This is a genomic window from Microbacterium proteolyticum, from assembly GCF_030818075.1.
Classification (GTDB): domain Bacteria; phylum Actinomycetota; class Actinomycetes; order Actinomycetales; family Microbacteriaceae; genus Microbacterium; species Microbacterium proteolyticum_A.
On sequence record NZ_JAUSZZ010000001.1, the window covers coordinates 1,608,086 to 1,835,751 of the forward strand.

The 227,666-nt window shown below is 70.7% G+C and carries 211 protein-coding genes, 4 tRNA genes, 5 pseudogenes and 2 riboswitches (1 of these 222 cut by a window edge); of the genes and pseudogenes, 123 read left to right on the forward strand and 97 right to left on the reverse strand.

What is annotated here, in order from left to right:
- Positions 1-107 precede the first annotated feature (107 nt).
- From QE392_RS07395 to QE392_RS07440, 10 genes are all read left to right on the forward strand, one after another.
- Complete coding sequence (locus QE392_RS07395; RefSeq protein ID WP_307450193.1) at positions 108-671, forward strand: DUF402 domain-containing protein; 564 nt, start codon at positions 108-110, stop codon at positions 669-671.
- Positions 672-731: 60 nt separating this feature from the next.
- Positions 732-1,451 (forward strand): demethylmenaquinone methyltransferase, encoded by a 720-nt coding sequence (locus QE392_RS07400; RefSeq protein ID WP_307450195.1) that lies wholly within the window; start codon positions 732-734, stop codon positions 1,449-1,451.
- Between the two features lie 85 nt (positions 1,452-1,536).
- Positions 1,537-2,598 (forward strand): polyprenyl synthetase family protein, encoded by a 1,062-nt coding sequence (locus QE392_RS07405; protein ID WP_307450197.1) that lies wholly within the window; start codon positions 1,537-1,539, stop codon positions 2,596-2,598.
- A 35-nt stretch (positions 2,599-2,633) separates the two neighbouring features.
- The gene (locus tag QE392_RS07410; RefSeq protein ID WP_307450199.1) at positions 2,634-4,007 is read left to right on the forward strand and encodes an FAD-dependent oxidoreductase; all 1,374 of its coding nucleotides are present in this window, start codon (positions 2,634-2,636) and stop codon (positions 4,005-4,007) included.
- A gap of 108 nt (positions 4,008-4,115) precedes the next feature.
- Entirely contained in the window at positions 4,116-4,472 is a 357-nt protein-coding gene (locus QE392_RS07415; RefSeq protein ID WP_307450202.1) for a hypothetical protein, read from the forward strand.
- 109 nt (positions 4,473-4,581) lie between these two features.
- Entirely contained in the window at positions 4,582-5,847 is a 1,266-nt protein-coding gene (locus QE392_RS07420; RefSeq protein ID WP_307450204.1) for an extracellular solute-binding protein, read from the forward strand.
- A complete protein-coding gene (locus QE392_RS07425; RefSeq protein ID WP_307450206.1) occupies positions 5,844-6,812 on the forward strand; it encodes a carbohydrate ABC transporter permease in 969 nt (322 codons plus the stop codon). Before QE392_RS07420 ends, QE392_RS07425 begins: the two co-directional genes overlap by 4 nt.
- Before the next feature lie 56 nt (positions 6,813-6,868).
- Positions 6,869-7,717: a carbohydrate ABC transporter permease gene (locus QE392_RS07430; protein ID WP_307450208.1), complete on the forward strand. Its 849-nt coding sequence runs from the start codon at positions 6,869-6,871 to the stop codon at positions 7,715-7,717.
- Between the two features lie 74 nt (positions 7,718-7,791).
- Positions 7,792-9,054, forward strand: a complete 1,263-nt coding sequence (locus QE392_RS07435; protein WP_307450210.1) for an ABC transporter ATP-binding protein — start codon at positions 7,792-7,794, stop codon at positions 9,052-9,054.
- A gap of 136 nt (positions 9,055-9,190) precedes the next feature.
- Positions 9,191-10,153: an alpha/beta hydrolase gene (locus tag QE392_RS07440; RefSeq protein WP_307450212.1), complete on the forward strand. Its 963-nt coding sequence runs from the start codon at positions 9,191-9,193 to the stop codon at positions 10,151-10,153.
- A 59-nt stretch (positions 10,154-10,212) separates the two neighbouring features.
- Here the strand turns inward: QE392_RS07440 and QE392_RS07445 are convergent, their stop codons facing one another.
- The gene (locus tag QE392_RS07445) at positions 10,213-11,556 is read right to left on the reverse strand and encodes a dicarboxylate/amino acid:cation symporter (protein WP_307450214.1); all 1,344 of its coding nucleotides are present in this window, start codon (positions 11,554-11,556) and stop codon (positions 10,213-10,215) included.
- A 154-nt stretch (positions 11,557-11,710) separates the two neighbouring features.
- Between QE392_RS07445 and QE392_RS07450 the strand changes: the two genes are divergently transcribed.
- A complete protein-coding gene (locus tag QE392_RS07450; RefSeq protein WP_307450216.1) occupies positions 11,711-12,415 on the forward strand; it encodes a FadR/GntR family transcriptional regulator in 705 nt (234 codons plus the stop codon).
- A gap of 101 nt (positions 12,416-12,516) precedes the next feature.
- On the opposite strand, the gene QE392_RS07455 is transcribed toward QE392_RS07450, so the two are convergent.
- Complete coding sequence (locus QE392_RS07455; protein ID WP_307450218.1) at positions 12,517-13,833, reverse strand: Nramp family divalent metal transporter; 1,317 nt, start codon at positions 13,831-13,833, stop codon at positions 12,517-12,519.
- Between the two features lie 73 nt (positions 13,834-13,906).
- Positions 13,907-14,843, reverse strand: a pseudogene (locus QE392_RS07460) (dihydrodipicolinate synthase family protein).
- A gap of 168 nt (positions 14,844-15,011) precedes the next feature.
- Between QE392_RS07460 and QE392_RS07465 the strand changes: the two are divergent.
- The 3 genes from QE392_RS07465 to QE392_RS07475 all read left to right on the forward strand — a co-directional run bounded on the left by QE392_RS07465 (position 15,012) and on the right by QE392_RS07475 (position 18,175).
- A complete protein-coding gene (locus tag QE392_RS07465) occupies positions 15,012-16,031 on the forward strand; it encodes a LacI family DNA-binding transcriptional regulator (RefSeq protein ID WP_307450220.1) in 1,020 nt (339 codons plus the stop codon).
- A gap of 55 nt (positions 16,032-16,086) precedes the next feature.
- The gene (locus QE392_RS07470; protein WP_307450222.1) at positions 16,087-17,784 is read left to right on the forward strand and encodes an AMP-binding protein; all 1,698 of its coding nucleotides are present in this window, start codon (positions 16,087-16,089) and stop codon (positions 17,782-17,784) included.
- A gap of 250 nt (positions 17,785-18,034) precedes the next feature.
- The gene (locus QE392_RS07475) at positions 18,035-18,175 is read left to right on the forward strand and encodes a hypothetical protein (protein WP_307450224.1); all 141 of its coding nucleotides are present in this window, start codon (positions 18,035-18,037) and stop codon (positions 18,173-18,175) included.
- 91 nt (positions 18,176-18,266) lie between these two features.
- On the opposite strand, the gene QE392_RS07480 is transcribed toward QE392_RS07475, so the two are convergent.
- The gene (locus tag QE392_RS07480) at positions 18,267-18,404 is read right to left on the reverse strand and encodes a hypothetical protein (RefSeq protein ID WP_307450225.1); all 138 of its coding nucleotides are present in this window, start codon (positions 18,402-18,404) and stop codon (positions 18,267-18,269) included.
- Complete coding sequence (locus tag QE392_RS07485; RefSeq protein ID WP_307450227.1) at positions 18,401-19,042, reverse strand: dihydrofolate reductase family protein; 642 nt, start codon at positions 19,040-19,042, stop codon at positions 18,401-18,403. The genes QE392_RS07480 and QE392_RS07485 overlap by 4 nt, the downstream gene beginning before the upstream one ends.
- Before the next feature lie 144 nt (positions 19,043-19,186).
- Between QE392_RS07485 and QE392_RS07490 the strand changes: the two genes are divergently transcribed.
- Positions 19,187-19,561, forward strand: a complete 375-nt coding sequence (locus QE392_RS07490; protein ID WP_307450229.1) for a hypothetical protein — start codon at positions 19,187-19,189, stop codon at positions 19,559-19,561.
- Positions 19,562-19,577: 16 nt separating this feature from the next.
- On the opposite strand, the gene QE392_RS07495 is transcribed toward QE392_RS07490, so the two are convergent.
- Positions 19,578-20,069 carry a YajQ family cyclic di-GMP-binding protein gene (locus tag QE392_RS07495; protein ID WP_154923247.1) on the reverse strand — a complete coding sequence of 164 codons (492 nt, stop codon included), beginning with the start codon at positions 20,067-20,069 and terminating at the stop codon, positions 19,578-19,580.
- A gap of 374 nt (positions 20,070-20,443) precedes the next feature.
- Here QE392_RS07495 and QE392_RS07500 point away from each other — a divergent pair, with 374 nt between their 5' ends.
- Both QE392_RS07500 and QE392_RS07505 read left to right on the forward strand, forming a co-directional pair.
- A complete protein-coding gene (locus tag QE392_RS07500; protein WP_307450234.1) occupies positions 20,444-21,358 on the forward strand; it encodes a hypothetical protein in 915 nt (304 codons plus the stop codon).
- A 36-nt stretch (positions 21,359-21,394) separates the two neighbouring features.
- The gene (locus QE392_RS07505) at positions 21,395-21,943 is read left to right on the forward strand and encodes a hypothetical protein (protein ID WP_307450236.1); all 549 of its coding nucleotides are present in this window, start codon (positions 21,395-21,397) and stop codon (positions 21,941-21,943) included.
- A gap of 149 nt (positions 21,944-22,092) precedes the next feature.
- Here the strand turns inward: QE392_RS07505 and QE392_RS07510 are convergent, their stop codons facing one another.
- Complete coding sequence (locus QE392_RS07510; protein ID WP_307450239.1) at positions 22,093-22,650, reverse strand: GNAT family N-acetyltransferase; 558 nt, start codon at positions 22,648-22,650, stop codon at positions 22,093-22,095.
- Between the two features lie 38 nt (positions 22,651-22,688).
- Here QE392_RS07510 and QE392_RS07515 point away from each other — a divergent pair, with 38 nt between their 5' ends.
- Complete coding sequence (locus QE392_RS07515; RefSeq protein WP_307450242.1) at positions 22,689-23,189, forward strand: FBP domain-containing protein; 501 nt, start codon at positions 22,689-22,691, stop codon at positions 23,187-23,189.
- A gap of 109 nt (positions 23,190-23,298) precedes the next feature.
- Positions 23,299-23,383: transfer RNA gene (locus QE392_RS07520), tRNA-Tyr, on the forward strand.
- Between the two features lie 53 nt (positions 23,384-23,436).
- On the opposite strand, the gene nagA is transcribed toward QE392_RS07520, so the two are convergent.
- From nagA to QE392_RS07550, 6 genes are read right to left on the reverse strand one after another with little or no spacing between them, the layout of a single operon-like run.
- The gene (nagA, locus tag QE392_RS07525; protein ID WP_307450244.1) at positions 23,437-24,573 is read right to left on the reverse strand and encodes an N-acetylglucosamine-6-phosphate deacetylase; all 1,137 of its coding nucleotides are present in this window, start codon (positions 24,571-24,573) and stop codon (positions 23,437-23,439) included.
- Positions 24,570-25,340 (reverse strand): glucosamine-6-phosphate deaminase, encoded by a 771-nt coding sequence (locus tag QE392_RS07530; RefSeq protein ID WP_307450246.1) that lies wholly within the window; start codon positions 25,338-25,340, stop codon positions 24,570-24,572. Before QE392_RS07530 ends, nagA begins: the two co-directional genes overlap by 4 nt.
- A 17-nt stretch (positions 25,341-25,357) precedes the next feature.
- Positions 25,358-26,389, reverse strand: a complete 1,032-nt coding sequence (locus QE392_RS07535) for a Gfo/Idh/MocA family protein (RefSeq protein ID WP_307450249.1) — start codon at positions 26,387-26,389, stop codon at positions 25,358-25,360.
- Between the two features lie 4 nt (positions 26,390-26,393).
- Complete coding sequence (locus tag QE392_RS07540) at positions 26,394-27,386, reverse strand: Gfo/Idh/MocA family protein (RefSeq protein WP_307450252.1); 993 nt, start codon at positions 27,384-27,386, stop codon at positions 26,394-26,396.
- A 7-nt stretch (positions 27,387-27,393) separates the two neighbouring features.
- On the reverse strand, positions 27,394-28,458 hold the full coding sequence (locus QE392_RS07545; RefSeq protein WP_307450255.1) for an ROK family protein: 1,065 nt from the start codon (positions 28,456-28,458) through the stop codon (positions 27,394-27,396).
- Positions 28,455-29,675: an ROK family transcriptional regulator gene (locus tag QE392_RS07550; protein ID WP_307450258.1), complete on the reverse strand. Its 1,221-nt coding sequence runs from the start codon at positions 29,673-29,675 to the stop codon at positions 28,455-28,457. The genes QE392_RS07545 and QE392_RS07550 overlap by 4 nt, the downstream gene beginning before the upstream one ends.
- A 250-nt stretch (positions 29,676-29,925) precedes the next feature.
- On the opposite strand from QE392_RS07550, the gene QE392_RS07555 reads away from it, so the two are divergent.
- The 3 genes from QE392_RS07555 (at position 29,926) to QE392_RS07565 (ending at position 33,226) form a co-directional block, all read left to right on the forward strand.
- Positions 29,926-30,912, forward strand: coding sequence for a carbohydrate ABC transporter permease (locus QE392_RS07555; RefSeq protein WP_307450261.1), 987 nt, complete (start codon positions 29,926-29,928; stop codon positions 30,910-30,912).
- A gap of 11 nt (positions 30,913-30,923) precedes the next feature.
- A complete protein-coding gene (locus tag QE392_RS07560; protein WP_307450263.1) occupies positions 30,924-31,808 on the forward strand; it encodes a carbohydrate ABC transporter permease in 885 nt (294 codons plus the stop codon).
- Between the two features lie 107 nt (positions 31,809-31,915).
- Positions 31,916-33,226, forward strand: a complete 1,311-nt coding sequence (locus QE392_RS07565) for an ABC transporter substrate-binding protein (protein WP_307450265.1) — start codon at positions 31,916-31,918, stop codon at positions 33,224-33,226.
- A 67-nt stretch (positions 33,227-33,293) separates the two neighbouring features.
- On the opposite strand, the gene QE392_RS07570 is transcribed toward QE392_RS07565, so the two are convergent.
- Together QE392_RS07570 and QE392_RS07575 are read right to left on the reverse strand one after the other, a co-directional pair.
- Entirely contained in the window at positions 33,294-33,578 is a 285-nt protein-coding gene (locus QE392_RS07570; protein ID WP_307450267.1) for a hypothetical protein, read from the reverse strand.
- 145 nt (positions 33,579-33,723) lie between these two features.
- The gene (locus QE392_RS07575) at positions 33,724-34,092 is read right to left on the reverse strand and encodes a DUF7882 family protein (RefSeq protein ID WP_307450269.1); all 369 of its coding nucleotides are present in this window, start codon (positions 34,090-34,092) and stop codon (positions 33,724-33,726) included.
- A 140-nt stretch (positions 34,093-34,232) separates the two neighbouring features.
- On the opposite strand from QE392_RS07575, the gene QE392_RS07580 reads away from it, so the two are divergent.
- On the forward strand, positions 34,233-34,667 hold the full coding sequence (locus QE392_RS07580) for a MarR family transcriptional regulator (protein ID WP_307450272.1): 435 nt from the start codon (positions 34,233-34,235) through the stop codon (positions 34,665-34,667).
- Here the strand turns inward: QE392_RS07580 and aztA are convergent.
- Positions 34,639-35,310 (reverse strand): zinc ABC transporter ATP-binding protein AztA, encoded by a 672-nt coding sequence (aztA, locus tag QE392_RS07585; protein ID WP_307450274.1) that lies wholly within the window; start codon positions 35,308-35,310, stop codon positions 34,639-34,641. The genes QE392_RS07580 and aztA overlap by 29 nt on opposite strands.
- Before the next feature lie 55 nt (positions 35,311-35,365).
- Here aztA and aztB point away from each other — a divergent pair, with 55 nt between their 5' ends.
- The 4 genes from aztB to aztD are packed head-to-tail and all read left to right on the forward strand — an operon-like array spanning position 35,366 to position 39,612.
- Complete coding sequence (aztB, locus tag QE392_RS07590) at positions 35,366-36,220, forward strand: zinc ABC transporter permease AztB (RefSeq protein WP_307450276.1); 855 nt, start codon at positions 35,366-35,368, stop codon at positions 36,218-36,220.
- 15 nt (positions 36,221-36,235) lie between these two features.
- Positions 36,236-37,459: an ABC transporter gene (locus QE392_RS07595; RefSeq protein WP_307450278.1), complete on the forward strand. Its 1,224-nt coding sequence runs from the start codon at positions 36,236-36,238 to the stop codon at positions 37,457-37,459.
- 1 nt (position 37,460) lies between these two features.
- Positions 37,461-38,360 (forward strand): zinc ABC transporter substrate-binding protein AztC, encoded by a 900-nt coding sequence (aztC, locus tag QE392_RS07600; RefSeq protein ID WP_307450279.1) that lies wholly within the window; start codon positions 37,461-37,463, stop codon positions 38,358-38,360.
- A gap of 34 nt (positions 38,361-38,394) precedes the next feature.
- A complete protein-coding gene (gene aztD, locus QE392_RS07605; RefSeq protein WP_307450281.1) occupies positions 38,395-39,612 on the forward strand; it encodes a zinc metallochaperone AztD in 1,218 nt (405 codons plus the stop codon).
- A gap of 3 nt (positions 39,613-39,615) precedes the next feature.
- Here the strand turns inward: aztD and QE392_RS07610 are convergent, their stop codons facing one another.
- The gene (locus tag QE392_RS07610) at positions 39,616-40,503 is read right to left on the reverse strand and encodes a LysR family transcriptional regulator (RefSeq protein WP_307450284.1); all 888 of its coding nucleotides are present in this window, start codon (positions 40,501-40,503) and stop codon (positions 39,616-39,618) included.
- Between the two features lie 99 nt (positions 40,504-40,602).
- On the opposite strand from QE392_RS07610, the gene QE392_RS07615 reads away from it, so the two are divergent.
- Entirely contained in the window at positions 40,603-44,067 is a 3,465-nt protein-coding gene (locus tag QE392_RS07615) for a bifunctional proline dehydrogenase/L-glutamate gamma-semialdehyde dehydrogenase (RefSeq protein WP_307450287.1), read from the forward strand.
- Positions 44,068-44,314: 247 nt separating this feature from the next.
- Here the strand turns inward: QE392_RS07615 and QE392_RS07620 are convergent, their stop codons facing one another.
- Positions 44,315-45,034, reverse strand: coding sequence for a pyridoxamine 5'-phosphate oxidase family protein (locus QE392_RS07620; protein WP_307450289.1), 720 nt, complete (start codon positions 45,032-45,034; stop codon positions 44,315-44,317).
- Positions 45,035-45,116: 82 nt separating this feature from the next.
- Here QE392_RS07620 and pdxR point away from each other — a divergent pair, with 82 nt between their 5' ends.
- Together pdxR and QE392_RS07630 are read left to right on the forward strand one after the other, a co-directional pair.
- On the forward strand, positions 45,117-46,556 hold the full coding sequence (gene pdxR, locus QE392_RS07625) for a MocR-like pyridoxine biosynthesis transcription factor PdxR (RefSeq protein WP_307450291.1): 1,440 nt from the start codon (positions 45,117-45,119) through the stop codon (positions 46,554-46,556).
- Positions 46,557-46,589: 33 nt separating this feature from the next.
- On the forward strand, positions 46,590-47,393 hold the full coding sequence (locus tag QE392_RS07630; RefSeq protein ID WP_307450294.1) for a MerR family transcriptional regulator: 804 nt from the start codon (positions 46,590-46,592) through the stop codon (positions 47,391-47,393).
- 32 nt (positions 47,394-47,425) lie between these two features.
- Here QE392_RS07630 and QE392_RS07635 read toward each other — a convergent pair whose 3' ends face one another.
- The 3 genes from QE392_RS07635 to QE392_RS07645 all read right to left on the reverse strand — a co-directional run bounded on the left by QE392_RS07635 (position 47,426) and on the right by QE392_RS07645 (position 51,356).
- On the reverse strand, positions 47,426-47,968 hold the full coding sequence (locus tag QE392_RS07635) for an AAA family ATPase (protein ID WP_307450296.1): 543 nt from the start codon (positions 47,966-47,968) through the stop codon (positions 47,426-47,428).
- 61 nt (positions 47,969-48,029) lie between these two features.
- On the reverse strand, positions 48,030-49,559 hold the full coding sequence (locus QE392_RS07640) for an HNH endonuclease (RefSeq protein ID WP_307450298.1): 1,530 nt from the start codon (positions 49,557-49,559) through the stop codon (positions 48,030-48,032).
- A gap of 213 nt (positions 49,560-49,772) precedes the next feature.
- Positions 49,773-51,356 (reverse strand): phytoene desaturase family protein, encoded by a 1,584-nt coding sequence (locus tag QE392_RS07645; RefSeq protein WP_307450301.1) that lies wholly within the window; start codon positions 51,354-51,356, stop codon positions 49,773-49,775.
- Between the two features lie 61 nt (positions 51,357-51,417).
- On the opposite strand from QE392_RS07645, the gene QE392_RS07650 reads away from it, so the two are divergent.
- The 4 genes from QE392_RS07650 (at position 51,418) to QE392_RS07665 (ending at position 54,327) form a co-directional block, all read left to right on the forward strand.
- Complete coding sequence (locus tag QE392_RS07650; protein WP_307450302.1) at positions 51,418-52,215, forward strand: inositol monophosphatase family protein; 798 nt, start codon at positions 51,418-51,420, stop codon at positions 52,213-52,215.
- A 146-nt stretch (positions 52,216-52,361) separates the two neighbouring features.
- Positions 52,362-54,080 (forward strand): M23 family metallopeptidase, encoded by a 1,719-nt coding sequence (locus QE392_RS07655; RefSeq protein ID WP_307450304.1) that lies wholly within the window; start codon positions 52,362-52,364, stop codon positions 54,078-54,080.
- Between the two features lie 65 nt (positions 54,081-54,145).
- Positions 54,146-54,217, forward strand: a tRNA-Thr gene (locus QE392_RS07660).
- Positions 54,218-54,253: 36 nt separating this feature from the next.
- Positions 54,254-54,327, forward strand: a tRNA-Met gene (locus QE392_RS07665).
- A 73-nt stretch (positions 54,328-54,400) separates the two neighbouring features.
- On the opposite strand, the gene QE392_RS07670 is transcribed toward QE392_RS07665, so the two are convergent.
- The 7 genes from QE392_RS07670 to QE392_RS07700 all read right to left on the reverse strand — a co-directional run bounded on the left by QE392_RS07670 (position 54,401) and on the right by QE392_RS07700 (position 59,959).
- On the reverse strand, positions 54,401-54,592 hold the full coding sequence (locus QE392_RS07670; protein ID WP_307450305.1) for a TFIIB-type zinc ribbon-containing protein: 192 nt from the start codon (positions 54,590-54,592) through the stop codon (positions 54,401-54,403).
- A gap of 483 nt (positions 54,593-55,075) precedes the next feature.
- A complete protein-coding gene (locus QE392_RS07675; RefSeq protein WP_307450307.1) occupies positions 55,076-55,459 on the reverse strand; it encodes a hypothetical protein in 384 nt (127 codons plus the stop codon).
- Positions 55,456-56,448 carry a hypothetical protein gene (locus QE392_RS07680; protein ID WP_307450309.1) on the reverse strand — a complete coding sequence of 331 codons (993 nt, stop codon included), beginning with the start codon at positions 56,446-56,448 and terminating at the stop codon, positions 55,456-55,458. Before QE392_RS07680 ends, QE392_RS07675 begins: the two co-directional genes overlap by 4 nt.
- Positions 56,435-56,950: an RNA polymerase sigma factor gene (locus QE392_RS07685; protein WP_307450311.1), complete on the reverse strand. Its 516-nt coding sequence runs from the start codon at positions 56,948-56,950 to the stop codon at positions 56,435-56,437. The genes QE392_RS07680 and QE392_RS07685 overlap by 14 nt, the downstream gene beginning before the upstream one ends.
- A 340-nt stretch (positions 56,951-57,290) precedes the next feature.
- Complete coding sequence (locus tag QE392_RS07690) at positions 57,291-58,694, reverse strand: dihydrolipoyl dehydrogenase family protein (RefSeq protein ID WP_307450313.1); 1,404 nt, start codon at positions 58,692-58,694, stop codon at positions 57,291-57,293.
- A gap of 76 nt (positions 58,695-58,770) precedes the next feature.
- Complete coding sequence (locus QE392_RS07695) at positions 58,771-59,037, reverse strand: hypothetical protein (RefSeq protein ID WP_307450316.1); 267 nt, start codon at positions 59,035-59,037, stop codon at positions 58,771-58,773.
- Between the two features lie 79 nt (positions 59,038-59,116).
- On the reverse strand, positions 59,117-59,959 hold the full coding sequence (locus QE392_RS07700) for an NAD-dependent epimerase/dehydratase family protein (protein WP_307450318.1): 843 nt from the start codon (positions 59,957-59,959) through the stop codon (positions 59,117-59,119).
- A gap of 337 nt (positions 59,960-60,296) precedes the next feature.
- On the opposite strand from QE392_RS07700, the gene QE392_RS07710 reads away from it, so the two are divergent.
- The 6 genes and pseudogenes from QE392_RS07710 to QE392_RS07735 all read left to right on the forward strand — a co-directional run bounded on the left by QE392_RS07710 (position 60,297) and on the right by QE392_RS07735 (position 64,942).
- On the forward strand, positions 60,297-60,839 hold the full coding sequence (locus tag QE392_RS07710; protein WP_307450320.1) for an RNA polymerase sigma factor: 543 nt from the start codon (positions 60,297-60,299) through the stop codon (positions 60,837-60,839).
- Positions 60,840-60,844: 5 nt separating this feature from the next.
- Complete coding sequence (locus QE392_RS07715; protein ID WP_307450322.1) at positions 60,845-61,417, forward strand: Asp23/Gls24 family envelope stress response protein; 573 nt, start codon at positions 60,845-60,847, stop codon at positions 61,415-61,417.
- Complete coding sequence (locus QE392_RS07720) at positions 61,414-61,734, forward strand: hypothetical protein (RefSeq protein ID WP_307450325.1); 321 nt, start codon at positions 61,414-61,416, stop codon at positions 61,732-61,734. The genes QE392_RS07715 and QE392_RS07720 overlap by 4 nt, the downstream gene beginning before the upstream one ends.
- A 70-nt stretch (positions 61,735-61,804) precedes the next feature.
- Positions 61,805-62,654, forward strand: a pseudogene (locus QE392_RS07725) (SDR family oxidoreductase).
- 126 nt (positions 62,655-62,780) lie between these two features.
- Complete coding sequence (locus QE392_RS07730) at positions 62,781-63,785, forward strand: pyridoxal-phosphate dependent enzyme (protein WP_307450327.1); 1,005 nt, start codon at positions 62,781-62,783, stop codon at positions 63,783-63,785.
- Positions 63,782-64,942: a cystathionine gamma-synthase gene (locus tag QE392_RS07735; protein WP_307450329.1), complete on the forward strand. Its 1,161-nt coding sequence runs from the start codon at positions 63,782-63,784 to the stop codon at positions 64,940-64,942. Before QE392_RS07730 ends, QE392_RS07735 begins: the two co-directional genes overlap by 4 nt.
- Positions 64,943-64,974: 32 nt before the next feature.
- Here the strand turns inward: QE392_RS07735 and QE392_RS07740 are convergent, their stop codons facing one another.
- A complete protein-coding gene (locus tag QE392_RS07740) occupies positions 64,975-65,610 on the reverse strand; it encodes an NADPH-dependent F420 reductase (RefSeq protein WP_307450331.1) in 636 nt (211 codons plus the stop codon).
- A gap of 365 nt (positions 65,611-65,975) precedes the next feature.
- On the opposite strand from QE392_RS07740, the gene QE392_RS07745 reads away from it, so the two are divergent.
- From QE392_RS07745 to QE392_RS07760, 4 genes are all read left to right on the forward strand, one after another.
- A complete protein-coding gene (locus QE392_RS07745) occupies positions 65,976-66,773 on the forward strand; it encodes a sulfite exporter TauE/SafE family protein (protein ID WP_307450333.1) in 798 nt (265 codons plus the stop codon).
- A 181-nt stretch (positions 66,774-66,954) separates the two neighbouring features.
- Positions 66,955-67,404: a MaoC family dehydratase N-terminal domain-containing protein gene (locus QE392_RS07750; protein WP_307450335.1), complete on the forward strand. Its 450-nt coding sequence runs from the start codon at positions 66,955-66,957 to the stop codon at positions 67,402-67,404.
- Positions 67,401-67,805: a MaoC/PaaZ C-terminal domain-containing protein gene (locus QE392_RS07755; protein WP_307450337.1), complete on the forward strand. Its 405-nt coding sequence runs from the start codon at positions 67,401-67,403 to the stop codon at positions 67,803-67,805. The genes QE392_RS07750 and QE392_RS07755 overlap by 4 nt, the downstream gene beginning before the upstream one ends.
- Positions 67,805-68,941 (forward strand): UDP-N-acetylmuramate dehydrogenase, encoded by a 1,137-nt coding sequence (locus QE392_RS07760; protein ID WP_307450339.1) that lies wholly within the window; start codon positions 67,805-67,807, stop codon positions 68,939-68,941. Before QE392_RS07755 ends, QE392_RS07760 begins: the two co-directional genes overlap by 1 nt.
- Positions 68,942-69,015: 74 nt before the next feature.
- On the opposite strand, the gene QE392_RS07765 is transcribed toward QE392_RS07760, so the two are convergent.
- The 4 genes and pseudogenes from QE392_RS07765 to aceA all read right to left on the reverse strand — a co-directional run bounded on the left by QE392_RS07765 (position 69,016) and on the right by aceA (position 74,763).
- Complete coding sequence (locus QE392_RS07765) at positions 69,016-69,909, reverse strand: endonuclease domain-containing protein (protein ID WP_307450341.1); 894 nt, start codon at positions 69,907-69,909, stop codon at positions 69,016-69,018.
- A gap of 181 nt (positions 69,910-70,090) precedes the next feature.
- Positions 70,091-71,290, reverse strand: a complete 1,200-nt coding sequence (locus QE392_RS07770) for a pyridoxal phosphate-dependent aminotransferase (protein ID WP_307450343.1) — start codon at positions 71,288-71,290, stop codon at positions 70,091-70,093.
- Positions 71,291-71,651: 361 nt separating this feature from the next.
- Positions 71,652-73,329, reverse strand: a pseudogene (gene aceB, locus QE392_RS07775) (malate synthase A).
- A 135-nt stretch (positions 73,330-73,464) separates the two neighbouring features.
- Positions 73,465-74,763: an isocitrate lyase gene (gene aceA / locus QE392_RS07780; RefSeq protein ID WP_307450345.1), complete on the reverse strand. Its 1,299-nt coding sequence runs from the start codon at positions 74,761-74,763 to the stop codon at positions 73,465-73,467.
- A gap of 128 nt (positions 74,764-74,891) precedes the next feature.
- Between aceA and QE392_RS07785 the strand changes: the two genes are divergently transcribed.
- The 7 genes from QE392_RS07785 to QE392_RS07815 all read left to right on the forward strand — a co-directional run bounded on the left by QE392_RS07785 (position 74,892) and on the right by QE392_RS07815 (position 84,222).
- Entirely contained in the window at positions 74,892-76,367 is a 1,476-nt protein-coding gene (locus QE392_RS07785; RefSeq protein WP_307450348.1) for a helix-turn-helix domain-containing protein, read from the forward strand.
- A 157-nt stretch (positions 76,368-76,524) separates the two neighbouring features.
- Positions 76,525-77,865, forward strand: coding sequence for a purine-cytosine permease family protein (locus tag QE392_RS07790; RefSeq protein ID WP_307450350.1), 1,341 nt, complete (start codon positions 76,525-76,527; stop codon positions 77,863-77,865).
- Positions 77,866-77,897: 32 nt separating this feature from the next.
- Positions 77,898-79,451: a hydantoinase/oxoprolinase family protein gene (locus QE392_RS07795; protein WP_307450352.1), complete on the forward strand. Its 1,554-nt coding sequence runs from the start codon at positions 77,898-77,900 to the stop codon at positions 79,449-79,451.
- On the forward strand, positions 79,448-80,536 hold the full coding sequence (locus QE392_RS07800) for a DUF917 domain-containing protein (RefSeq protein ID WP_307450354.1): 1,089 nt from the start codon (positions 79,448-79,450) through the stop codon (positions 80,534-80,536). The genes QE392_RS07795 and QE392_RS07800 overlap by 4 nt, the downstream gene beginning before the upstream one ends.
- Positions 80,533-81,660 carry a DUF917 domain-containing protein gene (locus QE392_RS07805; RefSeq protein ID WP_307450357.1) on the forward strand — a complete coding sequence of 376 codons (1,128 nt, stop codon included), beginning with the start codon at positions 80,533-80,535 and terminating at the stop codon, positions 81,658-81,660. The genes QE392_RS07800 and QE392_RS07805 overlap by 4 nt, the downstream gene beginning before the upstream one ends.
- A gap of 2 nt (positions 81,661-81,662) precedes the next feature.
- On the forward strand, positions 81,663-82,670 hold the full coding sequence (locus QE392_RS07810) for an S-methyl thiohydantoin desulfurase domain-containing protein (RefSeq protein WP_307450361.1): 1,008 nt from the start codon (positions 81,663-81,665) through the stop codon (positions 82,668-82,670).
- Positions 82,671-82,713: 43 nt separating this feature from the next.
- The gene (locus QE392_RS07815; protein ID WP_307450363.1) at positions 82,714-84,222 is read left to right on the forward strand and encodes a PucR family transcriptional regulator; all 1,509 of its coding nucleotides are present in this window, start codon (positions 82,714-82,716) and stop codon (positions 84,220-84,222) included.
- 124 nt (positions 84,223-84,346) lie between these two features.
- Here QE392_RS07815 and QE392_RS07820 read toward each other — a convergent pair whose 3' ends face one another.
- Positions 84,347-85,882 carry a PucR family transcriptional regulator gene (locus tag QE392_RS07820; RefSeq protein WP_307450365.1) on the reverse strand — a complete coding sequence of 512 codons (1,536 nt, stop codon included), beginning with the start codon at positions 85,880-85,882 and terminating at the stop codon, positions 84,347-84,349.
- Positions 85,883-85,974: 92 nt separating this feature from the next.
- Between QE392_RS07820 and gabT the strand changes: the two genes are divergently transcribed.
- From gabT to nusG, 8 genes are all read left to right on the forward strand, one after another.
- Entirely contained in the window at positions 85,975-87,324 is a 1,350-nt protein-coding gene (gabT, locus tag QE392_RS07825; RefSeq protein WP_307450367.1) for a 4-aminobutyrate--2-oxoglutarate transaminase, read from the forward strand.
- 37 nt (positions 87,325-87,361) lie between these two features.
- Complete coding sequence (locus tag QE392_RS07830) at positions 87,362-88,822, forward strand: flavin monoamine oxidase family protein (protein WP_307450369.1); 1,461 nt, start codon at positions 87,362-87,364, stop codon at positions 88,820-88,822.
- Positions 88,819-89,691, forward strand: coding sequence for a universal stress protein (locus QE392_RS07835; protein ID WP_307450372.1), 873 nt, complete (start codon positions 88,819-88,821; stop codon positions 89,689-89,691). Before QE392_RS07830 ends, QE392_RS07835 begins: the two co-directional genes overlap by 4 nt.
- Positions 89,688-91,244, forward strand: coding sequence for an APC family permease (locus tag QE392_RS07840; RefSeq protein ID WP_307450374.1), 1,557 nt, complete (start codon positions 89,688-89,690; stop codon positions 91,242-91,244). Before QE392_RS07835 ends, QE392_RS07840 begins: the two co-directional genes overlap by 4 nt.
- A 23-nt stretch (positions 91,245-91,267) precedes the next feature.
- Positions 91,268-92,629 carry an NAD-dependent succinate-semialdehyde dehydrogenase gene (locus QE392_RS07845; RefSeq protein WP_307450377.1) on the forward strand — a complete coding sequence of 454 codons (1,362 nt, stop codon included), beginning with the start codon at positions 91,268-91,270 and terminating at the stop codon, positions 92,627-92,629.
- A gap of 644 nt (positions 92,630-93,273) precedes the next feature.
- A tRNA-Trp gene (locus QE392_RS07850) sits at positions 93,274-93,346 on the forward strand.
- A gap of 42 nt (positions 93,347-93,388) precedes the next feature.
- The gene (secE, locus tag QE392_RS07855) at positions 93,389-93,664 is read left to right on the forward strand and encodes a preprotein translocase subunit SecE (RefSeq protein WP_307450379.1); all 276 of its coding nucleotides are present in this window, start codon (positions 93,389-93,391) and stop codon (positions 93,662-93,664) included.
- A gap of 60 nt (positions 93,665-93,724) precedes the next feature.
- Positions 93,725-94,828 (forward strand): transcription termination/antitermination protein NusG, encoded by a 1,104-nt coding sequence (nusG, locus tag QE392_RS07860; RefSeq protein ID WP_307450381.1) that lies wholly within the window; start codon positions 93,725-93,727, stop codon positions 94,826-94,828.
- Between the two features lie 962 nt (positions 94,829-95,790).
- Here the strand turns inward: nusG and QE392_RS07865 are convergent.
- The gene (locus QE392_RS07865) at positions 95,791-96,621 is read right to left on the reverse strand and encodes a hypothetical protein (protein ID WP_307450384.1); all 831 of its coding nucleotides are present in this window, start codon (positions 96,619-96,621) and stop codon (positions 95,791-95,793) included.
- Between the two features lie 580 nt (positions 96,622-97,201).
- Here QE392_RS07865 and rplK point away from each other — a divergent pair.
- The 6 genes from rplK to QE392_RS07895 all read left to right on the forward strand — a co-directional run bounded on the left by rplK (position 97,202) and on the right by QE392_RS07895 (position 102,549).
- Entirely contained in the window at positions 97,202-97,633 is a 432-nt protein-coding gene (gene rplK, locus QE392_RS07870; protein WP_307450386.1) for a 50S ribosomal protein L11, read from the forward strand.
- Positions 97,634-97,644: 11 nt separating this feature from the next.
- Positions 97,645-98,337: a 50S ribosomal protein L1 gene (gene rplA / locus QE392_RS07875; RefSeq protein ID WP_307450389.1), complete on the forward strand. Its 693-nt coding sequence runs from the start codon at positions 97,645-97,647 to the stop codon at positions 98,335-98,337.
- Between the two features lie 412 nt (positions 98,338-98,749).
- Positions 98,750-99,553, forward strand: coding sequence for an amino acid ABC transporter substrate-binding protein (locus tag QE392_RS07880; protein WP_307450391.1), 804 nt, complete (start codon positions 98,750-98,752; stop codon positions 99,551-99,553).
- A 133-nt stretch (positions 99,554-99,686) separates the two neighbouring features.
- A complete protein-coding gene (locus tag QE392_RS07885) occupies positions 99,687-100,352 on the forward strand; it encodes an amino acid ABC transporter permease (RefSeq protein WP_307450393.1) in 666 nt (221 codons plus the stop codon).
- Positions 100,339-101,139 carry an amino acid ABC transporter ATP-binding protein gene (locus QE392_RS07890; protein WP_307450395.1) on the forward strand — a complete coding sequence of 267 codons (801 nt, stop codon included), beginning with the start codon at positions 100,339-100,341 and terminating at the stop codon, positions 101,137-101,139. The genes QE392_RS07885 and QE392_RS07890 overlap by 14 nt, the downstream gene beginning before the upstream one ends.
- Before the next feature lie 366 nt (positions 101,140-101,505).
- Complete coding sequence (locus QE392_RS07895; RefSeq protein WP_307450397.1) at positions 101,506-102,549, forward strand: NAD(P)H-dependent flavin oxidoreductase; 1,044 nt, start codon at positions 101,506-101,508, stop codon at positions 102,547-102,549.
- A gap of 95 nt (positions 102,550-102,644) precedes the next feature.
- Here QE392_RS07895 and QE392_RS07900 read toward each other — a convergent pair whose 3' ends face one another.
- Both QE392_RS07900 and QE392_RS07905 read right to left on the reverse strand, forming a co-directional pair.
- A complete protein-coding gene (locus QE392_RS07900; protein WP_307450399.1) occupies positions 102,645-102,920 on the reverse strand; it encodes an acylphosphatase in 276 nt (91 codons plus the stop codon).
- Between the two features lie 818 nt (positions 102,921-103,738).
- Positions 103,739-104,455, reverse strand: coding sequence for a LysE/ArgO family amino acid transporter (locus QE392_RS07905; RefSeq protein WP_307450402.1), 717 nt, complete (start codon positions 104,453-104,455; stop codon positions 103,739-103,741).
- A 69-nt stretch (positions 104,456-104,524) separates the two neighbouring features.
- Here QE392_RS07905 and QE392_RS07910 point away from each other — a divergent pair, with 69 nt between their 5' ends.
- On the forward strand, positions 104,525-105,409 hold the full coding sequence (locus QE392_RS07910; protein ID WP_307450405.1) for a LysR family transcriptional regulator ArgP: 885 nt from the start codon (positions 104,525-104,527) through the stop codon (positions 105,407-105,409).
- Between the two features lie 2 nt (positions 105,410-105,411).
- Here QE392_RS07910 and QE392_RS07915 read toward each other — a convergent pair whose 3' ends face one another.
- The 4 genes from QE392_RS07915 to QE392_RS07930 all read right to left on the reverse strand — a co-directional run bounded on the left by QE392_RS07915 (position 105,412) and on the right by QE392_RS07930 (position 109,959).
- Entirely contained in the window at positions 105,412-106,431 is a 1,020-nt protein-coding gene (locus tag QE392_RS07915) for an NADP-dependent oxidoreductase (protein ID WP_307450407.1), read from the reverse strand.
- Between the two features lie 595 nt (positions 106,432-107,026).
- A complete protein-coding gene (locus tag QE392_RS07920) occupies positions 107,027-107,488 on the reverse strand; it encodes a MarR family winged helix-turn-helix transcriptional regulator (RefSeq protein WP_307450409.1) in 462 nt (153 codons plus the stop codon).
- A gap of 4 nt (positions 107,489-107,492) precedes the next feature.
- Positions 107,493-109,187 (reverse strand): MDR family MFS transporter, encoded by a 1,695-nt coding sequence (locus QE392_RS07925; protein WP_307450411.1) that lies wholly within the window; start codon positions 109,185-109,187, stop codon positions 107,493-107,495.
- Between the two features lie 97 nt (positions 109,188-109,284).
- The gene (locus tag QE392_RS07930) at positions 109,285-109,959 is read right to left on the reverse strand and encodes a YqaJ viral recombinase family protein (protein ID WP_307450413.1); all 675 of its coding nucleotides are present in this window, start codon (positions 109,957-109,959) and stop codon (positions 109,285-109,287) included.
- 103 nt (positions 109,960-110,062) lie between these two features.
- Here QE392_RS07930 and QE392_RS07935 point away from each other — a divergent pair, with 103 nt between their 5' ends.
- From QE392_RS07935 to QE392_RS07955, 5 genes are all read left to right on the forward strand, one after another.
- Positions 110,063-110,464 (forward strand): SIP domain-containing protein, encoded by a 402-nt coding sequence (locus tag QE392_RS07935; protein ID WP_307450415.1) that lies wholly within the window; start codon positions 110,063-110,065, stop codon positions 110,462-110,464.
- 522 nt (positions 110,465-110,986) lie between these two features.
- A complete protein-coding gene (locus QE392_RS07940; protein ID WP_307450417.1) occupies positions 110,987-111,667 on the forward strand; it encodes a hypothetical protein in 681 nt (226 codons plus the stop codon).
- Between the two features lie 739 nt (positions 111,668-112,406).
- Entirely contained in the window at positions 112,407-112,922 is a 516-nt protein-coding gene (gene rplJ / locus QE392_RS07945; protein ID WP_307450420.1) for a 50S ribosomal protein L10, read from the forward strand.
- A gap of 38 nt (positions 112,923-112,960) precedes the next feature.
- Positions 112,961-113,347, forward strand: a complete 387-nt coding sequence (gene rplL / locus QE392_RS07950) for a 50S ribosomal protein L7/L12 (RefSeq protein WP_058232706.1) — start codon at positions 112,961-112,963, stop codon at positions 113,345-113,347.
- A gap of 504 nt (positions 113,348-113,851) precedes the next feature.
- A complete protein-coding gene (locus tag QE392_RS07955; RefSeq protein WP_307450423.1) occupies positions 113,852-118,495 on the forward strand; it encodes an ExeM/NucH family extracellular endonuclease in 4,644 nt (1,547 codons plus the stop codon).
- A gap of 196 nt (positions 118,496-118,691) precedes the next feature.
- Here QE392_RS07955 and QE392_RS07960 read toward each other — a convergent pair whose 3' ends face one another.
- The gene (locus QE392_RS07960) at positions 118,692-119,702 is read right to left on the reverse strand and encodes a LacI family DNA-binding transcriptional regulator (protein WP_307450425.1); all 1,011 of its coding nucleotides are present in this window, start codon (positions 119,700-119,702) and stop codon (positions 118,692-118,694) included.
- 237 nt (positions 119,703-119,939) lie between these two features.
- Here QE392_RS07960 and QE392_RS07965 point away from each other — a divergent pair, with 237 nt between their 5' ends.
- The 3 genes from QE392_RS07965 (at position 119,940) to QE392_RS07975 (ending at position 123,723) form a co-directional block, all read left to right on the forward strand.
- Positions 119,940-121,268: an ABC transporter substrate-binding protein gene (locus QE392_RS07965; RefSeq protein WP_307450427.1), complete on the forward strand. Its 1,329-nt coding sequence runs from the start codon at positions 119,940-119,942 to the stop codon at positions 121,266-121,268.
- A gap of 128 nt (positions 121,269-121,396) precedes the next feature.
- Positions 121,397-122,749 carry a carbohydrate ABC transporter permease gene (locus QE392_RS07970; RefSeq protein WP_373426450.1) on the forward strand — a complete coding sequence of 451 codons (1,353 nt, stop codon included), beginning with the start codon at positions 121,397-121,399 and terminating at the stop codon, positions 122,747-122,749.
- Positions 122,746-123,723, forward strand: a complete 978-nt coding sequence (locus tag QE392_RS07975; protein WP_307450429.1) for a carbohydrate ABC transporter permease — start codon at positions 122,746-122,748, stop codon at positions 123,721-123,723. Before QE392_RS07970 ends, QE392_RS07975 begins: the two co-directional genes overlap by 4 nt.
- Positions 123,724-124,615: 892 nt before the next feature.
- On the opposite strand, the gene QE392_RS07980 is transcribed toward QE392_RS07975, so the two are convergent.
- Positions 124,616-125,287, reverse strand: a complete 672-nt coding sequence (locus tag QE392_RS07980) for a DUF305 domain-containing protein (RefSeq protein ID WP_307450430.1) — start codon at positions 125,285-125,287, stop codon at positions 124,616-124,618.
- A 1-nt stretch (position 125,288) separates the two neighbouring features.
- A complete protein-coding gene (locus tag QE392_RS07985) occupies positions 125,289-125,996 on the reverse strand; it encodes a DUF3105 domain-containing protein (RefSeq protein WP_307450432.1) in 708 nt (235 codons plus the stop codon).
- Between the two features lie 230 nt (positions 125,997-126,226).
- On the opposite strand from QE392_RS07985, the gene QE392_RS07990 reads away from it, so the two are divergent.
- From QE392_RS07990 to QE392_RS08000, 3 genes are all read left to right on the forward strand, one after another.
- Positions 126,227-127,603 (forward strand): multidrug effflux MFS transporter, encoded by a 1,377-nt coding sequence (locus QE392_RS07990; protein ID WP_307450434.1) that lies wholly within the window; start codon positions 126,227-126,229, stop codon positions 127,601-127,603.
- Between the two features lie 93 nt (positions 127,604-127,696).
- Entirely contained in the window at positions 127,697-128,395 is a 699-nt protein-coding gene (locus QE392_RS07995; RefSeq protein WP_307450436.1) for a phosphatase PAP2 family protein, read from the forward strand.
- Between the two features lie 9 nt (positions 128,396-128,404).
- Positions 128,405-130,633 carry a helicase HerA-like domain-containing protein gene (locus QE392_RS08000; protein ID WP_307450438.1) on the forward strand — a complete coding sequence of 743 codons (2,229 nt, stop codon included), beginning with the start codon at positions 128,405-128,407 and terminating at the stop codon, positions 130,631-130,633.
- 714 nt (positions 130,634-131,347) lie between these two features.
- Here QE392_RS08000 and QE392_RS08005 read toward each other — a convergent pair.
- On the reverse strand, positions 131,348-132,829 hold the full coding sequence (locus QE392_RS08005) for an MFS transporter (protein WP_307450440.1): 1,482 nt from the start codon (positions 132,827-132,829) through the stop codon (positions 131,348-131,350).
- A gap of 131 nt (positions 132,830-132,960) precedes the next feature.
- Here QE392_RS08005 and QE392_RS08010 point away from each other — a divergent pair, with 131 nt between their 5' ends.
- From QE392_RS08010 to QE392_RS08020, 3 genes are all read left to right on the forward strand, one after another.
- Positions 132,961-134,565, forward strand: a complete 1,605-nt coding sequence (locus QE392_RS08010; protein ID WP_307450442.1) for an SDR family oxidoreductase — start codon at positions 132,961-132,963, stop codon at positions 134,563-134,565.
- A gap of 649 nt (positions 134,566-135,214) precedes the next feature.
- Positions 135,215-135,697, forward strand: a complete 483-nt coding sequence (locus QE392_RS08015) for a MogA/MoaB family molybdenum cofactor biosynthesis protein (protein WP_307450444.1) — start codon at positions 135,215-135,217, stop codon at positions 135,695-135,697.
- The gene (locus QE392_RS08020; RefSeq protein ID WP_307450446.1) at positions 135,694-136,122 is read left to right on the forward strand and encodes a molybdenum cofactor biosynthesis protein MoaE; all 429 of its coding nucleotides are present in this window, start codon (positions 135,694-135,696) and stop codon (positions 136,120-136,122) included. The genes QE392_RS08015 and QE392_RS08020 overlap by 4 nt, the downstream gene beginning before the upstream one ends.
- A 58-nt stretch (positions 136,123-136,180) precedes the next feature.
- Here the strand turns inward: QE392_RS08020 and QE392_RS08025 are convergent, their stop codons facing one another.
- The 6 genes from QE392_RS08025 to moaA all read right to left on the reverse strand — a co-directional run bounded on the left by QE392_RS08025 (position 136,181) and on the right by moaA (position 141,549).
- On the reverse strand, positions 136,181-137,179 hold the full coding sequence (locus tag QE392_RS08025; RefSeq protein WP_307450448.1) for an endonuclease/exonuclease/phosphatase family protein: 999 nt from the start codon (positions 137,177-137,179) through the stop codon (positions 136,181-136,183).
- Between the two features lie 74 nt (positions 137,180-137,253).
- Positions 137,254-137,490 carry a MoaD/ThiS family protein gene (locus QE392_RS08030; protein ID WP_307450450.1) on the reverse strand — a complete coding sequence of 79 codons (237 nt, stop codon included), beginning with the start codon at positions 137,488-137,490 and terminating at the stop codon, positions 137,254-137,256.
- Between the two features lie 167 nt (positions 137,491-137,657).
- Positions 137,658-138,209, reverse strand: a complete 552-nt coding sequence (gene moaC, locus QE392_RS08035; protein WP_307450452.1) for a cyclic pyranopterin monophosphate synthase MoaC — start codon at positions 138,207-138,209, stop codon at positions 137,658-137,660.
- Complete coding sequence (locus tag QE392_RS08040) at positions 138,206-139,429, reverse strand: molybdopterin molybdotransferase MoeA (RefSeq protein WP_307450455.1); 1,224 nt, start codon at positions 139,427-139,429, stop codon at positions 138,206-138,208. Before QE392_RS08040 ends, moaC begins: the two co-directional genes overlap by 4 nt.
- A gap of 138 nt (positions 139,430-139,567) precedes the next feature.
- Positions 139,568-140,338 (reverse strand): HesA/MoeB/ThiF family protein, encoded by a 771-nt coding sequence (locus QE392_RS08045; RefSeq protein WP_307450457.1) that lies wholly within the window; start codon positions 140,336-140,338, stop codon positions 139,568-139,570.
- Entirely contained in the window at positions 140,335-141,549 is a 1,215-nt protein-coding gene (gene moaA, locus QE392_RS08050) for a GTP 3',8-cyclase MoaA (protein ID WP_307450458.1), read from the reverse strand. The genes QE392_RS08045 and moaA overlap by 4 nt, the downstream gene beginning before the upstream one ends.
- A 186-nt stretch (positions 141,550-141,735) precedes the next feature.
- Between moaA and QE392_RS08055 the strand changes: the two genes are divergently transcribed.
- Positions 141,736-142,131: a TOBE domain-containing protein gene (locus QE392_RS08055; RefSeq protein WP_307450461.1), complete on the forward strand. Its 396-nt coding sequence runs from the start codon at positions 141,736-141,738 to the stop codon at positions 142,129-142,131.
- Positions 142,132-142,255: 124 nt separating this feature from the next.
- Here QE392_RS08055 and QE392_RS08060 read toward each other — a convergent pair whose 3' ends face one another.
- Entirely contained in the window at positions 142,256-143,167 is a 912-nt protein-coding gene (locus QE392_RS08060) for an SDR family oxidoreductase (protein WP_307450463.1), read from the reverse strand.
- A gap of 389 nt (positions 143,168-143,556) precedes the next feature.
- Positions 143,557-144,402, reverse strand: coding sequence for a helix-turn-helix transcriptional regulator (locus QE392_RS08065; protein WP_307450465.1), 846 nt, complete (start codon positions 144,400-144,402; stop codon positions 143,557-143,559).
- 211 nt (positions 144,403-144,613) lie between these two features.
- On the opposite strand from QE392_RS08065, the gene modA reads away from it, so the two are divergent.
- The 4 genes from modA (at position 144,614) to QE392_RS08085 (ending at position 147,921) form a co-directional block, all read left to right on the forward strand.
- Complete coding sequence (gene modA, locus QE392_RS08070; protein WP_307450468.1) at positions 144,614-145,372, forward strand: molybdate ABC transporter substrate-binding protein; 759 nt, start codon at positions 144,614-144,616, stop codon at positions 145,370-145,372.
- An 86-nt stretch (positions 145,373-145,458) separates the two neighbouring features.
- Positions 145,459-146,238 (forward strand): molybdate ABC transporter permease subunit, encoded by a 780-nt coding sequence (modB, locus tag QE392_RS08075; protein WP_307450470.1) that lies wholly within the window; start codon positions 145,459-145,461, stop codon positions 146,236-146,238.
- A complete protein-coding gene (locus QE392_RS08080) occupies positions 146,235-147,314 on the forward strand; it encodes a sulfate/molybdate ABC transporter ATP-binding protein (RefSeq protein WP_307450471.1) in 1,080 nt (359 codons plus the stop codon). Before modB ends, QE392_RS08080 begins: the two co-directional genes overlap by 4 nt.
- Before the next feature lie 214 nt (positions 147,315-147,528).
- Positions 147,529-147,921, forward strand: coding sequence for a hypothetical protein (locus QE392_RS08085; protein ID WP_307450473.1), 393 nt, complete (start codon positions 147,529-147,531; stop codon positions 147,919-147,921).
- 81 nt (positions 147,922-148,002) lie between these two features.
- Here QE392_RS08085 and cydC read toward each other — a convergent pair whose 3' ends face one another.
- The 4 genes from cydC to QE392_RS08105 form a co-directional block, all read right to left on the reverse strand.
- Positions 148,003-149,709, reverse strand: coding sequence for a thiol reductant ABC exporter subunit CydC (gene cydC / locus QE392_RS08090; protein WP_307450476.1), 1,707 nt, complete (start codon positions 149,707-149,709; stop codon positions 148,003-148,005).
- Positions 149,706-151,394, reverse strand: a complete 1,689-nt coding sequence (gene cydD, locus QE392_RS08095) for a thiol reductant ABC exporter subunit CydD (protein WP_307450478.1) — start codon at positions 151,392-151,394, stop codon at positions 149,706-149,708. Before cydD ends, cydC begins: the two co-directional genes overlap by 4 nt.
- Positions 151,395-151,683: 289 nt before the next feature.
- Positions 151,684-152,709, reverse strand: coding sequence for a cytochrome d ubiquinol oxidase subunit II (gene cydB, locus QE392_RS08100; protein ID WP_307450480.1), 1,026 nt, complete (start codon positions 152,707-152,709; stop codon positions 151,684-151,686).
- 17 nt (positions 152,710-152,726) lie between these two features.
- Positions 152,727-154,166: a cytochrome ubiquinol oxidase subunit I gene (locus QE392_RS08105; RefSeq protein ID WP_307450482.1), complete on the reverse strand. Its 1,440-nt coding sequence runs from the start codon at positions 154,164-154,166 to the stop codon at positions 152,727-152,729.
- Positions 154,167-154,297: 131 nt separating this feature from the next.
- Between QE392_RS08105 and QE392_RS08110 the strand changes: the two genes are divergently transcribed.
- Positions 154,298-154,843, forward strand: coding sequence for a PadR family transcriptional regulator (locus QE392_RS08110; protein ID WP_307450484.1), 546 nt, complete (start codon positions 154,298-154,300; stop codon positions 154,841-154,843).
- A 96-nt stretch (positions 154,844-154,939) separates the two neighbouring features.
- On the forward strand, positions 154,940-155,314 hold the full coding sequence (locus QE392_RS08115) for a hypothetical protein (protein ID WP_307450486.1): 375 nt from the start codon (positions 154,940-154,942) through the stop codon (positions 155,312-155,314).
- An 80-nt stretch (positions 155,315-155,394) separates the two neighbouring features.
- Here the strand turns inward: QE392_RS08115 and QE392_RS08120 are convergent, their stop codons facing one another.
- On the reverse strand, positions 155,395-155,727 hold the full coding sequence (locus QE392_RS08120) for a heavy-metal-associated domain-containing protein (protein WP_307450488.1): 333 nt from the start codon (positions 155,725-155,727) through the stop codon (positions 155,395-155,397).
- 10 nt (positions 155,728-155,737) lie between these two features.
- Positions 155,738-156,028 (reverse strand): metal-sensitive transcriptional regulator, encoded by a 291-nt coding sequence (locus QE392_RS08125; RefSeq protein WP_373426451.1) that lies wholly within the window; start codon positions 156,026-156,028, stop codon positions 155,738-155,740.
- A gap of 223 nt (positions 156,029-156,251) precedes the next feature.
- Between QE392_RS08125 and QE392_RS08130 the strand changes: the two genes are divergently transcribed.
- The gene (locus QE392_RS08130; protein WP_307450491.1) at positions 156,252-156,611 is read left to right on the forward strand and encodes a hypothetical protein; all 360 of its coding nucleotides are present in this window, start codon (positions 156,252-156,254) and stop codon (positions 156,609-156,611) included.
- Here QE392_RS08130 and QE392_RS08135 read toward each other — a convergent pair.
- Together QE392_RS08135 and QE392_RS08140 are read right to left on the reverse strand one after the other, a co-directional pair.
- Positions 156,592-157,287 carry an ABC transporter ATP-binding protein gene (locus QE392_RS08135; RefSeq protein WP_307450494.1) on the reverse strand — a complete coding sequence of 232 codons (696 nt, stop codon included), beginning with the start codon at positions 157,285-157,287 and terminating at the stop codon, positions 156,592-156,594. The two genes, QE392_RS08130 and QE392_RS08135, sit on opposite strands and share 20 nt — an antisense overlap.
- Entirely contained in the window at positions 157,284-158,345 is a 1,062-nt protein-coding gene (locus QE392_RS08140) for an ABC transporter permease (protein ID WP_307450496.1), read from the reverse strand. Before QE392_RS08140 ends, QE392_RS08135 begins: the two co-directional genes overlap by 4 nt.
- A 145-nt stretch (positions 158,346-158,490) precedes the next feature.
- On the opposite strand from QE392_RS08140, the gene QE392_RS08145 reads away from it, so the two are divergent.
- The 9 genes from QE392_RS08145 to QE392_RS08185 all read left to right on the forward strand — a co-directional run bounded on the left by QE392_RS08145 (position 158,491) and on the right by QE392_RS08185 (position 166,672).
- Positions 158,491-159,681 (forward strand): sensor histidine kinase, encoded by a 1,191-nt coding sequence (locus tag QE392_RS08145; RefSeq protein WP_307450498.1) that lies wholly within the window; start codon positions 158,491-158,493, stop codon positions 159,679-159,681.
- Positions 159,678-160,298, forward strand: a complete 621-nt coding sequence (locus QE392_RS08150; RefSeq protein WP_307450500.1) for a response regulator — start codon at positions 159,678-159,680, stop codon at positions 160,296-160,298. Before QE392_RS08145 ends, QE392_RS08150 begins: the two co-directional genes overlap by 4 nt.
- Positions 160,299-160,379: 81 nt before the next feature.
- Positions 160,380-160,892, forward strand: coding sequence for a bifunctional nuclease family protein (locus QE392_RS08155; RefSeq protein ID WP_307450502.1), 513 nt, complete (start codon positions 160,380-160,382; stop codon positions 160,890-160,892).
- Positions 160,893-160,977: 85 nt separating this feature from the next.
- Entirely contained in the window at positions 160,978-162,039 is a 1,062-nt protein-coding gene (gene gnd / locus QE392_RS08160) for a phosphogluconate dehydrogenase (NAD(+)-dependent, decarboxylating) (RefSeq protein WP_307450505.1), read from the forward strand.
- Between the two features lie 93 nt (positions 162,040-162,132).
- Entirely contained in the window at positions 162,133-162,690 is a 558-nt protein-coding gene (locus QE392_RS08165; protein WP_307450507.1) for a ribonuclease H family protein, read from the forward strand.
- Positions 162,691-162,781: 91 nt separating this feature from the next.
- Positions 162,782-163,579, forward strand: a complete 798-nt coding sequence (locus QE392_RS08170; RefSeq protein WP_307450509.1) for an IclR family transcriptional regulator — start codon at positions 162,782-162,784, stop codon at positions 163,577-163,579.
- A 218-nt stretch (positions 163,580-163,797) separates the two neighbouring features.
- Positions 163,798-165,075: an aromatic ring-hydroxylating oxygenase subunit alpha gene (locus tag QE392_RS08175; protein ID WP_307450511.1), complete on the forward strand. Its 1,278-nt coding sequence runs from the start codon at positions 163,798-163,800 to the stop codon at positions 165,073-165,075.
- Entirely contained in the window at positions 165,072-166,151 is a 1,080-nt protein-coding gene (locus QE392_RS08180; RefSeq protein ID WP_307450513.1) for a hybrid-cluster NAD(P)-dependent oxidoreductase, read from the forward strand. The genes QE392_RS08175 and QE392_RS08180 overlap by 4 nt, the downstream gene beginning before the upstream one ends.
- Before the next feature lie 44 nt (positions 166,152-166,195).
- Positions 166,196-166,672 (forward strand): GNAT family N-acetyltransferase, encoded by a 477-nt coding sequence (locus QE392_RS08185; protein WP_307450516.1) that lies wholly within the window; start codon positions 166,196-166,198, stop codon positions 166,670-166,672.
- Between the two features lie 23 nt (positions 166,673-166,695).
- On the opposite strand, the gene QE392_RS08190 is transcribed toward QE392_RS08185, so the two are convergent.
- Positions 166,696-167,430 carry a hypothetical protein gene (locus QE392_RS08190; protein WP_307450518.1) on the reverse strand — a complete coding sequence of 245 codons (735 nt, stop codon included), beginning with the start codon at positions 167,428-167,430 and terminating at the stop codon, positions 166,696-166,698.
- Positions 167,431-167,579: 149 nt separating this feature from the next.
- The gene (locus QE392_RS08195) at positions 167,580-167,753 is read right to left on the reverse strand and encodes a hypothetical protein (protein WP_307450520.1); all 174 of its coding nucleotides are present in this window, start codon (positions 167,751-167,753) and stop codon (positions 167,580-167,582) included.
- Between the two features lie 165 nt (positions 167,754-167,918).
- Here QE392_RS08195 and QE392_RS08200 point away from each other — a divergent pair, with 165 nt between their 5' ends.
- Complete coding sequence (locus QE392_RS08200; RefSeq protein ID WP_307450522.1) at positions 167,919-168,125, forward strand: hypothetical protein; 207 nt, start codon at positions 167,919-167,921, stop codon at positions 168,123-168,125.
- 340 nt (positions 168,126-168,465) lie between these two features.
- Here QE392_RS08200 and solA read toward each other — a convergent pair whose 3' ends face one another.
- The 7 genes from solA to betA all read right to left on the reverse strand — a co-directional run bounded on the left by solA (position 168,466) and on the right by betA (position 179,680).
- On the reverse strand, positions 168,466-169,632 hold the full coding sequence (solA, locus tag QE392_RS08205) for an N-methyl-L-tryptophan oxidase (protein ID WP_307450524.1): 1,167 nt from the start codon (positions 169,630-169,632) through the stop codon (positions 168,466-168,468).
- A 37-nt stretch (positions 169,633-169,669) separates the two neighbouring features.
- Positions 169,670-172,162 (reverse strand): GcvT family protein, encoded by a 2,493-nt coding sequence (locus tag QE392_RS08210; protein ID WP_307450527.1) that lies wholly within the window; start codon positions 172,160-172,162, stop codon positions 169,670-169,672.
- A gap of 120 nt (positions 172,163-172,282) precedes the next feature.
- A complete protein-coding gene (locus tag QE392_RS08215) occupies positions 172,283-173,257 on the reverse strand; it encodes an ABC transporter substrate-binding protein (RefSeq protein WP_307450529.1) in 975 nt (324 codons plus the stop codon).
- Between the two features lie 53 nt (positions 173,258-173,310).
- Entirely contained in the window at positions 173,311-175,401 is a 2,091-nt protein-coding gene (locus QE392_RS08220) for an ABC transporter permease subunit (RefSeq protein ID WP_307450532.1), read from the reverse strand.
- On the reverse strand, positions 175,398-176,471 hold the full coding sequence (locus QE392_RS08225; RefSeq protein ID WP_307450535.1) for a quaternary amine ABC transporter ATP-binding protein: 1,074 nt from the start codon (positions 176,469-176,471) through the stop codon (positions 175,398-175,400). Before QE392_RS08225 ends, QE392_RS08220 begins: the two co-directional genes overlap by 4 nt.
- A 30-nt stretch (positions 176,472-176,501) precedes the next feature.
- On the reverse strand, positions 176,502-177,983 hold the full coding sequence (locus tag QE392_RS08230; RefSeq protein ID WP_307450537.1) for an aldehyde dehydrogenase family protein: 1,482 nt from the start codon (positions 177,981-177,983) through the stop codon (positions 176,502-176,504).
- Entirely contained in the window at positions 177,980-179,680 is a 1,701-nt protein-coding gene (gene betA / locus QE392_RS08235) for a choline dehydrogenase (protein WP_307450539.1), read from the reverse strand. Before betA ends, QE392_RS08230 begins: the two co-directional genes overlap by 4 nt.
- Positions 179,681-179,911: 231 nt before the next feature.
- A riboswitch (glycine riboswitch) is annotated at positions 179,912-180,009 on the forward strand.
- Position 180,010: 1 nt separating this feature from the next.
- Positions 180,011-180,099, forward strand: a riboswitch (glycine riboswitch).
- A gap of 48 nt (positions 180,100-180,147) precedes the next feature.
- On the opposite strand from betA, the gene glyA reads away from it, so the two are divergent.
- A complete protein-coding gene (gene glyA, locus QE392_RS08240; RefSeq protein ID WP_307450540.1) occupies positions 180,148-181,446 on the forward strand; it encodes a serine hydroxymethyltransferase in 1,299 nt (432 codons plus the stop codon).
- Positions 181,446-182,813, forward strand: a complete 1,368-nt coding sequence (locus QE392_RS08245; RefSeq protein WP_307450542.1) for an L-serine ammonia-lyase — start codon at positions 181,446-181,448, stop codon at positions 182,811-182,813. Before glyA ends, QE392_RS08245 begins: the two co-directional genes overlap by 1 nt.
- A 6-nt stretch (positions 182,814-182,819) precedes the next feature.
- Here QE392_RS08245 and QE392_RS08250 read toward each other — a convergent pair whose 3' ends face one another.
- Positions 182,820-183,776 (reverse strand): NAD-dependent epimerase/dehydratase family protein, encoded by a 957-nt coding sequence (locus QE392_RS08250; protein ID WP_307450545.1) that lies wholly within the window; start codon positions 183,774-183,776, stop codon positions 182,820-182,822.
- A gap of 195 nt (positions 183,777-183,971) precedes the next feature.
- On the opposite strand from QE392_RS08250, the gene yiaA reads away from it, so the two are divergent.
- The gene (gene yiaA, locus QE392_RS08255; protein ID WP_307450547.1) at positions 183,972-184,439 is read left to right on the forward strand and encodes an inner membrane protein YiaA; all 468 of its coding nucleotides are present in this window, start codon (positions 183,972-183,974) and stop codon (positions 184,437-184,439) included.
- A 410-nt stretch (positions 184,440-184,849) separates the two neighbouring features.
- Positions 184,850-185,347 carry a hypothetical protein gene (locus tag QE392_RS08260; protein WP_307450549.1) on the forward strand — a complete coding sequence of 166 codons (498 nt, stop codon included), beginning with the start codon at positions 184,850-184,852 and terminating at the stop codon, positions 185,345-185,347.
- 192 nt (positions 185,348-185,539) lie between these two features.
- On the opposite strand, the gene QE392_RS08265 is transcribed toward QE392_RS08260, so the two are convergent.
- The 4 genes from QE392_RS08265 to QE392_RS08280 form a co-directional block, all read right to left on the reverse strand.
- Complete coding sequence (locus tag QE392_RS08265) at positions 185,540-186,382, reverse strand: GNAT family N-acetyltransferase (protein ID WP_307450552.1); 843 nt, start codon at positions 186,380-186,382, stop codon at positions 185,540-185,542.
- 162 nt (positions 186,383-186,544) lie between these two features.
- Entirely contained in the window at positions 186,545-187,024 is a 480-nt protein-coding gene (locus QE392_RS08270) for a GNAT family N-acetyltransferase (protein ID WP_307450554.1), read from the reverse strand.
- The gene (locus QE392_RS08275; RefSeq protein WP_307450556.1) at positions 187,021-187,170 is read right to left on the reverse strand and encodes a hypothetical protein; all 150 of its coding nucleotides are present in this window, start codon (positions 187,168-187,170) and stop codon (positions 187,021-187,023) included. Before QE392_RS08275 ends, QE392_RS08270 begins: the two co-directional genes overlap by 4 nt.
- 95 nt (positions 187,171-187,265) lie before the next feature.
- Positions 187,266-188,300, reverse strand: a complete 1,035-nt coding sequence (locus QE392_RS08280; RefSeq protein WP_307450558.1) for an LLM class flavin-dependent oxidoreductase — start codon at positions 188,298-188,300, stop codon at positions 187,266-187,268.
- An 89-nt stretch (positions 188,301-188,389) separates the two neighbouring features.
- Here QE392_RS08280 and QE392_RS08285 point away from each other — a divergent pair, with 89 nt between their 5' ends.
- The 3 genes from QE392_RS08285 to QE392_RS08295 all read left to right on the forward strand — a co-directional run bounded on the left by QE392_RS08285 (position 188,390) and on the right by QE392_RS08295 (position 192,306).
- Complete coding sequence (locus QE392_RS08285; RefSeq protein WP_307450560.1) at positions 188,390-189,178, forward strand: hypothetical protein; 789 nt, start codon at positions 188,390-188,392, stop codon at positions 189,176-189,178.
- A 114-nt stretch (positions 189,179-189,292) separates the two neighbouring features.
- Positions 189,293-191,887 (forward strand): DEAD/DEAH box helicase, encoded by a 2,595-nt coding sequence (locus QE392_RS08290; RefSeq protein ID WP_307450562.1) that lies wholly within the window; start codon positions 189,293-189,295, stop codon positions 191,885-191,887.
- A gap of 116 nt (positions 191,888-192,003) precedes the next feature.
- On the forward strand, positions 192,004-192,306 hold the full coding sequence (locus tag QE392_RS08295; RefSeq protein WP_307450564.1) for a hypothetical protein: 303 nt from the start codon (positions 192,004-192,006) through the stop codon (positions 192,304-192,306).
- 65 nt (positions 192,307-192,371) lie between these two features.
- On the opposite strand, the gene QE392_RS08300 is transcribed toward QE392_RS08295, so the two are convergent.
- Entirely contained in the window at positions 192,372-192,929 is a 558-nt protein-coding gene (locus tag QE392_RS08300) for a Dps family protein (protein ID WP_307450567.1), read from the reverse strand.
- A gap of 208 nt (positions 192,930-193,137) precedes the next feature.
- Between QE392_RS08300 and QE392_RS08305 the strand changes: the two genes are divergently transcribed.
- The 6 genes from QE392_RS08305 to QE392_RS08330 all read left to right on the forward strand — a co-directional run bounded on the left by QE392_RS08305 (position 193,138) and on the right by QE392_RS08330 (position 200,071).
- On the forward strand, positions 193,138-194,073 hold the full coding sequence (locus QE392_RS08305) for a hypothetical protein (RefSeq protein WP_307450569.1): 936 nt from the start codon (positions 193,138-193,140) through the stop codon (positions 194,071-194,073).
- A gap of 17 nt (positions 194,074-194,090) precedes the next feature.
- Positions 194,091-194,582, forward strand: coding sequence for a hypothetical protein (locus QE392_RS08310; protein ID WP_307450570.1), 492 nt, complete (start codon positions 194,091-194,093; stop codon positions 194,580-194,582).
- 1,168 nt (positions 194,583-195,750) lie between these two features.
- Positions 195,751-196,386, forward strand: coding sequence for a HEAT repeat domain-containing protein (locus QE392_RS08315; protein ID WP_307450572.1), 636 nt, complete (start codon positions 195,751-195,753; stop codon positions 196,384-196,386).
- A 240-nt stretch (positions 196,387-196,626) separates the two neighbouring features.
- Positions 196,627-197,250, forward strand: coding sequence for a hypothetical protein (locus tag QE392_RS08320; protein WP_307450574.1), 624 nt, complete (start codon positions 196,627-196,629; stop codon positions 197,248-197,250).
- Positions 197,251-197,312: 62 nt separating this feature from the next.
- Positions 197,313-199,121 carry a glycoside hydrolase family 15 protein gene (locus tag QE392_RS08325; RefSeq protein WP_307450577.1) on the forward strand — a complete coding sequence of 603 codons (1,809 nt, stop codon included), beginning with the start codon at positions 197,313-197,315 and terminating at the stop codon, positions 199,119-199,121.
- 56 nt (positions 199,122-199,177) lie between these two features.
- Positions 199,178-200,071, forward strand: a complete 894-nt coding sequence (locus QE392_RS08330; protein WP_058232650.1) for an SDR family oxidoreductase — start codon at positions 199,178-199,180, stop codon at positions 200,069-200,071.
- 288 nt (positions 200,072-200,359) lie between these two features.
- Here QE392_RS08330 and QE392_RS08335 read toward each other — a convergent pair whose 3' ends face one another.
- A complete protein-coding gene (locus QE392_RS08335) occupies positions 200,360-200,821 on the reverse strand; it encodes a GNAT family N-acetyltransferase (protein ID WP_307450582.1) in 462 nt (153 codons plus the stop codon).
- Between the two features lie 87 nt (positions 200,822-200,908).
- Here QE392_RS08335 and QE392_RS08340 point away from each other — a divergent pair, with 87 nt between their 5' ends.
- The gene (locus QE392_RS08340) at positions 200,909-201,838 is read left to right on the forward strand and encodes a helix-turn-helix transcriptional regulator (protein WP_307450584.1); all 930 of its coding nucleotides are present in this window, start codon (positions 200,909-200,911) and stop codon (positions 201,836-201,838) included.
- Positions 201,839-201,843: 5 nt separating this feature from the next.
- On the opposite strand, the gene QE392_RS08345 is transcribed toward QE392_RS08340, so the two are convergent.
- Entirely contained in the window at positions 201,844-202,104 is a 261-nt protein-coding gene (locus QE392_RS08345; protein WP_307450586.1) for a hypothetical protein, read from the reverse strand.
- A 99-nt stretch (positions 202,105-202,203) separates the two neighbouring features.
- The gene (locus QE392_RS08350; RefSeq protein WP_307450589.1) at positions 202,204-203,220 is read right to left on the reverse strand and encodes an epimerase; all 1,017 of its coding nucleotides are present in this window, start codon (positions 203,218-203,220) and stop codon (positions 202,204-202,206) included.
- A gap of 87 nt (positions 203,221-203,307) precedes the next feature.
- Between QE392_RS08350 and QE392_RS08355 the strand changes: the two genes are divergently transcribed.
- Positions 203,308-203,910, forward strand: coding sequence for a hypothetical protein (locus QE392_RS08355; protein ID WP_307450591.1), 603 nt, complete (start codon positions 203,308-203,310; stop codon positions 203,908-203,910).
- 222 nt (positions 203,911-204,132) lie between these two features.
- Positions 204,133-205,512, forward strand: a complete 1,380-nt coding sequence (locus QE392_RS08360; protein WP_307450593.1) for a PepSY-associated TM helix domain-containing protein — start codon at positions 204,133-204,135, stop codon at positions 205,510-205,512.
- A gap of 265 nt (positions 205,513-205,777) precedes the next feature.
- Here QE392_RS08360 and QE392_RS08365 read toward each other — a convergent pair whose 3' ends face one another.
- The 3 genes from QE392_RS08365 to QE392_RS08375 all read right to left on the reverse strand — a co-directional run bounded on the left by QE392_RS08365 (position 205,778) and on the right by QE392_RS08375 (position 207,234).
- Complete coding sequence (locus QE392_RS08365; RefSeq protein WP_307450595.1) at positions 205,778-206,191, reverse strand: GNAT family N-acetyltransferase; 414 nt, start codon at positions 206,189-206,191, stop codon at positions 205,778-205,780.
- Between the two features lie 72 nt (positions 206,192-206,263).
- The gene (locus QE392_RS08370) at positions 206,264-206,572 is read right to left on the reverse strand and encodes a hypothetical protein (protein ID WP_307450597.1); all 309 of its coding nucleotides are present in this window, start codon (positions 206,570-206,572) and stop codon (positions 206,264-206,266) included.
- Between the two features lie 191 nt (positions 206,573-206,763).
- Positions 206,764-207,234: a hypothetical protein gene (locus QE392_RS08375; RefSeq protein ID WP_307450599.1), complete on the reverse strand. Its 471-nt coding sequence runs from the start codon at positions 207,232-207,234 to the stop codon at positions 206,764-206,766.
- Positions 207,235-207,385: 151 nt separating this feature from the next.
- On the opposite strand from QE392_RS08375, the gene QE392_RS08380 reads away from it, so the two are divergent.
- Complete coding sequence (locus tag QE392_RS08380) at positions 207,386-208,378, forward strand: aldo/keto reductase (protein ID WP_307450601.1); 993 nt, start codon at positions 207,386-207,388, stop codon at positions 208,376-208,378.
- A gap of 185 nt (positions 208,379-208,563) precedes the next feature.
- Here QE392_RS08380 and QE392_RS08385 read toward each other — a convergent pair whose 3' ends face one another.
- The 4 genes from QE392_RS08385 to QE392_RS08400 all read right to left on the reverse strand — a co-directional run bounded on the left by QE392_RS08385 (position 208,564) and on the right by QE392_RS08400 (position 212,757).
- Positions 208,564-209,016, reverse strand: coding sequence for an SRPBCC family protein (locus tag QE392_RS08385; protein ID WP_307450603.1), 453 nt, complete (start codon positions 209,014-209,016; stop codon positions 208,564-208,566).
- A 1,073-nt stretch (positions 209,017-210,089) separates the two neighbouring features.
- Positions 210,090-211,298 carry an NAD(P)/FAD-dependent oxidoreductase gene (locus QE392_RS08390; RefSeq protein WP_307450605.1) on the reverse strand — a complete coding sequence of 403 codons (1,209 nt, stop codon included), beginning with the start codon at positions 211,296-211,298 and terminating at the stop codon, positions 210,090-210,092.
- 103 nt (positions 211,299-211,401) lie between these two features.
- Entirely contained in the window at positions 211,402-211,728 is a 327-nt protein-coding gene (locus QE392_RS08395) for a DUF7882 family protein (RefSeq protein WP_307450607.1), read from the reverse strand.
- A 111-nt stretch (positions 211,729-211,839) separates the two neighbouring features.
- Complete coding sequence (locus tag QE392_RS08400) at positions 211,840-212,757, reverse strand: helix-turn-helix transcriptional regulator (RefSeq protein WP_307450609.1); 918 nt, start codon at positions 212,755-212,757, stop codon at positions 211,840-211,842.
- Between the two features lie 209 nt (positions 212,758-212,966).
- On the opposite strand from QE392_RS08400, the gene QE392_RS08405 reads away from it, so the two are divergent.
- The gene (locus QE392_RS08405; RefSeq protein ID WP_307450611.1) at positions 212,967-213,326 is read left to right on the forward strand and encodes a sugar ABC transporter ATPase; all 360 of its coding nucleotides are present in this window, start codon (positions 212,967-212,969) and stop codon (positions 213,324-213,326) included.
- 143 nt (positions 213,327-213,469) lie between these two features.
- Here QE392_RS08405 and QE392_RS08410 read toward each other — a convergent pair whose 3' ends face one another.
- The 4 genes from QE392_RS08410 to QE392_RS08425 all read right to left on the reverse strand — a co-directional run bounded on the left by QE392_RS08410 (position 213,470) and on the right by QE392_RS08425 (position 216,258).
- Positions 213,470-214,438 (reverse strand): glycosyltransferase, encoded by a 969-nt coding sequence (locus QE392_RS08410; protein WP_307450613.1) that lies wholly within the window; start codon positions 214,436-214,438, stop codon positions 213,470-213,472.
- Positions 214,438-214,638: a CDGSH iron-sulfur domain-containing protein gene (locus tag QE392_RS08415; protein WP_307450615.1), complete on the reverse strand. Its 201-nt coding sequence runs from the start codon at positions 214,636-214,638 to the stop codon at positions 214,438-214,440. Before QE392_RS08415 ends, QE392_RS08410 begins: the two co-directional genes overlap by 1 nt.
- A complete protein-coding gene (locus tag QE392_RS08420; protein ID WP_373426452.1) occupies positions 214,635-215,693 on the reverse strand; it encodes an iron-containing redox enzyme family protein in 1,059 nt (352 codons plus the stop codon). The genes QE392_RS08415 and QE392_RS08420 overlap by 4 nt, the downstream gene beginning before the upstream one ends.
- Before the next feature lie 109 nt (positions 215,694-215,802).
- Positions 215,803-216,258 (reverse strand): Hsp20/alpha crystallin family protein, encoded by a 456-nt coding sequence (locus tag QE392_RS08425; RefSeq protein WP_307450618.1) that lies wholly within the window; start codon positions 216,256-216,258, stop codon positions 215,803-215,805.
- A 253-nt stretch (positions 216,259-216,511) separates the two neighbouring features.
- Between QE392_RS08425 and QE392_RS08430 the strand changes: the two genes are divergently transcribed.
- Together QE392_RS08430 and QE392_RS08435 are read left to right on the forward strand one after the other, a co-directional pair.
- Positions 216,512-217,393, forward strand: coding sequence for a manganese catalase family protein (locus tag QE392_RS08430; RefSeq protein ID WP_307450621.1), 882 nt, complete (start codon positions 216,512-216,514; stop codon positions 217,391-217,393).
- Complete coding sequence (locus tag QE392_RS08435; RefSeq protein ID WP_307450623.1) at positions 217,390-217,950, forward strand: DUF2231 domain-containing protein; 561 nt, start codon at positions 217,390-217,392, stop codon at positions 217,948-217,950. Before QE392_RS08430 ends, QE392_RS08435 begins: the two co-directional genes overlap by 4 nt.
- A gap of 75 nt (positions 217,951-218,025) precedes the next feature.
- Here QE392_RS08435 and QE392_RS08440 read toward each other — a convergent pair whose 3' ends face one another.
- Positions 218,026-218,916: an SDR family NAD(P)-dependent oxidoreductase gene (locus tag QE392_RS08440; protein ID WP_307450625.1), complete on the reverse strand. Its 891-nt coding sequence runs from the start codon at positions 218,914-218,916 to the stop codon at positions 218,026-218,028.
- 193 nt (positions 218,917-219,109) lie between these two features.
- Between QE392_RS08440 and QE392_RS08445 the strand changes: the two genes are divergently transcribed.
- The 4 genes and pseudogenes from QE392_RS08445 (at position 219,110) to QE392_RS08460 (ending at position 222,648) form a co-directional block, all read left to right on the forward strand.
- On the forward strand, positions 219,110-219,883 hold the full coding sequence (locus QE392_RS08445; protein WP_307450627.1) for an MBL fold metallo-hydrolase: 774 nt from the start codon (positions 219,110-219,112) through the stop codon (positions 219,881-219,883).
- Positions 219,884-219,917: 34 nt separating this feature from the next.
- A pseudogene (locus QE392_RS08450) lies at positions 219,918-221,065 on the forward strand (zinc-dependent alcohol dehydrogenase).
- Positions 221,066-221,078: 13 nt separating this feature from the next.
- Entirely contained in the window at positions 221,079-221,639 is a 561-nt protein-coding gene (locus QE392_RS08455) for a hypothetical protein (RefSeq protein ID WP_307450629.1), read from the forward strand.
- Positions 221,640-221,808: 169 nt separating this feature from the next.
- Positions 221,809-222,648, forward strand: a complete 840-nt coding sequence (locus tag QE392_RS08460) for a UbiA family prenyltransferase (protein ID WP_307450632.1) — start codon at positions 221,809-221,811, stop codon at positions 222,646-222,648.
- 34 nt (positions 222,649-222,682) lie between these two features.
- Here QE392_RS08460 and QE392_RS08465 read toward each other — a convergent pair whose 3' ends face one another.
- The 3 genes and pseudogenes from QE392_RS08465 to QE392_RS08480 all read right to left on the reverse strand — a co-directional run bounded on the left by QE392_RS08465 (position 222,683) and on the right by QE392_RS08480 (position 225,680).
- The gene (locus QE392_RS08465) at positions 222,683-223,807 is read right to left on the reverse strand and encodes an FAD-dependent oxidoreductase (protein WP_307450634.1); all 1,125 of its coding nucleotides are present in this window, start codon (positions 223,805-223,807) and stop codon (positions 222,683-222,685) included.
- Positions 223,800-224,532, reverse strand: a pseudogene (locus QE392_RS08475) (methyltransferase domain-containing protein). The gene QE392_RS08465 and the pseudogene QE392_RS08475 overlap by 8 nt, the downstream one beginning before the upstream one ends.
- A gap of 53 nt (positions 224,533-224,585) precedes the next feature.
- On the reverse strand, positions 224,586-225,680 hold the full coding sequence (locus QE392_RS08480) for a type III polyketide synthase (protein WP_307450638.1): 1,095 nt from the start codon (positions 225,678-225,680) through the stop codon (positions 224,586-224,588).
- Positions 225,681-225,865: 185 nt separating this feature from the next.
- Between QE392_RS08480 and QE392_RS08485 the strand changes: the two genes are divergently transcribed.
- On the forward strand, positions 225,866-226,198 hold the full coding sequence (locus tag QE392_RS08485; protein ID WP_307450640.1) for a hypothetical protein: 333 nt from the start codon (positions 225,866-225,868) through the stop codon (positions 226,196-226,198).
- Between the two features lie 75 nt (positions 226,199-226,273).
- Here the strand turns inward: QE392_RS08485 and QE392_RS08490 are convergent, their stop codons facing one another.
- From QE392_RS08490 to QE392_RS08500, 3 genes are all read right to left on the reverse strand, one after another.
- Positions 226,274-227,113, reverse strand: coding sequence for an SDR family oxidoreductase (locus QE392_RS08490; RefSeq protein ID WP_307450642.1), 840 nt, complete (start codon positions 227,111-227,113; stop codon positions 226,274-226,276).
- Between the two features lie 80 nt (positions 227,114-227,193).
- A complete protein-coding gene (locus tag QE392_RS08495) occupies positions 227,194-227,355 on the reverse strand; it encodes a hypothetical protein (RefSeq protein WP_307450644.1) in 162 nt (53 codons plus the stop codon).
- An 84-nt stretch (positions 227,356-227,439) separates the two neighbouring features.
- Positions 227,440-227,666, reverse strand: partial view of a glycosyltransferase gene (locus QE392_RS08500; protein WP_307450646.1) — the 3' end only. Its footprint extends 970 nt past the window's final position; 227 of the gene's 1,197 nt are visible here — the last part of the coding sequence; the start codon falls outside the window, past its right edge; its stop codon occupies positions 227,440-227,442.

Genomic DNA, 227,666 nt, shown 5'->3' on the forward strand with positions numbered 1-227,666 from the left:
GAGGTCCCGGATCAGGCTCGATCGGGATACTCCCGCGTCGTGTCCGGTCCGGGGAGGCGGGGCGGGTCGCGGAGACCGGCCGCTGCGGGCGATTTAGACTCCGGAACATGGATCCCCGACCCGCCCCCGGCACCCGCCTGCTCTTCGAATGGCGCAAGTGGGACGGGTCGCCGCACTGGGTGCAGGACAGCGTCTACCTGGGCTCCGATGAGTGGGGCGAGTGGTTCGGTCAGCAGGTGGGGTGGCGCAGCGCCCGGCCCGGCGCCGAATTCGTGTGCCGCCAGCCGAACGTCACGCTGGTGCCGGCGAGCGGCGACTGGGCCTTCACCCACAACGCCGACCCGCACCCCGTCGCCGTCTACATCGACCTCGCCTGGGACGTGCGCTGGCACGACGACGGTGTACCCCGCGGCATCGACATGGACCTCGACGTCGTGCGCCGCACCGACGGGCGCGGCACGTGGATCGACGACCGCGACGAGTGGGACGACCACCGCGTGCGCTACGGCTACCCGCCCGACATCGTCGAGCACCTGGATGCCGCGGCCACCGACCTCGAGCGGCGGGTGCGCGCGCAGGAGGCACCGTTCTCCGCCGCGATCACCGGACCCTGGCTGGAGCGCCTCGCCGCGCTGGCGACGCCCGACGACCAGGCCCCGGCACGGGTCTGAGCCGCCCGCCGACCTGGCAACCCCGGCGACCGCCCGATCGACCGCGCCTAGACTCGACGCGTGAGCAGCGACCCCAACCGCGCCGATCTCGGCAAGGACCCGCAGCGCGTCAGCGGCATGTTCGACCAGGTGGCGGCCGCCTACGACCGCACCAACACCGTGCTGAGCCTCGGCAACGACCGTCTCTGGCGCGCCGCGACGCTACGCGCGGTGGCGCCGAAGAAGGGCGAGCGCATCCTGGACCTCGCCGCCGGTACCGGGACCTCGTCGATGGCGTTCGTCCCGAGCGGCGCGCACGTGGTGGCCGCCGACTTCTCGAAGGGCATGATCGCCGAGGGGCGCCGGCGTCACGGGAACGTGCCGAACCTCGAGTTCGTGCAGGCGGATGCCACCGACCTGCCCTTCGCCGACGGCGAGTTCGACGCGGTGACGATGTCGTTCGGGCTGCGCAACGTCAACGATCCGCGCCGGGCCCTCCGCGAGCTGCGCCGGGTGACGCGCCCCGGTGGGCGCATCGTGGTGTGCGAGTTCTCCCACCCGCCGTCCCGCGCCTTCGGCGGTCTGTACCGCTTCTACAACAACCGCGTTCTCCCGGTGGTCGCCAAGGCGGTCAGCTCCAACGCCGACGCGTACGACTACCTCAACGAGTCGATCCGCGACTGGCCCGACCAGCCGACGCTCGCTCGGTGGATGCGGGATTCCGGATGGGATGACGTCGAGTTCCGCAACCTGTCGTTCGGCATCGTGGCGCTGCATCGCGGCATCCGTCCCGCGGAGTGATCGCGGCTTCTCCCCGCGCATGCGGCGCTGTCAACCGTCGAGATACCCGCGGCTGCCCTTCAGCGCGCCAGGCTAGGCTGAAAGCGTGACCCCGAGACCGCCCGCGGCCGGCTCCCGCCTGTCCGGCAAGCTGGGCCTGAGTGACCGCATCTTCGCAGGCCTCCGCTCGCGCACCCTTCTCGCGACCGTCGAGGCCGGGCTCGCTCGCGTCGAGACCGAGCTCGAGGGCGAGGTGCGCAGCGCCGACAGGCTCGCCGACGTCACCGCCCGCTACCTGTACGAGGCCGGCGGCAAGCGCGTGCGCCCGATGCTGGCGATCCTCACCGCGCAGTTGGGCGAAGGCACGACGCGCGAGGTCGTCGAGGTCGCCACGGCGCTCGAACTCACGCACCTGGGCTCGCTGTATCACGACGACGTCATGGACGGTGCCGACAAGCGCCGTGGGGTGCCGAGCGCGCAGACGGTGTGGGGCAACAACATCGCCATCCTCACCGGCGACCTGCTCTTCGCCCGTGCGAGCCAGCTCATGGCCCGCCGCGGCGAGCGCGCCATCCAGCTGCAGGCCGACACCTTCGAACGCCTTGTGCTCGGTCAGATGCACGAGACCGTGGGCCCGCAGGAGGGCGACGAGCCCGTCGACTTCTATCTCAAGGTCCTGGCCGACAAGACCGGGTCGCTCATCGCCGCGGCCGCTCAGTCGGGTGTCATCTACTCCAACGCGCCCGAGGAGTACGAGCAGCCGATGATCGTCTTCGGTGAGAAGGCGGGCGTCGCCTTCCAACTGCTCGACGACGTCATCGACCTCTCGCCCGACCCGACCGAGACCGGCAAGGTCCCGGGTACCGACCTGCGGGCCGGGGTGCCGACCATGCCGTACCTGCTGCTCGGGCACCGCTCCGACGCGGCATCCACCGATCTGCGGGCGCGCATCGACGAGGGCCAGGAGCGTATCGCCGACGGCGCCGACCCGTCCGTGCTCGACGGCCCCCTCGCGGAGCTGCGCGACCACGAGACCACGCACGAGACGCTCAATCTCGCGCATCGGTGGTCGCAAGAGGCGATCGACGCCCTCGCACCTCTGCCCGACGGCGCTGTGCGCGAAGCGTTGACGCGCTTCGCCCGCGCCGTGGCCGACCGCTCGGCCTGATCTCTTTTCCACCCCCTCCCGATCGAGAGGACCCCATGACGAAGCTGCGCCTCGCCATCGTCGGAGCCGGCCCCGCCGGTATCTACGCCGCCGACATCCTGCTGAAGGCCGAGCGGAAGTTCGACGTCTCCATCGACCTGTTCGAGCAGCTGCCCGCCCCCTACGGACTCGTCCGCTACGGTGTCGCCCCCGACCACCCGCGCATCAAGGGCGTCGTCACGGCGCTGCGCGAGGTGCTCGACCGCGGCGACATCCGGATCTTCGGCAACGTGCGCTTCGGTGAGGACATCACCCTCGACGACCTCAAGCAGCACTACAACGCGGTGATCTTCTCGACCGGCGCGATCCGCGACGCCGACCTCGACATCCCCGGGATCGACGCGCTCGGCTCCTACGGTGCCGCCGACTTCGTCAGCTGGTTCGACGGTCACCCCGACGTACCCCGCGAGTGGCCGCTGGAGGCCGAGTCGGTGGCCGTCATCGGAAACGGCAACGTCGCCCTCGACATCACGCGCATGCTGGCCAAGCACGCCGACGACCTGCTGCCCACCGAGGTGCCCGACAACGTGTACCAGGGCCTGAAGGCCTCGCCGGTCACCGACGTGCACGTGTTCGGTCGCCGCGGTCCCGCCCAGGTGAAGTTCACCCCGCTGGAGCTTCGCGAGCTCGGTGAACTCCGCGACGTCGACATGGTCGTGTACGACGAGGACTTCGACTACGACGAGGCGTCGAAGGCCGCCATCGAGACGAACAAGCAGGTGAAGGTCATCGACCGCGTGCTACAGCAGTGGCGCACCCGCCCGAGCGCGAACAACGCCGGGGGAGAGGCCTCCCGTCGTCTGCACCTGCATTTCTGGGCCAAGCCCCTCGAAGTCGTGAAGGATGCCGAGGGCCGCGTCGCCGCGCTGAAGTACGAGCGCACCAAGCCCGATGCCGAGGGCGGCGTCGTCGGTACCGGCGAGATCCGCGAGGTGCCCATCCAGGCCATCTACCGTGCGGTCGGCTACTTCGGCTCGCCGCTGAAGGACGTGCCCTTCGACGAGCGCCACGGCGTCATCCCGAACCACGAGGGCCAGGTCATCTCGGCCGACTCGAACTCCCGCGTGCCCGGCGTGTACGCCACCGGGTGGATCAAGCGCGGACCCGTGGGCCTGATCGGACACACCAAGTCGGATGCCATGGAAACCGTCCGCCACGTCATCAACGACCAGGGCGAGTGGTGGCGTCCCGCGCACCCCGAAGAGGAGGCGATCCCGGCTCTGCTCGCGGAGCGCGGCGTCCGCTGGACCGACCTCGACGGCTGGCACCGCCTCGACGAGCACGAGATCGCCCTCGGCGCCCCGCACGACCGTGCGCGCATCAAGGTCGTCCCGCGCGAGGAGATGATCCGGGTCTCGCGCGGCGAGTAGCGACACCGACTCCCGAGCCGTCCCGTCGATGACGTGGGCGGCTCGTCCGCGTCGGGCTCGCGGAGCGGGTGAAGGAGAATGGGGCGGGCGAGCCTACGGAGGTGACGGATGAGCGTGACGGCGATCTTCCTGGGTGTCTTCCTCATCGGGGCGGGTGCTGCTGCTTACCGGGGACGCTGGCGCCGGTGGGCCTTCGCGCGGCCGGTGTTCTCCTTCGCAATCGGATTCGGGACCTTGTACGCGGGCCTCGCGATGGTGGTCTTCGGCGTGGTGACCCTTCTCGGAGATGCCGTCTCTGCGGGGGCGCAACGTGCAGCTGCGGTCGTCGTCATGGTGCTGATGGCCCTTATGCTCCTGTCGCTCTTCTGGTTCCCGCCGTTCCTGACCCCGCGGTGGTTCCGGGAGGAACGCGCGGCGCAGGAAGCGTCCGGCACACCACCTCTCTCGTCGCGCCCGCGCGACTAACACCCATCCCTGCCGGAGGCAAGCCTCGCGGCCTGGATTCACCCGCGTCGGCAGGATGGATGCCACGATGCCGGGCGCCGACGCCCGCACACCGAGGCGAGGGGGCCGGATGCGAACGGTGAGACGGATCGTGGCCGGGGCCTCGGCTCTCGCCCTCGCGGGCACGCTCGGCGCCTGCTCCGCGGGCGATGGGGTGCCGACGCTCACGTGGTACATCAACCCCGACGACGGCGGTCAGGCCGAGATCGCGGCATCCTGTACCGAAGCCGCTGACGGGGCGTACCGCATCGAGACCTCCCTGCTCCCGCGCGACGCCGCCTCGCAGCGCGAGCAGCTCGCCCGGCGTCTCGCCGCGAGCGACCGGTCGCTCGACATCATGAGCCTCGACCCGCCCTTCATCCCTGAATTGGCCGAACCCGGGTTCCTCGCGCCCGTCCCCGAGGAGCTGCAGAGCACCGACGGCATCGTCGAAGGCGCCGTGCAGTCGGCGAGCTGGAACGGTGAGCTGGTGACGGTGCCGTTCTGGGCCAACACGCAGCTGCTCTGGTATCGCAAGTCGGTCGCCGAGGCCGCCGGGCTCGACATGACGCAGCCGGTGACGTGGGACCAGATCATCCAGGCCGCCGAGGATCAGAACAAGCAGCTGGGCGTGCAGGGCGCGCTCGCCGAGTCGCTCACCGTGTGGATCAACGCGCTCGTCGCATCCGGGGGAGGGAAGATCCTCGACGACCCCGACGCGAAGCCCGACGAGATGCAGCTGGGTCTGGAGACGGATGCCGGCAGGAAGGCCGCCGACATCATCGCTCGGATCGGCTCATCGGGCCTCGGCGGTCCGGGCCTGCCGACCGCCGACGAGAACGCCGCCATGAACCTCTTCCAGGGCGACAACGGCTCGTTCATGGTCAACTGGCCGTTCGTCTACCCCGCCATGCAGGGCGCGGCTCCCGAGGTCGTGGAAGATCTCGGCTGGGCGGTGTACCCCCGTGTGGATGCCGGGACCCCGGCCGCTCCGCCCGTCGGCGGCATCAACCTCGGCGTCGGCGCGTACAGCGAGCATGTCGACCTCGCTTGGCAGGCGGTGGCCTGCATCGTCAGCCCCGAGAACCAGGCGCAGTACTTCGTCACGAACGGCAACCCGCCCTCGACCCTCGCGGCGTACGACGACGCGGAGGTGCAGGAGAAGTTCCCAATGGCGTCGACCATCGCCGAGTCGCTGCAGCTGGGCGCCCCGCGGCCGCAGACGCCGTACTACAACGAGATCTCGATCGGGCTGCAGCGCACGTGGCATCCGCCGAACGCCGTGAACCCCGACTCGACGCCCGAGACCTCGACGGACTTCATCCTCGCGGTGCTCAGAGGGGAGCGTCTGCTGTGACTGACACGATCGCCACCCGCGCCACGCGGCGTGAACAGGCGGCTACGCCGCCCCCGAAGAAGCGCCGCTCCGACCGTGCCCGCGCCGAGGCCCGCCTCGGATGGATGCTCGCCGGCCCGGCCTTCGGCATCATGCTGCTGGTCACGCTCTACCCGATCGTGCAGGCTCTGTGGGACTCGCTGTTCAGCCTGCGCCTCACCGCGCCCGACGACCGCGAGTTCATCTGGTTCCGCAACTACCAGGTCATCCTGAGCGACCCGGCCTTCTGGCAGTCCATGGGCGTGACGCTGTTCATCACGGTCGTCACGGTGCTGCTCGAGCTCATCATCGGCTTCGGGTTCGCCCTCGTCATGCACCGGGCGATCAAGAAGCTCCGCGGCTTCGCCCGCACGGCGATCCTCGTGCCGTACGGCATCATCACCGTGGTCTCGGCCTTCGCCTTCTTCTACGCCTTCGACATCAACTCCGGCGGATACGTCAACAATTGGCTGTCGTGGATCCCCGGGTTCGACGAGAACCTCAACTGGTTCGCCTACCAGGGCACCTCGCTCGCGGTCATCATCCTCAGCGAGGTGTGGAAGACCACACCGTTCATCTCTCTCCTGCTGCTGTCGGGGCTCGCCCAGGTTCCCGGCGACCTCGAGGAGGCGGCGAAGGTCGACGGCGCCACCTCGTGGGAGGTGCTGCGCCGGGTCATCCTGCCGAACATGAAGGCCGCGATCATGGTCGCCGTGCTCTTCCGCACGCTCGAGGCGTTCCGCATCTTCGACAACATCTTCATCATGACCGCGGGGGCCAACAACACCGAGGCGCTGTCGCTCCTGGCGTACAACACCTCGATCGGTCGCCTCGAGATCGGACTCGGCTCCGCCATCTCGGTGCTGCTGTTCCTGAGCGTCCTGGTCATCGCGGGCATTTTCATCAAGGGATTCAGAGTCGACCTGTCGGCGGGGAGGAACTCGTGAGGGATCGCGACACGACCTCGGCTCCCGGCATCCGGTGCGAAGGGATGTGTGGGTAGATGCGCGCAATGACCTGGCCCCAGCGGATCATGTGGCTCGCGATCATCGCGGCCGTGCTGGTGTGGTCGCTCTTCCCGGTCTTCTCGATCGCGATGACGTCGTTCAAGACGCAGGCCGGCCTCTTCTCGGGGACGCTCTTCCCGCAGGAGTGGACGCTCGACAACTACGCCACGATCCTCGCTCCCGGCGGCAGCGCCCAGGACCTGTTCTTGCCGGCGCTGCGCAACTCGATCGGCATCTCGCTGATCGCGACGTTCATCGCCGTCGTGCTGGCGACGCTGTGCGCGTACGCGATCGCGCGGCTCGACTTCCCCGGCAAGCGGATCATCCTCACCACGGCGCTCGCCGTGTCAGTCTTCCCGATCGTCTCAATCGTCACGCCGCTGTTCAACCTGTGGCGCGTCGTCGGGCTCTACGACACGTGGCTCGGGCTGATCATCCCGTACCTGTCGCTGACGCTTCCGATCTCGATATGGACGCTCGCAGCGTTCTTCCGCCAGATCCCGTGGGAGCTCGAGCAGGCGGCGCAGGTCGACGGCGCGACGCCCTTCGAGGCGTTCCGCAAGACGGTCGTCCCGCTCGCGGCACCCGGCGTCTTCACCACGGCGATCATCGCGTTCTTCATCGCGTGGAACGACTTCGTCTACGGCATCTCGCTGACATCGACGGATGCCGCGCGCCCGGTGCCCGCGGCCCTGTCGTTCTTCACCGGCGCCTCGCAGTTCGAGGAGCCCACCGGCGCCATCTCGGCCGCCGCCATCGTCGTCACGATCCCGATCGTCATCGTCGTCGTCATCTTCCAGCGTCGGATCGTCTCGGGCCTGACCCAGGGCGCGGTCAAGGGGTAGAGGGTCCTCCCATGGCATCCATCGCTCGCACCAGAACCGCCTCGAGCAGCGTCGAAGACTGAAGGAGAGAGTTCATGGCATCCATCACTCTGAACAAGATCGTCAAGACCTACGACGACGGCTTCACCGCCGTGAAGGGTGTCGACCTCGACATCGCCGACGGCGAGTTCGTCATCCTCGTCGGGCCCTCGGGCTGCGGCAAATCGACGCTCTTGCGCATGATCGTCGGGCTCGAAGACATCTCGGACGGCGAGCTGAGGATCGCCGACGAGGTGGTCAACGACAAGGCGCCGAAAGACCGCAACCTCGCGATGGTCTTCCAGAACTACGCGCTGTACCCGCACCTCACCGTGTACGAGAACATCGCGTTCCCGATGCGGCTGAAGTCGAGCGACCTCAGCGACGAGGAGATCGACGAGCGCGTCCGGCGGGCGTCGAAGCTGCTCGAGCTCGACGAGCACTTGGAGCGCAAGCCCGCCAACCTCTCGGGCGGTCAGCGCCAGCGTGTGGCGATGGGGCGCGCGATCGTGCGCAACGCCAGCGCGTTCCTCTTCGACGAGCCGCTGTCGAACCTCGACGCCAAGCTCCGCGGTCAGATGCGCACCGAGATCGCGCGCCTGCAGCGCTCGCTCGGGATCACCACCGTGTACGTCACGCACGACCAGACCGAGGCCATGACCCTCGGCGACCGCGTGGCGGTTCTCCGCCGCGGCGAGCTGCAGCAGGTCGCGAGCCCCCGCGGCCTCTACGACCAGCCGGTCAACCTCTTCGTCGCCGGCTTCATCGGTTCCCCGCCGATGAACTTCCTCAGCGGCACCGTGGACGGGGACGTGCTGCGCCTGCCGATCGCCGACGTGCCGCTCGACGACCGCCTGCGCAGGGCCGTCGAGGGGCGCGACCTCGTGATCGTGGGCGTGCGCCCCGACGCGTTCGAAGACGCCGACTCCACCGAGCGCGACCTGTCCGGCGGCATCACCGCTGAACTCGACATCGAGATGACCGAGTGGCTCGGCGAGGTGCTCTACGCCTACGTGCCGTACGAGACGGATGCCACGGTGAAAGACAAGCTGTCGGAACTCGACCGCGACCTCGACGGCGAGAGCCTGCGCACCGAGCTCGTCGTGGCGCTCGATGCCATGAGCTCGATCCGCGCCGGGGATGCCGCACGCCTGTGGTTCTCGCCCGACTCCCTGCACCTGTTCGACCCGGAGACCGGCGTGAACCTCACGCGCGACGAGGCGAAGGCCGAGAAGCTCGAGGAGGACGCCCGGGCCGCGCGCAAGCGCGCGCTGGAGCGGGCGAAGGAGCGCGCGGCGCGCGAGCAGGCGGCGGCCTGAGGCGCCGGGCCGTGCCGTACTCCTGAGAATCGTGCGGCGCGGGGCAGAGTTCAGCCGTTCAGGCCTCGCCGCGAGTGGTTTCTCAGGAGTCTCGCCCGAGCGCTCGCTGCGCGCGGTCCCGGCATAGGCTGTCGCGATGGGGGAGTGGCATCCGGACATCCTCGGCGAGGGCTTCGAGCAGTCGACCCTGCCGCTGGGCGAGGATGCCGAGGGGGAGGTCGTCGCAACGCTCGTGCGGTCGCGGCCGCACCCCGGCGCGCGCCTGTTCGGAGAGCTGCGCGACACCGACGTGCTGTACGTCCACGGCTGGTCGGATTACTTCTTCCAGACCGACCTGGCGCGCTTCTTCACCGATCGGGGCGCCCGCTTCTACGCCCTCGACCTGCGCAAGTACGGCCGCAGCCTCCGCCCCGGCCAATCGCCGGGGTACGTCGCCGCGCTCGATGTGTACGACGCCGACATCGCGGCGGCTTTGGATTCCATGGGCACCGCGCGCGCGGGGCATCGGCTGCTCCTCCTCGGCCACAGCACCGGCGGTCTGACCCTGACGCTCTGGGCGTCGCGGCATCCCGGAGTCGCAGACGCCCTCGTCCTGAACAGCCCGTGGCTCGAACTCCAGCTCGGACCACTCGGACGCCAGGCCCTCACGCCGCTCGTGAACGCCCGTGCGCGGCTCGAACCTCTCGGCAAGCATCCGGCGGTCGACCTGGGCTTCTACACCCGTGCCCAGAGGGAGGTGGGAACCCTGCCCGACAGCCCCGAGGGATGGCGTCCCGCCCAGGGCTTCCCGACCCATCCCGGCTGGCTGGCCGCGGTGATCGCGGGCCATGCGCGGGTGGCATCCGGGCTCGATGTCGGATGCCCGGCGCTCGTGCTGCTGTCGGCGCGGTCGACGGTCGCGTTGACGTGGAACGACGCGATGCGAGCGAGCGACTCGGTACTCATCGTCGACGACATCGCCCGCGCGGCAACCCGCATCGCCCGCACCGTGACGATCTCGCGCATCGAGGGAGCGCTCCACGACGTGTTCCTGTCGGCGGAGGCTGCTCGGGATGCCGCGTACGCGGCGCTCGAGGACGGAATGCGCGCGCTGGGCTGAGGCGCCGCGATCCCTCGACGGAAGGCCCCGCGAGGGAACCCGCCGTCGAGGGTGCGGGATCAGTCGGCACGGTCGGCCGCGGCGTACTTCTCGGCCAGGCCGTCCTCGTCCGCAGCCTCAGCGGTGACGCTCTTGCGGCCGGCGTAGACGTCGCGGTCGATCTCGTCGGTGCCGTTCGCGACGAGCAGGGCGACCATGGTGTCGCCGTTGACGTTGAGGAACGTGCGGAAGATGCCGGTGAACCAGTCGACGGCGATCAGGAGGCCGACCGCCTCCAGGGGCAGCCCGAGCGAGGTGGCGAGGAAGGTCGCCGCGACCGCGAAGCCGCCGGGGACGGTGATCGTGCCCATGTTGAGCATGATCGCCAGGGCCATGCCGAGGATGATCTGGCCGGGGGTGAGCTCGACGCGCGATGCCTGCGCGAGGAAGAGGATGACGATCGTGTAGTTGAGCACCGCGCCGTACGAGCCCATGGTCAGACCCACCGACAGGGTGAAGTTGGCAACGCGCTGGCTGATGCCGACCTTTTCGACCGCGTTCTTCAGCACCGTGGGGTACGTCACCGCCGAACTCGTCGTGGTGACGGCGATCACCGTCTGCTCGGCGAGTTTGCCGGGGAGGGCGGCGGGGTTCAGGCGGGTGCGGAGGGTGACGACGACCACGAACACGGCCGTGACGATGAGGACGCCCACCAGCGTCGAGCCCAGGTACGACAGAGCGGTGGTGACGACGGCGAAGCCCACGTCGCCCGCGAGGGCGGCGAGCAGGCAGAACACGCCGATGGGCGCGATACGCATGACGAGACGGATCATGCCCAGGATGATCTGCTGCAGCTGGTCGAGCAGCGTGACGACGAGGGTGTTGCCGGTCGCCCGGACGTAGCCGTTCAGGGCCAGGCCGAACAGCAGCGAGAACACGATGATGGGCAGCATGGTCGCCGTCGACATCGCGTTGAAGATGTTGGTCGAGACGAAGCCGAGGATAGTCTCCTGCCAGCTCGCGGGCTTCGCCGACTCCTGCAGCGCCGGGTCGACCGCGCCCGAGTAGTCGATGCCGGCGCCGGGCTGGATCAGCGTCGCGAGACCCCATCCGACGAGCGCGGCGATCACCGAGAAGCCGATCATCCACGCGAAGGTCCGTCCGGCGAGCCGTCCCATTCCCGACCCCGTCATCGAGCCCGTCGCGACGATCACCGACGCCATCACGAGCGGAACGATCGCCATCTGGATCAGCCGGATGAACAGGTCGCCGATGAACTTGATGTTGGCGGCCCATTCCCCGGTGATCAGGCCGAAGACGATCCCCAGCACCGCGGCGAGCGCGATGAGGGTGGCCGGATGCCGGAGCACCTTCCAGGTCGTCCCGATGGTGCGGGAGGAACCCGTCGTTCCGGTGGTGGTCATGGTCGGCCCTCGTCTCGATTAACGTTTTCGGTCTGTCCAATTGTGGGAGGAAGTCGTTTCATCCCGCGTCCTCGGCTGTTTCCAGCCCGTAACGGTCTGACCAATCTCACCCGGGCTGGTGTCAGCGCCTGGGAGGATGGGAGGGGAGGAAGACATGACGGACGGCCAGGCGCTCGCGCCTCTGCAGCGCGGCGGCGGATCCCTGCGGGACGAGATCGTCGCCCGTTTGCGCGCGCTCATCGTCACGGGGGTGCTCAAGCCGGGCGATCGCCTGGCCACGGAGCGAGACCTCGCCGCCCAGCTGGCGGTGTCGCGTTCGGCGGTGCGCGAGGCGCTGCTGCGCCTGGAGTCGGCGGGTCTCATCGAACGGCGTCAGGGGAGCGGCACCCGTGTCAGCGGGCGGATCCCGGTGTCGGCGGTTCTCGCGACGCTCGAGGGCGACGACGATGGAACCGTTGCGGCGTCCGCGGAGTTCCGCACCGTCGTCGAGCCGCAGATCGCACGCCTGGCGGCATCGCGCATCGACGAGGAGCAGATCGCCGCGCTGGCCGCCCTGCTCGCCGAGTCCGACCAGGTGCGCGACATCGAGCACTCCGTGCGATTGGATGTCGCCTTCCACGTGGCCATCGCCGCGGCCACGCGCAACCCCCTGCTGACCTCGCTCAGCGAGCTCACCGTGTCGTGGACCGTCGAGGCCCGCGTATCGTCCCACCTCGACGAGGAGGGCCGCCGCCTGTCGCATGACGGTCATGCGCGCCTGCTGCGTGCGCTCAGAGCCGGCGACCCCGACGGTGCCGAGGCCGCGATGCGGGTGCACCTGGACGAGATCGCCGACCTGGTGGCGCGCGCCCGCACCTGAGTCGGTGGTCGCGGGCGACGGCGGACCGACCCCCGCGCCGCACCCGTGCCCGGGCGCATGAAAAGGGCCCGATCCGAAGACCGGGCCCTGCTCGCACGACCTCAGCCGCCGATGAGGCTGACCATCAACCGGATCGACAGCGCCACCACCGCGATCAGGCCGATGCCGCCGGCGACGTTCTGCCACCAGCGGTTGCGCAGGGACCCCATGAGCTTCCTGTTGTTCGCCATCACGATGATCAGCGCCGCGAGGATCGGCGCGAACAGCACGGTCAGTGCCTGCGCGATGACGATCAATTGCACGGGCGAGGCGCCGGCGAACGCGATCGTGACGCCGAGGCCGAAGGCCAGGATGAAGGCGCTGCCGAGTCGCGCCGCCAGGGTCTCGGCGGAAGCGCCGCGCCCGATGGCATCCGAGAGCATCGTGCCGCCCGCGATGCAGTTGGGGATCATCGACGAGAAGGCCGCTCCGAAGAAGCCCAGGGCGAAGATCCAGGCGCCCACCGGCCCCGCGACCGGCTCGAAGATGCGCGCGAGTCCCGTGAACGCACCGGGAGTGTCTGCGCCGGTCTGCCCGAGGACGGAAGCCGCGACCACGATCACCAATGCCGTCATGATGCCCGGGGCGACGATGCCGGGGATCGTGTCGACGATCGTGATGTCGCGGTACTCGTCTTCGTGGCGCTCACGCGCCTTGGTGCCGTAGGAGGCGAAGAAGGCCGCGTTGATCGAGAAGTTCGTGCCCACGAGGCCGATGATGAGCAGCCAGGCCCCGCCGGGGATGACGGGGATGAGTCCGGCGCCCGCGGCCGCCCAGTCGGGGTTCGACGCGAAGGCCGAGGCGATGAAGCAGAACGCCATGAGCGCCACGATGACGATGAGGATCTTCTCCACGACGCCGTAGATCTTCTTCAGCAGCAGGATCGTGCCGACCAGCACGGTGCAGATCACGGTCCACATCACGGGGGAGGTGCCGGGGATGAGCATCGACAGCCCGACTCCCGAGCCGACCGCGTTACCCACCGAGAAGCACAGGGTGATGAGGAAGACGCCGATCCCGGCGACCACGCCCGCCCAGGTGCCGAGGCTGTCCTTGATCGAGGAGATGAGCGAGACGGGTGTGCGGATGCCGAGCCGCACGCTCATGTCGGTCAGGAAGATCATGAGGATGGTCGACACGATGATCACCCAGATGAGGGTGTACCCGTAAAGGGCTCCGGCGTTCATCGCGGTGGTGAGGTTGCCGGGGCCGAACTGCCAGGCGCCCGCGACGAAGGCGGGACCGATCAGGGCGAGGCGGCGCCAGAACGTGCGCCGCGTGCGGTGGGAATCGACGATGCTGCGCACCGTCTCGGTCGAGATGCGCCCGTGGCCGGTGCCGGGGGTCGCGGGGGGTCGTGCGGTGGTGCGGTCGCTCATGGTCGTTCCTTCCGTCGTCGTTGACGTTGCGGGGTTCATGAGGGGCGGCCGAGCTGACGGCCGCCCCGCGGGATCAGGCCGGGACGACCACGCTGCCGAGCTCGGCCGAGGCGAAGGCCGCGGCGATCTCGGCGTCGGCTCCGGCCGGAAGGGGCAGCAGGGGCTCGCGCACGGTGGCGTGGTCCAGGATGCCACGGTTGACCAGGCCCCACTTGAGGGCGACCGTGCCCTCCATGTGCGAGCCGCGGTGGTAGACCGCCTTGGTCACGGGGAGCAGGCGCTCGTGGATGGCGTGGGCGGCCGTGTAGTCGCGTGCCTTGCCGGCTTCGATCAGGTCGACCAGGAGCTCGGGGGCGATGTTGCCGTAGCCGACGAGCAGGCCGTCGACGTCGAACATCGTGGGGAGGAGGTACTCGTCGTGGCACGACAGCACCTGCAGCTCGGGGTAGGCGGAGCGCAGCGCGGGGATCTCGGTGTACCACCGGCGCATGTTGCGGACGCCGTTCTTGGTGTGGTTCACGCCCTCCTGGCCAGCGATCTCAAGCTGGGTGTCGAGGTCGTACGAGGCCTTGGTGTTGTCGGGGTACTGGAAGAGGATCTCCCTCCAGGCCCGACTCCTCCCAGATGGCGCGATAGCGGGTCTGCGGAGCGCCGGGCTGGAAGCCGAAGCGCAGCCACCCGTGCGACGGGTAGACCAGGGCGCCCTTCGCGCCGGCCGCTGCGGCATCCTTCGCCTCGAGGGCGGCGGTGAGGTTCCCCTCCTTCGTGATGCCCGCGATGATGGGCAGCCGGTCGTCGACCGAGTCGCGGAAGGCGCGGATGACGTCGAGCTGCTCCTTCTCGGTGAGGAACGTGCCCTCGCCGGCGTGACCCAGGACGACGAGGCTCTTCACGCCGTCGATCGAGCCCAGCCACGAGCCCAGGCGCTGGATGGCGTCGTAGTCGACGTCGCCGTCGGGGGTGAACGGGGTAACGGGGGCGGGGTTCAGGCCGCGGAGGTCGAGGACCATGAGTGTCTCCTTCGTCGTCTCTTCGTCGAGCGTCCCGCTTGTTGGGAACGTTTGCAGGAACGATTGCAAGTGTGCGCTCCGCCGCCGGAGGATGTCAAGAGTTTTGGTGAAAACGTTCCCGGGAACCATCTCGCGCAGCCCCGGTAAGGTGGGAACCGAGGAGGTGCCATGGTCGACATCGAGGTCGGTGAACGTCACGTGGTCACGTTGAAGGACGTCGCCCTGGCATCCGGGGTCAGCATCTCCACGGTGAGCCGGGTGCTCGACGACCGCACACCCCGTTCCACCTCCGCCACCGCGACGCGCGTTCGTGCCGTGGCCGAGGAGCTGGGCTACCGTCGAAACCTCTCGGCCTCGAGTCTGCGCCGCGGCGCCACCGCCACGATCGGCGTTCTCGTGCCGCGTCTGACGGATGCCGTGATGGCGCTGATGTTCGAAGCGGTCGAGCGCGCGTCCCACCGGCGCGGCTACTTCGCCGTCGTCGCGACGTGCGGCGACGACGCCGACGAGGAGCGGCGCGCCACCGAGACCCTGCTCGACCGCGGCGTCGACGGAGTCGTGCTCGCCACCGCGCGTCTGGACGATGCCCTTCCCGCGTCGCTGCGAGACCGCGGCATCCCGCACGTCCTTGCCCTGCGCACCGACGACGTCAGCCCGTCAGCGGTCGGCGACGACGAAACCGGCGGCTATCTCGCCGTGCGACACCTGCTCGATCTGGGGCACCGCGACATCGCCATCCTGACGGGCCCGTGGTTCACCTCGAGCGGCCGAGACCGTCGCGCGGGAGCCGAGCGCGCTCTGCGGGAGGCGGGTGTCGACCTTCCCGAGGAGCGGGTGCTGGCCGTCGGGTACGGAATCGATCACGGCATCGACGCTGCGCGGCGTCTGCTCGATGCGGAGCGACCCCCCACGGCCGTCTTCGCGGCCAACGACAACCTCGCCGTCGGGGTGTCCACCGTCGCGCAGTCGCTCGGCATGGCGGCGGGCCGCGACCTGTCGATCGTCGGGTACAACGACATCCCGCTGGTCTCGCGCCTGCCGGTGCCCCTCACCTCGGTGCGGACGCACTTCGACCGGGTCGCCGAGATCGCTCTCGACCTGCTGCTGGCCGACGGATCGGCGCCGCGCATCGAACGGGTCATGCCGACACTGATCCCGCGCTCGTCGACCGCGCCGCTCGGGCGGTGACGTCCGGCCGGTGTCGGTGGTGAGGGCTAGCGTGGAACGCGATCGAAGGAGCACCATGATCCCCACTGACGCGTCGGCCACCGCCCGCTACCGCGCCGCCCGCGACGAACTCCTCGCCGCGCGCACCGATCCCATCCGGGCGGCGGAGTTCGCCTGGCCGCGGTTCGAGGGCCAGTTCAACTGGGCCATCGACTGGTTCGACCCGATGGCCCGCGGCAACGACGCTCCCGCGCTGATCGTCGTGGACGACGACGGCACGCACCACCAGCGCACCTTCGACGAGCTCGCCCGCCGCTCCGACCAGGTGGCCGCGTGGTTGGCATCCCGGGGTGTCCGTCGCGGCGAGACGGTGCTGCTCATGCTGAACAACCAGGTGGAGCTGTGGGAGGCGATGCTCGCGATCATGAAGCTCGGCGGGGTCATCGCCCCGACCACGACCGCGCTCGGCACCGTCGACCTCGGCGACCGCATCGAGCGCGCCGCCATCCGGCACGTCATCGTCGGAGCGGCGGATGCCGACAAGTTCGACGACCTGCCCGAGGGCCTCGGCCGCATCGTGGTGGGCGGCACCCACGACGGATGGGCCAGCTACGACGACGCCTTCGCCACGGAGGCCGAGCCGGCCCGGCATCCGGGAACCACCGCCGATGACCGCCTGCTGCTGTACTTCACCTCCGGCACCACCTCGAAGCCCAAGCTCGTCGAGCACACGCACGCGTCGTACCCCGTGGGCCACCTCAGCACGATGTACTGGCTGGGCCTTCAGCCGGGCGACGTGCACCTCGCCATCAGCTCGCCCGGGTGGGCCAAGCACGCGTGGAGCCTGTTCTTCGCGCCGTGGATCGCGGGGGCGACCGTGCTCGCGCTGAACTACTCGCGGTTCTCGGCGGAGCGGCTGCTGGCCGAGCTCGAGGCCGACTGGGTGACGACGTTCTGCGCCCCGCCGACGGTGTGGCGCATGCTCATCCAGGCCAACCTCACCGGCCGTCGCGGGGCCCTCCGCGAGGTCGTGTCGGCGGGCGAGCCGCTGAACCCCGAGGTGATCGCGTCGGTCAAGCGCGCGTGGGGTCTCGACATCCGAGACGGATACGGGCAGACCGAGATGACCGCGGTCGTCGCCAACACCCCGGGCGCCCCGCTCGTGCCCGGCTCGATGGGACGCCCTCTGCCGGGCTGCCCCGTCGTGCTGGTCGACCCCGTCACCGGTGTGCGTGCCGACGAGGGCGAGATCTGCATCGACCTCACCGAACGCCCGGTGAACCTCATGACCGGGTACGTGGGGGATGCCGAGCGCAACGACGAGGCCTTCGCCGACGGCCTCTTCCACACCGGTGACGTCGCCCGGCGCGACGAGACCGGAAGCATCACGTACATCGGGCGCACCGACGACGTCTTCAAGGCGTCGGACTACAAGATCAGCCCGTTCGAGCTCGAGAGCGTGCTCATCGAGCATCCCGCGGTGGTGGAGGCGGCCGTCGTCCCCGCACCCGACGAACTGCGCCTGGCCGTGCCGAAGGCGTACATCGTGCTGGCGAACGGACGCGAAGCGGGGGAGGAGACCGCCCTCGACATCCTGCGCTTCGCACGCGAGCGCCTCGCGCCGTTCCAGCGCGTGCGGCGCATCGAGTTCTTCGACCTGCCCAAGACCATCTCGGGCAAGATCCGTCGCGTCGAGCTGCGCCAGCGCGAGGAGGGCGTCGCCCGCGGGGAGATCGCTTGCGTCGAGTGGACGGATGCGGCCCTGCGGGGGTGACGTCGGCGGTGGGGCGTTGCGTCTCGTGAGGTCGCCCGTGCGAAAGACGGATGCCGCTCTGCGGAGCTGACAGTGGCGGCGGGGCGTTGCGTCTCGCGAGGTCGCCCGCGCGAAAGACGGATGCCGCTCTGCGCGGCTGACGCCGGAGGAGAGCCGTCACGCCCACGAGCTCACCGCATGCCATCCTGCGCGTACTGATGCAACCGGCAACCCCCTCGCCAACCGTCGACGCTCGTGTGAGCATCGACGCATGGATCAGGAGAAGAAGCAGCCGTTCGAGAACCCCACCGTCGACGACGAGAGCGACGCGCCCTCCCCGCAGGAGGAGCGCGCGATCGGCCGCGAGACCGAGCGCGAGATCGACCAGCTCATCAGCGGCATCGAGGGCTGACCACCTCGCGATGGACGAGGTTCTCTATCCGGGAGCCGCGTGGCGCGAGCGCTGACGGCGATGCGGGGCACGAACGCCAACTGAGCCGCGGTCACACCGGCTCGGTGGTGCGGATCAGTCCGCAGTTCACGCACGACCACGCCACGAGGAAGCGCTCGTCGTCGAGGATCTCGAAGCGCAGCGGGTCGCCGCACGTCGGGCAGCTCAGCGGATCCCGTGGGCGGGTCATCGCTCGAACGTGACGTGCACGATGCCGCTCTCCGCCACCTCCGAGCTGACGGTGTAGCCGGTGTCGAGGCCGCGCAGATCGTCCCAGAGGCGTCCGCCTCGGCCCAGGATGACGGGCCGCACCGCGACGTGGAGGCGATCGACCAGGCCGGCGGCGAGGGCTGCGCGCACGGTCGAGAGCCCGCCACCGACCCGCACGTCGGCGCCGCCCGCGAGGCCCTGCGCGCGTGCCACGGCATCCGTGATGCTCTCGGAGGAGAACTCGAAACGCGTGCCGTTGCTAAAGGTGATCGGCTCGCGTCGACGGTGGGTCAGCACGATGACGGGAACACGGAAGGGCGGCTCCTCGCCCCACCAACCACGCCAGTCGGGGTCGTCGGGGAAGGAGTGCAGGCCGAACATCGCTGCCCCCATGACCTCGGCGCCGATGCCCTCGAAGTAAGCGGTGGCGTAGCGGTCATCGACGCCGGTCGTGCCGGCGCCGGAGGTGTCGCCGAAGACGCGCTCGCGGAACGTCTTCGTCGCCATGTAGTCGGCGACGAGACGACCCCAGTCCTCGCCCATCGGGTTCTCGGGCGTGGGGTCTGCGGGCATCGCGACCCCGTCGAGCGAGATATTCAGATCGACACGGACGGCCATGGCATCCTCCGCAAAAAAATGGTGGTGATGTGCGAAGGGCGTCTCGGGGGCTGAGAGCGGCTCTTCGCCGGCGTTTCACTCTAGGCCGGGCAGGTCTTCTTCGCGTGAGCACCCACTCTGCATCGCGCCTGCGATAATCCGAGCATGCATCAGCTCGAAGATTCGCCGCCGCGTCGCTCCCGCGAGCAGCTCGAGGCGTGGGTGAAGGAGTTCGAGGACAACGAGCACTGCATCGCAGGGTCCCTCACCGTCGCGCCGCAGGAAGATGCGGACAGTGCCGACACCGGCCTCGTCATCCTGCGCCTGCGCAACGCCTCGATGTCGGTCTACATTCAGCCGCGCAGCTACGACGACCCCATCTGGGAGCTGACCCTGTCGGCGCAGCCTCACGACCTGTCGATGACGGTGCACGACATCGCAAGCCTCGCCGCCGAGTACGTCGTCGCCAGCAACCTCTGCACGTTCTTGCAGTGGAAGTCGCTGGAGTGGGATCGCGAGAGCGGTCAGCGCGCCGCCTGACCGCCGTCGTGTGGCGTCAGCGGTAGTTCGTGAACTGCAGGTCGACGTCGAGGTCGGCGGCCTTCAGCAGGCGCTGCACCTCCTGCAGGTCGTCGCGGGACTTCGACTGCACGCGCAGCTCGTCGCCCTGGATCTGCGACTTCACGCCCTTGGGGCCCTCGTCGCGGATGATCTTGCCGATCTTCTTCGCGTTCTCCTGCGAGATGCCCTCCTTCAGCGTGGAGGTGATGCGGTATTCCTTACCGCTGGCGACGGGCTCGCCGCTCTCGAGGCTCTTCAGCGAGATCCCGCGCTTGATGAGCTTGGTCTGGAAGACGTCGAGCACGGCGTTGGCGCGCTCCTCGGAGTTCGCCTTGATGACGATCGACTCGCCGCTCCACGCGATGGAGGCGTCGGTGCCCTTGAAGTCGTAGCGCTGCTCGACCTCTTTGTGGGCCTGGTTGAGCGCGTTGTCGGCTTCCTGCCGGTCGATCTTGGACACGATGTCAAATGAGCTGTCGCTTGCCATGACAGCAGTCTACAGCCGCGGAATTACGCGGATCTTGGTGTGCGCCCTGGGGGCCCTCCTGACGCGAAGTAAAAGTATCCAAGGTTGACCAGAGGGTGAAGCAATGTGTGTGGACGGCGTAGTCCTCCGCGAACGGTCGAGGTGATACCAAACTCCAGCTTGGCGACTCAGAGCCAGTCGGACGCCAAAGAGCAGACGACGTTGGGGGCGTATTTGAGATGCTTTGCCGAGGGCAGTCAAATAGCAGGAGAAAACCGACGAGTCCGATCGAGGCCGTTTCGCGTCCCCGACACACCAGGGCGGCTTCTGCCGTCCAACGACCGTGGTCACCTGTAGCCTTTGCCTGATTATCTGGGGGGAATGCAATGCCGAAGGTGACCAAAGAGGTCCGCTTTTACACGACTGTTGTCGACTTTGCGGCGACCGCGACCGCGCCCGCTCACACCAAGACGGTGGGGCCAGACTTCTGGACCAAGCTCCTTCTCAAGCTTGAAGGCATTTCCGATCCGGCTCATCGAACCGGCAGGCTTGGGGGACGCCAGTACTACGGCGCAGTCAAGCGCCCTGCCAGCCCTCCCATCGATCATCTGCAGGTCGGACGCATCCGCGATCTTTCGGAGCACATCGAAGAAACCGATCTCGATACTGGCAACGTGACACCCCTCGTTCTTCCTGGCAACCGACGGGTTTCGGAGCCGACGTTTGTGGTGCCGTTCGACCTATCTGCTCGGGTCGCTATCATGAGCCCGGGTCGCGCGACCCGTCACGAATCCATCGCGTCCTGGTTGACCTACGTTTTGGGCTGGGCGACTAAAGGCCGATCGCTTCGATTCCAACCAATTGTCGATGAGGATGCGCTGGAGCGCTTGCTCGCCTCGAAGGGGGCCGTGGGCGTGGAATTCGCTTTAGACGCTGACCGCCCCTTGCCCAAGGGTGACGACCTTCCGCTTCTCGACGCCGTCGAAACAACGCGCGCGCAGGGGCCTTCTACGGGAACTTTCTACGTCGGATGGTCGCTCGGTCGTGGGAATGGCACTGCCGCAGACAAAAATCTGATGAAGAAGATTGCTGAACGTATGACCACCGATCGACTCGCTCGACGGGCTGAGGTCAACATGATCGTTGAGGGCGATGACGGTAAGGTCCGGCACGAAACCCACAACATGTTTGAAGATCAGGTCACCCAGAAGGCGAGTTGGCAGGTTAGTCCAGACAAGCTGTCGACGACGGAGGACGTCCTCGCGGCCATCTCCACAGCCATCCAGGGGTTCCACAACCGCAATGTCTGAGGTACCTCCTAGTCTTCAGAGTCGGAGGACGTAGGCGTGGGTAGAAGATTTGGATCGTTCCTGTTGGACCATCCAGGCATCGTTACGGTCATCATCGTTCTGGCGGTGGTGGCTCAGGCAGTTGCCTCTTTCTGGGTGCCTGTGGTCGCTCCTGGGCAAATCTTCTTGCCGCTCGCCGAAGCGGAGCGGTCGACTGCTGTCGCAGACCTCGCCCTCGGGGTCGCCGGAGTCGCCGCCATGGTCGGAGGCTTCGCTGGCGTCGTTGTCGTGTTCGGTCTGAGCAGCGACGATGAGCGCTTCCGCAAAGTCCGGCTCAAGGCGGCAACTAGTCTCCAACGGAACTGGACGTCCGTCGTCACCACGCCTCTTGTGGCAGCCTTTGGTGCTTTAGTGGCCGCCACCCTAGCTCGCGCCACCTGGATCGACGGCGCTGCATGGGTGTTCGAATTGTGTGTATTACTAGCGGCGCACGGCGCTGTTCGGCTTGTCGTCGTCCTGTTTGAGCTGGTCAAGGTGGTGCACAATTCGGACCTCGCGACGCAGCGTGAGGCTGATACCGCTGACACGGACGATGTTCTCGACTGAGACCCGGGCAGGCAGCGACGCGTCGACATGAGGTCGACGGTACGCCGCGTCGGCGGTCACCGGTTATGTGGACTCTTTGTCGAACGAAGAATCAGCCATGCAGCGATTCTATTCGTGAGGCCCCGGCGCGCAGCCCCTTCACGGACGGGTCAGTGCGCGGGCCACCCGCCCTTCGGTGTTCTGTCATCGTCGCGGCGCAGCATTCCGGTCCAGGATGCCGACCGCTCGCCGGTGCGACCCGGCACCTGGCCGGGGCCGGCGCCCGTGAAGGTGAACCCGCACTTCTGCGCCGTGCGCAGCGACGCGGCGTTTCCGATCACGCATTCCCATCGCACGGCGTCGAGGTCGGTGCGGGCGAAGACCGCGTCGACGACGGCGGTGAGGGCCTCCGGCATGATGTTGCGCCCGCGGTGCTCGCCGCCGAGCCAGAAGCCCACCATGCCGGTGCCGAGCCTCACGCCGATGACGCCGAGCAGGGGAGCGCCCCCACCCTCACGGATCGCCCACGTCCACTCGCGGTCATCGGCCCATCCGGCGGTGACGTACTCGTCGACGAAGGACACGGCATCCGCCCGGGTGTACGGCCACGGGATCGTCATGAACCGTTCGAAGAGCGGGTCGGAGCAGGACCGGGCGATGTCGTCGACGTCGGCGGCGACCGGCTGATCCAGCACCAGCCGCGCGGTGCGCACGGTGAAGGGCTTCATCGCCGCAGCCTCCTCAGACGCTCGTAGACTCGGATGCCATGCGCGCACTCACCGAAGACCAGGTCCGGGACGCATTCGTCAACGCTACCCCCGACGAGCTGCGAGTCCTCGCCGTCCCGCACGACTTCGTCCTGGCCGACTGGGACCACCTCGACTTCTTCGCGTGGCGAGACCCCCGCACCCGTGGCCGCGGCTACATCGTCACCGAGCAGGAGGGCGAGCCCGTGGGTGTGGTGCTCCGCGCGGCCGAGGGGCAGTCGCGCGCCCGGTCGGCGATGTGCAACCTGTGCCACACGATGCAGCCCGGCGATCAGGTGTCGCTGTTCACCGCCCGTAAGGCGGGGGAGGCCGGCGAACATGGCGACACCGTGGGCACCTACATCTGCGCCGACATGTCGTGCCACGAGACGGTGCGCCTGGCGGCACCGCTCGCGCCGAGCGAGATCCGCGCGAGCGTGGACCGCAAGATCGACGGGACGAAGCGGCGTACCGAGGAGTTCGTGGCGCGCGTGGTGGATGCCGCCGAGGTCCGGCGCTGAGATCGGGCGCTGACGCGATGCCCGCCGTGGTTCGACGCACCCCGTCGGGGATAGTAGAGTGGTCTATCGCGCCTCTGGTCGACTGAGAAAGCCGGGCGGGTGCGCATCTGGCGAGTTACCCAAGCGGCCAAAGGGATCTGACTGTAAATCAGACTGCATTGCATTCGGGGGTTCGAATCCCTCACTCGCCACCAGCACGAGAAATCCCCGGTCCGTCGGACCGGGGATTCGTCGTTTCGTCGGAGGATCAGCGCCCGGCGACGGGGGAGTCTGCGCGCACCGTGCCGGCGGCATCCCACAGCGTGACATCGGCGGAGAACCCCGGCCTGACGAGCCCGAGCCGGTCGTCCAGGCCCAGTGCTCGCGCGGGCGTCAGGGTCACCGCCTCGACGGCGATCGGGAGCGGGATGCCGAGCGCACGGGCGTTCTCCAGGGCCATGTCTTGCGTGAGAGTGGACCCGGCGAGCGTGTCCGACCCGTCCACGAGCGCGCGGCCGCCCTCGACGCGCACGCTCAGGTCGCCGAGCCGGTACAGACCGTCGTCGGCGCCGGCGGCGGCCATGGCATCCGTGATCAGGGCGACGCGGCCGGGGGCCAGCGTGAACAGGGACGCGGCCAGACGCGGGTCGACGTGCAGGCCGTCGAGGATGAGCTCGAGCACGACGTCTTCGGCGTCGACCGCCGCGAGCACGGGACCTGGGGCGCGGTGGTGCAGCCCCGGCATCGCGTTGAAGGCGTGGGTGAGCAGCGTCGCCCCGGCGCGGAAGGCGGCGGCGGCCTCGGCGTACGTCGCGTCGGTGTGACCGACGGCGACGGCGACGCCCGCGCTGCGGAAGGTGCCGATCGCGTCGAGCGCGCCGGGCCGCTGCGGATCGAGCGTGACCTGACGGAGCGTCCCCTCGGCCGCGTCGAGCAGGCGCTGTACGACCTCGGGCGTGGGGTCGATGAGGTGCCGCGGATCGTGCGCGCCGCAGCGGTCGACCGCGAGGAACGGCCCCTCGAGGTGACTGCCCAGCACCCGGCGGTCGGTCCGCGTCAGCGACGCGATGGCGGCGAGCTGCGACTCGAGCACGTCGACGGGGGCGGCGACGAGGCTGGCGACACCACGGGCCGTTCCGTGCGCCGCGTGCAGGTCGGCGGCCGCGCGGATGCCGTCGACACCGTCTTCATGCCGGTGTCCGCCGCCGCCGTGCCGGTGCAGGTCGATCAACCCGGGGGTGAGGATGCCGCCGGCTCCGTCGATGCGTTCGGCATCCACGGGAGGGGGCTCTCCGGTCCCGACCGCGAGGATGAGCTCGTCGTCGGTGAGCACCCACGCGTCGGGGCACTCGCCGTCGGCGTCGACGATCGTCACGGCATGGAACAGCCGACGCGGAGAGGTCATCTCTGCCACGCGGGGCGGTGGGCGAAGACGAAGTCGTAGTAGTCGCGCAGCGTCAGACCGGCGGCGGCTGCCTCGTCGACGAGTACCGTCGCGTTCGGGTGCATCTGCAGGATGCTGCCCGGGCACATGCTCGTCAGGGGACCCTCGACCGCCGCCGCCACGGCATCCGCCTTGCCCGCCCCGAAGGCGACGAGCAGCACGGAACGGGCGTCCATGATCGTTCCGAGACCCTGCGTGACGCAGTGCAGCGGCACGTCGTCGAGGCTCGGGAAGAAGCGCGCATTGTCGCGCCGCGTCTCGGGCGTGAGGGTCTTGATACGCGTGCGGGAGGCGAAGGACGAGGTGGGCTCGTTGAAGCCGATGTGGCCGGTCGAGCCGATGCCGAGGATCTGCAGGTCGACACCGCCCGCGTCGACGATCGCCCGCTCGTACGCCGCGGCCGCGGCCTCGATGTCATCGGCGAGTCCGTCGGGCACGTGCACGCGCGCCGGGTCGAGGCCCAGCCGCACGGTCACCTCCCGCTCGATGACCGCGTGGTAGCTCTCGGGATGATCGATGGGCAGACCGACGTACTCGTCGAGGGCGAAGGCGGTCAGGCCGCGCACGGCCGGCGACGCGCGACGCTCGAGCGCTTCGTACACCGGCAGGGGGGAAGAACCCGTCGCGACGCCGAGCACGCTCAGCGTCCCGGCTTCGGCGCGGTCGGCGATGAGGTCGCCGGCGTAGGTGCCGACGGCATCCGCGTCGGGGAGGACGATGACCTGCATGTGCGTTCTCCTCGCGCTCAGACCGTCACGGCGACGGTGCGGCCGGTGCGGGCGGACTCTTGAGCTGCCAGAACGATGCCGAGCGTCCGCAGGCCCACGGCGATGTCAGGCTGCGGCTGCTCGCCGGAGCGGACCGCGGCGAGGAACGTCCGCAGCAGCTCGCGGTCGAAGTCGGGCCCGTAGGGCAGCTCGACCGGCGCGCCGGTGGCCGACGCCAGCCCGGTCACGCGCGGGCCGAAGAAGTCGACCTCGGCGGTGCCCCCGGTGCCGGCCACGACGATGCGCACGCCACCCCACGTGGGGGCTGTGTCGGGGCGGCTCCACGAGCAGTCGATGGCGGCGATGACGCCGTTGTCGTACGTGATGGTCACCAGCCCCGAGGTCTCGGCGCGGGCGCGATCGGCGTGCAGCGTCGCGTTGGCGACCGCCGTCACCGACACGGGGGTCGCGCCCATGAGGCCGTCGAGCAGGTCGGCGATGTGCACCACGTGATCGACCAGGGCGCCGCCGCCCGAGAGGGCGGGGTCGGTGAACCACGAGCGCTCGCGCGGGAGCTTGCCGTTGTTGCTCCCGCGCACGGCGACGAGCCGGCCGAGGGAACCCGCGTCGTAGGTGGCCTTGAGCGAGGCGAAGGTGCTCGCGAAACGGACGGGGAACGCCACCATGAGCATGACGCCGGCCGCATCGACGGCCTCCTTCATGGCGAGGCCGTCTTCGCGGGTGGTCGCCAGGGGCTTCTCGCAGAGGATGTGGGCGCCGGCGGCCGCGGCCTTCTCGACCAGCTCGCGGTGAAGGGCGTTCTCGCTCGTGACGATCACGGCATCCGGCTTCCACGCGAGGAGCTCCTCGTACGTGTCGACATAGTCGACGCCGAGCTCCGCGGCGAAGGCCGCCCCCCGCAGCTCGCCCTCGACGTGCGGACCGGGGTCGCTCGCGCGCACCTCGACGTCGGGGGTCGCCAACAGCAGCTGGACGTAGCTGTGCGCGTGCGTGTGCGCGAACGACATGACGGCCACGCGCAGCGGCCGGGTGGAGTCGATGACGGTCATGGCGTCACCATCCCTTCGCGGTGAGGTCGACGGGCTGACCCGTCTCGAGCGATTCGAGGGCCGCGGCGGCGATGGCCACGGCCGCTGCGCCGTCGGCGGCGGTCACGCGCGGGGTCTCGCCGTCGGCGAAGGCGCGCAGGAAGTCCTGCAGCTCGAGGTAGTAGGGGTCTTCCGCCGGATCGGTGTCGGGAACCGCCTCCCCGCCCACGGTGGACACCGCCAGGTCGGTGAGCAGGTTGCGCTGCGCCGCCGACGAGTGCTCCAGCGTGCCCCCGGTGCCCGAGACGGAGAACTCGGTCGTGAAGGCCAGGTGCGCGGGGCCCCACAGCCCCGCGACGTGGCTGATGGCCCCGCTCGCGTGGGTGAGCAGCACATGGGCCGCCTCGACGGGCGCGTCCGCGTCACCGGCGCGGCTCGCCACCGCCGACACGGTGACGACCTCGCCGGCGACCCACCGCGCGATGTCGAGGTCGTGGATCATCTGGTCCATGATGATGCCGCCGGACAGGGCCCGGTCGGCGAACCAGGGGGTGCGGGTGGGGAAGGCCCCCGACCGTGAGAAGCGCAGCACCGCCAGCTCGCCCAGGACACCCGAGTCGACCGCGTGCTTGAGCTGGACGTACTCGGGGAACCAGCGCACGACGTGTGCGGGATAGAGCTGGCTGCCGGCATCGGCGGCCGCGCGCACGAGTTCCCGAGCCTGCTCGGGGGTGCGCGTGAGGGGCTTCTCGGAGATCACGTGCTTCCCGGCCGCGAGCGCCCGCTCGATGATGTCGTAGTGCGTGAAGGTGGGCGTCACGACGTCGACGATGTCCACCCGGTCGAGCAGCTCGTCGAGGGTGTCGACCACCGTGCCGCCGACCTGGGCGACGAGTTCGGGGGCGCCCTGCTCGGAATAGACGAACACCTCGGCGCCCAGGGCGAGCAGGTGCGGCAGGTGGTTCAGGCTGATGCCACCTGCGCCGATCAGGCCGATGCGGAGCGGCTGATGAGACATGGGAACCTCACTGGTGATGGGAGTCGATGGGACGGAGGACGACGGGTTCGACGGGCGCGACCGCGCGCAGCGACGACAGGGCGGATGCCGCTGTCACGGCGAACCGGGAGGTGACCGGGCGGTCGTCGGACAGCAGTCCTGCGCCGATCAGGCCCGAATGCGAGCCGAGGGCCGACTGCACGACGGTGGGCGTCGCGCGCCACCCGAGTTTGGCGTCGATCGCGGCGCGGAGCGGGTCGATCAGCGAGGCGCCGGCCTGGGACAGGCCGCCCCCGATCACGATGCGGGCGGGATCGAGCACGGCGCTGAGAGAACCGAGACCGATGGCGAGCGCTTCAATGAGATCCGCCCAGACGGACGCGGCATCGGCGTCGTGAGCCAGGGATGCCACGAGCTCGGGGGTGGTCGTCGCTCCGACGCCGCCGCGGGCACGGTATCGGCGGAGCACGCTCGACGCACTGGCGTAGGCCTCGATGCAGCCGCGCTGCCCGCAGCCGCACAACTCGCGTCCGGGGCCGATGGGCATGTGGCCGAACTCGCCCGCCCCGCCCGTCGCGCCGTGCACGAGGGCTCCGGAGGTGACGACGGCGGCGGCCACTCCCGTACCGATGGGCACGAAGATGAACTCGCGGTAAGCCGCTGCCTCGTTGCGGTGAGCGGCGCGCTCGGCGATCGCGCCGGCGCGCGCGTCGTGCTCGATCCGGACGGGCAGGCCGAAGTCGTCGACGAGGGCGGGCACGAGATCGACATCGGCCCAGCCGAGGTTCGCCGCGTACACGACGCGTCCACGCGCGGCATCCACCAGACCCGGCGAGGCGACTCCGATGCCGGTCGCCCGTGCGCCGGTCGCGCCCACCTCGGAGACGAGCCGGGCGACGACGGCGCGGACGCTGCCGAGTGCATCGCGGTGCGCGGCGAAGGTGGCCATCGTGCAGTGCGCGATCACCGACCCGTCATGGGTGAAGGCGGCTCCCTTGACGGTCGTGCCGCCGACGTCGACGGCGATACGCGCCATCGGGCGGGAGTCGGCCGTGTCGTGCGGGCGGGCGGGGGTGGCGGCGTCGAGGGTCACGCCGGCTGCGCTGTCTGCGTCGTCTGCGCCTCGATGCGCGCGAGCTCGTCGATGCGTGCCGGGGCGAGCGCTTCCTCGAGAGCCAGCTTCACGGCTCCGCGCAGGCCCGCCGACGCCGGGTCGTCCGCCGCGCTGACGTCGAGATCGTGGGCGGCGATGGGCAGGCAGCGATTGAACAGCTCGGCGCGGATGGCGGCCACGAGAGGAGCGGATGCCGACATGGTGCCGCCGAGCACGACGCGCTGCGGGTTGAAGAAGTTCACCACGGATGCCAGGACCGTTCCGATGCGCGTACCCGCCTCGCGCAGCGCGGCGACGACGACGGGGTCGGCGGTGCGACCGAGTCGGATGACGTCGGAGACCGAGGAGACGTCGTACCCTGCCGCGGCGAGCTTCGCGGCGATCGCGCCGCCGCTGGCCACCGACTCGAGGCAGTCGTCGAGGCCGCAGACGCACGAGATGGCGGGCTCACCGCCCGCGGACGTGTGGCTGATCTCGCCGGCGGCACCGTTGAAGCCGCGCTGGAGGCGGCCTTCGGTGACGATGCCGCTACCGATGCGCATGCCCAGGACGACGGCGAGCAGATGGTCGCGGCCGGCGGGAGCCGTCTCGGCCAGTGCGATGAGGTTGGCGTCGTTCTCCACGAGCACGGGGGCATCGGTGAAGTCTGCGAACAGGGACGGGAGGCTGACGTTGTGCCACGACGGCATGAACGAGGGGAACACCACCCGGCCGGTCGGATACTCGATCGGAGCGGGCAGGCTCACGGCGATGCCGCGCAGCCCCGACATCTCGACCGACGCGGCAGCCGACGCCTCGACGACGCGCTGCCACATGAGTGCGACCACCGCCCCGGGCTCCTGCTCCTCCACGGCGGGGTGGGCGGTCTGGACGAGGAATCGGCCGTCCAGATCGGCGACTGCGATGTCGAGGTGATTCGCTCCGAAGTCGATCGCCGCGACCCACCCGGCTTCCCGCGAGACGTGCAGGCGCTTGGCGCGGCGTCCCCCGCGCGATTCCTGTTCGCCGTCTTCCGCGACGAGACCGAGGCGCTGGAGCGCATCGACGCGGATGCCGACCGTCGAGGGGGACAGGCCCGTGTGGCGGGCGAGCGCGGAACGCGACGTGGCCCGGTCCGACCGGATGAGTCGGAAGATGTCGCCCACGGAGCCGGGGGCGTACTCGGCGTCGCGGAGAGCGGGAGCGTGGGTCGGCATGCCCACACTCTATACAGACCTCGATGCAGAAATCGAACGAAGTCGATCAAAACTCGAATTACTTAATACTGACATCGACCTGAAATGTGCGCGAAACACTCAAACCTTAGCTTCGAGCGAACCGGCCCACGACGACGAACGCACAGACGGACACGAGCGCCGGGGGCCGATATTCCCTGCTGAAGGAGCTGATGATGCGCCACCTCGCCACCCGCACCCGCCCGACGATCGGGCACATCGGCGGTGCGCCGTGACGACGACCGCCCCCGCCCCGGAGCGGCCGCGCACGATGCCCGGCATCCGCGGTGCCGGCGACCGCCGCCGCAGCGAAGAGATCCGCCGCCGTCGCTCGATGCACGAGAAGGAGGGGCGCGCCGGCTACGCGCTCATCGCCCCCACGACCATCCTGCTGTCGGTCTTCTACCTGTACCCGCTGCTGCAGACGGTGGTCTACAGCTTCACCGACTGGAACCCGGGCAACCCGAGCAACACCCAGTTCGTCGGGTTCGCCAATTTCGCCGGCCTCTTCGCCGAGAACAGCACCTTCCCTCGTGCCCTCGGGAACACGGCCCTCATCGCCGCCATCGTGGTTCCCGGGTCCATGGCGCTCGGACTCGTCTTCGCGGCACTGCTGGACGGTCCCTTCCGGGGCCGATCGTTTTATCGCACGATGATCTTCGCTCCGCACATCGCCCCGACGGTGGGAAGCGCGCTCATCTTCTCGTACCTGCTGACGCCGCTCGGCGGGCTCGTCAACCAGGCGTTGAAGCCGTTCGGCATCAACCCCGTGCCGTTCCTCACCACCGAGCCGTGGGCGATCATCTCGGTCATCGTCTTCGTCATCTGGCAGCAGGTCGGCTACACGATGATCATCTTCTCGGCGGCGCTGTCGACCATTCCGCCGAGCTACCACGAGGCCGCGAAGCTCGACGGCGCGGGCGTCCTCCGCCGCTTCTTCTCGATCTCGCTGCCGCTGGTGGCGCCGACCAGCGGGTTCCTCGTCATCACCGGTCTCATCAGCACCCTGCAGATCTTCACGCAGGTGTTCGTCCTCACCGCCGGCGGGCCACTCGGATCGACCAAGACCGTCATCTACTGGGTCTACGAGCAGGGCTTCCAGTTCTTCAACGGCGGCGCCGCCACCGCGGCCTCGGTGCTGCTGCTGGCCATCGGCATCACCGTCACGGTCCTCCAGCTGCGCTTCCTCGCCCGCCGCGACACCATCGAGATGCTCTGAAAGGCCCCGACATGACTCTGTCTCTCGAGCGCACGGGCCCGCGCACGGCGGCCTCGGCCCCGCGCCGCCACAAGCCCGTCGCAGCCCACATCCCCGGCATCCTGCGCCATGCGGTTCTGATCGTCGCCACCGTGCTGTTCTTCGGTCCGTTCGTCTGGATGGTGCTGGTCAGCTTCAAGTCGGCGCAGGAGGCTCTGGCCGTACCGCCGACGTTCCTGCCGACCGAATGGCACGTCGACAACTACACCCGGTTGTTCGAGATCGCCCCGTTCGGGCGCTTCTACCTCAACACCGTCGTCGTCGCCGTGCTCTCGACCCTCGGTCAGGTGGTGACCAGCCTCATGGCCGGCTACGCCTTCGCGCGGCTGAAGTTCCGCGGCAGCAACGTCATCTTCGTCGTCCTGCTCGCGGCCCTCATGGTGCCCTTCGAGGTGGTCTTCACCCCGCTCATCTCGCTGCTGTCGTCGCTCGGCTGGCTGAACAGCTACCAGGGCCTCATCGTTCCGAACATCCCCTCGATCCTGGGTGTGTTCCTGTTCCGGCAGTTCTTCTCGAACTTCCCCTCCGAGATCGAGGACGCCACCCGCATCGACGGGGCCAACGTGTGGCAGCGCTTCCGCCTGATCATGGCTCCGATGGCCACGCCCATGATCGGCTCCTTCGCGATCCTGTCGTTCGTCTACAACTGGAACAACTTCTTCTTCCAGTTCATCGCGGTCAACCGGACGGAATTCTTCACCGTCCAGATCGGCCTCACGCTCCTGCAGTCGCAGGAGGGGGCCTCGAACTTCAACCTCCTCATGGCAGGTTCCACGCTCGCCGTCATCCCGGTGCTGATCGTGTTCCTGCTGTTCCAGAACCAGATCGTCAAAGCGATCTCCGGCGGTCTGCGCTGACCCGCGCCATCCGCACCCATCCCCACCCCACTCATCCGAAACCACCCGCACCACTCACCCGAACCCACCCGCTCCACCACCTGCACGCACTGCACCTAGGAGATGAAATGAACAAGGCACCTCTCGCCCGTCGGGGGCTCGCCGTCGGCGCCCTCGTCACGGCGGCCGTCACCCTCGCCGGCTGCTCCGGCGGCTCGGTCACCGGCAATGCCGGTGAGTCCGACGGCAAGACCACCATCACGATGTGGAACCAGGCCACCGGCGACGCCGCCACCAAGCTGAACGAGCTGGTCGAGGAGTTCAACCAGTCGCAGGACACCTACGAGGTCACGTCGCAGTTCATCGCCGCCGAGGGCTTCACGGCTCGCCTCGTGCAGGCCCTGAACAGCAACCAGGCTCCCAACCTCGTGCTGGGTGACTCGAACCCCTCGTCGCTCGGAGAGGCGATCGACACGGGCAAGATCGTCCCCCTCGACGACAAGCTCGGCACGGGCGACTACCCCCTCGCCGCTGAGGACATCCCCGCGGGCATGCTCGCTTCGGGCGTGTTCGACGGCACCACCTACGCGCTGCCCACCGACGGTGGCGACTACGCCATCATCTACAACAAGCAGAAGTTCGCCGACGCGGGCATCACCTCGACCCCCACCACCTGGGAAGAGCTGGCGGCGGATGCCAAGAAGCTGACGAAGGACGGCAGCTACGGCGTCTACCTGCCCATCGGCAGCAACGAGTGGCCGGTCTTCACCTGGCAGTCGATGCTGTGGAGCGCGGGCGGGGAGTTCCTGAACGAAGACAACACCCAGGTCGAATTCGATTCGGCCGAGGGAGTGACCGCGCTGAAGACCTGGACCGACATGATCGACGAGGGCGTGGCCTACCCGTCGACCGCAGCGGACAGCAACCAGAACCAGGGCTGGCCCGCATTCAACGCCGGTCAGTTCGCCATGTTCATCGGCGGCGCGTTCAACCTGAAGTCCGTGCAGGACGGCATCGGCGCCGAGAACGTGGGCGTGTTCACGTTCCCCGAGATCGAGACCCCGGCGATGAACACCGGCACCAACGTGTCGTACGTCACCGACGGCACCGACGAGCAGGAAGCCGGCTCATACGCCTTCCTGTCGTGGTTCATGCAGCCCGACCAGCAGGCGCAGTGGGACATCGCCTCCGGATTCCTTCCCACCAACCTGCAGACGCAGGACTCCGATGCGTGGAAGGCGCACGTCGCGGACAACCCGTTGCTGGAGGTCTTCGCCGACCAGCTCGAGTACGCGAAGTCGCGCCCGTCGATCAGCTCGTACTCCGAGATCAGCGCCGCACTCGGCGCCGAGCTCGAGAAGGCGATGCTGCGTCAGAAGTCGCCGGAGGACGCCCTCCGCGACGCCGCGGCGGCCGGTCAGGCCGTGCTCGACCGCTGACGCGCATGTGACGAAGGGCGGTGCGACGGAGGTCGCACCGCCCTTCGGCGTCTCGCGGGCAGGCCGCTCAGCTGGCCGCCAGCAGCGCTCGCGACCGGGTCTCCAGGAAGGCGACGAGAGCGCCCAGCACGTTCACCTCGTTGCCGAGGTTGACCAGGTCGACGCTGCCCAGCTCGATGACGGTGTCGCGGGCTTCCATGGTCGCCTTCCACGCACCACCGCCACCGGTGATCGGCTGGAGGTAGGTGACGGTCTTGGCATTGCTCAGATCGACGACGATGAGACCCGCGTCGGGGTCGGCCTCGTCTTCCTGATCGAGGAGGCGGATCTCGCTGCCGGTGAGATAACCCATCCCCCGGAACTCTGCGAGCCACTTCTCGAGCAGGTCTTTGTCCAATAGGCCCCGTACCGGCACAGCTCTCCCCGATCCATGCATATGAATGATGCGTGGACCCATTATGACGGGTCCGGAAAGAGTGATGTCGAGGATCGCTGGCTCAGGCCGCGCGAACCGGGCGCCCGGACGCGCGCCCGGCCTGTGCGGGGGTGCGTGCGGATCCTTCCGCGCTCTCCCACGTGCGCAGGTCGATCACGAGGCCCGAGGCGGCGTTGGCCTGGTCCGCGAGCGTCCGGAGGTACTCGCCGACCAGCTGCTCGGGCTCGGTGGACTGGAAGACGAAGCGGAGCGGGATCGCCGGCTGGAGCCAGATGGTGGAGCGCCCGCCCTCGTCTTCCGTGCCCGTCCAGGTGAGGGTGAAGGATTCGCCTCGGCGCAGCTTCGTGGATGCGATCACCTTGATGTAGCCCATGAGGCGATCCGGCAAGGAGATGGGTGCCGTGTCGGAACCGTAGAACAGGGTGGCCATGGTGATCTCCTTCGGTCGTGAGAGGGGGCGGCTGACGACTAAACTATCACGTATTTCACAAACTTAATTATTTAGGTGAAATATTCAGGTTCCTCACTATGGTGGGAGCAGCGGTCGGCCGGACCGCGTCGAGGAGGTGGATGCCGTTGTCGCTGCCCTCGGTGTTGATGATGGCGCTGGACGACTACGTCCGCGCCCGCGAAGACGCGATCGCGACGGCCCGTCGCGATCTGGGGGTGAGTGAACTCGAGGCGGCGACCCTGGCGTGCATCGCCGAGGAGCCCGGCATCCGTCCCTCGGATCTCCGCGGCCGGCTCGGTGTGACCGCCGCCGGTGTCACGACCCTCGTCGACCGCCTCATCGGTCGCGGACTGCTCCGCCGCGAGCTGGACACCGACGACCGGCGCGTCAACCACATCCATCTCGAGGTCGACCTCGATGCCGAGCCGTGGGTGGCGTTGCGCCGCTTCCCTCGCGAGGTCGAGTCGGCCGTCGATGCGGAGTCCGCCGACGTCGCCCGGGCGGCTGCCGAGATGCTCGCGCGGATCACCGAACGGGTTCGCGCGCGGCTCTGACCTCGGCGGGTGGGGTGCGCACGCGCCCGGTGTCGAGCGTGATCACCCGATCGGCGTCGGCGATGAGGCGGGCATCGTGGCTCACGCACACGACGGTGGCCCCGCGGCGACGTTCTCGCGCGATGGCGGCGCGATTGCGCTCGGCGCTGCCGGCGTCGAGGCCCGTGGTGGGCTCGTCGAGGAAGAGGATGTCGGCTCGGGATGCCAGTCCCTGGGCGAGGAGCGCGCGTTGCCGTTGTCCGCCGGACAGGGAGGCGAAGGGCCGCCGTGCGAGGGCGGTGATGTCGAGGAGCTCCATTGCCGCACGGATCGCCTCGCGGTCCTGGGCTGCGAGGCGACGGAACGGCCCGGTGCGTCGCCAGGTGCCGGCCGTGACCATGTCGCCGACGGTGAGCGGAAGATGCTCCGACACCGCCGCGCGCTGCGGGACGAACGCGCGTGACCGCAGGCCGACGTCGACCGTTCCCCGCGAGGGTTCGCGCGCCCCGGCCAGCACCTCGAGCAGCGTCGATTTCCCCGCGCCGTTCGGGCCCGCGATGACGGCGAGGATGCCGGCGTCGATTTCAACGTCGACGTCGTCGAGGGCGAGGGTGCCCGCGAAATCGACTCGGAGGGCGCGCGCGACGACGGCGTGTGGGGGCATGGCATCCATCATACGAGGTTGAGAATCGTTCTCATTCTCGGTACGGTCGGGCAACGTGTCTTGGCTCTCCGACCCCTTCTCGCTCGAGTTCGTGCAGCGTGCACTGCTCGGCGGGGCGCTCGTGGCGATCCTGTGCGCGATCGCCGGAACGTGGGTCATCGTCCGCGGAATGGCGTTCCTGGGCGAAGCGCTCGCCCACGGCATGCTCCCCGGTGTCGCACTGGCGACCGTGATGGGCTTCCCCGTGCTGCTGGGCGCCGCGGCGAGCGCGACCGTCATGAGCCTCGGTATCGGTGCCCTGCAGCGGCGGGCCAAGCTCTCGTACGACACCAGCATCGGCCTGCTCTTCGTGGGCATGCTCGCGCTCGGCGTGATCGTCATCTCTCACGCGGGGAGCTTCGCCACCGATGCCACCGCCATCCTGTTCGGCGACATCCTCGCCATCGGAACGGGCGACCTCGTCGTCCTGGCCGTCGCCATGGTCATCGGTGTGATCGCGGCGGCGCTTGCTCACCGCAGTCTCGTCGCGCTCGCCGTCGATGAACGCGTCGCGCGAGTGCTGGGCCTCGGGCCCCGTGTCGCCCAGACGGTGCTCGTCGGGCTCGTGACCCTGGCGGTCGTCGCCTCCTACCAGGCGGTCGGATCGCTGCTCGTCGTCGGCCTGCTCGTCGCTCCCGCGGTCGCCGCGCGCCAGTGGACGCACCGCATTCCCTCCACCATGGTGCTCGCCGCCGCGATCGGCGCCGTCTCGGTCGCCGCGGGCCTGCTCGTCTCGTGGCACGCCGCCACCGCGGCCGGCGCGACCATCGCCGCCTCGGCCATCGGCGCAGCCGGCGCGTCGTGGGCTCTTCGCGCCTGCCGTGATGCGGTGCGCCGGCGCGTGGCATCCCCCGTTCCCCTGCCCGCCTGAACCAGAAAGCCCCCCATGCTCCACCCCGCCTCCCCCCGGCGGCTCGCACCCCTCGGTGCGCTGCTGCTCTTCGCGCTCGCCGGCTGTGCGGCGCCGGTCCCGACCGGCGCCGACCCGTCGGCCGAACCGACCGCCGACACCCACGGAGAGATCGCCGGGGCCACCGAACTGGCGGAACCCGCCGTGGGTCTGACCTCCATCGACGGCGAAGGGCACGTGTCGCACCTCGATCTGCTCGACGAGACCACCGTCGACCTCGGCACGGTCCGTGCCCCGGCGGCGATGCATTCCGATGGACGGTACCTGTTCGCCTCCGACGAGACGGGCGTCTCGGTCGTCGACAGCGGGGTGTGGACGTGGGACCACGTCGACCACTTCCACTACTACCGCGCGGAGGCGAAGGTCCTCGGCGAGGTCCTCGGCGGCGGGGTGGCCGCGGTGTCGACGTCGAATTCGTCGACCACCGGGGGAACCGGGCTGTTCTTCCCCGATTCCGGCGAGGCGGTGCTGCTCGACACCGAGGCGTTGTCGAAGGGGGAGATCGTGGAGACCTTCCGCATCGTCGCGACGCCGGGCGACGGGCTCGTGGTGCCCGCGGGCTCCTTCGCGGCCGTCGCGGCGGCCGACGAGGTGATGCTGCACGCGCGCGACGGGGCGCCGCTGGGCGAGGCCGTCCCGTGCGTCGAACCCGCCGGAACGATCACGACCCGCGTCGGCGCGGTCATCGGATGCCGCGACGGCGCCCTCCTCGTCACCGTGGAGGAGGAGAAGCCCGCGATCGAGCGCATTCCGTACCCGGAGGGCGTGACGGCGCCGCGCGCCACCTCGTTCGCCAACCGGGAGGGGCGCCCGACGGTCGCGGCGGTCGCCGACGGCGCCGGCATCTGGATGCTCGACACGCGCGAGCGGACGTGGACGCTGCTGCCCGCGCCGGAGCCCGTCGTGCAGGTCACCGCGGTCGACGACAAAGACTCCACCGTCCTCGCGCTCACCGCCGACGGGCGCGTGCTGGTGCTCGACGGAGAGACGGGCGCGCAGCGTGCGGCATCCTCGCCTCTGGTGGGGGAGAGCCTCGCCGCGGGCCGGCCCGTCAGCCTCATCGCCGACCAGCAGCGCGCCTACCTCAACGGCCCGACCGAGGGGCGGATGTGGGAGATCGACTTCGCCGACGACGCCCGCGTCGCGCGCGAGTTCACGCCCGAGCGCGCGCCGCTCTTCGTCGCCGAGACGGGACGCTGACATGCGCAGACTCCTCGCCGCAGTGGTCACCGGCGCCCTGCTCGCGCTCACCGGGTGCGCCGGGGGAGCGGCATCCGATCGCCCCCTCGTCGTCGTGACGACGAACATCCTCGGCGACGTCGTGTCGCACCTCGTCGGCGACGACGTCGAGGTGATGACGCTCATGCGTCCGGGCGCCGACCCGCACTCGTTCGAGATCTCCGCCGCCGAGGCCGCCCGGATGCGCTCCGCCGACCTGCTCGTGGCCAACGGCCTCGGGCTCGAGGAGGGGCTCCAGCAGCACCTCGACGCCGCGGCATCCGAGGGGGTTGAGACCTTCGTCGCGGGGGATGCCGTCGCGGTGCTGCCGTACACCTCGACCGACGCCGGCGGCGCCGACGACCCGCACTTCTGGACCGATCCCGCGCAGATGATCGCCGTCGTCGATGCGCTCACGCCCGTGCTCGAGGGGCTCGGCGCTCCCGCGGTGGCCGAGCACGCCGCCGCGTATCGCGCCGACCTCGAGACCCTCGACGCCGAGATGGTCGCCGCCTTCGCGGCGATCCCGGCGGAGCGCCGTGCCCTGGTCACCAACCACCACGTCTTCGGCTACCTCGCCGAGCGGTTCGGCTTCCGCTTGGTGGGCGCCGTCATCCCCGGGGGCACGACGCTGGCCGCACCCAGCACGAGCGACCTGGCCGACCTGGTGTCGGCGATCGACGAAGCCGGGGTGCCGACGATCTTCGCGGAGTCGTCCTCGCCCGACCGGCTCGTGCGGGCACTGGCCGAAGAGGCCGACCGCCACGTGACGGTGACGGAACTCTTCACCGAGTCGCTCACCGACGCCTCCGGCGGCGCCCCCGACTACCTGACCATGATGCGCGTCAACACGGAGCGCATCGCCACCGGCCTGTCGCCCTGAGCGGCCGGCCACCCACCGAAGAAAGAGACATCACATGCGCAGTTCTTCCCTCCGCGCGGGCGGCTTCCGCCGCGCGGGCCTGCTCGCCCTCGCGGTCGGCGCGACCGTCGCCCTGTCGGCGTGCGCCGGCGGCGGCGGCGCCGGTTCGGCCGCGCCCGCCTCCGATGCCCCGGCCCAGGCCGGCACCCGCGTCGCCCTCTCGTATGCGGGCGGCATCGTCGTCCTCGACGGCGAGAGCCTCGAGACGCTCGGCGACTTCACGTCGGAGGAGTTCACCCGCTTGAACTCCGCCGGCGACGGCCGCCACGTCATGGTCACCACGAGCGCGGGCTTCCAGGTTCTGGATGCCGGCACGGCGGACGCCGAGCCCGAGCTCACCGACCTCGTGTTCCCGGCGGCCAAGCCCGGTCACGTCGTGACCCACGGCGGCAAGACCGTGCTTTACGCCGACGGCACCAGCGACTCGACGATCTTCGACACCGATGCCCTGCTGGCATCCACCGACGAACTCCCCGCGTCCGAGACCATCCCGGGTGTCGAGGCGCACCACGGTGTGTCGATCGTGCTGGAGGACGGCTCGTTCGTCACGACCGTCGGCAACGCGAACGGTCGCACGGGCATCGTCGTGAAGGACCCGTCGGGCGCCACCGTCGCCGAGAACGCCACCTGCCCCGGCGTGCACGGCGAGGGCACCACGCAGAACGAGGTCGTCGTCTTCGGCTGCGAGAACGGCGCGCTCATCTACGCCGACGGCGAGATCACCAAGGTCGACGCCCCCGACCAGCCCTACGGACGCATGGGCAACATCTTCGTCACCGACACCAGCCCGCTCGTGCTCGGCGACTACAAGGACGACCGGGATGCCGAGGGCTACCTGCTGCACCGCGTCTCGCTGATCGACACCGAGGCCAAGACCCAGACCGTCGTCGACATGCCCGCGGGGGCCGAGTACACCTTCCGCGACCTGGCGCGCGGCCCCGAGGACCTCGGCTACATCCTAGCCTCGGACGGGTCGATCCACGTGTTCGACCTCGAGAAGGGCGCGTTCACCGAGTCGTTCCCCGTCATCGGCGCGTGGGAGGGTCCGGTCGAGTGGCAGGACGCCCACCCCGCCATCAAGGTGTCGGGCGACATCGCCTACGTCACCGAGCCCGCGAAGAACGCCGTGCACGCGGTCGATCTCACCACGGGTGAGGTCCTGAAGAGCGTCACGCTCGACGTCACGCCGAACGAGATCGCGCTGACCCGCTGATCCCTAAGAGCCGCCCCGGTCGTACGCCACCTGCAGTGCCCTGCGCACCGCGCGTACGCCGGGGCGGTCGGCTGTTCCGCGGCGCACCGCGGTGAACACCTCGCGACGCGGTTCGCCCGGCAGATCGACCAAGCGCACGGGCGGGTCGTCGCCGGCGAAGACGAGGTCGGGGATGAGCCCGACGGCATGACCGGATGCCACGAGCCGCACGTGGGCGGTCAGGTCGGCCATCTCGAAGCGCACGTCGGGTTCGAACCCGGCGGCGCGACACTGCTGCGTGACCCACTGCCGCGCGGCGGTGCCCACCGGTTCCATCACCCACGCGCGCTCGCGGAGGTCTTCCAGCGCCCGCGCGCGATCGTCGCGCGCGACGGCGAGGCGGATGGCATCCCGCCCCAGCAGGCTCCGTTCGATGCCGTCACGATGCTCCCGTGTGTGGCCGGGGTACTGCTCGGCGACGGCGAGGTCGAACCCGCGCGCGGCGACCTCGAACAACCCCTCCTCGGGGGCGAGTTCGGCGACCTCGATCCGCAGGTGCGGCTCGCTCTCGGCGAGAGCGTCGAGGGCGCGGGGGAGCAGGCCGTGCGCGGCCGACTGCATGACGGCGACGCGCACCGGCGCCAAGGAGGGGCGGAGGCGTTCGAGCTCGGCGCGGGCGGCCTCGTCGGCGTCCAGCATCCGGGCGGCGTGAGCCGCGAGCGCGGCCCCCTGCGCGGTGAGACGCAGGCGCCTGCCATCGGGCTCGAGCAGCGGTACCCCGGCCTCCTTCTCGAGCAGCGAGAGCTGCTGGGAGATCGTCGACGGGCTGTAGGAGAGTGCTTCGGCGACGGCGGCGAGCGTGCCCCTCAGAGACAGTTCGTGCAGCAGGCGCAAGCGGCGGAGGTCGAACACGGCATCCCTTCGGGTATTCCGAACATTATCCGTCGGTAATCATCGCTTTTCTCGATGAGATCGGAGCTTCACACTGATCTCAATCGAGGAAGGACCGCTATGTCGCTCACGGAACAGAACATCGCCGACACGCTCGTCTCGCCGCACGACCTCGCCGATGAGGCGATCGCCCTCGTCCAGCGGTGGCTCGTCGAGAGCCGCGACGAGCCGGTCGATGTCTCGGCGCAGCGCCTCGCGGGCGTCTTGCGCGATCCGCACGGTCTCGACTTCACGGTCGGCTTCGTCGACGGCGTCGTGCGTCCCGAGGATCTCCGCGTGGCCGCCCGCAATCTCGCCGCGCTCACCCCGCTCATCCCGGGGTTCCTTCCCCTGCACCTCAAGGCGGCGATCCGCCTGGGCGCCTTCGCCGCGCCGATCCTGCCGCAGGTCGTGGTCCCCGCCGCCCGCATGGCGCTGCGTTCCATGGTGCGCCACCTCATCGTCGACGCCACCGACCGCAAACTCGGCGACGCGATCTCGTCGATCCGCGGCCGGGGCGACGGCATCCGACTCAACGTGAACCTGCTCGGTGAGGCGATCCTCGGGAAGAAGGAGGCCGCGCGACGGCTCGAGGGCACGCGCAAGCTCCTCGCCCGCGACGATGTCGACTACGTGTCGATCAAGGTGTCGTCGACCGTCGCGCCGCACACGCCGTGGGCGTTCGACGCCGCCGTCGCCGACGCCGTGTCGGCCCTGCGCCCGCTGTACCGCGTTGCGAAGGAGACCGGCACGTTCCTCAACCTCGACATGGAGGAGTTCAAGGACCTCGACCTCACCCTCGCGGTGTTCGAGACACTGCTGGGCGAGCCCGAGTTTCACGGCGTCGAGGCCGGCATCGTGCTGCAGGCCTACCTGCCCGATGCGCTCGCCGCGATGATCCGCCTGCAGGAATGGACGGCCGCGCGGGTGGCATCCGGGGGCGCGCCCATCAAGGTGCGTGTCGTCAAGGGCGCGAACCTGCCGATGGAGCGCGTGGATGCCGACGTGCACGACTGGCCGCTCGCCACCTGGCCGTCGAAGCAGGCGACGGACGCCTCGTACAAGGCGGTGCTCGACTACGCCCTGCGCCCCGAGCACACCGTGAACGTGCGGATCGGCGTGGCCGGACACAACCTCTTCGACATCGCCCTGGCGTGGCTGCTGGCCGAGCGGCGGGGTGTGACCGCCGCCGGGCCCTCGGGGCAGGCCGGCATCGAGGTCGAGATGCTGCTGGGCATGGCGACCGCGCAGCAGACCGTGGTCCGCCGCACCGTCGGCTCGATCCTGCTGTACACCCCCGTCGTGCACCCGCAGGAGTTCGACGTCGCGATCGCGTACCTCATCCGCCGTCTCGAAGAGGGGGCGTCGAGCGAGAATTTCATGTCGGCGGTGTTCGACCTCGACACCCACGCGGCGCTCTTCGCCCGTGAGCGCGACCGCTTCCTGGCATCCCTCGCCGACATGCCCGAGGGAGTGCCCGCGTCGAACCGCGTGCAGGATCGCACGGCCCCTGCCGCTTCCGCGCCGACGCGCGGCTTCCGCAACACCCCCGACTCCGACCCCGCAATCGAGGCGAACCGGGGCTGGGCCGCGGGGATCGTCGCGCGCATGCAGGGCTCCGAGCTCGGGCGTCGGACCATCGCGGACCACACCCTCACCGACGAAGCCGCTCTGAACGAGCTCATCCAGGATGCCGCCGACGCCGCCGCAGCGTGGCGCGCGCTCGGGGCCGCGGGCCGCGCCGAGATCCTGCACCGCGCCGGCGACGTGCTCGAGGCGCGCCGGGCGGACCTGCTCGAGGTCATGGGCGCCGAGTGCGGCAAGGTCATCGAGCAGAGCGACCCCGAGGTGTCGGAGGCGATCGATTTCGCGCACTACTACGCCGAGCAGGCGCTGGCCCTCGAAGCTGTCGACGGCGCGACGTTCACCCCAGTCGGTGTCACGGTCGTCGCCCCGCCGTGGAACTTCCCGGTCGCCATCCCCGCCGGCTCGACGCTCGCCGCGCTCGCCGCCGGTTCCGCCGTGGTCATCAAGCCCGCGGGTCTCGCCGAGCGCTGCGGCGCCGTGATGGTCGAGGCGCTCTGGGAGGCCGGGGTTCCCCGCGAGGTGCTCAAGCTCGTGCAGGTGTCCGAGAACGACCTCGGCCGGCAGCTGCTGACCCACCCCGCCGTCGAGCGGGTCGTGCTGACCGGCGCGTACGAGACGGCCGAGCTGTTCCGCTCCTTCCGCCCCGACCTGCCGCTGCTGGCCGAGACGAGCGGCAAGAACGCCGTCATCGTCACCCCCAGCGCCGACCTCGACCTCGCTGCGAAGGACGTCGCGATGTCGGCCTTCGGGCACGCGGGCCAGAAGTGCTCCGCGGCATCCCTCGTCGTGCTCGTCGGCTCCGTCGCCCGCTCGCGCCGGTTCCGCGACCAGCTCGTCGACGCCGTCACCTCGCTGGAGGTCGGGATGCCGTGGGACGAGGCCTCGCGCGTCGGCCCGCTCATCGAGCCCGCACAGGGCAAGCTCCTGCGGGCACTGACCTCGCTCGAGCCGGGTCAGCGGTGGGTGGTCGAGCCGCAGCGCCTCGACGCGGACGGGATGCTGTGGCGCCCCGGCATCCGGGAGGGCGTACAGCCGGGGAGTGAATTCCACCGCACCGAGTACTTCGGACCGGTGCTCGGCATCATGACGGCGGAGACTCTCGATGAGGCGATCGACATCGTCAACGCGATCGAGTACGGCTTGACCTCCGGACTGCACGCCCTCGATTCCTCGGAGATCGACACGTGGCTCGCGCGCATCGAGGCCGGCAACGTCTACGTCAACCGCGGCACCACCGGTGCCATCGTGCAGCGCCAGCCCTTCGGCGGGTGGAAGAAGTCCGCCGTCGGCGCCGGAACCAAGGCGGGCGGCCCGCACTACCTCTTCGGGTTCGGGTCGTGGACGGATGCCGACGCCTCGGCGCCCCGCACGCCCGACGCCCTCGCCGCCCCGGCGCTGGTGGCCGTGCCCGCCGCCGACCGCGACTGGCTGGCATCCGCCCTCGCGAGCGATGCCGCGGCCTGGGCATCGGAGTTCTCGCTGGCTCGCGATGTGACCGGCCTGGAGTCGGAGCAGAACGTGCTGCGCTACGCGAGCGTGCCGGTCACGGTGCGCCTCGAAGACGCCTCTTCGTCCGCTCTCGTGCGCGTCGTCGCTGCGGGGGTGCGGGCCGGCTCCGCGGTCACCGTGAGCTCCGCGGCCGAGCTCCCGCCCGCCGTTCGCGCGTGGCTGGAGGGCGTCGGTGTGCGCTCTCACGTCGAGGACGCGGCCGAGTGGGGCCGTCGTGCCGCACGCCTGGCTCGCACGGGAGGGCGCGTCCGTCTGCTCGGCGGCTCCGCGCGCGTCGTGGCCGAGGCGACGGGCGGCTCTCCCTCGGTCGCGGTCTACGCCGGGGAGGTCACCCGAGCCGGACACGTCGAGCTCCTGCCGTTCCTCCGTGAGCAGGCGGTGTCGATCACGGCCCACCGCTTCGGGACGCCGCGGCGGTACGAGGTCCCGCCGCTGGTCGCCGCGCGCTGAGGCTGCAGACGGGCGGGGTCGTTCTCGGACGGCCCCGCCCGTCGACGTTCGTTCGGTTCGCGGACGTGAGGGTCTGGGGCGCAATATCTGTGGGCGCGCACACCTCCGGCAGGAACGTCTGGGCGGACGCGTCGCGGGACACCGAGGGCGGTTGCGTCGGAGTGTGTGGCAGCTCGAGAGGGCGGCTCGGGTGTTCGTGCAGGACGTGTGCCGTCACGGGCCGGGGCCCCGGTCGTGCCGGGCCGGGTCAGATCGCGCCCGTCGCCGCGAGCCGTTCGGCCGCGAGTCGCACCGAAGCCGGAACTGGCGTCCCGGCCGCCGTCTGGGGCGAGGTGACGGGCTCGCCGACCTTCGTGCGCAGCGGCAGCATCCCGGCCCACACCGACCGGTCCTCTCCGTCGTCGTCGACCTCGACGAGGGATCCCGCGTTGTCCTTGACGCTCGCCTCGGCGAGCGGGATACGCAGCACCATGGTCGCCGCGATCTCTTTCACGGTCATCGGGCGTACGTCGGCGCTCCGCCCCGGCATGAGGTGCTCCGACAGAGTGAGCAACGCGGCCTCCTTCTCGGCGGGCGGGACGACGGATGCCACGGCGTGCACGACCGCGCACCGGTACCGCATCGAGCTGTCGAACAGCGAACGGGCGTACTTCAGACCCATCAGGTGGGTGATCGTGAGGCTCACGGGCGCGCCCGCCGCGATACGGCGGAAGAAGTCGCTGCCCGTCGAGCCGTGGACGAGCAGATCGTCGCCGTCGCGACCGATGCCCACCGGCAGGGCGACCGGGCGACCGTTGCGGACGATCGCGAGGGTCGCGTACAGGGCGCTGTCGATGACGTCGTAGAGGGCGGCGCGATCGGTGCGCTGATGGTGGGCACCGCGGCGGACGCGGGTGAGGTCGGTGAGGGGCAGGTCAGCGGGAGGCGGCGTGGTCGGAGCCAGTTGAGTGCGTGGCAGATCGGTCATGAAGCCATTCCAGGACGTCGAGTGGTCCATCGCCTAGACCGATTCTGTGCATTCGCGGTGGACCAGTGACAGGATCGTTCCCGTGATCGACGTCGGCATCCTGGATCGCGGCGCGGCCGCACCGCTGCACGAGCAGCTCGCGCACGGCATCCGCGCGGCCGTGCTCGCGGGTCGCGTGCGCAGTGGCGACATCGTCCCGTCGACGCGCGCCCTGGCCGCCGACCTCGGGCTCGCGCGGGGCACCGTGGTCACCGCCTACGACATCCTGATCGGGGAGGGCTACCTCGTCGCCCGGTCGGGCGGAGGCACGATTGTCGCCGAGATGGCACGCCCGGCGGCGGCGGCACCGGCTGCCGCGCCCTCGTCGCAGCTCGGCTCCGGCGCGCCGGTCGTCGACCTGCGCCCGGGGCGCCCCGGCACGGCGGGCATGGTCGATGCCGCGTGGAAATCGGCCTGGCGTCGCGCGAGCGCGCTCGATATCGCGGCGGATACGAGCAGCGTCACGGGCGACCCCTCCCTGAGGGAGGCCATCGCGGCGCACCTCGGGCGCACCCGGGGTCTCGACGTCGCGCCGGACGACGTGATCGTCACCGCGGGTACGAGCGACGCGCTGCTGCTGACGATGCTCGCGCTCACTCCGCGCGGCCCGCGCCTCCGCGTGGGGATCGAGAACCCCGGATACCCGCGCGTGCGCCGCCTGCTCGCGCGCCTCGGCGCGGAGGGCGTGCCGATCCCCGTGCGGCTCGGCTCGGGCTTCGATCTCGACGCTGTCGAGGCGCACGACGATCTCGACGCCCTGATCGTGACCCCGCAGCACCACTACCCGCTCGGCAGTCGGTGGGATGCCGCGACCCGCTCGCGTCTGCTCGACTGGGCCGCACGCAGCCAGACGGTCGTCGTCGAAGACGACTACGACAGCGAATTCCCGCACGGGCGGGTTCCCCTGCCTCCGCTGCATCTGCTCGACCCGGTGAACGTGGTGTCCATCGGCACCCTGTCGAAGGTGCTCAGTCCCTCGTTGCGGTGCGGATGGATCGTGGCGACCGGCGCTCTGCGCGCGCGGATCGTCGACGCCCGCACGGATCTGGATCCACCCGTCTCGCAGGTACAGCAGCAGGCGCTCGCCCTCTATCTCGCCGAGGGCGCTCTGGCCCGCCACACCGCGCGGCGCAGACGCGACTATCGCCACCGGCGTCGCCTGCTGCTCGAGGCCTTCGCCGAGGTCGACGGCGTGACGCTGACCGGCACCGACGGGGGACTCCATGCGGTGATGCTGCTCGCACACGCCTCACCGGAGGACGAGGCTGCGGTGGTCGACGCGCTCGCCGACCGCGGCATCATGGTGTCGCCGCTCTCGGGGTACGCGGTTCCGGGTACCGCCGTCGATCTGCCCGCCGGGATCGTGCTCGGTTACGCCGAGCCGTCGACTCCGATGTTGATGGATGCCGTCGCCCAGATCATCGGCGTCGTGCGAGCCCTCAGCGACTCGGACCCGGCGTCGCGTGCGAGCGCCGCTGCTTGACCCTGACACGGTGTGAGGGAAGAGAAAAGAAGCATGTTGTCCATCGGGGCGTTCGCGCAGATCGGTCAGGTGACCCACCGCATGCTGCGGCACTGGGACACCGCCGGACTGCTCGTTCCCGCCCACGTGGACGAGCGCAGCGGCTACCGCTCGTACGATCCCTCGCAGCTGGCCAGGCTGCATCGGATCGTGGCGCTGCGGCAGCTCGGCTTCGGTCTCGACGATGTCGCGTCGATTCTGGACCAGGGGGTGGATGCCGATCGCATCACCCTTCTGCTCCGCGAGCGTCGCATCGAGGTCGAGCGCGAGCACCGGATCGCGGCCGCGCGGCTCGTCGATGTGGAGCGACGTCTTCACCTCATCGAGAGAGAGCAGCACATGCGAGAGATCGAGATCGTCCAGAAATCGCTGCCCGCGGTTCGCCTTGCGGCCCGGCGTCGACTGGCTGCGGACGGTGCCGAGATGGCGGATGTCGTCGGACCGACCTTCGACGCCGTCGCCGCCGTCATCGGTGCGCAGACGGGCGCTCTCGACACGCCCATCGCGCAGTACGCCGCTCGCGAGGACGGGACGGAGGTGCTCGCGGGATACCTGTACTCCGGTGGGGCACAGGACGGGATCGAGATCGTCGAGCTCCCCGCCGTCGAGGTGGCGATATGCGGCATCCATCTGGGGTCGATGGAGCGGATCGGCGAGAGCTGGCAGTCCGTCCACGCGCAGATCCTCGACCGCGGGCTCGTGCCGTCCGGCCCGTGCCGAGAGCTGTACGTGCGGGCCGTCTCCGACGATCAGGCTGACTGGGTCACTGAACTGCAGCAGCCGGTCGCCGCTGTGTGACACGGCGCGGTTCGCGCGGTGCTTTCGCGTGATCAGCCGTCGAGCCATTCCGCTGCGGCGAGGAGCTGGCGCGCGATGTCGGTCGGTGTGCGGCCGTCGGTGGCGATGCGGATGGCGATGTCGAGGGCGTCGAGCTCGTCGGCCGCGCGTCGGCTTCGTGAGAGGTGCTCCTCGACCGCAGGTCCGAACTCGCGACGGCGAAGCCGGTCACCCACGGTGGCATCGTCTGCCGTCAGGAGGACTGCTTTCGCCTCGACGTCTCCGCCGAGGGCTCGGCTCAAGCCATCGACTTGCGCCACGCTGACGGTGTTCGTGAAGAGCAGTCGGTCGTAACCTGCGCGACGGTAGTTCCGCCAGATCGCTGCCAGATTCTGCTCCGCCAGGTGGATGCCTGCACGCCATGGTTCAGGGTGGGCATGGTCGAGATTGTCGCCCTCGATAACGGCGTGCCGCACGTTCCGCTCGGCCAACAAGCGCGATGCGACAGCCGCGACGGTCGTCTTGCCGACGCCGGATCGGCCGCCGATGAAAATGACCCGGGTCGAATTCGCCACATCCATTCGGAAATCTCCCATCGCCGAGAGGTTGTCGTACCCGGAATGCTCCCTGACGCGGACGCTCCGGCAGCGTCGCCACTCAGAAGGGCGGAGGATCCGATCTGGCGCTGTGGCCCGCGTCGCCGCCGTCGGGAAGGAACAAGACGCGTGGGGGCGGCGCCTCTTCGATTTTCTGGCCGAGCGGGCTGGTGAACCTGAGGGTGCCGTCGGGTTGCTGCGAGACGGTCCAGGCGGTCTCCGTCTTGAGCGTGTGATGTCGAACGCAGAGGTGAGCAAGGTTCGACAGCGTCGTCGCCCCACCGTCCTGCGCTTCGTGATTGTGATCGATCTGGCATCGCGTCAAGGGTGCACGGCATCCGGGGGCTCGGCAATGCTGGTCGCGCGCGGCGAGGTATCGACGCTGGGCCGCGGTGGGGCTGTAGCGGTCGACCTCGAGCACGGTGCCGGCGACGGGGTCGCACATCACACGATCCCAACCGGGTGCGCGTGCCGCGAGCCACCGGGCGGTGCACGGATCGATGGGGCTGCGTCCCGCGAGCGCCGCTCCCACGTCGGTGCGCCCGAGCAGGGTGAGCACCGGAACGGTGATCTGCACCTGCCCACGGATCGCGCCCAGCCCGCCGGGGCACGTGGCGTCGTCTGTCGGGTCGATCGTCGGCGCGCCGGTGAGAAGAAGATCGGCGCAGAGGTCGGCGCCGATCTGAGCCAGAGTGCGTTCATCGCGCACCGCGCGCGTGTCGGCTGCGCCGCCGGCAGTGTCGCCGGCAGTGTCGCCGGCAGTGCCGTCGAGCGTCGAGGGGGCTGCGACACCCGAAGGCGCATCTGCGTGAGTGGTGCCGCCGGCGGGCGAGACTTCCGCTGTGTCGGCCGGGTCTGCGGCGAGGAGGGGGCCGCCGGACGCGGAGGACGGCTGGGGCGTGTCTGAGACGTCTGTCACCGTGCATGCCGCACGGATCGCCGCGGCCTGACGCCGCAGCCGGTCCCGAATGCCGTACGCGACCGTCGCGGGGAGGATGACGCTCAGCTCGGCCATCCCGTCCGCGAGGTCTCGCACGCTCACCCCGCGTTCTTCGGCGGCTCGCGCATGTCGAGCGGTCATGCCGACCGGCTGCACGCTCTCGGCCAACTCCCGCGCGAACGCCCGCGTGCGGCCGGGGGAGTCGCGTTCGGCGCGCGTCAGGACGACCTGTTCCCACCCCCGCCGGGTGTCGTCGTCGTCGATCACAGCGCCAGTGTCGAGAATCGCCTGCGTGTGCCGCATGCCGATGCGTCCGGACTCGAGGGCGTCGACCGTCGCGGCGAACTTCTCGATGAGCGTGTGCGCTTCGCCCAGTTCTTTCTGCACGGTGAGGTCGTGTGTCTGCGTCGCGGCGGCGATGTCGAGCGCCACCGAACGCACCGGGAGTTCGCGCTCCCGTGCGCTGCGGGATGGACTCCGCGTGACCTGCTCCATCGCGATCTGCATGACCGCCGCCCTGTGGCGAATGAGCCCCGCGTGCACGCGCGCCAGCTCGGTCGTGCCGGCGCGGATCCGCTGGACGAGCTCGCGCAGGCGAGCGGACTCGTCTTCACCGGGGGGCGCGGCATCCGGAGAGCGGAGATCGGTCATGGTTCCAGTTTAGAAACTATGTTCGATTAGCGGGGTTATCTTCACCTCCATCCCGCTCGAATTCACCCGGTGCGCTCTCGCCGGCTTCGTCGCGTCAGCGTCATTGCCGGTGCCCGCCGTGCCGCTGTCGCACCCGCTCCTCACTCCGCCGCCGCGCCGCATCCCGCCGCCACCTCCGCACCCCCGACAGCACCGCCGCCCCCGCGCCGCGCCTCACCCGCCGAGGATCTCCAGCGCCGCCATCGCCGCGTTCTGCCCGCCGATCCCGCTGACGGCCCCGCCGCGCTGCGCGCTCGACCCGCACAGCAGCACCCGCGAGTGCGGGGTCGCGACACCCCACCGCTCGGCGGGGGTCGACGCCGCAGACGACAGCCACGGCCACGACAACGTCCCGTGGAAGATGTCGCCGCCGATCATGTTGAGCGACTTCTCGAGATCGCTCGTCGTGCGCGCCTCGATGCAGAGTCGTCCGTCGGGGGCGCGGTGGATGCAGTCCCGCAGGGGCTCGGCCAGCACGGAATCCAGCGACGCCTGCGCCGCGGCGAGCAGCCGAGCACCCGCGGCGACGGGGTCGGTGTCCTCGATGAGCCGGTGCGGCACCTGCAGTCCGAACATCGTCAGCGTCTGCGCACCCGATGCTCGCAAGTCCTCCCCGAGGATCGATGGATCGGTCAGCGAGTGGCAGTAGATCTCGACGGGGAGCGGCTCGGGGATGAGCCCTCCGGATGCCGCCACGTACGCGGCATCCAATTCGGTCATCGTCTCGTTGACGTGGAAGGTGCCGGAGAAGGCGGCTTCCGGGGTGACCGACGTGTCGCGCAGTCGGGGGAGGCGCGAGAGCAGCATGTTGACCTTGACCTGCGCGCCCTCGGGCTCGGGCCCGCCCGTGGACGTCGAGCCGCCGGCGAGGAGCAATCGGTCGAGCACCGCGCGTCCGACACCGCTGAGGATCAGACCGCCGTGGAACACCTCGGAACGATCGGTCATGGTGTGCACATCGCCGTCGGGAGAGATCGAGATGACCTCCACTCCCGTGACGATGTCTGCGCCGGCCTCGCGCGCGGCTCGCTCGAGTTCCGCGGTCACCGCCCCCATGCCACCGACGGGGACGTCCCAGTGCCCCGTCTCGCCGCCGATGACGTGATAGAGGAAGCACTTGTTCTGCGCGAGAGAAGGGTCGTCCGAGGAGGCGAAGGTGCCGATCAACCCGTCCGTCAAGGCGATGCCGCGCGCGAGGTCGCTCTCGAGCGACGAGCGCAGCAGGTCTCCGAGCGGGCGTTCGGTCAGCGCCGACCACAGCGCGTCATCGCCCACCCGCTCGCGGAGCTCGTCGGCCGTCGGCAGCGGTTCGGTCATTGTGGGGAACACCGCGCGCCCCAGCGGTGCGAGCCGTTCGCCGAACGCGGCGAAGCGGTCCGCCTCGTCGGTGTCGCCGAGCGTGCGGGCGAACGACGCCGCCGTCGCCTCGGCATCCTGGGTGTCGATGAGGATTCCGCGCGACGGGTCGGCGGGGTCGGGCGTGTAGGAGGAGTACCGGCGGCGGCGCAGGTCGATGCGCAGGCCCAGGTCGTCGATGATCTTCTGCGGCAGCAGGCTCACGAGGTAGGAGTAGCGAGACAGGCGCGCGTCGACTCCCGGCCACGGACGTTCCGACACGGCGGCGCCGCCCACGGCATCCGTTCTCTCGATCACCACCACCCGACGCCCCGCGCGGGCGAGGTAGGCCGCGGCGACGAGGGCGTTGTGCCCTCCTCCCACGATGACGACGTCGTACCGGCGAGAATCCGAAGCTGTCATGTTCTCCACGCTAACGACGGCGAGGAATTCTCGGAGGGGGTGGCGCAGTAGCGTGGATGCCATGACCTCTCCCGCCGACCTGCTCGACCTCGCCACGCGCATCGCCCGAGACGCCGGTGAGCTGGCCCACCGTCGCCGTCGCGAGGGGGTGACGGTCGCCGCCACCAAGTCCGCCGCGGCCGACATCGTCACCGCCGCCGACCGCGAGGTCGAGGCCTACATCCGCGCTGAGCTGGTCCGAGAGCGACCGGATGACGGATTCTTCGGCGAGGAGTCCGGCGCCGAGGAGGGCACGAGCGGGATCACGTGGGTCGTCGACCCGATCGACGGCACCGTCAACTACGCGTACGGCATCCCGGCGTGGGCGATCAGTATCGCGGCGGTCGAGGGTACGGCCGAGACGGCGACCTGGACGGCGCTCGCCGGCGTGGTCTTCAACCCCGTGACGGGGGAGCTCTTCCGCGCCGCGCGCGGCGGCGGGGCGTGGTTGGGCGACCAGCAGCTCTCCGTCAGCGAGGTGGGGGATGCGGGTGGACTCGTCGCCACGGGCTTCGGCTACAACCCCGAGACGCACGCCCCCGCGCTTGCGCAGCTGTCGCGCGTCATGCCGATCGCCCGCGACGTGCGGCGCATCGGCGCGGCGTCGCTCGATCTGGCATCCGTCGCCGCCGGACGCGTCGACGCCTATTACGAGCGCGGCACTCACCCCTGGGATCACGCCGCCGGAGCCCTGCTGGTCGAGGAGGCCGGGGGGCGTGTGGGCGGTGCGCCCGGCGGGCGGCCCGGCAACGGCATGGTCATCGCGGCGGGCTCGGAGTTCTTCTCGCGCCTGGAGCCCCTGCTTGATTACGACCGGTGAATCGACCCCGCTCATCGCTTTCTCAGCGGGCGAGGGCTAGGGTGTTTACCAGTTCGTTATCTTCCGTGACCCGAACCTCGGAAGTGGCCAAGCCCTAAAGCCCGAAGCCGTCGCCGCTGTGCGACACGACACGAGAGCCCCGCGCGTTGCCGTCTGACACCCCCACGACTGAGCCCGCCCCGACCCGGCGTTCGCGTCGCCCCCTCGCCGCCCCCGCCCCCGAGCCCGCCGTGCGGCTGACCCGCGCCGAGATGCGCCGCCTGGGCGCGAGCGAGGCGGGGCCTCTGACGGCCCTCGACCCGGCTCCGGTCGACGCCGCGAACGCCGCGCAGCCCGAACTCCTCGAGAGCGTCGCCGCCGCAGTCCTCGAAACGGTCATCGCCGCGACCATCGAACCCACCCTGCCCGAAACGGATGCCGCGCCCTCCGCGGGCGACGCCTCCGACGCTCTCGAGGTCACCGTCGTCGACGAGCGCTCCTCCGACGACGTCTCCGTGATCCTGCAGAGCGCCGACAGCGACGTCGCCACCACGCCCGTCACGCTGCCGACCTCGCCCATCACCCTGCCGGTCTCGTCGCGCCGCTCGCGTCGGCGTCCGCCGCAGTCGGTGATCCTCGACTCTGCCGAGATGCCCGAGGTCCTCGCCCTCGAAGCGTCGGCGCCCGCCGCCGCGCAGCCCGCGGCCGAGGTGGATGCCGCCCCGCAGCCCGCCGCTGAGGTGGATGCCGCCGCCCAGCCCGCCGAGGCGAAGCCCGCCGCTGCGAAGCCCGCCGAGGCGCAGCCCGCCGCCCCGCAGCCCGCCGCGGCGAAGCCCGCCGCCGCGCAGCCCGCCGCCGAGGCGGATGCCGCCGCGCAGCCCGCCGAGGCGAAGCCCGTCGCCCCGCAGCCCGCCGCCGAGGCGGATGCCGCCGCGCAGCCCGCCGCCGAGATGGACCCCGCCGCGCAGCCCGCCGCCGAGACGGACCCCGCCGCGACGGATGCGAACCCCGAGGACGACGAGTTCACCTCCGCCGCACGCCTCTTCGCGTTCACGGGTGAGACCGCCGTCCAGGCGCCCGCCGTCGTCGCCGCCGCCAAGCCCGTCGCCGAGGGTCTTCCGGTCGCGGCGCCGACCGGCTCGCGCCGCAACGCCCGCCGGATCGCGGCGACGTCGTTCTCCGTCGGTGTCATGGGTGTCGTCGGCCTGCTCACGGTGGGCATGACCATGCCCGTCAGCGCGCTCGCATCGGTCAGTGGCACCGACAGCATCACCACCGCCGAGACCGCCACGACCCGCCTGGCCGTCGGGGGCGACGTCGCGGCATCCGAGGGCGCGATCCAGGCCTACGTGGCCCCCGCCGCCGCGCAGTCGGCGGTTGTCGACCGTTCCGACGGCTACAGCGCCACCACCTACGCGAAGATGGCCGCGGACTCCGGTATCTCCAACCCCTCGAACTTCTTCGTCAACGACCCGACGGCGCCCATCCAGTGGCCCTTCGCGGTCGGCGTCCCGATCACGTACGGCTTCGGTATGCGCGACGGCGGCATGCACGAGGGCGCAGACTTCGTGCCCGGTGAGGGTGCGCCCGTGCAGGCGATCGCCGACGGCACCGTGCGCATCGCCACCGAGCAGGGCGGCGCCTTCGGCGTCACCGTGCTCATCGACCACCAGATCGACGGCCAGCTCGTCTCGAGCCGCTACGGGCACATGCAGTACGGCTCGCTGCAGGTGCAGCAGGGTCAGCACGTGAAGGTCGGTCAGTTCCTGGGTCGCACCGGCAACACCGGTCGCTCCTTCGGTGCTCACACGCACGTCGAGATCCTGCAGAACGGCACGACGCCGATCGACCCGATCGCCTGGCTGCGCCAGCACGCCGGAGGCTGACTCGATTGGTGAGAGGGTGTCGTGGTCTGATATCCTCTTCAAGTTGCCCGGAGCGATCCGGGTACGCCCCGATAGCTCAGTGGCAGAGCACTTCCATGGTAAGGAAGGGGTCGTCAGTTCAATCCTGACTCGGGGCTCAAGGCATCCAGATCCTGGTTTCAGGATGCCGTCGCGGCGGGGTAGCTCAGTTGGTGAGAGCGCACGACTCATAATCGTGAGGTCGCGGGTTCAAGCCCCGCTCCCGCTACAGATTGCCCCGATCGGCCCCGGTTCTCGCCGGGGCCTTTTCGTTGCCCACGGCTCAGGCGGACGGAGCGCCCTCAGTCCCAGCGCGTGTCCCGTTCGTCGTCGTCCCCGACGCGCGCGGCATCCGCTTCCGGCCACTCGAGCTGGAAACCGCACTCGCGGCACTCGTCGGCCGGAACACCCTCATCGAACAGCGGGTGCATGGTGATGCCGCAGGCCGGACAGATCGGTTGCGCCTCGTCGGCGAAGGGGGTGGCGTAGCTCATAAGCCCTCCGTTCGAGCACTACACCTCGATTGTGCCGCTTCCCGGAGGACGCCGGGCGGTGCGAGCATCGGTCGCAGCCCAGGGCATGCGCCATGCTCTCGCTCAACGGGGGTGGGCCGCAGGCCGCAGCCCGAGGCATTCGCCACGCTCTCGCCGAACGGGGTGGGCCGCCAGGCCGCAGCCCGGGCCTGCGCCACGCGCTCGCTGGGCGGTGCGGGCCCCCAGGCCGCAGCCCGGGCCTGTGCCACGCGGTCGCTGGGCGGTGCGGGCCCCCAGGCCGCAGCCCGGGCCTGTGCCACGCTCTCGCTGAACGGGTGCGGGCCCCCAGGCCGCAGCCCGGGCCTGCGCCACGCGCTCGCCGGGCGGTGCGAGCCCCAGGCCGCAGCCCGAGGCATTCGCCACGCTCTCGCCGAACGGGGGCGGGCCCCCGGGCCAAAGCCCGGGGGCCCGCGCCGCCCGCGAAACGCCGATGGGCGCGGTCGATCAGGGCACGCAGCGCACGTCCGACACGGTGCCCGACACGTTGGCCCACGACCCCGCGATCGCGGTGGCCAGTACCGATCCCGACGACGACCGTGCCTGCGCGTAGCCGGCGGAGCGGGCATTGGCGATGGAGCGCACCGTCATGCCCGGGGCATACGTGCCGCACGTGGACCACGACACGCGGGCGCCCGACAGTCCGGTCCCATTGAACGCGCACACGTTGCCGGTGGCGCAGCTCCCGACGGCGCGCTCTTCCTCGGTGGGGATGTCCATGGTCATGCCGAGCTCGGGCCAGTGGGCGTGGGTGGCGTCGATGACGACGCCGCCGGGGACCTCCTCAAGGGCCGCGGCGATGTCGGGGTGAAGGTCTTCGGGAACGGTCATTGCGGTGCGTCCTTCCTGTCGCGCACATCCCACAGGATGTAGTCGGTGATGGATCCGGCGGGGAGCTTGAGGTTGGGGTTGTCTTCCGTCAGGGCCGACTCGTACCCCACGATGCGGCCGGTCTCGGTGGAGATCAGCAACGACACGTCCGCGTTGGCGGGCCCCGACGCGATGCCGCCCAGCCCCACGACCGGGCGACCGAGGCGGTCTTCCGTCGTACCGAGCACGCGCAGTCCCGGGGCGGCGGCGACGACGTCGAGCAGCGCCGCTTGCTGCGTCCCGGTGAGCGTCCATTCACTCTGCAGCGACCGCACCCCCAGCATCACGTCACCCGCCGCGAGCGGTTCGGGCGCCCCCGTCGAGGCGAGGATGATCGCGCGCATCGCTTCCGCGGTCGGTGCGGGAGGGGTGCGGACGAGGGGCGAGAACTGGTTCTGCACGAACTGCAGATCGCCCACGACGGTGCCCGGAGTCGGGTCGTCCGCGGGGACGGTGTCGCCGTCGGCATCGGTCGCTTCCGCCGCTGTCGTGATGATCGAGCCCGACAGGTTCTCGTTCCACCGCAGATCCACCCACTCGCGGCGGAAGACCGTGGCTTCCGCGTCATCGGGTGAACCGCTGAAGTACCACCCCAGCGAGAGCGAGCGGCGTTCCGGTGACAACGGGCTCGTCGACCGGGCCAGTCGTTCCTGCGCGTCGGCGATCACCCGGGAGGCGTCGTCGGCGACGGCCGTGTAGACGAGGGGCTTCGGTGTCAGGGCGGATGCCGAGGGTGCCGGCATCCAGATGACTCCGGTGACGATCGTGAGCACCAGCACGACCGCAGCGGCCGCCGAGCCCCAGGTGACGGTGCGCCGACGCGTGCGATCCCGGGGGTGGCCCACGATCTCGCGCAGGCGCCGTTCGGCATCCAGTGGAAGGGGAGCGTCGAGCGGCGTGGTCGCGGTGTCGAGGCGTCGCATCGCGCGACGGAGGTCATCGTCGGTCATCGCGCACCTCCTCCGCGGCGGACTCCGTGCGCTGCAGCAGGGGGCGCAGTCGGGCGCGCAGGCGGTTCAACCTCGTCCACACCGCGCCCTCGCTCATTCCCAGCACCACGGAGACGTCGGCGGCGGACAGGTCCTCCCAATAGGTGAGCCAGAGAACTTCGCGATCGCGCTCGGGCAGCGCGCGGACCATCTCCAGCAGGCGTTCGGCCATCTCCGGTTCCGCTTCGTGCGACAGGGCGCGCACGTGGTCCTCGATGTGCGTCCACAGGGCCCCCTCCCGTTCACGTCGTCGGTACTCGTTGCCGATCAGATTCCGCGCTGTGCGGTAGAGCCAGGGCAGTCCGAACGGATCCCGCGGATCCCGCTTGCGCCAGGCGATTTCGAAGCAGTCCATCGCGAGGTCCGCGGCCACCTCGCGATCGGAGACGCGCCGTTCGATGAACCGGAGAACGGCGTTGTAGTGCAGGCGGAAGAGCGCCACGAATTCCGATTCGTCGCTCACCGGCGTGCGTCTCCGTACCTGCACACGGGCTGTGTCGGAACGGGGGCGATCCTTACACGCGGCCGTGAGAAAAACAGTCTTGGACCGCGTGTAAGGAACGCAGTCCGGTGGACACAGCACTGGTGGGGGTGGGTGTCCTCTCCGGCTTCGAGACGACACCCGCATGCCCGTCGACAGATGTTCGGGACTGACCGCGACGGGCGAGGGGTTGCACTGCGTGGGGGCAGTGCGACCCCTCGAATCCTCGACACGGGTCCAGGATGCCAGAGACCCGCGGCCGCGCCGGAGCCGTCGGTGTCGTGCACCTGGCCGTGCCGGAGGCGATCAGGACGTCAGCGCGTCACTCCAGCAGGGCGGGGGCATCCGCGTGCAGCAATGCTCGCGCGGCATTACCGATGACGGCGCTGTAGGTGGGGTACGCGAAGCGCACTCCGGCGAGAGTGGCGACATCGATCCCCGCCGCCATCGCCGTCGTGACCGATTGGATCACCTCCACGGCGTTCTCGCCCACCGCGTGTGCTCCGAGGACGAGCTCGCGACGACGGTCGGCGATGAGCATGAGGAACCCGCTCTCGCGGTCGTCGATCACCGCGCGGTCGAGGTCGGCGAACTGAACGGTGGCGACGACGCAGGACGGGTCGCGGTCGCGGGCCTGCTCCTCGGTGAGTCCGACACCGGCGTAATCGGGGTCGGTGAACCCGCCGGCGGGCAGGAGGTGATGGGGGGTGCGGCGATTCGCGCCGAGCACGGCGTTCTCCGCCGCCGCCTCGCCCTCGAACTGCGCGGCCTGCACGAGCATGTCGCGGCCGTTCGCATCTCCGACGGCGAGGATGTGCGGCACGATCGTGCGGAAGTACCGGTCGACGGGGATCGCGGATCGTTCCACCTCGACGCCGGCGCGCTCGAGCCCGAGGTCGTCGACATCGGCGGGCCAGCCGGTGGCCATGATGACCACGTCGACGTCGACGATGCGCGCGTCGCCGCCCTCCCGCCAGGTCAGGCGGATCGCGCCGTCGTGTTCGTCGAGGCGCTCGACCGTCTCGATTCCCGTGTGAACGTCGATGCCATGGTGGACGAACGACTCGGCGATCACGGTCGAGATGCGGGCATCGGATGCCATCAGCACGCGCGGCGCCACGTCGAGCAGCGTGACCTCCGACCCGAAGGAGCGGAAAACGGTGACGAGCTGCGCGCCGGTGTTGCCGGCGCCGATCACCGCCACTCGGCGGGGGAGGTCGGTCAGCGAGAGGACGTCCTCGGGGACGGTGGCGAGCTCGGCGCCCGGGATCGGGAGGCGCCGGGAGTGCCCGCCCACGCACACCAGGATGGATTCCGCGCGCACGCGTCGGCCGCTGTCGAGAACGAGCGTGTGGTCGTCGGCGAACCGCGCGCGCCCCTCGTGGATCAGGTCGATCCCCGCGGCGGCGAAACGCTCCGCTTCCCGCTTGATCGACCGCACGGCATCCACCCGCTCGTGGACGCGTGAGACCACCGCCGACCAGTCGACCCGCGGCTCATCGACGACGATCCCGTAGTCATCGGCCGAGCGCGTCTCGCGCATGAGCCGCGCGGCCTTGGCCAGCACCCGCGTGGGCACGCACCCCGTGTTCACGCACGTGCCGCCCACCCGGCCCGCTTCGAGCACGACGACTGAGGCGCCCAGCTCGGCCGCCCGGAGGGCTGCGGCCGTGCCGGCCGGTCCGGCGCCGATCACGGCGATGTCGTAGCTGTCCGCGTCGCTCACGGTGTTCCTCCCGGGGGGTCGATGGACCCAGTCAAAACCCTCGCCACGGCTCGACCCACGGGGCTTGCGCCGTCGGTCAGAACCCCTCGTAGATGTCCGTCGCCGACAGGCCGGTGCCGCCGAGGGCGTGGACCCCCGGCGCCGGGTGCACCGTGAACGTCTCGCCGTCGAACAGCAGCTCGGCCGTGTAGTCGCCCCGGGTGTCGAGCTTGAGTTCGTACCGGCCGGTGTCGATGAGGCGCAAGGTGACGACGGCCCCGCTGCGCGCGAGGAAGCTGACTTCCTTCTCTCTCGCCGTGGGCAACGGAATGACCGGTTGGTCGTTCGCGGGGGAGTCCGGCATCCTGTGCTCCTTCTCGATCACCGACGTGCCCTGGGGCTCGGTCGGACGGCGTGCGCCGGGGTCTGGTGGGCCGTCGCGGTCAGCGCTCGTCGCGCCACGAGTGCTGCGGGTCGAAACCGAGCACGCGCCGCGCCTTGTCGATCGACAGCAGCGTCGTGTTCTCGCCCAGCTCGCCGCGGGTCTCGACGCCGGGGAAGACCTCGGCGACGAGGTCGGCATTCGAGCGGGTCATGACGGTGTCGGCGGCGGCGATGATGAACGTGTCGAAGCCCGCCGGTGCGGTGTCGAGGGCACGCTCGACCGCCTGGGCGCCGTCGCGGGCGTCGATGTAGCCCCACAGGTTCCACTTGCGCGTGCGCGCATCGGCGTCGAACGGGAACTCCGCGTAGTCGTCGGGCACCATGACGTTTGAGAAGCGCAGGGCCGTGATCGACAGATCGGGATGCCACCGCACGAGTTCGGTCGCGAGGTTCTCCTCGAGCGTCTTCACCAGGGAATAGACGGACTCGGGTCGGGGAGCGTACTCCTCGTCGACGGGGATGTACGGCGGCGGAACGTCGAAGGGGAGTCCGAGGACCGTCTCGCTGGAGGCGTAGACGATCCGGCGGATGCCGAGGCGGACGGCCGCCCAGAACACGTTGAACGTGCTCGTCATGTTGTTGTGGAACGTCGCGATGTCGGAGCGGATGCCCGGGGCGGGGATCGCGCCCAGGTGCACGACGGCGTCGAAGCCCGTGTGCTGGTCGTTCACACCCGCGAGGGCGTCGATCACCTGTCCGTAGTCGGTGAGATCGACCTGGACGAATCCCGGCCCGCGCTCGCCGTGGATGTCGAGTCCGATGACGTCGTGTCCGGCGGCGCGCAGTTCGCGGGCGACGACGGTGCCGAGTTTGCCGGACGAGCCGGTGAGGGCGATGCGCATGGGGGATCCTTCTGTTCAGGGTCGAGGTCGAAGATAGCGCTCACCTCCGACACCGTCCGGCGGGTTGACGGCGGAGAGCGAGCGGGGTCGCCGCCGAGCGCGCGGACGCCGGAGACCTCGGTCGCGGCGAGGCCGGCGACCTTCGCCATGACCGGGTCGACGATGACGGTCCGCCGGCGCCGGAGCGGGAGAGGGTGCCATCGTTCCTTGCCATGAGCGGAGTCCTCCCGTCAAGATCCGAGCCCCTGGTCGGTGCGGGGTGTTTCGCTATGAGGACGAGCCGGGTTCGCGAAACGTCACGGACCGACGCCTCGGAACTCGCTGACAGGAACCCGTGATGCCCTCTTTGTCCTCCGCCACCGACGCGTTCCTCGCGTCGCGGGCGGCCGACGGCGATCAGCTGGCCTTCGGGGTGCTCGTGCGCCGACACGCCCCCTTCCTCGTCGCCTTCGCGACGCGGCTCACCGGATCGCGCGCCGACGCCGACGACTGCGTCCAAGAGGCCCTCATCACGGCCTGGCGGCGCCTGCCCGACCTGACCGACCCGGAGAAGGTGCGCAGCTGGCTCACCACGATCGTCTCCCGCAAGGCCACCGATCGGATGCGAGCCCGCAAGATCTCGGAGCAGATCGACGAGCAGATGGTCTCGGCGAAAGACGACCCCGAGCGTTCGGTTGTGGCATCGTCGCAGATGGACGCCCTGAAGAAGGTCCTCGGCGAGCTTCCCGAAGAGCTGCGTGTCGTCTGGGTGCTGCGCGAAGTCGGCGGACACAGCTACGACGAGATCGCCGTCGAGGTCGGGGAGACCGCGGCCACCGTGCGGGGGCGGCTCGCCCGTGCCCGGAAGACCGTGTTGGAACGCATGCAGGAGTGGAGGTGACCGGAATGAGCGCGCACAGCGATGACGTCGGGGGCTCGGGGTACTCCCTCGAGGACCTCTCCGCCTACCTCGACCGCGGGCGGATCCCCCGCGTCCCCGCCATCGAACGCAACGCGGAATGCCAGGCCGTCCTGGCATCCATGGAGCGGATGGGCCGCCTGTCACGCGAGCTCGTCGAGGAGCAGGCAGCAGAGCCCCTCGCCGAGTCCTGGTACGACGGCATCATGCGGCAGGTGATGCGCGAGTTCCGCGCCGGCCGCGACATCCCGCTCGCCCGCACAGACGACGGCACCGAGATCGTCGTCACCGAGGGGGCACTGTACGAGCTCATCCGCACCGTGGGAGACGGCGTCGACGGCTTGCTGGTCGGCCGCGTGCGGTTGAACCAGCCCGAGCCCGACGCACCGCTCGAGGTGCGCGTCACGGTGAGCGTGCGCTTCGGTCGCGCCATGACCGCCGCGGTCGACGAGATGCGTCACGGCATCCGCGCCGCCATCGAGCACCACGGCGACCTCAAGGTGGGGCGCGTCGACGTCACCGTCGGCGATGTGCACATGGACGAGGGAGAGAACGAATGACCGCCATCACCGCCGCAGAACTCGCACCGCGCGTCGATCTCGCCGTGACCGCGGTGGAAGGTGTCCGCGAGGTCTACTCCGCCCGTCCCGTCGTCGCCCGCGCATTCGAGCACGTCACCGAGGTCGAGGGCTCGCTCGCCGCCGTCGACGACGCCGGGGGAGCCCGGACCATCACGGTCTGCGTCGGGGTGTCGCGTCAGGATGACGCCGCCGAGGTCGCGACCGCCGTCGCGGCCGCCGCACGCGGGGCGGGTGGCGACGACACGCCCTCGCACGTCCGCGTCCGGGTGGCACGCCTGGTCGTTCCGGCGACCTGAATCGTTCACAGCCTGACGAGCACGGGGCGGCTTACGCTGGAGACACCGCCAGATCGTCCCCGGAGGCCGTATGCCCACGCCGCCCGTCATCGCCGTCACCGGATCCACCGGAGCCGTCGGGGGTCGCGTCGCCCGCGACCTCGCCGCCCGTGGCATCCCCCAGCGCCTTCTCGTGCGCGACGCGTCGCGCGCGCCACTCCTCGACGGTGCCGACGTGCACGTCGCCCGCTACTCGGACGCGGATGCCGCCCGCGCGGCGTTGCAGGGGGTGGAGACGCTCTTCATGGTCTCGGCCTCCGAGACCGCGGACCGGGTGGAGCACCACCGCACTTTCGTCGAGGCGGCGGCGAGCGCCGGCGTCGGGTCGATCGTCTACACCTCGTTCCTCGCGGCGGCGCCCGACGCCGTGTTCACCCTGGGCCGCGATCACGCCGCGACCGAAGACATCATCCGCGCGTCGGGCATGCGGTGGACATTCCTCCGCGACAACTTCTACATGGACATGATGGAGCTCTTCGCCGGCGACGACGGGGTGATCCGCGGCCCTGCGGGTGAGGGGCGGTGCTCGCTCGTCTCCCGCTCCGACGTCGCCGCCACTGCCGTCTCGGTGCTGCTCGATCCGGGTGCCCACGCCGACATCGCCTACGACCTCACCGGTCCCGAGGCGCTGACGATGACCGAGGTGGCGGCGAAGATCTCCCGCGGTCCGCGGTCACCCGGTGCGCTTCGTCGACGAGAGCGTCGAGGAGGCCTACGCGTCGCGCGCGGCGTTCGGCGCCCCGCGCTGGCAGGTGGATGCGTGGGTCAGCACGTACACCGCCATCGCGAGCGGTGACCTCGCCGTCGTGTCCGATGACGTCGAGCGCGTGACCGGCCGGAAGGCCCAGAGTTTCGAGGAGTTCCTCGGTGCCGTGTCGTGACCCCCGCCGGTGGGGGTATGCTGACCCCGTGCTGACCTGTCGCTGTTGTCGCTGAACGCCTCTCCGCGTTCTCTTCGACGACCCCGTCAGCCGCGCCCTCGGGCGCATTCACCCCAGGACTCCACCGTGCGTTACGCCCAGAGCGTGGCCGACCTCGTCGGCAATACCCCCCTCGTCCGTCTGACCCGCGTGACCGACGGCATCGCCGCCACCGTGCTCGCGAAGATCGAATATTTCAACCCCGGCGGCTCGGCGAAAGACCGCATCGCGGCCAACATCGTGGACGCCGCCGAGCGTGACGGCCTGCTCCGCCCCGGCGGTGTCATCGTCGAGCCCACGAGCGGCAACACCGGAGTGGGTCTGGCGCTCGTCGCCCAGCAGCGCGGGTATCGATGCGTCTTCGTCGTCCCCGACAAGGTCGCGGAGGACAAGCGCGCGGTGCTGCGGGCATACGGTGCCGAGGTCGTGGTGACCCCCACGAACGTCGAGCCCGACGACCCGAACTCGTACTACAGCGTGTCCGACCGGCTCGTGCGGGAGATCCCCGGAGCGTTCAAGCCGAACCAGTACGCCAACCCCAACGGTCCGCGCAGCCACTACGAGACCACCGGTCCCGAGGTGTGGCGCGACACCGAGGGACGCCTCACGCACTTCGTCGCGGGCGTCGGCACGGGCGGCACGATCACCGGCACCGGCCGGTACCTGCGCGAAGTCGCGGGGGACGCGGTGCGCATCGTCGGCGCCGACCCGGTCGGGTCGATCTACTCCGGCGACGACATCCACGGCTACGACGTCGAGGGCGTCGGCGAGGACTTCTGGCCGCCGGCCTTCGATCCCTCGCTCGTCGACGGGTACGAGCGCGTCTCGGATGCCGAGTCGTTCGCGATGACGCGCCGCCTCGCCCGCGAGGAAGGTCTCCTCGTCGGCGGTTCCAGCGGCATGGCCGTCGTCGCGGCTCTCCGCGTCGCCCGCGACCTGCCCGCGGACGCGGTGGTCGTCGTCGTGCTGCCCGACCACGGCCGCGGCTATCTCAGCAAGATCTTCGACGACGACTGGATGACCGAGCGCGGCTACGACGTTGCACCCGTGGCATCCGTCATCCCCCCGAACCCCCAGGAGCACTCCGCATGAGCACCCACGACGCCGCACGCGGCTTCGACAGCCTCGCCGTACACGCAGGTCAAGCGCCCGACGAGACCACCGGAGCGGTCATCCCGCCCATCCACGTCTCGACCACCTACGCGCAGGACGGCATCGGCGGCCTGCGGAACGGCTACGAGTACGGCCGCAGCGGCAACCCGACCCGCACGGCGCTGGAGACGCAGATCGCCGCGCTGGAGGGGGGCGTGCGCGCGCTGTCGTTCTCGTCCGGTCTCGCCGGCGAGGACGCGCTGCTGCGTGCAGCCCTCGTGCCGGGCGACGAGGTGCTGCTCGGCAACGACGTCTACGGCGGCACCTACCGTCTGCTCGCCCGCGTGCTCGGCCCGTGGGGCGTGAAGCTGCGCGTGGTCGACATGAGCGACCTGGATGCCGTGACCGCGGCCATCGAGCAGCGCGCGCCGAAGATGGTGTGGGTCGAGACGCCCAGCAACCCGATGCTCCGCATCACCGACATCGCCGGTCTCGCCCGCCTGGGACACGCCGCCGGGGCGATCGTGGTCGTCGACAACACCTTCGCGTCGCCGGCCCTGCAGCGTCCGATCGCGCTCGGCGCCGACGTCGTCGTGCACTCGGCGACCAAGTACCTGGGTGGCCACAGCGACGTCGTGGGCGGGGCGCTCGCCTTCGCCGACGCCGACCTCGCCGAGAAGACGCAGTTCCTGCAGTTCGCGGCGGGTGCCGTGTCGGGTCCGTTCGACGCGTACCTGACAACGCGCGGCATCAAGACCCTCGGCATCCGCATGGAGCGTCACAGCTCGAACGCGCAGGCCGTCGCCGAGCACCTCGCCGGTCACGGTCGAGTGGCGAAGGTCTATTACCCGGGTCTCGCCGCGCACCCCGGACACGAGCTGGCGGCGCGACAGATGAGCGGCTTCGGCGGCATCGTGTCGCTCGAGCTCGCCGACGCCGCCGCCGCCCGCCGCTTCGCGGAGTCGACGCGCCTGTTCACCCTGGCGGAATCGCTCGGCGGGGTGGAGTCGCTCGTGAACTACCCGGATGCCATGACCCACGCATCCGTCCGCGGCACGGAACTCGCGGTGCCCGACACGATCGTGCGCCTGTCGGTCGGCATCGAATCGGTGGACGATCTGGTCGCCGACGTCGACGAGGCGCTCGCCGCGCTCTGACCGTCCGACCCCTCACGCGCGGCAGCGGCGGTTCAGCGCTCGGCGCGGGCGAGGTTCTGCGTCAGCTCGTCGGCGTTCTGTCGCACCACGTATGCGGGCTGATCGCGCTCGACGCGCCAGCTCTCGCTGAGCGGCCCGATGTTGACGGTGTCGTAGCCGAACTCGTCGTAGATGCGGGTCACCAGGGCGACGGCGTCGTCGGAGTCGCTGGAGGTCGCGAGCGCCCGGCGGTTCGGCGTTCCCGCGGGGGAGCCGTCGGTCAGGATGTCGGCGGCCATGATGTGGTTGAAGGCCTTCACCACGTGCGACGCGGGCAGGTGCTCCTGGAGCATCTGCGAGGTCGTCGTCTTCTTCTCGTCGAGGTCGACGATGTGTCCGTCGCGCTCGAAGTAGTAGTTGTTCGTGTCGAGCACGACCTTCCCCTCGAGCGGAGCGACGGGGATCGCGTCGATCGCCTTCAGCGGCACGGTGACCACGACGATGTCACCGGCTGCGGCGGCATCCTGTGCCGAGGCCGCTCGCGCCTTGTCGCCGATCGAGGCGACGAGATCGGTGAGGGTCTCCGGACCTCGCGAGTTGGCGATCACGACGTCGTAGCCGTTCTGAGTGAAGCCCTTCGCGAGCGCCGTGCCGATGTGTCCTGCTCCGATGATTCCTACAGTCGTCATGACCGACCCCAACGGCACGGGCGGGGAGGTCATTCCCCCGCTTGAGAAATCAGCGACACAAATAATTAGCAGATCGAGGTATAGCAGTCAACCGGTGTGCTCGCGACCAGGCGGGGTTTTATCGTCTTCTTGTCGCACCCTCACGCGAGTGGTCGCAGGCCGGTGTTCGGGTCACCGTCCCGCTTGACCTGTGAGGGCGACGGCCCCCGGTGGACGCGGCTTCGGACCACCGGGGGCCGCTTCTTTATCCGCTGTCGTCGCGAGGTCGAGCGCAGGGGGTCCATCGCCGGTCCGTGCCCAGTGGGAGACTTGGTCGTCGGCGACGTCTCGATCGCCGTGAACGTCTTGCGAAGGATCCCGCGCCCGTGACCAGCGAAACCCGTCAAGTCCGCTCCGTCCGCTTCTACTCCGTCTGCATCGGCGTGGGCCTGTTGGCCGGGCTCCTGTCCGGACTCTTCGGCGTCGGCGGGGGTACCGTCATCGTCCCGCTCCTGGTGCTGCTGCTCGGCTTCAACCAGCGGCTGGCGGCGGGTACGTCGCTGGCCGCGATCGTGCCCACGGCATCCGTCGGCGTGATCTCGTACGCGGTGCACGGGTCGGTCGCCTGGATCCCGGCGCTCATCCTCGCCGCGGGCGCCGTCATCGGTGCGCAGATCGGCACCTGGCTGCTGCCGAAGCTCTCGCAGACGGCTCTGCGCTGGTCGTTCGTGGCGTTCCTCGCCGTGGTCATCGTGAGTCTGTACTTCGTCATCCCGTCGCGCGACGCCGACCTCGTCCTGACGTGGATCACCGGTCCGCTGCTCGGCGTGCTGGGCGTGATCACCGGCATCCTCGCCGGCCTCCTCGGCGTCGGCGGCGGCATCATCGTGGTCCCCGCGCTCATGCTGCTGTTCGGCACGAGCGACCTGGTCGCCAAGGGGACGTCGCTGCTCATGATGATCCCGGCCGCCGTGTCGGGGACCGTGGGCAACCTGCGCCGCTCCAACGTCGACCTGCGGGCGGCCGCGTGCGTCGGCCTCGCCGCGTGCACCACGACCGCGCTGGGAGCGTTCATCGCCACGCTGGTCGACCCGCTCGTGGGCAACATCCTCTTCTCGGTGTTCCTCGCCTTCATCGCCGTGCAGATGGGCATCAAGGCGGTGCGGGGCCGCCACCAGCGCTGAGGCGGTTTCGGGGCCGTGCGAGGTCGGCCCAGCGCCGAGGGTCTCGCGGCTGCGCCGGTCGCCACGAGCGCTGAGGCGGTGTCAGCGCCCTGCGAGATCGCCCGGGCTCCGAGGCTCGCGTGGCCTTGCTGGTCGCCGCCGGCGCTGAGGCGGTGTCGGTGGCCGTCGGTAGACTGACGCGGTGCCCGTGAATCCTGATCTGGTCGGTCGTGCCTTCCCGCCGACCGCGCCGTACCTCGTCGGCCGCGAGAAGGTGCGCGAGTTCGCCCGCGCGGTGTTCGCCGACGCCCCGCAGCATTCCGATCCCGAGGCCGCCCGCGCGCTCGGCTACGCCGACGTGGTGGCCCCGCCGACGTTCGCGATGGTCGTGCAAGACCTGACGCTCCAGCAGCTGCTCGGCGACCCCGACTCCGGCATCGAGCTGTCTCGTCTCGTGCATGCGGAGCAGCGCTTCCGCTACACCCGGCCGATCGTCGCGGGCGACGAGCTCGTCGCGACGCTGTCGGTCACCGGCATCCGTTCGATGGGCGGGGGAACGATGATCACGAGCGAAGCGGAGATCGTGGATGCCGACGGCGCCCACGTCGTGACCACGACGAGCGTTCTGCTCGCGGGGGAGGCCGGCGCATGATCGCATTCACCGTGGGCGACGTGATCGCCGAGCGTTCGGTCCACCTCACACGCGAGTCGCTGGTGCGCTACGCCGGCGCCTCGGGCGACTTCAACCCCATCCACTACCGCGATGACGTCGCGACAGCCGTGGGCCTGCCCGGCGTTCTCGCACACGGGATGCTGACGATGGGCATCGCCGTGGGCACCCTCGCCGAGGCGCTGGGCGACACAGGTCGCATCGCCGAGTACGGCGTACGGTTCACCCGCCCGGTCGTCGTTGACCCCGAGACCGGGGCCGACCTGCACGTGAGCGCCAAGGTGGGCGCGGTCGACGATGAGACCGCGCGCATCGACCTCACCGTCACGTTCGCCGGGACCACCGTGCTCGGCAAGGCGCAGGTGCGGGTGCGGCTGGCCTGATGCCCGACGTCGACCCGATCCCGCTGTCGCAGCTCACCACGCTCCGCACCGGTGGGGTGCCCGCCCATCTGGTCGACGCGCACTCCGCCGAGGAGCTCGTCGAGGCGCTCCGGTCCGTCTGGGCCGACGGCGACTCGTGGTTCGTGCTCGGCGGCGGTTCGAACCTCTTCGTCGGCGACGAGCCCTTCGACGGCACCGTCATCCGCGTGCGGTCGACCGGTATCGAGGAACTGCCGGGCTCAGATCCCGATCACGTGCGGCTGCGGGTCCAGGCCGGCCACGACTGGGACGCCCTCGTCGCCGAGACGGTCGAGCGCGGCCTTGCGGGAATCGAGGCCATGTCGGGCATCCCCGGCACGGTCGGGGCGGCACCCGTGCAGAACATCGGCGCGTACGGCCAGGAGATCGTGCAGACGCTGGTCGAGGTGGAGCTGATCGACGAAGCGACCGGCGACGTGTCGGTCGTCTCCGCGGCCGAGCTCGGTCTGGGCTTCCGCACCTCCGTGCTCAAGCAGCACTACGGCTCGGTGCCCCAGCGTTCCGCCGTCATCCTGTCGGTCACGCTCGAACTCGAGCGCGTCGGCCACGGCGAGCGTCCCATAGCCGGAGAACAGCTGCGCGGGGCCCTCGGGGTCGCTGCCGGCGAGAGCGTCTCCCTCCGGTGGATCCGCGATCACGTGCTCGCGACCCGTGCCCGCAAGGGCATGGTGCTCGACGCCGAAGACCCCGACACCTGGAGCGCCGGTTCCTTCTTCCAGAACGCCATCGTGTCGGAGGCATTCGCCCGCACCCTCCCGGCCGCGTGCCCGAAGTGGCCGATGGCGCCGGAGCTCGACCCCGTGACGGTGATCCCGCTCGCCGCGTTCGACGGCATCCTCCCGCCCCCGCCCGTCGAGCGGCGTGAGGTGAAGGTGAGCGCCGCCTGGCTCATCGAGAACGCCGGGCTCTCGCGCGGCTTCCGCTTCCCGCGTTCGCGCGCCGGTCTGTCGACGAAGCACACGCTGGCGCTGACGAACCGCGGCGAGGCCACCGCCGCCGAGATCGCCCAGCTCGCCCGCTTCGTGCAGAGCCGCGTCGCCGCCGAGTTCGGCCTCATCCTGCAGCCCGAGCCCGTCCTGGTCGGCGTAGAGCTCTAGCCCCGGCGTTCTCCGCGCGTGAGTCGCCAGAATGTGTCGCCGCGCCGGGGGCTGCGGCGACACACCTTGGCGACTCACGCGGGTGTGTGCGCCAGTAACCGGCGGATGCGGGCGAGCAGGGCAGGCAGGTCATCGAAGTCGCGAGCCGTCACCACGGTCATGCGGTAGCCGAGCGACTCCAGCTCCGCCCGACGCGATTGATCTCGGCTCCACTGCTGCGGATCGCGATGGTGGTCGCCGTCGTACTCGATCACGAGGCGGTGCTCGCGATAGAGCATGTCGACACGAGCGACGAATCGCGCCCCGTCGAAGATCTCGACGTTGCTCTCCGGGACGGGGAGCCCGGCCTGCACCAGCAACACGCGGAGCTCGGACTCTCTCGGCGATTCAGAGCGTCCATCGGCGAAGTCCACCGCGAGTCGACGGTTCTTCGATCCGCGGCCACCCAGGAATCTGAGGTGCATCCGCTCGAGATCCTCGCGACTGGCGAGTGGGTCACGCCGCGAGAGCAGACGGTCGGAGATCGCTGTCAGCTGTCCCACCCCGAGGAACTCGGCCAGCTCGGCCCACGTCCGCAGCGGGGAGGTGCACCGGATGCCGTCGACGTCGAGGACGTCGTGCGGTGCGACGCTCAGCATGCGCCCCGTCGTGTGCGGGCGCCGGATGCGATTGCAACCCGTCGGCACGCCGATGAACGGCTCCTCCCACGCGCGGGAGCGGAGGGGACCGGGCAGGGGAAACCCGTGCAGGATGGCCGCCGTGGGCCCGCAGAAGAAGGCGTGCGCAGGCAGCGCGCGCTGCAAAGCTGCGAGCCGTTGCAGCGCCGTTGCGCTCTGCTCGACGCGGACACCGGCGTGGGGCGTCGCCCACCGCGCCGATCTCATCGTGCTGCGCGTCAGACCGTACGCGACGCCCTCGGTGACGGTGAAGGCCGCGTCGGGTCCGACGGGGCGTGACGGAGGCGGCATCCGCCGATCCTCGCCGTTCCCGCGTCAGCGCGTCGAGATCTCTCCACAAGTTCGCGCTGCGCCCGCGCGAGTCGCCAAGAATGGTCGCTTCGCGGGAGCTAGGAGCGACATATCTTGGCGACTCACGCCTCGGCATGCGGGGCGCGGGGCGCGGCGCGGGGCGCGGGGCGCGGGGCGCGGGTCAGGAGAACAGGCGCTGGAGGCGCTGCACACCCTCGAGGAGCTGGTCGTCGCCGAGGGCGTACGACAGGCGCAGGTAGCCGCTGGGCCCGAAGGCCTCGCCCGGGACGACCGCGACCTCGGCCTTCTCGAGGATGAGGTCGGCGAGCTCGAGCGAGGTGGTGGGCGTGACGCCCTCCCACGTCCGGTTCAGCAGGCCCTGCACGTCGGGGTAGACGTAGAACGCGCCGAGCGGGTTGGGCACCTCGACGCCGTCGATCTTCGACAGCTCCGACACGATGAGCTTCCGCCGTCGGTCGAAGGCGAGGCGGAACTGCTCGGCCTCGTCCTGCGGGCCGGTGAGCGCGGCAGCGGCCGCCCGCTGGGCGACGTTGTTGACGTTGCTCGACAGGTGCGACTGCAGGTTGCCGGCGAGCTTCATGGCATCCGCCGGTCCCACCATCCAGCCCACGCGCCAACCGGTCATCGCGTAGGTCTTGGCGACGCCGTTGACGAGGATGGTCTGCTCGGCGAGCTCGGGCACGGCCTCGACGATGGAGACGGCGCGCACGCCCTCGTAGGTGAGGTTCTGGTAGATCTCATCGGTGATCACCCAGATGCCGTGCTCGAGCGCCCAGCGACCGATTTCGGCGGTCTCTTCGGCGGTGTAGACCGAGCCGGTGGGGTTGGACGGCGACACGAAGACGAGCACGGTCGTCTTGTCGGTGCGGGCCGCCTCGAGCTGGGCGACGGTGACCTTGTAGTCCTGGTCGGCCCCGGCGAACACCTCGACCGGCGTGCCGTCGGCCAGCGCGATGGCCTCGGGGTAGGTCGTCCAGTACGGAGCGGGCAGCAGCACCTCGTCACCGGGGTTCACCACGGTCTGGAACGCCTGATAAACGGACTGCTTTCCGCCGTTGGTCACGATGACCTGCGAGGGCGCCACCTCGAGGCCGGAGTCGCGCAGCGTCTTGGCGGCGATCGCCTCGCGCAGCACCGGGAGGCCGGCGGCGGGCGTGTAGCGGTAGTTCTTCGGGTCCTGCAGCGCCTCGGCGGCGGCATCCACGATGAACGAGGGCGTGGCGAAATCCGGCTCACCCGCGGCGTACGAGATCACCGGGCGGCCGGCGGCCTGCAGGGCCTTCGCCTTGGCGTCGACCTTCAGGGTCGCGGACTCGGCGATGGCGGAGAGCTTGCGGGAGAGCGGGGCGCGGGAAGTCACGGCTTCGAGCCTACTGTTTCGGCCGCGTTGCGCCGAGACCAGACCACCGAACTCAGCCACGGCAGGAACGGGGGCGTGAGCATCAGGATGCCGAGCCCCCGCATCACAAGAGAGACCACCCTCGGACCTCGTCGGCGCACGGCCAGGACGGTCCCGACGACCGCGCGTACCGCGACCCTCCGGCGCACCGAGCGCGGCGAAGAGCCGAGGCCGTCGTGGCCCCGGCCCTCCGGCATCCCGCCGCGCACCGAGTGCGGCGAAGGCCCGGGACCGTCGTGGCCCCAGCCCCGGAATCCCGCCGCGCGCCGAGCGCGGCGAAGGGCCGAGGCCGTCGTGGCCCCGGCCCTCCGGCATCCCGCCGTCAGTCGAGGTACTTCGCGTACGCAGGCAGCGTCAGGAAGGCGGGGAACTCCGGCCGCAGCGCCACCTCGCGGAAGATCTCGGCGGCGTCGTCGAAGCGGTCGCCGTCGAAGCGGCCAGCCTCGGCGAGCACGTCCTCCACGATTCCCTCGACGTACGTGCGGGTGATGGCGTCGCCCTCGGCGGTCTCGCGGTCCTGGTGGATCCACTGCCAGATCTGCGAGCGCGAGATCTCGGCGGTCGCGGCATCCTCCATCAGGTCGTCGATCGCGACGGCGCCCAGGGCCCCGCAGCCACGCCTCGAGGTAGCGGATCGCCACCGACACGTTGCCGCGCACGCCCGCCGTGGTCACGGGCAGACCGATCCGCAGATCCAGCAGGTCGGCGGGGTCGACCGACACGTCCTCGCGGAGGCGTCCGAGCTGGTTCGGCTCGTCGCCGAGCACTGCGTCGAACTCGGCGCGGGCCACCGGGATGAGATCGGGGTGCGCGACCCAGGTGCCGTCGAAGCCGTCGCCGGCCTCGCGGCGCTTGTCGGCGGCGACCTTCTCGAACGCCGCCGTCGTCACCTCCGGCTTGCGGCGGTTGGGGATGAACGCGCTCATCCCGCCGATCGCGTACGCGCCCCGCTTGTGGCAGGTGTGCACGAGCAGCTCGGTGTAGGCGCGCATGAACGGCACCGTCATCGTGACCTCGCTGCGATCCGGCAGCACGAACCGCGCCCCGCGGCCACGGTAGGTCTTGATGATGGAGAAGATGTAGTCCCACCGTCCGGCGTTCAAGCCCGCGCAGTGGTCGCGGAGGGCGAAGAGGATCTCCTCCATCTCGAACGCCGCCGGCAGCGTCTCGATCAGCACGGTGGCCCGGATCGTGCCGTGGGCCAGGCCCAGCCGCTCCTCGGTGAAGGTGAAGACGTCGTCCCACAGCCGCGCCTCCTCGGCCGACTCGATCTTGGCGAGGTAGAAGTACGGACCCGCCCCCGCCGCGATCAGCGCGTGCGCGTTGTGGAACACGTACAGCCCGTAGTCGACGAGCGATCCGGATGCCGGCAGCTCACGGCCGGAGCGATCGATGAACGTCACATGCTTCTCGGGCAGGTGCCAGCCGCGCGGGCGCATCACGATCGTGGGCGTGCGCTCGGCGGTCACCTCGTAACGCTTGCCCTCGGCGTTCGTGAACGACAGCTGCCCGCGGATCGCGTCGAACAGCGACAGTTGCCCGCCGATGACGTTGCGCCAGGTCGGGCTCGTGGCATCCTCCTGGTCGGCCAACCACACCCGCGCGCCGGAGTTCAGCGCGTTGATGGTCATCTTGGGGTCGGTGGGGCCGGTGATCTCGACGCGGCGGTCTTCCAGCCCCGGGCCGGCGCCGGCCACGCGCCACGACGGGTCGTCGCGGATGTGCGCGGTGTCGGCACGGAAGTGCGGGTCGTCGCCCGTGCCGATCTCGAAGCGGCGGCGCTCGCGGGCCGCGAGGCGGTCGTGGCGGCGCCGCGCGAAGCGGTCGTGCAGCTCGGTGAGGAATGCGATCGCCGCGGGCGTGAGGATGTCGGCATCCCGGCCCTCCAGCGGACGTTCGAGACGCAGGTGAGGGACGGATGCCGCGGGCTGCGGTGTCGCGGTCTGCGGCGTCGCGCCGGCAGGTGTCGTGGTGGTCGGGGGAGTGGTGATGAGGGTCATGGTCATGTCTTTCTGCGTCGTCGGCGCCCCACGCCGCCTCCCGAGATGTCGAGTGTCCAGAACACGCCGTATGACATGAGGCCGATACGGCGTGTCTTGGACACTCAACGGAAGGGGGGCGAGGGGCGCGGGGGGTCAGTGGAACTGGGCGGTCTCGGTGGAGCCGGCGAGGGCGAGGGTGGCGCTGTCGGGGTTGAGCGCGGTGGAGACGACGTCGAAGTAGCCGGTGCCCGCCTCGCGCTGGTGGCGCGTGGCGGTGTACCCGTTGGCTTCGGCGGCGAACTCGGCCTCCTGCAGCTCGACGTACGCGCTCATGGCGCGTTCGGCGTAGCCGCGGGCGAGGTCGAACATCGAGTGGTTCACGGCGTGGAAGCCGGCCAGGGTGATGAACTGGAAGGCGTAGCCCAGCGACGCCAGCTCGGCCTGGAACGTCGCGATCTGCGCATCGTCGAGGTGGCGCTTCCAGTTGAAGCTCGGCGAGCAGTTGTACGCCAGCTTCTTGCCGGGGTAGCGGGCGTGGATCGCCTCGGCGAAGCGGCGCGCGAGCTCGATGTCGGGCTCGCCGGTCTCCACCCACAGCAGGTCGGCGTAGGGCGCGAAGGCGAGGCCGCGGGCGGTGACGGCGTCCAGTCCCGGGCGCACCCGGTAGAACCCCTCGGTCGTGCGCTCGCCGGTGAGGAATTCGGCATCCCGCTCGTCGACGTCGCTCGTGAGCAGGTCGGCCGCCAGGGCGTCGGTGCGCGCGATGATCACGGTCGGCACTCCGGCGACGTCGGCGGCGAGACGCGCGGCGTTGAGCGTGCGGATGTGCTGCTGGATCGGCACGAGCACCTTGCCGCCGAGGTGGCCGCACTTCTTCTCGCTCGCGAGCTGGTCCTCCCAGTGGATGCCGGCGGCTCCGGCCTGGATGAGCGACTGCGCGAGCTCGTAGGCGTTGAGCGGGCCGCCGAAGCCGGCCTCGGCATCCGCGACGATGGGGGCGAGCCAGTCCTGCGTCACCTCGCCCTCGGCGCGTTCGATCTGGTCCTGCCGCAGCAGGGCGTTGTTGATGCGACGGACCACCGCGGGCACGCTGTTGGCCGGGTACAGGCTCTGGTCGGGGTAGGTCTGCCCCGCGAGGTTGCCGTCGGCGGCGACTTGCCAGCCGCTGAGGTAGATGGCCTTGAGCCCGGCGCGCACCTGCTGCACGGCCTGGCCGCCGGTGTAGGCGCCGAGAGCACGGACGTACTCCTCGGTGTGGATGAGGTTCCAGAGGTTCTCGGCCCCGCGGCGGGCGAGCGTCGCCTCTTCGCGCACGGTGCCGCGCAGGCGGACGACGTCGTCGGCCGAGAACGTGCGCTCGATACCGTCCCAGCGGGGGTCGGCCTCCCACGAGGCGCGGAGCTCGGCGGCGGTCTCGGTCTGGTCGCCGGGGCGCAGGGGGGTGATCGTCATGAGCTTCTCCTTCGGATGCCGGGGCGTCGGTGCCCCGTGACGACCACTGTGGGCGAAGATCAACGCCCTGAAACCGCATCCGCGTTGTGAAGATTGACCGATCTTCTGCGGCTGTGAGACTCTGGCGTATGGACACCGGCGTCTCGATTTCTTCGGCATCCCTTCCGCTCGACGATGAAGAGGTGGACACCCTCACCATCGGCCGACGCATCCGGCAGCTGCGCACCGCCCGCGGGATGACGCTCGACGATCTCGCCGGGGCGGTCGGCCGCGCTCCGAGCCAGATGTCGATGATCGAGAACGGTCGCCGAGAGGCCAAGCTCACCCTCCTCCAGGCGATCGCCCGCGCGCTGGAGTGCAAGCTCGACCAGATCCTGGATGCCGAGCCCCTCGACGCCCGCGCCACCCTCGAGCTGTCGGTCGAGCGGGCGATGCGCGGGCAGACGTTCCAAGCGCTCGGGATCGCGCCGTTCCGGGTCGGCCGGTCGGTGCCCGACGAGGCGCTCGCCGCGATGCTGGCGCTGCAGGCCGAGATCGAGCGCCTGCGGGAGGAACGCTCGGCGACGCCCGAAGAGGCGCGACGCGCCAACGTCGCCCTCCGCCGCCTGATGCGCACGCAGGACAACCACTTCGCCGAGCTCGAGACCGTGGCATCCGAGATGCTCACGGCGATCGATCACCCCGGCGGCCCGCTGACGCAGCGCGGGGCGAGCGACATCGCCGCGCACCTCGGCTTCTCGCTGCACTACGTGCCCGATCTGCCGTCGTCGACGCGGAGCATCGCGGATGCCAAGAACGGTCGGCTGTACCTGTCGACGACGGTCGCGAAGGGCGACCCGCGCGCGGCCGTTTTGCAGGCCCTGTCGAGCCGGATCCTGGGTCATGGCGAGCCGACGAGCTACGACGAGTTCCTGCGTCAGCGCGTGGAGACGAACTACCTCACCGGGGCGCTGCTCATGCCCGAGAAGCACGTGGTCGCGGCCCTGCGCGAGGCGAAGGAGCGGCGGGCGATCAGCATCGAGGACCTCCGCGACGCCTACTCGGTGTCGTACGAGACCGCGGCACACCGCTTCACGAACCTCGCGACCGTGCACCTCGGCATCCCGGTGCACTTCCTGAAGGTGCACGAGTCGGGGACGATCACGAAGGCGTACGAGAACGACGACGTGAACTTCCCCACCGACCGGCTCGGCTCGATCGAGGGGCAGATGTGCTGCCGCCGGTGGACGAGCCGCGTGGTCTTCGACGAGGACGACCTGTTCAACCCGTACTACCAGTACACCGACACCGGCAACGGCACGTACTGGTGCACCGCGCGCGTGGAGCAGTCGAGCGAGGGTGCGCACTCGGTGAGCGTGGGGGTGCGGTTCGACGACACGCGGTGGTTCCGCGGGCGCGACACACCCAACCGCGGGGTGTCGCGGCATTCGGTCGAGACGTGCTGCCGCCGGGCTCCCGCCGACCTCGAGGCCCAGTGGCGCGGGCAGGCGTGGCCGAACGTGCGCACCCCGCGGACGTTGCTGGCGACCCTGCCGACCGGGGCTTTCCCGGGCGTGGACACGACGGAGATGTACGAGTTCTTGCAGGCGCACGCCCCGGGGTGAGTGGAGCCGCGGGCGCGGCGTCGAGCCGGTCGGGCGGCAGTGTGCACCATGCACATTGAGGTCCGCGATCCGGGCGACATGCACATGGGCATCGGGGGATGCCGGCAATAACGTGTGCAGCACCCGCACCGTCCCTCTTCCGCAAAAGGACACTCCTATGGCACGTATGGCACACGCCGACGATTTCGCCCTCAGCCGCGTGACACCCGACGCCCAGAAGCACTGGTTCGGCATCGCCGTGCAGCGCTTCGGTCAGGTCTCGGCCCTGTCGCAGTTCCTCCTCGGCGCCACCCTCGGCTACGCCATGACCTTCGGCGAGGCGTTCCTCGCGCTGCTGCTCGGCTCGATCATCCTCGAAGTCATCATGTGCATCGTCGGCATCATCGGGCAGAAGGAGGGACTGAACACCGCGCTGCTGGCCCGCTGGACCGGCTTCGGCGAAATCGGCGCCTCGCTCGTCGGCCTCGCGATCGGCATCAGCCTCATCGGCTGGTTCGGCATCCAGTCGGCCATCTCGGCCGAGTCGCTCGACTCGCTGCTGCCGGGAGTCATGCCGATGTGGGCGTGGAGCCTGCTGTTCGGCCTCGCCGTCACCGCGATCGTCGCCGTCGGCTTCGTCGGCATGCAGTGGCTCGCCAACGTCACCGTGCCGCTGTTCCTCGTGCTCGTGGGCTGGTCGATCATCACCGAGCTCAGCAACCACTCGATCGGCGACCTGCTCACCTCGCCCGCCCCCGGACCCACCATGAGCGTGTGGCAGGGCACGGCGATCGTCGCCGGCGGCCTCATCGTCGGCGCGATCATCACCGCCGACATGACCCGCTTCAACCGTTCCAAGGCCGACGTCGTCAAGCAGACCGTCGTGGGCGTCTCGCTCGGGGAGTTCGTCATCGGCCTCTCGGGCGTGCTGCTCGCCCACGCCGCGCAGACGGGCAACATCGTCGCGATCGTCACCTCGTCGGTGGGCCTGGTGGGCCTGATCATCGTGATCACCGGCACGCTGAAGATCAACGACTGGAACCTCTACTCCTCGACGCTCGGCCTCGTGAACTTCATCTCCACCGCCTTCGGCAAGAACCTCCACCGCGTCAGCACCACCATCGTGCTCGGCGTCGTCGGCTCGATCCTCGCCGCCGCCGGCATCCTGTCGCAGTTCACCGGGTTCCTCATCATCCTCGGCGTCGTCTTCCCGCCCATCGCCGGCATCATGGTCGCCGAGTACTTCCTCGTGCGCCGCTGGCGCGGCGAGCTCGACGCCTCGCGCGCCGAGGGACGCCTGCCGAGCACCGCCCCGCGCCTGGTCCCCGTGACCCTCGTGGTCTGGCTGGTCTCGGCCCTGGTCGGCTACTTCGTGACCTGGGGCATCCCGGCGATCTCCTCGCTCGTGCTCTCGATCGTGCTGTACACCGTCGCCGGGAAGCTCGGCTGGGTGCGCGGTGTCGGCGAGGCGACGACCGCCCAGGCTCCCGTGCGCGACGCCGTCCCCGTGGCATCCTGACCCACCCTCCCCGAACGAGAAGAGCTCCACCCATGCACATCGGCATCGACGTCGGCGGCACCAACACCGACGCAGTGCTCATGGACGGCAAGGACACCCTCGCCGGCGTGAAGAAGTCCACCAGCCCGGATGTCACCACCGGCATCGTCGACGCGATCGCCGCCCTGCGCGCCGAGCGCGACTTCGCCGGCTCCGACATCGACGCGGTGATGATCGGCACGACCCACTTCATCAACGCGCTCGTGCAGGCCCAGCGGCTCGCACCGACCGCCGCGGTGCGGCTGGGCCTTCCCGCCACGAAGGCCCTGCCTCCGCTCGTGGACTGGCCGGGGGTGCTCACCGAGGCGATCCAGGCGCGCAGCTACTTGGCGCACGGCGGCTACGAGTTCGACGGGCGGCCCATCTCGCCGCTCGACGAAGACGAGCTGCGCGGCATCGCCGACGACATGAAGGCGCACGGCGTGCGCTCGGTGGCGATCTCGTCGGTGTTCTCGCCGGTCAACCACGACCTCGAGGTGCGTGCGGCCGAGATCCTCGGCGACGTGCTGGGACCGGACGTGGCGATCTCGCTCTCGCACGAGATCGGCCGGATCGGCCTGCTCGAGCGCGAGAACGCCACGATCATCAACGCCGCCCTGCGTGAACTCGCCTCCGAGATCGTCGACGGGCTCACCGCCGCGGTGCGCGCGGAGGGAATCGAAGCCCCGATCTTCCTCAGCCAGAACGACGGCACGCTGATGGACGAGGACTACGTGCGCCTCTACCCCGTCGCGACCTTCGCGTCGGGCCCGACCAACTCCATGCGCGGGGCCGCCCTCACCAGCGGCCTGCAGACGTGCGCGGTGGTCGACATCGGCGGCACGACGGCCGACATCGGTCTGCTCAACGCCGGGTTCCCGCGCGAGACGGCGAACGAGGTCAAGGTCGCCGGCATCCGCACCAACTTCCGGATGCCGGATGTGCTGTCGATCGGCATCGGCGGCGGATCGATCGTCGATCTCGACACCGGCGAGGTCGGCCCCGCATCGGTCGGGTACCGCCTGACCGAGGAGGCGCTGGTGTTCGGCGGCTCCACCCTCACCGCGACCGACATCGCCGTGGCGGCCGGGCGCGCGAACGTGGGCGACCCCTCACGCGTCGCGCACCTCGATCCCGCCTTCGTCGAGCGCGTGCTGACGCGCATCGCCGATCGTGTGGCCGAGGCCGTCGACCGGATGCGCACCTCGCCCGAGCCGATCCCGGTGGTCGCCGTCGGCGGTGGCAGCATCCTGCTCCCCGAGGAATTGCCGATGTTCGGTGCCGTGCACCGCCCGCGCAACTACGCCGTGGCCAACGCCATCGGCGCCTCGATCGCGCAGGTGGGCGGCGAGATCGACAAGGTCTACGCGATCGAGGCGGGCCGACGCGACGAGGGCATCGCCGCGATCCGCGCCGAGGCCGTCGACAAGGCGGTCGCCGCGGGCGCACGGCCGTCGTCGGTGTCGATCGTGGACTTCGACGAGGTGCCGATCCCGTACCTTCCGGGCAACGCCACCCGGGTGCGCGTGAAGGCGGTCGGCGACCTCGACATGGGCGTGCGGGCGTGAGCTGGCAGCTCACCCCGTCGCTCGTCGGCGACCTCGCCCGCGGTGCCGCCGTGCTCGGAACCGGGGGCGGGGGAGACCCCTACATCGGCGCGCTGCTGGCTCGCCGGGCGCTCGCCGCGCACGGGCCCGTGACGGTCGTCGGCCTCGACGAACTGCCCGACGACGCCCTCGTGCTCACCGTCGCGATGATGGGCGCCCCGACCGTCATGGTCGAGAAGCTCCCGAGCCTCGACGAGGTCGTCGCCCCCGTGCACGCGCTCGGTGCCTCGCTCGGGCGCCCGGTCACCCACATCGCGTGCGCCGAGGCGGGCGGGGTGAACTCCACCATCCCGATCGCCGCGGCGGCCGCCCTGGGCCTGCCTCTCCTGGATGCCGACGGCATGGGCCGTGCCTTCCCCGAGCTGCAGATGGTGCTGCCGACCCTCTACGGCGTCACCGCCTCGCCTCTCGCTTTCGCCGACGAGAAGGGCAACACCGCGGTGCTGTCGACCATCGACAACACCTGGACCGAGCGCATCGCCCGCGTCGCGTGCGTCGAGATGGGCTGCTCGGTCATGCTCGCCGGCTTCGCCATGTCGGGGGAGACCGCGCGCGAGGCGCTCGTGCCCGCGTCGCTGTCGGCGTGCCTGTCGATCGGACGCGGCATCGTCGAAGCCCGCGAGGCCAAGACCGACCCGGTCGCCGCGGTGATCGAGGCCCTTGGCGGGCGCGAGGTGTTCGCCGGAAAGGTGGTCGACGTCGAGCGGGGGACCACCGCGGGTTTCGCGCGCGGCAACGCCCGTATCGAGGGTCAGGGCGACACGCTCACACTGTCGTTCCAGAACGAGCACCTCATCGCGCGCACGACCGCCGGCATCCTGGTCACCACCCCCGACCTCATCATCGTGGTGGATGCCGAGAGCGCCGAGCCCATCACCACCGAGGGTCTGCGCTACGGCCAGCGCGTCCGCGTGATCGCCGCCCCCAGCGACGAGCGCTGGCACAGCGCGGAGGCCCTCGCCATGGTCGGGCCCGGCTACTTCGGCTACGACCTGCCGTCCCACCGCTTCGACGGCACCATCGAGAACCCGGAGATCGCCGCATGAGCTGGACCCTGACCGCCGCCGACCTGCCCGACCTGGCCCGTGGAGCGACGCTGCTCGGCACCGGCGGAGGCGGCGACCCCTACATCGGACAGAAGCTCGTGGAGCGCGTGCTCGGCGCGGGGAGCATCACGGTGCTCGACCCCGACGAGATCGCCGACGACATGTTCGTCATCCCCACCGCGCAGATGGGTGCGCCGACCGTGATGATCGAGAAGATCCCCGCGGGCACCGAGCCGACGCTGGCGCTGCGCACCCTCGAGAAGCACCTCGGTCGGACCGCCGACGCGACCATGCCGATCGAGTGCGGCGGCATCAATTCGATGATCCCGCTGCTCGTCGCGGCCGAGACGGGGCTTCCCGTGGTGGATGCCGACGGCATGGGTCGCGCGTTCCCGGAACTGTCGATGGAGACCTTCGCCGTCTACGGCGTGCACGGCTCCCCCCTGGCCCTCGCGGGCGAGCGCGGCGAGACGGCCATCATCGACACCGGCGACGACGACCGCCAGATGGAATGGCTCGCCCGCGGCGTCACGATCCGCCTCGGCGGGGTGGCGCACATCGCCGAGTACGCCATGACCGGCGCCGACGTACGGCGCACCGCGATCCCGCGGACGCTGTCGATGGCGCTGGCGCTGGGGCGCGGCATCCGCGAGGCCCGTGAGCAGCACCGTTCGCCGTTCGAGGCGATCGCCGACGTGCTGTCGACGACGCTGTACCCGCACGTGCGGGAGCTGTTCGTCGGCAAGGTCACCGACGTCGAGCGTCGCACCACCGACGGGTTCGCAAAGGGGCGCGCGACCATCTCGGCCCTCGACCCCGCCGATGACGCGACCCTCGAGGTGGCCTTCCAGAACGAGAACCTCACCGCCCGCCGCGACGGGCTACTGGTGGCGATCGTGCCCGACCTCATCTGCATCACCGACATCGAATCGGCCGAGCCCATCACCACCGAGGGACTGCGGTACGGCCAGCGCGTGCGCGTGCTCGGCATCTCGACGCCCGACATCATGCGCACCCCCGGCGCGCTCGCCGCGTTCGGCCCGTCGGCGTTCGGTCTCGCCGACGCCTTCGAGCCGGTGGAGCAGCTGCGGGGCGCGGACGTACGGACGCTCATTACCCTGTGAGCATGAGAACCCTCGGGCCCGAACGCCTGTCGGCGCTGGCCCGAGGGTTCGCGCTGCTCGGTGCGGGCGGCGGTGGCACCACCACTCTGCTCGAGCTCATGGCGGCCGTGTCGCTCGATGGTCCGGTCGTGCTGCACGACGTCGACGACCTCGATCCCTCCACCCCGTGCGTCGCCGTGGGCTTCGCGGGGTCCACCTACCTCCTGGGCGAACGGGTGCCCGGCGATGACGCCTTCGCCCCGCTCCTGACGGCGGCCGAACGATGGACGGGTGTCGCGGCGGCGGCCGTGTGCGCCATGGAGGGGGCGGGTCTGAACGGCCTGACGCCGTTCCTCCTGGCCCGCGGGCACACCCTCGTCGACGCCGACCTGATGGGCCGGGCCCTGCCCGGCGTCGACCAGCTCTCGCTCGTCGTCGATGCCGTGCCCGGGGTCGTGCTCGTCGCCGACACCGGCGGGGGCGTCATGGTGCTGGAGTCGTCGCGGGGCGCCGACGTCGAGAGCCTCGTGCGCGCGAGCGTCATCCGTGCCGGAGGAGCGGGCGCCGTGCTCGTGGCCGGGTTCACCGTCGGCGACCTCGCCGACCACGCGATCCGGGGAACGTTCGCCCGCGCCCTGGCGCTCGGCGACGCCGACGTGTTCGGTGACGACCTCCCCGGGGCGCGAATGCTCGGCGCGGGGAGGGTGAGCGCGGTGGATGCCGTGCCCGACGATCCCTTCGCGAGATCGGTCGAGCTGACCGGCGACGACGGCGCGTTGCTGCGCTTGGTCGCGCGCTCGGAGTTTCTGGCGGTCACTCGCGACGGGCAGACGATCGCCGCATCGCCCGACATCCTCGTCGCGATCGACTCCGTGTCGGGAGACGTGCTGCAGGTCGACGCCGTCACCCTGGCCCGTCATGTGCGGGTGCTGGCGCTCGCGGCGCCGGAATGGTGGACCGATTCCCCTGAACGTCTTTCGCACGTGGTGCCCGGTGCGTACGGGTTGCGCGACCTCGAGGTGGAGCGATGACGGCCCTGCCGGCCTCCGCGCCCCGCGATCGAAGCGGGCCATCGTGACGCCCCTCGAGTTGCGCGCGCTGCTCGCGCACCCCGCGAACGGCCGGGCGCGGGTACTCGTCGAGGCCGTCGGGGTCGACGCCTTCGCCGGGGTGATCGTCGCCGCGCGGGAGGAGATGCTGCCCGCGCGCGGAGACCGGGAGCTCGCCGCGCTGACCGAGCCCCCGCCCTCGGCGCCCTGGCAGCAGGATGCGCTCGTGCGTCGCGTGCGGGACCGCGGCTTCCGCGGCCTCGCCCTGCCCGGGGCCGATGCGCTGGGTGCCGGCAGCCGCGGCCTGGCCGCGCGCCTCGGGCTGACCCTGCTCGCCGTGGACGATCCGATGGCGCTGGCCCGCGCCGCGTGGGAGCTCGTGCAGGGGCGCGACGCCCTGACGCTGGGGTACGTGCGACGCGTCGCGCAGTCCATCGAGTACTCCGCCGCGCACCTGGCCGACCTGCTCCGTCACCTCTCGGCGAGCGTCGGTCACGGCGTGGCCCTCATCGACGCCGAGGGCGTGCTGCTGCAGGCCGGCGGTGAGCTGCCCGAGGCGGTCCGCGCGGCCATCGACTTCGGGCTCTGGCAGGACGCGGTGTCGGTCGCCGAGGGGGCGGCCGCCTCCGTGCGCGTCGACAGCCCGAGCCGCGCCGGGCTGCGTCTGGCCGTGTTCGGCTCCGGGCTGAGCCCCGCGCAGCTGTCGGCCCTGGCGGTGGCCGCCGAGGTGGCGATGCCGGCGGTGGCCGCCCGCATCCTCATCGACGAGGTGGCCGACGTCAGCGATGCCGCCGTGGCATCCGGTCTGCTGCGCGAGTTCCTCGAAGCCCGCGACGCGCGCGACCCCGATGTCGAGCAGCGCATGAGCGAGCGCGGGTGGCGTACGGGCGGGTATCACCTCGCGTTCCGCATCGCCGGGCGCCGTCGACTCGAGACGCTCGAGCTTCTGCGCTTCGTGCGCCGGAACCTGGCCGCGTTGCCCGTCGATTCTCAGGCCGTGACCAGCGGCCGCGGGGTGACCGGCTGGCTGAGCTTCGCCGAGCCGCCGACATCCGCCCGTCTCGACGAGCACGTGGCCGCGGTGCGGGCCCTGCACGATCAGGCGCGGCGTTCGTTCGACGTCGCCACGGGCGTCGGCTCGCTGGACAGCGGAGCGAGCGGGCTGCTGCGCAGCATCGACGGCGCGGTCGACGGCGTGCGCATCGCCACGGGACGCGCCGCGACGGGATGGTTCGTCCGGGTCGACGCCCTCGGCGTCGAACAGGTGCTGCTGTCGTGGGCGGGATCGGACACCTTCGTCCCCGCCGCCGAGTCGCTGCTCGCGCCCCTCGTTTCGCAGGGGCCGGAACTTCTCGAGACGCTGACGGCCTACCTCGACCACGAGTCGGGGGTGTCGGCGACCGCGACCGCCCTGGGGCTGCACCGCAACACCGTGGCGATGCGTATCGCCCGCGCGCAGGAACTGCTCGGCATCGACCTCACCGACACCGACGCACGCCTCGCCCTGCACCTGGCGTGTCGCGCGCTGCGCTGAGGCACGGTCGCCGGATCGTCGAGATGACCCGCTCCGCCCGAGATGACGCGTTCTGCAGCGGAACAACGCGTGATCTCGGGAGGCGAGGGTCATCTCGCGCAGAGGGCGGGGCGGATGGGGGTGCCTACTCCGCGAGCCGTAGAGCGGCCCACAGCTCGGCGCGGGCGGCGAACGACGACAGGTCGCGGTCGATCACCCGCTCGGCCTGCGCGACGCGGGCGCGCACGGTGTGGCGATGGATGCCGAGCGCCTGGGCCGTCGCCTCGTGCGAGCAGTCCTGGGCGAGCCAGGCATCGAGCGTCTCGACCAGTGCGGAGCCCTGCTCCGCGTCGTGGCGCCGCAGCGGGGCCAGGGCGCCGGCCGCGACCGAGCGAGCCGCCTCCGAGTCGAGCGCGGCGATGAGCCCGGCGCGGGCGGTGTCGGCGAAGTCCGCGACGCCCGCCGCCGACGTCCGGTCCCGTGCCGTGCGCGCCTGGGTCAGGGCGCCGGAGAAGCCGTCGTAGCCGGACGGTGTCGAGCAGCCGACGACCGTGTCGAACCGGTCGGCGATCTCGTCGAGCACGTCACGGCCCGTCGACGGGACCACGATCACCAGGCCGTCGTCTCCTCGCCCGAAGAAGAGCTCGCCCCGCCGCTCCTGCGCGCGGCGTTCGAGCCATTCGGTGAGGGCGGTGGAGCGAGCGGATGCCGCGGGGGTCAGCGCCACCACCACAGGAGCGGGCGGCAGGGGGCCGAGCAGGTCGCGGGCGGCCCGGCGGGCGAGGGACGGGTCGTCGCCGGTCAGCGACTGGACGAGCCCGGCGCGGAACGTGCCGATCGCGCGTCCCAGCCCGTCCTGCTGTTCGAGTGCGAGTCCGGCCATCGCCACCACCGCTGTCACCACGCTGCGGGCCTCGTGGTCGAGGTCGTTCGCGGCGACGGCGAGGGCGCCGCGCAGGTGCCCGCCGCGCCCGAGCGTCTGCACGGTGACGGGGGTGTCGCCGACGTGCACCGCGCCGGCGGCGCGCGTTCCTCGCCGCAGCAACGTCGTCACCTCGGCGGAGACCGCCGCCGTCGCGGCCGGGGAGAGAGCCGCCGAGGGGTGGGCGTCGCGGAGGGCACCGGCCGCGTCGAAGAGCCCCACCCAGCAGTCGAGCTGGCGCGACAGCTCGGCGAGCGTCGCCGACAGGCCGTCGGGTCGAAGGGCGGCGAGCGACACGGCGCGCTGGGCCGCGAGCGACCAGCTGCGGCGCGCGTAGGCGTCGGCGGCGATCGCCTCGGCGCCGGCCCGCGCCACCGCGATGAACGGCGTGCGGTACGGCACCTCGAACAGGGGCATCCCGCCCGCGCGGCACGCGTCGGTCAGACCGGAGGGGATGCCGTCGCGCACCACCTCCGTTCCGAAGCCGAGGGCGCGCACGCCGCGCGCGAGCAGGCGCCCGACGTAGGCCTCGTAATCGCCGGGGGCGGCGTCGGCGAACTGTGTGCCGGTGGTCAGCAGCACGAGCCCCTCGCTGAGGAAGGGGGTCGGGTCGGCGAGGTCGCTGGAGTGCACCCACCGCACGGGTCGGTCGATGCTGCCGGGAGCGAGGTCGTCCTCGGCGTTGACGAGGCGCAGGTGCAGGTCGCGCCGGGCGAGCAACGCCCGCAGGCTGGGCGGAGCGACGGTGTCGGCGACCATGCTTCCTCCTGTACGGGACGTATACGGCGGTGCCAGCGACTGTACAGCCAGGAGAGTGCGACCCGCGTCGCGCCATCCGTAGCATCGCCGCCATGAGCCTCGACACCCTCCCCCTCGTCGGCGGTCCCTCGCTCCCGCAGGAGCGCCGCCTCGTCACCGCCATCCCCGGTCCCCGCTCGCAGGAGCTGCTCGAGCGCAAGGCCGCGGCCGTGGCATCCGGCGTCGGCCACACGGTGCCCATCCAGGCGGTCGCCGCGGGCGGCGGGGTCGTCGTCGACGCCGACGGCAACTCGCTCATCGACCTCGGCTCGGGCATCGCGGTCACCAGCGTCGGCAACGCCCACCCCGCCGTGGTCGCCGCCGTGCAGGAGCAGGTCGCGGCCTTCACCCACACCTGCTTCATGATCTCGCCGTACGACTCCTACGTCGCCGTCGCCGAGGCGCTGAACCGTCTCACCCCGGGCGACCACGCCAAGAAGAGCGCGCTGTTCAACTCCGGCGCCGAGGCCGTCGAGAACGCGATCAAGATCGCCCGCAAGTTCACCGGTCGCCAGGCCGTCGTCGCCTTCGACCACGCCTATCACGGCCGCACCAACCTCACGATGGCGCTCACCGCGAAGAACATGCCGTACAAGAGCGGTTTCGGCCCCTTCGCCGGCGAGGTCTACCGCGCGCCCCTGTCGTACCCGTTCCGCGACGGGCTCACCGGCCCCACGGCCGCCGCCACGGCCATCTCGCTGATCGAGAAGCAGGTCGGCGCCGACAACCTCGCCGCCGTCATCATCGAGCCCATCCAGGGCGAGGGCGGGTTCATCGTCCCCGCCGACGGGTTCCTCAATGCGATCGTCGACTGGTGCCGCGACAACGGCGTCGTCTTCATCGCCGACGAGGTGCAGTCCGGCTTCGCCCGCACCGGCGCGATGTTCGCCAGCGAGCACTTCGGCATCGTCCCCGACCTCGTCACCACCGCCAAGGGCATCGCCGCCGGCCTCCCGCTCGCCGCGGTCACGGGCCGGGCGGAGATCATGGATGCCACGCACACGGGTGGCCTGGGGGGAACCTACGGCGGGAACCCGATCGCGTGCGCCGCGGCTCTGGCATCCATCGACGCGTTCGAGAACGAGGGGCTCGTCGAGCGCGCCCGCGCGATCGGCGACCTGCTGAAGGGTCGCCTCCACGAGCTGCAGGCGAACGACCCGCGCATCGGCGACGTCCGCGGCCACGGTGCGATGATCGCCGCGGAGTTCGTCGACCCGGCCACCGGGGCACCGGATGCCGCGCTCACCACGGCGGTCGCCAAGGCCGCCATCGCGGAGGGCGTCATCGTGCTGACCTGCGGCACCTACGGCAACGTCATCCGGTTCCTGCCGCCGCTGTCGATCGGCGACGAGCTGCTGAACGAGGGGCTCGACGTCGTCGCCGCGGCCCTCGCCGCGCATTGACACCGGGCCTCCGACCCCTGACGAAGAGAGAACACTGATGGATGACATCACCCGCGACGTCGTCGTGATCGGAGCCGGCGCCGCCGGCCTCACCGCCGCCAACGACCTGCGCACGGCCGGACTGTCTGTCGCGGTGCTCGAAGCCCGCGACCGCGTGGGCGGGCGCCTGTGGACCGACACCGTCGAGGGAGCGATGCTCGAGCTCGGCGGCCAGTGGGTCTCGCCCGATCAGCAGGCGCTCATCGACACCGTCGCCGACCTGGGACTGTCGACCTACAGCCGGTACCGCGAGGGCGACAGCGTCTACGTCGGCCCCGACGGCGAGGCGAAGCGCTTCACCGGGGAGATGTTCCCCGTCGCGCCCGAGACCGAGAAGGTCATCGACGAGATCACCGCGCGGCTGGATGCCATGGTGGCCGAGATCGACCCCGACGAGCCGTGGGCGCACCCCAGCGCCGCGGAGTGGGACAAGATCTCGTGGGATGCGTGGCTGCGTCAGCAGACCGACGACGACGAGGCCGTGCGCAACCTCGCCTTCGCCACCGGATCGGCGATGCTCACGAAGCCCACGCACACGTTCTCGCTGCTGCAGTCGCTGCTCATGGCGGCATCCGCGGGGTCGTACTCGCACCTGGTCGACGCCGACTTCATCCTCGACAAGCGCGTCGCGGGGGGCCTTCAGCAGGTGCCCGAGCTGCTCGCCGAGCGGCTCGGCGACGACGTGCTCCTGAACCAGCCCGTGCGACGTATCGTCTGGGGCGGCGATTCCGCTGCGTCGGGTCGCTCCGGCGACTCGGTGACGGGCCGGCGCGTGGACGACCTGCGCGATCTGACCGCCCGTGTCGAGGCCGCGGCCTCCTCGTCCGCGGGCGTCACCGTGATCGCCGACGGGGTGACCGTTCGCGCCCGCTTCGCGATCCTCGCTCTCGCCCCCGTGCTCTACTCGCGCATCTCGTTCGAGCCGCCGCTGCCGCGGCTTCAGCACCAGATGCACCAACACATCTCGATGGGTTTCGTCATCAAGGTGCACGCCGTCTACGACCGCCCGTTCTGGCGCGAGCAGGGCCTGTCGGGCACCGCATTCAGCCCGTACGAGCTGTGCCACGAGGCGTACGACAACACCAACCTCGGCGACGAGCGCGGAACCCTGGTGGGCTTCGTGTCCGACCAGAACGCCGACGACCTCTTCCGCCTGAGCGCCGAGGAGCGCAAGGAGCGCATCCTCGAGTCGCTGTCGCGCTACTACGGACCCGAGGCGAAGAGCCCGGTCGTCTACTACGAGAGCGACTGGGGCACCGAGGAGTGGACGCGCGGCGCCTACGCCGCCAGCTTCGACCTCGGCGGCCTCCACCGCTACGGCGCCGACCTCCGCGAACCGGTGGGCCCGATCCACCTCGCGTGCAGCGACATGGCCGGGGCGGGTTACCAGCACGTCGACGGCGCGATCCGCCAGGGCCACCGCGCGGCGCAGGAGATCCTCGAGCGGACCCGCGGATGAGCATGGACCGCGTCGTCGTCGGGTACACCGCGACCGACGCGGGTGCCGACGCCCTCGCCCTCGGCGCCCGGCTCGGGGCCGCGCTCGACGCAGCGGTCCACGTCGTCGTCGTCCTGCCGTCGGCGGAGGGGAACGTCTCGGTGCCCGTCGACTCCGCGTACGACCGGCTCGTGGCGGACACCGCGCGCGGATGGCTGCGCACGGCGTTGGCGCCGCTTCCCGGCATCCGGGGTCACGTCCGCCACGCCGCGGACGTGTCGGACGGTCTCGTCGCGGCCGCGGAGGAGTTCGGCGCCGGCCTCATCGTCGTCGGTACCGGCGGGGGAGGGCCGCGTGGTCGGCACCGCCTGGGCACGACGGCGGAGCAGCTCGTGCACTCCGCCCCCGTCCCGGTCGCCCTCGCACCGGAGGGCGCGCGCGGGGTCGGCGCGAGCGTCGGGTTGCCGCGGGTGACCGCCGCGATCGGGACCCGTCCCGGCGCCGACGTGCTGCTCGACACCGCCGCGACCCTCGCCCGCCGCACCCACGCTCCGCTCCGGTTGCTGTCGCTCGCGGGCGTCGACCTGCCCGAGCGCGTCGACGCCGGCCTCACCCGCCTGACCGGTCGGACGCACGCCGCGCAGGCGCTGGACGCGGTGCGCGGGTCGCTTCCGTCCGAGGTCCCGGCCGAAGCGGTCGTGGGCACCGGTGACGACATCGAGGACGCCGTGTCGCGCCTCGACTGGCTCCCGGGCGAGGTCGCCCTCGTCGGCTCCAGCCGGCTCGCCCAGCCCCGGCGTCTGTTCCTCGGGTCCACCGCGGGACGCATCCTGCGGGCACTCCCCGTCCCCATGATCGTGGTGCCCCGCACCTCGGAGGCTCTCTCATGACCTCTCGCAGCGACGCGAGCCCCGCTCCCGACAGCGCCGTCACCACCGGTATCTCGAACAAGGGGCTGCGCGTCGGCTCGATCGGCATGATCGGCGCCGTCGTCATCGGCATCTCGACCATCGCCCCGGCGTACACGCTCACCGGTGCCCTCGGCCCCACGGTCTCGGCCGTGGGCTTCCAGGTGCCGGCCATCATCCTCGTGGGCTTCATCCCGATGCTGCTCGTGGCGCTGGGCTACCGCGAACTGAATTCCCGAATGCCGGATGCCGGCACGTCCTTCACCTGGGCGGCCCGCGCCTTCGGGCCGTGGGTCGGCTGGATGGCGGGCTGGGGGCTGGTCGCCGCCACCGTGATCGTGTTGTCGAACCTCGCCGGCATCGCGGTGGACTTCCTCTTCCTGCTCATCGCCCAGATCAGCGGGAACGCCGACATCGCCGAGCTGACCCGCGTCGTCCCGATCAACATCGCGGTGTGCCTGCTGTTCATGTTCCTGGCCACGGTGGTGTCCTACCGCGATCTGCAGACCACGCAGCGCCTGCAGTACGGTCTCGTCGGCTTCCAGGTGCTCGTGCTGCTGGTCTTCGCCGGAGCGGCCGTGGTCGAGATGCTGAACGGCAACGCCTTCGATGCGAGTCCGGTGCAGGCGTCGTGGTTCAACCCGTTCGAGGTGGACTCGTTCAGCTCCTTCGCCGCGGGTCTGTCGCTGTCGATCTTCATCTTCTGGGGGTGGGACGTCATCCTCACCATGAACGAGGAGACGAAAGACCCCGATCGCACTCCGGGGCGCGCCGCCACGGTGACCGTCTTCCTCATCGTCGCGCTGTACCTCCTCATCGCCGTCGCCCTGCTGATGTTCGCCGGCAACGGCACGGGCGCGTTGGGCCTGGGCAACGAGGACATCCAGGAGAACGTCTTCTTCCACCTGTCGGGACCGATCCTCGGACCCCTCGCGTTCCTCGTCTCGCTCGCCGTGCTCACCAGTTCGGCATCCTCCCTCCAGGCGACGTTCGTCGGCCCGGCGCGCACCCTCCTCGCGATGGCCCACTACGGCGCCCTTCCCGCGCGCTTCGCCAAGGTCAGCCCGCGGTTCTTCACGCCCGGCTACGCCACCGTCGTCTCGGCGATCGTCGCCTCGGCGTTCTACGCCGTCATGCGCGTGGTGAGCGAGAACGTGCTGACCGACACCATCACCGCGCTCGGCGCGATGATCTGCTTCTACTACGGCCTGACCGCTTTCGCCTGCGTCTGGTACTTCCGCAAGCAGTGGTTCGACTCGGTGCGCAACGTCTTCCTGACGCTGCTCGCGCCGCTGGTGGGCGGGGTGATCCTCGCGGTGCTGTTCGTCACCACGTTGATCGACAGCGCCGACCCCTCCTACGGCTCGGGCTCCGCGATCGGGGGAGTGGGGCTGGTCTTCGTCATCACGGTGGTCATCATCATGGTGGGAATCGCCCTCATGATCGCCCAGCGCGTGACGAACCCCGCGTTCTTCCGTGGTGAGACCCTGGGACGCGACGCACCCGCCAGTGTCCGCCGCCGCCGCACATCCTGACACCGAAACGACAAGGAGCACCCATGACCGAGTACGCCGTCGTCAATCCCGCCACGGGGGAGACCCTCGCCGAGTATGACACGTTGAGCGACGCCGGGGTCGAGGATGCCATCGCCTCCGCGCACGAGGGATATCGCGTCTGGTCGCGAACGGCTCCGAGCGAGCGCGCTGCGGCTCTGCGACGCGTGGCGGAGCTGCACCGCGAGCGTCGCGACGAGCTCGCGGCGATCATCGTGCGCGAGATGGGCAAGCCGCTCGAGGCGGCCCTGGGCGAGGTCGACTTCGCCGCCGACATCACCGAGTACTACGCCGACAACGTCGACAAGATCACCGGTGACAGCCCGCTGGACATCCTCGGGGAGGGCACGGCTGTGATCCGTCGCTCGCCGCTGGGCGTGCTGCTGGGGATCATGCCGTGGAATTTCCCGTACTACCAGGTGGCCCGGTTCGCCGCCCCCAACCTGGCGGTCGGCAACACGATCCTGCTCAAGCACGCGCCGCAGTGCCCGGAGTCGGCCGAGGCGCTGCAGGCGATCTACGACGACGCCGGGCTTCCCTCGGGCGCCTACGTCAACATCCGCGTGACCAATGATCAGGCGGCGACGATCATCGCCGACCGCCGTGTGCAGGGCGTGTCGGTGACGGGCTCGGAGCGCGCCGGTGCGGCCGTCGCCGAGATCGCGGGCCGCCACCTCAAGAAGGTCGCGCTGGAGCTCGGCGGCTCCGACCCGTTCATCCTGCTCTCCACGGACGACCTGGATGCCGCGGTGCAGGCCGCCGTCGATGCCCGCCTCGACAACAACGGCCAGTCGTGCAACGCGGCGAAGCGGTTCATCGTGATCGACGACCTGTACGACGCGTTCGTGGAGAAGTTCGCGGCGGCTCTCGGCGACGCCAAGGTGGGCGACCCGTTCGCCGTCGACACCGTGCTGGGTCCGCTGTCGTCGCTGGCCGCGGCAGAGCGCCTGGACGAGCAGGTGCAACGCGCCGTCTCGCAGGGCGCCACTGTCGTCGTCGGCGGCACACGCGACGGGGCGTACTACCCCGGCACGGTGCTCACCGGCGTCACGAGCGACATGGACGCCTACGGCGAGGAGTTCTTCGGCCCGGTCGGGACGGTCTACCGCGTCGCCGATGAGGACGAGGCGGTCGCCCTCGCCAACGACACCGGCTACGGCCTGGGCTCGTACGTCTTCACGACGGATGCCGCGCAGGCCGAGCGCATCGCCGACAGGATCGAGGCCGGCATGGTCTACGTCAATGTCGTCCTCGCCGACTCGCCCGAGTTGCCGTTCGGCGGCGTCAAGCGATCCGGCACCTCGCGGGAGATGGGCCTGCTCGCCGCGGACGAGTTCGTCAACAAGAAGCTCATCCGCACGGCCTGAGCTGCGGAAGGTCCCCCGGTCCGGTTCGCCGGGCCGGGGGACCGTTCGTTTCGGCGGGTGCGGGCGTGTGGGTCGGTCCGGCGTCACGCTGCGGTGGGTTCGGCGGTGTCCGTCGGTTCCGTTTCGTGAGGCGTCTCGCTGCGGTGGGGACGGGCGGTGTCCGTCGGTTCCGTTTCGTGAGGCGTCTCGCTGCGGTGGGGACGGGCGGTGTCCGTCGGTTCCGTTTCGTGAGGCGTCTCGCTGCGATGGGGACGGGCGGTGTCCGTCGGTTCCGTTTCGTGAGATTGGGGGACCGTTCGTATCGCCGGGTGCGGGCGGTGTATGTCGGTCGCGTTTCGTGAGGCGTCTCGCTGCGGTGGGTTCGGCGGTGTCCGTCGGTCCCGTTTCGTGAGGTTGGGGGTTGTTCGTATCGGCGGGTGCGGGCGGTGTCTGTCGGCCCGGTTCGCCAGGTCGGGGGACATTCCGGAGTGGCGGGTGCGGGCGGTGTCGGCCGGCTCGGTTCGCCAGGCCGGGGGACATGGCATAGACTGGGGAGTGCAGTCGAAATCTGCATTCTTTCGCCGTGCCCTCGGGTACGCGGCATCCTCCCCTGAGAGATCCATGCGGAAGCGTGCGGTTTCGAATCCTGGATCCTTCGGGATCTTAGGGCGGTAGCTCAATTGGCAGAGCAGCGGTCTCCAAAACCGCAGGTTGCAGGTTCGATTCCTGTCCGCCCTGCGCACAGCGCACGCTGGCACAGAGACAGACCAAGGTGGTTCGATGACGCAGGACGAAGCGAGTGGCGAGCTCGTCGCCGAGCGCGGCGCCCCCCGTGAGAAGAAGCTGAACTTCTTCGCGCGGATCGCCCTCTTCATCCGTCAGGTCTTCGCAGAGCTCCGCAAGGTCGTCACCCCGACCCGGCAGGAGCTGCTGAAGTTCACCGCCGTGGTCCTCGGTTTCGTCGTCGTCATGATGGCGATCGTCTACGGCCTCGACGTGCTGTTCGTGTGGATCACCACCGCCGTCTTCGGCGTCCCCGGTACCGCCGGCGCCTGACCGGCGCTCGTGCGGACGTGCGGCGCCAAGAGCGGCCGCCTCTGAACGGAAGAGATCACAGTGTCTGAAAGATATGTCGACGACGCCGATTGGGCGACGGCAGCCGAGCAGTCCAGCGAGGACGACGAAGCCCAGGAGGGCAACGTGCTCGAGTCTCAGGAGCGCGCCTCCGACTCGGCCGAGCACTCCGCCGTGCACATCGTGGACGACGAGGCCGATGTCGACGACGCCGACCTCACCGACATCGACATCACCGACCCGGAGGCGGACGCCATCGTGAATGACGCTCTCGAGATCGACGAGACCAGCGAGGCCGAGGCCGCGGCCGAGGTCCTGAACGACTCCCTTGCGGAGGAGCAGGCCGAAGAGGCCGCCGACGCCGCCGACGAGGTCACCCCCTACGACGGCCCCGACGTCAACGGCGAGCCCGACGAGCCCGTGCTCGACGAGGAGTTCGTCGACGAGGTCTCAGCCGCGGCATCCGTGGTCGACGACGTCGAAGCATCCGAGTCGCCCGCCGACGCCGCCGAGGACGAGGACATCGACCCCTACGACGCGTTCCGCGCCGAACTGCGCTCGCTGCCGGGCAAGTGGTACGTCATCCACTCCTACGCCGGTTTCGAGCGCAAGGTGAAGGCCAACATTGAGCAGCGCAAGTCGACGCTCGAGGTCGAGGACGACATCTACCAGATCGAAGTCCCGATGGAAGACGTCGTCGAGATCAAGAACGGCCAGCGCAAGATGGTCAACCGCGTGCGCATCCCCGGCTACGTGCTGGTGCGCATGGACCTCAACGAAGACACCTGGTCGGTCGTGCGTCACACGCCCGGTGTGACGGGCTTCGTGGGCAACGCCCACAACCCCACGCCGCTGCGTTTCGAAGAGGCCTTCAACATGCTGAAGAGCTTGGTCGAGGTCAAGGAGTCCGCTCCCGCCAAGGCCGGTGCCGCCAAGGGCTCGCCCACGGCGCAGCGCGTCATCCCCGCCGAGGTCGACTTCGAGACCGGCGAGACGATCACGATCAAGGAGGGCTCGTTCGCGGGTCTTCCCGGCACGATCAGCGAGATCAAGCCCGAGAGCGGCAAGCTCACCGTGCTCGTGTCGCTCTTCGAGCGCGAGACCCCCGTCGAGCTGTCGTTCGACCAGGTCACCAAGATGGTCTGACGCCTCCGCGCATCCCTCGCGAACGCCCCGCCCGGCTCCGTCGGCGGGGCGTTCGCCGTTTCGCGTCGCCGTTCGGAGCCGCGCCCGGTGGCATCCTCCGGGCCGTCGCGGACGACTACCGTGCCCGCCGCGCGGGCGCGGACGGCTACCGTGCCGCGCCGCGCCGTCGCGGACGGCTACCGTGCCGCGCCGCGCCGGCGTGCCCGCCCGGCTGGCGTCGTGTCCTGCTGGTGTCGTGCCCGGCGGGCGTGGTGCCCGGCGGGCGTGGTGCGGATTGCGGGCCTGCTTTGTCACGCATAAACACGAATCCAGCGCGGAAACACGCTGGCACCGTGTTTCCGCGCACGGATCGTGTTTATGCGTGCCGCGCCGCGCGGGCGTGCCGCGCCGGGAGGGCGTGCCCCGCGGGGAGGGCGTGCCCGGCCCGGCTGGCGTCGCGCCCGGTCCGGCTGGCGTCGTGCCCGGCGGGCGGCGCGCCCGGTCCGGCTGGCGTCGTGCCCGGCTGGCGGCGCGCCCGGTCCGGCTGGCGTCGTGCCCGGCTGGCGGCGCGCCCGGGCGGCTGTATCGGGTGGGCGTCGTGCGGGTCGCGGGCCTGTCTTGTCACGCATAAACACGATTCCTGCGCGGAAACACGCTGGCATCGTGTTTCTGTGCACGGATCGTGTTTATGCGTGCCGCGCCGGGAGGGCGTCGTGCGCGGAGCGCTGTGCCCGGCGGGCACCTGCGGGTCGTGGGCGCGTCCTCCTAGGCATAAACACGATCTCTGCGCGTAAACACGCTGGCATCGTGTTTCTGTGCACGGATCGTGTTTATGCGTGCCGCGCCGGGGGTGCGTCGTGCGCGGAGCGCTGTGTCCGGCGGGCACCTGCGGGTCGTGGGCGCGTCCTCCTAGGCATAAACACGATTTCTGCGCGTAAACACGCTGGCACCGTGTTTCTGCGCACGGATCGTGTTTATGCCCGTCAGACAGAGCGCGCGTTGCGACCCACCGACGCGAGCGCTGCCGCTTCTTCGCGCCGCATCGGAATCAGCCCCGCTGCCAGCAGCGCGGAACGCAGACCCTCGACGCCGAGGGCTCCCGCGTAATCCCAGCGCGCGATGTGCCAGCCCGCCCGCCGGAGCGCGTCTTCGCGTCGCTTCTCGGCGCGAAGGGTTTCCGCAGCCTCGTCACCGCGGTACTTGACCCACCCGTCCGACTCTCCGATCACCTTCTGCTCCGGCCAGCAGAAGTCCGATCGATACGTGTGGCCGTCGAGGCGATGCTCCATCTGCAGGGTCGGGCGGGGGAACCCGCACCACTCGATGACGACGCGGCTGATGGATTCCCCGACGGACTCCGAGAGCGGCGTGCACCGGCTCAAGGCCCAGGTCATGCGTCGAAGACCGAAAGCGTTCCGCTGAAGGGAGCCGTGATGAAGCAGGTCGGAGGCGGAAAGGCCGAACATCCGCGCCGCCGCGTCGGCGACGGCGACCGCCAGTGCCGGTGGCAACGCGCGGGCGAGGTCGACGACGACATCCTCGACGGCGTTGATCCGGATGCCGGCCGTCTCGCATGTCCTCCGCTCGTCGGCACTCGTGTGCACCGTCACGTCGCCGTACCTGGCCGACCGTGAGCGGCGGCCGTCGAAGATGTGGATCGCGCGGGGATGACCGAAGATCGGCAGTCCGAGGAGTGCAGCGGCCGACTCGTGTGAGAACACGGCGTCGCGGCGTGACGTTGCGAACGCGTGGACGCGGGCCAGATAACGCTCCCACGGCGCCAGCTGCTCCCACCTGCTGCGGATCGTGTACACGCCGGGGCGAACGCGGATCAGCGATCTGTCGCGTGAGGGCGGAGGCCCCGAGAGCCGTCCGCCGGCGGCGCGAACCAGCGGCACCGGTGATGCACGAAGCGGGAGAGGAGTGGCATCCATTGAGCGAGGGTGGCAGGTTCGGGCAGGTCGTGGGGGCGCCCTGTGGACAACGGCGCCGCCCGAGCGAGAACTTTCTCCAAGTGCGAGCCGGTTGAGAGCGCGAAGCCACATAAACACGGTTCGTGCGCGGACACACGCCGTCGACGTGTTTCTGCGCACGGATTGTGTTTATGCGTGATGGCGGGCGGGCGCGAGCGAGGGCAGGGGTGGGCGGGCGGGCGCGAGCGGCGGGCGGGCGCGAGCAATGCGTGGGCGCGATGAGCAGGGGCGGGCGCGGGCGGTGAGCGGCGGTGGACGCGCGTCGACGCGGGCGGGGAGGAAGGTGATGGATGCCGGGAGGCGCGGCATCCCGTACAATGAGGAGGTTGCGTGCGTCAGTGCGCGACGACCGCTGCCCGGAACCGCCGGGTGTGCGGGAGAGAGGGAGCCGCGAGGCCCCCGCTCGAGAGAGGAAAAGGATATGGCACCCAAGAAAAAGGTGACCGGCCTGATCAAGCTCCAGATCAAGGCCGGCGCGGCCAACCCCGCGCCGCCGATCGGTCCGGCGCTCGGTCAGCACGGCGTCAACATCATGGAGTTCTGCAAGGCGTACAACGCGGCGACCGAGGCCCAGCGCGGCAACGTCATCCCCGTTGAGATCACCGTCTACGAGGACCGCAGCTTCACGTTCATCCTGAAGACGCCCCCCGCCGCCGAGCTCATCAAGAAGGCCGCCGGCCTGGCAAAGGGCTCGCCGACGCCGCACACCACCAAGGTCGGCAAGCTGACCAAGGAGCAGGTCCGCGAGATCGCCACCACGAAGCAGCCCGACCTGAACGCGAACGACCTCGAGGCCGCCTCGAAGATCATCGCCGGCACCGCCCGTTCCATGGGCATCACGGTCGAGGACTGAGGGAGATAACAATGGCTACCAAGTCCAAGGCATTCCGCGCCGCTGCTGAGAAGATCGCGGCCGACACGTTCTACACCCCCGCCGAGGCCGTCGCCCTGGCGAAGGAGACCGGCTCGAAGAAGTTCGACTCGACCGTCGAGGTCGCGCTGAAGCTCTCGGTCGACCCCCGTAAGGCCGACCAGATGGTCCGCGGCACGGTCATCCTGCCCCACGGCACGGGTAAGACCGCGCGCGTCATCGTCTTCGCCAACGGCCCCGCAGCCGAGGCGGCTCTCGCCGCCGGCGCCGACGAGGTCGGTGGCACGGACCTCATCGAGAAGGTCGCCGCCGGTTACACGTCGTTCGACGCCGCCGTCGCCACGCCCGAGCTCATGGGCCAGGTCGGTCGCCTCGGTAAGGTCCTCGGACCCCGCGGCCTCATGCCGAACCCCAAGACCGGCACCGTGACCCCCAACCCGGCCAAGGCCGTCGAGGAGATCAAGGGCGGAAAGATCGAGTTCCGCGTCGACAAGCACGCCAACGTGCACTTCGTCGTCGGCAAGGCGTCGTTCTCGGCCGAGCAGCTCGACGAGAACCTGAAGGCCGCGCTCGAGGAGATCGTCCGCCTCAAGCCGTCGAGCTCGAAGGGCCGTTACATCCAGAAGGGCGCCGTCTCGACCACCTTCGGTCCCGGCATCCCGCTGGACGTCAACGTCCTCGTCTGACGTCCGCGTCATCCGGAAGCCCCGCTGCGCCTCGCGCCGGCGGGGCTTCCGCATCCCCGGCCCCGGCCGCTTCTCGCACCGCCCGCCACGTCGCGCGCGCACCGCCCGCCACGTCGCGCGCACCGCGCGCCCGCCGCGCCGCGTCGCGCGCATCGCCGGACCGCCGAACCGTGTCGCGCGCATCGCCGGACCGCCGCGCCGCGCGCACCGCGCATCCCGCCGCATCGCGTCCATCGCCGCACCACCGCATCGCGTCCACCGTGTGAGAGCACCCGCGCCTACGCACCATCCGCGCACGATCGTGCAACTCGGCGTCATCCGGGAAGAGACCGGCGAACGCCCGTGTTGTCATGGAGGGCGCCCCGCGCCATCCCCCTCACACCTGCCCCACATCACCATGTCTGGAACAGCTATGCCCCGTCGCCGTTTGACCGTCCTCGCCGCCACCCTGGGCCTGAGCGCCCTCGCGCTGACCGCCTGCAGCGGCGGCACGACCTCCGAGACCTCCGGAGCCGGCTCCGAGTACGACCTCGTCTCCGACGGCACGCTCACCGTCGCCACCGAGGGCACCTACCGCCCGTTCTCGTACCACGAGGGCGCGGGGGAGCTCACCGGCTTCGACGTCGAGATCGCCCAGGCCGTCGCCGACAAGCTCGGTCTCGAGGTGCGCTTCCAGGAGACCCAGTGGGATGCCATCTTCGCCGGCCTCGAGGCGGGACGCTTCGACGTCATCGCCAACCAGGTGTCCATCAACCCGGAGCGCGAGGAGAAGTACACCTTCAGCTCGCCGTACACCGTCTCGCGCGGCGTGATCGTCACGACGGAGGACGACTCCGCGATCTCGAGCTTCGCCGACCTGTCGGGCAAGACCACCGCGCAGTCGCTCACGAGCAACTGGTACGAGCTGGCCACCGAGAGCGGCGCCCAGGTCGAGGCCGTCGAGGGCTGGGCGCAGGCCGTCGCTCTGCTGAAGCAGGGCCGTGTGGATGCCACCATCAACGACCAGCTCACCTACCTCGACTACGAGAAGACGAACAGCCCGACCGGCCTGAAGATCGCCGCCGAGACCGAGGACACCTCCGAGAGCGCTTTCGCGTTCAAGAAGGGTCAGGATGCTCTCGCCGAGGCCGTCGACGGCGCGCTGGAGGAGTTGCGCGCCGACGGGACGCTCGCCGAGATCAGCCAGAAGTACTTCGGCGCCGACGTCACGCAGTAAGCGTCCCGCTGTAAACCCCCGCGGATCGATCGCCTCCCGCCCGTAGCGTGGGCGGCGGTCGGTCCGCGTCCGCGTGTGCGCGAGCGCCCGTGCGAAACATCCGGGCGGTGCGCCCGCAGGAGGAAGGAGGCCCATGAACGACGTCTGGACGCTGATGCTCGATTCGTTCTGGCCGATGGTACGGGCGGGGCTGCAGGGGACCATCCCGCTGTCCTTGGCCTCATTCGCGATCGGCCTTGTGATCGCACTCTTCATGGCGCTGCTGCGCCTCTCGCCCAACGTGGTGCTGTCGGGCATCGCCCGCTTCTACATCTCGATCATCCGCGGCACCCCCTTGCTGGTGCAGCTTTTCGTGATCTTCTACGGTCTGCCCGCGGTCGGACTGACGATCGACCCGTTCCCCGCGGCCGTGATCGCCTTCTCGCTCAACGTCGGCGGGTACGCGGCGGAGGTCATCCGGGCGGCCATCCTGTCGGTGCCGCGCGGGCAGTGGGAGGCGGCGCACACCGTCGGTCTCTCCCCGGCCAAGACGCTGACGCGGATCATCCTCCCGCAGGCCGCGCGGGTATCGGTGCCGCCCTTGTCAAACACGTTCATCTCGCTCGTGAAGGACAGCTCGCTGGCATCCCTCATCCTGGTCTCGGAGCTCTTCCGCCAGGCGCAGAACATCGCGGCCTTCTCGTACGAGTTCATGGCCGTATACCTCGAGGCGGCGCTCATCTATTGGCTGTTCTGCCTCGTGCTGTCGTTCGGTCAGAATGCCCTCGAGAAGAGATTGGACCGCCATGTCGCCCGTTGACTCCCCGCTCCTCAAGGTCGGAGGGCTGGAGAAGAGCTTCGGCGCCAATCAGGTCCTGGCCGGCGTCGACCTCGAGGTGCGTCGCGGCGACGTGCTCGTGCTCATCGGACCGTCGGGTTCGGGCAAGACCACGGTGCTGCGCTGCCTGAACGGCCTGGAGACCCCGGATGCCGGAATCGTGTCGTTCGAGGGAGGTCCCACGGTCGACTTCTCGGCGAAGGTGACGAGGGTCGATCGGACCGCGCTACGCGACCGCTCCGCGATGGTCTTTCAGCACCACAACCTCTTCCCGCACCTGACGGTGATCCAGAACGTCATCGAGGGGCCTGTGCAGGCGCACGGGGTACGGAAGGCTGACGCGATCGACCGCGCCGAGGCGCTGCTCGCGCGCGTCGGCCTGGCGGAGAAGCGCGACGCGTATCCGTCCGAGCTCTCCGGCGGTCAGCAACAGCGGGTGGGGATCGTGCGCGCCCTGGCGCTGCAGCCGCAGCTGCTGCTGTTCGACGAGCCCACCAGCGCGCTCGATCCCGAGCTCGTCGGCGAGGTGCTGATCGTGCTGCGCGAACTCGCCGACGAGGGGTGGACGATGGTCATCGTCACGCATGAGCTCGGCTTCGCCCGGGAGGTCGCCGACGAGGTGCTCTTCTTCGACGAGGGGGTCATCGTGGAGCGCGGAGCGCCCTCGGAGCTGCTGCGTCACCCGAAGAAGGAGCGCACCCGGCGGTTCCTCGACCGGCTTCTCCGGCCCCTCGACGGGCCCGGTTCCGTGTCGGGCGACGACGCGTAGCGGCGGTTCGCGTCGACCTCCGGTGTGCCCCTCGACGCCCCCGTCGCCCGCCGTCGGGCGACGCGTCACGGCGCGCCCCGTCCGGCGTCTGCGTTGCATCGAGAGTTCCTGTCCTTCGTCGCGGGACGACGCGCACCGGCGCTCCGCGTCTGCCTCCGTGTGGTTCATCGCCGGCTCGCGTGGCGCGGGGCGACGAGTACCGGCGCTTCTGTCGGGCTCCCACGCCCCCTCGACGGTCCCGGTCCGGCGTGGGGTGACGACGTGTCGCGGCTCCTCGTGTCGGGCTTCGACGTGTTCCTCGGACTCCCCGCCGCGCGGCGTGGGGCGAGACGTCGCACTGTCGGAGGTGCGGAGTAGCGTCGGAGCATGCGCCGCCTCGAACGCCTTCTCGGTCTCGACACCCCGATCGTCCTCGGTCCGTTCGGCGGGCTCTCGTCGGTCGCGCTGACCGCCGCGGTGAGCGACGGCGGCGGCCTCGGTTCCTTCGGGCTCTACGGCTACTCGCCGGAGCGCATCCACGAGGCCGTCGGTGCGCTGCGCGCGGCGACGCGGGGCCCGATCGCCGTCAATCTGTGGTGGCCTCGCGGCGACGAGGTCACGCCCGCCGACGTTGATGTCGCCCCCTTCCTCCGCGCCGCCGAGCCTCTCTATTCCGCGGCGGGCGTCGATCTGCCCGAGACCCCGGCATCCTTCATGCCCGCGCTCACTGACCAGCTCGACGCCGTCTTCGCCGCGCGCCCCGATGTGCTGAGCGTCGTCTTCGGGATCCCGGATGCCGACACCCTCGCGCGAGCCGGAGAGCGCGGCATCCGCGTCATCGGCGCGGCCACGTCGGTCGCCGAAGCGGTGGCGCTCGAGACCGCCGGGGTCGACGCGGTCGTCGCGACCGGGGCGGAGGCGGGCGGCCACCGGGTGTCGTTCCTGCGCGACCCGGGGCAGTCGCTCGTCGGAACGTTCGGGCTGGTGCCCCAGGTCGTGGATGCGGTGAAGATCCCGGTGATCGCGGCCGGCGGGATCGCCGACCGCCGCGGCGTCGCGGCGGCCTTCGCCCTGGGGGCGTCGGGTGTGCAGGTCGGCACGGCGTTCCTGCGCACCCGTCAGTCCGCGGCGACGGCGGGTCATCGGGAGGCGATCGCGGCGGCGGCCGACACCGACACCGTGCTGACGACGGCGATGAGCGGGAGGCTGGCCCGTGGCATCCCGAACCGTGCGATGCGCGAACTCGAGGCGACCGGCATGATCGCACCGTTCCCGGCGCAGAACTGGCTCACCGGGGTGTTCCGCGCTGCGGCGACGGCCGCGGGCGACGCCGACCTCGTGTCGCTGTGGGCCGGGCAGGCGGCCGGTCTCGCACGTCTCGACGACGCGGGGGAGGTGCTCGCCGAGCTGCGCGCGGGCGTGCCCGCTTAGCCCCGGCGCCGGCCGCGAACGTTCCCCCTGGTCTCGACGTGGGTCGCGGGCGTTCCCGCCTGGTCTGGACGTGGGTCGCGGGTGCCGGGATGGCCTCAGACGGTCGCGCGAATCTCGAAGGCGTCCGGCGCTGTCGCCTCTGTGTCGGCGACGTCCACGCTGGTGACCTCGGCCGATGGTGGGCCCGTGTGCGCCCAGGCGACCAGGGCGTCGACGGCGGCCTCGTCACCGGCGACCAGCGCCTCGACCGCGCCGTCGCGACGATTGCGCACCCAGCCCCGGACCCCCAGGCGCTCTGCTTCGTTGCGCAGCGAGAAGCGGAACCCGACGCCCTGCACCTGGCCTCGTACCGTGATCGTCACCGTCGGCATGGGGACATTCTCGCCCATGGGGCGGCGGGGCGGTCTCAGGACGGCGGGGCGGTCTCGGAGGGCGGCGGCGGGGCGGTGGCGGCTCTGTCCAGCGACGCGGTTGGTGGCCCCGGGGCGCTGTACGTGGCCCCGGGGCCACGAACGCGCGAGCGGCGCGGTGATTCCGGTGTGCCGCACCCGCTCGCGGCGGCGGCGGCGGGGCGGTGGCTCGGTCTTTCGGCGCGGTTGGTGGCCCTGGGGCGCTGTACGTGGCCCCGGGGTCACGAACGCGCGAGCGGAGCGGTGCTTCCGATGTGCGCACTCGCTCGCGGCGGCGGCGGGGCGGTGGCTCGGTCTCTCGGCGCGGTTGGTGGCCCCGGGGCGCTGTGCGTGGCCCCGGGGCCACGAACGCGCGAGCGGCGCGGTGATTCCGGTGTGCCGCACTCGCTCGCGGCGGCGGCGGTGGGGCGGCGGCTCGGTCTCTCGGCGCGGTTGGTGGCCCCGGGGCGCTGTACGTGGCCCCGGGGCCACGAACACGCGAGCAGAACGGTGATTCCGATCTGCCGCCCCGAGCGCCCGCTCGACGGCGAGCTCCATCGCGCGCCGCCGCCCTTGCCCGCCGCCGTCCCGAAACGCCGTCGTTCCCGCGGCCCACCCGCCGTCGCGCCGCCGCCCTCGCCCCCGATGCCCGCCCTCGCCCGCCGCCGTCCCGAAACGCCGCCGTTCCCGCGGCTCACCCGCCGTCGCGCCGCCGCCGTCGCCCCCGATGCCCGCCGTCGTGCCGACGCCCGCCGTCGTGCCGATGCCCGCCGTCCCCGAACACCGCCGCCGGCGACGGGTCAGTGCGGCAGCACCAGCGACAGGGCGATGGCGAACATCACGACGGCGATGACGGCGTCGAGGACGCGCCACGCGCGCGGGGTATCGAGCCACCGGCCGAGGGAGCGCGCGCCGAAGCCGAGGGCCGAGAACCACACGACACTCGCGATGCACGCGCCGATTGCGAACGACCACCGACCGTCGCCGTGCGTGGACGCCACCGAGCCGAGCAGGAAGACCGTGTCGAGGTACACGTGCGGGTTGAGCCACGTCAGCGCGAGGCACGTCAGGAGCGCGGCGGCGAGCGAGGTGCGGGTGGCCGCCGTCGTGGGGGTGCCGACCGCGGTGCCGGTGCCGACGGTGCGGGCGCCGGCGGTGGATCCGCTGCGGATCGAAGTGGCGTCGGCATCCGGAGCCGCGGGGCTCGCGGCGGTCGCGCGCAGCGTCTCCCCGCTCGGGCGCATGGCCCTCCGCACCGCGAAAACGCCGTAGCCGATGAGGAAGGCGGCACCCGCCCACCGCGCGACGACGATGAGCCAGGGCACCGCCTGCAGCACGAGCCCGATCCCCGAGACACCGAGCAGGATCAGCACCGCATCCGACACCGCGCAGACCGCGACGACGGGGAGCAGGTGCTCGCGCCGCATGCCCTGGCGCAGGACGAACAGGTTCTGGGCGCCGATGGCGACGATGAGGGAGAAACCGAGGCCGAGGCCGGCGAACAGCGGGGTGAGCACTCCTCGACGCTAGAGCGCATACTCCACAAAGGACAGCTCATGATTCTGCAGGACCATTAGCATCGCTTCATGTCGATACCTCTCGATCTCGCCCGCACGTTGGCCGTCGTGGTGGAGGAGGGAACATTGGATGCCGCGGCGCGCCGCCTGCACGTCACCCCGTCCGCGGTGAGCCAGCGCGTGCGCGCGCTCGAGGACCAACTCGGCCGGGTGGTGCTCGTGCGATCCAAACCCGTGCGCACCACCGAGGCCGGCGATGCGGTCGTCCGCCTCGCTCGCCAGCTCGAACTGCTCGAGCACGACGCGCTGGCCGCGATGGGCGCCGAGGGCGGGACGGTGGCATCCGTTCCCCTCGCCGTGAACGCGGACTCGCTCGCGACGTGGTTCCTCCCGCCGCTGGCCCGGGTGGCCGCCCGCCGCGCCGTCGTGTTCGACCTGCACCGCGACGATCAGGACTTCACCGCGGGCCTGCTGGAGTCGGGCACCGTCATGGCCGCTGTCACCTCGCGGGAGGCGCCGGTCGCCGGATGCCGGGTCCGACGGCTCGGCGTGTTGCGATACGAAGCGGTGGCCACCGCGGACTTCGCGGCGCGGTGGTTCCCCGCGGGCGTCGACGGCGATGCCCTGGCCGCGTCGCCCCTGGTCGACTTCGACCGGCGCGACGACCTGCAGACGCGGTGGTTGACGCGGCGCGGCGTCGCCCCGGGTGCCCCACCGCGGCACCGGGTTCCGGCATCCCAGGACTTCGCCATCGCCATCGAGCTCGGGCTCGGATGGGGTCTGCTGCCCGGCTTCCAATCCGCGGCGGGTCTGGCGGCGGGCACGCTCGTGCGGCTGGGGGAGGACCCGATCGACGTGCCGCTGTACTGGCAGCAGTGGAACCTCACGTCGCCGCTCCTCGACGACGTCGCGGATGAGATCGTCGAGGAGGGACGCCGCGTGCTCGCGGTGTGAGGTCAGTCGTCGCTGACGCGCAGCACGATCTTGCCCCGCGTGTGACCGCGTTCGAGCTCGAAGTGCGCGGCTGCGGCGTCGGCCAGATCGAACACCCGGTCGACGTACACTCGCACCGCACCGGAGTCGAGGAGCCGGGCGATGGTCGCGAGCGCTCCGCCGTCGGGGATGGTCTTGTAGTCCGTGGAGCGGATGCCGCGGGCCGCGGCCGCCTCACGGAACCCCGGCCAGGCGCCGGTCGGTACTTCGATGAGCATGCCGCCCGGGCGGATGACCTCGAGCGAGCGCGTGCCGGTGTCGTCGGAGACGTTGCCGATGAGGTCGATGACGACATCCACGTCAGCCACGACGTCTTCGAAACGCGTGGAGGTGTAGTCGACGACCTCGGCGGCCCCGAGCTCCCGCAGCCACGAGAGGTTGCGGGGAGAACCTGTCGCGATCACGTGCGCCCCGAAGTAGGCGGCGAACTGTACCGCGAAGTGGCCGACCCCGCCGCCGCCGGCGTGGATGAGGATGCGCTGGCCCTGGTGGGCGAGCGCCGTCTCGACGACGAGGCCCCACGCGGTGAGCGCCGCCAGGGGGACACCGGCCGCCTCGACGTGCGACAACGACAGCGGCTTCCGCGCCAGGGAAAGCGTCGGCACCACGACGTACTCGGCGTACGTGCCGCCCGTGCGGGGGACGGCGGCCATCCCGTAGACCTCCGTGCCCACGGGGAACGGGTGCGCATCGAAGGGCGTGCGCACCACGACGCCGCTCACGTCGAGTCCGAGGACGGACGGCCACGCGTCGATCGCCGCCGACATTCCGCGGCCGGCTCGGGTCTTCGCGTCGATGGGGTTCACCCCCGCGGCGACCACGCGGACCAGCACCTCGCTGAGCACCGGCGTGGGCACCGGGATACGCGCGGACCGGAGCACCTCGCTCGATCCCGGAGCGTCGAAGACGACCGCGTCCATCGTCTCGGGCACCGCGGGAGCGGGATGGAGGGTGGTCTCGGGACGCGTCGATCGAAATCTCATCGGGCGCTCTCTCTCGCGGTTCGTTCGCATGTCGCTGCGACTCCGCCGCGACCATCCCAGTCAATCGCGCCATTGTCTCGGCGGTGTTTCGCCGCCGTCACCGTGTCGCGACGCTCCGAGCACGCCGATAGTTCAGTGGATGACACCCCGCCGCCCAGCGATGACGCCCGCACGGCCCGCCGAGGCGGCCCGGCAGTGACGCCCGCACGGCCTGCCGAGGTAGGCCGTCGGTGACACCGACGGGGCCGCGGAGGTTGCTCGGCGATGACGCCCGCATGGTCCGCCGAGGCGGCCCGGCGATGATGCCCGCACGGCCCGCCGAGGCGGCCCGGCGGTAACGCCCGCACGGCCCACCGAGGCGGCCCGGAGATGACGCCCGCCGACACCGCGCGGCGATGACGCCCGCATGGCCCGCCGACGCCGCCCGCGATGACGTCCGCGGGGCCGGTCGCCAGAGAGGATGTGGTCTCACGGATGCCGGCACCGCGGCATCCTGTGTCGTCGACGGCGGCGTGCCGTGCGGATGCCGGCATCGCGGCATCCGGTGTCGTCGACGGCGGCGTGCGGCAACGGATGCCGCCCGCGCGCACGGCGATCAGTCGCGGGCGGGGACCTCGCCCACCGCGAGGGCGTGCAGCAGCGTCGAGAGGTGGCGGATCTCGTCGACGGACCAGTCGGACATCGCCTCGTACAGCCGGCTCTGGTGCGGTGCGCGGGCCTCGGCGAGCCGCTGATGGCCCACCTCCGTGACCGCGATCAGACGGGAGCGCCTGTCGTTCGGGTCGGGCGTGCGGGTGACGAGACCCAGCTCTTCGAGCTCGGTGATCGACCGGCTGAGGAAGCCCTTGTCGGCGGCGAGACGCTCGGCAAGCGCCGACAGCGTGAGCGGGCCGAAGCGACTGACGACCGACAACGCTTTGAAGGTCGCGGGCAGCATCCCGGGGCTCACCCGTTCCGCGGCCTCGGAGACGAAGCGGCGGAACACGGTCATGAGCTCCGAGAACGACGACTCCAGGGCCTGCACGGCCTCGCGGCGGTCGTCGGTCACGTCGCTCATCACGTCAGCCATCCTCTCCCATCTCGGCGTCGCGGTGCGCGCGGCGCGAGGCAGTGGCATCCGCGGTGCGCACCGAACCGGTGGCCGACAGGGTGGCCATCGCCTCGGGGACGGACACGGTGGCGAAGTCCGCCTCACTGGCGGCGACGCGCTCGGTGGTTGTCATGCGGGTCAGTGGGCGGTTCGGGAGGAACAGGATCGCGACGAGGCTGACCACCGCGACCGGTACCGCGATGAGGAACGAGTGCGCGATCGACTGCGCGTAGATGTCTTCGACGATGACGCGGACGCTCTCGGGGAGGGTCGAGACCTGGGGGATGGTGCCCGACCGCAGCGACTCGGCGACCGCAGCGCCGCCCTGACCGAGGCCCATGATGGCGGCCTGCAGGTCGGCCGCGCGATCGGTGAATAGACTCGTCGCCATGCTCGCCAGGGCAGCGCCCATGACCGAGACGCCGATCGTGCCGCCGAGGCTGCGGAAGAACGTCACGCCCGAGCTCGCCGCACCCATCTGGGTGGGGTTCGCGGTGTTCTGCACGATGAGCACGAGGTTCTGCATCGTCATGCCGACGCCCGCGCCGAGGAAGAACATGTACAGCGAGACGAGGGCGAAGTTCGTGTCGTAGTGGATCGTCGACAGCAGGAACGAGCCCGCGATCAACAGCACGCCGCCGGCGATCAGGAACGGCTTCCAGTGCCCGAAGCGCGAGATGAGGGCGCCGACGACGATGGATGCCACGAGCAGCCCGCCGATCATCGGGATCGTCATGACGCCGGCCTCGGTGGGCGTCGCGCCCCGGGCCATCTGCATGTACTGGCTGAGGAACACCGAGGTGCCGAACATCGCCAGCCCCGTCGCGATCGAGGCGATCGTGGCGAGGGTGAAGGTGGCATCCCGGAACAGCGTCAGCGGAACGAGGGGCTCGGACGAGCGCAGCTCGACGACGACGAAGAGGATCGCGGCCAAAAGGGCGCCGCCGACCATGAGAAGCGTCTCGGTGCTCGCCCATTCGAACGTCGAGCCCGCGTTGGTCACCCAGATGAGCAGGAGCGACACGGCGGCGGACAGCAGAACGATGCCGACGTAGTCGATCTGCACTTTCCGCCTCGCACGCACCGGCAGGTGCAGGGTGCGCTGCTGGATGAGGAGCGCGGCCACGGCGAAGGGGAGCGCGACGAAGAAGTTCCAGCGCCAGCCGAACGCGTCGGTGATGACACCGCCGAGAAGAGGCCCGCCGACCGTGGCGACGGCCATGACGGCACCGAAGAGACCCATGTACCGACCGCGCTCGCGGGGGCTGATGATGTCGGCCATGATGACCTGGCTGAGGGCGGCGAGACCACCCGCGCCGAGTCCCTGCACGGCGCGGAAGGCGATGAGCATCTCGGTGTTCTGCGAGAAGCCGGCGGCGGCGGTGGCGAGCACGAAGATCGCGATGGCGACCTGGATGAGCACCTTTCGGTTGAACAGGTCGGCGAGCTTGCCCCAGATCGGGGTCGAGATCGCGGTGGTGAGCAGGGTCGCGGTGATGACCCAGGTGTACGCGTTCTGGTCGCCGGAGAGGTCGTGCACGATGACCGGCAACGAGGTCGAGACGACGGTCGAGGCCAGCATCGACACGAAGGTGCCGAGCAGGAGCCCGATGAGGGCGGGAAGGACGCGCCGCTGGGCAGGCGCGTCGAGGGAAGTGGTTGCCATGCGGAACTCCACGAGAGGGGACGGATGCCGCGACGACACTGGCGCGATTAGTTGACCGATGTCAACGATACGCCTGGTGTTTGACTTGTGTCAACTATTAATCGAGGAGTGCGAGGGCGCGGTACCTGTCCGTGGGTTCTTTCTGCACCGGCGCCGGCCGGCGTGCCTCCATGGTGCGGCGGTAGAGTTCGTCGATGAGAGAGGTCGCGAGTCCCACGAGCTTGGCGATCTCGCGCTCGTCGCGGTCGATCCACTGGCATCGGGGCTCATCGTGCATCGGGACGAAGCCGTCGTGCTGCTCCCACGCGACGAGCGTGCGCTCCGCACCGAGCACATGCTGCTGCCACCAGATCTGGCGCATATAGGTCTTGGGGATCGAGCGCCACGACTTGTTGGTCGTCTTGATCTCGGCGAGAACGATGCGTCCCTCGCCGTCGACCACGACACCGTCGGGGGTGGCGAGGTGCCGCTTCTCGACGACCGCGTGATACAGCGCCGACGACGGGCGGATGCCGTGCGTCGCGGCGACCCATGCGGCGATCTCGGGTTCGCGTCGACGACCGTGAGCGGTGAAGGCGTTGCCCGAGAAGTTCGAGCCCATGAGCTTGGCATCCGCCGCTCGCGAGATCGCGTTGTGACTTGTCAGGGTGGCGACGTCGGTCGCGGTGATTCCGCGCGAGCGCGCGCGGATCCAGGCGACGCGATCGCGCGAATCGGCGACGATCCGTGCGTCGAGGTCGGCGCTGCGCGACGCGACGAGCTCGGGAGACATGCGTTCGACCCTAACCCCGCTCGGCCCTGGATCGAATCGGAAGCCCGGCGCGTCGGCATCCGGGGTCTTGTGCGCGAAGTAAGGGTGACCTAAGTTGTTGGGCATGAATCCGGATGCCGCTTCGCTGCGCCGCCCCGACGGCGGTCGCTGGTGCGACCTCGAGGGTGCCGTGCTGCTCGGCGGTGACGCGCAGAACCTGCCCGAGATGCGGCGCATCGCCGCCGCGCTCTCGCCCGCCGCGCACCTGACGGTGCTGGTCGAGGTGTGCGGCTCGTCGCAGGTCGGGGTCATCGACGCGCGGGAGGGGCGGGTGAGCTGGCTCGATCGCTCCGTCGAGGGCGGCTACCGTCCGCGCGGCGAGCGGTTGGCGCAGGCGATCCACGCGTGGTGCGCCGAGTGGGCCTGCGGCGAAGCTCCGATGTGCACGGTCTGGCTCGGCGCCCGCACGCCGTCGCGCATCGTGCGCATGACCCGTGCGCTGCTCCCCGGGCCCGGCGTGTCCTGACGCCGGGTGGGTGGGCGGTCGGCGGGTCCAGCGCCGAAATGACTGGCGTTTCCCGAGATGACCGATGAATCGTGGGCATAACGGGTCATCTCGGGCAACGGGCGTGATGTCGTCGAGTGGCGGTGGCGTCCTCCACAGGTGTCGATGTGGGTGTGTCGTCCCCGGATCGGGGGTGGGAGCGACGGGTGGGGCCCGGGATGCCGGACCATCGGGGGATGCATGCGGAGCGGTCGGGGGCGGGTCGAGGCGACGGGCTGTACACCCGCGAGCAGTTGCTCGGGCGAGGCGTCGTGCCGCGCGTTCTCGAGCGCGCATCGCACGACGGTCCCTGGTTGCGACTGCAGTCGGGGATGTACGTCGACCGGGAATCGCACCTGGAGCGACTCCCGGCAGAGCGGCACCGGATCGTGGTGGGTGCGGCGTCGGCGAGTATGCGCGGGGGGTTCGGGGTGGTCTCCCACCTGTCCGCGGGCGGTCGTCCACGGTCTTCCCCAGTACCGCTTCGCGGACCGGCCCGTCGAGGTGACGCTCGCCGGTGACGTCGGGGGGAGCAGTCGGGCCGGGCTCCGCCGTCACCTGGATGCGCTCGACGACGAAGACATCGTGGAGATCGACGGCATCGTCTGCACGAGTCTCGATCGCACGGTCTTCGACGTCGCACGCACGGCTTCGCTCGAGATGGCGCTCACCTGCGCCGACGCCGCTCTGCGGAGAGAGGCGGTGTCGGCGCACCGATTCGATGCCGCGGCTCAGGAGGAATGGCGCCGGCGAATGCGGGACCGCGCGGAGCGTGCCGCGGGGCGGCGTGGCATCCGCTCGGCCCGTCGGGTGATCGAGTTCGCCGATGGTCGCTCTCAGCTGCCGGGCGAGAGTGTCAGCCGCTTGCAATTGCACCGCCTCGGATTCCGCGAGATCGACCTCCAGGTGCCGGTCGCGGGGCCGCATGGTTTCGACTACTTCGTCGATATCGCCCTGGGGGAGGTGCGGACCTTCTGGGAATTCGACGGCGAGGTCAAGTACCGGGATCCCGAGATGCGGGGCGGCCGGTCCGTCGAGGCGGTGGTGCTCGATGAGAAACGTCGGGAGGACTGGATCCGTGGGGTGACGCAATGGCGGCTCTGCCGCGGCGGGTTCGGCGACATCCGAACCCCCGAGGCGCTCGCCGCTCGTCTCGCCGCGTTCGGGGTTCGCGCTCCGCGCTGACCCGCCGTGAGGCGCGGGGCGTGGGGCGTGGGCTGTGCCCGTGGGCCGTGGGCCGTGGGCTGTGGGCTGTGGGCTGTGGGCAGTGGGCGGTGCCCGGGGGCCGTGGGCAGTGAGCGGTGCCTGGGGGCCGTGCGCCGCGGGGAGAAGGCTGTGCGCCGGGGGCCGTGGGTGCGGGGCGAACGCTGTGAGCCGTGGGGCGTTGGCCGTGGGCGGTGCGCCGTGCCCGCGAGTCGTGGGCCGTGCTCGTGCGCTGTGCGCCGGCCAGTGGGTCGTGGGCCGTGCTCGTGGGCCGTGGGCCGTGGGCCGTGGGCCGCGGCCGGTGCCCGGTGCCCGTGCGCCGCGGGGCGTGGGCCGGTGGACGAGATGATCCTTGGTTCCCGAGATGACCGGCGTTTCGCGCGAACGGCGGGTCAGCTCGGGAAAAGGCGGTCATCTCGGGCGCGGGCGCAGGCGCGGGCGACGCGGCCGGCGCGCGCGGCGGGCGCGGGCGGCGGGTTTGGCGGACGGGCGGGGGTCGGGTACACTAGGGGGCAAGCCAAAGACCGTCGGTCATCGTCGTGTTCGCATGTCGATCGAAGCGTCTGCTGAAAAGCAGGGGACCTACGCAGGTAAACGAGACTCTCCTTCGGGAATCCGAGCTCCGTGCGCCTGCGCCGGAGCTCTTCTTTTTTGCCCAGACCCCGGTGTCTTCGGCCGGCGCCCGCCATCGCGGTGCGCCTCGTACACACAAGGAGTGGCCATGGCGCAGAAGGATGCATCGGTCGCCGAGCTCACGAAGAACTTCGAGAGCTCGACCGCCGTTCTGCTGACCGAGTACCGCGGTCTGACGGTTGCCCAGCTCAAGCAGCTGCGCAACGACATCCGTCAGGACGCGGATTACGCCGTGGTGAAGAACACGCTGACCAAGATCGCCGCGTCCAACGCGGGGGTCACGGGACTGGATGACGAGCTCAAGGGCCCGTCCGCCATCGCGTTCGTGCACGGCGACCCCGTCGCCGTCGCGAAGAGCCTGCGTGCCTTCGCCAAGGCTAACCCTCAGCTCGTGGTGAAGGGTGGCTACTTCGATGGCGCCCCTCTGACCGCGGATGAGGTCAACAAGCTCGCCGATCTCGAAAGCCGTGAAGTCCTGCTGGCGAAGCTCGCCGGTGCGATGAAGGCGACGATGACCAAGGCGGCATACGTCTTCCAGGCGCTTCCGTCGAAGGCCGTTCGCACGGTCGACGCGCTGCGCGAGAAGCAGGACACCGCGGCCTGACCCGGCCCGGCTGATTAACCCGATCAAGGAGATACAACATGGCTAAGCTCAGCACCGAAGAGCTGCTCGACGCGTTCAAGGAGCTCACGCTCATCGAGCTGTCCGAGTTCGTCAAGGCGTTCGAGGAGACCTTCGACGTCACCGCTGCCGCCCCCGTGGCCGTGGCCGGCCCCGCCGCCGGTGGCGCCGCCCCCGCCGAAGAGGTCGAGGAGAAGGACTCGTTCGACGTCGTCCTCGAGGCCGCCGGCGACAAGAAGATCCAGGTCATCAAGGTCGTCCGCGAGCTCACCTCGCTCGGCCTCGGCGAGGCCAAGGCCGTCGTCGACGGTGCCCCCAAGGCCGTGCTCGAGGGCGCGAACAAGGAGACCGCCGACAAGGCCAAGGAGGCCCTCGAGGCTGCCGGCGCCACGGTGACCCTGAAGTAATCACGCTTCATGCGGTCGCGGTAACGCGATACACGAAGACCCGGATGCCATGGCATCCGGGTCTTCGTCGTTTCCTGGCGCGTGAGGGGTCGGTTTTCGTCGCCGAGGAAAGCCCGAGGCGACAGAACGTGACCCCTCACGCGAGGCGGGGGCGCGCATGAGGGGAGGGGGCGCGCACGCAGGGCGTGGGAGCGCCCGCGGGGAGGGCCGCACACGCGAGGCGGGATTGCGCGCGCGAGGCGTGGGAGCGCCCGCGGGGAGGGCCGCACACGCGAGGCGGCATCACACGCGCGAGGCGGCATCGCACACGCGAGGCTGACGTGTGGCCGGCTCGGACGATCCGCGTGTGAGACCCGGTTCCGCCGGGCGAGGAACCGATGTTCACCAGATCGAAACGTTCGAGTCTGGGAAAAGGGTATGCGGATCGTTTACGGTCGTGGGGAACCCCCCGTCGATCCCCCCCCATCCGACGTCGAACGTTCGCGCGTCGGTACCTGGAGACTCATGCCCAACGCTGCTTCGCGCGTGCCCGCACGCCGTTTCACGACCGCGCTGAGCGCCGCCCTCGGCGCCGCTCTGCTCGGATCCGCCCTCGTCCCGCTCCCGGCCTTCGCCGCTGACGGCCCCCGGGTGGTGATCAACGAGGCCTACCTCAAAGGCGGAAGCAACGGCGCCTTCTTCAACAAGAAGTTCGTCGAGCTCTACAACGCCGGCGACACCGCGCAAGACCTCAGCGGATGGTCGCTGCAGTACCGCTCCGCCGGCAGTGTGCAGGCCCCGAACGGTGCGAACACCCAGCCGTTGACCGGATCGATCGCCGCCGGCGGCTACTACCTCATCGGACTGCCCGGCAATGACACCAGCGGCGCCGACCTCCCCGCCGCCGACGTCACGAGTGCGGGCCTGAACCCGTCGGGCACGAACGGCCAGCTGTTCCTCGCCAACGTGACGGAGTCGCTCGCGCTGCCCGGCGGGCCCGTCGCCGACAGTCGTGTCGTCGACTTCCTCGGCTACGGCACCGCGGCCAGCTACGAGACGACGGCGGCGACCGTGGACGGCCCCAACGGCACCGCGAACGCGCTCGTCCGCACGGACTTCGTCGACACGAACGACAACGCTGCAGACTTCACCAACACGACCACCGTGACCCCCCAGGGTTCCGGCGGCGCGGTCACGCCCACGCCCACGGCGACACCGACCGCCACGGCGACGCCGACGGTCACGCCCACTCCCACCCCGACCGTCACGCCCGGTGTCGTCACGCCGATCCGCGACATCCAGGGCACCGGTGCCACGACCCCCCTCGAAGGCACCACCGTCACCACGCGCGGAATCGTCACCGCCGCCTACCCGAGCGGGGGCTACAACGGGTTCTTCCTGCAGACCCCGGGCACGGGCGGCTCGCTGAACCCGAGCACCCAGGCCGCTTCCGATGCCGTGTTCGTGTACGGCTCGGACGCGACCGCGAAGGTCGCCGTCGGCCAGCACGTGGAGGTCACGGGCACGGCGACCGAGTTCTCGGGTCAGACGCAGATCACCGCCGACGCCGCCGGGGTCGCCGTCCTCACCGAGCAGGCCGCTGCCGTGCAGCCCGCCGCGATCACGTGGCCGAAGACCGACGAGGAGCGCGAGCGCTTCGAGGGCATGCTGCTGGCGCCGCAGGGCGATTTCACCGTCACGAACACCTACACGACGAACCAGTACGCCGAAGTCGGTCTCGCCGCGGGCACCACGCCGCTGCGCACTCCCACCGACGTGGCTCGCCCCGACACCCCGGAGTACGTCGCCGCCGTGGCCGACAACCGCGCCCGCGCGGTGGTGCTCGACGACGGCGCCTCGATCAACTTCCTGAACAACACCAACAAGAGCATCCCGCTGCCGTACGTCTCGCTCACCGCCCCGGTGCGCGTCGGAGCGGCCGCGACCTTCACGACGCCGGTGGTGCTCGACTTCCGCAATAACGCGTGGAAGTTCCAGCCGACGCAGCAGCTGACCGTCGCCAACGCGACGACCGTGCAGCCCGCGACGTTCGAGAACACCCGCACCGGTGCCCCCGAGGACGTCGGCGGCACCGTGAAGATCTCCAGCTTCAACGTGCTGAACTACTTCACCACGACCGCCGAGGGCGTCGGCTGCACCTCGACGTACGACGACCGCGAGGGCAACCCCATCACGGCCGACACGTGCCCCGCTCCGGGACCCCGCGGCGCCGCGAACGACGTCAATCTGAAGCGTCAGCAGGACAAGATCGTCGCGGCCGTCAACGGACTCGGCGCCGACGTCGTCTCGCTCGAGGAGATCGAGAACTCCGCGGCCTTCGGCAAGGACCGGGATGCCGCGCTGTCGACGCTGGTCGGAGCCCTCAACGCGGCGCTGGGTTCGGAGCAGTGGGCCCTCGTGCCCTCGCCGGCAGTCCTGCCCGCGTCGGAAGACGTCATCCGCACCGCGTTCATCTACAAGAAGCACGTCGTCGCCCCCTCCGGCGACAGCGTCATCCTCGACGACCCGGCGTTCGACAACGCCCGTCAGCCGCTCGCGCAGGCGTTCGCTCCGCTGACGGACCCGGATGCCAAGATCCTCGCGATCGTGAACCACTTCAAGTCGAAGGGCGACAGCCGACCCGCGGCCACCGGTGACAACGCCAACGGCATCCAGGGCGCCTTCAACGGCGACCGTGTGCGCCAGGCCGAGGCCCTCGGCCAGTTCGCGGCCGCGCAGTCGGCGGCCGTCGGCACCGACGACGTGTTCCTGCTCGGCGACTTCAACGCCTACACGCAGGAGGACCCGATCCTGAAGCTGCGTGAATACGGGTTCGAGCCGTTGGAGGCGGGGACCGGGAAATACTCCTACTCGTTCAGCGGACAGTCCGGGTCGCTCGACCACGTGCTGGCGTCGCCGTCGGCTCGCGAGCTGGTCACCGGCACCGACATCTGGAACATCAACGCCGTCGAGGCGCTCGCGCTGGAGTACAGCCGCTACAACTACAACGTGCTGAACTTCTACGAGCCGACGCCGTATCGTTCCAGCGATCACGACCCCGTGATCGTCGGTCTCGATCTGGGACCGGAGACGACCGACATCACCCTGCTCGGCATCAACGACTTCCACGGGCGCATCGACACCAACACGGTGAAGTTCGCAGGAACCATCGAGCAGCTGCGGGCGGCCGGCGGCGAGGACAACACCCTGTTCCTCTCCAACGGCGACAACATCGGCGCGTCGCTCTTCGCCTCGGCGTACTTCGACGACGAGCCGACCATCGAGGTGCTGAACGCGCTCGACCTGGCGGCATCCGCCACGGGCAACCACGAATTCGATAAGGGAGCCGCCGACCTCACCGGTCGCGTGGCAGACTCGGCCGATTTCCCGTACCTCGCCGCGAACGTCTACCTGAATGGGAAGTCGATGCTGCAGGAGTACGCGATCTTCGATGTCGACGGGGTGCGCGTGGGCGTCATCGGCGCCGTGACGCAGGAGACGGCGCAGCTCGTCTCGCCCGGCGGTATCGAGGGCATCGAGTTCCGCGAGCCCGTCGCCGAGGTGAACCGCGTGGTCGCCGAGATCCGTGACCAGGTCGACGTGATCGTCGCCGAGTACCACGAGGGCGCGGCCGAGGGTGACTCCACGGGCGAGACGATCGAGCAGGCGGTCGCCGCGGGCGGCGCCTTCGCGAACATCGTGAACGACACGGATGCCGCGGTCGACGCGATCTTCACGGGTCACACCCACCAGAAGTACGCGTGGAACGCTCCCATCCCGGGGGCGGAAGGCACTCGTCCGATCGTGCAGACCGGGAGCTACGGCGAGAACATCGGCGAGATCGTGCTGACCGTCGATCGGCAGAACGGCGCCGTGGTGGACTACACGGCGCGCAACGTGCCGCGCCTCGCCGCTGCCACCGTGCCGAATGACCCCGCCCAGACGGCCGCGAACAGCGCCGCGCTGGACGCTGAGCTGATCGCGACGTACCCGCGCGTGGCCGAGGTCGACCAGATCGTGAAGCTCGCTCGCGCCGAGGCCGACCGCGTCGGTGCACAGCCGGTCGGATCCGTCACCGCCGACATCACCACCGCGTTCCGCGGCGGGTCCTACGTCGACGGCGTCTACACCGGGGGTCAGCGCGACGACCGCTCGAAGCAGTCCGCGCTCGGCGGCCTCGTCGCTGACGCACTGCGCGACACCCTCGCCGATCCCCTCCGCGGGGGCGCCGAGATCGCTTTGGTCAACCCGGGCGGTCTGCGGGCCGAGCTGTTCTACGGCGAGGACGGGGTCATTACGCTGGCCGAGGCCAACGCGGTGCTGCCGTTCGTGAACAACCTGTGGACGACCACGCTGACCGGCGACCAGCTGCGCCGCGCCTTCGAGCAGCAGTGGGGCGACACCGCCGGCCGCGACCGCGACCTGGCGCTCGGCGTGTCCGACAACGTGCGCGTTACGTACGACGTGTCGCGGGGCCCGGGGCAGCGCATCACCGGCATCTGGATCGACGGGGCGCCCATCGACCCGGCCGCCGAATACCGGGTGGGCTCGTTCAGCTTCCTGCTGCAGGGCGGCGACGCCTTCACGGCGTTGCGAGAGGGCGCCGACACGCGCGACTCGGGTCTCATCGACCGCGACGGATGGATCGCCTACCTCGAGGCCAACCCCGGCCTCAGTCCCGACTTCACCGCACGGACGGTGCAGGTCTCCGGTGTTCCCACGCAGGTCTCGGCCGGCGGAGACGTCGCCCTGTCGGTCTCGAACCTCGACCTCACCTCCCTCGGCGCTCCGGCGAACACGTCGCTGTCCGCAGCGTGGGGCGCGGATGCCGGGGCCCCGGCGGTCGAGTTCCCCGTCGTCGACGGCGCCGCGAGGGTCAGTCTGGGCGTTCCGGCCGACGCCGTGGGCGCGCTCGCGTTGCAGCTCGTCGCTGCGCCCAGCGGGACCGACGTGACCGTGCCGTTCCAGGTGGGCGTGCTCGGCGGCGGTGACGATGGGTCGGGCCTCGGCTCCGGGGCGGGTTCCGGCTCGGGCGCGGGAGGTTCGAAGGGATCGCTCGCCGTGACCGGAACCGAGGCCGGGTGGATGGGTGCCGGTCTGCTGGCGGCGCTCGGGCTGCTCGGCCTCGGCGTGATCGCTCGTCGTCGGGCGGTTCGCGAGAGCGAGTGACCTGTGACGTGACGGGGCCCCGGATGCCGATGGCGTCCGGGGCCCCTGCCGTCTCGGGGGACGGTTGCGGACGCCATGGCATCCTGGCCGTCCGACGGTTCGCGCGTGGCACCTCACGGCATCCCGTGTCGACGCCCCGACGGCATCCCGTATCCGGTCCTCTCTGGATGCCGTGGCATCCGGGGTCCTCGTCGCCTCAGGCGGACCGCGGGGGAGCGGTGGATGCCCGCACGACGAGACGGGTGTCGGCGACGGTGCGCCACACGGGCTCGCTCGTCTGCTCGATCATCGTCAGGAGCAGGCGCGTGGCCTCGACCCCCTGCGCCTGGGGGAACTGCTCGATGGTCGTCAGGGAGAACATCTCGGCGTAGTCGTGACCGTCGATGCCCACCACGCTGAGCTCGGTCGGCACGGAGATGCCCATCCGGCGGGCGGCGATGATGACCCCGATCGCGACCTCGTCGCACGCGGCGACCACGCCGGTCGGCCGGGATGCCGGCTCCGCCAGGAAAGAGGCCGCGGCGGCGTAGGCGTCGGTGATGGTCAGTGTCGAGGGGACGTTGCGGATGCGGATGGCGAGTCCGTGGTCGTTCATCGCGTTGCGATAGCCGATCGAACGCTCGTCGACGTCTTTGGCGGGCGCATCGGTGGGCGGCGTACTGCCGACGAATGCGATGTCGGTGTGACCGAGCGCGATGAGATGCTGCGTGATGATGCGGGTGATGGCGACGTTGTCGAGGCCGAGCGTGGGGACGCCCGTCAGGGCGTTGCCGATGCTCACCACGGGCTTGCCGATGTTGGCCAGGCGCTCGAGGTCGGCGTCGTCCGGCTCCAGCGCGACGGCGATGATGCCATCGAACCGTTTGCGCGCGAGGTAGGTGGAGTACAGGCTCTCGCGGTCGCGCGAGCCGGGTTCCGCGACGTACAGCGTGACGTCGTACCCCTGCGGGATCAGGGATCGCTCAACGCCCTCGACGATCGACCCGAAGTACCACCGGTTGACCTTCGGCACGATGAGGGCGATCGTCCGCGTGCGGCCGGTGGCCAGGCTCACCGCGCTCGTCGACGGGACGTACCCCAGTGAGGCGGCCGCGTCGGCGACGCGGCGGCGCGTGCCGTCGGAGACGTAGCCGCCGCCCGTCAGCGCACGGCTCGCCGTTGACTTCGACACTCCGGCGAGGCGCGCGACGTCGGCGATTCCGCTCATGCGTGATCTTTCTCGTAAGCGTCGACATCCGTGTCGACATCGCAGCAGCCTACCGAACATGCCCGGAAAGTGGAACCGGTTCCGCGCGGTGAAACCGCTGCACTTCCGCGTAATCACGCCAGTTATCCGTTCGTGACAAAACGTTGGTTGCAACTTTTCTGGAATGGCTCTACGGTTACGTGGAATCGGTTCCCGATGGGACCCGGAGCACCAAAGAACTCAAAGAGGAGAGACCACATGGGTATGTCACAGCGGACTCGCCTGCTCGCGCCCGTCGGGTTGCTGGCAGTGGGTGCGGTCGCGCTCGCCGGCTGCGCCGAGGGCGACAGCAGCGGCGGCGGAGCCTCCGGAGGCGAAACCACCGTTCGCATCTCGGGAGGTATCACCGGTACCGAGGCCGACGCGCTGAACCAGAGCTTCGAGCAGTTCACCGCGGACACGGGGATCAAGGTCGTCTACACCGGCGACAAGAGCTTCGAGGGCAACATCGTCACGAAGGTGTCCGGTGGCGACGCCCCCGACATCGCGATCGTCCCGCAGCCGGGTCTGCTCAAGACCCTCATCGGCACCGGCGAGGTGCAGGCGGCCTCCGACGCCGTGTCCGCCAACGTCGACGAGTACTGGGGTGAGGACTGGAAGTCCTACGGCACGGAAGACGGCACGTTCTACGCCGCTCCGATGCTCGCCAACCTCAAGGGCTACGTCTGGTACTCGCCGGCCAAGTTCAAGGAGTGGGGCGTCGAGGTCCCGAAGACCCTCGACGAGCTCATGACGCTGACCGCGACGATCCAGCAGAAGACCGGCGCGGCCCCGTGGTGCGCGGGCTTCGCCTCCGACGCGGCATCCGGATGGCCGGGAACCGACTGGGTGGAAGACATGGTCCTCCGCCTCTCCGGCCCCGACGTGTACGACCAGTGGGTCGCCAACGAGGTGAAGTTCACCGACCCGCAGATCAAGGCGGCTTTCGACGCGGTGGGCGACATCCTCCTCAACCCCTCGTACGTCAACGCCGGCTTCGGTGACGTCAGCAGCATCAACTCGACCGCCTTCGCCGACGTCGCGGCCAAGGTCGCCGACGGCAGCTGCCCGATGACCCACCAGGCCTCGTTCCTCTCGGCCAACTTCCTGACGGTGACCAACGCCGCGGGTGAGACGCCCACGGTCGCGCCCGACGGCGACGTCTACGCGTTCCTGACCCCCGGCGTCACCGAGGGTGAGCTCGCGGTCGAGGGCGGCGGCGAGTTCGTCGCAGCCTTCTCCGACGACGAGAACGTGCAGAAGGTCGTCGAGTACATGTCGTCGCCCGAGTTCGCGGACGCCCGCGTCAAGCTCGGCGGCGTGATCTCCGCCAACAAGGGCGCCGACCCGTCGCTCGCTTCCAGCGAATTCCTCACCGAGGCGATGAAGACGCTGCAGGACCCGAACACCACCCTGCGCTTCGACGCCTCCGACCTCATGCCGGCGACCGTCGGTGCGGGCTCGTTCTGGAAGGGCATGGTCAGCTGGATCGACGGCACGCCGACCGACCAGGTGCTCAGCGACATCCAGGCCGGTTACGAGAACTGATCCGACCGGACCCCGATGGGTCGTCCGCTCCGCGGGCGGCCCATCGGTTCCACACTTTTCCATCCGCCCGACGCACCATCCGGGCTATCTTCAACGGTGAGCACGAAGGCGTGTTCGGGAGGGACGTCATGACCACCACCAAGAACGCGGAGACGACGCCGGCAGCGTCGCCCCCGCCCAGCGGGCGCGAGAAGCCCGTCTCTCGCCGATCCGGCGGCAACCACCGCACCACATTGCTCGTCGTCCTCGTCGGCCTCATCCTCATCGTCGCCCTCTTCCTGTTCATGGTGACCAGGGCGCCCGTCGAGACCCGGCCGACCACCCTCGGGTTCTCGCTCAACAGCTTCTTCATCTGGCTGGGCGGCCTGAGCCCGATCGCGCAGATCCCGCTCGTCATCCTGGTGTTCGCCGCCGTCGTCGGCATCCTGCTGCTGCTCATCGAGTACGCACCGCGGTCGGGGAAGGGCTACTTCTGGCTCCGACTCGCGGCGTGCTTCGCGATCCCCGTGCTCGCGTTCATGCTGCTGCGGCCCTACCAGAACGCCGTCATCTACGTGCTCGGCATCGCGGTGCTCCTCGGCGCCATCCTCTTCTACGCCGACTACCGGTCGCGTCAGGGCGCGGGATACCTGTTCCAGCTCATCCTCTTCGCCGCGCCAGCCGCGATCCTGCTGCTGCTCGGGCTGGTGTACCCCGCGATCACGACGTTCTTCCAGTCGTTCTTCGACAAGACGGGTGACAACTTCGTCGGGCTCGAGAACTACATCTGGACCTTCACCAACCCCGAGGGCTTCTGGTCGGTCATCAACACCCTCATCTGGGTGCTGCTCGCTCCGACCATCGCGACGGCGATCGGTCTCGCGTATGCCGTGTTCATCGACCGTGCGGCGGGGGAGAAGTACCTCAAGGTGCTCATCTTCATGCCGTTCGCCATCTCGTTCGTGGGCGCCGGCATCATCTGGAAGTTCGTCTACGACTTCCGCCAGGGCGACCAGCTCGGCATCCTGAACGCCATCGTCACCGCCTTCGGCGGTCAGCCGATCTCGTGGCTGTCGGCGGCGCCCCTGGTCAACACGCTGCTGCTCGTCGTGGTCTTCATCTGGAGCCAGACGGGTCTGGCGATGGTCATCCTGTCGGCGGCGATCAAGGCCGTACCGCCGGAGCAGATGGAGGCGGCTGAGCTCGACGGCGCGAGCGCGTGGGAGCGTTTCATCAACGTCACCGTGCCCGGCATCCGTTCGTCGCTCATCGTCGTCCTGACGACGATCGCCATCGGCGCGCTGAAGATCTACGACATCGTCGCCGTCATGACCGGTGGTCGTAACGACTCGACCGTGCTGGCCTTCGAGATGGTCAACCAGCAGCAGCGGTTCCAGAGCTACGGGCACTCCGCAGCGCTGGCCGTGGTGCTGTTCCTGTTCGTGCTGCCGCTGATCATCTTCAACGTGCGCCAGATCCGCAAGCAGAGGGAAGTGCGATGACCACCTCCACCGTGGTGCTCGAGCCCACCACCGATACCCGCACGGCCCGTCAGGTCGCGCGCGATACGCGCAAGCACGAGGCGATGGCGCGCAAGCGCCTGACCTCCAAGGGGGCGACGATCGCGGCTGTCGCGATCGCCTTCTTCTGGACCATCCCGACGTTCGGCCTGTTCGTCACGTCGTTCCGCCCCGGCTCGGACACGCAGTCGACCGGATGGTGGACGGTGTTCACCGATCCCTCGTTCACGCTGGAGAACTACCGGCTGGCGCTGACCTCGGGCGGCACCGCCCTCACGCTGGCCGCGTCGTTCCTGAACTCGCTGGCCATCACCATTCCGGTGGTGCTCTTCGCGCTCGCGATCGCCTCGCTCATCGCGTACGCGTTCGCGTGGATCGACTTCAAGGGCCGCAACTTCTTCTTCATCTTCATCTTCGCGCTGCAGATCGTGCCGCTGCAGATGGCCCTGGTGCCGCTGCTCAGCCTGTTCTCGCGGGGACTGACGATCAACGACGTCACGATCTTCCCGGGCTTCGACCTGCGCGGTGTGGAGCACAGCTTCGCCACCGTGTGGATCGCGCACGTGATCTTCGCGATGCCGCTGGCCATCTTCCTGCTGCACAACTTCATCGCCGAAATTCCGCACGAGGTCATCGAGGCGGCGCGCGTCGACGGTGCAGGACACGGGCAGATCTTCTTCCGCCTGATCCTGCCGCTCGCCGCCCCGGCGCTGGCATCCTTCGCGGTGCTGGAGTTCATCTGGGTGTGGAACGACCTGCTGGTGGCGACGATCTTCGCGCCATCGTCATCGCTCCCACTGACGCAATCGTTGAACTCGTTGTCGGGCACGTGGGGCGACCAGTGGTTCCTCCAGTCCGCAGGAACGTTCATCTCGATCCTGGTTCCGCTCGTGGTGTTCTTCCTGCTGCAGCGCTTCTTCGTGCGCGGCCTGCTGGCGGGCGCGACGAAGGGCTGATCCCGAGACGACGAAGGGGCGTGACACCGGTGGGGGTGTCACGCCCCTTTCTCGTGCGGCGGGTGGCGGGACCGCTTGGCGTGCGGTGGGGTGGCGGTGCGGCTTGGCGTGCGGTGGGGTGGTGTGTGCGGTGGATGGCCGCGAGGCTGCCCGGGGTGTGCGATGTGGGAACGTTCGCGCGTGCGCGACCGCGGCGGTGGGGGCTGGTGCGTGTCGCATAAACGGCATCCGTGCGCGGAAACACGGTGACGGAGTGTTTATGCGCACGGATCGTGTTTATGCGTGGGCGGCGGCGAGCAGGGCGCCGGGCGCGGCGGCGACGGCGGTTGCGCCGAGCGCGGGTCGGGCGCGGCCCCGCGTGGCCGGGCGGGACTGCACGGGATGCGACCGCGGCGGCGGGGATGGTGCGTGTCGCATAAACGGCATCCGTGCGCGGAAACACGCTGACGGAGTGTTTATGCCCACGGATTGTGTTTATGCGTGGGTGGTGGCGAGCAGGGCGCCGGGCGCGGCGGCGACGGCGGTTGCGCTGAGCGCGGCGGCGACGGCGGTTGCGCTGAGCGCGGGTCGGGCGCGGCCCCGCGTGGCCGGGCGGGACTGCACGGGATGCGACCGCGGCGGCGGGGATGGTGCGTGTCGCATAAACGGCATCCGTGCGCGGAAACACGGTGACGGAGTGTTTATGCGCACGGATCGTGTTTATGCGTGGGTGAGGGCCGCAATGCGGCGGGCCGGCGTCGTCGGCGCGGCCGGGGGCGGCACCGCACGGCGGCACACCGGCCCGGCGCCGGCGGCCCGGCACGGCGAGGTGCGCCGGGGCCGCGCGCCGCCGGTCGGGCACGGCGAGGTGCGGTGCGGCGGCGCGCCGGCGAGGCGGAGGCAGGGGCGCGGGTCAGGCGCTGCAGCCGAGGCGCGACTGGATATCGCGCATGGCGTCGATCTCCGCGGACTGGCCGCTGACGATGGTGCCCGCGACCTCTTCCACGCGGGCGTCCTCGCCGAGCTCGATGACGGCCTGCGCCATCGGGATCGCGCCCTGGTGGTGGCGGATCATGAGGGAGAGGAAGAGGCAGTCGGCGGGGCGGCCCTCGAGCGTCCGGAGCTCGTCGAGCTCGGCATCCGAGGCCATGCCCATCTCGGCCATCAACTGCTCCGTCGTGAGCGCCGCGGTGTCGCCGTGGCTGTGTTCGCCCGACGATTCCATCCACGTCATGAGCGGCTGGTCCGACGCCTGGGGCAGGCCCCACTCGACCAGCCAGCCGTACATCTCGCCGCGCTGACCCGACTGCGTGGTCGCGATGTCGTACGACAGGGTGCGCAGTTCGTCGTCGTCGGTCTTGCGGTAGATCTCCATCGCCATGAGCACCGCCTGCGTGTGGTGCACCTGCATGTCGCGGGCGAAGCCGGCATCCGCGGACGTGTCGGAGGGGTGCGCGGGAGCCGCCGTCGCACCAAACGCGGTGAAGCGCCCGATCGCGAAGGCCACGGCGATGACCGCGACGGCAACGACCGCGACGACGATCCAGCGGACCGCGGGACGCGCCGCCGGAGCGTCGTCGCTCACGTCAGGCCTTGCCCGGGCCGTCGATGGCGCCCGAGCAGGTGGCGTTGGGCTCGGGGACGTTCTGGCTGCGCCAGTACTCCGTGAAGAACTCCTTGATGCGCGGGTCGGCGGGGTCGTCGACCTTGAGCTGGTGGTTCCAGCCGCTCACGGCGACGGGGGTGTCCATGTCGGGGTACGGGGAGAGGATCGCGTAGCTGGAGGGCATGACGGCCTTCAGCGCGTCGATGCCGGCCTCGTCGACCCGCGCCGGGTCGTAGGTGACCCAGATGGCGCCGTGCTCCATCGAGTGCACCGCGTGCTCGTTCTGCTGCGGCTCCGTGTAGATGCCGCAGTTGAGCCAGTACGGGTTGTGCGGTCCGCCGGCGGGCGGGTTCTGCTCGTAGGTCACCGGGTCTTGCGTGTGATCGGAGCGGTTCTCGAAGGTCTGCACGCCGTCGATCTCCTGGCCCGTGGAGTTACCGGCCTCGTAGCTGGGCGCCGGCGCGGGAGCGAAGACGAAGGATGCGACGACCAGACCGATCACGGCGAGGGATGCCACGGACCCCACGACCCACCAGACGAGCTTGCCGCGCTTACGCCGGGCGACCTGCTTCTGGTACTCGGCCAGCTTCTCCTGGCGCTTCTGCTCGCGCTGCTGCTTGACGGTCAGGTCGAGCTGAGCCTGGGTGGCGGGATTACCGCTCGAGCGCTTGTCGGGGGAGGGGGTCATGCGTCGTGTTCGTCTCTCTTCGGGGCGGGACACATCGGCATCCGCCGACACGTCCAGCCTATTCGGGCGAATGGGCCGAAGGCCTGGGAGGAACCCCCGAGCCGGGATGGTGGCCGGTGGGGGTGTCGCGGTAGTATGACGAAGTCGAATCGATTCGAGGTTCGATGTTCCCCCCACTTTCTCAGCCCGACTCGGTCGGGCTGTCCGTCGTTCGAAACGAAATCAGACGCGTGCTCGATACTGCCTCCCACCCCGTCATCACCCCCTCTCCGGCGCCGTCTCCGGCCGCGCCGTCCGACCAGGCGCCCGCGCGCCCCTCCCCGTCGACGACCGGTGCCATCCGGACGCTGGGGAAGAACCCGGCGACCGCGCCGATCGTGCTGCACCCCGGCGACGCCATCCCCTCGTCCCGCCGCGCGCTGTACATCGTCCTCCTCGGCGCGCTGACCGCCCTCGGGCCGTTCACGATCGACCTGTACCTGCCCGCCTTCCCCGTCCTCGAGGCCGACTTCCAGACGTCCGCCGCCGCCATCCAGCTCACCCTGACCGGCACGATGATCGGTTTCGCGCTCGGGCAGCTCATCGTGGGTCCGCTCAGCGACAAAGTCGGGCGCCGCATCCCGCTGCTCGCGGTGACCGCCCTGCACGTGGCGGCGAGCATCTTCGCCGCGCTCGCGCCGACCCTCGGCACCCTCTCGGTCGCACGCGTGCTCATGGGCGCCGGCGCCGCCGCGGGCGGTGTCGTGGCCGCGGCCGTCATCCGCGACCTGTTCGGCGGGCGTCGCCTGGTGATCATGCTGTCGCGCATGGCGATGGTCTCGGGCGTCGCTCCCGTCCTGGCGCCCTTGGCCGGCTCCGCGCTGCTGTTGGTGATGAACTGGCGCGGCATCTTCGTGGTGCTCGCCGTTTACGGCGCGGTCATGCTCGTCTCGGCCATCGTCTTCATCCCCGAGACCCTGCCTCCCGCGCGGCGCGGCGGACCGGGCGCGACGACGGTCTGGCAGCGGTACGGCAGCGTGTTCCGCGACCGCGTCTTCATCGGCGTCCTGGTGATCGGTGCGATGGCCTTCAGCGGTCTGTTCTCGTACCTGTCGGCATCCTCGTTCCTGTTCCAGGTGACCTACGGCTTCAACCCGCAGCAGTACGGCGTGCTGTTCGCGGTGAACTCGGTGGGCGTCGTGGTCGGTGTGCAGGTGGCGTCGCGGCTCGCCGCGCGTTTCGGTCCGCAGTGGGTGCTCGCGGTCTCGACCGCCGTGCTCGTGCTCGCGGGCGGGACCATCGTGCTCACCGACCAACTCGGTCTGGGGCTGTGGGGCACGATCATCCCGCTGTTCTTCTTCATGACCGCGTGCGGCTTCACCTTCCCGTGCGCGCAGGTGCTCGCGCTCGACCGGCACGGCAAGGCCGCCGGCACGGCGCAATCGATCATCGGTGCCGCCAACTTCGGCGTCGCGGGCGTCATCTCCCCGCTGGTGGGTCTGCTCGCCACCGGTTCCGGCATCACCGCGACGACGATGGCATCCGTGATGGTGGGCTGCGCCGTCATCGGTGTGATCGCGCTGTGGACGTTGGTGCGTCCGCGGACGGTGGAGCGCCTCGCGCCCTGATCGCGGTCGCGAACAGTAGCAGAGCGACCGCGAACCCCCGCCTGTCGTGCGGGACCGTTCCCACGACCCCCGCCCGCGCGGCATCATGAGTCGATGGATGACAGGGCGATCGACGATGTTCTCGACACGCGTCCGCAGCGGTCCCGGGCCGTCGTGGGCGTCGTGCTCATCGCACTGGCGTGCGGGCTCGGGGCGTGGGTGTTCTTCCGCGGTCCGAGCCCGTTCGTCGTCGACGTGTGGTGGAACCAGTTGTTCGCTGCCGCTCCGTCGCAGCCGGTCTACGTCTTCGCGTTGATCATGGATCAGGTGGGCGGGCACCTGACGGCGGTGGTCATCGTGCCCGTGCTCGGGGCGCTCGCCCTGTTCCTGTCGCGCCGACGATGGTCGGCGCTGTACTTCCTGTCGGCCTCGGTGGGCAGCGCGCTGCTCGTGCAAGTGGTCAAGCACACGTTCGGCCGGGCCCGGCCCGAGGACATCCTCATCCTCAGCGACTACGGTTCGTTCCCCTCCGGCCACACGGCCAACGCGGCCACCATCGCCGTGGTCGCCGCCGTGCTGTTCCCGCACCTGGGAGTGCGGATCGCCGGGGTGGCCTGGGTGGTGCTGATGGCGTTCAGCCGCACGTACCTGCACGCGCATTGGCTTTCCGACACCATCGGTGGCGCTCTCATCGGCGCGGGTGCGGCCTTCGTCTTCGCTGCGGCGTTCTCGCGTCTGCGCGCTCGCGACGAGGACCGCCTGGCGATCCGACGCGCATATCGGACGGATGCCGCGACCCCGACCGCGTCATAGGCTGGCGCCATGAGCGACCCCGGCGATTCCGTCCCCGTTTCGTCCGCGTCCGCGTCCGATGCCGAACTGGCGCGGCTGCGAGCGGAAGCGGAGGCAGCCGAGGCGGAGTTGCGGCTGGCGCGAGCGCGCGCCGACCTCGCAGCCGCGGAGGCTGCGGCCGCCGCGGCCCGCGCGCGTGCGGCGGCCGGCGAGGGCGCGTCCGCCGCGTCCGGCGCGTCCGGCGCGGCCGGCGCGGTGCCGACGGATGTCGCGGCAGCGGCGGGTGCGGCCGCACCGACGGATGTCGCGGCCTCGGCGAGTGCGGCGAATGCGGACGAGACGTCGGTGAGGGATGCCGCCGGCCCCGGCGTCGCGGACAGCACGGCCGACGCGGAGACGCGCTCGCCGGGCGCCGGTGACGCACCGGCCGCCTCGTCGGCGCCGGCGCAGACGCGGTCGCTGACCGGCGGAGCGCCGGGCGCGGCGTCAGCGCAGGCGGAGACGCCGTCGTCGGCCGCGGGCGGAGCGCCGGCCGGCTCGTCGGCGCCGTCGCAGACGTGGTCGCCGGGCGCCGGCGAAGCACCGGCCGCCGCGTCGACGACGACCGCGCCGTCGTCTCCGGCATCCGCCGCCCCCCTCACCGAAGACCAGGTCGCGCGGATCGCCGCCGGGTACGCCGTCGACGGCGCCGCACTCGACCTCGGGGTGCTCGTCAACGGCGGGCCGGTGGCATCCGCGCCCATTCGTATTCCGCTGGCCATGACCAATCGTCACGGACTCGTGGCCGGAGCGACCGGCACCGGTAAGACGCGCACGCTGCAGCTCTTGGCCGAGCAGCTGTCCGAGAACGGCGTGCCGGTGTTCGCCGCCGACATCAAGGGCGACCTGTCGGGCATCGCCGCGGCGGGCGTGCCGAGCGACAAGCTCGCCGCGCGCACGGCTGCGCTCGGGCAGAACTGGTCGCCGCGCGCTTTCCCGACGGAGTTCTACGCGCTCGGCGACGACGTGGGGTCGGGCATTCCGGTCCGCGCCACCGTCTCGGGCTTCGGTCCGCTGCTGCTCAGTCGCGTACTCGGGCTCAACGCCACACAGGAGTCGAGCCTCGGGCTGGTGTTCCACTACGCCGACGAGAAGGGCCTGGCCCTGGTCGACCTGTCCGATCTGCGGGCGGTGCTCACCTACCTCACCAGCGACGAGGGCAAGGCGGAGCTGAAGGGCATCGGCGGGCTGTCGGCCGCGACGGCCGGTGTCATCCTGCGCGAGCTCGTCGGCTTCGCCGGCGTGGGCGCGGAGTCGTTCTTCGGCGAGCCCGAGCTCGACGTGCGGGCGTTCCTGCGGACGGATGCCACGGGCGCGGGCATCGTGAGCCTGCTCGAGGTGCCCAACGTCGCCGCCCGCCCCGAGCTGTACTCGACGTTCCTCATGTACCTGCTCGCGGAGCTGTACGAAGTGCTGCCCGAGGTGGGAGACGTCGACAAGCCCAAGCTGGTGTTCTTCTTCGACGAGGCGCACCTGCTCTTCCGCGACGCGTCGAAGGCGTTCCTGGCCGCCATCACGCAGACGGTGCGGCTCATCCGGTCGAAGGGCGTGGGCGTGTTCTTCGTCACGCAGACGCCCAAAGACGTTCCCGGTGACGTGCTGGCCCAGCTCGGCTCACGCGTGCAGCACGCACTCCGCGCCTTCACCCCCGACGACGCCAAGGCGCTGCGGGCGTCGGTGCGCACCTACCCCGACTCGGGGTACGACCTCGAGCGGGTGCTGCAGGAGCTGGGGACCGGCGAGGCGATCATCACCGTCATGAGCGAACGCGGTGCGCCGACCCCGGTGGCGTGGACGCGTCTGTTCGCGCCGCGGGCGTCGATGTCGCCGATCCCCGCGGATGCCATGGCCTCGGCCGTGACGGCATCCCCCCTCTTCGCCACGTACGGGACGCCGATCGACCGCGAGTCGGCGAGAGAGATCCTCGGCGCGCGCATGCAGGCTGCGACCGAGGCCCGCGAGGCGGAGGAGCGGGCGAAGAAGGCGGCAGCCGACGCTGCCGAGTACGCCAAGCAGAAGGCCGCGATCGACAAAGCGAACGCCGCCGCGCAGAAGAAAGCGCAGCAGGAGTACGAGCGGATCCTCCGGTCCACCTCGGCGCCCCGGTCGCGCGCGAGCGCCCCGGCTCCCGGGCTGGACGGTCTGCTCGGGCGTGGGGCGACGAAGAGCATCGTGACCGGCGTCATCCGCGGGATCTTCGGGACCGGTCGGCGGCGCTGAGCGCCGCTTTCGACGGAGCGGTCGCCTCGCTGTGCGCCGTGGGCTTCGAGGCGGCCGGGCGGGGCGGGCGCTTGCGCGGTTATGTGCGCAAATTCTGCTGATTGGGGCGGGTTCGGGCTGAGGTTGTGCGCGTTGCGGAGGTTGTGTCGCCGGCGAGGCGGCCGGGCGGGGCGGGCGCTTGCGTAGTTATGCGCGCAAACTCTGTTGGTTGGGGCGGGTTCGGGCTGAGGTTGTGCGCGTTGCGGAGGTTGTGTCGCCGGCGGGCGGGCGGGGCGGGCGGTTGCGCAGTTATGCGCGCAAACTCTGTTGGTTGGGGCGGGTTTGGGCTGAGGTTGTGCGCGCAAACACTGTTGGTTGGGGCGGGTTTGGGCTGAGGTTGTGCGCATCGCGGAGGTTGTGTCGCCGGCGGGCGGGCGGGGCGGGCGGTTGCGCAGTTATGCGCGCAAACTCTGCTGGTCGGGGCGGGTTTGGGCTGAGGTTGTGCGCATCGCGGAGGTTGTGTCGCCGGCGGGCGGGCGGGGCGGGCGGTTGCGCAGTTATGCGCGCAAACTCTGTTGGTTGGGGCGGGTTTGGGCTGCGGTCATGCGCATCGCGGAGGTTGTGTCGTCGGCGGGGTGGCTGCTCGGGCCGGCCGTGAGCCGCTGAGACCGTCCGGCGCAGCGGGACGCGGAGGGGGAGGGATGCCGGTGCCCCCGGCATCCCTCCCCGTCGGCGTCAGGGCCGGCGCAGCTCGAGCGGCATGGTCGAGGTGTCGATGAGCGGGTCGTCATCCTGGCGCTCGACGAGCGCCTCGGCCTCGGCGGGCGTCTCGACCGTCGGCACGGAGCCGAGCAGCGGGCGCTTCGCGGTCTCGGGCATCGCCAGCAGCGCGACCAGGCCGAGAGCTGCGAAGAACATGATGTAGAACGCCGGCATGAGGGTGTTGCCGGTCGCGTCGATGAGCGCCTGGCTGAAGAGCGGTGTCGTACCGCCGAACAGCGACACCGACACGTTGTAGGCGATCGCCATGGCCCCGAAGCGCGACGCGGTCGGGAAGAGCGCCGGCAGGGTGGATGCCGCGATGCTGGCGTAGAACGCCACGGGAACGGCCGCGAGCACGAGCGCGATCATCACCGCCCAGACCTCGCCGATCTGCATGATGACGAAGGCCGGGATCAGCAGCACGAGCGCGGAGCCGGCGGCCATGACGTAGATGGGCTTGCGGCCGACCTTGTCGCTGAGCCGCCCGAAGATCGGGAGCATGGCCGACATCAACAGCAGCACGGGCACGGTGGCCACGGCCGACATGACGTTGGAGACGCCGACCTCCTTCTCGAGGTAGACCGGCATGTAGCTCGTGAGCGCGTAGCCGGCGGTGTTGGTGGCCGCCACCAGGGCGATCGCGATGAGGAGCGCACGCCAGTGGTGACGGACGATGCCGCCGAGGCCCTGGCGGGCCATGGGGTCGTCCTTGTCGATCTCCTGCGCCGCTTCGGCGGCGTGGGTCTGCTCGAAGGAGGGCGTCTCGGGGATCTTGAGGCGGAACCAGATGGCCACGATCCCGAGGGGAATCGCGAGCAGGAACGGGATGCGCCAGCCGTACTCGGTCATGGCATCCGGACCGGAGACGCTCGTCGCGATCGCCGTCGTGATGGCGACCACCCCGGCACCCGCGGCGAAGCCGACGTACGAGCCCACATCGAGCCACGACGACCAGAACCCGCGGCGGCGGTCGGGGGAGAACTCCGAAACGTAGGTGGTCGCGCCGGCGTACTCACCGCCTGTGGAGAAGCCCTGCACCATCTTGAGCAGATACAGCGGGACGATCGCCCACAGCCCGATCTGGGCGGAGGTGGGCAGGATGCCGATGAGCGCGGTGGCCGCGGCCATCATGGCCATCGTGAGGAAGAGCACCTTCTGCCGGCCGATGCGGTCGCCGAGGGGGCCGAGGACGAATCCGCCGAAGGGGCGGACGAGGAAGGAGATCGCGAAGCCGAGCAGGGTGACCAGCAGGCCCCAGGGGTCGGGGAGGTCGGACGCGAAGACGGCGGTGAGGGTGACCGCCAGGTAGCCGTAGATGCCGAAGTCGAACCACTCCATGAAGTTGCCGACCACGGTGCCGCCGATGGCGGTGCGGACGCGCTTCTTGTCGACGACGATGACGTCGTCGACCTGGAGCCGGGGGGCTTCGGATGTCGAGGGGGGTGTCTCGTTCATCATTCCAGCTTCACCCGCGTCGCTTTCGTTTCCAAACCGGAGGTGCGTTTCGCGGCCGGGCTCGCTCACCGCTCTCTTCTCGGCGTCGTCAAGCCCCCGGCGATGTCGGAGGCCGCGCGTACCGTGTCGGCATGAGCGAGCTGACCACCCCTACCGGCCGCGAACCGGCCCTCGTCGCACAGCCCCGTCCCGATGGATCGTCGCCCCGCGCCTTGGTACTCGGCGCCACGGGCTACCTGGGTGGCCGGCTCGTTCCGCGACTGCTCGCCGCGGGGTACCGGGTGCGCGTGCTCGCGCGCGACGCTCGTCGCGCGAAGGCGTTCCCGTGGGGCGAGAAGGTCGAGATCGTCACCGGAGATGCCACCGACACGACGGCCGTGCGCGAGGCCGTCGAGGCGGTCGACGTCGTCTACTACCTCATCCATTCGATGGGCGGCGGACGCGATTTCGAGGCCACCGATCGCCGCGCGGCGCAGACCGTCGCCGACGCGGCGGCCGAGGCGGCCGTGAGTCGCATCGTCTACCTCGGGGGATTGCACCCCGACGACGCGCCGCTGTCGCCGCACCTGCGTTCGCGCGTCGAGGTCGGGGACATCCTCCTCGCGAGCGGCGTTCCCACGCTCGTGCTGCAGGCCGGAGTGGTCATCGGGTCGGGGTCGGCGTCGTTCGAGATGGTCCGGCATCTCACCGATGTGCTGCCCTACATGCCGGCGCCGAAGTGGGTGCGCAATCACATTCAGCCCATCGCGGTGCGCGACGTGCTGCACTACCTGCTGGGCGCGGCGCGGGTGGCGCCGAACGTCAACCGCGCGGTCGACATCGGCGGCCCCGACGTGCTGCGGTACGGGCAGATGATGAACGGCTACGCGCTCGAGGCGGGGCTCAACCAGCGTCCGATCGCCTCGTTGCCGGTGCTCACGCCACGGTTGGCGTCGCACTGGGTCAATCTCGTCACGCCCATCCCGAAGTCCATCGCGCGCCCGCTCGTGGAGTCGCTGCAGAACGACTGCGTCGTCAAGGACCGCGCGGTCGACGACCTCATCCCCCGCCCCGAGGCGGGGCTCATGCCCTATCGCGACGCGGTGCGGCTGGCGCTGCGGCGCGTGAACGACGACGACATCGAGACCAGCTGGCTGGATGCCGAGGTCTCGGGCGTTCCGAGCGACCCGCTGCCGAGCGATCCCGACTGGGCGGGCCGCCTGGTCTACACCGACGTGCGCACCATGACGACGACGGCGAACGTCAAGCAGCTGTGGTCGGTGATCGAGGGGATCGGCGGCGAGAACGGCTGGTACTCCTCGCCGCTGCTGTGGGCGATCCGCGGGTGGATGGACCGGCTCGTGGGCGGGGTGGGCCTCGCGCGCGGCCGGCGCAGCCGTTCCGTGGTCACCGTCGGCGACGCGCTGGACTTCTGGCGCGTCGAGGCGATCGAGCCCGGGCATCTGCTGCGGCTGCGCGCCGAGATGAAGGTTCCCGGCGGCGCGTGGCTCGAGCTGCGCGCGACGCCGGAGGGGGACGGCGCCCGCTTCGATCAGCGCGCCCTGTTCTTCCCGCACGGTCTGCCCGGCCGGCTGTACTGGATGGCCGTGCTGCCCTTCCACGGCCTGATCTTCAGCGGCATGGCGCGGCGCATCACCGCGGCCGCCGAGCACGTGCAGCACGACGAGCCCGAGCCGAAGGCGGAGGCCGGCCGCATCGCTCCGGAGGTGCCCGAGGTCGAGGCGCTGAGTCGCTGACGCGGGGCGTCGCCGGCGCGCGCCCGCGCCCCGCGCCTCAGCAGGCGCCCCGCGCCGCCGCGCCCGGTCCGCGCTCGCGCCCGCGCTGCGCGCCTGCGCCTGCGCGCCTGCGCCTGCGCGCCTGCGCCTGCGCGACTGCGCCTGCGCCTGCGCGACTGCGCCTGCGCGACTGCGCCCGCGCTCCGCGCCTGCGCCTGCGCGACTGCGCCTGCGCGACTGCGCCCGCACTGCGCGCCTGCGCCTGCGCGACTGCGCCTGCGCTGCGCGCCTGCGCGCCTGCGCGCCTGCGCCCGCACTGCGCGCCTGCGCCTGCGCGCCCGCGCCCGCGCTCCGCGCCTGCGCGCCCACTCCTCGCGCCTGCGCTGCGCTCCGCGCCGCCGCGCGCGGTCGGCGCCCGGTCCGCGCCCACGCCTGCGCCCCTGCGCCTGCGCTCCGCGCCGCCGCGTGCGGTCCGCGCCTGCGCTGCGCGGCTGCCCCCGCGCCCGCGCCGCTGCGCCTGCGCTGCGCCCGCGCCGCGCGCCGCGAGATGACCCGGGTCTCCCGAGATGACCGGCGATTGCGGCGAATCCCGGGTCATCTCGTGAATGCAGGGTCATCTCGGCGCAAGCCGGGCAGGCCGCGGCCCCGGTGACACGCCTAGGGTGGATCCGTGCCGCATGTCGCCCGGGTGATCACTGTCTCCGACCGTTCCGCTGCCGGATTGCGCGAAGACCGTGGGGGACCGCTCGCCGTCTCGCTGCTGCGCGATGCCGGGTTCGACTGCGCCGACGCGGTCGTCGTGCCCGACGGCGCCGACAGCGTTGAGGCCGCCCTGCGCGCGGCCGTCGCGGCCGGCCCGGGGTTGATCGTCACCACCGGCGGCACCGGCATCGCCCCGCGCGACCGCACGCACGAGGGTACTGCGCGAGTGCTCGACCGCGAGCTGCCTGGCATCGCCGAGGAACTGCGCCGTCGGGGCCTGGCCGACACGCCGCTGTCGATCATCTCCCGCGGTCTCGCCGGCATCGTCGACCCGGGCACCCTGGTCGTGAACCTTCCCGGGTCCACGCGCGCCGTGGCATCCGGGATCGCCGTCATCGCCGAGATCGCACCGCACGTGCTCGACCAGCTCGCCGGAGGAGACCACGCATGAGCGCCGTCCGCATCGCCCGCCTGTCGGAGCAACCGCTCGACCTCGACGCCCACCTCGACGCGGTCGAAGACGCGTCGTCGGGTGCGGTGACGACCTTCGTCGGGCGCGTCCGCGACACCGATCCCGACGCCTCCGACGCCGTCGTCGCGCTCGAGTACAGCGCTCACCCGGATGCCGAGCAGACGCTGCACCGCATCGCCGAGACCGCCGCCGCCGGCACCGACGCGATCGTCGCGGTCAGCCACCGCGTCGGGCGGCTCGGCGTCGGTGAGGCCGCGGTCGTGATCGCCGTGGCATCCGGTCACCGCGCCGAGGCCTTCGAGGTGTGCCGCGCGGTGATCGAGACGATCAAGACCGACCTGCCCGTGTGGAAGCGCCAGGTCGAGGCCGACGGCACAACGGAGTGGAAGGGCCTGGGGGGCTAGACCGGCGTGGCTCCGGCGGGGTTGCGCCGAGGTCCTCGCGGGCTCGACCGCGTGAGGATCAGCGGCGCGACAGCGTCGCCACGACGGGGCGGTGATCGCTGCCGGCGTCGTCGAAATCGGTGAGGACCGTGAAGGAGCGCACATCCCAGGCCGAACCGACCAGCACGTGGTCGATCGGGGCGGCGAGCCCCGGGGGTAAGCGCACCGGCCAGGTGCCGACCGCTGCCGCCCCCGCTTCGGCGGCGGCATCCCGGCACTGCCCGACCACGCCTTTCTGGTTCCCGAGGCCTGCGAGGTGATCGAGGGTCGAGTTCAGATCGCCCGCGACGATGACGTCCGGAGACGAGCACTGCGCCGCCACCCAGTCCATCCCCTCGGTCCAGTCCGACATGATGCGCGGCAGTGGCGGCAGCGGGTGCGCGGCGACGATCGTCGGGCCGTCTCCCGCGAGGGGCCGATAGACCCCGCTGGGCACCCCGGGCGTCGAACCGGCCGACGCATCGAGCGCGTAAGGCCCGAGTTCCGTCGCGATCAGAAGCGATGTCGGAACCGGGTCGTCGCCGGGCTCCGCCTCTCGCGTGACCGCGGTCATCCGGATCCCGTCGCGGGCCAGGATGCCGACCACGTCCGCCGCGGCGACCGCGTCGGTCTCGGGAAGACTGACCACGTCTGCGCCGGTCTCGCGCACGAGTCGCGCGATGCTCTCGGTCGACGCGCCACCGCCGTAGGTGTTCCAGGTCGCGATCACGAGCTGTCCCTCGGCGACGGAACCGCCGCTCCCTCGCGCGAGGAGGACGATGCCGTTGCCCAGGGAGGCCACCGCGAGCATGATCGCGAGACCCGCCGCCACGCCCCATCGGCGTCGCAGGACCGCGACGACCGCCGCGGCGGCGGCCAGTGCCGCCAGGGCCAGAGCCAGGATGCCGCGGAAGGGGATGACGAGCGCGACCACCTGCCATCGCTGCGCACCGACGAGCTGCGGCCAGACCGCCAGGGTGGCGAGCACGGCGCCGACGGCGAGGCTGGCGAGGAAGGCGACGCGTCGCGTGTTGCGCATACGGCCCAGTAAAACAGCGGGCCGAGACCTCGCCTGACCACCGTGCGGGGAAGGAGCTGGGGCCGACCGGAGGCTCAGCCGCCGGCGAAGGGCGGCAGCACGTCGACGTGGGTGACGCCGTCGAGCGGGGCGTCGTCGTCGCGGCGGGTGCCGTCGACGAGGACAGCGCAGCGGTCGAGGATGCCGCCGAGGGCAGGGTGGTCGGCCACCACAGCGGCGCGAAGCTCGGCGAGGGTGGGTTCGTCGCGGTCTTCGGCGTCGGTGCCGGCGGCCTCGGCGGCGGCGGCGAAGTAGCGGACGCGGACGGTCATGCGCGGGCTCCCGGGGCGTCGGACGCGGCGGTGGCGAAGGAGCGGACTCGGACGCTCACGCGGGGGCTCCCGGGGCGTCGGCGGCGTCGAAGGAGTGGACGCGGACGGTCATGCCAGGGCTCCCGGGGCGTGGGACGCGGCGGCGGCGAAGGAGCGTACGCGGACGCTCACGCGGACGCTCCCGTGGGCGCGGTGCCGGTGCCGGTGCCGGTGCCGGTTCCGGAGCCGGTAGCGGCGGGCGACGCAGGCTCGCCCGGACGCACCCAGTCGCCGGACTTGCCGCCGGTCTTCGACACGATGCGCACATTCTCGATGAACGTGCCCTTGTCCATGCCCTTCACCATGTCGACGATGGCGAGAGCGGCGACCGACACGCTCGTCAGCGCTTCCATCTCGACGCCGGTGCGGTCGGCCGTGCCGACGGTCGCCTCGATCTCGACGCCGTCGTCGGTGATCTCCAGATCCACCGAGGCGCGGTGTACGCCGATCACGTGTGCCAGGGGGAGAAGTGCCGGGGTCGACTTGGCGGCCTGGATGCCGGAGATCCGGGCCACTGCGAGCACGTCGCCCTTGGGGGCGGCGCCATCGCGGAGCGCGGCCACGACCTCCGGCGCGCAGCGCACGAAGCCCCGAGCCGTGGCGGTGCGAACGGTGGGCTGCTTGAGGGTGACGTCGACCATGCGGGCGTGGCCCGCGGCATCCAGGTGGGTGAAGGTCATGGAATCAGCATGACATCGAGCGCGTCGCCGACCGACACGGTGGACACCTCGGCGGGCACGACGGCGAAGGCTTCGGCGCGCGCCAGGGAGGCGGCGAGGTGCGATCCCGATCCGCCCGCGGTGGCCGGCCGCACGGTGCCCTCGACGAGGTCGACCGCGGCGGGGAGGTATTGGCGGCGCCCGGGCGGGGTGGTCCAGCTCTCGGATGCCGTGAGGCGGGCGATGCGCCGATCGATCACGGTGCGCCCCTGCAACGCCAGCAGCGCCGGCCGCACGAACACCTCGAACGACACCGCGACGCTCACCGGGTTGCCGGGCAGGCCGAAGACGAGGCGCCCGTCGTCGACCACGCCGAACGCCTGCGGCTTGCCGGGCTGCATCGCGACCTTCTCGAACGCGATGCGATCACTGAGCGCGAGGCGGACCGGCTCGTACGCACCGGCGCTGACGCCGCCCGTGAAGATGACGACGTCGGCGCGGGTCGCTCGCGCGAGGACGGAGTCGATGCCGGCGGGGTCGTCGCCGACGCGGTCGACGAGTTCGATGTCGGCATCCGCTGCGTTCACGAGGGCGGCGAGCAGGGTCGCGTTGGAGTCGGGCGTCTGGCCGCGGCTCGGCGTGGTGCCGGGGGCGACGAGCTCGCTGCCCGTGGAGACGACCGCCACGCGCGGACGCCGGTGCACCACGACCGCGTCGACCCCTGCGGCCGCGGCGGCGGCCAACGCGAACGGGCCGAGCCGCTCGCCGGGCGACAGCACGGTCGCGCCGGTGAGGGTGTCGCCTCCGCGGCGACGGATGAAGGCGCCCGCTTGCGCGGGAGCGCGGAGCACCCGGACGGTGTCGAGCGAATCGGCGAGACCGCCGGCGGTGTCTTCGAACGGCACGATCGCATCCGCGTCGGCCGGGACGGCGGCACCCGTCATGATGCGTGCCGCCTCGCCCGGGGCGAGCGCCGGGTCGTCCGCGGTGCCCGCGGGCAGGTCGGCGACGACGCGCAGGGTCGCCGGGGTCCCGGCATCCGCCCCCTCCACGTCGGCGAAGCGCACCGCGAAGCCGTCCATCGACGAGTTGTCGAAGCCGGGCAGATCGTGCGCCGCGAGCACCGGCCCGGCGAGGGTGCGGCCCGCCGCGTCGGCGAGCGAGACGCTGTCGGCGGGGAGCAGTGAGACGGCGGCGAGCACGCGGGCGCGGTGCTCCTCGACGGTCAAGAGTTCAGTCACGCGAGGGTCCTTCGAACCGATACGGCGTCAGCCGCAGCCTGTGATGCGTTCTTTCCGGCCCCGGATAGCGCTGACTTGCGCCTTTTGTTCGGCGCGAGTGTGCCACGGCGTGCATTTCGCGCGAGTCACCGGGGGTTCTCATGGCCGCCTCGCCGGGCTCAGGGGAATCACGTCCTGCCGGGCGCGGAGTGCGTCGATGACGACCAGGCGTCCGAGCAACGGCTCGCCGGCGCCGGTGACGAGCTTGATCGCCTCCGTCGCGAGCAGCCCTCCGACCTGCACGCACAGCGAGCCGAGCACGCCGACCTGCGCGCATGTGGGGGGCTCGCCGGCAGAACCGGGAGGAAACAGGTCGCCGAGCACGATGGGGGCGTATCCCTGGGGAGGTGCGGACCAGAACACCGTCACCTGCGCTGCCCACTCCTGCACGGCGCCCCACACGAGGGGGATGCCGAGGGCCTCCGTCGCCGCTGCGACGGCCTCGCGCGTGTCGAAGGTGTCGCTGCCGTCGATGACGAGGTCGGCACCCTCGAACAGGTCGGCGGCATTGTCGGAGGTCAGTCGTACGGTGCGTTCATGAACGACGGTGACGGGCGAGAGGTCGCGCACGGCGCGGGCGGCGGATGTCGTCTTGGCGACGCCGATGTCGTCGACCCGGTGCAGCAGCTGGCGTTGCAGGTTCGTGCGCTCCACGACGTCGTCGTCGATGATCACGAGCTCGCCGACACCCGCGGCGGCCAGCGACAACAGGACGGGGGAGCCGAGGCCGCCCGCGCCCACGACGGCGATGCGCGCGGCCGCGAGTCTGCGCTGCCCCTCCTCGCCGATGCCGGCGAGCACGGCGTGGCGAGCTGTGCGGATCAGTTCTTCGGGGGCGAGGGATGCCACCGGCTCGACGAGCGGCCTCATCCGCCGATCGCGCTCATCGTGCGCTCCGGCTGGACGAAGTCGGCGCGCGCCAGTCCGACGCGGTCGGAGCCGTGGGCGCGGGGCTTGGCCCACATGGCATCCCGCCAGATCTGCGCGAGACCCTCGTCGTCGGCACCGTCGCGGAGGGCGGTGAGCAGATCGGTCTCTTCATGCGAGAAGAGGCACGAGCGGATGCGGCCATCGGCGGTGACGCGCGTGCGCGAGCACGCGGCGCAGAACGGTTCGGTGACGGACGAGATGATGCCGACGTGTCCGGCGAGGGCGGTCTCGCCGTGGCGGCGCACCTCCCAGCGCTCGGCGGGGGCGGCGCCGCGCCCGCGCGGGTCGGGGCTGAGGGTGAAGGCCTCCTCGATCGCGGCGCGGATGTCACGGGCGGGGATGACGTTCGTCGCCGTCCACGAGCGATCGCCGTCGAGCGGCATGTCTTCGATGAAGCGCATCTCGAAACCGTTCGACACGGCCCAGTCGACCAGGGGGACGACCTCGGTGTCGTTGATGCCCCGCAGGAGCACGGCGTTGATCTTGATGGGTCCGAGGCCCGCAGCGCGCGCGGCATGGAGACCCGCGAGCACCTTGTCGAGGTGGGGGCGACGGGTGAGCTCGGCGAACGTCTCGGGGTGCAGGGTGTCGAGCGAGACGTTGACGCGGTTGAGGCCCGCATCTTTCAGGGCGTGGGCGCGGCGGTCGAGACCCACGGCGTTCGTGGTGAGCGAGATCGGCAGGTCGGGGTTGTCGGCCCGGATGCCGGCGATGATGAACTCGAGATCCTTCCGCACCAGCGGCTCGCCGCCGGTGATGCGCAGCTCCTCGGCGCCGAGCGCCTGCACGGCCACGCGGACGATGCGCCGGATCTCGTCGGTCGACATCAGCTGCGATTGCGGGAGCCACGGCATCCCGTCGGCCGGCATGCAGTACGTGCAGCGGAGGTTGCACTTGTCGATCACCGAGACCCGGAGGTCGGTGGCGACGCGGCCGAAGCGGTCGAGCAGTCCGCCCTCGCGGGGGGCGCCGGTGGCGCGGACGGCGCCGGGGTCGCGCTGCGGGTGGGGTGTCTGTCGCGGCTCCGGGTTGCGCGGCCCGCCGGTGGCGCGGATGGCACCGAGCGTGCTCGTTGGCGCGCCCGCCGTCACCGTCGCGCCGAGGGGCACGAGGACGGGGCCGGGCGTCCCGGTCTCGTGCGCGGCATCCATGACACGAGCCTAGGCGAGCGGGGGAGGGCCGGGGTCGGGCGCGTCCTGCCGCGTCATCGACGGGAGGGGCGTCGCGGTGAGAGACAGCAGTGCGGTGACCTCTCTGCGGCGGAATGCCATCACTCTCCCGGGCAGAGGTGGCACGGGCGTTGGGTGGCGGCGGGAGCCGGCGGGTACGGTCATCGCATGCCGAACACCTTCCGTATCGCCACGGCCGCTCGCCTGCTCGGGGTGAGTGATGACACCGTGCGGCGGTGGATCGATCAGGGCATGCTGCCGACGACCGGGGCATCGCCCGTCGAGATCCCGGGTGCGGCGCTGGCGGAGCGCGCGGTGGCCCTCGCCGACGAGCCCGACGACCCCACGGGAATCGCCTCGAGCGCGCGCAATCGTTTCGTGGGAATCGTCACGCGCGTGCGGATCGACGGGGTGATGGCCCAAGTCGACCTGCAGTGCGGGCCCCACCGGGTGGTGTCGCTCATGTCGGCTGAGGCGGCCGAAGAACTGGCCCTCGCCCCCGGCTCGCTGGCGGTGGCGTCGGTCAAGGCGACGGTGGTGACGGTGGAGGCGCCGCGGGGCTGAGGGCGATGGTTCGCCGCGGGCAGGCCGTCGCGAGGCCCATGGTGGCAGCGAGCTCACGGCGCCCGGCCGATGCAGAGGCGCCGCCGGAACCCGCCGCCGGAGCGGCCGTGGGAGCGCCGGGCGCTCAGACGGCGAAGCGCGGACCGACTGCTTCGGTGGTGAGGTCCCACAGGCGGCGGGCATCAGCCTCGGCGCGGAACGGCGGCCACAGCTCCGTCGCCCGCGCCGGCCCGCCGATCAGGCGCGACGGGCCGAAGAAGGTGCCGTCCGACGCGGGCGCGGTCGCCGCGAGCACGGCGGGTTCGGCGGCGGATGCCACCGTGCCGGTGATGTGCAGTCGCGAGAGGAGCCGGATGACGCGGCGGGCCCCCAGCTCGCGCTCCCGGCCGACGCCCGGTTGCGCGGCCAGCAGATTGGTCGGGGAGACGCCGGGGTGCGCGAGGGTGCTGGTGAGCTGCCAGCCCAGCGCGCGGCTGCGGCGTTCGAGCTCCTGCGCGAAGAGACCGATCGCGATCTTCGACTGCACGTAGGACGCCATGGCGTCGTACGGTGTCGGGTCGATCGTCTGCTCGTCGAAGCGGCCCCGACGTGCCGCGATGCTCGTCTGGTGCACGACGCGCGCCCGGCCCTCACGCAGCAGGGGCAGCAGGCCCAGGGTCAGGGCGGCGTGCCCGAGGTGGTTCGTGCCCCACTGCAGTTCGAACCCGTCGGCGGTCTCGCGACGGCTCGGCGGCGTCATGACGCCGGCGTTGTTGACGAGGAGGTGGACGGGCCGGCCCTCCCCACGCAGTGTTTCGACCAGGGTGTGCACCGAGTCCAGGCTCGCCAGGTCCAGCGTGCGCGTCGAGGCCACGGCATCCGGAACCTCTCGACGAAGAGTGTCGATCGCGCGGCGCCCCTTGTCGGCGGAGCGGACGGGGAGCACGACCTCGGCGCCGAGCGCGGCGAGACGCGTCGCGATCACCGTGCCGATGCCGTCGCTGGCACCGGTGACGACGGCCAGGCGGCCGGACAGTGGGAGGGAGGTGGGGGTCATGGGCGGTCCTTTCGAGCGGATGCTTCGATGCTCGTCGCCCCGACGCAGGGGGACCAGTGTCCGCTCACCCACTGATCGGCAGTCCACCCCCACGCCGCACTTTGACCGTGCAGACCCGCGGCCCGACTTCGCGGAGATGCGTGAGTCGCCAGATTGTGTCGCTTGCGCCGTGGTGGAGGCGACAGATCTTGGCGACTCACGCGGGGTGCGGCCTGACCACGCGGGGTGCGGCCCGGGCCGTGCGGGGATGCGTGAGTCGCCAGATTGTGTCGCTTGCGCCGTGGTGGAGGCGACAGATCTTGGCGACTCGCGCGGGGTGGGCGAGGGGGGCGCGGGGGTGGCGCGGGCGGGACGGGGCGCGGCGCCGGCCGCGAGCGGGTGACGCCCGGTCAGCCCGGGGTGGCGGGGGTGGGGCCGAGCACGGACAGCAGGCGCAGCTTCTCGGCGCTCTCGCTGCCGGGCTGCGCCGTGTACACGAGTAGCCGGTGGGAGGTCTCGGGATCGAGCAGGGTCTGGCACGACAGATCCAGGCGGCCGACCTCGGGGTGATGAAAGCGCTTGATCTCGGGCGGTCGGGCGCCGACCTCGTGGGTGTCCCACAGGGCTCTGAACTCCGGGCTGCGCGCGCGGAGATCGTCGGAGAGCTCGGCCGCACGCGAGTCCGGGCCGCGCGCGGCGACGAGTTCGCGCAGTCCCGCCGCGTACACGCGGGACAGGACCGCCGCTTCCTCAGCGGGATAAGGGGCGCGGGCGCCCGGATCGGTGAACCAGCGGTACCCGACGCTCCGCGACGGTCCGGTGCGGAGCGTGACGTCGCCGAGGAGGGCGGCCCCTAGGCGGCTCTGCCGCAGCGTCTCACCGAGCTCGGAGACGATCTCGGCGGGGGTGTCGTCGAGGCGGTCGAGCACCCGCAGCATGCCGGGGCTGATGTGCTCCGTCGCTGAGTGGCGGGCGGGCGGCTGGTGTCCCGCGAGGCGGAAGACGTGGTCGCGCTCCGCGAGGCTCAGGTGCAGGCCCTGCGCGAGGGAGGTCAGCATCTGCTCGGACGGCGTCGGGCCGGTGCCGCGCTCGAGCCGCGCGTAATAGTCGGTCGACATGTGGCTGAGCAGGGCCACCTCCTCGCGCCGCAGTCCCGCTGTGCGGCGGCGGACGCCGCGCGCGAGTCCGACGTCTTCCGGCTGCAGGGCTTCGCGCCGCCGCTGGAGGAAGTCGCCCAGCCCGGCCAGATCGCTCATGTCGTCGCTCGCATCCCCCGTTCCTACCGTGCCGGCGTGGAGGGAGCCAGGACCCGCCGATCCACCCCTTCGGGTGTCGCGCGGTCGTCGCGCTGTCTGGACGGCGTGGCGCTCGAACGGCATCGCGGCAGATGCGGATGAAAGGGCCTTAGATATCCGCAGAGGCGGAATAATGGTCGGAAGCGGCGGCACTCGTCGCCGAAAGGATGCCATGTCTCGCTCCGCCCGCCTGCTCACGCTGCTGAGCTGCGCCGCCCTCCTCGCGGGGTGCGCGAGCGCTGCGCCCGAGCCGCCGGCATCCGGAGACCAAATCGCGGGCACGGTCGAGGTGTATGCGGCCGCGTCGTTGCAGCGGTCGTTCGACGAGATCGCCGCCGCGTTCGAAGACCAGAACCCGGAGGTCAGCGTCAGCGCGGTCTACGACGGATCCAGCACGCTCGCCACGCAGATCGGCGAGGGCGCGCCCGCCGACGTCTTCGCCTCCGCCGACGAGAAGAACATGGCCAAGGTCGCGTCCCAGGCTCCTGATCCGCGGCTCTTCGCGGGGAACACCCTCGTCATCGCCGTGCCGGCGGGCAACCCGGGCGCGGTCGAGACCCTCGCCGACCTGACGCGGGTCACGACGGTCCTGTGCGCGGCCGAGGTGCCGTGCGGTGCGGCGTCGGCCACCCTGCTCTCGAACGCCGGAGTGACGGTGACGCCCGCGAGCGCGGAGCAGAACGTCACCGCCGTCCTGACGAAGGTCGCCGCGGGCGAAGCGGATGCGGGGCTCGTCTATGCCACCGACGTGGTCGGACGCGCCGACGTCGAGGCGATCGTCCCCGAGGGCGCCGACGCCGTGGTCAACAGCTACCCGATCGCAACGCTGACCGATGCCCCCAACCCGGAAGCGGCATCCGCCTTCGTCGCGTTCGTGCTGTCGGACGACGGACAGCGGATCCTCCGCGACGCGGGCTTCCGCGCACCGTGAGCGCTGGACGCGGGCTCGCGCGCACCGTGGGGGCTGGACGCGGGGTCGCGCGCACCGTGAGGGCGGGACGCGGTTCTCCGCGCACCGTGAGCGCCGGAGGGTACGTTCCGCGATGGCTGATCGCACCGGCGGCGGCCGGGCTGCTGTTCCTGCTCGTACCGCTGACGGCGCTGATCGCCCGCGTCCAGTGGGCCACCCTCTGGAGCGACATCACGTCTCCGGCGGCGGTCGAAGCCCTCGGGCTCTCACTGGGCACCGGTGCCGCGGCGACCGCGCTGTGCGCCGTCGTCGGCATCCCTCTCGCCGTGGTGATCGCGCGGAGCCCCGCGCGTGTCGCGGCGTTGCTGCGCGCGCTGGTCACCGTGCCGCTGGTGCTGCCCCCCATGGTCGGCGGTGTCGCCCTGCTCTACCTCTTCGGGCGCTCAGGTCCCCTCGGCATCCTGGGTCTGCCGTTCACGACGGCCGCCGTCGTTCTCGCTCAGATTTTCGTCGCCCTGCCGTTCCTCGTGCTCGCGGTCGAGGGGACGCTGCGCAGCACCGGCGTCGAGTTCGAGCGGGCAGCCGCCTCGCTCGGGGCGTCGCGCGCGACGATCCTGCGGCGGGTGACATTGCCGCTCGCCGCCCCCGGCATCGTCGCCGGGGTCGTGCTGTGCTTCGCCCGGGCGATCGGTGAGTTCGGCGCGACGGCGCTGTTCGCCGGCAACCGGCCTGGGGTCACGCAGACCATGCCGCTCGCGATCTACACCGCGTTCAACGGCGCGGGAGTGTCGCAGGGGACGGCGGTGGCGTTGTCGCTGCTGCTGCTCGTCACAGCGGTGGCGGTGCTGCTTCTCGTACGCGGCTGGCGGCCGGGGGTGGGGCGGTGAGCGGCGCGGATCACACGGCCGACACCGGTTTCGGGACGGTTCCGGATGCCGCTGCGCTCACCGCTCGACTGCGCGTGCGCCGCCGCGACTTCGACGTCGACATCGAGCTCGACGTGTCTGCCGGCGAGACCGTCGCGGTGATGGGGCGAAGCGGTGCGGGCAAGTCGACGCTGCTCGGCGCCCTGGCGGGGCTGACTCCGCTCGACGAGGGCGAGATCAGCATCGACGGCCGGGTTCTCGATCGGGCGCCGCGATTGCGCACCGACCCGATGCACCGGGGGATCGTGCTGCTCGGCCAGGACGCCCGGCTGTTCCCGCACCTCACCGCGCGCGAGAACGTCGCCTTCGGTCCGCGGGCGGCCGGGGTTCCGGCATCCGTCGCCCGTTCCGCCGCGGAAGGCTGGCTGGAGCGCGTCGGTCTGCCCGGCGCAGGAGACCGTCGGCCGTCGCAACTGTCGGGCGGCGAGCAGCAGCGCGTCGCCGTGGCGCGGGCGCTGGCCGCCGAGCCGCGGGTGGTGCTGCTGGACGAGCCGCTCGTCGCGCTCGACGCGGTCACCGCGTCGGAGATCCGGGCGATGCTGCGCGAGCGGCTGGCGGGGGTCACGACCGTGGCGGTGACGCACGATGCCGTGGACGCAGCCGCACTGGCCGACCGGCTCGTGATCGTCGAGCGGGGGAGGGTCACGCAGCACGGGCCGGTGCGCGAGGTGCTCGCGACGCCGGCGACGGAGGTGGCGGCGAAGATCGCCGGGCTGGAACGGATCGTCGGTGTGGCTCGGGGCGGGGCGTTCGAACGGCGGGGCCTGCGGCTGGAGTCGACGGATGCCGCGTCGCGCGCCGCCGCGGCCGACGACGGCGCGTCAGTGGCCGCGGTCTTCCGAGCCGCCGACGTGCGATTCGGTCACGGCTCGCGAGGGGTCGTGTCGCGCCTGGAACCCACCCCGACGGGCGTCCGCATCGTGCTCGACGTCGGCGCCGCCGAGGTCTCGCCCGCCGAGGCGGTGGGCATGCGACCCGGCGATGTGGTGCGCTGGACGGTTCCGCCTGCGTGCCTGCGCTTCGTGCCGGCATCCTGAGGCGGGCGCGCAGTCGGCGCGCGGTGGGTCGTGCCTGCGTCGGCGAGCGGGGGTTCGAAGTGTGTGAGTCCGGTCCGCCGCGGCGGCGAGGCGGCAGTGCATGTCGATCTCGTATGAAGTGCGACGTGTGGAGGGTGAGATCACCGCGTGAGACATTGCATGTCGACATGCGGCCTGGTCATGTAAGACAGGTCGATCTGTCGGAAGGCTCTCCATGTCCCTCTCGTCCCCTTCGCCCCGCGCGCTCCTCGTGGCATCCCTCGTCATGGTGGCTGCGGTGATGACCGCTTTCCACGTTCTCCTCATCCAGCGAGGGAGTGTGGATCAGTGGTCGGTCGCACTCCTGCTTCTCGTCGCCGCCACGCTGGTGGGGACCCTGCGGGTACTCCGGCCGGAGTTTCTGGCCCGGCCAGCGACGTTCCTCGTCGTCCACCTGGTGGCGTACCTCCTCGTCGCGGGTTCGATCGCCGTGCACGTCATGGCAACCGGCGATCAGCTGAACGGTGCCCGCGGACTGGTGTGGATGGTGGCGTGCTGGGGAGCCGGGCTTCTCGTTCACGCTCTCGGTACGGCCGACACCTTCCTGCCGCGGAGTCGTCGCGTCTGACGCGCGCCCCGACGAGCGGTGCCTCGGCGCACTCGTCGCATCGGCGACACGCAGGCTTCCGACGCGGCAGTGGCGGGCACGTCAGTCCCGAACAGCAGCGTCACCCGCGCTGACCACTCGCCCACCCTCCACCCGCACCTCGCGATCCACAAGCCCCTCCGGCACCTCGACGTGCGACACGAGCACGACGGCCTGATCACGGCCCACCGCGCCGAGCAGGTCGTCGAGCAGGGCATCGGATGCCGCGGGGTCGACGCCCGCGGTCGGCTCGTCGAGCACGAGCACGGGGAAGCCGCGCAGCAGCGCCCGCGCGAGGGCGAGGCGCTGCGCCTGTCCGCCCGAGACGAGGGAGCCGCGATCTCCCACGGGGGTGTCGAGGCTGCCGCGCTCGTGGACCCACTCATCGAGCCCGACCCGCGCCAACACGGTCCACAGGTCGTTCTCGGTGGCGTCGTCGCGGGCGAACAGCAGGTTCTGCCGCACCGACTCGTCGAAGAGGTACGGCGACTGCTCGATCAGCCCGACCGTGCGGCGCAGATCGTCGCCGGAGAGATCGCGCGCTTCTACGCCGCCGATCGCGTACGACCCCTCGTAGTCGAGGAAGCGCGCGAGCACGTGCGCGAGAGTCGTCTTGCCCGCACCGCTCGGTCCGCTCACCAGGACGCGCTCGCCGGGGCCGACGCGCAGGTCGATGTCGTCGAGGCGGCCGGAGTCGCCGTCGAATCCGCTCCGCGTCGGCCAGTGCGCGCGGATGCCACGGAGTTCCAAGCCCGAGCCCAGCACCGGCGCCTCGCCGGTCGACGCGGGCTCGTCGCGGGGCAGACCGTCGGGGATGCCGTCGGGCACGGCCTCGGCGATGCGCTCCGCGGCCGCGCGCACCTGCCGCCACGAGGCGAGGGCGAGAGGCACTGGTCCGAACACCTCGAACACCGCCATCGGCAGCAGGACGACGACCGCGAGGCCCGGGCCCGACAGTACTCCGCCGGTGACGGCGGGGGCGGCGACGATCAGGGCGCCGAGCGAGGCGAGTCCGGCGAGCACCGATACCGCGCCCGAGGTGAGCCCCTGCGCCCCGCCGCGGCGGACCACCGCGCGACGCAGCGCCCGATCGGCGTCGCGCACGCGTGCGGTCGCGGCATCCACGGCCCCGTATGCGGTCAGCACGTCGAGGTTCGTCAGCAGGTCGTGCACGGCATCGGCCACGGCGGCGCGCAGCGGTGCGATCGAGCGCTCGGCGCGCGACCCCGCCGCCCACCCGACCGCGACAGCGACCGCGAAGGCCACCACCAGGCAGCCCAGCAACGCCAACGCCGCGGGCCACGAGATCAGCGCCGTGAAGACGACGGCCGCGAGCGAGGTGAGAGCCGCGACCGACAGGGGCAGCACGACCCGCAGGGGAAGGTTCTGCAGCTCCTCGACGTCGTCGACGACGCTCGACAGCAGGCCACCGCGACGCGAACGCGCCAGGCCGTCGGGCGCGAGCGGCACGATGTCGCGCACGAGGTCGGCGCGCACCCCCGCGAGCTGGTGCAGGGCCGCATCGTGCCCCGTCAGACGCTCCAGGTAACGGAACACCGCGCGTGACAGCGCGAACGCCCGCACGCCGACGACGGCCATCGAGAGGTACATCACCAAGGGCTGCTCGGCCGCGCGCGCGATGAGCCAGGCGCTCGCGGCGAGGAGCGCGATCGCGCTCGCCGCGGTGCCGAACCCCGACAGCACCGCCGGCGCGAACCGCCGCCGCGACGGCATCGCCGCCCGCAGGATCTCCCTGACCCGCCCGCTCACGCGCGCCCCCCGTGCAAAGCGCGTGAGGGGTCAAGAACTGTCGCCTGGACCCCCGCCGAGGCGACACTTTCTGACCCCTCACGCGACAGCGACAGGGAGACCGTGCGGGTGGCGATCGCGCGGGCGGAGGAGCGGTGCGAGACCAGCAGGACGCCGCGGCCGGCGTCGGCCTCGCGGCGCAGGGTCGCCCACAGGTGCGCTTCGGTCGCGGCATCCAGGGCGCTCGACGGCTCGTCGAGGACGAGGATCGGGGCGCCGGTCACGCGGGCCCGGTACAGCGCCCGGGCGACGGCGACGCGCTGCGCCTCACCGCCGGACAGCCCCGAGCCCCCGGCGCCGAGGGGGGTCGCGGGGTCGATGCCCTTCGCTCCGGCGTCGGCCAGCGCGGCGGCCACCGCGCGCGCGTCGGACGCCGACCCGAGCGAGACGTTGTCGCCGACCGTGCCCGCCACGAGCCCCGGCCGCTGGCCCGCCCACGCCACAGAGCCCCGCGCATGCGCCACGACGACACCATCGACCCGCACGGCTCCCTCGCACGGGGCGTACCCGAGCAGTGCGGCGATCAGCGACGACTTGCCGACGCCGCTCGGCCCGGTCACGAGCACCACCTCGCCAGGGCCCACGGTCAGCGACACCCGCGGCATCCGGTGCCCCTCACGGTGCACCCGCACGTCGTCGAGGGTCAGAACCGACCCGCGCATCGGGGAACCGGCATCCGGAGCCGCAGCGGTACGCGCCGCGTCGAGCGCGTCGAAGATCTCCTCCGTCGCCGCGACACCCTCCGACGCCGCGTGGAACTGCACCCCCACTTGCCGAAGCGGCAGGTACGCCTCGGGTGCGAGCAACAGCACGAAGAGTCCCACGAGCAGCGACAGATCACCCGAGAGCAGGCGGAAGCCGATGGTCACGGCGACGATCGCGACCGAGACGGATGCCAAGAACTCCAGCGCGAAGCCCGACAGGAACGACACGCGCAGCACCGTCATCGTCTCGCGCTTGTAATCGCGCGTAATCGTCTCGATGGAGTCGGCGGCGCGGTGCTGCCGTCCGAACGCCTTCAGGGTGCCGAGACCCTCGACGGTGTCGGCGAAGCGCGCGGCGAGTCGTCCGAGCGTGCGGTACTGCTTCTGTTGCACACCGCGGGTCGCGAGTCCGATGAGCACCATGAAGAGCGGAATCAGCGGGATCGTCACCGCCACGATCAGGCCCGAAAGCGGGTCGGCGAGTGCGATGGCGCCGATCAAGATCGGCATGGTGACGACGGTCGCCACGAGCTGCGGCAGGTACCGGCCGAAGTACGCGTCGAGCGCCTCGAGCCCGTGCCCCGCGGTCAGCGAGAGCGAGGCGGCGTTACGCCGGGCCAGCCACCCCGGCCCCAGACGCCCGACCGCGTCGACCAGTGCCGCGCGCAGCTGCAGCGAGGCGGCCGCCGCTCCCCGCGCCGACACCCGCTCCGACACCGCGATCAGCAGTCCACGCAGAAGAACGAGGGATGCCGCAACCCCGACGTACCCCCACAGCTCGCCGAGCGGCCGGCCCTGGATCGCGCCGACCAGCGCGCTCGTGAGCGCCCACGCGAACCCGACGATCACGCCGGTCTGCGCCAGCACGATCCCCGCCGTCGCGGCGAAGAAACTTCGCGAGGCGGTGGCGTAGCGGACGAGCCGCGGATCGACGGGTTTCACGGGTGGGGCTTCCGATCAGGATGCTCGGGCGGGTGAGGAGGCTGAGCTCGTCGAAGCCTCCGGTCCCTTCGACGGGCTCAGGGACCTTCGGCAGGCTCAGGGATCTTCGACAGGCTCAGGGATCTTCGACGGGCTCAGGGATCTTCGACGGGCTCAGGGATCTTCGACGGGCTCAGGGATCTTCGACGGGCTCAGGGATCTTCGACGGGCTCAGGGATCTTCGACAGGCTCAGTGACGTTCGACAGGCTCAGGGACCTCTGCAGGAGGCGGGCTGGCGCGATGCGGGAGTCAGTGCGCCACGAGGGCGGCCTTCTCGATGCGGGCGCGGGTGACGCGCTTGCGGAACACCCAGTAGGTCCAGCCCTGGTAGGCCAGGATCAGCGGCAGGAAGATCAGCGCCGCCCAGCTCATGATCGTCAGCGTGTACGGCGTGCTCGAGGCGTTCTCGATGGTCAGGCTCGAGCCCTCGGCGAGGGTGGTGGGCATGACGTTCGGGAAGAGCGCGAAGAACAGCGCGGCGACGGCGGCGACGATCGTGACGGCACCGAGGGTGAAGGCGGTGCCCTCGCGGTCGCGGGTGTTGGCGACCCACGAGCCGATCAGCGCGAGGGCGGCGGCGCCCGACAGGCCCACCACGCCGAGGAACAGCGGCGCGCCCGCGGCATCCACGATCGTCCACCCGAGGAACAGGGCCGCGAGAGCGATGGCGGCGACCCCGACGCGGCCGGCCAGGCGCCGGGCGTCGGCGCGCACCTGTCCGTCGGTCTTCAACGCGACGAAGTACAGCCCGTGCACGAAGAACAGCGCGAGCGTCGTGAGCCCGCCGAGGATGCCGTACGGGTTCAGCAGCGTCAGCACCGTGCCGGCGTACTCGTGGTCGGCATCCAGGGGCACGCCCTGCACGATATTGGCGAACGCGACGCCCCAGAGGAAGGCGGGGACCGCAGATCCGAAGAAGATCATGCGGTCGAACGACCGCTTCCACCGCAGCGAGTCGCGCTGGTGGCGGTACTCGAACGACACCCCGCGGGCGATGAGGGCGAGGAGGATCGCGAGCAGCGGCAGGTAGAACCCGCTGAACAGCGTCGCGTACCACTCGGGGAACGAGGCGAACAGGGCTGCTCCGGCGACCATCACCCACGTCTCGTTGAGGTCCCACACGGGGCCGATGGTGTTGATGATCTGCCGGCGGGCGATGTCGTCCTTGCCGAGGAAGGGGATCGACATGCCGACGCCGAAGTCGAACCCGTCGAGGACGAAGTAGCCGACGAAGAGGAAGGCGACGATCCAGAACCAGAGGTGCGCGAGATCCATTTTGTGTCCCTGTGTGCTCAGTAGACCGTGGTCGGGGTGTTCTCGATGGCGTCGTCGTGAGCGGCATCCGGATCGGGCAGGGGATCGGGACCCTTCTGCGCGAACTTCTTGATCAGTCCGAACTCCACGACGGCGAGGCTGGCGTACACGAGGGTGAAGGCGATGAGCGAGATGAGCACGCTCCAGCCCGGGACGCTGGGCGAGACGCCGTCCTGCGTGAGCATGAGACCGAAGACGATCCACGGCTGCCGACCAATCTCGGTGAAGACCCAGCCGACGAGGCTCGCGAGCATCGGCAGAGGAGCGGCCCAGATCGCCACACGCCACATCCACGGGGCGACCGGGCGCGTGGCCTTCTTCCGCGTGACCCACAGGCCCGCCACGCACACCAGCGCCGCCACGCCGCCGAGCGCGATCATCCAGCGGAACGCCCAGTAGGTCACCCACAGCACGGGGGCGAAGTTGCCGTCCACCTGGTCGGCGAACTGGGGGAACATCTCCTGGCTGTAGAGCGTGTTGAGGTCGTTGATGCCTTCGACGCAGCCGTCGAGCGAGTGCGTCGACAGGATGCTGAGCAGGAAGGGCACACGGATCGAGAACAGCTCGCTCGTGCCGTCGGGGGTGCCGAGCGTGAAGATCGAGAACGAGGCATCCTGGCCGCACACCGTGTTGAAGGTCGCCTCCGCCGCAGCCATCTTCATGGGCTGGGTCGCCACCATCACCAGGCTCAGCTGGTCGCCGGCGATCGCCACGAGCACGAACGACGCCAGCGTCGTCCACAGGCCGAAGCGGAGGGTCTTGCGCATCATGTCGGTGTTCTGCCCCCGCGCCAGGTGCCAGGCCGAGACGGCGACGACGATCATGGCCGCGAACATCCAGCCCGCGAAGATCGTGTGGGGGAAAGCCGCGAGGGCGACGGGGTTGGTCAGCAGCGCCCAGAAGTCGACGAGCTCGGCGCGGTGGCCCTCGGCCGACATCTGGTAGCCCACCGGGTTCTGCATGAAGGCGTTGGCGGCGATGATGAAATACGCCGACAGGGTGGCGCCGAGGGATGCCATCCAGATACTCGCGAGGTGCGCGAGGCGGGGGAGCTTGTCCCAGCCGAAGATCCAGAGGCCGATGAAGGTGGCCTCGAGGAAGAAGGCGAGCAGTCCCTCGAACGCGAGCGGAGCACCGAAGACGTCGCCGACGAAACGTGAGTACGCCGACCAGTTCATGCCGAACTGGAACTCCTGCACAATTCCCGTCACGACGCCCATGGCGAAGTTGATGAGGAAGATCCTGCCGAAGAAGCGGGTGATGTGGAGCCACCGCACGTCGCCCGTGCGGTACCACACGGTTTGGAACACGGCCACGATCAGCGACATGCCGAGGGTCAGGGGCACGAACAGGAAGTGGTACAGGGTCGTCAACCCGAACTGCCAGCGGGCGAGAGCCAGGGGGTCGAGCCACTCCATCAGGAGCCTCCGATCAAACCGGATTGTGTGGTCAGACCACATGCTACGCGGCGGCTCTCCGGCGCGTCTGCGGATCCCTCGGCGTCGAACGATATACTCGGCAAGTCATTTCCCTGGTCCGAGGAGCCGCCGTGTCCGTGCGCCAGAGCCTGCTCGCGATCCTGGATCGCGGCGCCTGCTACGGCTCTCAGCTGCGCGCCGAGTACGAGCGTCGCACCGGCGCGCGCGTGAACGTCGGCCAGGTCTACACCACCCTCGAGCGCCTCGAACGCGACGGGATGGTGGTCGGCGCGGGCGTCGATGAGGAGGCGCGCGTGCTGTGGGAGCCCACGCCGGCCGGTCGCGCAGAAGCCCACGCCTGGTTGTCGACCGCGTCGCTGGCCGAGGGCCGCGACGAGGTCGCCCTCAAGGTCGCCCTGGCCGTGACGCTCCCCGGCGCCGACGTCGGCGGCATCCTCTCCGTACAGCGCGCGGCTGTGCGCGCCGCGCTGGCAGAGGCCGAGGACGGGGAAGCGGATGCCGTGCCGGCGGCGATCGTGCGCGCCGCCCGGCGCGCGCGGCTCGAGGCCGACCTCCGCTGGCTCGACGAGGTGGAGGCGCTCACCGCCGAGGCGACCCCGTTCGGGCTGTCCGAAGAGCGCCCGCGCCGGGGTCGCCCGGCCCGCTCCGCGGTCTAGCCGAAATACAGCGGTGGCGGTGATCCGTCAAGCCCGGAGCGCTTCTTCAGCGGACGCTCCACTCTGAGGACCTCTCGGACGACGAAGGAGTCTCTCATGGTCATGGACGCATCGCTCAGTCGCCGGGGATCGTCGAAGGGTGCCCGCACCGCTGCCGTCGCCCCCGCGCCGATCAACGTCGCCCCCGCGCCGATCAACGTCGCCCCCGCGCCGATCGACGTCGCCCCCGCGCCGGTGGACATCGTGTCCGCGCCGGTGACGTCTTCGCAGGCGGCGACGGAGATCCCGTGGACGCGCATCGACCTCGACCTGTACGAGGTCAGTCGCGGCGGCTACATCGTCGGTTACGTCGAAGTGGTCGGTGCCGTCTTCGTCGCTCTCGGGGGAGCGCGCTACGACCGCGCCGTGGAGGTGTCTCAGCACCTCACCTTCCACGCGGCCGTGGACGTTCTCGTGCGCCGCGTGCTTTGACCGCTGCGCAAGCGACGCAGCCGGGACGCGCTTGGCGCACGGCCGCGGAGGAGTGCGGGGTGGCTGCGTCCCGCGTCGAGTCAGCGCGAGAGCGTGTATCCGGCCTCATCGATCGCCGCGGCGATGTCGTCGTCGCTCACGTCTGCCGTGCGTGCGATGCGCACGAGTGAGGCATCACCGACCCGCAGGTCGACCCACACGACATCGACACCCTCGAGAGCGGACAGCTCTTCGGTGACCGCGCGGACGCAGTGATCGCACGTCATCCCCTCGACGGACAGAACGTCGTTCGCCGCGGTCGCCGGGGACGGTGTGGGGACGGCTTTCACGCCGCCGCACCCGCATCCATCGCCGCACCCGCCGCCGGCGGGGCTCGAGGCGGTCAGGCCGAGGTCGATCCGCTGCTCTGCCATGGGGTCTCCTTCACGAACGCACCAGGCGGGCGATCGCCTGATTGGCTTCTTTCAGTTTCTCTTCGGCGACGGGGCCGCCCTGCGCGGCGGCTTCGGCGACGCAGTGCGAGAGGTGGTCGTCGAGGAGTGAGAGGGCGACGTTCTCGAGCGCCTTCGTCACGGCCGACACCTGAGTGAGGATGTCGATGCAGTACTGGTCGTCGTCGACCATCCGCGCGATTCCGCGCACCTGCCCCTCCGCGCGACGCAGGCGCTTGAGGAGCTCGTCTTTCCGACCCTCGTATCCGTGCACGCGCTCCATGATACCCCCGTGGGGTATCGCTAGCATCGTCTGCGCCGGTGTCAACCCCCTCGGCAGCCGGCTCCGGATGGCGGATCGTCGAAATCGTCAGGAGGTCGACATGCTCTTTCGTCGTACCGGTGGTGGTCGGCGATGACCACCGAACCTTTCCCCACCGGACCACACCGCCCCGTGCGCATCCCGCACCTGCCCCCACTGCGCTCGCAGCGGGGAGAATCGAAGGATGACGCGAACACTGGCGGCGCTTCCCGGCGCCGCGCGGAAACTGTGTCTCAGCCGACGAAACGGCGAGATCTGCACTCGTGAGAACGGCCACCGCGGCCTTCACCACCGCACGGGCGGGCGCCGGCTGTGGAGCGATGTGCAGGCCGATCCGCCGGCGTGTCCGGCTGTCGGGACGCCGGTCGAGCCGGCGCCCCGGCTCGCCGACGGGTTCCCGGGGGGTCGGGCGCTGTGCCCGATCTGCTGGGCGTTCGTCATGCCCGTGAACGGCGTCCTGTCTGCGCACGACTCGTGGCGCGGCGACGAGACGCGCGACGAGGCTGACCGGCGGCGGGAGTGGTTCAACAGCTACGGCTGGTGAGGCTCGTCGCGCGCCCGTCGACGACGTTCACGGTCTCGTCGAGAGCGTCGGCGTGCGCGACGTCGTGGGTGACGAGCAGCGTCGCCGTCCGCCGCTCGCGCGCCAGGCGCGACAGCAGGGCCATGATCTCGGCCCCGCGGGCGCTGTCGAGCGCGCTCGTCGGTTCGTCGACCAGCAGCACGCGAGGCTCGTGCACGAGGGCCCGCGCGATCGCGACGCGTTGCCGCTGCCCGCCGGACAGCCCCGCGGGGCGCCGATCCGCCTGGGCTGCGAGACCGACGGCATCCAACAGCTCGTCGACCCGCGCGCGCACCGTCGCCCGCCGTGCGCGACGGCCGCGCCCTTCGAGCTCCGCCATGACGCACAGCTGCTCGCGGGCGGTGAGCGCGGGGAGCAGCTGCGGCTGCTGGAACACGATGCCGATGCGCTCGCGGCGCAGCGTCGTGCGCGCGGCGGCGTCGAGGCCGCTGGCATCCACTCCGTCGATCACGACGCGCCCGGAGTCGGGACGCACGAGCGTGGCGGCGAGGGCGAGCAGGCTCGACTTGCCCGACCCCGACGGCCCCGTGATGCCGGTGAGCACCCCCGGTCGTCCCTCGAGGGTGACGTGATCGACCGCGGTGACGCGGGCCTCGCCGTCGGGGTAGGTGAGGGTGACGTCGTCGAGAAGGATCATCGAGTGCTCCCGAGTGCGGTGAGGGGGTCGGATGCCGTGACGGTGCGCAGCGACACCGCCGCGCCGATGAGGCCGAGTGCGATCATCACGACCGCGGGGGCGAGGGTGGTGAGCGGACTCAGCACGAACGGCAACGCGCCGCCGGCGAGCGACCCGAGCGCGGCTGTGAGCCCGATGCCGACCCCGACGCCGACGGTCAGCACGACGAGTGCCTGGCCGAGCGCATCGCGCACGAGGGCGGCGGTGCTGGCGCCGAGGGCTTTGAGCACGGCGACGTCGCCCGCGCGCTGCATCGTCCAGACGGTGAAGAACGCGCCGACGACCAGGGCCGAGACGCCGAAGAGCATGGCGATCATGAGCGCGAGCGAGCCGATCTCGGAGCGGAACGTCGGCAGCGCCGCCAGACTCGCGAGCGGGGCGGATGCCACGGTGCCGGTCTCGGCGGCGACGGCGTCCCACGTGGGGGAGCCGGCCACCGCGAGCACCGTCGGCTCACCGCTGCCGCCCAGGCGCTCATCGAGCGTGCGCCAGGCGTCGAGCGTCAGCGACGCGACGGGTGTGTGGCTGTACGACAGGTCGTCGCCGACGGCCGACACGGTGAACGTCGATCCGGCGACGACCACCGTGTCGCCGATTCCGGCGCCCAGCGTCTTCGCGGCACCGGTGGAGAGGACGACGTCGCCGGCGCGGGCGGGGGCGGGAAAGGTCCCGTCGGCATCGAGACCGAGAAGAGCGACGGCGCCGGTTCCCGCCGGCCCTTCCGCCCGCGTCTGCTGGATGCCGATCGGCGCGACGCGGTCGACGCCGGGGGCGGTGCGCCACGCGGAGATCGTGTCGGCGTCGATGCTCGAGTCGGCGAAGGTCGCCGCGCCTGCTCCGACGGGCTTCAGCACGAGCCGGTCGCCCGGCAGAGCCAGCACCGCCGAGACGTTCTGGGCGGCCAGGCCCCCGGTGAGGCCCGACAGGAACCCGACGAGCAGGGTGATGAGGGCGACGACCGCCCCGATAAGGGCGAATCGCCCGCGGGCGAACCGCAGATCGCGCCATGCGACGTACACGTCGCCTCCTTCCGCCGGCGGATCTCCCCGGCGTCCTCCACCCTCGTCGAAGGGCGCGGGCCGGTCATCGGCGGCTCGGGCGAACTCCCTCTCCACCTTTCGGACGATTCCCCGGCGACGCGGCATCCGTACCCTGGACTCCGACATGCCCCATCGCACTCTCGGCCCCGTCTTCGCGGGACTTCGCGCCGGACTCCACACCCTGTTCGGGGCTCTGCTCGCGTTGGTCGTCGTGCGCGTGCTGCTCACCGACGGGTCCGTGCTCGCGCTCATGCTGGCGGGGCTGCTCGGCGTCGTGTACCTCGCGGGCCTGTGGCTCGCCCGCCCCCGGCTCGCCGTCGTCGAGCCCACCGGAGGGATCTCACGGGCGGGCGGCGCCTGGATCGCGGCGCTCACCCTCGTGTGGGCGGCGCTGATGTGGTTCGTGCCCGAGGCGGCCTACCTGGTCTTCCCGCTGTTCTTCCTGTACCTGCACCTCCTGCCCGGAGCGGCGGGTCCGGTGGCCGTCGTCGCCACCACCGCCCTCACGATCGTGGCGTTCGCGGTACACGGCGGACTCACCGTGGGAGGGGTCGTGGGGCCGGTGGTCGGTGCGGGCGTCGCCCTGCTGATCGGTCTCGGGTACGCCGCGTTGGAGCGCCGTGCGGCCGAGCGCGAGGCCCTCCTGGCCGAGTTGCTCGCGACGCGCGACCGGTTGGCCGCGGCGGAACGAGAACAGGGCGTGCTCGCCGAACGCGCGCGCCTGGCCCGCGAGATCCACGACACCGTGGCGCAGGGTCTGTCGAGCATCCAGATGCTTCTTCACGCGGCCGAGCGGGCGGATGCCACGGGTCCCGGTATCGACCACGTGCGCCTGGCGCGGCACACCGCCGCCGAGGGCCTCGCCGAGACGCGCCGCTTCATCCGGGAGCTCGCCCCGCCCAGCCTCGACAGCGGTCTCGGTCCGGCCCTCGCTCGCCTCGCCGACGGGTGGGGCGCGCGCGAGGGCGTCGCCGTGACCGTGACCGCGTCGCACGACGTCGCCCTCCCGATGGACGCGCAGACCGCCCTGCTGCGCATCGCCCAGGGTGCGCTCGCCAACACCGCGCAGCACGCCCGCGCGCGCCGTGTCGGCATCCGTCTCGAGCCCACCGGCGACGCGGTGCAGCTCGAGATCGGCGACGACGGGGCGGGATTCGATCCCGGCGACGCCGCCGGCACGGCATCCGGAACCGACTCCTTCGGTCTGCGCGCCATGCGGGAGCGGGTCGACCAGCTCGGTGGGCGGCTCGAGGTCGCGAGTGCGCCCGGGGCCGGCACGACGATCGTCGTGACGCTGCCGGAGGGGGCGCCGTGATCCGCGTCGTCATCGCCGACGACCACCCGGTGGTGCGGGCGGGTGTCCGCGCCCTGCTGGAGGCCGAAGCCGACATCTCCGTTGTCGGCGAGGCTGCGACGCCCGACGCCGCCGTCGCGCTCGCCGAGGAGCTCGGCCCCGAGCTCGTGCTCATGGACCTGCAGTTCGGCGATCGCGCCGCCGGGGCGGAAGCGACCCGGCGGGTGCGCGCGCTCGCCGCGCCGCCCTATGTGCTCGTGCTCACCAATTACGACACCGACGGCGACATCCTCGGTGCCGTGGAGGCGGGCGCGAGCGGCTACCTGCTCAAGGACGCACCGCCTCACGAACTGCTCGCGGGCGTCCGGGCCGCGGCGGCCGGCCAGAGCGCGGTGGCCCCGGCGATCGCGGGGCGGCTGCTGGCCCGGCTGCGCGAGCCGCGCGTGACCCTGTCGGTCCGTGAGATCGAGGTGCTCCGCCTCGTGGCGCGCGGCGCCTCGAACGCCGAGGTCGCCGGGCGCCTGCACATCACCGACGCCACGGTGAAATCGCACCTCGCGCACGTGTTCTCCAAGCTCGGCGTCTCGTCCCGCACCGCGGCGGTCTCGGCGGCGCGCGCACTCGGCATCCTGCGCTGACGGGTTCGGCCCCGCGGCGCGCCGATGCGGCTTCGGTCTCGTCCGGTGCTCCGATCGCGGACGAGTCGTACGATGGGCCACATGATCCGGGTGCGTGTGGTCGGTGTCGCGCTCGACCCCGCACAGCAGCACGTCATCCTGCTGAAGCCGGTCGACACCGGCGCTGACGGCGACCGGGTGCTGCCCGTCTGGATCGGTCCGCAGGAAGCGATGTCGATCCTCGTCGCGATCGAAGGCACCGGTTCTCCGCGCCCGCTCGCACACGATCTGATGACCGCCATGCTGGGGGAGCTGTCGGCATCGGTCGAGCGCGTCGAGGTCACGCACCTCGACGAGGGCACGTTCCACGCCCGGGTGGTCCTGCACACTCCGGCAGGGCCGCGCACGTTCGACTCCCGGCCGTCGGATGCGATCGCCCTCGCCGCCCGTGCCGATGCGCCCATCCTCGTGGCGGACGCGGTGTTCCTGGAGGCCGGAGTACCCGACGAAGCCGTCGAGCTGCAGGGCGCGCGGGAGGGCAACCGCGACGAGGACCGGGTGGAGGAGTTCCGCCGTTTCCTCGACGACGTCGATCCCGAGGATTTCCAGGGCTAGCACGGATGCCCGGTGTCGGCGGGCGCTCCTAGACTCGCGGAGGGGCCGCGAGCCGCGGTTCTGATCCACAACGAACGGGGAACCAATGCAACTCGCCATGGTCGGACTCGGACGAATGGGCGCCAACATCGTCCGCAGGCTCATGAGAGACGGTCACGACTGCGTCGTGTTCGACGTGAACCAGGATGCCGTGGCGGCCCTGGTCGCGGAGGGTGCGACGGGGGCGACGAGCATCGCCGACCTCGCCTCGAAGCTGCAGAAGCCCCGCGCGGTGTGGCTGATGATCCCGGCCGGTCTCACCGGGAAGGTCGTGGATCAGGTCGCCGAGGTGCTCGAGCCCGGCGACATCATCATTGACGGCGGCAACTCGAACTATCGCGACGACGTGCGTCGCGCGGCGAAGCTGAACGACAGCGGCATCCACTACGTCGATGTGGGGACCAGCGGTGGCGTCTTCGGTCTCGAGCGCGGCTACTGCCTGATGGTCGGCGGCCACGAGGAAGCCGTCGCCCACCTCGAGCCGGTGCTGCGGACGATCGCCCCCGGCCCCGGCGAGGTCGAGCGCACGCCCGGGCGCACCGGTGACTACACCACGGAGGAGCGCGGCTATCTCCACTGCGGTCCCTCCGGTGCCGGGCACTTCGTGAAGATGGTCCACAACGGCATCGAGTACGGGATCATGGCCGCGCTCGCCGAGGGCCTGAACGTCTTGAACAGCGCCGACGCCGGATTGCACCAGGGCGAGCACTCGGCCGAGGTGGCTCCGCTGGAGGAGCCGGAGTTCTACCAGTTCGACATCGATACGGCCCGGGTGACCGAGCTGTGGCGCCGCGGCTCGGTCATCTCCTCGTGGCTGCTCGACCTCACCGCCGCCGCGCTCGCGCAGAATCCCACCCTGGACGGGCTGGCCGGCCGCGTCTCCGACTCGGGTGAGGGCCGCTGGACCGTCAAGGCCGCGGTCGACACCGGGGTCCCCGTCCCGGTGCTCGCGGCGTCGTTGTTCGAGCGTTTCGCCTCGCGCGGCGAGGATCACTTCGCCAATCAGGTGCTCTCGGCAATGCGTCTGCAGTTCGGCGGGCACCAGGAGCTGCCCGCCGGTGACGTGCTCGAGGCCGGACAGCAGAAGGCCGAGAGCGGCCGCGGCTGAGCCCGAACACCGAGCCTCCGCCGTCATCCCTTCGCTGACGGCGGAGGCTCGCCCGCGGTGGGCGGACCGGCTCGGACAGGGGAGACTAGACGGATGAGCAGTTCCGCGTCGTCCGATCGTTACATCGTCGCCACCGACGGCGCCTGCAAAGGCAATCCCGGGCCCGCCGGCTGGGCCTGGGTCGGCGAAGACGGGCACTGGGCCGCCGGATCGATCCCCGAGGGCACGAACAACATCGGAGAGCTCCTCGGGCTGCTTCACGCGATCACCGATCACTCCGACGTGCGCGAGTTGGTCGTGCAGGCCGACTCGAAGTACGCCATCGACACGTACTCGTCGTGGATGGACGGCCACCGCCGCCGGGGTTGGGTGACGAGCGCGAAGAAGCCGGTCGCCAATCGCGGCATCCTGGAGGCTCTCATCGCGGCGCGCGACGCGCGCCGGGCGGCGGGACTCCCCGACGTCGTCCTCGAGCACGTGCGCGGCCACAGCGGTCATGTGCTGAACTCCTGGGCCGACGAGCGGGCCGTGCGGGCGTCGCAGCACGCCGCGAAGGGCGAGGAACTGATCTGGACGTCGTTGCGCGGTCTCGACCGGCTCGAGGTGGCATCCGCTCCGCCGCGTTCGCTGGCCGACCGCAACGGGCGCTGACCGACGCCGAAGAGGAGACTCATCGCGCACAGCGGTGCGCCTGACGCAACAGTCGCGTAGGGTGGGGATGTTCGCAACACGAGGAGCCCCCATGAGCAGCCGAGATGTCACCGACGACAGTGCCGGTGCCGCGGGAAGCGCCGTGCAGTCGGTGGACCGCGCGATCCAGATCCTCGAGATGCTGTCGGATGCCGAGTCGCTCGGCGTGAGCGAGATCTCCCGACGGCTGGGCGTTCATCGATCCACGGCTTTCCGACTGCTCGCGACCCTGGAAGCGCGCAACCTCGTGGAGCAGGAGGAGCGCCGCGGCGAGTACCAGCTCGGCTTCGGCGTGCTGCGTCTGGCGGGCCGCATCACGGCGCGGATGGACATCGTCAAGGATGCGCAGCAGGTCTGCGATGAGCTGACCGCCGAGCTCAATGAGACCAGTAACGTCGCGATCTTCGACAGCGGTGCGGCGGTCAACGTCTCGCAGGCCACCGGATCGCGCCTCGTCTCGGTGACTCGCCAGTACGTCGGGCAGCGCACCCCCCTCCACGCCACATCGACCGGCAAGGTGCTGCTCGCCTACGCTCCGGCCGAGGTCCTGCGCCAGGCGCTGTCGGAGCCGCTCGAGCAGTGCACCGGGAACACCATTACGTCACCCGCGGCCCTGGAGGAGCACCTGGAGCGCGTGCGGGAGCGCGGGTGGGCAGCGGCGGCGGAGGAGTGGGAGTACGACACGAACGCCCTCGCCGTGCCCGTCACCGGGCAGGACGGATCCGTGGTGGCGGCGCTCAGCATCACGGCGCCCAGCTTCCGGATGACGCAGTCGTCGTTCCCCGCGCTGGCCGACGTCCTCAAGCGGCATGCGCGCCAGCTCGGCGCGCGTCTCGGCGCGGCGGTCTGAGCCGGAGGCCCCGTGAATCCGCGGCGATGTGTCGCGGATGTTTCCGTCGGGAGAAGAATCACGGTCCGCGGGCGTGCGACGTTGACACTGCGCCGCGGCCGCGGCGATGATCTTCGTGTTGAGCGTAATGCGCAACATGTCGCGTAATACGCGCGACAGTTCTCACCCCGAAGCGTCGCAGCCCCCGGCCCGGCGCGGTCCCGTCGAAGGATCACGAGATGCCCGCTACCGTCGTCCGCCACCAGGACAATGTGACCACCCGCCGCCTGATCGCCGAGCGCAAGCCCGGCCACAGCCTGCCGGCGCCGTTCTACACGAGCGACGAGATCTTCGACCTCGATCTCGACGCGATCTTCGGGAAGCATTGGATTTTCGTCGCCTCCGAAGCCGAGATCCGCGAGCCCGGCGACTACGTCACCGTCGAGTTCGGAAAGACCTCCCTGCTCGTCATCCGCGACGATGACGAGAACGTGCAGGTGCTGCACAACGTGTGCCGCCACCGCGGCGCCCGCATCCTCACCCCGGGCTCCGGCTCCGTCGGCAACCTCGTCTGCGGCTACCACCAGTGGACGTACAAGCCCGACGGCACGCTCATCTGGGCGGCATCCGCGGCCGACGACTTCGACACGAGCTGCCACAACCTGCGCAAGGTGGCGTTCCGCTCGATCGCGGGGCTGATCTATGTCAACCTCTCGGACGAGCCCAACGACGACATCGACGAGGTGGCATCCATCGTGGCGCCCTACTTCGAGCAGCACCAGCTGAAGCGTGCCAAGGTCGCCAAGCAGATCGACCTCATCGAGCTCGGCAACTGGAAGCTCACGATGGAGAACAATCGGGAGTGCTACCACTGCGACATGCACCCCGAGCTCGGCTGCACGTACTTCATCACGTGGGGTTACCCCGAGGACGCCATCCCGCCGCACCTGCAGGAGACCCACGAGCGCTACCTGTCGGCCGAGGCCGAGCTCGAGCACAAGTGCGTCGAGCGAGGGCTCCCCTTCGCGGGCATCGAGCAGCTCGACACCCGCACGATGGGCTTCCGCGTGCAGCGCGAAGCGCTCGACGGCGAGGGCGAGTCGTACAGCATGACGGGTGCGAAGCTGGTGAACAAGCTGCTCGGCGACTTCGACGACGCCAAGCTCGGGCGCCTCTCGATGCACACGCAGCCGAACTTCTGGTGCCACTTCATGGCCGACCACGCCATCACCTTCGCGGTGCTGCCGATCGCCCCCGGCCGCACGCTCGTGCGCACGACGTGGCTCGTCCACGAGGACGCCGTCGAGGGCATCGACTACAACGTCGACGACCTCACGTACGTGTGGCGTGAGACCAACGCGCAGGACGCCGCGTTCGTCGAACTCGCGCAGCGCGGCGTCACCGACCCGGCGTACATCCCCGGGCCGTACGTGCCCAGCGAGTACCAGGTCGACGCCTTCTGCAACTGGTACATCGACAAGCTCACCGTGCACCTGGACGCCGAGGGCGCCGAGTGAGCACCGTCTTCGCGCCGGGCGCGCTGCTGCACGACCACGACCGCTGGGACGACGACCCCTCGCCTCGCATGCTGCGCTGCGCGCGCATCGTCGCGCGGACCCCGCACATCTCGACCTTCGAGTTCGTCTCCGACGACCGGCGGGCGCTGCCCCGCGCCGCCGGCCAGTACGTCACGGTGAGCGCGGACATCGACGGTGAGCGCGTGAGCCGCTGCTACACCGTCAGCTCTCCTCCGACGCGCCCGTACTCGGTGCAGCTCACGGTCAAGCGGGAGGCCGACGGGGTGTTCTCGCGCTGGCTGCACGACACCCTGCGCGTGGGCGACCGCCTCGAGCTGAGCGGTCCGGCGGGGGAGTTCTCCACCGCCTTCCATCCGTCGGAGCGCGTGCTGCTGCTGGCCGCGGGCGTGGGCATCACGCCCATGATCGCGGTGCTCGAGGCGCTCCACGACCTCGGCGACGGCACCGACGCGGTGCTGCTGCACAACTCGCACGACCCGGAGTCCGTGGTGTTCGCGCGCGAGCTGGAGGCTCTGGCGAACGGCAATGACACGATCCGCGTCGTCCAGGCCGTCTCGGTCGACCCCGCCGGCACGTGGGCGGGCCCCGTCGGACGACTGGATGCCGCCATGCTCACGCAGCACGTGCCCGACCTCACGACGCGCGAGGTGTTCGTGTGCGGCCCCGACGCGTACATGCAGCACGCGGTCGCCCTGCTGGAAGAGCTGGGCGTGCCCGCCGAGCGCATCCACGTCGAGTCGTTCGTGCTCGCCGAGATCGCCCCGCCCGAGGTCAACGACGCCCAGGGCGCGCCTGGTCACACCGTGAGCTTCGCGCGCAGCGGCAAGAGCGTCGTCATCGCCGAGGGCGAGACCGTTCTGCAGGCGGCCAAGCAGGTCGGCATCCGGATCATGACGTCGTGTCAGAACGGTCTGTGCGGCACGTGCAAGATCGTGAAGATCGCGGGCGAGGTCGACATCGCGCACAACGGCGGCATCCGCCAGCGCGAGATCGACGCCGGCAAGATCCTCGCGTGCTGCTCGCGGCCGAAGGGGCCGGTCGAGGTCGACGTCTGATCCTCCGCTTCTGCGGTGTCGGTGCCGCGTGCGACAGTTGAGGAATGTTCCGACGCGCGCGGATCGCTGATGCTGAGGCGATCGGACGCTTCCAGACGCGGGCGTGGGAGCAGGCGTACCGCGGTCTCGTCGCGGACGAGTATCTGGATGCCACGACGTGGCAGGTCCGCGCCGCGCGCTGGCGAGACCGGATGGCGTCCGGCGAGCGGAAGGTGTGGCTCGCGGAGGTCGACCGTGCGCTGGTCGGGGTAGCGAGTACGGAGAAGACGGACGCGCATCGTTCCGACCTTCCCGCCACAGAACTCGCGTCGATCTATGTCGACTCCGCCTGGCACGGGCGCGGGGTGGGGTCGCAGCTTCTCGAGTGCGCGATCGGAGACCTGCCCGCTCACCTGTGGGTGTTCGACGCGAACGCGCGAGCGCAGCGGTTCTACGCCACGCACGGGTTTCTGGCGACGGCCGAGGCACAGGTCGACCGGGATACGCGTCTCGGCGAAACGCGCTGGGTGCGAGGCGTCTAGGACGAGGTATCCGCGTCGTCGCACTAGTGCGCGGCGTGAGCGGGCCCCGCGTGCTTCACCCAGGCCTCGACGTGCAGGATGTCGGCCGGGAATCGATTCACGACGGATGCGAGTCGTGGCGAGATGCGACGTACGAGGACGCGGGCGCGGAAGCGGCCGTCGGCATCCCAGCCCGTTCCGAACTCGTAGGGGTCGGGCTCGCTCGCCAGTGCCTGGTCCTCTGCGAGATGAACCTGATCGAGGCTCCATTCGCTGCGCACGACGTGAAGATGGCGGCCCAGAAGCGGTTCCAGCCGCGCGCGCACCGCAGTGACGTCCACTGCCGATGCGAGTCCGAACCACCCCCGCTGCCCTCTCGCCGCCAGGAAGGCGACGAGCGCACCGCCCCGCATCATGTCGCAGGCGTCGAGCACCTCGCGACGCAGGATCGCTGAGCGGTCTCGGACGCCGTCCACGTCGGCGAAGCGATCCTCGCGCAGCCCGTCGAACGGCGCGACGCCACGGCCTCCCCGCGTCGCGATCGCCTCGCTGATTCCCTCGCCCGTCCAGACCCCACGAACCGTGACCATCCCGCTCTGTTGAGCGCCGATGAGGCCGTCGACGGGTAGCACGGCGAAATCGTCCGCCGCGTTGAAGAATTCGCCGTAGACGCCTTCGCCGCGCATGACGAGGCAATACGACGACCCGTCCCTGCGGAGCAGTCCCGTGGCGGTCACGCGGTCGCCGACGTCGACCGGCACCAGCTCGGCATGCTGCATCGGCGGCTCCTTCGCGTCGACGCCCCGCGCGGCGAGAGTCGATCTCGGACAGCAACAGACTGACACAGCTGTTTCCCGGAAGCACGCGGTGCGTATCGATCGACGGGATGCCGAGATGCTGGCGGCACGTGCCCGGTCTCGTCATCCGGCTAGTGACCGTCCATCACTGGTCCCTCCGTGGCATCCAGGAAGTCGGCGGCGAGTTTCGCGACCTCGGAGTGATACCGACGGCCGGCTCTTTCGCTTCCCTCGTCGAGCCCGTCATCGAACTCGACGAGTGGCTGTGCCGCGTCCGGTCCGTCATGGCCGATGCTGTCGTGCACCCAGGAGGAGAAGAAACGGACCTCGTCCGGATCGACGGGCCCTCCGAGCGTGTCCCGCCGAGGGCACATGGACGTCGGCCGAGCTCGGCCGCCCGCTCCACGTCCGATACAAGACCGCTTCCTCCGCGCGGACTTTGGCCGCTACGGTCGGGAGGCATGGGGCGAGTGAGCATCGAAGATCCTCTGATCCGGCGACGGCCACTCGGCGGGGGGTGGGGAGTCGCGGCGGCGCTCGCGGTGCAGGCGCTGTGCGTCGCCCTGGCGTTCGCATGCGGAGCCGCTGGCGGGTGGGCGTGGTCGTGGACGCTCTTCCTCGCCGTCCCCCTCGTCAACTTCGTCGTCTACGGAATGGGCAGTCGCCGCACGCTCTGAGGCAGCCCGACACGAGACGGATCAGCGGGGCGCGCGCTCGCCGATTCTCCGCGTCGGGGCCCTTCAGGGTGGGGGCGAGCCATGCATAAACACGATCCGTGCGCAGAAACGCGAGCACATCGTGTTTATGCGCACGGATCGCGTTTATGCGTGCCCCGCGGGACCCGACCGGCGCCCCGCCGCCCCGCCGCGCCGCCGCCTTGGCGGCCCGGCGCCCCGCCGCCCAGCCGCCCCGCCGCCCCGACGGCCCGGCGGCATGCGGCCCGGCGCCCGCGCGCCCCGACGGCTCGGCGGCATGCGGCCCGGCGCCCGGACGCGAGTCTTCCGCGCCGATGCGCGGTCAGGCGCCCTGCAGCACCGCCCGCGTCGGGTCGAACAGTGTCGGGGGCAGCATGGCCGACCGCCCGTCGAGAGCGAGGTCGGCGAGGATCTCGCCGACCACCGGCACGAATTTGAAGCCGTGGCCGCTGAAGCCGCAGGCGATCTGGATCTGCTCGTGCAGGGGGTGCGCGCCGATGACGAAGTGCTCGTCGGGCGTCACCGAGTACAGGCATGTCTTCGCCTGCACGACCGGGCCGGTGAGGTACGGGAAAAGCTGCAGGGCGCGCTCGCGCATCTCGGCGATCTCGTGGTCGTAGACGTTGCGGTCGATCGTGTTCGCCGTGGTGGGGGAGCCCTTGCGGAAGAAGCCGAGCTTCAGGCCACCGGCGGGGCCGTCGGTCATGGGGAAGCCGTAGATCTGCTGGTTGCCGTGGGTCTCTTCGATGTACACGGGATGCTGCTTGTCGCTGTAGCGCTCGTACGGCACCGCATCGCTGTACTCGGGGGAGAACCAGTAGAAGATCATGCGGTCGATCGACAGCGGAAGGTTCAGCTCGGGCAGCACCTGCGGCGCCCAGGGGCCGGGGGTGATGACGAGACGGTCGGCGCCGTAGGTGCCCTGCGTGGTCACGACCTCGACACCGCCGTTCGGCGTCGCCTGCCAGTGCGTCACCGGCTCGTGGAAGCGGAGCGTCGCGCCCTTCTTCGCCGCGACCTCGGCGTTGGCGATCGTGGTCTCCTCGGGGCGGACGTACCCCGCGTTGGCCTCGTACACGGCCACGGCGTCGTCGGCCGGGTTCATCGTGGGGAAGCGTCGGCGGATCTCGTCGGCATCCAGGATCTCGTGCGGCAGGTTGTGCAGCTCGGACGCCTCTTTGCTGCCGCGGAAGGTGATGTCATCCGGGTCGCCGATGTAGATGCCGCCGCAGAGCTCCATGATGTCGCGGCCCGACTCGGCTTCGAGCGTGCGCCAGCCCTCGTACGCGCGCTGCAGCAGCGGCACGTACTCGGGGCTCTCGAAATACGACTGCCGGATGATCCGCGTGCCGCCGTGCGCGGCGCCCTGGTCGTGGCCGGGTGCGAACGTCTCGAGACCCAGGACCTTCGCGCCCCGTTCGGCGAGGGTGTTGGCGGCGGCGCCGCCCATCGACCCCAGGCCGAGGACGATGACGTCGTAGTGCTCCATCGTGGTGGTTCCTTCTCGTATCGATGCGGACGCCGGCTCAGCGGCGGATCGCGGCCATCTCGGGGTCGAACAGGGGCTCGGTGCGCACGGTCGCCGGCAGACGCTCGGCGAAGTACTCGACCTCCAGTGTCGTGCCGGGGTCGGCGAGCTCGGGCGGCAGCCACGCGTACGCGATCGACGCCCCGATCGTGTAGCCCTGGTCGGCGCTGGTGACGTAGCCCACGGCATCCGTGGTTCCGGGGACGAACACCGGTTCTGAACCCAGGACCACGCGGGTCGGGTCGTCGAGGGTCAGCGGGACGAGGCGCGTGGTCACGGGACGCTCGGCGAGGGCGGCCTTGCCGAGGAAGTCGTCTTTGGCCATGCGCACCGCGAAGCTCAGACCCGCCTCGGCGGGGGTGTGTTCGCGCGTCATGTCGTGGCCGAAGGCGCGGTAGCCCTTCTCGAGGCGCAGGGCGTTGAACGCGCGTCGGCCGGCGGCGATGATGCCGTGCGTCTGGCCCGCCTCCCACAGGGCGTCCCAGAGGAAGACGGCGTTGTCGGCGCTGACGTACAGCTCCCAGCCGAGTTCGCCGACGTAGCTGACGCGCAGGGCCAGCACGCTGACGCCCGCGATGTCGATCTGCTTCGCACGGAAGAAGCCGAAGCCCTCGTTGGAGACGTCGTCGTGGGTGAGCGACTCCAGCACGGCGCGGGCGTTCGGTCCCCACAGCCCCAGGCCGCCCTGGCCGGACGAGAGCGAACGCACCCAGACCCCCTCGGGCGCCTGCGTGGTCAGGTGCACGAGGTCGAGGTTGCCGTTCGTGCCGATCATGTACCGCTCGGTGTCGAGGCGGGTGACGGTGACATCCGACAGGATGCCGCCCTGTTCGTCGAGCATCATGCCGTAGACGACCCGGCCGATGGCGACGTCGACGTTCGTGGTGAGCAGACGCTGCAGCAGCGCGGTGGTGCCCGGGCCGAAGACCTCGACGCGGGGGAGCGCGGTCAGGTCGTACAGGGCGACCGCCGAGCGGGTGGCGTGCGCCTCGGCAGCGGCGATCGGCGACCAGTTCTGCGCGGCCCACTCGTCGCGCACGGGAACGGTGTCGAGCTGGTCGACCAGGCCCGCGTTCGCCTCGAACCACAGCGGCCGCTCCCATCCACCGCCCTCGCCGAAGACGGCGCCGAGCTCTTCGTACCGCTGGTGGAAGGGCGTGCGGCGCAGGCCCCGCAGGCGCTGGGTGGGGGTGTGCGGGTGACGCACGTCGTAGACCTCGTCGTACGACTCCGACGAACGCTCGCGCGTGAACCGGCGGCTCACCACCGCGGGGTCGAAGCGGTTGAAGTCGAGGCCGTGGGTGTCGATCCCCGGGTCGCCCGAGACGATCCAGTCGGCGACGACCTGTGCGACACCGGCCGACTGCGTGACCCACACCGCCTGCGCGAGCCACAGTCCGTCGGTTCCGGGAACGGGCCCGAGCATGGGGCCGCCGTCGGGCGTGAACGAGAAGATGCCGTTGAAGCCCGACTCGAACTCGACCCCGCGAAGCTCCGGGAGCAGGCGCTGCGCCTCCTCCCACGACGGCGCGAAGTCGTCCCACGTCAGGGGGTGCATGGCCGGGTGCACGCCCGTGGCGGCGAAGGTGTCGGCATCCGCGATCTCGGACTGCTCCAGCGGGATGGGCCGGTGGTTGTAGGCGCCGATGCCGATGCGGTCGACGTATTCGCGGAGGTAGAGCGAGAAGTCCTGGTGGCGGAGCATGGGGCGCTTCGCCTCGTCGGTGGGGACGTTCGCGCCTTTCAGCGAGGGGACGGGTGCGCTGTACCCGAAGCCGTGCTCCATGGGCTGCATCGGCAGCTCGAAACCGAGCAGGTCGCGCGAGACGCCGGGGCCCCACAGGCCCGCGCACGAGATGACGATGTCGGCGGGAACGAAGTCGGGCTCGGCCGAGCCGGCCGGCACGGGAACGACCTTCACGCCGGTCACCCGCCCGCCGGAACGCTCGATGCCGACGACGCGGGTATTGCCGACGATGCGGGCACCGCGGTCCTGGGCGCGCTCGGCCTGCCACTGCACGGCGGCCGCGCTCTTGACGATCCCGTCGGTGGGGGTGAGCCAGCCGCCGAGCACGCCCGAGACGTCGAGTCCCGGCCACAGCCGCGCGCACTCGTCGGGGTCGATGAGCTCGCCCGGCACGCCCCAGGATGCCGCGAGGCCGCGCCGGCGCTTGAGGTCGTGCAGGCGCTCGTCGGTGGTGGCGATCTCGAGCCCGCCGACGCGCTTGAGCAGCCACTGGCCGTTCAGCGAGACGCCGTCGAGCTTGTCGAGCGTGCGCTGGGCGAGCTGCGTCATCGTGCGGTCGCCGTTGGTCTGGAACACGAAGCCGGGCGCGTGGGAGGACGACCCGCCGGTGATGTAGAGCGGACCCTGGTCGAACACGGTCACATCGGTGAGGCCGCGCGCGGTCAGTTCGTCGGCGAGGGCGGCGCCGACGACGCCGAGACCGATGATGACGACGCGGGGGGAACGGGCGGGAGACGAGACCATGGAGAAACCTCGAGATCGGATGCGTGCGCACGATGAAGCAGCGGGCGCGGGGTGGGGCGGGGGGAATGCGGGGGTGTACCGGAGGGGGCGCGTTCGCGCCCCCTCCGGGTGGAGCGGGTGTTACTTGATGCCCTCGAGCATCGTGGCGACCTTGTCGGGGTTGTCGTCGACCCACTCCTTGGCCGCGTCTTCGGGCGTCATGTTGTCTTTCGCGATGTAGCTGGCGACGGTGTTCTGGTCATCGTTGGTCCACGTGAAGTTCTTCAGCAGCTTCACCGCGGGGGTGTCCTTCGCGACCCACGCCGACGAGGCGATCTTGTCGAGCGTGTAGGGCGGGTAGTCGCAGGCGACCTTCTGCGGGTCGGCATCGCAGCCGTCGGTGTAGGCGGGCAGCGTGATGTGGCCGAGCTTCTGCTCGGAGAAGAACCAGTGCGGCTCGTAGAAGTAGGCCAGCAGCGGCGTGCGGTTGGCCTCGGCCGAACGGAACGCCTCGATCAGAGCCGCCTCGGAGCCGGCGTAGACCACCTTGTAGTTCAGGCCCAGGTTGGTCACGAGGGCCTCGTCGTTGGTGACGTAGCTGGGGTCGCCGTCGAGCAGCTGGCCCTTGCCGTCGGACTCGCTGGTCTTGAAGAGGTCGGCGTACTTGTTCAGGTCGGCCGAGGTCTTCAGGTCGGGGTACTCCTCGGTCATCCACTCGGGGATGAACCAGCCGATGACCCCTTCGTTGCCGGTGGGGCCGACCTCGACGGCGGTCTTGTCGCCGTCGATGTACTTCTCCTTCAGCGACGCGTGTCCCCAGTTCTCGATGATGAGATCGACTTCGCCGGTGCCGAAGCCCTGCCAGGCGACCTCTTCCGAGATGGGCTTCTGCACGACGGTGCAGCCCAGCTCGTTCTCGGCCAGGTACGTGTACACGGCGGCATCCGCGGTGTAGCCCACCCAGTTGTTCATGGCGAGGTTGGTGGTGCCGCAGGCGGCGGCGCCACCCGCGTCGGACGAGGTGTCGTTCAGCGACGAGCCGCAGCCCGAGAGGGCGAGCACACCGGCCGAGAGGACGGCGAGGGCGGACAGGGTGCGTGTGCGGGCGTGGTGCATGGATACTCCCTTGGTGAGACGCGGCGTCTCGGTCGGTCGGGTCGGGACCCGGTTCATGCGGTAGCGGTGCGGGGTGTTCGGGTGGTGGATCTCCGCAGGCGCCGAGCCGGCGCCGGGGGAGCGGTGGGGGCGAGGGGAGTGCGGTGGGCGAAGGCCTGCGTCGTGCGGTCGAGCAGCATGCCCCAGATGACGATGGCGAGGCCCGCGGCGAGTCCCTTGCCGAAGAGATCGGTCTGCACGAAGCCCGCCACGACGAGGTAGCCGAGCCCGCCACCGCCGACCAGTCCGCCGATGACGACCATCGACAGCACGTAGATGAGCGCCTGGTTCACCGCGAGGGTGATGGCGTGGCGGATCATCGGCAGCTGCACCTTGGTGACGGCCTGCCACGGGCTCGACCCGGTGCTGAGCAGAACCTCGCCGAGCGTCTCCGGCAGCTGCCGGATGGCGTCGGCGACGATCTTGATCGAGATGGGCGCGGCGTAGATGACGGCGGCGACGATCGCGGTGAAACGGTTCGGGCCGAAGAGCCCGAAGAACGGCACGAGGTAGACGAACGCCGGCATGGTCTGCGCGGCATCCAGGATGGGGCGGATGGCCGCATCGACACGGGGGACCCGCCCCATCCACACGCCCAGCACGAGCGCGATGGCGACCGTGAGCACGGTGGCGACGAGGGTCGAGGCCAGCGTGATCATCGAGGGTCCCCAGACGCCCAGCAGCCAGACGACGACCATCCCCGCCAGGGTCGCTCCGGCGAGCGTCGCGCGCCCGGCGACGAACGCGATGACGGTGAACGCCGCCATGACCACGACGATGGGCGACTGCTCGAGCAGCGCCTGCAGCGGGTTGATGAGAGCGGTGGTGACGACCTCCTGCAGCGCGGACGTCAGCCCGCCGAAAGTGGTGTTCACCCAGGCGGATGCCGTGTTCACGGCGCTCTCGATGAGGTCGCCGATCTCGATCTGCGCGGGGAAGACGGCGGCCCACAGCTGCGAGCGAGACAGGAAGATCGCCGCGAGCGCGATGGCGGCACCGGTCCCGTAGGCGATGCGACGCGGCAGGACGGCAGCGGTGCGCCGCGCGGCGACGACGGCCGGGTCGGCGCGACGGCCGATCGCCGTGGTGACGCGGTCGAGCACGATCGCCAGCAGTACGACGGCGAGACCGGCGTTGAACGCGCGACCGACGTTGAGCGACTGCAGCGCCTGCACCACGACCTGGCCGAGTCCGGGGGCGGCGATGAGGGCCGCGATGGTGACCATCGACAGTGCGGCCATGGTGGTCTGATTGATGCCCAGCACGATCGAGGTGCGGGCGAGCGGCAGCACCACCGTGCGGAGGCGCTGACGGGGTGTCGCGCCCAGCGAGGCGACGCTCTCGTCGATCGACTCGGGGATGTCGCGCACGCCGTGCGCGGTGAGGCGGATGACGGGAGGGGCGGCGTAGATGAGGGTCGCGATGACGGCGGCGGCGGGGCCGATGAGGAAGATCAGGGCGAGCGGGGCGAGGTAGACGAACGTGGGCATCGTCTGCATGAAGTCGAGCACGGGGGTCAGGACCCGCTCGACGCGCCGGGACCGGCCGGTCCAGATGCCGACCGGGATGCCGATGACCAGGGCGAAGAACACCGCGGCGAAGGTGATCGCGAGCGTCTGCATGGCCTCGAGGTAGAGCCCCTGCACGCCGATGACGACAAGGAATCCCACGGTGAGGGCGGCCACGCGCCCGTTGCCGCACACCCAGGCGATCCAACCGAAGAGCAGTGTCGAGCCCAGCCACCCGATCTCGGGGTAGCCGAGGCCGTAGGGGGTGGCGGCCAGGAGCGAGAGCAGCGCCTGCACCACCGCGTTGATGACGATGCGCACGACGTCGAGAGCCAGGAGCACGACGTTGGAGGAGCGGTTGTCGGCCACCCATTCCTTGACGGTGTCGAAGAAGCCGTGCACGTCGGTGAGCGACGCCGTGGGGAGGGTGTCGGTGCCCTGGCCGTGGGAGAACGCGAAGACGGCGAGCCAGAGCACGCACACGGCGATGAGCACCGCGGTACGCGGCGAGATGCGGCGCGGCCGCGGGGCGGCGGTCAGGGTGGAGGCCTCGATCTTGGTGATCTCGACCGTGGTGGGGGCGACGGGAGCGGTCATGACGGATGCCGTTCGCCGGCGACGGCACGGAGCACCGCGTCGCGATCGACCACACCGACGACCGCGCCCGCGGCATCCGTCACGCGGACCGGGATGGAGGTGCCGAGGACCACGGGGATCGCGTCGGCGATGACGGTGTCGGCCGGCAGAGTCGGTGCGTCGGGCGCGGTGTCGCCGGGGCGGGCGATCCAGCGCAGGGTGAGGACGCTCGCGATCGGCACGTCGGAGACGAAGTCGGCGACGTAGTCGTTGGCGGGGGCGCCGACGAGCTCGGCACCGGTCCCGATCTGCTGCAGCTCGCCGTGGCGCATGATCAGGATGCGGTCGCCGAGCTTGAGGGCTTCGGAGAGGTCGTGGGTGACGAAGACCATGGTCTTGCCCATCTCGTGGTGCAGTCGCACGATCTCGGCCTGCATGTTGCGGCGGATGAGCGGGTCGAGGGCCGAGAACGGCTCGTCGAACAGCAGCACGTCGGGGTCGCCGGCCAGGGCGCGGGCCAGGCCCACGCGCTGCTGCATGCCGCCCGACAGCTGCGAGGGGTAGCGCCATTCGTAGCCGTCGAGACCGACGAGCGAGACCATCTCGAGCGCCCGCGCCCGGCGCTCGGCCTTGCCGACGCCGCGGATCTCGAGCCCGTAGGCGATGTTGTCGACCACGGTGCGGAAGGGCAGCAGTCCGAAGTGCTGGAACACCATCGCGGCCTTGGTGCGGCGGAACTCCCGCAGCGGCCCCGGCGCGAGCGAGAGCAGGTCGTCGCCGCGCATGGTGATGCGCCCGGCGGTCGGCTCGATGAGTCGGGTCAGGCAGCGGATGAGGGTGGATTTGCCCGAACCGGACAGACCCATGATGACGAACACCTCGCCACGACCGACCGTGAAGCTCAGGTCGCGGACGGCCACGACGTTGCCGGTGCGCTCGAGGATCTCGGCGGTGCTCAGGTCGGCGAAGTCGGGGTTGTCGACGACTTTCTCGGGGTTGTTGCCGAAGACCTTCCAGAGGCCGTCGACTGCGAAGTCAGCGACGTCGGGTGCGGCCGAGGTGTGAAGGGGTGGTGCCGTGATGGTGCTCATCGGTGGGGCTCCCATTCGTTGAGGAGGGCGTCAGGGCTTCGCCGGGGCGAACCAGTGCTGGGGTTTCGGGTCGAGGTTCTGATACACGTGGCGGGTCTCGCGGTACTCGTCCAGGCCTGCGAGGCCGAGCTCGCGGCCGTTGCCCGACTGGCCGAATCCGCCCCACTCCGCCTGCGGCAGGTAGGGGTGGTAGTCGTTGATCCACACCGTGCCGTGGCGCAGGCTGCTCGCGACGCGCTGGGCGCGGCCGGCATCCTGGGTCCACACCGCGCCGGCCAGGCCGTAGGGCGTGTCGTTGGCGATGCGCACGGCCTCGGCCTCGTCGCGGAAGGTCTCGACGGTCAGGACGGGGCCGAAGCTCTCCTCCCGCACGACGCTCATCGAGCCGTCGCAGCCGTCGAGGATCGTGGGCAGGTAGTAGAAGCCGTCGGCCAGTTCCGGGTCGGTCGGCGCGTGACCGCCGCAGCGCAGCGCGGCGCCCTCGGCGATGCCCGCCTGCACGTAGGCGTCGACCTTGTCGCGGTGCGCGGCGGAGATGAGCGGCCCGGTCTCGGCATCCGCGTCGAAAGGACCGCCGAGGCGGATCTGCTGTGCGCGCTCGACCAGGGCGTCGACGAAGGCGTCGTGGAGGGACTCCTCGATGACGAGACGGGCTCCCGCGGAGCACACCTGGCCGCTGTGCAGGAAGATCGCGGTGAGCGCGTAGTCGACCGCGGTCTCGAAATCCGCGTCGGCGAAGACGATGTTGGGGTTCTTTCCGCCGAGCTCCAGCGCGACGCGCTTGATGCTCTGGGCGGCGGCGGCCATGACGCGCCGGCCCGTCGCGAGGCCCCCGGTGAACGAGACGAGGTCGACGTCGGCGTGGGTGGTCAGCACCTCGCCGACGTCGGCGCCCGTGCCGGTGACGAGGTTCGCCACCCCGGCCGGCAGTCCCGCCTCGGTGAGCGTGTCCATCAGGAGCATCGCGGTCGAGGGCGTCAGCTCGCTGGGCTTGAGCACGAACGAGTTGCCCGCCAGCAGCGCGGGCGCCACCTTCCACGCGGCCTGCAGGAGCGGGTAGTTCCATGGGGTGATGAGGCTGCACACGCCGACGGGGGCGTACTCGACACGGCTGCGGGTCGCATCGCTCCCGGTGTCGACGAGGCGTCCCGGGTGCGCGCCGGCTTGGCTCGCGTAGTAGCGGAAGCAGGCCACGATGTCGGCCATGTCGTAGCGGGCTTCGACGATGCGCTTGCCGGTGTCGCGTGCCTCGGCGTGGGCGTACGCCTCGGCGTCGCGCTCGATGAGGTCGGCGACGCGTTCGAGGAGTCGGCCGCGCTCGCGCTCGGGCGTCTCACTCCACGCGCCCGATCGCCAGGCCGAGGATGCCGCGGCGACCGCGTCGGCGGCATCCTGCGCATCGCACTCGGTGACGGTGGCGACGAGCGTGCCGTCGGCGGGGCAGCGGATCTCGCGGGTGGCGGGGGAGTGCGGCTCGCGCCACGCCCCGTCGATGTAGAGAGACGAGGTCATGCGGTCACGCCCACCTTTGCCGGGCCGTCTGCCACGTAGTACGGCAGGTCCTCGGCGGGCAGCGGTGCGACGCCGCGGATGAGATCGGCCGCCTTCTCGGCGATCATCATGACGGGCGCGTAGATGTTGGCGTTCGTCACGAACGGCATGACCGAGGCATCCACGATCCGAAGGCCCGTCGTGCCGTGCACGCCCATCGTGAGCGGGTCGGTGACGGCCATGGGGTCATCGGCGGGCCCCATCTTGGCCGTACCGCAGGGGTGCAGCGCCGTCTCGGCTTCGCGGCCCACCCACTCGAGGATCTCCTCGTCGGTGCTCACCTCGGCGCCGGGGGCGATCTCACCGCCGTTGAAGGGGGCGAGCGCCGGCTGCGACAGGATGTCGCGGGCCACGCGCACCGCCTCGACCCACTCGCGGCGGTCGTTCTCGGTGCTGAGGTAGTTGAAGACGAGCTCGGGGTGCTCGGTGGGGTCGGTGGAGCGGATGCGCAGGCGTCCGATGGTGTCGGCGTACATCGGACCCACGTGCACCTGGAAGCCGTGCTTCACGTCGGCGATCTGGCCGTCGTAGCGCACCGCCACCGGCAGGAAGTGGAACATGAGGTTCGGCCAGCGCACCTCATCGTTCGAGCGGACGAACCCGCCACCCTCGAAGTGGTTGGTCGCGGCGGGGCCCGTGCGCCCCAGCAGCCACTTCAGCCCGGTCAGCGGCATGCTGAGCGGTCGCAGGTACGGCTGCATCGACACCGGCTGCGTCGCCTCGTGCTGGATGTACACCTCGAGGTGGTCCTGCAGGTTCTCGCCGACACCGGGCAGGTCGACGACGACCGGGATGCCGAGCGACTCGAGCAGGTCGGCCGGGCCGACGCCCGAGAGCTGCAGCAGCTGCGGGGTATTGATCGAGCCGCCCGCGAGCACAACTTCTTTCGCCCGTACGGTGTGCGTGCGCCCGTTGCGGCGGTACTCGACGCCGACGGCCCGCGTGCCCTCGAACAGGATGCGGGTGGCCAGCGCCCGGGTCTTGACGGTGAGGTTCTTGCGGCGCCGCCACACGGGGCGCACGTACGCACGGGATGCCGAGAGGCGGCGGCCGTGGCGGACGTTGCGGTCGAAGGGGCCGAAGCCCTCCTGCCGGAAGCCGTTGACGTCGTCGGTGCGGGGGTAGCCCGCCTGCTCCGCGGCGTCGAAGAAGGCCTGGAAGAGGGGGTTGGTGGCGGGGCCCTTCTCGAGCTCGAGCGGACCGTCGTGGCCGCGGTGCGGGTCGCCGGCGGAGGCGGCGAGGGCGTTCTCCATCCGCTTGAAGTAGGGCAGGCAGTGCGCCCAGTTCCAGGTCTCAAGGCCCGGCTGCTCACCCCAGCGCTCGTAGTCGAGCGGGTTGCCGCGCTGGAAGATCATGCCGTTGATCGAGGACGAGCCGCCGAGCACCTTGCCGCGTGCGTGAGCGACGCGGCGGCCGTGCATGTGCGGCTCGGGCTCCGACTCGTACTTCCAGTCGTAGAGGGCGTGGCCGCTGGGGAAGGTGAGGGCCGCCGGCATCTGGATGAAGAGGTCCCACGGGTAGTCGCTGCGGCCCGCCTCGAGCACGAGCACGCGCGCCTCGGGGTCGTCGGACAGGCGTCGGGCGAGCACGCTTCCGGCGCTTCCGCCGCCGACGACGATGTAGTCGTAGGTCGTGGAGTTCTCGCGACGAGTGGTCATGGCATCCTCGGGTCTGTTGTTGCGCTGAAAGAAACTGCTGTGCGTTGGACGCAACAGTAGAGGGCGCGGCGAGTCCGAACGAGGCGTTTCGAGGGGCCGTGACGCACTTTTTACACGCCCGTTACGCTCGGCCGGAATACGAGTCGATTATGTTGCGTGTTGCTCATAACGCATTGTGTTGCGCATAGCGGTGCAATAGCGTCGCCTCACGACAACTCGATACGCGCCGATCGAACCCCCGCGGGAGAGCCCGCGTCCCACCCGGACGCGGCGCCGAAGGAGCAAGCCCTCCCCGCACAATCTCTCAGGCCCAAGACCGCGGGGGCGAGGCGCACTCTGGAAAGCAGGCCGCGCCTGCGCCCACGGTGAAAACCGCCACCCGCGGTGAAGCTCTCAGGCCCGATGACAGAGCGGGGAGGTGACCCATCCGATCGCCGCGCCCGCGGCACGACAGGGAGCCTCCCGCCATGACCGTTCTGTCCCCGACCGCCGCCGCCGCCCTCCTCACCGCCCCGCTCGCCGAGATCGACCCCGCGGTCGCCGCAGCCCTCGACGCCGAGCGCGACCGCCAGCGCGACACCCTCGAGATGATCGCCAGTGAGAATTTCGCCCCGCTCTCCGTCATGCAGGCGCAGGGGTCGGTCGCCACCAACAAGTACGCCGAGGGTTACCCCGGTCGCCGTTACTACGGCGGATGCGAGCACGTCGACGTGATCGAGCGTCTCGCGATCGAGCGCGTGTGCGGTCTGTTCGGTGCCGCGTACGCGAACGTGCAGCCCCACTCCGGCGCCCAGGCCAACGCCGCGGTGCTGTTCGGCCTGCTGCAGCACGGCGACACCATCCTCGGCCTCGACCTCGCCCACGGCGGGCACCTCACGCACGGGATGCGCCTGAGCTACAGCGGCAAGGCCTTCGATGCGGTCGCGTACCACGTGGATGCCACGGGCTCGGTCGACATGGACGAGGTCGCCGCCCTCGCCCGTGAGCGCCGTCCCAAGCTCATCATCGCCGGCTGGTCGGCCTACCCCCGCCAGCTCGACTTCGCCGCCTTCCGGGCCATCGCCGACGAGATCGGCGCCTACCTGTGGGTCGACATGGCGCACTTCGCCGGTCTTGTGGCCGCGGGCGTGCACCCGAACCCCGTGCCGCACGCGCACGTGGTCACCTCCACCACCCACAAGACGTTGGGCGGTCCGCGCGGTGGCATCGTGCTGACGAACGACGCCGACATCGCCAAGAAGATCGACCGTGCCGTCTTCCCCGGTCTGCAGGGTGGCCCGCTCGAGCACGTCATCGCGGCCAAGGCCGTGTCGTTCCTCATCGCCGCGGGTGACGAGTTCGCCGACCGCCAGCGCCGCACGCTCCGTGGTGCCCACATCATCGCCGAGCGCCTCACGCAGCCCGACGTCGTCGCCGAAGGCGTGCGCGTGCTCACCGGAGGCACCGACGTGCACCTGCTGCTGGTCGACCTGGTCGCGTCGCCCCTCGACGGCAAGCAGGCCGAGGACCGCCTGCACGAGGTCGGCATCACCGTCAACCGCAACTCCGTCCCCAATGACCCGCGCCCGCCGATGGTCACCTCGGGGCTTCGCATCGGCACCCCCGCCCTCGCCACGCGCGGCTTCGGCGACGACGACTTCGCCGCCGTCGCCGACGTCATCGCGGAGGCCCTCCGGGCGGAGATCTCGTCCGAGCAGATCGCCGAGCTTCGCGATCGCGTGGCCGCCCTGGCATCCGCTCACCCGCTCTACGAGGGCGCCGTCTGATGGTCGTCAGCGCCTTCGACCTGTTCTCGATCGGGGTCGGCCCGTCGAGCTCGCACACGGTCGGGCCGATGCGCGCGGCCCTGACGTTCGCGGAGCACCTGCGCGAAGCCGGTACCCACGAGCGTGTCGCCCGTGTGCGCGTCGACCTGCTGGGCTCGCTCGGCGCCACCGGCCGCGGCCACGCCTCGGATCGCGCCGTGCTGATGGGCCTCGAGGGGCACCGGCCCGAGTCGTGCGACCCCGACCTGCTGCGCGACATCGAGGAGCGCGTGCGCGCCGACGGCATGCTCTGGTTGCTGGGGACGCACCCGGTCTCGTTCGACGTGGATGCCGACCTCGTCCTGGATGGGCGACGCTCGCTGCCGTTCCACCCCAACGCGGTCGTGTTCACGGCGATCGATGCCGGCGGCGTCGTTCTCGCGGAGGAGACGTTCTACTCGGTGGGCGGCGGGTTCGTCGTGACCGAGGCCGAAGCCGCGACGCCCCGTGCCGACGACGTCTTCGTCGCGCACCCCTTCCGCACCGCCGACGACCTGCTTGCCCGCTGCGACGAGACCGGACTGTCGATCGCCGAGATCGCGTTCGAGAACGAGCTCGCCCACCGCGACGGGGATGCCGTGCGCGCGGGGCTGCGGGCCATCTGGGACGTGATGAGCGGATGCATCGAGCGCGGTGTCTCGACCCCCGGGGTGCTGCCCGGCAGGCTCCGGGTGCCCCGTCGCGCCCACGACCTCGCGCGGCAACTCGCCGACGAGGCCGGCTCGACCGACGGCCTGCGCGGGACCGACTGGCTGACGCTGTTCGCCATGGCGGTCAATGAAGAGAACGCCGCCGGCGGGCGTGTCGTCACCGCGCCCACGAACGGCGCCGCGGGGGTCATCCCCGCCGTGCTCGCCTACTACCGTCGGTTCGTTCCGGGAGCGGACGACGAGGGGATCATGACGTTCCTCCTCACGGCCGCCGCGATCGGCTCCATCTACAAGGAGACCGCGTCGATCTCGGGGGCGGAGGTCGGATGCCAGGGCGAGGTGGGCTCCGCCTGCTCGATGGCGGCGGCGGGGTTCGCCGCCGTGCTCGGCGGGACGCCCCGCCAGATCGAGAACGCCGCCGAGATCGGCATGGAGCACCACCTCGGTATGACGTGCGACCCGATCGGCGGTCTCGTGCAGATCCCGTGCATCGAGCGCAACGGCGTCGCGGCGGTCAAGGCCGTCACGGCCGCTCGCACGGCGCTGCGCGGCGACGGCACGCACATCGTGTCGCTCGACAACGTCATCCAGACGATGCGGCAGACCGGGGCGGACATGAACGACAAGTACAAGGAGACCTCGCGCGGCGGTCTCGCCGTCAACGTCGTGGAGTGCTGAGGCGGGTCAGCGCCCGAGCACCTCGGCCTCTTCGTCGAGGGTGAGGCCCGCTCGGCGCGCCCTGTCCAGACCGCGCGCGCGTTCGTCATCGAGCGTGCGCCGCATGGTCTCGGACAGGGGGCGCCGGCGACCTCCGGATGCCACGAACGCGGCGTCGCTGCGCCGCGAGAAGCCGTGCGCCTCGGGCGGGAGCCACAGCGGCAGCGACCGCGGCCCCATCCAGTGCTGCACGCCGCGGGCGAGGAGGGTGTCGTCGTCGAGTGCAACGGTCTCCGACTCGGTGCCCGCCGCGTCGCGAGCGGAGGTCAGCACGGCCGCGAGCGGCAGCTCCTCGCCGACGGCGTTGACCGGCCCGGTGATCCCGTTGCGGCCCGCGCGCTCGATCCAGTCGGCCAGGTCGTCGACGTCGATCCCCTGCACGGAGCGGTCGGCGGTTCGCGGCGTCAGCACGCGCCCGCCGCGGGCGAAGCGGGCCGGCCAGTAGCCGAAGCGGTCGGTGGGGTCTCCGGGCCCGACGATCAGGCCGGCACGGGCGAGGAGGGCGCGGTCACCCACGCGCGCCGTGGTCAAGCGCTCGGCGTGCACCTTGGCATCCGCGTACTGATCGAGGTCGGTGGGCTCGACGAGGTCGGCGGTCTCGTCGGCGAACGGGACGTCGGCCCGGGCGTAGACCGACACGCTCGACACGAGCGTCCAGTGCGCCGCACGTCGGGCGAGGGCGTCCAGAGCGGATGCCACGAACCCGGGGTCCCACGACACCTCCACGACGTCGTCCCAGTCGCCGTCGAGGGCGTCGTACGCGCGCGGGTCTCGGCGGTCGGCCCGCACCAGGCGCGAGCCGGGGGAGACCCCGCCCCCTTCGCCGCGGGCGAGGCAGGTGACCTCCGCTCCTCTCGCCACAGCCGCTCGCGCGATGGCCCGGCCGAGCCAGGCGGTTCCCCCGAGGATGAGCACGCGTCGCATAGGGGTCAGCAAAGCACCTGAACGAGGGCGCGGACCAGCGCGTTCGCGAACGGCGGACGAGCGGGCCCGCGGAAGGCTCACCCGGGTGACCTTTCTCCACAGATCGTGGCGTATGTTCCTCCGAGCATGGAGCGACCGCTAGGTTCTCCGCCACGGAATACATCCCCCGTGGGGGGCGGATCGAAGGGTGAAACCATGTCGGATGTGCAGAACCAGCAGGCGCTCGGCCGGCCGACCGGAGCGTTCGTCGGAGCCTCCTGGGTGGCGCTGGGGCTCGGAGCGTCGGTGTACTTCGTGGGGTTGTACAACGCGCGGATGCTGCTGTCGGAGAAGGGCTTCTTCCTCGCGGTGTTCCTGCTCGGCCTGTTCGCCGCGATCTCGGTGCAGAAGGGTGTCCGCGACCGCGCCGAAGACGTGCCGGTGACCGGGGCCTATCTCGGCGTCGCGTGGGGCATGTTGCTGGCGGCGCTGACACTGATGACGGTCGGCCTGTGGAACGCGGAGCTGCTCCTCTCGGAGAAGGGGTTCTACGGCATCGGGTTCGCGATGAGCCTCTTCGCCGTGGTGGCGGTGCAGAAGAACGTCCGCGACCTGGCGGCGTTCCACCGCGTGCACCCGGAGGCCGCCTCCGGGGACCGGCCCGGCTTCGCGGCGGGCGCCTGAGCCGACGCGCGAAGACGTGCTCGACGCGGAGGCCGCGACCCGGGGCAGCGCCCTTGGCTCGCGGCCTCCGCTCATGACGCGTCTGGGGCATCTGTGAGACGATCGCGAAGATGGACTCCTCACTGCGCGCCGAGCTGGATACTCTGCGGTTGCGTGCCTACGGACCCCGGGAGGACGGCGCCCTCGACGCCGAGACGGTGCGACGCTTGCAGGAGCTGGAAGCACGCGCTCGCGATGCCGGCAGCGTCCACTCTGGATCGCAGGGGACATCCGAATCACCCGTCCCCGCGGAGGATTCACCGTCGACGTCCCTTCGAGAGTCCCAGGGAGTCTCTGCTGCGGATGCGGTCATCCCCCGGGAAACGCGTGAGCACCACCGTGTGCGCCGGTCCTGGCGGACGCCCGGGCGCGTGACGTTGGCGCTGTGGGCGATGTCGGTTGCCGCCTCGGCCGGGCTCGCTGCCGCCGCGACGTACTCGGTGGCGGCGATCCTGCCCGTCGCCGTTGTCGATGACGCGCCCCAGATCGCCACCCTCACCCCCGACCCCGCCATCACCGTTCCTGTCGGGTTCAACGGCGCGGGAGCCAGTTCCGTCGCGTATGAGTTCTACGGTCTCACGCTGTTCGAGACGTCTTATGGCATCTTCGGCGGCGGTGGCGGTGGCGACTGCTTCGCCGCCGTTCTGACCGCCGACATCCCGGAGGGGGACGAGATCCAGGGCGGATACTCCATGTCGGGTCCGTCCTACGGCGGATGCCGCGTCGGTGATTTCCCCGCCACCATCACGATGTCAGCCGATAGCTCGGCCCCACCTGAGCTGCGCGAGCAATTCCGCGACGGTGCGCTGAAGTTCGTCAAAGACGGCGACCGCATCGGCGTGTTCCTCGGTGAGAACCCGAGAGACTGACCTCTTCTCCCACGCGCTCGCATCGCAGGGGCCGGTCCCGACGGCCGGCGAGGCTCGCGGGGCTGTCCCCCTGCCCACACCACCACGTCCCGGTGAGGGCGGTGACCACCGCGGTCAGGGTCGGTCGCGCGCGGTTCCGTGTACGCGCAGACGAGCGTCGGTTCGGCCGCGGCGAGGAGCGCCAGAACCGGCCTACGCGCCGTCGGAGGGACGTCCGCCATCGCGAGCCCGCCCCCGGATGACGTAGCGGCGCTCGATCCCGACGGTCTCGGAACCCCACGCGCTCGCCGCGACGCGACGCTGGTGCGCGTCGAACGCGGCCTCGTCGATGAAACGTTCGTCGACCCGCCAGACGCGGGCGTCGGCCGTCGGGGCGACGTCGAAGGCGAGGCATCCGGGCTCGGCGCGGGTGAGGGCGATGTGCTCAGGGAGAAGGGCGCGCACCCGGGCCGCTTCGCCCTCGTTCGCGCACCGCAACTCGCCCGACAGCGTCACCTCGGGCCCGCGCGGCACGGGCGTCGTCACTCCGCTGAGCCAGTCGCGACGCAACACGCTGTAGGCGATGGATGCCATCGGTGCTCCGCCTTCGACCGGCCAGCCGTCGCGGTAGTACGCCTCGCGTACCCACCCGCTCTTGTCGAATGTCCGCTGCATCGCGATGTTGTCTTCGCGGGTCTGCCCCTCGAATCGCACGACGCCCGGGCGCGTGCGGAAGACGTGCTCACTCGCGAGGGCGAGCGCCCGGGTACCGATGCCGTGTCCGCGCCACCGCTCGGCGAGACGCAGATCGATCAGGGCGGTCGCGTCGGCGAGGTCGTCGAGGCGCACGAGTCCGACGCGCCCGTGCTCGCCGTCGTCGAGCCAGAACGCCTCGACGGCGTCGCCGCCCCAGGTCCCCTCGTCGATGGCCGCCGCCACCTGGGTGCGGGTGGGGTGAGAGCGAACGTGGAAGGGGAAGGCGTTCGAGGTGAGGAACGCGATCAGCTCCTCGCGGTCTCGGCCGGTCGCGTCGAGGCGGGTGAGGGAGAGGGGCACCGCTCCAGCGTAGACAGCCGGCTCGCGGCATCCTGTCTGTCTCCTGCGCTGCCGTCGGGGTGGACGTGGGCGGCGCTCGGCGCCTACGCCGTCGCGTGGGACGAGTACCTCGTCATGCAGACGATCGGCCGATCCCGCGGGTCTGCGGCTGCGCGCTGAGCATCACCGTCGCTCGAGGCACACGAGTCCTTCGCGGTCGTCCCACGACGGGACCGGTGCGAAGCCGAGCCGCCGGTAGAGCCGGAGGGCGTCCTCGCGCCACTCCCACACCGACAGGCGGACGGGCGACACGGTACCCTCGACCGCCGCGGCGATGAGAGCGGCTCCCACGCCCTTTCCGCGTGCGGTCGGGGTCGTCCAGAGGCGCGACACCTCCGTCGCATCCGGCGAGGTGGAGACGACGACGATGCCGCAATCCTCCTCGTCGACCGCGGCGAGCAGCACACGTCGCCCGTGGAAGGCGGCGGCCGGGTCGGCGATCTCGCGCGCATAGCGCCCGGGGAGCGGGGCGTCCGCGGCGGTCAGCCCGTGCTCGGCTTTCTCGCTCTCCGTCTGGCGGAGGTACGCGCCGACGAGGGCGGAGACGACAGCGGCGTCGCGCGGGAAGAGCGCGGTGCGAACGGTCGCGGCGCCGGGCGTCACGGCTGCGGCTCGCCCGGGTCACGGCGGACTGCCCGCGCGGCCGAGGCCATCTCGTCGCGGACGGCTTTGCGGACAACCCCGTACACGGCGTACAGCATGACGGCCGCGAGCGTGACGAGCAGAACGAGCTGGGTGAGTGCGTCCATACGACCAGGCTGTCATGCCCTGGCGGCGGTTCCCAGAGCCGGGAACCACTTCGGGATGCCGACGGTGTCGGCATCCCGAATCGACGGCGTCGTGGTCAAACGGTCGCGAGCGTCGGCTGCCACCCCAGGGCAGGCGCGACATGTTTCGCGAAGTTCTCGACCAGCCGCAGGTTGAATTCGACGCCCATCTGGCTCGGGATGGTCAGCATCAGCGTGTCGGCGCTCATCACGGCGGCGTCGTTCTGCAGCTGCTCGACGAGCTTGTCGGGTGTCGCCGCGTACGTCTTGCCGAAGGTCGATCGCATACCGTCGATGACCCCGATCTGGTCGCTTCCCGCCGACCCGCCGAAGTACATCTCGTCTTCGGCGGTGACGATCGGGAAGATGCTGCGGCTGACCGAGGTGCGCGGTTCGCCCTCGTGACCGGCCTCGCGCCAGGCGGCGCGGAACGCGTCGAGCTGCTGCGCCTGCAACAGGTCGAAGGGCGTGCCGTCCGCCTCGGTGAGAAGCGTCGACGACATGAGGTTGACGCCGATGCGGCCCGCCCACTCAGCGGTGGCTGTCGTGCCGGCGCCCCACCAGACGCGCGTGCGGAGCCCGGGAGAATGCGGCTCGATGCGCTGCAGACCCGTGCCGCCGCCGAAGGGGCTCAGCGGGTCGCGCTCGGCGAGGCCCTCGCCGTCGATGGCCCGCAGGAAGAGGTCGAAGTGCTCGCGGGCGATATCGCCGCCGCGCGGGTCCTGTGAACCGGTGTAGCCGAACGCCTCGTAGCCGCGGACGACGGACTCGGGTGAGCCACGGCTGACGCCGAGCGCGAGCCGGTTGCCGCTGATGAGGTCGACGGATGCCGCCTCCTCGGCGAGCATCAGCGGGTTCTCGTACCGCATGTCGATGACGCCGGTGCCCACCTCGATGCGGGAGGTGCGCGCGGCGATCGCGGCGAGGAGCGGCATGGGTGCGGCCTGCTGCCGGGCGAAGTGGTGCACCCGGAACGAGACGCCGTTGACGCCGAGGTCGTCCATGCCCTGGGCGAGGTCGATCGCCTGCAACATGGAGTCGCCGGCGGTCAGCTGACGCCCGCCGCCGAGGGGGCCGTAGTGGCCGAAGGAGAGGGTGCCGAAGGAGCGCATGTCGGGTGCAACGCGACGCTCTCTGATCTATTCCCACGCATGGACCATTCGATGGCCCCGGATGGTCTCGGGTGTGGAACCATTCAAGGATGGACGACGACGTACGCCACGAGCTGCGTCACCTGCGCGCACGGGCCTACGGTCCGGATGCCGACATCGACGACGATCCGGCCGCGGTCGCCAGGCTCACCGCCCTCGAGGAGCTGGAGCGCGGGGAACGCACTCCCCGGCCGCCGCAGCCGGCGACGCCCGCGCACGCCTCGCAGGGGCAGGTCGTCGCGTCCCGCGTCGAGACGGCGGCATCCGGAACCGAGGACGACGAGGTCGGCCCGGATGACGACGAGGACGCAGCCGAGGCCGTCCGCGAGCGACGCCCCCTCGTGCGGTCGCGTCGCAATGTGTGGGCGTGGGCGATCTCCCTGGCCGTGGTCACGGCGCTCGCGAGCGCAGCGACCGCGCTCTCGGTGACGTTCGTCCCCGTGCCGAGCTCCGTGGGCGCTCCGCAGGTCGGCACGCTCGAGCTCGACCCCGACGGCGAGACGCCCGCGATCTTCGGTCAGCAGACCGGCGATGAACGCGCGTTCCGGGACTACTTCGGAGTGACCGCGTTCAGCGGGTTCGTGCGGGTGGATGCCGCGGAGAACCGCAGTCCGTGCATCTATCTGCTCGCGACGGAGGAGATCTCCGCACAGGAGTCGCGCGGCATCAGCGGCAATTTCGTCTACGGCGGATGCGGTGCGGGCATCTTCCCCGCCACGGTGGAGTTCGTGGTCGCGGACGGCATGCCGGAGGCGTTCGTCGAGCGGTTCCCCGTCGGCACGAGCGTGCAGTTCGTCTTCGACGGGGAGAACGTGGGCGTCTTCGCCGACGGCGGCTGAGGGGAAGCGACAGCTTCGAGGAACGGAGCGCCGGGGCTTGCTGCTCGCCCCGCCGTGCACGGAGAAGAGCCGCCCTCGCGGCGATGTCGCGTGCGCCAATGAGAGGGTGGGGGAGTGACCCCCCTTCTCGAGCACGTGCCCGCCGGTGCCGACCCGGACGCCGTGTACCTCGGTTTCGTCGAGTGGGCGGCCTCGCGCGGCCTCACGCTCTACCCCGCGCAGGACGAGGCAATCATCGAGATCGTGTCGGGCGCGAACGTCATCCTGTCGACCCCGACCGGCACGGGCAAGTCGCTCGTCGCGGTGGCCGCGCACGCGGCATCCCTCGCCCGGGGCGGCCGCACCTACTACACGGCGCCGATCAAGGCGCTCGTGAGCGAGAAGTTCTTCGCGCTCGTCGAGATCTTCGGCGCCGAGAACGTCGGGATGGTCACGGGCGACTCCTCCGTCAACGCCGACGCACCCATCGTGTGCTGCACGGCCGAGATCCTCGCCAACCTCGCCCTTCGGCAGGGAGCGGATGCCAACGTCGACCAGGTCGTGATGGACGAGTTCCACTACTACGGCGAGGTCGACCGCGGCTGGGCGTGGCAGGTGCCGCTGCTGCTGTTGACGCGGGCGCAATTCATCCTCATGTCGGCCACCCTCGGCGACGTGACCGACACCGCCGACGACCTCTCCCGCCGCACGGGCCGGCCCACCGCCCGTGTGACCGGTGTCGAGCGCCCCGTACCGCTGCACTTCGAGTACGCCCGGACGCCGGTGCACGAGACCGTGCAGGAGCTGCTCGACACGCGCCAGGCGCCGATCTACGTCGTGCACTTCTCGCAGGCCGCCGCGATGGAGCGGGCGCAGGCGCTGTCATCCATCCGCATCATCGGGCGCGAGCAGCGCGATGAGATCGCCGAGGCGATCGGCGGGTTCCGCTTCACGACCGGGTTCGGCAAGACCCTGTCGCGCTACGTAAGGGCGGGCATCGGCGTGCACCACGCCGGAATGCTCCCGCGGTACCGGCGCCTGGTCGAGACGCTCGCGCAGCGGGGACTCCTGCGGGTCATCTGCGGAACCGACACGCTCGGCGTCGGCATCAACGTGCCGATCCGCACCGTGCTGATGACGGCGCTGACCAAGTACGACGGCACCCGCATGCGCCAGCTCTCGGCGCGCGAGTTCCACCAGATCGCGGGTCGCGCCGGTCGGGCGGGCTACGACACCGCGGGAACCGTCGTCGTGATGGCGCCGGATCACGAGATCGAGAACGCCGCCCAAATCCTGAAGGCCGGCGACGACCTCAAGAAGCAGAAGAAGATCGTGCGCAAGAAGGCGCCGCAAGGCTTCGTCAACTGGACCGAGCAGAGCTACGACCGTCTCGTCGCCGCCGAGCCCGAGCCGCTCGTGCCGCAGATGAAGCTGTCGGCCGCGATGCTCATCAACGTCATCGCGCGCGGCGGCGACGTCTTTGGAAACGTCCGCGCCCTCGTCTTCGACAACCACGAGCCGCGCGCCCGCCAGTACGACCTCGCCCGCCGGGCCCTGGCGATCTTCCGCACCCTGGTTCAGGCCGGCGTGGTCGAGGTCGTCCCTCCACCGCGTGAGGGGTCAGATTTTGTCGCCTCAGAGGGGGGCCAGGCGACAGATTCTGACTCCTCACGCATCAGGCTCACTGTCGACCTGCAGCCGAACTTCGCGCTCAACCAGCCGCTGTCGCCGTTCGCGCTCGCCGCGATCGAGATGCTCGACCCCGAGGTCGAGCTGGGACGGGGGCCGGATGCCACGACGCCCGCCGGCGGCGTGGGCACCGGGCACTACGCGCTCGACGTCGTCAGCGTCATCGAGGCGACCCTCGACGACCCGCGCCCGATCCTGTCGCAGCAGCAGTTCCGCGCCCGCGGCGAGGCGGTCGCGGCGATGAAGCGCGAGGGCATCGAGTACGACGAGCGCATGGAACTGCTCGAGGAGATCACCTGGCCGAAGCCGCTCGATGAACTGCTCGCGCAAGCGTACGAGGTGTTCGCGTCGAGTCAGCCGTGGATCCGCGACTTCGAGCTGTCGCCCAAGTCGGTCGTGCGTGACATGTTCGAGCGGGCGTGCTCGTTCGGCGAGTACGTGTCGCTGTACCAGCTCGCCCGCAGCGAGGGGCTCGTGCTGCGGTACCTCAGCGACGCGTACCGCGCGATCCGCCAGACCGTGCCGGTCGACGCGCAGACGCCCGACCTGCTCGACCTCATCGCGTGGCTCGGCGAGCTCGTTCGGCAGGTCGACTCCAGCCTCGTCGACGAGTGGGAGCAGCTCATCAACCCGGCCGACGATCCGGACGCCCCCGTCGTCCCGCCAGCGCCGCCGTCGATCCTCACCAATCGGCGCGCGTTCGTCGTGCTCGTGCGCAACGAGATGTTCCGCCGCGTCCAGCTCGCCGCGCTGCAGAAGGACGACGAGCTCATCGAGCTGGACCCCGACCTCGACTGGCCCGGGATTCTCGACAGCTACTTCGACGAGCACGAAGCCATCGGCACCGGGGGAGCGGCGCGCTCCTCCGCGCTCGTCGCCATCGACGAGTCCGCGGCCCCCGAGGGGTTGTGGCGGGTCGAGCAGACGATCGACGACCCCGCGGGCGACCACGATTGGCGCATCCGCGCGGAGGTCGACCTCGCGGCCTCGGATGAGGAGGGGACGGCCGTCGTGCGGGTGACCGAGGTGTTGCGGCTCTGAGCGCTCCTCCCGGAGACGGACCGGGTGAAGTTATGCACTCTTCTCACCGAAGGGGCGCGAGACGCGAGGGGGAACGCTTACTGTCGATGGCATCGATCACGTCCGAAAGGAACGCTGTGGAAACCCTTCCGCTCATCGCCACCGCCGTGGGCCTCGTGGTCTCGGTATCGACGACCGTCCTGGGCGGAACGAAGTGGCTGCTGCACCGCGTGGAGCAGAGGTTCGCGCAGGTGGATCAGAGGTTCGCGCAGGTGGATCAGAGGTTCGCGCAGATGGACCAGAGGTTCGCGCAGGTGGATCAGCGGTTCGCGCAGGTCGATCAACAGTTGCGGTCGGTCGCTGAGTCGGTGACGGAGCTCAAGATCGCTGTCGCGCGGATCGAGGGCCCTCACCCTCCTTTCCTCATCGCGCGTGGGTGATGAGCGACGAATGACGGATGCCGAGGCCCTGAGGCCCCGGCATCCGGTGACTTGCTCGTCTCGTGTTACTTGCGGGCGACGCGGTTCTCCGCGCTGACCATCCACGACAGCTGCTCGAGGCGCTCGAGCACGCCGTGCAGGATGTCGGCGCTCGTGGGGTCTTCGTCGTCGACGTCGTCGTGCACATCGCGAACGGTGCCGACCGTGGCGTCGAGGCGCTCGGTGATCAGGTCGATGACCTCGGCGGTGTCGACCTCGCCCTGGGGGAACTCGGGCAGGGTCGTGGTCTCGGCGACCGTGTCGCTGCGACCGTCGGGGAGGGCGTGCAGCGAACGCATGCGCTCGGCGACCTCGTCGCTGAACTCACGCGCAGCGTCGATGATCTCGTCGAGCTGCAGGTGGGTGTCGCGGAAGTTCTTGCCGACGACGTTCCAGTGGGCCTGCTTGCCCTGGACCGACAGCTCGATCAGGTCGACGAGCACGGCCTGCAGGCTGTCGGTCAGCTTCTCTGACGCCTGGAAGCCCTTCTCGGCGTTCTGCTCGTCGGTGGTCTCGGGGCCGCTGCCGCCGCGGGCCGGGCGGCGACGGTTCTTGGTCGGGGCGTCCTTCGTGGTGGTGGACATGCGCGTTCCTTTCACTCGCGGTCGGTAGCGACGTTAGGCGTGGCGGTCGGGTGTACCCGGGGGGTTGCGGGGGCACTGACGGCGCGGTAGCCGGGTGAATTCTGGGGTCCAACGGGGTGTAATCGGGCGCTTTTGCACGGGTGGCGCTCGGCGCATTCATCAGATTCGGAGAGACGACGTTCAGCCGCGTCGCTTCGAGAGGACCGCCATGCGCTCTGCTGCCCTGTTCCGTTCGCTGTCTCTGGCGATCGCTGTCGCCATCGCGGCGCTCGCGGGGGTGGTCGTCGCGACCGCGGCGCCGCTCCCCGCAGCGGCCGTCGCGACAGCCGACGTCGACGGCGACACGATCGCCGACGCGGTCGAGCGCGCTGTCTGCGGGTCGGCGACGTGCGCCACCGGAGTGGAGGACCGCGACGGAGACGGCATCCCGGATGCCACCGAAGTGCCGGCGTGCGGGGACACCACCTGCGCCTCGCCCACCGCCGATCGCGACGACGACGGCATCCCCGACTACGTGGAGCGGCTGGTCTGCGGCTCCGACACATGCTCGAACGCCAAGGAGGATGCCGACGGCGACCGGATCGGCGACTGGGTCGAGTTCGTCATCTGCGGAACGCGCACGTGTGCCGACGGCACGGAGGACTTCGACGCCAACGGGGTCTCGGATGCGGCCGAGCTCACAAGCTCGGCAATCACTCGCTACGGTCGAACATCCCCCATGACGCAGGACATCATCCGGCAGGAGTCCACCGAGCGGCTTCGCGAAGAGTTGCGAGCGGCCATACGAAAAAGTCCCAGCTCGCCGTCGCTGCAACAGCTGCAGGGTGGGTACAAGGCGGGTGATCCGTGGCCGTGGAACCCAAATTTGTTCCGGGATGCAAAAACATTTCTGTTGTACCCGGTGTCATCGTCCGAGGAAAGGACTCTGCTCACCATCGGCACGTACACGCTGCGCCCAACGGAGGTGCACCAAGTAGGAGACGGAAGAGCGCAAGTCACGTGGGTCGCCGAAAACGACTCGACGATGGGGTCACTTTTCCGAGGAATCGGCGATCCCAATTGGTGGAATAGTCTCGCGAAAGAGTCGGGTCCGTTCTCGCGGGTCAAGCAAGAGTTCACATGGACCGAGGAGCTGACTTGGTGAGGGCTCTTCGGCTTGCTGTGAAGTCCGTCGCCTGGATTATCATCTCGGCAATGGGGATCTTGATACTTTGGACTGTTGTCGTTCCCTGGGGCGAAAAGATGCCGGGAGCGCGCGATGTCGAGGGAGTTTGGCGGTTTGTAGACTCCTCGGGTCACACGGTGACCATGAAGCTGGGAAGCGATTCAATCGCCGAGTTGTCCGGGTGGCCGGATAGTGTTGGGTGCGCCGGCCCAGTGCAGTCCTCGGAACGTCTTCTCAAAGATGTCGATTGGCGAGCCATCTCTGATTTCCGGGGCGAGTGGATGCTGAGGACAGATTTCGGTGGTCTCTCGCTTCAGATGAGCTCGTCATCCTCTGGCGACTGTCTCCTAGATGTGCCACTACGTTTTCAGTGGAATATCATTACCGGGGAGAATAGAATACTCTTCTACGTTTCCGGATACGATGAGCCGTTCTTCGACCAGGTATTCACTTTCAGCCGCTTGAATGTTGCACCCGACCGGCGATGAAAAGCAGGCTGCCGCGGAACGCTGTCGCAGAATTCGGGGGAACGAGCGCCCACGTTGTCCGCCTCGGAGCCTACGCATTGGCGACGCTTACTTCGTCGATGTTTGCGGGGATGTGAGCGCGCGTGAACTACTTGGATATCAATGTTGACCTGGGGGAGGGGCTCTGACCGTGTGGGCGGCGCAACGTGATGGCTTGCGTAGGCGGCTTGGGAGCTCTTTCCCCCTGGCGGCCATCAGCGTGCTTTTGACTGCTTGCGTCCCAACAAGCTTGAACGATTTTCCTCTGTACCTGTCGATGAGAGGAGACGAGATCGTCTTCCGATGGTGTGGGGACTCGTTGACGGATCTAAAAAGACTGAATATCAGTTACGCGGTGTTCACGCCGGATATCGAAGACCACATCGCGGCAGAGAGTCGGGGTCACTTCGACATACCGGCGGGGACTGAATTTTCGAATCTCCTTCCACCAGCCGGGGCGGAGTACCAGGAGCAAAGCCAGATTCACATAGAAAGTCGAAGAACTATGTTCTACGTGTACATGAACGCAGCGCAACCCTCGACGTATGCGCCCTCGGTTGTGTTCGACGTAAAAGATCCGACTCAGATACCTCCGGGTGTATGGATTCGACCCAACGGCAGTGTCGCATCGGAGACGTGCGCTGCGCGTTAGATCACCGCACAGCGCAGCTGCTGCTGACGAGCACTGTCGGTCGAGGCGCGAGACGGAAGAATACGCTCATCGGTCAACTCGGTTGGACGTGACTGGTCACGTCGACTGGAACGACGTGGGGTCTCAAGCGAGTATTTCCTTCAGCCCGCCGGCCATCGGTTGTCTATGGGGAATGAGGGTCTTCCTAGAGCGGAATTCTTCGTCCGGGAAACTGCGGATGTTGTACTACGTAAACGGCCTGTCTGACGTGGACAATGGAATCGCCCCGCTCGTATTCGAGAAACTGTGATAGTCGACCGAGGGTCAAGACGCGCAAACAGACCGAGACGGTATAAGACGCCGCCGCGCGAGTGTAGCGGGAGTCGAAGGGGATCGGGGTTCATCTCTGCTTGCGCGACGACGTAGGTCGCGACTTTATGTCCGATCGGACACGAGGCTATCCAGGGAGCTGCAGGAAATGGTGGATCAGGGGAAGATGATTCGAAAGAACTTCGATCAGTGATTTCTCCTGATGAAGCTGAGCTCGTCGCGCGCCTCGGTAGCCTCGGCTACGACGTTGAGCACGTGTCAGACTTGCGGCACCTCGGTGTGAGATACGACGACGCTTATCCTTTCCTCCTTTCAGCGCTGCAGTCGACGGACGATGAAAGCTTGCGAGAGTGGTGCATTCGTTCCCTGAGTCTGCCGTGGATAGGCGACGACGTGGTGGATGTCCTCGTGGATCAATTTCTCAAGACCAGTCGCAACGAGACCCGGGGTGAATGGGACAAGTGGACGATAGGGAATGCGTTGTGGTATTCGTGGCGAGACTCCTATTTCGACACCTATCGCTCTCTCGCAGAGGAACGGCAGTACGGCCGGTCTCGGGAGATGATCGTTCTCGGCTTCGAGAAGACTCGGCTGAAGAGCCAGGCGGTGCCGGTCCTTCTCGGGCTCCTGAATGACGAAACCGTCAGCGGCCATGCCGTGTCGGCGTTGGCCAAGTTGGGTCAGGAGGAGGCGCGTTCAGCGCTCGAAGAGGCCTCGACCGATAGCCGTCGTTGGGTGCGCAATGCCGCAAAGCGAGGCGTGGTGAAGCTCGACAAGTTGGCCGCCAAAAGACGCGCCGTCGGTGGCGACACCGCACGGAAATGAGGCTGCGATGCGCATCACGGTGACACACGCACCTCGCGTCAACGCCCACCGGCCGATCATCGGGCAGCTGCCGCCGCGGAATCTGGGAACGTCGAACGAGCGGTGCGACGGACCAGTGCCCGAGGGCGTAGTGAATCCGCCGCGATCGCGGTTAGGCGCATTGCGCACGGCGGTGCGGCATCTGCAAACCGCGGATGACACAAGTGAGCGGTTATCAACGCACAGGGAAGGACGGCGAGCGTGAACGAAACCAAACCGTTGGGCGCCGGAGCGTGGGTCGCGATTGGCATCGGGATAGGGCTGGTGGCAGTGACGGCGATCGTGCAGTTCGTCATTCTGATGGCGGGCGTGCTGGGGTTCGGCGTGCTGGGGCTCGTCCTCGTCTCGAACTATACGGAGACACCTTCCAAGGAATCGCCGGCGACGGGCCTCGCGGGCGAGTGGATCCTCGACCCGACCGTCGCCGACGTGTCCGTACACATCGACGCGGACGGGTTCGTGGCTCTCGAGGATTGGCCGGTCGACCTGCTCTGCCCCGCGGCTGATCAGACGTTCCGTGACGCGGAGGACCTCGACTGGTCGCGGACGATGACCGTGTCGGGCATCGCGGAGACCGACGAGCGTGTTGCGACGATCGACGTGCTGCTCGATCCTGTGCGGCCGGGATGCACCACCTGGCTGGAGTTCTCCGTGAAGGGGGAGCCGGCATCCTCAGACGTGCGTCTCGTCCTCGCCCCGAACGGACTCGACGACGTGTTCGCGGGCGTCGAACCCCTGGTGTTCCAACGGATAGACCCGGCGGACGCGGCGAATCCCGCGGTGCACACCGCAACGGCGGGGGTACTCGGAACCACCCTCCCGTAGCCGCTCGGCATCCAAACGACAACCCCGGCCTGACCGTCCGGCACCGTTCCTAGCGTGAACACGTGCCCATCGAACCCCCGACGCCGTCTCGGCCGCTCCGCGACTACGCCGCGATCGGCGACGGGCGCACGGTCGCGCTGATCGGTCTCGACGGGTCGGTCGACTGGCTGCCGCTGCCGAACATCCACTCGCGACCGGTGTTCGCGCGGTTGCTCGACGAGACGGCCGGCGGATGCATCCAACTTGCGCCGGTGGGGGAGTACGAGGTGAAGCGGCGCTACGTCGCCCACACCAACGTGCTCGAGACGACCTTCACCACGAAGGGCGGTGTCGCGAAAATCACCGACGCGATGGTCACCGGCATCGCCGGACGGTTGCCGTGGGCAGAACTCGCGCGTCGCGTCGACGGCGTGAAGGGCGAGGTCGAGTTTGCCTGGTGCGTGCAGCCCGGCACGATGCTGCGTTCGGCCGCGCCCTGGACCGAGCGCATCGACGGGTTCTCCGTCATGCGCATCGGCCATGTATCTCTTGCCGTCGTCGGACACGAACACGGTCTGCGCGGTGACCCGGATGCCGGGAACGAGAGCATCGACGGGAGCTTCACGACATCGAAGGGCTCGCGCCACCTGCTGGTGATTGCCGCCACCGAGGGAGAGCCGCTGCGCATCCCCAACGCGCAGAACGTCGACCGAGGCATCGACCGCACCATCGGCGGGTGGCAGATGTGGTCGGACGAGTTCTCGTACGAGGGGCCGTGGTCCGACGACGTGCAGCGCAGTGCCCTGGCCCTCAAATTGCTGCTGTTCAGCCCGACGGGCGCCATCGCGGCGGCGGCGACGACCTCGCTGCCCGAGAATCCACGCGGGGGCAAGAACTGGGACTACCGCTACGCCTGGGTGCGCGACCTGGCTTACACCGCTCACGCCTGGGTCGGCTTCGGCCTCCGCGAGGAGACGCACGCCGCGATCTCGTGGCTGCTGCGCACGATCCGCGCGAACGGTCCCGAGGTGCAGGTGATGTACACCCTCGACGGCGGCGCCGACGTGAGCGTCGAGAAGCACGAGGTCCCGGGCTGGAACGGCAACCAGCCGGTCGTCACCGGCAACCCCGCGCAGGGGCAGCTGCAGCTCGGCGTGTACGGCGACCTCATCGCGATCTGCCGCACGTATGTCGAGGCGGGCAACCGCCTCGACACACAGACCGGGCGGCTCTTGGCTGACGTGGCCGACCGCACGTGCGACCTCTGGCGTCGCGAGGACTCCGGCATGTGGGAACTGCCCGAGCTGCGTCATTACACGTCGTCGAAGATGGGGTGCTGGAAGGCCCTCGACGACGCGCAGTGGCTTGCAGACGGCGGACACATCCCCGACAACGGCGACCGCTGGCGCGCCGAGCGCGATCGCATCCACACCTGGGTCGAGAAGCACTGCTGGTCGGAGAAGCTCGAGGCCTACACGATCCACCCCGACAGCGAGGACCTCGACGCGTCGGTGCTGCTGCACGCCCCCACCGGATTCGACCGCGGTGAGCGGATGTCGAAGACCCTGGATGCCATCACCGAACGCCTCGGCACCGAGAACCACCTCGTGTACCGGTACACCGGCATGGACCAGGAGGAGCACACCTTCGTCGCGTGCGCCTTCTGGCGTGCGACGGCCCTCGCTTGCGTCGGGCGTCACGCCGAGGCCATCGAGGCGATGGACGCGCTCGTCGCCCAGGGCAACGACGTGGGCATGTACGCCGAGATGATCGCCGAAGACGACGACGCCTTCTGGGGCAATCTTCCCCAGGCGCTCAGTCACCTGGCCCTCATCAACGCCGCTCTCGTCATCCGCGAAGTGGTGGATGACGCCGAGCTCGGCGCCCGCTGACCCCTCCGCCGGGGCGCCTCCGCCTCGGCATCCATCCCCCTCTGAAAGGACTCGCCATGAGCACGCAGTACACCTTCACCGACCCGGCGAAGCTTTACGCCGATATCGACCCGCAGTCGCAGGACCAGAAGGAGCCCGGCCTCGACGCCGAGCTGACGCCGAAGGCCGCCCTCGGGGAGGACACCTACGTCGGCAGCGGACGCCTCGAGGGGCGCAAGGCGCTCATCACCGGCGCCGACTCGGGCATCGGCGCGGCCACCGCGATCGCGTTCGCGCGCGAGGGCGCCTCGGTCGCGATGTCGTACCTGCCCGAGGAGAAGGTGGATGCCGACCGCATCGCCGGCATCCTGCGCGAGGCCGGCGCGACCGTCGTGCAGATCCCCGGCGACCTGCGCGAGCGCGAGTACGCCAAGACCCTCGTCGAGGAAGCCGTCGCGGGTCTCGGTGGTCTCGACATCGTCGTCAACAACGGCGGCAAGCAGATCTTCAACGAAGACGTCACGACCCTGACCGACGAGCAGTTCGACGACACGTTCAAGACCAACGTGTACGCCATGTTCTGGATCTGCAAAGAGGCCGTGCCCCACCTGCAGCCCGGCTCGACCATCATCAACACCACGTCGATCCAGGCCTACTCGCCGGCCCCGATCCTCGTCGACTACGCCTCCACCAAGGCGACCATCAACACCTTCACCAAGGCGCTCGGTCAGCAGCTCGCACCGAAGGGCATCCGCGTGAACGCGGTCGCCCCCGGCCCCATCTGGACGCCGCTGCAGGTCACCGACGGCCAGCCCGACGAGAAGGTCGACGAGTTCGGCGAAGAGACGCCGCTCGGACGCATGGGCCAGCCCGCTGAGCTCGCTCCGGCGTACGTGTACCTCGCCTCGGCGGAGTCGAGCTACGTCATCGGCGAGACGCTCAACGTCAACGGCGGCATGCCCACGCCGTAATCAGTGAGAGACACGAGGGGCCGTCGTCCGGGTTCGGACGGCGGCCCTTCGGCATTCGTGGGGTTCGTTCCTTCGACGGGCTCGGGGACCTGGGGGGGGGGGGGGGGGGGGGGGGGGGGGGGGGGGGGGGGGGGCTCAGGGAGCTGGGTGGGGCTCGGTCCCTTCGACGGGCTCAGGGACCTGGGTGGGGCTCCGGGTTCGCGTGCGGTACGCCGGGGACGGAGGTGGCTGAGCCTGTCGAAGCCATCGGCCCCTTCGACGGGCTCAGGGGCCTGGGTGGGGCCGACGTCAGGCGAGCGGCTTGCGGTAGAAGATCTCGCCGTCGGCGGTTTCCTCGGTGCGGTGGTATCCCTCCCGCTCGTACAGGCGCTGATTCGCCTCGCTCAGGCCGCCGGTGAACAGCTCGGCCTCGGTCGCTCCGGCCTCGCGCCCGCGCTGCTCGACCGCACCGAGCAGCAGCGTCCCGAGCCCCTCGCCCTGTTGATCGGGGGCGATCGCCAGGCGTCCGATCAGCAGCAGATCGTCGGCCACGCGCGCGCGCACCGCGCCGACGATGCGGTGCCCCGACACGGCCACGCATCCGAGGTTCTCGACGAGCTCCGCCCGCAGTTCTTCGAGCGTCTGGGTGAGCGGCGGCATGTCGGGGTCGCCGTAGATGAGCGCTTCGCTCGCGAAGGCGGCGCGCTGGATCGTCAGTACCTCTCCGGCGTCGTCGGGAGTGATCGGGCGGACGGTCGGTGAGGTCGACACGGGGAATCCTCCAGGCGTCTCAGTTGATTCAGGTTAACTATCATGAGCACCAGGACCCCCGTTTTCCGCAGGGGACCGTATCTCGCCATGAATGACTTCTTCGATACGAGCGTCCGCACCGCCGATGTCGCCGAGACCCAGGCCTGGTTGCAGGCGCAGTACGGGCACGTCGACGTGCAGGCCGACCGCGGCTCGTTCGCCGAGCACGCCGTCGGCGACGCGACCTTCTCGATACGTCGGCTCACCTGGCAATGCCGGGCCGAGGTGATCTACGAGGCGGACCGGTTCTACTTCGCCACGTCGTCGCCCGGCTACGGCTGGACGGTCGGAAAAGAGTCGGGGGACTACAGCCTGGAACCCGGTGCGGTGCAGCCCGGGCAGGAACTGGTGGGGCGCCCTCACGACACGGCGCTGCAGTTGGTCGCCTTCGACAGCGCGTGGATGGAGGAGGCGGCGCGTGCCATCTACGGGGACGAGTCGCTGACCGTGCGCTTCGCTGCTGCGGGTCCGGTGTCGCGGCGCATGCGCGACTACTGGCTCGCCACCCTCCGCTGGGCGCTCACGCAGCTGCCGATCATGACCGAGCCGCTGGCGCGCGCCCACGTGCGACGCGCGCTGGTGGCCGCGACCTTGGAGACCTTCCCCCTCGTGGGCGACCCGCGGGAGCGCCGCGCGTCCGCCTTGGAGCAGGCCTCCATCTACACGTCGGCGACAGCGTGGATCGACGACCACGCCTCGCTGGCCATCACCGTCGACGACGCCGCCCGGGCGGTGGGGACGTCGACCGAGGGCCTTCGACGCGCCTTCGCCGCGAACGGCCAACTCGTCGACACCCCCGAGGCCTACCTTCAGGCGGCTCGCGTGAGTGCGGCGCACGCCGACCTGCTCGACGCCGACCCCGCCTGCGTCACCATCGACGAGGTCGCGGCACGGTGGGGTTTCACCGATAGAAGCGCTTTCGTCGCGGCGTATCGGGCCGCGTACGGCGTCGCCCCTCAGGTCACGCTCGGCCGCTGACCGGATCACCGGTCGCGATCAATGTATTCACCGGGGTCGTCGAGGTCTTCGCGCGACTCGTCGCCGCTCGGCAGATCCACGTCGGTGTAGGCACCCGCTTCGTCGGATCGAGGACGGTCTTCCGAGCCGTCGGCGTTCTGTCGGTCGACGTACTCGCCCGGGAGGTCGGCGCTCCCTCGGTCGTCCGTGCCGTCCGGCAGCTGCACGTCGGTGTATTCGCCCTCGTCGGGACCCGCGCCGTGTCCGTTCACATCGCGCTCGGCCATGTCCGCCTCCTCCGTCTGGTGGCTCGACGCTAACCCCCGTCCCGGCACGCCGCAGCGGTCTTGACAGGCCCCGCCCGACCGGAGGCGGCACCCGGTGGGTCAGGCCGAGAACAGATCGCGGGCCCGCGGCCGGCGCACGCCGGCGACCGCGTCGAGGGCGGGGCCCAGCTCGGTGTGGCGGAAACGGAAGCCCGCGTCGCCGAGCACGCGCGGCACCGCCCAGCGGCTCTTCAGCACCAGTTCGGGTTCGTTGCGCAGCACCGCCATCGCCGGGTCCAGCATCCAGCGGTAGGCCGGGAGACCCAGCGGCATCCGGGCGACGCGTCGCACCTCCCGCATGAGGGTGCGGTTGTCGCTGACTCCGGGGGAAGCCAGGTTCACGGGGCCGGTGAGGTCGTCACGGTCGCGGAGGAAGCGGACGGATGCCACGACGTCGTCGAGGTGGATCCAGCTGAAGCGCTGACGACCCGACGTGCGGTGCCAGCTCGAGCGGACGGGGCCGGTCGGGCGGGCGCCGATGCCGCGGTAGCGGCGGTGCGGGAACCACCAGCTGTCGATCTGGGGACCGCCCAGCCCCAGCCGTCCGAGGGCGAACAGCATGCGGGTCGCCGGCCCGTCGCCCAGCACGATCGCCATGCGCAGCGCCACCCGCCGCGTCGACGGCAGCTCACCCGCGAAGAACGCCCGCTCCCAGCTCGTGGCGACGTCGACCGAGAAGCCCTCGCCGAACACGCCGTCGACCTCGTCGTTGCCGCTCTCGGTCTCGTGGCGGTAGATCGTGGCGGTGGAGGCGTTCATCCAGACCCGCGGCGGACGGTTCGCCCGGGTGACGGCCGCGTGCAGTTCGCGGGTGGTCTCGACACGGGAGCGGAGGATCTCGTCACGGTTGGCATCGGTGTACCGGCACGACACGATCTTGCCGGCGAGGTTGATCAGCACGTCGGCGCCGTCGACGAGACGCACGATCCCCTCCTCGTCGCCCCACACCGCGGTGCCGGTGCGCCCGACCGTGACGACCTCGTACCCGTCCTCGGCGAATGCGGTGGCCAGGGCCCTCCCGACGAAACCGCTCGCGCCGGCGATGACGACACGCGGAGCGTCGGGCGGTGGGGTCACGGCATCCTCCTGGCTGAGATGTGTTCAGCCTAGGGGCGCGAGCAGCGCGCTCCGGGCGCGACGGAGCCGACTGACACAATGGATGCCATGCGACGACACGGCCGGGGCTCACGCGTCGCGCGCGGTGCCGTCGCATCCTCGGTCGCGACCTTCGTGGCGCTCCTGTCGCACGTGTCGGCCGGGGGAGCGATGCCGGGCATCGTGGGCGTCGCGGTGCCTCTCGCCCTGTCGTTCGTCGTCTGCGCCGCACTCGCGGGTCGCCGGTCGTCGGTCTGGCGATCGAGCCTCGCGGTGGTGGTCAGTCAAGCGCTGTTCCATGCGCTCTTCGTGCTGGGCAGCTACGACCTCGGGGCCGCGGGCCACGTGCACGGTGCCGTCGCGATCGTCACCGCCGGTGAGGCATCGGCGCAGACGGTGTCGATGGATGCCGCCATGACCGCCGGACACCTCGTCGCCGCCGCCCTGACGACCCTGGCGCTGCACCGCGGCGAACGCGCCCTCGTCGCCCTCGGGGTCCTGGGCCGGCGCTGCATCGCGTGGGTCCGGTCTCGCGTGCGCGTCGTCGTTCCGCGCACGGGCCCCGCACCGGCGCGGCGGCTCTGCGCGGCGATCGTCGCCGAGGTGAGTCCCGTCTCGGTGGTCGTCGTCGGCGCGAGGGCGCGCCGAGGGCCGCCCCTCCCGGCATCCTGAGCACCGTCCCGCGCCTGTGACGTGCGGGACGCTCGGCCGTCTGCCGGGTGCGCCTTGCACCCGGGGCCGTTTCGCGTCCGCTCCGGACGTTCCCCGACCATGAGTACCCACCGCCCGTGATCAGGCGCCTCGCGCGCCATCGCCTCGGGCGGTGCGGTCCCGGCCCCGCCGCACCGGCCGCCGGATGACGGGTGCCCCGCGCACCCGGAAAGCGATGACCCCATGTCCGCTGTCTCCACCCGCCCCGACGGTCCGCCCGCGACCGACACCCCATCCGCTCGCGCGTGGCTCCTGCCGCTCCTCCGCCGCCTGCACTTCTTCGCCGGGCTCCTCGTCGGACCGTTCATCCTGATCGCCGCGCTCAGCGGTGGGATGTACGCGCTCGCGCCGCTGCTCGAGAAGGGGCTGTACGCGCACGAACTGACCGCCTCGTCGACCGAGACCGCCGCGCCCCTGGTCACGCAGATCACGGCGGCCCAGGCGTACGTCGGCGGCGGCGACCCCGTCGCCGTCCGTCCTGCGCCGGCACCCGGCGACACGACCCGTGTCCTGTTCGCCGACCCCGCCCTGCCCGAGAGCACGACACGGGCGGTGTTCGTCGACCCCGCCACCGCCGAGATCCGCGGCGACCTCCCCGTCTACGGCACGAGCGGTGCGTTGCCGCTCCGGCACTGGATCAGCGATCTGCACCGTTCGCTGCACCTCGGCGACGTGGGGCGGTGGTACAGCGAGCTCGCGGCATCCTGGCTCGGGATCGTCGCCCTCGCGGGCCTGGCGCTGTGGGTCGGGCGCCGAACAGGACGCCGACGCCGACCCTCCCGCCGTGTCGATGGCTACCGGCGCCTCTCGAACCGGCACGCCGTGATCGGGGTGTGGGTGGTGCTGGGGGCGGTGTTCCTGTCGGCGACGGGCATCACGTGGTCCGCGTACGCGGGCGCGAACATCGCGCAGCTGCGCGCCGCCATGGGGGCCGGCACACCGGTGCTGAACACGACGGGCGCCGGCGCGATCACCGGCCACGCCCATCACGGCGGTGCGTCCGCGGCCCCCGTCACGGTGGGCGCGGCGACCTTCGAGGACGTCCTCGCCGTCGCGCGCTCGACGGACGTCGACTCCGCCGAGGTGGAGATCCGACCGCCCGCGGGGGACGGTGCAGCATGGGTCGTGCAGGAGATCCACCGCAGCTTCCCGACGGAGGTGGATGCGGTGGCGATCGACGCGTCGACCATGCGGGTGAGCGACCGCGTCCGGTTCGCCGACTACCCGCTGCTCGCGAAGCTCTCGCGGTGGGGCATCGATCTGCACTCGGGGACACTGTTCGGTCTCGCGAATCAGCTCGTGCTGTTCGCCCTCGCCATCGGCATCGCGGCGCTCGTCGTGCTCGGATACGCCATGTGGTGGACGAGGAGGCCGACGCGCGGTCTCGCGGCCGCCCCCGCGCGGGGGGTGCTGCGTCACGCGCCGTGGTGGGGGACGAGCGCCGTGCTCGTGGCGGCGGTGGCGATCGGGATCGTCCTGCCCCTGGTGGGGTACACGCTCGCGGCGTTCGTGGTGTTCGACTCGTTGGTCGGCTGGCGCGCGCGGCGCGCGGCGCGCTGCTGAGGCCCGCGGCGGGGCTTGCCGCCGCGGGCGGGGGGCGTGCCGCACCGGGCGCGGCTTGCCGTACTGGCGGGTGGCCGCCTCGCGGGAGGGGTGTGCCGCACCGGGCGGGGGCGTGCCGCACTGGGCGCGGCTTGCCGTACTGGCGGGTGGCCGCCTCGCGGGCGGGGGCGAGCCTCGCGTCGAGGGCGCCTCGGACGCGCGGCAACGGTGAAAGGCCCGAGGGGCCGGCTGTGCGCGGTCCGGATCGCGCACAGCCGGCCCGACCTCAATCGAGCAGCTGGTGCATGGTCACCGAGCCGGTCGTCGGCTCCCGGAAGCCGAGACTCCGGTAGAGCGCCTGGCCGGGTGGATCGGCCAGCAGCGTCACGTACGCGCCCTCGGGGGCCGTCGCGCGGATCTCCGCGAGGAGGTCCTCCAGGATGCGGCGACCGAGTCCGCGCCGCTGATACCCGGGCAGCGTCGCCATGTCGGCGATGAGGAAGTACCACCCACCGTCGCCCACGACGCGCCCCATCGCGACGGAGCGGCCCGTGGCATCCGTGATCCTCCGCCAGGCCCAGCTGTTCGTCAGTGCGGGTGCGCCCTGGTCGGGTCGTTTGGGGGTGAGACCGGACGCACGGCGCAGTTCGAGGTAGTCGTCGAGCGTGGGCGCGAGGGCTTCGAGGCGGAGGTTGTCCATGCACTCAGCGTGGCACGCGTCGACATCCGCGGTCCCGTCCCGCCCCGTGCGGCCGGTGCGGGCGAAGCGGCGTCAGATGATGTCGTAGGGAGTGTCGCCGTCGTAGACGATCGGCGCGCCGGGATTCCACCCCTCCCGGTCCTGTCCGTCGGCCCGCTCGAACTCGAGGTGGACGGTCCGTGCGGTGATCGTGATCACCGAGGTCGGAGTGATCAGCACGCTGATGCGCTGCCCGTCATCGACGGTGATGTCGACGAAGCCGCCGCCCGCACGGAGCTCCGCGATGATCGCCGCCTTGAGCTCGTCGACGTGCTCCATGGGGGCGAGGGCGTATGTCACCTCGCCGACGGTGATCATGAGCCGTTCGATCGATGAGGACATGTCGAGCACGTTATGTACCGCCTCGAGAACCCGGCCACCCCGTTGCACCGATCCCGTCCGTGACGCACACTGCGCCCGCCGCCGCAGCCCTGCCGTAGGGCCCTTGGGCGCGGCCGTGACGGCCCGGGATCCGGGAGCTCGACGGCGCGGTCGCACGCGCCGCATCGCCGAGCTCCCGCATCCACTTCGTCTCAGGCGTCGTCGGGATCGGGGAGGTTCTGGGCGATGCGACTGGATGCCGCGGAGTCGCGGCCGACGCCCGGCTGATACTTCGCGATCGGGTCGTCGCCGTCGACGTGCGGCTCGGCGCCGTCGCGGTCGACCGGGGGAGAAGCGGGGGTGCGGTTGTCGGTCTCGGGTCCGTCGTGCGTGGGGGCGCCCGTGTCCTCGGTGTGACGGGAGGTCGATCCGCTCTCGCCGCGGGCATCGTCGGTTCCGCGCTCGGTCAGACCGTCGGCCGCGCGCGTGCCGACGCCGGGCAGGTCGTTCTGGCTGGAGATGTTCTGCAGGCGGGCCTCGTCGTCGGCGTCGATCTCGGCGGCACCGACCGCACCGGTGTCCGCTCCGGCGGCGCCCGCGGGCACGTCGGCGGCGAGTCCCTCGGACTCGGGGACGATGTTCTCTTCGTCGGCTCCGGGGAGGCGATCTGCGGGAGTGTTCATGGCGATCCTTCCGTGGGTGTGCCGCCACGTTAGGCGGGGCATCCGCCTGACGAGCCGGGGTTGCGCGGCGGCACCGCATCGCACCCGGATGACCGGCCCCGGTGTCGGAGGCGGTCGTTAGGCTCGAGATACGCTTCGAAAGGACACCGCAATGCAGCAGCGCCCCCTCTCCCGCACCGGCCGTGAGGTCTCGGCCATCGGCCTCGGCACCTGGCAGCTCGGCGCCGACTGGGGCGACGTCAGCGAAGAGGACGCGCGCGCCGTGCTGGCGGCCTCGGCCGAGGCCGGGGTCACGCTGTTCGACACCGCCGACGTCTACGGCGACGGGCGGTCGGAAGAGATCATCGGGACGTTCCTCCAGAGCCGGGATGCCGACGACATCACCGTCGCGACGAAGATGGGCCGTCGCGAGGATCAGGTGCCCGAGAACTACGTCATGGAGAACTTCCGCGTCTGGCTCGACCGCTCCCGCCGTCTGCTGGACACCGAGACGCTCGACCTCGTGCAGCTGCACTGCCCGCCGTCCGCGGTGATCGACGACGACGCCACGTGGGACGCCCTCGACCAGCTCGTCGCCGAAGGCGTGATCGCCGCGTACGGGTCGTCGGTCGAGACGATGGACCAGGCGCTCTCGGCGCTGCGGCGGCCGAACCTCACCAATCTGCAGATCATCTTCAACCCGTTCCGTCTCAAGCCCCTCGACGAGGTGCTGCCGCTCGCCGCCGAGAAGAACGTCGCGGTGTTCGCCCGCGTGCCGCTGGCCAGCGGTCTGCTGTCGGGGAAGTACACGCGAGCGACGACGTTCGACGCGAACGACCACCGTTCCTACAACCGCAACGGAGAGGCCTTCGACAAGGGTGAGACGTTCTCTGGCGTGCCGTTCGACGAGGGTGTCGCGGCCGCCGACGAACTGAAGGCGTCCCTGCCCGAGGGCGTGACGCTTCCCGCGGCGACGCTGGCGTGGATCGCGTCGCGCGAGGGCGTTACCTCCGTCATCCCGGGGGCACGCTCGACCGCTCAGGCCACGGCGAACGCCGCGGCGGCCGAACTCCTCGACGGCGGCTTCGATGTGGAGGCCTTCGACGCCCTCGTGCGCGAGGTGTACGACCGCCGTCTCCGGGCGGAGATCCACCCGCAGTGGTGACCCGTGGGTGAGCCCGGGCGCCGCGGCATCCTGAAGTGCGAGACGGCGGTCGACTGACGGCGCTCGCGGGATGCCATGGGTTCGTCGGCCGATGCCGGTCGCCGTGCAGCCATGGCGGGGCACCGGACGAACGAAAGCCGGGCCCGTCCTTCGCGGACGGGCCCGGCTCATCTCATCGCATGACGTCAGCTGACGTCGCCGCGCCAGGCGCCGGACTCGGCACCGCGCGACTCGATGTACTCCTTGAAGTTGTCGAGGTCCTTCTTGACCGAGTGGTCGTCGGCGCCGAAGACGGCACCGAGCTTCTCGAGGACGCCGGTCGGCTCCCAGTCGATCTGCACGGTGACACGCGTCTTGTCGTCCGACAGACGGTGGAAGGTGACGACACCGGCGTGGTTCTCGTCTCCGCCGACGCTGTTCCACGCGACGCGCTCGTCGGGGTGCTGCTCGGTGATCTCGGCGTCGAACTCGCGCTCGGCGCCGGCGATCTTGACCTTCCAGTGCGTGAGCGTGTCGGTCTTCTGCGTGATCGACTCCACGAAGCTCATGAAGTGCGGGAACTCCTCGAACTGCGTCCACTGGTTGTACGCGACGCGGACGGGAACGTTGACGTCGATGGTTTCGATGACCTGTGCCATGGTGTCCTCTTTTCGTGTGGCTTTCCGGGGCTGTACCCAGTCTTCGCGCCCCGCCCGCGAGGTGACCCCGGGGTTGAGGGATCGGCGTTCGTGCCCTATACGCGCCGCGCTTCGTCACCGCGAGGGAGGCGCGCGCGCGAACCCGGTCTGTCACGCATAAACGCGATTCGTGCGCAGAAACACTCCGTCAGCGTGTTTCTGCGCACGGATTGTGTTTATGCGTGAGTTCCGGGCCTGGGTGGTTGCCTCGCGGGGCGCGGGGCGCGGGGCGCGGGGCGCGGGGGCGGGGGCCTTGCGGGGGCGCGGTGCGGCAGGCGCGGGGTCGCGCGCGCTGGGCGTACTGCGGCGGACGCGGGTGGGCGGACCCTGGGGCCTGCTCGGGCGTGCCTGTAAACACGATTCGTGCGCAGAAACACTCCGTGAGCGTGTTTCCGCGCACGGATTGTGTTTATGCGTGAGTTCTGGGGCTGGGCGGGGGCGGGGGCTTCGCGGGAGCGCGGGGGCGGGGGCATTGCGGGGGCGCGGTGCGGCAGGCGCGGGGTCGCGCGCGCTGGGCGCAATGCGGCGGACGCGGGTGGGCGGGTTCTGGGGCCTGCTCGGGCGTGCCTGTAAACACGATTCGTGCGCAGAAACACTCCGTGAGCGTGTTTCTTCGCACGGATTGTGTTTATGCGTGAGTTCTGGGGCTGGGTGCTGGCCTCGCGGGGGCGCGGGCATCGGGGCGCGGGGCGCGGGCATCGGGGCGCGGGGCGCGGGGGCGGGGGCATCGCGGGGGCGCGGTGCGGCAGGCGCGGGGTCGCGCGCGCTGGGCGCACTGCGGCGGACGCGGGTGGGCGGGTTCTGGGGCCTGCTCGGACGTTCCCGTAAACACGATTGGTGCGCAGAAACACTTCGTCAGCGTGTTTTTGCGCACCGATTGTGTTTATGCGTGAAGTTCCGGGCTGGCGGGGTCACTCGCGGGGCGCGGGGCGCGGGGCGCAGGGGCCGCGTCCGCCGGGCACAGACGGGCGCGGGGCGCCGGGCGCGGGGCGCGGGGGCGGGGCGCGGTGCGGCGGGGGCGGGGCCGGACCGGGTCAGGCGAGGCCGCGCAGGATCAGGTGCCAGTAGACCCAGGGCAGCACGCGGCGGTCGGCGATCCACGACAGGCGGCGTTCGCGGTACAGCGAGCGCCAGAACGGCACGGTCGGCTGCAGCCGGCCCTCCCGGTCGAACTCCGCGAACACGACCGTGCCGCGTGACACCGTGAACGGAACGACGCTGTAGCCGTTGTAGGTCGCCGACGGCGCCCGGCCGCCCTGCACCGCCTTCATGTTCTTCACCAGCGCCTTCGCCTGCTGCCGGATCGCTCCGCCCGAACGGCGCGTCGCGACGGACGCGGCGTCTCCCACCGACCAGATCTCGGGGTGTCGCACATGCTGGAAGGTCTCCGGGTCGACGTCGACGAAGCCGTGCGGATCATCGGATGCCGCCAGGCCGCTGCCCGCGATCCATTCGGGCGCCCGCTGGGGCGGCACGGCGTGCAGCACGTCGTACGACAGCGTCTCCTCCGCGTCGCCGTGGCCGATCACGAGCATGCCGGCTGTGGCATCCACGGATCTGAGTTCCCGGCTGTAGCGCACCTCGATGCCGTATTCGTCGAGCTTGCGCTGCAGTTCGCGGTCGATGGCCGGGATGCCGAAGGGCACGGGATCGGGGCAGACGAACACCACGCGGATGTCGTCGCGCACCCCGACCGCCCGCCACCAGTCGCACGCGAGGTACATCGGCTTCTGCGCCGCGGCGCCGCACGAGGCGGGCTCGGGGGGCTGTGTGAACACGACGGTGCCCCCGCGCAGGTCGCGCAGGACCGGCGAGGCCTTGGCCGCGAGGTCGTAGTCGTAGTTCGAGATGCCCGTCGGAGCGGCCATCGCCTCGGGCAGACCCGGCACCTGCTCCCACGCCAGGCGCATTCCGGCGCACACGACCAGCTGGTCGTAGTCGAGCGCCCCGCCCGAGACGAGATGCACGCGGCGGGCGTCGGCATCCACCGTGAAGACCTCGTCGCGCAGCCAGGTCACCCCGGCAGGGGTGACGTCGGCCTGGGGTCGGACCGCCTCGGAGGCCCGCGCCGCGCCGCCGGCGATGTGCGACTGCAGCGGCGCGAAGACGTGCCGTTCGCGGGGCTCGATCACCGTGACCTCGCCCGCTCGCGCGCGGTGCAGGCGGCCGGCCACCGAGAGCCCGGCGTTCCCGCCACCGACGACGACGATGCGCGGCGGTGCGGTGGGGCGGGAGTCGTTCATGGGGGATCCTCTCGTCTCCCTCACGCTCGCCCGCCGCGTCGTCGCGCACCAGCGCCTTGACATAGGTGCGCGCGGACCCCGGTCGCCGTCGGCGACGGTGCCGTCAGGCGAACTGTTCGGGGGTGACCGTCTCGTCGGCCGGCTCGGGGACCACGTACAGCCCGGTGGGGGAGTTCGCAGTCGACATGAGGGCCTCGAGCCACGCGCGGTTCAACGCCGGGGGGCGTCCGCCGCTGTACTTGAAGACGAGATTCGCGCGCGGGTGCACCCACACCGACGTGCGACCGCCGCCGGTGCTGAGGTCGTCCTTCCACACGAAGTAGAACGGTTCGCCGCGTCGCAGCTTGTTGCCGACCACGACCTGCAGGTGGGCGAGAAGACGGTCCTCGAAGTCCGTGCGGATGCCGCCCTCGTAGATGAATTTGCCCACGTGTTCCTCTCGGGGGCGAGATGCCCGCTGTCTTTACTGTGCAAGCGCTGTGCGTGATCGGCCGGGCGACGACACCTCTCGCGCCACGGCGAGACCGATCGCGAGCGCCGTTCAGGACATGCGGATCACCTGCGAGGGGCTCTGCCCGTAGTGCTCGCGGTAGTAGCGTGCGAACCGCGAGGCGCTCGAGAACCCCCACCGGCGGGCGACCTCGGTGACGGAGACGGAGCCGCTCACCAGCTCCGCGTGCGCGGCGCTGAGTCGCACGCGGCGCAGGTATTCGGTCGGGGTCGTGTCCAGCTGCCGACGGAACGCGTGCTGCAGTCCTCGTGAGGAGATGCCGGATGCCGCGGCGATGTCCTCGAGGCTGAGCGGTTCGTGCGCGTGCGCCTCGATGTGGGCGATGGCACGCCGGACCGTGCGCGGAGCGGCCGCGCGCTGGTGTGCGCGGGCGACGGCCTCGACGTACGGGGTCGAGAAGGACGTGAGCGTCGTCATCAACGCGTGCCGCTGCAGTTCGGCGGCGACGACCGCGTCGTCGTGCGCGGCCCCGAGCGACGTGGAGACGTGCGCGAAAGTCCGTTCCCACTGCGTCGCCGCGTTGCGATCACGGGGGCGGGGGTCGAGGCGACGCAGCACGAGGCGGTCGTCGCCCGCGGCGATGCGAGCCACGCGCTCGGCGTCGGTGCGGTCGAACACGAAGGCGCGCACGCGCGCCGCCCCCGTCCAGTGCGCGTCGATCCGGCGATCCACCGCCAACCACGGCCGACGGGGCTCGATGCCGTGCGAGGCGGACTCCAGGCGCAGGTCATCGCCCACCATGCGGCACGCCATAAGCTGATCGCTCATCTCGATCGAGGCTCGCACGCTCGCGTTGAGCTCCCAGCCGATCACGGAGAAGCGTTCGAGCTCCACCGAGTTCCAGGTGAACGACACGGTCTTCGGATCGACGTGTTCGAGGCGCGCACTCGGCACGAAGCGGGTCCACACCCGTTCGACGTCGTCCGCCCCGCGTGAGCGGACCTTCATTACATGTCCCATGGTGATCCTTCCGCCGCGGGCGAGATGCGGTGTTCCTGATGCGATGGTCGTGCATTCCGAGGCGGAATCCCCTCGGCGTGGACGGCTGCGGGTCCGGTGTCGCGCGTGTCAAGGGGCGGGCCGGTGGCCGCCTCGCCCTGTGGGATGAAGGCACCGCCGATTCCGGCGGCGACTCGCGTCAGACGGAAGGACCCCCCATGAGCGACGCCTCGATCGACCCGACCACCGCCTCGACGAACCCCGCCACCGATGTGGGCGTCGCGGGTGTGCAGCCGCTGCGCGACGGCGACACCTCCATCGAGCCCGACCCCGCGCTCGACCCGGCGCAGGCCGAGTGGGACGCGACCACCGCCCTCGACGAGGGCGCCGACCCCGACGACATCAACCCCGTCACCGCCACCGGTGCCGACCCGGCCGAGATCCCGGCCGACGACAGCGACATCCCGCTGGAGGACATCCACCCCTTCGCCACCGGAACCGACTCGCAGGGCGAGGACCCGGGCGTCGTGGAGCTCGGCGAAGAGGGCCAGGGCGACCTCGCCCCCGAAGACCTCTGAGCCGTGCGAGCGGCCTCGGGAACCCCGTGAGGGGTCCGGGGCCGCGTCGCGTGCGGGACGCGACCTCGGGACGCCGGCATCCCTTCCCCCGGCAGATGATCGCCGGCCCGTGGGCTCCCGCCCGCGCGGCTCCCGGGACGCGGTCATCGCCCCGGTCCCATCGCGTCGTCGGAGGCGAGCTGTCGCAGCGTCCGCAGCGGCGTCGCCGCGCGCACCACGCGTCGGCCGGCATAGGGCACCCCGCCGGAGAGGCGCATCGCCAGCGCCACCCAGCTCGTCACGCCCCGCTCGGCGACCCAGACCGGTGCCCAGAGGGCGGCCGTCGCGGGAAACGCATTCGTGCCGTGTCCTCGCCGCCGACCCAGCTCCGCCAGGCCGACCGCCACGACGGCCAGCAGAGACAGGATGCCGGGATGCCGACGGGCCGCGAAGACACACGGCGCGATCGAGAGCTCGGCGAGCAGTCGCGCCGGTTGCGCCTGACTGTCGTACGCCTGACGTATCCGCTGCCCCCAGAACCGGCGTGCGGTGGGCGGCCTGCGGATGACGAACAGGTCGCGGCAGCGGCGGACGCGACCACCGCCGGCGCGAACGGTGCGTTCCATCTCGAGGTTCTCGAAGAGCGCATCGACGCCGTATCCGCGGGGCAGAGCGCTGCGCCGAACGGCGTAGGTCCCCGGGAAGTCGCCGGTCGCGGCCCGGTTGATGAGCGAACGCGCCGTGTCCCAGCGCGCATGCCACGGACGAGGGTCGAACACGTTCTGCGGCGCGACCAGGTCGGCATCCGTCGTCTGCGAGACCAGCGCCGCCAGCGTCGCCCGGTCGTGACGGACATCGTCGTCGGCGATGACGACGCACTCGTGCCGGCTGAGCGCCAGACCGCTGACCACCCCGCGAGCCTTGCCGTTCGCGCCGTCGCTGACGGTCGGCGCGACATGACGCACCCCGGGAGGGAACGCCCGCGCGTGGGCGTCGAACAGCGCGGCATCCGACCCGTCGACGACGGTGACATCGATCCACCGCTCGAGATGCCGGAGGTAGTCGACGAGATCGTCGAGTTCGGCGTCGTCGCTCCAGCGCAGGGGGAGAACGTATTCAGCGGCGAGGCGCATCAGTCCTCGGTGCGGAAGCCGGACGCCTTGTGCGTCCCGTCGCAGAACGGCTTGATCGTCGACAGGCCGCAGCGGCAGAGCGCCACGGTGCGGCGCGTGCGCACCACCTCTCGGCCGTCGCTGGTCTGCAGCTGCGCGTCGCCGCGGACCAGGAGTGGTCCGTCCGGATACGCGGTGATCGTGACGGGTGCCTCGCTCATCGCTCGTCCTCCGCGCGCAGCGACGACCCGCCCTGGGCCCAGCTCTCGAGCATGTGCCGACCGACGCGGTCGTCGACCTCGAGACAGGCGGCCGCGCCGAACATGATGTCGGCGAGGAGTTCGGGACGGTCTTCGGCGAGCGCGCCCGCGAGGTCGCGTCCGGCGATCTGCTCGTGCACCGCGTCGGCTTCGACGTGCTCGTCGAAGTACTCGCCCACGTCGTCGCCGAACCCCAGGCGCCGCAGGCCCTCCGCGTAAAGGCGGTTGGGGATCGACGAGGTCATCTCGAATGCGGCGAGGTGTCCGACGATGGCGCCGAGGAGCCGACGGTTCAGGCCGAACATCGACATGGTGTTGTGCGAGGCCAGGGTGACCGCCGGCACGTCGTCGATGTACGCACCGTAGGTGTCGTCGAGTCCGGCGCCGCGCACCGATCGAGCGAAGAGCGCCGCGTGCACGCGGTCGGGGCGACCGCCGCCGTACTCGTCGGACTGGATCTCGACGAGTGCCGCCTTCGGGCGCCCCGTGAGGCGGGGGATCGCCCACGAGTGGGGGTCGGCTTCGCGCAACGTGTAGACGGTGCGCTGCACGAGGAACTCGCTGGCCTGATCGAGCGTGGCTTTGCGGGCGAGATAGCGCGACAGACTGGGCCCGCCCTCGGCGCCGGTGAGGGCGAAGAGCGCGCGGGCGACGGCGTCCGCGGTCGGCTCGGGGAGCGGGGGGACGGCGACGGTGCGGCGCAGGGACTGCTCGAACGCCTGCTCGATCACGCGGCGGGTGGCGATGAGGGAGGGGTCCCACTCGAGGTCGGCGCGGAAGGCGTCGATGGAGCCGTACGCCGAGGCATACAGGGCGAAGAGGGCCAGTTGGAGGTCGTCGTCGCGCTCGATGTCGATTGTCGCCGTCACGGCCGCGTCGGCCAGGACGGTGTGGCCCGTCGCCACCCCGTCGACGAGGTGGTCCAGAACGGCCGCGCTCACGGGTCCGCGAGCGCGGAACGGGACGGTGACAGCGTCGGCGGTGAGGGGAGCGGGAGCAGGTGAAGCGGGGGACACGGACGCACTGTGCGTCCGGACGAGCGCCCGGGCACAGCCCCTTGACAAGTCGGCGGTGCGCGACGGAGGGAGCGGGCCCGGGTGGGACCGCTCCCTCGCTGCGCGCGCCTTACTGCTCGATGAGCTGCGGGGTGCTCTCGTGCGCCTCGATGACGCCGTCGTGGTCGTCGGTCGAGACGGCGATACGGCGCGGCTTCGCCTTCTCGCTGACGGGGATCGTCACGCTCAGCACACCGTTGCGGTACGAGGCGCTGATGCCGTCGGTGTCGATGCCCTGACCGAGGTTGAGCTGACGGACGAAGGATGCCGTCTCGCGCTCGCGCGTGATCCACTTCACGCCGTCACCGGTGCCGAGAGTGCGCTCGGCGCGGATCGTCAGCAGCTGGCCGTCGACGTCGATGTCGACCGAGCCGGGGTCGACCCCCGGCAGGTCGGCGGCGAGCACGTAGTGGTCGCCGTCACGGTAGAGGTCCATCGGCATCCGGCGCGGTCCGCCGCCGCGGCGTGCGTCGAGAAGGGTCGACGCCAGGCGGTCGAGGTCGCGGAAGGGGTCGTAGGTGGCCATGGTCGTTCTCCTTATCGATCGGTCGGGATACGGCATCCCGAGTATCCGGTGAAGTTGAGCCCTATCGGCTCAAGTACGTTCAGATTAGCACTCCGGTGGGGAGAGTGCCAAGACCCGGGCGCGCGATTGTGACGCCCTCGACGACACGCCGCAACCCCCGTGTCCAACCCCCCTCCCCGGTCGTTTCGTAGCCGCACGCGCCGTCGCGGTCGACCGACCGCCCACCCCCGGAACGGTGCGGTGAGGAGCGAAGATGTACTTCCATCGACAAGAACTGCAGCACTCGGCCACCCCCGAGAAGCCCGACGCCGTCTACGCCCGCAAGCTCCAGGAGGTGCTGGGCGGTCAGTACGGTGAGATCTCGGTCGCGATGCAGTATCAGTTCCAGGCCTGGAACATGCACATGCCCGGCAAGTACCGCGACCTGGTGTTCGGTATCGGCGCCGAGGAGATGGGCCACGTCGAGATGCTCGCGATCATGATCGCGCAGCTGCTCGAGAAGGCCCCGCTCGGCATCACCGAGGACGCGGTGCAGGAGGATCCCACCGTCGCCGCGGTGATCGGCGGCACCGACATCCAGCAGGGCATCGTGGCGGGGGCGGGCGCGCGCCCCGTCGACTCGATGGGCAATCCCTGGCAGGGCAGCTTCATCACCGCCAGCGGCAACCTGCTCGCCGACTTCACCGCCAACGCCAACGCCGAGATGCAGGGACGCGTGCAGGTCGCGCGGCTCTACCACCAGACCGACGACCACGGGGTGAAGGACCTGCTCGCCTTCCTGCTGGCGCGCGACACGATGCACCAGAACCAGTGGCTGGCCGCCGCGGCGGAGCTGCAGGAGGAGGGGCTCGAGAAGCTCCCGGTGCCGAGCAACTTCCCCCTCGACAAGGAGGACCGCGACGTGGCGTATCAGTACATCAACTTCAGCGACGGCACGAAGGCCGGCGACGGGCGCTGGGCCTCGGGACCGACGCCCGATGGGAAGGGCGAGTTCTCGTACCTGCCCGAGCCTCCCGCGGGCGTTCCGATGCCCCCGCCCACGCACCCGGATGCGCGGTTCTACGGCACGACCGAGCTGCCGAACACCGTCGAGAAGCTCGCGGGGCGCGCGCAGGACGCGCTGCACAAGGAATGAGCGGAGTGGATGCCGCGGCTCCGGGACCCGGAGCCGCGGTGCACAGCGGGGCGAGCTTCCCCGCGATGCGCGCGGCCAAGGTCCCCCGCTCGCTGGTGGCCGGGCCGTACGGGCATCCCTTCCACCCGGTCGCGGTGACCATCCCCATCGGGGCGTGGTCGTCGAGCCTGGTGTTCGACCTGCTGGGCCTCGCGGCCGACGACCCGCGGTCGTTCGCGGCGGGATCGCGCCGGCTGATCGTGATCGGCCTCGTCGGTGCCGTCGGTGCGTCGGTGCTGGGGCTGATGGACATGTCGCGGATCCCGAAGGGCACCCCGGCACGGCGGACGGCGCTGGTCCACCTCGCGCTCAACGTCACCGCGATGGTGCTGTTCACGCTCAGCCTCGTCGCGCGGATGCTCGACCTCGCCCGTGTGCCGATGGTGGCGTTCCTCCTCAGCCTCATCGCGTCGTCGGGCCTCGGCGTCTCCGGCTGGCTGGGCGGCAAGCTGGCCTACCGCTGGGGCGTGCGCGTCGCGGACGAGAACACGCAGCGCGAAGGGTTCGAGAAGACGTGAGGTCTCGGAGCCCGGGTGCCGTGGCATCCGGGCTCCGACGGCCGCCGGCATGCCGGAGACTCGCGCTGAGTCCCGTCAGCGCGGCCGTCGCAGCGGGATGCGTTTCCAGCCACCGCTCACCGCACCGGGGTCGTGCTGCTCCTCGAGCACGGCGCCGGGCGTCGGTGCGGTGGGTCGCCGGCGCAGGCCGAGCGCGTGCTGCAGCGTGCGGATGAAGCGGTCGTACAGCCGCGGCGCGAAGAACTGCAGCGGACGTGTGACGAACTGGGCCGCCCCCACGCCCACCTCGGAGCGGGGCCCGCGTACGACGCGGACGATCGCGCGCGCGACGCGATCCGCGGCCACCACCGGCGGGAGGGGGAAGGCGGTGCGACCGGTGTAGTTCGCGGCGCGCTGGTAGATGGGCGTGTCGATGCTGGCGGGGAGCACGATCTTCACCCGGATGCCCGGGTGGGCGAGCATCTCCTGCCGCAGCGAGCGGGTGAAGCCGAGGAGCCCGTGCTTGGCCGCGACGTAGGACGAGACGTACGGCCCCGCGACCTGCGAGTACAGCGATCCGACGAATACGATCGTGCCGCCGCCGCGGGCTCGGAAGTGGGGGATCACGGCCCGCGCCGCGCGCATGTGCCCGACGAGGTTCGTCTCGATGACGCGGTCGCGCACGGCATCCGGGGTCTGCTCGACGGAGCCGTAGGCGAAGACGGATGCCGACGCGACCCACACGTCGATGCGCCCGAACCGGGCGACGGCGGCATCCGCTGCCCGGGAGGGACCGTCGGGGTCGGCGAGGTCGAGGGAGAGGGTGTGCACCTCGGCGCCCCGGGCGCGGCAGTCGTCGGCGGCGGATGCCAGGGCCACCTCGTCGCGGGCGACCAGGACGAGTCGCGCGCCCTTCTCGGCGAAGCGCAACGCCGTCGCCCGCCCGATCCCGCGAGAGCCTCCCGTGACGACGACGACCTGCCGCATGCGTCCCCTTTTCGTTCACGTCCCGGGTGGGGATCTGCGACGGACGCTACGGCGCGGCTCGCCGGATGCCGCGGGGGTTGACGCCGATCCGGAAGGAACGACGGCGTCATCCGGCGGCCCGGCTTGTACCGCCCCGGCCTCCACCCCGCAACCCCGTGGGCCGACGCCGCCGACCGCGCGGAGGGTGTGCCGCATGACACGTACCGACCCAGCGAGCGCGGCCCGTCGAGACGGATGCCGCGAGGTCGCCGACGGCGTCGTGATGATCACGCGGGCGGTCACGAACAGCTACCTCCTGGCCACCGACGACGGTCTCGTGCTCATCGACGCGGGGCTGCCCCGCAGCTGGAACCTGCTCGTCGATGCACTCGCCGCACTGCGCAGCACCCCCGACGACCTCGTCTCGGTGTACCTGACCCACGGTCACTTCGACCACGTCGGCACCCTCGAGAGGTTGCAGCGCGAACACCACGTTCCCGTGCACGTGCACGCCGCCGACGCGCCGCTCGTGCGGCATCCGTATCGGTACGACCGGGAATCCCCGCGCAGTCTGTACGCCCTGCGGCACCCCGGCGGTCTGCCCAGTCTCGCCCGCATGACGCTCGCCGGCGCGCTCGGGGTCCGCGGAGTCGAGGCGCGGGGCGACGTGTCGCACGGGGTCGCCGTTCTCGGCGGCCTGATGCCGATCGCGACCCCGGGCCACACGTACGGTCATGTCGCCTTCCACCTGCCTGACCGCGACGTGCTGTTCGCCGGTGATGCGCTCGTGACGTTCGACCCGTACACCGGCCGCGCCGGACCGCAGATCGTCGCTCGCGCCGCCACCGCCGACAGCCGCGCCGCCCTGGCGGCGCTGCCCGACCTCAGCGCGACCGGGGCATCCACGGTGCTCCCCGGGCACGGCGACGCCTGGATGCGTGGCATCCGGGAGGCCGTGTCGGGGGCGCTCGCGATCGGCCCGCACTGACCAGGCTGCACCCCGCACCACGAAGGAGACCGACATGAGAGCGATGACCTACCGCGGACCGTACAAGGTGCGCGTCGAGAACAAGCCCGATCCGCGGATCGAGCATCCGAACGACGCGATCGTGCGCGTCGAGCGGGCGGCGATCTGCGGCTCCGACCTTCACCTGTATCACGGCATGATCCCCGACACCCGCATCGGTCACACCTTCGGGCACGAGTTCATCGGCCGGGTCGAGGAGGTCGGCTCGTCGGTGGAGAACCTGTCGGTCGGCGACCGGGTGATGGTGCCGTTCAACATCTTCTGCGGCACGTGCTTCTTCTGCGCGCGGGGTCTGTTCAGCAACTGCCACAACGTCAACGCCAACGCCACGGCGGTCGGCGGCATCTACGGCTACTCGCACACCGCGCCGGCTACGACGGCGGACAGGCGGAGCTCGTGCGCGTCCCGTTCGCCGATGTCGGCCCCCGGATCATCCCCGACTGGCTGCACGACGAAGACGCGCTGCTGCTGACCGACGCCTTCACGACCGGGTACTTCGGTGCGCAACTCGGCGACATCGTCGAGGGCGACACGGTCGTGGTGTTCGGTGCGGGACCCGTGGGGCTCGCGGCAGCACGTTCGTCGTGGCTCATGGGCGCGGGTCGCGTGGTCGTCATCGATCAGCTGCAGGAGCGTCTCGAGATGGCCCGCACGTTCGCTCTCGCCGAGACGATCGACTACCGCGAGCACCGCGACATCGTGGTGGAGCTGAAGCGTCAGACCGACTGGGTGGGAGCTGACGTCGTCATCGACGCGGTCGGCGCCGAGGCCGACGGGCATTTCCTGCAGCACGTCACCAGCGCCAAGCTCAAGCTGCAGGGCGGTTCGCCCATCGCGCTGAACTGGGCCATCGATTCCGTGCGCAAGGGCGGCAACGTCTCGGTCATCGGGGCCTACGGGCCGCTGTTCTCGGCGGTGAAGTTCGGCGATGCGATGAACAAGGGCCTGACCATTCGCACGAACCAGGCCCCGGTCGCCCGTCAGTGGCCGCGTCTGCTGGAGCACATCCAGGCGGGGCGCATATCGCCGCGCGAGATGATCACGCACCGCATCCCCCTCGAGCACATCGCCGAGGGCTACCACATGGTCTCGAGCAAGATCGACGGTCTGGTCAAGGCCGTCATCCTTCCCCCGGCCGCCTGAGAGGAGCCCGATCATGGCCTACACCGCTGAAAAGCCCACGCCCCCGCCGAGCGCCGAGGAGCTTCGTGCGCGCATTCCGGGCTGGGGTGCCGATCTCGACCCCGCCGACCGTCCGTCGTATCCGAAGGATCAGGCGATCGAGGTCGGTGCCCATTGGACCTTCCCGGAGGAGCAGCCCGTCCCTCCCGGCGGCCGCGAACGATCCATCGAGCACGGCCGACTCACCCCGGTCTTCGGCACCGCGCAGCCGCTGCACGGTGCCTCCGGCGCCATCCGCCGCTTCGCGTACGCACGGTTCAGCGAGGCCCGCGCCGCCCACTGGCTGCTGCTCGTCGCGGCCGACCGGGTGGATGCCGGGGGTGCGCACGTGCGGTCGTTGCTGTCCCGGCATCCCGACAATCCGATCACCGAGACCGGCATCCTCGCCGAGCGACGGTGGTCGCCGATCGGCGGGCGCCTCGGCCGCGCCGACCTCCGCCACCAGTGGATGGATCCCGTCATCGTGGCGGGACCGTGGATCCTCGCCGTCGTGGGGGTGGTGGCGGTCGCGCGGCGCGTTCTGCATCGCCGGTGACCGGCGGTCGCGCCCACGCGGGCCGAGTCGTCGCGCGGAGAGGGGCGTCGACACGCCGGGAGACGGGCATCGGAACGGGCGGGTCGGCCCGCGGCTCCGTGCGGCGGACCCGCGCGCGGCCGCGCACCCACCCGTGCCTGCGTCCTCCCGCGCGCGGTAGCGTCGTCGGATGACGGATGCCACGGCGACACCGCCCCGAGGGGCGTCGCCCGTGCGGTCGCTGTGGGGCGCGACGCACCCGGGGCCCACCCTGGTGGTCACCGTCCTCTCGCTCGCGCTCGGCATCGCGGCGGGGGTGGAGCCCGTGCCGCTGGGGCTGCTCGTGGCCGCCGTCTTCGCTGGTCAGGTGTCGGTGGGACTCTCGAACGATGCGATCGACGCCGCCCGCGATGCCGCTGTGGGCCGCACCGACAAGCCCGTCGCCGGGGGAGCGATCGCGGCCGACCGGGCGCTCGCCGTCGCCGTGGGCGCGGTCGTCGTCGCGCTCGTGCTGTCGGTGCCGCTCGGCCCGGGGCTCCTCGCCGCCCACGCGATCGCCCTCGCCTCCGCGTGGGCGTACAACGCCGGACTCAAGGCGACACCGTTCTCGATCGCCCCGTTCCTGCTGAGCTTCGGTCTCTTCCCCTCCTTCGCGACGCTGTCCACGTCGACGCCCGCACTCGCCGCCGGATGGGCGACGGTCGCCGGTGCGGCGCTCGGGGCGGCCGTGCACCTGACCAATGTCGTGCGCGACCTCGACGACGACCGTCGCACCGGCATCCGGGGTCTTCCGCATCGCCTCGGCGCGCGCGCGTCGGTGCTCCTCGCCGCCGTCGGCATGGTGGTCGGGGCGCTCGCCGTGCTGCTCGGTGCGGGGGCGAACGCCATCGGCATCCTGTTCTTCGTCGCGGTCGCAGCCGTCGCGCTGGCGACCGCGGTGCTGGTGCTGGTGCGGCCCCCTGGCCGGGCGGTGTTCCAGCTCACGATGCTCGCGGCGCTGCTGCTCGCCGCGCAGCTCGTCGTCGCCTGACCTCGTCCGCCGCATCGCGGGGCGGCACGTCCGCTCAGGTGCCCGGGGCCGCCCGGTCGAGGCGCATGGCGTACGCCCGCGTGAAGACGCCCGCGCCGGGACCGCGCAGCATCGTCCGCAGCGCAGCGGTGCGCATGGCATGGGCGAGCGGGCCCGCGGCGCGCCCCAGCACCGTGTTGAGGGACGCCAGCCGCGCGGCGTGCCGGGCCGAGGCGAGCCGGTCGCGCTCCCACTGCGCGAGCGGGGTGTCGTCGCCCCGGCGCACCCAGGGCGCGAGGAGCGGCGCGAGCGTGAGGGCGTCGAGCAGCCCCAGGTTCATGCCCTGACCGCCGATCGGGCTCACCTCGTGGCCGGCGTCGCCCACGACGACGATGCGCCCGCGTCGGAGCGCCGGAGCGACCGCCCGTCGCACGCCGAACGTCGAGGCGCCCGCGATGTCGACGGCGACCCCGGCGCGGGCGGCGACGGCATCGCGGAGGAAGGAGTCGGCATCCGTGACCTCGTCCGATCCTGCCCACGCCACGAGCCGCCGACGGCCCCCGGGAAGCGGGAACGACTCCACGACGCCGCCGCGCTCGAGGTGCACGCGCGCCACCGGACCCCCGGATGCCTCGACGTCGGCCATGACGTAACGGTCGGGGTAGTGGTGCGTCCGCACGGCGCCGGGACGGTAGACGAGCTCGCGCCCCGCCCATCCGGACGCCACGACGACCACGCCGGCGCGCGTCTCGGCGGGCCCGTCGGGTCCCGAGGACGCGACCCGCACGGCGTCGCGCTCGGGATGCAGCGACGTGACGACGACGCCGCGCCGGACGGGTGGTGCAAAGGCGGTGAGCACCCGCATCGTGTCGCTCTGGGGGAGCGCGGCGACGTAGGGATGCCGGGCGCGCAGCCGGTCGAAGCGGATCGCGGCCAGCAGCCGCCCGTCGGCGCGCGCCTCGCCCCGCTCGATCCGCACCGCCTCGGCCCGGATGCCGTCGGTCGCGCCGCAGCTCTCGAGCAGGGCGAGGGCGGGGGAGTGGATGCCGATGGCCCGCGTTCCGCCCCCATCGCTGTCGACCCGCCGGTCGACGACCTCGACATCGATGCCCCGGGCGCGCAGGTCGGCGGACAGCGCCAGGCCCACCGGACCGGCACCGACGACGAGCACCTCAGGCATCGGCCCGCCCTTGGGCGTCGCCGCGCGCCCCGCCGGACACCGCGGCATCCTCGGCCTCCTCGGCCTCCGCATCCGCCCGGCCGCGCGCGACCGCGAGCAGGCGGAACGGCGCCGGGGTCTGCACCTGCCAGGGGGTTGCCGAGGGCGGCGGCGAGCTCGGGTTCGCGGTAGCTGCGGCGGATCGAGCGCAGCCCGTCCACCCGCAGGAACGTCCCGGCCGCCAGGGGAGTGATGCCCACCGCGTACAGGCCGTAGGCCAGGCGTCCGCGCGCGATGTCGGCGTGCAGCACCGCGCCGCGCGAGAGCGCGAGCGAGTCGTCGGCGAACGCGCGCAGCTCTGCCGCGTCGAGGTGGTGGAGCACGTGGTTGCTCACGACGAGGTCGAACTTCTCGCCCGCCGCGAGGAGCTCGCGCGAACCCGCCGCGACGAAGCGCCCCCCCGGCCGGCTGCGTTCGCGGGCGGCCTCGAGCGCGCGGGGGTCGGGGTCGGCGCCCACCCATTCCACATCGAGGCCGTCGCGCGCGGCGAGGCCGGCGAGACGGACCACCACGTCGCCCCCGCCGCAGCCGAGGTCGAGCACTCGGGCGGGGCGGGCGAGAGCGCGCAGCTCCGGCCGCACGCGCGTGCGGTAGACGCGCCCCCACGCCGACACGAGCCGGTTCACCGTGTCGAACCGGCGGTAGGTGGCTGCCAGGGCACGCGGGTCGCAGTCGGGGTCGTCCATGAGCTCGGTCAGAGCCGTGTCGCGCCGCGCGAGCCCGTGGCCGGCGCGAGTGCTCACGCCGTCGCGCGGCGGACGGTGATCTTCGCCGCCTCCACCGTGAGCCCCGGTCCGAACGCCAGCGCAGCCACCTGATCGCCCTCGATGCGGGCGCCGTCGGCGAGCAGGTCGCGCAGGATGAACAGCAGCGTCGCGCTCGACATGTTGCCGTGGCGGCGCAGCACGTCGCGCGAGGGCGCGAGGGCTGCGGCATCCAGGCCCAGGGCGTTCTCCACTCGGTCGAGGATGCTGCGCCCGCCCGGGTGCACCGCCCACGCGTCGACCCGGTCGAGATCTCCCACCACATCGGCGGCGATGGCCGAGATCTCCCGCCCGATGATGCGCGGCACCTCGGGGGTCAGCGTCATCTCGAACCCCGAATCGCCCACGGTCCAGGCCATGTCCTTCTCGCCCTCGTCGGTGACGTGGGTGGCGAACCCGTCCAGGTCGAGGCCGTCGTGCGAGGAGTCTCCGGATGCCACGACCGCGGCGCCGGCGCCGTCGGCGAACACCGAGGCGGCGACGATCTGGTCGGGGTGCGACGAGGTCTGCCAGTGCAGGGAGCACAGCTCCGCGCAGGCGACCAGCACGACGGCGGTGGGATCGGCGGTGACGATGCGTGCCGCGAGGCGCAGCGCCGGGATGGCGGCCGCGCAGCCGATGAAGCCGAGGTGGTAGCGCTCGACGCTCGGCGAGAGGCCGAGGTCGCGCACGAGGTGGTAGTCGGGGCCCGGGGCGAACATGCCGGTGCACGACACCGTGACGACGTGGGTCACGGCATCCCGCCCGTATCCCGACCCGGCGATCGCCGCGCGCGAGGCCTCCGCGAACAGGGCGGGCGCGGTACGGCGGTACTCGTCGTTGCGGGCGCCGGTGGGGGGCATGAGCAGGGTGTCGCCGTCGCGCACGCCGAGGCCGTCGCCGGCTCGCCCGGCCAGCTGCGGCAGCACCACGTGCCGGGTGTCGATCGCGGCGGCGTCGAAGGCCGCGCCCACCAGACGTTGGCTCTTCCGGTCGAAGCCGGGCTGCGCGGCGAACAGGTCGCGCAGGGTGGCCTGCTCCACGCGCGTGTCGGGCAGCGCCGTGCCGATCGAGAGGATGCGCGCGGTCATGTCTCACTGTAGGCATGCCCTCCGGCACCCGGCGCGGGGATGGCGCGCCGTGGGCACGGCGTCTATGGTGCCGTGCGACCCGAGAGCGTGCGGGTCGTCTCGCGTCCGGTCACGGGTTGTCAACCGGGTGAAGGGGAAGGTCTCGGCGGGCCTACGGTGGCGCTTCCTCTCGAAAGGATGCCGCCATGACCGGTCCCCGCCGTACCGACCCCACGCGGGTGAGGAACCAGAACGCCGTGCAGAGTCCCGACCGCCGCGTCTGGCTGCTCGCGTCCGGTCTCCTCGCCCTCATCGCGATCGTGCTGTTCGCCTTCTCGATCCCCATCGTTGCCGCGTGGGCGTGGATCGGCATCGCCTTCCAGGTCGCGATCTTCGCGGCGCTCCTCGTCAACGGCCTCGGCGGGCGCCGCAGTGCGTACCAGGGCTACATCTTCGCCGTGCTCTTCTGCGTTCAGGCCGCCGTGGCGCTCCTGGTGATCGTGGTCATCGCGATCGCGGCCTGGCGGCCGGCGGGCTGAGCGTCCGCACCGACGCGACGAGCGCCGCCCGGGGGATGCGGGCGGCGCTCGTCGCGTTCGTCGCGGTGGGGCCGGTCAGAGGATGGGCCTGCCGCCCGTGACGGCGACGCGGGCGCCGGAGACGTAGCTGGCCTCGTCGGAGGCGAGCAGCACGTACACCGGCGCGAGTTCGGCGGGCTGGCCGGGGCGTCCCATCGGCACCTGCTGGCCGAAGCTCTCCACCTTCTCAGGCGGCATCGTCGCGGGGATGAGTGGCGTCCACACCGGACCCGGCGCGACGCTGTTGGCCCGGATGCCGCGCTCCGCGAGCAACTGCGCGAGGGAGGCGGTCATGTTGGCGATCGCCGCCTTGGTCGCTGCGTACGGCAGCAGCTGCGGCGAGGGCATGTCGGAGTTCACGGAGCTCGACGCGATGATCGACGCGCCTTCCTTCAGGTGCGGCAGGGCGGCCTTGACGAGGTGGAAGTACGCGCTGACGTTCGTCGCCCACGTGTAGTCCCACTCGCTGTCCTCGATCTCTTCGAGGGTGTCGTGGCTCATCTGGAAAGCGGCGTTCACGACGAGCACGTCGAGCTTTCCGAGGTGCTGCACCGTCTGCGCGACGAGGTCGCGGCAGTGCGCGGGGTCGGACACGTCGCCGGGCAGCAGGATCGCGCGGCGGCCGGCGTCCTCGACGAACCGGCGGGCCTCCTCGGCATCCTCGTGTTCGTTCAGATAGGCGATCGCGACATCCGCGCCCTCGCGGGCGTATGCCAGGGCGACGGCCTTGCCGATGCCGCTGTCGCCGCCGGTGATCAGCGCGACCTTGCCGTCGAGACGGCCGGAGCCGCGGTAGCTGTCCACGCCGTAATCGGGCCGCGGGTCCATCTCGTGATCGGAACCGGGCACCTCTTGCTGCTGGGCGGGCTGTGACATCTCTGCCTCCTCGGGGTCGGGTCCCCCACTCCACCCGCCCGGCGAGGTGCGCGCACGAGGGTTGACAGCCCTGCGGCGCGTCAGAGCACGCGCGCGCCCGTCCCGTGCGGCACGGGATCGATGTCGAACTCGAACGGCGAGGGTGCACCGCTCCAGAGGTCGAGGTCGAGGGCGTCGGGCAGGGCGAGATGCTCGCCGTGCACGAGGGTGATCGCGTCGGGAAGGCGGATGCCGGATGTCATGGCATCCACGATCCGCCCCCGACCCTGAGGTCCGCACCGTTCGTCCGCGACGTCGGCGCAAGATGTCCGCAAGGGCGCCCCGGGTCAGGCCGCGAGGGCCTCGGGCAGGAGCAGCCCGGCGATGGCGCCGCGGTAGTCGTCGATCATGCGGCGGCGGTCGAGGCGCGGGCGGGCGTCGAGGGCCGCCGCGCGCAGAGCCGTGCGGCACGCCAGCGCGTCGTCCCACGCCGCGGCGACGGCATCCTCGTCGCGGGGGGTGATCAGCCCGAAGCCGTGCACCACGCGCGCGGCGTCGCCCACGTCGGTGGTCA

Coding starts and splice junctions, on each gene's coding strand:
- QE392_RS08060 (WP_307450463.1), bottom strand. CDS start 143,167: ATGACCCCCACCTCCCTCCCACTGTCCGGCCGCCTGGCCGTCGTCACC.
- QE392_RS08375 (WP_307450599.1), bottom strand. CDS start 207,234: ATGAACACTCCCGCAGATCGCCTCCCCGGAGCCGACGAAGAGAACATC.
- QE392_RS08190 (WP_307450518.1), bottom strand. CDS start 167,430: ATGCAGCATGCCGAGCTGGTGCCGGTCGACGTCGGCGACCGCGTGACC.
- QE392_RS07540 (WP_307450252.1), bottom strand. CDS start 27,386: ATGTCTCATCAGCCGCTCCGCATCGGCCTGATCGGCGCAGGTGGCATC.
- QE392_RS07470 (WP_307450222.1), top strand. CDS start 16,087: ATGATCCCCACTGACGCGTCGGCCACCGCCCGCTACCGCGCCGCCCGC.
- QE392_RS07970 (WP_373426450.1), top strand. CDS start 121,397: ATGACCACCACCAAGAACGCGGAGACGACGCCGGCAGCGTCGCCCCCG.
- nagA (WP_307450244.1), bottom strand. CDS start 24,573: ATGACCTCTCCGCGTCGGCTGTTCCATGCCGTGACGATCGTCGACGCC.
- aceA (WP_307450345.1), bottom strand. CDS start 74,763: ATGACGATCACCCCCCTGCGCCCCGGCGACCAGACCGAGACCGCCGCC.
- cydB (WP_307450480.1), bottom strand. CDS start 152,709: ATGGATCTCGCGCACCTCTGGTTCTGGATCGTCGCCTTCCTCTTCGTC.
- QE392_RS08285 (WP_307450560.1), top strand. CDS start 188,390: ATGGACGACGACGTACGCCACGAGCTGCGTCACCTGCGCGCACGGGCC.
- rplJ (WP_307450420.1), top strand. CDS start 112,407: ATGGCGCAGAAGGATGCATCGGTCGCCGAGCTCACGAAGAACTTCGAG.
- QE392_RS07630 (WP_307450294.1), top strand. CDS start 46,590: ATGTTGTCCATCGGGGCGTTCGCGCAGATCGGTCAGGTGACCCACCGC.
- QE392_RS07840 (WP_307450374.1), top strand. CDS start 89,688: ATGACCTCTCGCAGCGACGCGAGCCCCGCTCCCGACAGCGCCGTCACC.
- QE392_RS07930 (WP_307450413.1), bottom strand. CDS start 109,959: ATGTCTCCCGAGCTCGTCGCGTCGCGCAGCGCCGACCTCGACGCACGG.
- QE392_RS08430 (WP_307450621.1), top strand. CDS start 216,512: ATGTACTTCCATCGACAAGAACTGCAGCACTCGGCCACCCCCGAGAAG.
- QE392_RS07795 (WP_307450352.1), top strand. CDS start 77,898: ATGCACATCGGCATCGACGTCGGCGGCACCAACACCGACGCAGTGCTC.
- QE392_RS07670 (WP_307450305.1), bottom strand. CDS start 54,592: ATGAGCTACGCCACCCCCTTCGCCGACGAGGCGCAACCGATCTGTCCG.
- QE392_RS07640 (WP_307450298.1), bottom strand. CDS start 49,559: ATGACCGATCTCCGCTCTCCGGATGCCGCGCCCCCCGGTGAAGACGAG.
- QE392_RS07995 (WP_307450436.1), top strand. CDS start 127,697: ATGGATGACAGGGCGATCGACGATGTTCTCGACACGCGTCCGCAGCGG.
- moaC (WP_307450452.1), bottom strand. CDS start 138,209: ATGACCTTCACCCACCTGGATGCCGCGGGCCACGCCCGCATGGTCGAC.
- QE392_RS08480 (WP_307450638.1), bottom strand. CDS start 225,680: ATGACCGCGCGCATCCTCTCGATCGGCACGGCGCTGCCCGACACGCGC.
- QE392_RS08025 (WP_307450448.1), bottom strand. CDS start 137,179: ATGCGCAACACGCGACGCGTCGCCTTCCTCGCCAGCCTCGCCGTCGGC.
- QE392_RS08170 (WP_307450509.1), top strand. CDS start 162,782: ATGAGCAGCCGAGATGTCACCGACGACAGTGCCGGTGCCGCGGGAAGC.
- QE392_RS07985 (WP_307450432.1), bottom strand. CDS start 125,996: ATGACCCCCTCCCCCGACAAGCGCTCGAGCGGTAATCCCGCCACCCAG.
- QE392_RS08210 (WP_307450527.1), bottom strand. CDS start 172,162: ATGGTCTCGTCTCCCGCCCGTTCCCCCCGCGTCGTCATCATCGGTCTC.
- QE392_RS08185 (WP_307450516.1), top strand. CDS start 166,196: ATGTTCCGACGCGCGCGGATCGCTGATGCTGAGGCGATCGGACGCTTC.
- QE392_RS07595 (WP_307450278.1), top strand. CDS start 36,236: ATGCTCCACCCCGCCTCCCCCCGGCGGCTCGCACCCCTCGGTGCGCTG.
- glyA (WP_307450540.1), top strand. CDS start 180,148: ATGACCGTTCTGTCCCCGACCGCCGCCGCCGCCCTCCTCACCGCCCCG.
- QE392_RS07575 (WP_307450269.1), bottom strand. CDS start 34,092: ATGGCCACCCTGTTCTACGGTTCCGACACGGCACCCATCTCCTTGCCG.
- QE392_RS07580 (WP_307450272.1), top strand. CDS start 34,233: ATGCCGTTGTCGCTGCCCTCGGTGTTGATGATGGCGCTGGACGACTAC.
- QE392_RS07650 (WP_307450302.1), top strand. CDS start 51,418: ATGACCTCTCCCGCCGACCTGCTCGACCTCGCCACGCGCATCGCCCGA.
- QE392_RS08460 (WP_307450632.1), top strand. CDS start 221,809: ATGACGGATGCCACGGCGACACCGCCCCGAGGGGCGTCGCCCGTGCGG.
- QE392_RS07495 (WP_154923247.1), bottom strand. CDS start 20,069: ATGGCAAGCGACAGCTCATTTGACATCGTGTCCAAGATCGACCGGCAG.
- QE392_RS08085 (WP_307450473.1), top strand. CDS start 147,529: ATGTCCCTCTCGTCCCCTTCGCCCCGCGCGCTCCTCGTGGCATCCCTC.
- QE392_RS08280 (WP_307450558.1), bottom strand. CDS start 188,300: ATGCGCTCCTTCGGCACCCTCTCCTTCGGCCACTACGGCCCCCTCGGC.
- QE392_RS07790 (WP_307450350.1), top strand. CDS start 76,525: ATGGCACGTATGGCACACGCCGACGATTTCGCCCTCAGCCGCGTGACA.
- QE392_RS07715 (WP_307450322.1), top strand. CDS start 60,845: ATGAGCGCGCACAGCGATGACGTCGGGGGCTCGGGGTACTCCCTCGAG.
- QE392_RS08390 (WP_307450605.1), bottom strand. CDS start 211,298: ATGAACGACTCCCGCCCCACCGCACCGCCGCGCATCGTCGTCGTCGGT.
- QE392_RS07530 (WP_307450246.1), bottom strand. CDS start 25,340: ATGCAGGTCATCGTCCTCCCCGACGCGGATGCCGTCGGCACCTACGCC.
- QE392_RS07975 (WP_307450429.1), top strand. CDS start 122,746: ATGACCACCTCCACCGTGGTGCTCGAGCCCACCACCGATACCCGCACG.
- QE392_RS07485 (WP_307450227.1), bottom strand. CDS start 19,042: ATGGCCGTCCGTGTCGATCTGAATATCTCGCTCGACGGGGTCGCGATG.
- QE392_RS07885 (WP_307450393.1), top strand. CDS start 99,687: ATGAACGACGTCTGGACGCTGATGCTCGATTCGTTCTGGCCGATGGTA.
- QE392_RS07785 (WP_307450348.1), top strand. CDS start 74,892: ATGGACACCGGCGTCTCGATTTCTTCGGCATCCCTTCCGCTCGACGAT.
- QE392_RS07615 (WP_307450287.1), top strand. CDS start 40,603: ATGTCGCTCACGGAACAGAACATCGCCGACACGCTCGTCTCGCCGCAC.
- QE392_RS08245 (WP_307450542.1), top strand. CDS start 181,446: ATGGTCGTCAGCGCCTTCGACCTGTTCTCGATCGGGGTCGGCCCGTCG.
- QE392_RS08120 (WP_307450488.1), bottom strand. CDS start 155,727: ATGGCAGAGCAGCGGATCGACCTCGGCCTGACCGCCTCGAGCCCCGCC.
- QE392_RS08055 (WP_307450461.1), top strand. CDS start 141,736: ATGCCGAACACCTTCCGTATCGCCACGGCCGCTCGCCTGCTCGGGGTG.
- QE392_RS08045 (WP_307450457.1), bottom strand. CDS start 140,338: ATGAGGCCGCTCGTCGAGCCGGTGGCATCCCTCGCCCCCGAAGAACTG.
- QE392_RS08225 (WP_307450535.1), bottom strand. CDS start 176,471: ATGAGCACCATCACGGCACCACCCCTTCACACCTCGGCCGCACCCGAC.
- QE392_RS08030 (WP_307450450.1), bottom strand. CDS start 137,490: ATGACCGTCCGCGTCCGCTACTTCGCCGCCGCCGCCGAGGCCGCCGGC.
- QE392_RS07490 (WP_307450229.1), top strand. CDS start 19,187: ATGCATCAGCTCGAAGATTCGCCGCCGCGTCGCTCCCGCGAGCAGCTC.
- aztC (WP_307450279.1), top strand. CDS start 37,461: ATGCGCAGACTCCTCGCCGCAGTGGTCACCGGCGCCCTGCTCGCGCTC.
- QE392_RS08445 (WP_307450627.1), top strand. CDS start 219,110: ATGACACGTACCGACCCAGCGAGCGCGGCCCGTCGAGACGGATGCCGC.
- QE392_RS08485 (WP_307450640.1), top strand. CDS start 225,866: ATGACCGGTCCCCGCCGTACCGACCCCACGCGGGTGAGGAACCAGAAC.
- QE392_RS08165 (WP_307450507.1), top strand. CDS start 162,133: ATGAGCAGTTCCGCGTCGTCCGATCGTTACATCGTCGCCACCGACGGC.
- QE392_RS07420 (WP_307450204.1), top strand. CDS start 4,582: ATGCGAACGGTGAGACGGATCGTGGCCGGGGCCTCGGCTCTCGCCCTC.
- aztD (WP_307450281.1), top strand. CDS start 38,395: ATGCGCAGTTCTTCCCTCCGCGCGGGCGGCTTCCGCCGCGCGGGCCTG.
- QE392_RS07480 (WP_307450225.1), bottom strand. CDS start 18,404: ATGACCCGCCCACGGGATCCGCTGAGCTGCCCGACGTGCGGCGACCCG.
- QE392_RS08355 (WP_307450591.1), top strand. CDS start 203,308: ATGCGACGACACGGCCGGGGCTCACGCGTCGCGCGCGGTGCCGTCGCA.
- QE392_RS07805 (WP_307450357.1), top strand. CDS start 80,533: ATGAGCTGGACCCTGACCGCCGCCGACCTGCCCGACCTGGCCCGTGGA.
- QE392_RS07845 (WP_307450377.1), top strand. CDS start 91,268: ATGACCGAGTACGCCGTCGTCAATCCCGCCACGGGGGAGACCCTCGCC.
- QE392_RS07465 (WP_307450220.1), top strand. CDS start 15,012: ATGGTCGACATCGAGGTCGGTGAACGTCACGTGGTCACGTTGAAGGAC.
- QE392_RS07920 (WP_307450409.1), bottom strand. CDS start 107,488: ATGAGCGACGTGACCGACGACCGCCGCGAGGCCGTGCAGGCCCTGGAG.
- QE392_RS07895 (WP_307450397.1), top strand. CDS start 101,506: ATGCGCCGCCTCGAACGCCTTCTCGGTCTCGACACCCCGATCGTCCTC.
- QE392_RS08175 (WP_307450511.1), top strand. CDS start 163,798: ATGCCCGCTACCGTCGTCCGCCACCAGGACAATGTGACCACCCGCCGC.
- gabT (WP_307450367.1), top strand. CDS start 85,975: ATGAGCCTCGACACCCTCCCCCTCGTCGGCGGTCCCTCGCTCCCGCAG.
- QE392_RS08145 (WP_307450498.1), top strand. CDS start 158,491: ATGCCCCATCGCACTCTCGGCCCCGTCTTCGCGGGACTTCGCGCCGGA.
- QE392_RS08455 (WP_307450629.1), top strand. CDS start 221,079: ATGGCCTACACCGCTGAAAAGCCCACGCCCCCGCCGAGCGCCGAGGAG.
- QE392_RS07410 (WP_307450199.1), top strand. CDS start 2,634: ATGACGAAGCTGCGCCTCGCCATCGTCGGAGCCGGCCCCGCCGGTATC.
- QE392_RS07880 (WP_307450391.1), top strand. CDS start 98,750: ATGCCCCGTCGCCGTTTGACCGTCCTCGCCGCCACCCTGGGCCTGAGC.
- QE392_RS07445 (WP_307450214.1), bottom strand. CDS start 11,556: ATGACCACCACCGGAACGACGGGTTCCTCCCGCACCATCGGGACGACC.
- QE392_RS07700 (WP_307450318.1), bottom strand. CDS start 59,959: ATGCGCATCGCCCTCACCGGCTCGTCCGGCAAACTCGGCACCGTCGTC.
- QE392_RS07510 (WP_307450239.1), bottom strand. CDS start 22,650: ATGAAGCCCTTCACCGTGCGCACCGCGCGGCTGGTGCTGGATCAGCCG.
- yiaA (WP_307450547.1), top strand. CDS start 183,972: ATGTCGGATGTGCAGAACCAGCAGGCGCTCGGCCGGCCGACCGGAGCG.
- QE392_RS08365 (WP_307450595.1), bottom strand. CDS start 206,191: ATGGACAACCTCCGCCTCGAAGCCCTCGCGCCCACGCTCGACGACTAC.
- QE392_RS08330 (WP_058232650.1), top strand. CDS start 199,178: ATGAGCACGCAGTACACCTTCACCGACCCGGCGAAGCTTTACGCCGAT.
- QE392_RS08495 (WP_307450644.1), bottom strand. CDS start 227,355: ATGACATCCGGCATCCGCCTTCCCGACGCGATCACCCTCGTGCACGGC.
- QE392_RS08230 (WP_307450537.1), bottom strand. CDS start 177,983: ATGACCTCGTCTCTCTACATCGACGGGGCGTGGCGCGAGCCGCACTCC.
- QE392_RS07740 (WP_307450331.1), bottom strand. CDS start 65,610: ATGACGACTGTAGGAATCATCGGAGCAGGACACATCGGCACGGCGCTC.
- QE392_RS07455 (WP_307450218.1), bottom strand. CDS start 13,833: ATGAGCGACCGCACCACCGCACGACCCCCCGCGACCCCCGGCACCGGC.
- QE392_RS07440 (WP_307450212.1), top strand. CDS start 9,191: ATGGGGGAGTGGCATCCGGACATCCTCGGCGAGGGCTTCGAGCAGTCG.
- modA (WP_307450468.1), top strand. CDS start 144,614: ATGTCTCGCTCCGCCCGCCTGCTCACGCTGCTGAGCTGCGCCGCCCTC.
- QE392_RS07680 (WP_307450309.1), bottom strand. CDS start 56,448: ATGACCGACGATGACCTCCGTCGCGCGATGCGACGCCTCGACACCGCG.
- gnd (WP_307450505.1), top strand. CDS start 160,978: ATGCAACTCGCCATGGTCGGACTCGGACGAATGGGCGCCAACATCGTC.
- QE392_RS07960 (WP_307450425.1), bottom strand. CDS start 119,702: ATGAGCGGAATCGCCGACGTCGCGCGCCTCGCCGGAGTGTCGAAGTCA.
- betA (WP_307450539.1), bottom strand. CDS start 179,680: ATGACCACTCGTCGCGAGAACTCCACGACCTACGACTACATCGTCGTC.
- QE392_RS08220 (WP_307450532.1), bottom strand. CDS start 175,401: ATGACCGCTCCCGTCGCCCCCACCACGGTCGAGATCACCAAGATCGAG.
- QE392_RS08125 (WP_373426451.1), bottom strand. CDS start 156,028: ATGGAGCGCGTGCACGGATACGAGGGTCGGAAAGACGAGCTCCTCAAG.
- QE392_RS08380 (WP_307450601.1), top strand. CDS start 207,386: ATGCAGCAGCGCCCCCTCTCCCGCACCGGCCGTGAGGTCTCGGCCATC.
- QE392_RS07475 (WP_307450224.1), top strand. CDS start 18,035: ATGGATCAGGAGAAGAAGCAGCCGTTCGAGAACCCCACCGTCGACGAC.
- moaA (WP_307450458.1), bottom strand. CDS start 141,549: ATGGATGCCGCGCACGAGACCGGGACGCCCGGCCCCGTCCTCGTGCCC.
- QE392_RS08385 (WP_307450603.1), bottom strand. CDS start 209,016: ATGGCACAGGTCATCGAAACCATCGACGTCAACGTTCCCGTCCGCGTC.
- QE392_RS07915 (WP_307450407.1), bottom strand. CDS start 106,431: ATGAGATTTCGATCGACGCGTCCCGAGACCACCCTCCATCCCGCTCCC.
- QE392_RS08410 (WP_307450613.1), bottom strand. CDS start 214,438: ATGCGCCTCGCCGCTGAATACGTTCTCCCCCTGCGCTGGAGCGACGAC.
- QE392_RS07695 (WP_307450316.1), bottom strand. CDS start 59,037: ATGCCGGACTCCCCCGCGAACGACCAACCGGTCATTCCGTTGCCCACG.
- QE392_RS07515 (WP_307450242.1), top strand. CDS start 22,689: ATGCGCGCACTCACCGAAGACCAGGTCCGGGACGCATTCGTCAACGCT.
- solA (WP_307450524.1), bottom strand. CDS start 169,632: ATGGAGCACTACGACGTCATCGTCCTCGGCCTGGGGTCGATGGGCGGC.
- QE392_RS07910 (WP_307450405.1), top strand. CDS start 104,525: ATGTCGATACCTCTCGATCTCGCCCGCACGTTGGCCGTCGTGGTGGAG.
- QE392_RS08275 (WP_307450556.1), bottom strand. CDS start 187,170: ATGGACGCACTCACCCAGCTCGTTCTGCTCGTCACGCTCGCGGCCGTC.
- QE392_RS07535 (WP_307450249.1), bottom strand. CDS start 26,389: ATGACCGTCATCGACTCCACCCGGCCGCTGCGCGTGGCCGTCATGTCG.
- QE392_RS08490 (WP_307450642.1), bottom strand. CDS start 227,113: ATGTCACAGCCCGCCCAGCAGCAAGAGGTGCCCGGTTCCGATCACGAG.
- QE392_RS07560 (WP_307450263.1), top strand. CDS start 30,924: ATGACTCTGTCTCTCGAGCGCACGGGCCCGCGCACGGCGGCCTCGGCC.
- QE392_RS08300 (WP_307450567.1), bottom strand. CDS start 192,929: ATGTCCACCACCACGAAGGACGCCCCGACCAAGAACCGTCGCCGCCCG.
- QE392_RS08370 (WP_307450597.1), bottom strand. CDS start 206,572: ATGTCCTCATCGATCGAACGGCTCATGATCACCGTCGGCGAGGTGACA.
- QE392_RS07550 (WP_307450258.1), bottom strand. CDS start 29,675: ATGCCGACCCACGCTCCCGCTCTCCGCGACGCCGAGTACGCCCCCGGC.
- QE392_RS07765 (WP_307450341.1), bottom strand. CDS start 69,909: ATGCCGCCTCCGTCACGCCCCGTCGGACCCGACGCGGCCTTCACCGTC.
- QE392_RS08005 (WP_307450440.1), bottom strand. CDS start 132,829: ATGAACGAGACACCCCCCTCGACATCCGAAGCCCCCCGGCTCCAGGTC.
- QE392_RS08130 (WP_307450491.1), top strand. CDS start 156,252: ATGACGCGAACACTGGCGGCGCTTCCCGGCGCCGCGCGGAAACTGTGT.
- QE392_RS08360 (WP_307450593.1), top strand. CDS start 204,133: ATGTCCGCTGTCTCCACCCGCCCCGACGGTCCGCCCGCGACCGACACC.
- QE392_RS07415 (WP_307450202.1), top strand. CDS start 4,116: ATGAGCGTGACGGCGATCTTCCTGGGTGTCTTCCTCATCGGGGCGGGT.
- QE392_RS07635 (WP_307450296.1), bottom strand. CDS start 47,968: ATGGGAGATTTCCGAATGGATGTGGCGAATTCGACCCGGGTCATTTTC.
- QE392_RS08435 (WP_307450623.1), top strand. CDS start 217,390: ATGAGCGGAGTGGATGCCGCGGCTCCGGGACCCGGAGCCGCGGTGCAC.
- rplL (WP_058232706.1), top strand. CDS start 112,961: ATGGCTAAGCTCAGCACCGAAGAGCTGCTCGACGCGTTCAAGGAGCTC.
- QE392_RS07830 (WP_307450369.1), top strand. CDS start 87,362: ATGGATGACATCACCCGCGACGTCGTCGTGATCGGAGCCGGCGCCGCC.
- QE392_RS08425 (WP_307450618.1), bottom strand. CDS start 216,258: ATGGCCACCTACGACCCCTTCCGCGACCTCGACCGCCTGGCGTCGACC.
- QE392_RS08155 (WP_307450502.1), top strand. CDS start 160,380: ATGATCCGGGTGCGTGTGGTCGGTGTCGCGCTCGACCCCGCACAGCAG.
- QE392_RS08405 (WP_307450611.1), top strand. CDS start 212,967: ATGAGCGACGCCTCGATCGACCCGACCACCGCCTCGACGAACCCCGCC.
- QE392_RS07760 (WP_307450339.1), top strand. CDS start 67,805: ATGCCCGACGTCGACCCGATCCCGCTGTCGCAGCTCACCACGCTCCGC.
- QE392_RS07570 (WP_307450267.1), bottom strand. CDS start 33,578: ATGGGTTATCTCACCGGCAGCGAGATCCGCCTCCTCGATCAGGAAGAC.
- QE392_RS07710 (WP_307450320.1), top strand. CDS start 60,297: ATGCCCTCTTTGTCCTCCGCCACCGACGCGTTCCTCGCGTCGCGGGCG.
- QE392_RS07890 (WP_307450395.1), top strand. CDS start 100,339: ATGTCGCCCGTTGACTCCCCGCTCCTCAAGGTCGGAGGGCTGGAGAAG.
- QE392_RS07675 (WP_307450307.1), bottom strand. CDS start 55,459: ATGACCGTTCCCGAAGACCTTCACCCCGACATCGCCGCGGCCCTTGAG.
- QE392_RS07435 (WP_307450210.1), top strand. CDS start 7,792: ATGGCATCCATCACTCTGAACAAGATCGTCAAGACCTACGACGACGGC.
- QE392_RS08465 (WP_307450634.1), bottom strand. CDS start 223,807: ATGCCTGAGGTGCTCGTCGTCGGTGCCGGTCCGGTGGGCCTGGCGCTG.
- QE392_RS08415 (WP_307450615.1), bottom strand. CDS start 214,638: ATGAGCGAGGCACCCGTCACGATCACCGCGTATCCGGACGGACCACTC.
- QE392_RS07735 (WP_307450329.1), top strand. CDS start 63,782: ATGAGCACCCACGACGCCGCACGCGGCTTCGACAGCCTCGCCGTACAC.
- QE392_RS08400 (WP_307450609.1), bottom strand. CDS start 212,757: ATGAAGGTCCGCTCACGCGGGGCGGACGACGTCGAACGGGTGTGGACC.
- QE392_RS07565 (WP_307450265.1), top strand. CDS start 31,916: ATGAACAAGGCACCTCTCGCCCGTCGGGGGCTCGCCGTCGGCGCCCTC.
- QE392_RS08065 (WP_307450465.1), bottom strand. CDS start 144,402: ATGAGCGATCTGGCCGGGCTGGGCGACTTCCTCCAGCGGCGGCGCGAA.
- QE392_RS07900 (WP_307450399.1), bottom strand. CDS start 102,920: ATGCCGACGGTGACGATCACGGTACGAGGCCAGGTGCAGGGCGTCGGG.
- QE392_RS07820 (WP_307450365.1), bottom strand. CDS start 85,882: ATGGTCGCCGACACCGTCGCTCCGCCCAGCCTGCGGGCGTTGCTCGCC.
- QE392_RS08250 (WP_307450545.1), bottom strand. CDS start 183,776: ATGCGACGCGTGCTCATCCTCGGGGGAACCGCCTGGCTCGGCCGGGCC.
- QE392_RS07935 (WP_307450415.1), top strand. CDS start 110,063: ATGAATCCGGATGCCGCTTCGCTGCGCCGCCCCGACGGCGGTCGCTGG.
- QE392_RS08340 (WP_307450584.1), top strand. CDS start 200,909: ATGAATGACTTCTTCGATACGAGCGTCCGCACCGCCGATGTCGCCGAG.
- QE392_RS07955 (WP_307450423.1), top strand. CDS start 113,852: ATGCCCAACGCTGCTTCGCGCGTGCCCGCACGCCGTTTCACGACCGCG.
- QE392_RS07755 (WP_307450337.1), top strand. CDS start 67,401: ATGATCGCATTCACCGTGGGCGACGTGATCGCCGAGCGTTCGGTCCAC.
- QE392_RS08305 (WP_307450569.1), top strand. CDS start 193,138: ATGCGCTCTGCTGCCCTGTTCCGTTCGCTGTCTCTGGCGATCGCTGTC.
- QE392_RS08010 (WP_307450442.1), top strand. CDS start 132,961: ATGAGCGAGCTGACCACCCCTACCGGCCGCGAACCGGCCCTCGTCGCA.
- aztA (WP_307450274.1), bottom strand. CDS start 35,310: ATGCCCCCACACGCCGTCGTCGCGCGCGCCCTCCGAGTCGATTTCGCG.
- QE392_RS08215 (WP_307450529.1), bottom strand. CDS start 173,257: ATGCACCACGCCCGCACACGCACCCTGTCCGCCCTCGCCGTCCTCTCG.
- QE392_RS07620 (WP_307450289.1), bottom strand. CDS start 45,034: ATGACCGATCTGCCACGCACTCAACTGGCTCCGACCACGCCGCCTCCC.
- QE392_RS08000 (WP_307450438.1), top strand. CDS start 128,405: ATGAGCGACCCCGGCGATTCCGTCCCCGTTTCGTCCGCGTCCGCGTCC.
- QE392_RS07645 (WP_307450301.1), bottom strand. CDS start 51,356: ATGACAGCTTCGGATTCTCGCCGGTACGACGTCGTCATCGTGGGAGGA.
- QE392_RS07430 (WP_307450208.1), top strand. CDS start 6,869: ATGCGCGCAATGACCTGGCCCCAGCGGATCATGTGGCTCGCGATCATC.
- rplK (WP_307450386.1), top strand. CDS start 97,202: ATGGCACCCAAGAAAAAGGTGACCGGCCTGATCAAGCTCCAGATCAAG.
- QE392_RS07810 (WP_307450361.1), top strand. CDS start 81,663: ATGAGAACCCTCGGGCCCGAACGCCTGTCGGCGCTGGCCCGAGGGTTC.
- QE392_RS07835 (WP_307450372.1), top strand. CDS start 88,819: ATGAGCATGGACCGCGTCGTCGTCGGGTACACCGCGACCGACGCGGGT.
- rplA (WP_307450389.1), top strand. CDS start 97,645: ATGGCTACCAAGTCCAAGGCATTCCGCGCCGCTGCTGAGAAGATCGCG.
- QE392_RS08105 (WP_307450482.1), bottom strand. CDS start 154,166: ATGGAGTGGCTCGACCCCCTGGCTCTCGCCCGCTGGCAGTTCGGGTTG.
- QE392_RS08020 (WP_307450446.1), top strand. CDS start 135,694: ATGAGCGCCGTCCGCATCGCCCGCCTGTCGGAGCAACCGCTCGACCTC.
- QE392_RS08345 (WP_307450586.1), bottom strand. CDS start 202,104: ATGGCCGAGCGCGATGTGAACGGACACGGCGCGGGTCCCGACGAGGGC.
- QE392_RS08115 (WP_307450486.1), top strand. CDS start 154,940: ATGGTCATGGACGCATCGCTCAGTCGCCGGGGATCGTCGAAGGGTGCC.
- QE392_RS08440 (WP_307450625.1), bottom strand. CDS start 218,916: ATGCGGCAGGTCGTCGTCGTCACGGGAGGCTCTCGCGGGATCGGGCGG.
- QE392_RS07450 (WP_307450216.1), top strand. CDS start 11,711: ATGACGGACGGCCAGGCGCTCGCGCCTCTGCAGCGCGGCGGCGGATCC.
- QE392_RS07965 (WP_307450427.1), top strand. CDS start 119,940: ATGGGTATGTCACAGCGGACTCGCCTGCTCGCGCCCGTCGGGTTGCTG.
- QE392_RS08135 (WP_307450494.1), bottom strand. CDS start 157,287: ATGATCCTTCTCGACGACGTCACCCTCACCTACCCCGACGGCGAGGCC.
- QE392_RS07925 (WP_307450411.1), bottom strand. CDS start 109,187: ATGGCAACCACTTCCCTCGACGCGCCTGCCCAGCGGCGCGTCCTTCCC.
- QE392_RS07395 (WP_307450193.1), top strand. CDS start 108: ATGGATCCCCGACCCGCCCCCGGCACCCGCCTGCTCTTCGAATGGCGC.
- secE (WP_307450379.1), top strand. CDS start 93,389: ATGACGCAGGACGAAGCGAGTGGCGAGCTCGTCGCCGAGCGCGGCGCC.
- QE392_RS07720 (WP_307450325.1), top strand. CDS start 61,414: ATGACCGCCATCACCGCCGCAGAACTCGCACCGCGCGTCGATCTCGCC.